A 226220-nucleotide genomic window follows, 5' to 3' on the forward strand; every position below is an offset into this window, starting at 1 on the left:
GGGCCGGTGCGTCACGGCGCTGTTGAAGGTGGCGCGCTCCACGTCGTACGCCGCGTCGCCGGGCCGCAGGACGGGCCCCCGGACCAGGGCGGCCAGCGCGTCGACGGCGGCGTCCAGCGTCCGCTCGCCCGCTGCCGCCGCCGCGTCGGCGGCCGTCCGGGCGCCCGGGGCGGTCCAGCGCGCGTCGCGGCCGAGCCAGGCCGCCAACTCCTCGTACGCGTCCGCGCCTTCGGGCGCCGGCCGTACCGGCCCGAACGGCACCGGCCCGCCCCGCCGCTCCGCCGGCAGCATCTGGCGCGCCCCGGCCAGCGCGCCCCGCGCCAACTCCGGGTCGAGCGGCCGGCGGTCGCCCAGCGCCCGGGCCAGGTCCCACGCGTGCGCGACGACGTCCAACACGTGCGCCGCCAACACGCCCCGCCCCGGCACCTCGCCCCACGGCATCCGCACCGGGGCCGCGAGCGCGGCGTCATCCGCCCAGGCCGCGGCGAGTTCGGCCCGCGCCCGCGCGTACGCCGTGGCCCAGCCGTCGTCCGGCACGTCGGCCGCGGCGTCCGACCCCCCGGACAGGCCCTCGGGCGCGCCCGCCGCCCCGGTTTCGGCCGCCGTGGCGCCCAGCTCGGCCGCGCCGTGGGTGCCCCGCACCACGTGCCCGAGGAGCGCCCGCACGTCGAACTCGGCGCACGGCGTCGGGGCGCCCAACCGGTCCGGGCTCACGGCGTCGATCAGGGCGGCCATCTGGTCGGCGGCGCGCTCGTACTGGGGGCGCGGGTCGGGCACTGCGTTCTGCTGGCTCACGGGGGGCTCTCTCCGTTCGGTGTCACCACGGTCGTCGCGCGACCGGCGGTCCCGGCGCGCGGCCGGGCGGGCGCGGCGCACCGCGCCACGGCCGCACCGTCGCGCGCACCGCCGATCTCCTGACGGAGGCTGTCGCACTAACCTGACAGGTGCCGTCAGGTTTTCCGCGTCGGCCTGCGAAACTCGGCGCATGAAGTCGGACCGTCTGCTGTCGATCCTGCTGCTGCTCCAGACCCGGGCCCGGGTCCCGGCGGCCGAACTGGCCGAGCGACTGGAGGTCTCGGTGCGCACCATCTACCGCGACGTCGAGTCGCTGTCCGCCGCCGGCGTCCCGGTCTACGCCGAACGCGGCCGGCACGGCGGCATCTCCCTGCTCCCCGGCTACCGCACCGACGTCACCGGGCTCACCTCGCACGAGGCCAGGGCCCTGTTCGCGCTCACCGCGCCGGGCAGCCACAGCGCGCTGGGTCTGGACGGCGCGCTCAGGTCCGCGCTGCGCAAGGTGATGGTCGCGCTGCCCGCGCCGCACCGCCCCACCGCCGAACTCGCCAGCCGCCGCATCCTCATTGACCCCGACCGCTGGATGTCCGGCCCCCGCCCGACCGTCGACCTGGACGCGCTGGAGACGGCCGTGTTCACCGACCGCCGCCTGCGGCTGCGCTACCGGCACAGCGGCGCGACGCGCTCTCACACCTACACCGTCGACCCGTACGGGCTCGTCGCCAAGGCCGGCACCTGGTACCTGGTCGCCGACCGCGGCGGCACCCCGCGCCTCTTCCGCGCCGACCGCATCGCCACCGCGACCGTCACCGACGCCCCCGCGCGCCGCAGGCCGGGCGTGGAACTGGCCGACGCCTGGGAGTCCCTGCGCCGCGAGGTGGAGGAACGCCCGGTGGCGGTCCGCGTACGGGCCCGGGTGCGCAGGTCGCGCCTCGACATGCTCGTACGCATCGTCGGCTCACTCCTCGCCACCCGCGTCGAGGTGCTGCCCGAACCGGCCCCGGGCCAGCCGGGCTCGGGGCAAGGCCCGGCCCTGGCGCACGCCCCGGACACGGACCGGGCCCCGGGCCCGGCCCCGGACCCGGTCGCGGACGCGCGCGGGGACGCCCAGGCGGACGCCCCCGTGGGCGCCGACGCGGAGCGCGGCGACCCGGCGGACGGGGCCTCGGCGGACGACGTGGGTGGCGCGGCCGACATGGGCGACGCGCGCGACACGGGCGACGCGTACGACGAGTGGGTTACGGTCGAGATCGGGTACACGGTGGCGGGCGCGGCCCGCCAACTCCTCCAGTTCGGCACGGACGTGGAGGTGCTCGACCCACCCGAGGTCCGCGCCGTGCTGGCCGCGACCGCCGCCCGGATCACCGACCTGTACGGCGACGACGACCTGGCGGGGGAGCCGGCACCGTGAGCGGGCGCCGCGCCCGCCCGGAGCGGGGCGGCGAAGCGGCGGGTGCGGGTCGCGCGGGGGAGTGGGGCCCTCGGTGACTCCAAGGTAAGCACCCACCTTTTTGTACGTACTTGTCACCCCCGAGCGGCCGGGAGAGGCTGAGAGGGCCGGGCCAGCGCGGGTGGGAACCCCCGCCGCGCCCGGCCGGCCCACCCATCAGTCCACACCACCACGCGACCTCGTCACTCAGCCCCGCAACCCCATCCCATCAACCCACCCCGATATCCCAACCTCACCCGCCAACCGCTCGGCGTTGCCGCGCCGCTGACGAAGCGTCAGCACGCCGCCTGGTGCGCGGGCGAGGGGTAGGGGATGCCCAGCTCCATCATCCGGCGCGTGCCCCAGGCGCCGAGCGGGCCGAGCGCCGCGTTGAGCGCCAGGCCCGAGTCGGTGAGGGAGTACTCCACCTTCGGGGGCACCTCGTCGTACACCTCGCGGTGCACGACGCCGTCCGCCTCCAACTCCCTGAGCTGTTGGGCCAGCACCTTCTCGCTGATGCCCGGCAGCATCCGCTTGGTCTCGCCGAAGCGGCGCGGCTGGTCGTGGAGGGCCCACAGGATCAGGACCTTCCACTTGCCGTCGATGACATCGACGGCGGCGTCGAGGCCGCACACGTACGGCCGGTTCTTCTTGGTCAGCAGTTGTTCGCTCATCCCCACCTCACCGTGGCCCGTCTCCCACGCAACGCGCCACGACGCCGACCTGTTCCACCCCCGCGCCCCGCCCCACCCACCCACGTACCAGCCAACCTCCGTACGAACCAACCCCGCACCCACCCAAGGAGCGCCGCCATGTCCGCATCGCCCGAAACACCTGCCGCCGACGCCGCCACCACCGCCACCACCGACGCCGCGAGCACCCCCGCGCCCGCCCCCGTCACCGTGCTCGGGCTCGGGCCGATGGGGCGGGCGCTGGCCTCGGCGTTCGTCGCGGCCGGCCACCCGACCACGGTGTGGAACCGGACCGAGGGCAAGGCCGACGAACTGGTCGCCCAGGGCGCGACGGCCGCGAGCACGCCCGCGGAGGCGGTCGCGGCGAGCGAGCTGGTGGTCATCTGCGTGATCGACTACGCCGCCTCGGGCAGCATCCTGGAGGCCGCGGGCGACGCCATCAAGGGCCGCACGCTGGTGAACCTCACCGCCGACTCGCCCGACCGGGCCCGCGCCGCCGCCACCTGGGCCACCGAGCGGGGCGCCGACTACCTCGACGGCACGATCCTCACCCCGACCGTCACCATCGGCACGCCGGACGCCGTCTTCCTGTTCAGCGGCCCGGAGGAGCTGTACGAGACGCATCGCGCGACGTTCGCCAGCCTCGGCGGCACCGCCACCTACCAGGGCGCGGACTACGGCCGCGCGGCGGCGTACGACGTCGCGCTGCTCGACTTCTTCTGGACCTCGGTGAGCGGGCTGATGCACGCGTTCGCGCTGGGCAGGAAGGAGGACGTCGCGGCGCGCGACCTCGCGCCGTTCGCCCGCGGAATCCTGGACATCCTGCCGCCCATCATGGATCTGCTCGCGGGCAACGTGGACGACGGCGTCTACCCGGGCGACGACTCGCACATCATCTCCGTGGCGGCCGGCATCGACCACGTCATCCACGCTGCCGACGACCGCGGCATGGACACCGGGGTGCTGCGGGCCGCGCGGGCGGTGGCGCAGCGGGCCATCGACGAGGGGAACGGCACCGACGGCATCGAGCGCCTGGCCGAGGTGCTCGGCCGCCCGGCGGCGTAACGGTTCGTGGGGGTATCGGCCCGGGCGCGTCGGCCCGCCGGCGCGGCCGAGTGGTGGGACTCGCGGGCGTGTCGGGCCGCGCCGTAACGGTCCGTACGCCACGCCGACGTGGGACCGCGCCGCTCCCCGGGAAGGGGGTTCGGCCGCGGGCCCGTTCGTCTGTGCGGGTGCCTGGGGGCCTGGGGGGCACCCGTCACGCCGCGTACGGAAACTCCTCCTTCGCGGTGCGCAGCGCGCGGCCCCACCAGACGAGCTGGTCGAGCAGGCGCTTGGCGGCGGCGTTGGGCAGCTCCGGGTCTCTCAACGCGCCCTCGCCGTCGAAGAGTTCGCCGGCCATGGTGAAGCTGACGGTCTCGCGGACGGTGACCGAATGCACCTCGGCGAAGACGCCACGCAGGTGCTCCACGGCGCGCAACCCGCCGGATACCCCGCCGTAGCTCACGAAGCCGACCGGCTTGGCCTGCCACTCGGCGTGGTGCCAGTCGATGGCGTTCTTCAGCGAGGCGGGGTAGCTGTGGTTGTACTCCGGGGTCACCACGAGGAACGCGTCCGCCGCGGCGAGGCCGGGCGTCAGCTTCGCCAACTCGGCGGCCGTATCCGGATCGGGCCCCTGCCCGTACGCGGGCAGCGAGGTGGGCAGCGCGACGTCGGCCAGGTCGATGACGTCGACCTCCAGGCCACCGTGCTGGCGGGCCCGCTCGGTGATCCACCGGGCGACGACCGGCGCGAAGCGGCCACCTCGGTTGCTGCCGACGATGATGGCGAGGCGGAGGGTGGAAGCGGACATGGAGGCTCTCCTTCGGAGGTCAACGTGCGGGTGGCGCACGGCCGGTCGTGGCGCGGGCCGTGCGGGGTGGCGGCAGCCGCCCGGCCGCCACGGTGCGCGGCCCGGCTCGGTCCGGTGCGGGGGCGAACCGCCCGCCTCGGTGTCGATACACAGAGCCTCTGACTTAAACAATGGTTGAAGTCAAGCTACGGTGGGTGACATGACGCAACTTTCCAAGAACCGCTACGAACTCACCGTCGGCGAGCTGTCCGAGCGCAGCGGCGTGCCCGCGTCCGCGCTGCGCTTCTACGAGCGACAGGGGCTCATCCGGAGCCGGCGTACCAGCGGCAACCAGCGCCGGTTCGCCCGGGACACGCTGCGCCGGGTCGCCTTCGTACGGGTCTCGCAGCGCGTCGGCATCCCCCTCGCGACCATCCGCGACGTGCTCGGGCTGCTCCCCGAGGAACGCACGCCCGACCGCGACGACTGGGCGCAGGTGTCGCAGTGCTGGCAGGAGGACCTCAACGCGCGCATCCGGCAACTGGAGAAGCTCCGCGACCACCTCACCGACTGCATCGGCTGCGGCTGCCTGTCCATCGACCGCTGCGCGCTGGCCAACCCGTACGACCAACTCGGCGCCGAGGGCAACGGCCCGCGCCGACTGCTCACCGACGAGCCCGAGCAGACCGCCGCGTCCGCTGGCGGGTCGGCCGCCGGTGGGTCGGCCGGTGGCGCGCGGGGACGGCGGGCGGCGCCCCGGCGTACGGTCGCCGCGGAGCAGAGCGCCGGCGCGCGAACCGCCACCGTGCCGGTTGCCGCCGTGCAGGAGTACGAGTGCTGCACGGGCTGCGACGACGCGGTCTGACGGCGGCACGTCCTGACGGCGGCGCGGTAGGTCGGTGTGCCGCCGCCGGGACGGGCGGCCCCGACCCGCCCGGCGAAGCCGGGGCCTGGGTCCGGGCCGGGCTCGGCCAGAGCCCGCCCGCCCCAGCGGGAGCCCGTCAGCGGGGGCGCCCCTCAGCAGGAACACCCACCCCCTCACCACGGACACCCCCCCACGGGCACCCCCCCACCACGGGCACCCTCCCCACCACGGGCACCCCTCAGCCGGCCACCCTCAGAACGAGTCCGGGCACCACGGGCGGCGCCCGGCCCGCAGCAGCGCGTCGGCCCGCGCGGCGGCGCCCGCGCGGTGTTCCTCGACGCGGCCGAGGCTGACCAGCCGGGTGGGCGACTCGTCGCCGAGCCACAGCGGTCCGAGTTCGCCGATGTCCATGCTGAGGTCCGCGTCGCGGCTGGTCGGCACGCAGCTCGCACCGTCGGGGCCGGCCTCCAGCGCGAAGCGCCCGCCGGCCAGGCCCGCCGCGTCGTGCAGGTCGAGCACGAGTGAGCCCTCGACCGGGTAGGTGCGGGCCCGCATCAGATGGGGCACGTCCAGCGGGCGTATCCACAGCCAGTCCGCCTGGGCCTGCGGTACGGCCGCCCGCGGGTCGCCGAGCAGCAGCGGCAGCACGTCGTCAGGGGCGCGGTACCAGGTGTCGACCCGGACCACCCAGTCCACCGAGAACAGGAAGTACCACAGCGCGCTCTCCGCCGCCGGCGTGGTGGCCAGCAGCGAGCGCACCCGGGCCGTGTTCTCCGGCATCTTCGCGGCCCAGTGCTGGTCGATCGTGTACGTGAGCAGGCCCTCGACGGTGCCGTCGGGCCCCCGGTACAGCGCGTGGAACGGCTCCGTCCACTTGGTGCTCGGGTAGCGCAGTTCGCCGGTCTCCAGGCGCCACACCCGCTCGCTGCGGTTGACCATGCCGTGCCGCTGGGCCCGCAGCCGGTCGTGCAGGGCCGGCCCCTCGACCAGCATCTCCGCCGGGTCGACCAGGTCCACCCGCCCGCCCGGGTCCGCGATCCGCGCCGCCCGCCCCTTGCCCGAGACCAGCGGGGCGTCCCCTGGCCTGGCGTAGCCCGCGTTCAGGCCGGCCCGGGCGATGTCCACCGTCCACCGGGTGGTCCAGGTGGCGGGGCCGAAGCCGTACCGCCCGTAGATCGGGTACTCCGCCGCCAACAGCGTGGCCACCGCGTCGCCGCGCTCCTTGGCGGCGCGCAGGTCGCGGCCCATCATCTCGGTGAGCAGGCCGCGGCGGCGGTGCGTGGGGACGATGCTGACGTTGGTGACCGCGGTGGCCGGCACCGGCGCGCCGCCCACCGAGGTCAGTTCCTGGGCGAAGCTGCGGAAGCAGCCCACGCACCGGCCGTCGTCGAAGGCGCCCCGCGTACGGTCCAGGTTCAGGCCGGGCCGGCGCAGTTCCACCTCCTCCTCGCTGATCACGGGGTCGAGGAGGAAACCGGTGTTGCAGGCGCGGAGCCAGTCGGGGACGTCGGTGTCGGTGATGGTGCGAATGTCTAGGGCCATGGGAGCACGCTAGGTACCCGCGGCCCCAGGTGCATCGGGATTTCCCAGGAACCTCAGAAGGCCGCTCGTACCTCACCGACCCGCTCGCCGCCACCGAGCAGCGGGGCGTCCGCGATCCGGGCGACGACCGGCGCGTCCACGCCCATCCGGGTCAGCACCCGCGCCAGCACGGGACCAAGGGCCCGGGTGCCGCCGTCGTCGAGCTTGAACGCCAGCGCCCGCCCGTCCGGCAGCGCCACCGCCTGCACCGCCTCGGCGCCCATCTTGGCCAGCGTCCCGGGCACCTCGCGCATCAGCCAGGTGTCCGCGCGGCGGGTACCCGCCACGTACTCCGGATGCGCCCGCATCGCGTCCGCGACCCGCCGCTCCGGCGTCCCGGGCTCGGCGCGCACGAACGAGCGGAACGCGCGGGCCAGACCGGTCAGCGAGATCGCGAGTAGCGGGGCCCCGCACCCGTCGACCCCCACCCGCGTCACCCGCTCACCGCTGGTCTCCTCCACCACCTGCCGCACCAGGCGCTGGAGCGGGTGCTCGGGCTCCAGGTACGTCTCCAGCGGCCAGCCGTTCAGCGCGCAGGCCGCGAGCATGGCGGTGTGCTTGCCCGAGCAGTTCATCGTGACGCGGTCCCTGACCTGCCCCGAGGCCAGGTACGCCTCCGCCTCGACGGGGTCGAGCGGCAGGTCGGGCGGGGTCTGTAGGGCGCCAGGCGGCAGCTCGGCCTCGGCCAGCATCCGGTGCACCAGGTCCCGGTGGAAGCCCTCGCCCGAGTGGCTGGCCGCCGCGAGCGCCAGCCGCTCGCCCGTCAGGTCGAGGCCGGCCCGCAACACGGCCGCCGCCTGCATCGGCTTGTTGGTCGACCGCGGGAAGACCGGCGCGTCCACCGTCCCGAGGGACCAGGCCACGCCGCCGTCGGCGTCGAGCACCACGAGCGAGCCTCGGTGTCGGCCCTCGACGAAGCCGGAGCGTACGACCTCGGCGAGGACCGGGGGTATGGCGGCCGGCTGAGCGGGGTCAGCGGCGGCGGAGGGAGAGGAGGGGGCGGAGGACATCGTCGGCCTTCCTGCTTCCTGGTCGGTGGTGCGGGCGGGGGGTGCGACCTCCCCGGGCACTCACGGCACTCACGGGAGCAGGTCGTCGACTTGGGCTTCCCCCTCACGGTACCTGCGGGTGATCTCGGCCCCGCAATCGTCCGCCGTCCGCTGCAACTGCTGCCGCCGCCCGGAGACCCGCTGCTCGTAAGCGGTGAGCCGACCCATCGCCCGGTCCAGCTCCTCGTCCGTCCTGGCCTGCAGGTCCGACAGCTCGACCTCGGCCAGCATCTCCTCGGCCAGTTGCCGGTACGGGCCGCTGCGCGGCGCGCCCAGCGTCACGTGCCGGGCCGACGAGCGGTACCGCGTCGGCCCGTCGGTCAGGATCTCCGAGAGCCGGTCCACCACCGTGCGCGGCGGGTCGGCCACCGGGGCCGGCGCGCTGGGCGCCGCGCGGTGCGCCAGCTCGGCGCGGATGATGTCGATCCGCCCCTGGAGCAGCCGGCGTACGTAGCTCAGGTCCGCCTCCTCCGCCTGCGAGCTGCGGCGCAGCGCGCGCAGTTCGGCCAGGCGCAGTCCGTCCAGGGCCAACACGGTCGCGGTCGCCTCCGCCAGATGTCCGGGGCGCCCGCTGTGCGAGCGCGTGTGCGGCACGTCGACCGTCCCGCCGAACCAGGCGTCCGGCGCCGGCTCCGCCACGGCACGTGCCGGCCGCGGCGGGTGGGCGGGGCTCCCCGGGCTCGTCGCGGACGACGACCGGGCGGTTGGTACGGAGCCGGGAGACTGCCCGGCGCCGGGTGTAATCATGCGTTTCCGTCCCCTCAAACGGTGCGCGAGCTGGTCGCGTTGTCCACATAACGCACCGCCTGCACGCATCGTGCCACTCTGTGCGGTCCGTCCGCACCGGTGGAACACCCGAACAGCCCAGATGGCGGCAGGGCATCATGGTGCACATGCGTGCTGTGATACAGAGGGTCGACGGGGCCAGCGTCACCGTGGGTGGCGAGACGGTGGGGGAGATCGTCGGCGAGGGGCTGTGCGTCTTGGTCGGCGTGACCCACGACGACACCCCGGCCAAGGCCGCGCAACTGGCCCGCAAGCTCTGGTCGGTGCGCATCCTGGACGGCGAGAAGTCCTGCTCGGACACGGGCGCCCCGCTCCTGGTCATCAGCCAGTTCACGCTCTACGGCGACGCCCGCAAGGGCCGCCGCCCCACCTGGAACGCCGCCGCCCCCGGCGAGCTGGCCGAACCCCTGGTCGACGAGGTCGTCGCGGCCCTGCGCCAGTTGGGCGCCCACGTCGAGACGGGCCGCTTCGGCGCCGACATGAAGGTGTCCCTGACGAACGACGGGCCGTTCACGGTGCTGGTGGAGGTTTGAGGGGGCGGCGCTGTTCGCCGACCTCAGCGCACCTCGTCCACCCGCCGCAGGACGTTCTCGGCGAGATCCCGGAACTCGCGGTAGCAGGTCTGTACATACGTCTGCGTGCTGCCGAGGGCTCCGTCGGCCGCCTTGAGGTCGAACATGGGCTTGCGCGCGTCGTGGGCGAGCGGCATCAGGCTGCGGTAGTTGCGCAGGGTGGCGATGCGGTACTGATTGTCGTCGTGCGAGGGCGGGTGCTGGTCGAGTACAGCGCCGGAATAGAGCGCGGGGATGCGTTGCAGCCAGCGCTCGTATGCCTTGACTGGCCGATCGAGGCGAATTCCAGGCTGCATGATGACGTACCCGAGGGGCGTCATCGTCGCAGCTGGGGCAGAAATGTTCGCGGGCACTTGGGGGAGCACCAGTGTCTGCCAACTTCGACGCCATCCGCGCAGCGTCGGTCCCAGGTTGCTGAGCCCCTTGAGGGAAAAGAGGTCTGCCGCGAGCGGCATGAGCACGGAGTCAGCGGCGATGAGCGCAGCGCGGTTGATGGCGCCAAGATTTGGGCCGACGTCGATGAGGACCACGTCCGCCTGGACGGCCTGAGCCGCGTGCTTGACGATGCGGTGGAAGGCAGTCGTCGTGCGGACCGCTGCCGGATCCCCGGCAAACGATTTAAACCATTCGTTGGAGAGCTTGTCCTCGAAGCGGCTGAGATCAAGACTTCCAGGCAACAGCCACAGACCGGGCTTCAAGGGCGCCGGTTCCACGTGCGCTGCGTCCCCCGTCCCCTCCAGGATCGGCCAAACGGCATCGGCGATCGTCTGTCCTTCTTGTACTCGACCGGTGCCGTGAAGTGTGGCGGGGGCTGCGCCCTGGGCGATCAGTTCCGACGACGTGTTCCACAGTTCCTCGATCTCGCTCTCATCCAGGCACATGGACGTCAGGTTGGCCTGCGGGTCCAGGTCCACGGCGAGCACTTTGTACCCGAGTCTGCTGAGCATGTGTGCGAGGTGATAGGCGAGGGTTGTCTTGCCGACCCCGCCCTTGTTGTTGAACAGCGCGATGGAGGTCATGCGGCTCTCCGGATGATTACGGCCTAGGACGCGCCGTCAACCTGGTGTCGGCTGTCGGCACCGCCATCCACGGCACGGCGGCCCACGTGCACCCGGCGCCAAGCCGAAGCGGTTGCCGTAGCCTACGCCCTCCACCACCACTGGGAGTGTGGGTTGTTGTAGGCGGTGGCGCGATCGAAGTTACTGCCGTGTGCCTGTTCGAACAGGACTCGATGTGCCTCGATGCGGTCGTTAAGCCACACTCCGAGGTTCCCGAAAGACGAGCCTTCCAAGCCCCCGCCAGGGGCTACGGCTCGACCACCACCTCCTGCGCCGCCGCCGTCGTGCCGGCCAGCAGGGTGGCGTCGACGGGGACGTTGCGCTTGACGAGGGCCAGGGCGATGGGGCCCAGTTCGTGGTGGCGGGCCGAGGTGGTGATGAAGCCGAGTTGGCGGCCGTCGGGGCCGTCGGAGGCGAGGCGGATCGGGGTGCCGTGCGGGGGGAGGTGGACCTCGCTGCCGTCCAGGTGCAGGAAGACCAGGCGGCGCGGGGGCTTGCCCAGGTTGTGGACGCGGGCGACGGTTTCCTGGCCTCGGTAGCAGCCCTTCTGCAGGTGCACCGCCGTGCCGATCCAGCCCAGCTCGTGCGGGATGGTCCGGTGGTCGGTCTCCAGGCCGAGCCGGGGGCGGTGGGCCTCCACGCGCAGCGCCTCGTGGGCCAGCACGCCGATCGCCGGGCCGTGCGCGTCCGCGAACGAGGCCAGTTCGCCGCGGGGCAGGAACACGTCGCGGCCGTGCGCGGTCTCGCGTACCGCCGCGCCGTCCGGGACCTCGGCGATCGAGCCCGCGGGCAGGTGGACGACGGCGAACTCCTCGGTGCGGTCGCTCACTTCCACCCGGTAGAAGAACTTCATGCTCTCCAGGTAGGCGATCAGCTCGGTCTGGGTGCCGGGCTCCACGTGGGCCCAGACCGTCGTGCCGTCGTCCACCAGGTACAGCGCGTGCTCGATGTGGCCGTTCGCGGACAGGATCAGCGACTCGGTGGCGTGCCCGACGGGCAGTTCGCTGACGTGTTGGGTGAGCAGCAGGTGCAGCCAGCTCAGCCGGTCGTCGCCGGTGACGGTGACCACGCCCCGGTGGGAGAGGTCGACGAAGCCGGAGCCGTCGGCGAGGGTGCGCTGTTCGCGGAACAGGTCGCCGTAGTGACCGGCGACCCCTTCGTCCGGACCCTCCGCCGGTACGGCGCCGGGGAGCGACAGCAACGGACTGGCGGGTGATTGTCGCAGCATGCCCCCAGCCTACGGCGCCGCCGTCGGCTCCTCGCCGGCTTCCCCGCCGCCCGTGCACTTCGCACATCGCCCGAAGATCGCGAAGTGCTTCAAATCGGTGTCGAAGCCGAAGCTCTCCCGCAACTGGCGGGTGAACGTCTCGGCGATAGCCTGATCAGCCTCCAGCACGTCCGTGCAGTCTCGGCACACCAGGTGCAGGTGGTGGTGGCGCGCCGCCACGTGGTACGTCGGCGAGCCGTGCCCCAGGTGGGCATGGCTGATCAGGCCCAGCTCCTCCAGGAGGTCCAGCGTGCGGTAGACGGTGGAGATGTTCACCCCGCTCGCCGTCCGGCGCACCTCGGTGAGGATGTCGTCGGGGGTGGCGTGCTCCAGGGTGTCCACGGCCTCCAGCACGAGCTGGCGCTGCGGGGTCAGTCGGTAGCCGCGCGCCCGCAGGTTGCTCTTCCAGTCGGTGGTCGCCACGCCGCCAGTGTAAGTGACTTAGGTCTCCCTTACCTCGGACGGTTTCCGTCGCGTCGTACCGAGCGCAGGTAGTCGCCGAGCGCGGTGACGGCCGCCGCGTTGCGCGGGCTCTCCACGAGGTCCGCGTAGTCGAGGGTGAAGATGCGCTTGTTCTTGATCGCCGAGACGCCGGCCAGCGGCGGGTAGTCGAGCAGGAACTTCCTCTTCTGCTCGGCGCTGGTGTCCCCGTAGTTGTTGATCACGATCACCTCGGGGTCGCGCTCGACGACGGTCTCCCAGCCGACCGTGACCCAACTGTCCTTGAGGTCCTTCATGACGTGGTCGCCGCCCGCCTTGGTGATGATGTCGTGCGGCCCGGCGTACCTGCCCGAGGTGAACGGCTTGTCCCGCCCGTCGTCGTACAGGAAGACCGTCGGCCGCTCCTTCGGCGCCCTGGCCGCCGCGTCGGCGATCTGTCGCTGGTAGTCGCGTACCAGCTTCTCGGCCCGCTCCTCCACGTCGAAGATCTTCCCGAGGGTGCGCAGGTCGGTGTAGAGCGCGTCGAGCGGGGACATCACGCCGCGCGCCTTGCCGACGCCGTTCCGGCAGGACTCGGTGAGCAGGTACGAGCCGACGCCGAGCTTCTTCAGCGCGGCCGGGGTGAACCCCTCCGACTCGCGGAAGCCGTAGTTCCACCCGGCGAAGACCAGGTCCGCCCTGGCGTCGAGGACCAGTTCCCGGTTGATCTCCCGCTTGGAGAGCCAGGGCACCTTGTCGTACGCGTCCTTGTACGGCACCGCGTCCAGGTCGCCCTTGTCGTCGGGCATGACGTAACCGGCCATCCGGTCCTCCAGGCCGAGCGCGAACATGATCTCGGTGATGCCGACGTCGTTGGTGACCACGCGCTCGGGGGCCTTGTCGTACGTCGTCTCGGTGCCGCAGTTGGTGATGGTGACCGGGTAGTGGCCGCCCTTGCCGCCGTCTGCGGTGGCGTTCTTGTCCTTCTCGTCCTTGTCGTCGGAGACGCTCGCGCCGCAACCGGCGACGGTGAGGACCAGGGCGAGGGACGCGGCGATGGTGGCGGGGGTACGGAGGCGGGTGATGCGCACGGGGCACTTCCTCAGCGGGTGGCGGGGACGGTGGTGGCGGCGGCGGACTGGTGGGGGAGGCGGTCGAAGAGGAGTTGCAGCGCGCCGCTCACCGGGTGCCGTACCTGGTGGCCGCGGACCTGGAACACCTCGGCGAGCAGCGTCGGCGTCAGCACCTCGTGCGGCGGGCCGGAGGTGACGATGCGGCCGTGCGCGATGACGTACAGCAGGTCGCAGTGTTGGGCCGCCAGGTTCAGGTCGTGCAGCGCGGTGAGGACGGTCAGGCCGCCGGTGGGGCCGGCCTCGGCCCCCGGCCCGGACCCTGGCTGGGCACCAGGCTCGGACCCTGGCTGGGCATCAGGCTCGGCCTGCGACCCCGGCTCGGCCTGCGACCCCGGCTCGGCCTGCGACCCTGGCTGGGCCTCCGGCCCCGGCCCGGCCGTGGCTCCCGGCGTGGCCCGGAGCAGGGCCAGGACCTCGAGCTGCTGGGCGATGTCCAGGTGGTTGGTCGGCTCGTCCAGGACCAGGATGCGCGGCTGTTGGGCCAGCGCGCGGGCGATCAGCACCCGCTGCTTCTCGCCGCCGGACAGGGTCAGGAAGCCGCGGTCGACCAGGTGGCCCGCGCCGACCGTGGCCAGCGCCTCGGTGCAGGCCCGCGCGTCGGCCGCCGAGACGCGCCCGGTGGCGCTCTGGTGCGGCATCCGGCCCATCGCCACCACCTCGCCGACCGTGAAGTCGAACTCGCTGGACGACTCCTGCGGCAGCGCCGCCAGCCGCCGCGCGCCCTCGCGCGGGCTCAGCGCGTGCAGGTCGTCGCCGTCCACGAGCACCGCGCCGGCGCTCGGCCGCAGCGCCCGGTACGCGCAGCGCAGCAGCGTGGACTTACCGCTGCCGTTCGGCCCGACCAGCCCCACCACCTGCCCGCTGGCGGCCCGCACGGTGGCGTCGGCCACCAGCTCCGCGCCGCCGATCCGCACCGACAGGTGCTCGATGTCGATGCGCATCAGGCGCCTCCGGAGTAGGGGTACGAAGCGGGGGAGTAAGCGGCGAGGGGCGCGCGAACGGTGAGGGGCGCGGGGGCGGTGCGCATCACGCGCCTCCGAAGGTGTAGCCGCGGCGCCGCATCAGCAGCACGAAGCAGGGCACGCCGACCACGGCGGTGATCACGCCGACCGGCAGTTCGACGGGGGCGAGCAGCACCCGCGAGAGGATGTCCACCCACACCAGGAGGACCGCGCCGAGCAGTGGCGCGACCGCCAGCACCCGCCGGTGGTCGGCGCCGACCAGCATCCGCGCGAAGTGCGGCACCATCAGGCCGACGAAGCCGATCGCGCCGCTGACGGCGACGACGGCGCCGGTGACGGCCGCCGTGGACAGGAACAGCTCGCCGCGCAGCCTGCGGGCGTCCACGCCGAGCGCCGCCGCGGTCTCGTCGCCCATGGCCATGGCGTTCAGCCGGCGGGCGGAGTACATCAGGTGGGTCAGGCCGAGGACCACCATGACGGTGGCGATCGGCAGCGAGTCCCAGGTCGCCCCGCCCAGGCTGCCGAGCAGCCACATCATCGCCGCGCGCGCGGCCTCGCCGTGTTCGGCGCTGAAGACCATCAGGGTGGTGACGGCCGAGAAACCGTAGTACATCGCCGTGCCGGTCAGCACCAGGCGCAGTGGGGTCAGCCCCTGCGGGGTGCGGGCCGCCGCGTACACCAGGGCCATCGAGGCCAGCGCCGAGCCGAACGCGGCGGTGGACAGCGCCCAGATGCCGAGCCCGCTGAGCGCCCCGAACAGCAGCACGGCGTTGGCGCCGACCGCCGCGCCCGAGGAGATGCCCAGCACGAACGGGTCGGCCAGCGCGTTGCGGACCATGGCCTGCACGGCCACGCCGATGCCCGCAAGGCCCGCCCCGACCACGGCGGCCAGCAGCGCCCGGGGGAACCGCAGCTCCCAGACGATGGTGTACGCCGCGGTCTCGTCGGACTCGATGGTGCCGCCGGTCAGCCCGGCGCCGAGGTACCGCGTCACCTCGCCCCAGGAGAGACCGGCGGAGCCGAAGGCGACGCCGCACACGAGCGAGACGGGGAGCGCGACGACGAGCGCGACGATCAGCGGCAGCAGTGGTAGGCGGCGCGGGGGCCGCCGGGGCGCGGGCGCGCCGTGCCCCTGGTCCGCGCGCGGCGGGGCGGCGTCCTCGGTCGTGGTCGCCACGGCGGGCTCCCCCTTCACCTCGGGCCGCGACCGTACGGTGAAGGAGTGGCCCGGGGCGTGGCCCCGGGTGCGTCCCCTCGCAGTCCGCGGCGAGTAGTCCTGGAACATGCGCCGCCGCGGGTGATCGGGCTCGCGGTGCCCGCATCCCGGGGGATGCGTGGCTCCGCCTACCGTTGCGGGTCAGCGCCGGACTCTCACCGGACTTCCCCCGCGGGGCGCGTATGCAGTTGTGGAGCGGGTGCGTGCCCGGCCGGCCTGGTCCGCACGTGGCCGGGGTGAGGTGCTGCCGGGCTTACGACAGGAGACTGCCAGGCTTACCGGAAGAAGGCGATGCCGTCGTCGGGCAGGTCCTTGAGGTCCTTGGCCCACTCGCGCGGGTCGACGACCTTCTTCAGGTGCGCCGACATGTACGGCCGCAGCGGAACCTCGGGGGTGGCCTTCTCGCCGACCCACATCAGGTCGCTCTTGACGTATCCGTACAGCCGCTTGCCGCCCGTGTACGGGCCGGCGGCGGCGGTGCGCGCGACGGCGTCGGTGACCAGGTCGATCTGCGGCTTCTGGTCGGCCAGCTCGCCGTACCAGATCTCCACGACGCCCTGGTCGCGGATCATGACGACCTCGACCTTGCGGTCCTTGTCGATCCGCCAGTACCCGGACTCGGTCTCCAGCGGGCGGACCTTCTTGCCCTCGGAGTCCAGCTCCCAGGTGTGCGAGACGTACTCGATGAAGTCGCGGCCGTCGTGCGTGAAGGTCGCCTCCTGCCCGAAGTTGCACTTCTCGGCGCCGGGGAAGTCGAAGACGCCCGCGCCCTCCCAGTTACCGAGGAGAAAGGCGAGGGGCACGAGGTCCGGGTGAAGGTCGGACGGGATCTCGATCATGAGCTCAGGCGATCTGTAGTGAGGACGGGAGACGGCGCGTTGGCCCGCTCAGAGCCGGGCACTGCCGCAGGGGCCCGCGCCGCGGCGCGAGCGCGGAGGGGTCCGTCAGCGCTGGCCCTGGTACAGCTTGAACAGGGTGAGCCCCGCGAAGGCGGCGATGAGCACGGCCATCAAGGCCAGCAGCAGGGTGAAGACTGTCTCAAGCACGAGCGCGCTCCTCGGACACAGTGTGTGGTGTTACGGACCGGACCCGAGTCTAGTCCGCGCCACGACGGCCGGCGCTGTGAGGTCCACCGCCCCCCGGCCGCGCCCGCCGACGCCGGCGCGAGCGGGGTGGGCGCGCGCCTACAGTGAGCCCATGGCGAAGAAGCTCGTGATCAAGGTGACGGCGGGCGCGGACGCGCCCGAGCGGTGCTCGCAGGCGTTCACGGTGGCGGCCGTGGCCGTGGCCAGCGGCGTCGACGTCTCGCTGTGGCTGACCGGGGAGTCCGCCTGGTTCGCGCTGCCGGGCCGGGCGGCCGAGTTCGAGCTGCCGCACGCGGCGCCGCTGCCCGACCTGATCGACGGCATCCTGAGCGGCGGCGGCGCGCTGACCGTCTGCACGCAGTGCGCGGCCCGCCGCGACATCGAGGAGTCCGACCTCATCCCGGGCGCCCGCATCGCCGGCGCGCAGGTCTTCGTGAGCGAGGTCATGCCGGACGGCGTACAGGCGCTCGTGTACTGAGTGCGCGCCCTGCCCCCGGCGGGCTCTCGGGCTCTCGCGCCCTACGGGTGGTGCTTGCCGTCGAGTTCGTCCCACCACGCGTCGGACTGCGGGTCGCCCGTGCGGGCGCCGGGCTCGGTGGAAGCCCCGCCGCGCGCGCCGGGGTCCGGGGGCGGCGGCTGCGGGGCCGCGTCCTGGCCGGGGTCGGGCCACAGGCCCAGATCGGGGGCGGCGCCGGGCGCGGGGTCGGTGCGCTGGCCCGGTGGCCGCGCGCCCGGTTCGTCGAACCACCGGTCGTCGGGGCCGCGTCGGTTGGCCACGATCGCCGCGAACGGCGGAATCACCATGGCCACCACGCACATGCCGACCGCCACCGGGACGGACCACAGCCGGACCACGGCCCATGCCGACACGAAGAGCGTCAGGCACGCACCCATCATGAGGAAGTAGCCACGTCGCCGCCGGGCGTACATGCCTCCAGCGTACGACTGGTCGTCGGGCCCGCACCTGGTGTGTGGCCTGGACGGTGTGGGGACACTTCCCCGCCCCGCACCGGCCCTGCCCGTCGCGCTGCCCGCCCCCGTGCGGGCAGCGCGATGCCCCGGCGACGCCACCAGAGCGCGCCGAAGTCCCGACCCGTACCCAGAGCCTCGACGCGCGCACGCGCGGCCCCGGTGCGCGCACGCGCGGAGGGCCGCTCCCCAGTACAAGGCGTCCAACCCCTGGGGTGCGGCCCTCCGGCCACGCTGGCGCGTCACGCGTCAGACGGTGATGGCGACCTCCGCCAGGCCGCCCCGCTGGGCGACGACGGTGCGGTCGGCGGTCGCGCCGGGCACCAGGGCGCGCAGCGTCCAGGTGCCTTCGGCGGCGTAGAAGCGGAACTGTCCGGTGGCCGAGGTGGGCACCTCCGCGGTGAACTCGCCGGTGCTGTCCAGCAGGCGCACGTAACCGGTGACGGGCTGGCCGTCGCGGGTCACGCTGCCCTGGATGGTGGTCTCACCGGGCTTGATGGTCGCCGCGTCGGGGCCGCCGGCCTGGGCTCCACACATGAGTGTCTGTCCTTACGTCAGGGAGGGAGAAGGTCGCGAGGGACCGGAGGAGGGGAGGGCTGAGCGGGGCCAGGGGCCCGGGGGCTCAGGAGCCCGAGCCGACCTCGATCGGCACGCCGACCAGCGAGCCGTACTCGGTCCAGGAGCCGTCGTAGTTCTTCACGTTGCTCTGGCCGAGCAGCTCGTGCAGCACGAACCAGGTGTGGGCGGAGCGCTCACCGATGCGGCAGTAGGCGATGGTGTCCTTGGACAGGTCCACGCCCTCGCCCTCGTAGAGCGCCTTCAGCTCGTCGTCCGACTTGAACGTGCCGTCGTCGTTCGCGGCCTTGGACCACGGGATGTTGCGGGCGCTGGGCACGTGGCCGGGGCGCTGCGACTGCTCCTGCGGGAGGTGGGCCGGGGCGAGCAGCTTGCCGGAGAACTCGTCGGGGGAGCGCACGTCGACCAGGTTGAGCGAGCCGATGGCGGCCACGACGTCGTCGCGGAAGGCGCGGATCGAGCTGTCCTGCGGCTTGGCCTTGTACTCCGTGGCCGGGCGGGTGGGGACCTCGGCGACCAGGTCGCGCGAGTCCAGCTCCCACTTCTTGCGGCCACCGTCGAGCAGCTTGACGTCCTGGTGCCCGTACAGCTTGAAGTACCAGTAGGCGTACGACGCGAACCAGTTGTTGTTACCGCCGTAGAGGACGACGGTGTCGTCATTGGCGATGCCCTTCTCGGAGAGCAGCTTCTCGAAGCCGGCCTGGTCCACGAAGTCGCGGCGCACCGGGTCCTGGAGGTCCTTCTTCCAGTCGATCCGGATGGCGTTCTTGATGTGGTTCTTGTCGTAGGCCGACGTGTCCTCGTCGACCTCGACGATGACCGTCTTCGGGTCATCGATACGGGCCTGGACCCACTCGGCGTCCACCAGGACGTCGCTGCGGCTCATGCTGTTCTCCTCCGGGGCAGATACGGATGGTGCACGGTGACGCGGATTGGCGTACCGGCAGGCGGCGACGGGGATGCGCGCGGCGCTGCACGGGGGCGGTACGAAGCCGGGCCCAGCTTGCGGGGAGATGGGGCGAACCCGCGGGATGTGCGCGGTGCGAGCCCGGCAAACCAGGGAAAAGCGGCCTCGGTCAGACAGGGCGACAGAGCATGGCGGCGACGCGGCACAGGTCTACTGCCCGCCGCTTCGTGAGATCCGCCTGTCGCTTCATGCGTTCGATCGTAAGGACGGGGGGCGGGCGTGTCACCGGTGTGTCGTATGGTGAGACGAATATGTCTGCGATGCGGGACGGTTGACGGGTGCGCCGGGCCCGGAGCCCGGGGCGGGGCGGGCTTTTCGCGGACGCCATCTGCACTGCGGACTCGGCCGTCTCAGTGCGTGGACGGGGCCCTAACGGGCGATGCCGGGCCGCGCCCGAAGGCGGTCGGCCCGGCACCCGGTCAGTCCGGCGTTCGCTCAGCCCGCCGGTGCGTCACCTCGTCAGCGCGTCATCCCGTCAGTTCGACCGCGTGGCCCTCGGCCTCGATGTCCACGCCCTCGGGGGTGGTCTCGATCGCCTTGAGCTTGAGGCCGGCCGGCAGGCCGTCCACCTCGCGGTCGATGTCGGTCCGCTCGCGGACCTTGTCCTCCCAGCCCGGCACCGCCCCGGCGGGGATCTTGTCGGCGCGCAGCCGGATCGTGTCGCCGTTGACCACGCTCACCGTCCCGTACGCGCTGATCTTGAAGCCGAGCAGCCCGCCGCTGATCTTCACCCGGCTCTTGCCGGTGTCGTCCTTGCCGGCGTAGCCCACGGTGATGCCGGGGCCGGCGGCCTTGGAGAGGTCCGCGTAGCTGACGTGGGCCCGGCCGACGGCGTGGTCGGCGACGGCGGAGGAGAAGTTGTCGGAGACCTTGACGTCGCGCATCGTGGCCTTCATCTCGGTGATGCGGATGGCCCGGCCGTTCTCCTCGCTGGTCAGCCCGTCGAAGGTCACCTCGATCTCGTCGAACTTCTTGCTGACCACCTGGGTGAGGAAGGGGAAGCCCTTGATCGACACCTCGGGGGTGCCGGTCAGGTTCTCCTTGCTCTTGATCTTCTTGGCCGCCTCGGACTCCACGACGTTGACCGCGATCCGGTCGGCGGCGACGAACAACCCGCCCAGGATCACCAGGAGGATCAGCAGAACCCGCAGGCCGCGCCCGCGTCGGCGGCGGCGCGGCGGCGGGGCCGCGCGGTCGTCGTAGTCGTCGTAACCGCCGTGGCCGCCCGCGGGCTGCCCGGGCCCGTAGGCGTCGTATCCGCCGCCATAGCCACCGGCTCCCTGGTGGTACGGCGCGCCGCCCGGGCCGCCCCTGCTCGCTGCGTCCGTATGCGCCGCGTCCGACATGCTTCGCCCCCCAGGGTCTTGGTCAGGTCTGTGCTTGAGGCTGTGAGCCTAGCCGCACGCGTCCGAAATCGGCCGAACGTTCGCTCGTATCCGGGGGCCGTTCTGTCGAAGTTCGGCCGGTTTCCGCACCCGTCGCGCGGCCTTCGCCCGCCCGACGCCCCGGATTCCCCCGGGGCCGCCGGTCCACACCCCCGGCCGGCCCCCGGGGGCGTACGGATCAGCCGAGGGTGCGGCCGAGCAGGTAGACCGCCGGGGCCGCGGCCGTGAGCGGCAGCGCGACGCCGGCCGTGAGGTGCACGAACCGCGACGGGTAGTCGTAGCTGGCCACCCGCAGCCCGATCAGCGCGCACGCCCCGGCGGCCAGCCCGAGTGCCGCGCCGGACGTGCCGAAGTCGGTGGCGCGCCCGGCGGCGAAGCCGGCGCCGCCCGACGCGGCCAGCGCCAGGAGCACGGAGACGGCGCCCGGCAGCGGCAGCGCGCGGGCGAGTGCGGCGATGCCCACGCCGGCCGCGCCGATCACGACCGGGTCCGCGTCGGTGGCCAGGTACCCGGCCGCGACCACGGCGAGCGCCGCCGAGGTCGCGGTGGCGGTCAGTCCGTACAGCCGCTCGTCGGGCGGGCTGAGGTTGCGCAACTGGAGCACGATCACCAGCAGCAGCCAGCAGCCGAGGGTGCCGATGAGCACGGTGGGCGCCTGGTCCCGGTCGGTGGTCAGCAACCCGATGTCGGCCGCGACGCCGCCGAGGAAGGCGAGCGCGATGCCCTGTCGCGCGGGCCACATGCCGTTCAGCCGGAACCATCCCGCCGCCGTCACCGCCTGCAACAGCACCACGGCCACCGCGAGCGCCGGCTCCGCCACCGGCGCGGCCACCGCGAGCAGCCCGGCCAGCACGGCGGTGAGCAGCGCGGGCTGGAGCCCGGGCCCGAGGATCTGCGGCCGGCCCTCGGCCCGCGCCTTCTCCGCCGCGGTCATCGGCGCGGCGGCGGGCGGATCGGCCGGCGCCCCGGCCGACGCCTCGGTCGCCGTGTCGCCGCCGCTCGGGGCGCCACTCTCACGACCTTCGCCGCCGCCGTGCCGGCCCGGAGCGGGGGCCGCGTGCTGCGGGGCGCCCTCGTACGGGGCGTACCCGGCGGGGGCCTGGTGCCCTGGGTGGTTCTGGTGTCCTTGCTGGCCCGGGTATCCCTGGTGGCTTTGGTGCCCCTGCTGCCCCTGCTGACCCTGCTGCCCCTGCTGCCCCTGCTGGTCCTGGTAGCCCTGGCCGTACGGCTGGGCCTGTGCGTACGGCTGGTTCTGGCCGTACGGGTCGGCGCCGTACCCGTGCGCCGGGGCGCCCGCCCCGGGCGCGTACGGCGCGTGCTGCGACGGGTGGGCCTGGTGGTGCGGGTGGTTCGGGTGCGCCTGGTGGTTCGGGGCCGTTTCGCCGTAGCCCGGGTGGGGCTGCTGCCACGGCTGGCCGGCCGATGCCTGCGCGGGGTCGCCGAACTCCGTTTGCCCGGGCGGGGGTTGGTGGCTGTTGGGCGCGGCGGGGTCCGGGTAGCCGCCGTTCGCCGGGTAGCCGCCGGGGGCGTTCTGGTGGTGCGTGGGGTGGGGCTGCCGCGGCGGGTAGGCGGTGGGCTCGTCGTCGTAGCTGGGCCAGACCGGCTCGTTCGGGTACGCCGCGTAGCCGCCCTGGCCGGGGTCGCCCGCGCCCTGCGGGGCGCCGTAGCCGGCCTGGGACTGCGGCCCGTGACCGTATCCGGACTGCGTCCCGTAACCGGCCTGCGTCTCGTCACCGGCCTGCTGCCCGTGACCGGTCTGCTGCCCGTGGCCGTGGTCGGGCCCGGGTTGCGCCGGGTAGCCAGCCTGCGCCTCGTACCCGGGCTGCGCCCCGTAGCCGGCCCGCGCGTCGTGTCCGCCGTAGCCCGGGTGCTCCGGGTAGCCGGCCCGCGCCCCGTAGCCGGGCTGCTGGGCGTACGGATCGGGGGCGGGGGCCGCCGGGTGGCGCTGGTCCGCGTGGTCGGCGGGCGCCGGGTCGTAGGGCGGGTACGGCTGCTGGGGGGCGTGCGGCGGGTAGCCCTCGTGCGGCGGCGGGTAGCCGGCGCCCTCGTACGGCTGCTGGGGATCGTGTGGCTGGTCGCTCATGGCCTGGGGCTCACCCTCCCGCGAACGGGGGGAGCACCTCGACCGTGCCGCCGTCCGCCAGTTGGACCGCGTGGTGGTCGCGGGTGCCGACGGGGTCGCCGTCGATCAGGAACGAGCAGCGCAGCAGCACCCGGGCGAACTCCGGCTCCGCGCGGTGCCGGTCGCGGGCCGCGGCGAGCGCGTCGGCGAGCGTGTGCGCGGCGTACGGCTCCTCCGCGGTGCCGGCCGCCGCCTTGGCCGCCGCCCAGTACCGGATGGTCCCGGTCGGCGGGGCCACCGTGTCCGTTGCCGCCATGGGACTCCTCTTCTCGTCCGTGTCCTTCGCGGCGTGCTCGTCGTCGCCGCTCGCCCGCCCCCGCGCGGGCCGGGCCCGCCGGCGCGCCGGGCGCGTGCCGCCCTCCATCATGACGCCTCGCGCCCGACCCCTTCGCCGCCGCCTGCCCGCACCCCGCCTGCCCGCATCCCGTCGTCCGTACCCCGTCGCCCGCGCGGCCCGTACCCTCCGGCGCCGCGCGGCCCGCCCCCTCCCGCCGTGCCCCGGGCCGAAACTCAAGGGCAGGGCGCGTGGCCCTCCCCGTAGGGTGCGCGATGTGTTGGTCCGACTATTGCGGGCGTATCTGCGGCCCCATACGCGCCCGATCGCCGCGATCGTGGCGCTCCAGTTCATCCAGACCCTGGCCACCCTCTACTTGCCGGCCCTGAACGCCGACATCATTGACAACGGTGTCGTCAAGGGCGACACGGACTACATCCTGCGCGTCGGCGGCGTCATGCTCGCCGTGACCCTGCTCCAGATGGTCTGCGCGATCGGCGCCGTCTACTTCAGCGCCCGCACCGCCATGGCGCTCGGCCGCGACGTACGCGCCGCCGTCTTCGACCGCGTGCAGTCCTTCTCGGCCCGCGAGCTGGGGCACTTCGGCGCGCCCTCGCTCATCACCCGGACCACCAACGACGTGCAGCAGGTGCAGACGCTGTGCCTGATGACGTTCACGCTGATGGTGACGGTGCCGATCATGTGCGTCGGCGGCATCGTGATGGCGCTCAACCAGGACGTGCCGCTCTCCGCGCTGCTGCTGGTCATCGTGCCGGTCCTGGGCGTGATCGTCACGCTGGTCGTGCGCCGGCTGCGGCTCGCCTTCCGGGGCGTACAGAAGAGCGTGGACCGGGTGAACCGGGTACTGCGCGAGCAGATCGCCGGCATCCGGGTCATCCGCGCCTTCGTCCGCGACGCGTACGAACGCGAGCGGTTCGCCGGCGCCAACACCGAGCTGATGGACGTCTCGCTGCGCGCCGGCCGGCTGATGTCGCTGCTGTTCCCGCTGGTGCTGCTGGTCGTCAACGTCTCCAGCGTCGCCGTGGTCTGGTTCGGCGGCCAGCGCATCGACGACGGCGGCATGCAGATCGGCGCCCTGACGGCGTTCCTCTCCTACCTGATGCAGATCCTGACCGCCGTGATGATGGGCACCTTCATGCTCATGATGATCCCGCGGGCCGAGGTGTGCGCCGAGCGCATCCAGGAGGTGCTGGACACCGAGAGCAGCGTCGTACCCCCGGCGCGCCCGGTCGACCCCGTCACCCCGCTCGACCAGCGCGGCGAGCTGGAGCTGCGCGGTGTCGAGTTCCGCTACCCCGGGGCTGAGGAACCCGTACTGCGGGACATCTCGCTCACCGCCAGACCCGGCCGCACCACCGCCCTCATCGGCAGCACCGGCAGCGGTAAGTCCACGCTGATCGGCCTGGTCCCACGGCTGTTCGACGCGACCGGCGGCAGCGTGCTGATCGACGGGCAGGACGTCCGCGACCTCGACCCGGAGCAGGCCGGCTCCCGGGTCGGGCTCGTACCGCAGAAGCCGTACCTGTTCAGCGGGACCGTCGCCTCCAACCTGCGGTACGGCAATCCGGACGCCACCGACGAGCAGTTGTGGCACGCCTTGGAGGTCGCGCAGGCCCGCGAGTTCGTCGCGGCGCTCGACGGGGGCCTGGACGCGCCCATCGCGCAGGGCGGCGGCAACGTCTCCGGCGGGCAGCGGCAGCGCCTGGCCATCGCGCGGGCGCTGGTGCGCGCGCCTCGGATCTACCTCTTCGACGACTCGTTCTCCGCGCTCGACTACGCCACCGACGCCCGGCTGCGCGCCGCGCTCGCCCGCGAGGTCGCCGACGCGACGGTGATCATCGTCGCGCAGCGGGTGGCCACCATCCGGGACGCCGACCAGATCGTCGTCCTGGACGAGGGCCGGGTCGTCGGCACCGGAACCCACACCGAGCTGATGGCCTCGAACGAGACCTACCGGGAGATCGTCCTCTCCCAGCTCACCGAGCAGGAGGCGGCATGAGCCCCACCGAGTCCGACCCGGAGCCGACGCGGTCGCCGACCGCCGCCGCCCCGCCGAAGGACACCAGGGACACCAGCGACCAGGGAGCCCTTAAGGCCAAGGCCAAGGCCGCGCCGCGCGGGCCGGGCCCCGGCGTCGGGGTCGCGCGGTTCATGGGCGGCCAGCCCACCGAGCGCACCATGGACTTCGCGGGGTCGAGCCGCCGGCTGCTCGCCATGCTGCGGCCCGAGAAGCCGAGCATCGTCGCGGTCGTGTCGCTGGCCGTGGTGAGCATCGCCATGTACGTCATCGGCCCCAAGCTCCTCGGCCACGCCACCGACCTGATCTTCGCCGGCGTCGTCGGCCGGCAGCTCCAGGAGGGGCAGACCAAGGCGGAGGCCGTACAGCGGCTGCGCGAGGGCGGCGACGGGACGGTGGCCGACGTGGTCGCCGCGATGGACGTCGTCCCGGGCCAGGGCATCGACTTCGACGCGGTCGGGGTGACGTTGCTGTGGGTGCTGGCGATCTACGTGGTGGCCGGCATCGGCGCTTTCGCACAGGCCAGGATCGCCACGTACGTCGTGCAGCGCACGGTCTTCCGGCTGCGTACCGAGGTCGAGGAGAAGCTGGCCCGGCTGCCGCTGAGCTACTTCGACCGGCAGCCGCGCGGCGAGGTGCTCAGCCGCGCCACCAACGACATCGACAACGTCGGGCAGACGCTCCAGCAGACGTCCAGCCAGATCATCGCCTCGCTGCTGACCATCGTGGGCGTACTGGCGATGATGTTCTGGATATCCCCGCTGCTCGCGCTCGTGGCCCTGGTCACGGTGCCGGTCTCGGTGGTCGTCGCGACCCGGATCGGCAAGCGCGCGCAGCCGGAGTTCGTGGCCCAGTGGAAGACCACCGGCACCCTCAACGCGCACGTGGAGGAGATGTACACCGGCCACGACCTGGTCAAGGTCTTCGGCCGGCAGCGGGAGTCGGCGGAGGTCTTCCGCGCGGAGAACGAGCGGCTGTACGCGTCCAGCTTCCGGGCCCAGTTCATCTCGGGGATCATCCAGCCCGCGATGATGTTCATCGGCAACCTGAACTACGTGCTCGTCGCCGTCGTCGGCGGGCTCCGGGTGGCCAGCGGCTCGCTGTCGATCGGTGACGTGCAGGCGTTCGTGCAGTACTCGCGGCAGTTCAGCCAGCCGCTCACGCAGGTGGCGAGCATGGCCAACCTGGTGCAGTCGGGCGTCGCCTCCGCCGAGCGCGTCTTCGAACTCCTCGACGCGGACGAGGAACGCCCCGACGCCGCCCCCGTACGACCCGAGTCCGGGACTCCCGTACGACCCGAGGCCGAGCGAGCCGAGCCCGTACGCCCGGAAGCCGAGCCCGTACGACCGGAGGCGGGGAAGCCCGTACGACCCGAGGCCGAGCGGGCGAAGCACCCCCGCCGCGCGGCCCGCCCGGTACGCGGCGAGGTCGCCTTCGAGCGGGTCAGCTTCCGCTACGCGAGCGACACGCCACTGATCGAGGACCTGTCGCTGACGGTGCGGCCCGGCCAGACGGTCGCCATCGTCGGCCCGACCGGCGCCGGCAAGACCACCCTGGTCAACCTGTTGATGCGGTTCTACGAGGTCAGCGGCGGGCGGATCACCCTGGACGGGGTCGACATCGCCACCCTGCCGCGCGAGGAACTGCGCTCGCACATCGGCATGGTGCTCCAGGACACCTGGCTGTTCGGCGGCACCATCGCGGAGAACATCGCCTACGGGGCGCCCGAGGGCCTGCCCATGGACAAGGTCGTGGCGGCGGCCAGGGCCACCCACGTGGACCGCTTCGTCCGCACCCTGCCGGACGGCTACGACACGGTCATCGACGAGGAGGGCGGGGGCGTCAGCGTCGGCGAGAAGCAGCTCATCACCATCGCCCGCGCGTTCCTGGCCGAGCCGGCGATCCTGGTCCTGGACGAGGCGACCAGCTCCGTCGACACCCGGACCGAGGTGCTGATCCAGCAGGCGATGGCGTCGCTGCGCACCGGCCGCACCAGCTTCGTCATCGCCCACCGCCTCTCCACCATCCGGGACGCGGACCTCATCCTGGTGATGGAGGCGGGCGCGATCGTGGAGCAGGGCACGCACGCGTCGCTGCTGGCGGCGCGGGGCGCGTACGCCCGGCTGTACGCGGCCCAGTTCGCCGGCGAGGAGTCCGCGTCCGCGTCCCCGGAGCCGGCCCTCGGCGGCTGACCGGCGGTCCCGGCCGAGCACCCGCCCGGCCGGGCCGCCGCACCGGACCGCCCCCGTGCCCCCGTACCCGTGCCCCCGTGCCCGTGCCCCCGCACTGGGCCGTCGCCCGGACCTTGCCTTGACGTCGGGTCAACGTGCCACTAGCCCACCCGTACGGGCAATGGCAAGACCCGCGCTCCAGGAAACTGTGCGCACGCAACGATGCGCCCCTCGCGCCTCAGCTCGTCGCGGCGGCTGATTCTCACTCCCGGCCCGCACGCCCCGTACGGCCCACGCCGCGCTGCGTAGCCGGGCCGGGCGGGCCCCGCTCCGCGTGCCGCCCGGTCGGACCCGCCCTGCTCGCGGGTGTCGGGCGCCACGGCACCCGGCGTACGCGGCGGGCCCGGTGGCGGGGCGGACCCGGGGGCGGCCAGGGTGGGTGCGTCTTGCCCGTGAATCCCCGGAAATGTCCCCCGTACGGCCCGTCGCTGGGCGTTTGTGTGGGCCGCCGCGTGACCGAGGGAACAACGGAAGGTGCACATTCGGCCGCGGGCCCGGCCGGTGATTGGGCTATCCTGCTGGGCAGAGGACCTGGGCAAAGCAGCCCCCAGGTCCTTTTGTGCTTTCAGCCACGCACCCCCGGCTGATCGCCACCGTACGAAGCAAGGCCGCGAAATCCCCCAGGCCGCTCCTGGGTGGTGCCCCACGCAGGGACCGAGGAGGAACCGACGTCATGGGCAAGGCAAGCGAGCACGAGCACAACGGCACGGGCAGGGCGTGCAGGGTGACGACCAGCGGCAGCGGGGTAGGTGGTCGCGGATGAGCTCACTGCTCCTGCTGACCAACGCGCTCCAACCCTCCACCGAGGTGCTCCCCGCCCTCGGCCTGCTGCTGCACGGCGTACGGGTCGCGCCGGCCGAGGGGCCGGCCCTGGTGGACACCCCGGGCGCCGACGTGATCCTCATCGACGGCCGCCGTGACCTGCCCCACGTCCGCAGCCTGTGTCAGCTCCTGCGCTCCACCGGCCCCGGCTGTCCGCTGCTGCTCGTGGTCACCGAGGGCGGGCTGGCCGCCGTCACCGCCGACTGGGGCGTGGACGACGTGCTGCTCGACACGGCCGGCCCGGCGGAGGTCGAGGCGCGGCTGCGGCTCGCGATGGGCCGCCAGCAGATCGTGAGCGACGACAGCCCGATGGAGATCCGCAACGGTGACCTGTCGGTGGACGAGGCGACGTACAGCGCCAAGCTCAAGGGCCGGGTCCTGGACCTGACCTTCAAGGAGTTCGAGCTGCTCAAGTACCTGGCCCAGCACCCGGGCCGGGTCTTCACGCGGGCCCAGTTGCTCCAGGAGGTGTGGGGCTACGACTACTTCGGCGGCACCCGGACCGTGGACGTCCACGTGCGGCGGCTGCGCGCCAAGCTCGGCCCCGAGCACGAGTCGCTGATCGGCACCGTACGCAACGTGGGCTACCGCTTCGTCGTACCGGAGAAGGTCGAGCGCGCCGCGGAACGCGCCTCGGAGGGCACGAAGGCGGCGGCCCCGGGCGAGGGCGGTACGGATGGTGCCGGCGGTGCCCACGGTGCGAAGGGGACAAACCCCCGCGACGCGGTCGATGGTCGCTCTCGCGCGGCGGACGGAGCGAAAGCAGGGGTCGCACGCCGGGTAAACGGCTAGGGGGACCCGCGTAGACTTCCGCGCGTGGCCAAGGTGACGCGGGATGATGTAGCACGGCTTGCGGGGACGTCGACCGCGGTCGTCAGCTATGTCATCAACAACGGACCAAGGCCGGTCGCCCCGGCCACGCGCGAGCGGGTACTCGCAGCGATCAAGGAGCTGGGCTACCGGCCGGACCGCGTCGCGCAGGCGATGGCGTCCCGCCGTACCGACCTCATAGGGCTCATCGTGCCCGACGCCCGGCAGCCGTTCTTCGGCGAGATGGCGCACGCAGTCGAACAGGCCGCCGCCGAGCGCGGCAAGATGGTCCTGGTCGGCAACTCCGACTACCTGGACGAGCGCGAGGTGCACTACCTGCGCGCCTTCCTCGGGATGCGGGTCTCCGGGCTGATCCTCATCAGCCAGGGCCTGAGCGAGAACGCGGCGGCCGAGATCGAGGCGTGGGACGCGCGCGTGGTGCTGATGCACGAGCGGCCCGAGGCCATCGACGACGTGGCCGTCGTCCTGGACGACGTCGGCGGCGCCCAACTCGCCGTACGCCACCTCCTGGAGCACGGCCACCCGTACGTGGCCTGCATAGGCGGTACGGAGGAGACCCCGTCGGTCGGCGACCCGGTCACCGACCACATCGAGGGCTGGCGGCGGGCGATGCTGGAGGCCGGCCGCTCCACCGAGGGCCGCCTCTTCCAGGCCCCCTACAACCGCTACGACGCGTACGAGGTGGCGCTCGACCTGCTGGCCGGCCCGAACCGGCCGCCCGCGGTCTTCTGCTCCACCGACGACCAGGCCATCGGCGTCCTGCGGGCCGCCCGCGAACTGCGCATCGACGTCCCCGGCGAACTGGCCGTGGCCGGCTTCGACGACGTGAAGGAGGCCGGCCTCACCGACCCGCCGCTGACCACGGTCGGCTCCGACCGCCCCGCGATGGCCCGCGCGGCGGTCGACCTGGTCCTGGACGACGGCCTCCGGGTGGCGGGCTCACGCCGCGAGCGGCTGAAGCAGTTCCCGTCGGCGCTGGTGGTGCGGCGCTCGTGCGGGTGCGGCTGAGCGGGGTCGCGGGGCGCGGTTCGCGGGTAGCGGGTTCGACGCCCGGCGGCGCCGAAGGGGGCCTGTGCGGCGGGGAGTTGGCCGCCGCGCCCTGGTAGGGCCGCCGGGTCACAGGTCCCAGCGTCGCCCCGTGGGGATGTGCCAGACGCGGGTCGCCCCGTCAGGCTCGCGGGCGTAGCCGAACCGGTCCTGGCCCGGTCGCCCCTGCTCGTGCCACCACCGCCAGGCGGCCTCGACCGTACGCCACAGATCGCGCTCGCCGGCGTACGTGACGCTGCCGTCGTCGGTCAGCGGGGCGCGGACCCAGGTGCCGTCCGGGGTCTGGAGCTGGAGGGCGGTGTTCCCGTCGTCGCCCGCGTGGTAGACGAGTTCGGCCTCCGGCAGTTCGAGGGCGAGGAGCAGCCGGAAGGCGTAGTGGTTGCGCATGTCGGCCGCGACGACCGTGGTGGTGCGGGTGACGGTCTCGGTGGCGTACGGGGCGCGCGGCTGCGGCGCCGGGTAGCTGGCGGCGTGGTCGCGGGCGGCCATGAACCGGCCGCTGACCTCGATGAAGTGCCCGTACGCGCGCCCGGCGGCGTCGACGCTGACGCGTACGAGTCCGCCCTCGATGCCCAGGGCGACGTCGGCGACGATGACCGCGTCGGGGTTGCTCTGCTCGATCCACGCGGCCGGCAGGTGGCGGCGCACCGAGCAGGTGGCGATGGTGCGGTCGAACCGCCGGCCGGCGGGATGCCCGGCCCGGCCGTCGCCCGCGACGAGGTCCGGCGCGAAACCGAGGGTGGCCAGGCGTTCGCGGGCGTCGCAGACGAGATCGGGGTCGATGTCGACGGAGTGCACGAGGTGGTCGCCGAGGCGGGCGCAGAGCAGCGCCGCGTTGTAGCCGGTGCCGGTACCGACCTCCAGCACCCGTTGCCCGTCCTGGACGTGCAGGTCCTCCAACATGCCGGCCATGAGGCTGGGTTGCGTGCTGGAGGAGGTGGGGACGCCGGTCCAGGCGCCGGTGTCGACCTGCTCGACGGTGGCCGGGTCGAGTGCGGTGACGAGGGTGGTATCTCGGTAAACGCTCGCCAACTCGTGTGCCGCGATGGGGTGTTGTGCTCGCCAGACCGTGATGCCTCGGGAGTTGGTCTCCCTCTCGTACCAGCGCGGTACGAAGACGTGGCGGGGCACGTCCGCGAATGCCTCGGCCCAGCGCGCGGAGCGAATGGCCGCGTCCTTCTGGAGCCGCTCGACCAGGGCCGGCAGGTGTGGGCGGGCGGCGTCGAAGGGGGTGGGGCTCACGGGGGTGTCCTCTCGCCGGGTGAGGTGGGGCGCCAGCCTGCGGCGCAAGGTTGCCCTCACCCGCCGACGGGGAGCGACGGGTGAGGGCACTTTTGAGGAACTCCCCCCATGACTGCGCGAAAACGGGGGAGTCGCGCGCCGCCTGAGGTGCGGTCGTACGGGGGAATCGACCTGCGGCGGCGACGCACCGCGACCGTAGCGCTACGTCGAGCGAGAGAGCAAGACTGCTCCGGAGCATGCATGCGTACTGGCATATGCGCGCGCCCCCCGCCCGGTTCGGGCGAGGGGCGCGCGGCGGGATGGTGGGCGTTAGCCGGCGAAGTGGTCGAACTCGCCGGCCTTGACGCCCTGGATGAAGGCGCGGAGCTTGGCGGGGGTGGTCCTCAGCATCACGTTCGGATCGTCGCTCTCGCGTACGAGGATCTCGCCGGCGGCGTGAGCGAGTTCGACGCACTGCTCGCCGCCACCACCGGAGAAGCTCGACTTCTGCCACTTGATTTCGCTGGTCATTCCTAGTCCCTCAGATCTCGTACGACGTGTTGGATGAAACTCCGCGACTCTTCAGGGGAGAGCGCTGCCTGTGCGGCGAGATCAAGCAGGGTGCGATAGCGGTCCAAGTTGGCTGCCGAGTCAAGAAATCCGCCGCCGAACGGTGCGTCGATGTGGACGGTGTCGAGCTGTGGTACGACGCCGCTCGCGTACATCACGGTTTGCGTGACCTCGATGAAGCCCTCGCTCGTGAACGGGATCACTCGGAGGGTGATCCCGGGGCGTTCGGAAGCCGACAGCAGGTATTCGAGCTGGGCGCGAGCGACCTTCCGGCCGCCCACCCGCATGCGCAAGGCGGCCTCGTGCACGATCGCCTCGAACCGCGGCGGGTCATCGCGTTCCAAGATGCCGCGCCGTCGCATGCGATGCGCGACCCGCGCCCGTACCTCGTCCTCGGGGAGTCGCGGGATGACGCCGGCGAACAGCGCGTGCGCGTAGTCCTCGGTCTGGAGTATTCCGGGGAACGTCACCGGTTGCAGGCAGCGCAGGGCCGTCGCGTGGTGTTCGAGTTCCGCGATGTCCAGGAAACCGGGCGCCAGGACACCCCGGTACTCGTCCCACCAGTGCTGGCCGCGGTGTTCCTGCGCGATAGCGCACAACGCCTCGATGAGCGGCTCGTCGTCACAGGCGTAGAAAACCGCGAGTTTGCGAATTCTGGCTTCGCTTACGCCGATGCGGCCGGCCTCGATGTTGCTGATCTTCGCCTGGTCGGTGGAGATCATCCCCGCCGCCTCGCGGGCGGTCTTCCCGGCTCGGTCTCGCAGCTTGCGTAGCTCGCCACCAAGCCGGGCCTGGCGAGCAGTTGGGCTGTCCCTCGGCGGCATGCGTTCCTTCCCTGTCTGCGCACAGTGTGGCGCGTATCGGGGCCACGGGTCCACCCGGTAGGGCTAACTCCGGGCGACTACCTTGCTACGGAGCATGATTGCACCCTACGGTCGCGTCACACACCGCGCCAGCACGCCGGGAAGACCCGAAGTGCAGTCATCCGCGCGCCCGTTGAGGGTGCCCCAAGGGTGGCCAGAGCCACGGACGGCCGTGCAGCCGGCGCTCACGTCACGTTGGGAGGCATCGACATGAGCCAGACCGCACCACCACCGCTCAAGGCGACGACGACGGCCCGTTTCGTGGTGCCGAACTCGGACCTCGCGCCCAGGATCCTGCGCCACCTCGTCGCCACGCTCCTGGTCGCCACCGGGCACGGGATCGTCGCCGACGACGCCCGCGTATGCGTGAGCGAGGTCATCACGAACGTGCACCGCCACACCCGCACGTCACTGGTGTACCTCGACGTCACGCTGCACCCCGGTCGCGTACGAATCGCCGTCTGGGACGAAGCCTGGGACCGGCACCCCGCCCCGGGCCGCGACGGCGTCACCTACGAGGAACGGGGGCGCGGCCTGCTGCTCGTCCAGCACCTGTGTACCGAGTGGGGCGTCACCGGGCCGTCCAACTGCGAACACTCCCGCAAGCGGGTGTGGTTCGTGCTCGATGAGGCGGCGGGCGGGTGAATGGTGGCGTGACGGGGTGAGGTAGGTCGGGGCCGGTGTCGCAGTGGTGGGCCTGGCCGGCCAGTCGACGTCAGCGGTGCCAGCTTTCCCGACATCAACGCGTGCCTTCACCGGCGGTTCGGCTGGTGCGGCGTCGCGCGGCCTGGCGCACGAGTATGGCGTGCAGGTCTCGTTCCGCCGTGGGTACCGGTCGTGCGTGGCGCCGCTGGATCACGACGCGAAGTTCCGTGTCGTCGCCCGCCAGTGGACGACAGATGATCGTGCCGCTGCGTTCCAGCGGGTCGTCGAGCACGCTGTAGTCGGGCAGCACGGTGGCTCCCAGCCCCTCGGCCACCATCAGCTTGCACATCTCGGCGCCATCGGTTGAGTACGACAAGGAGGGGGCCCTGCCTCTGAGGAGTTGGTGGATGTAGCGGTGCATGGCATAGCCGGATCGCATCACGATCAGCGGGTGCGCCAGCAGGTCGGTGACGGTGACCGCGGTGAGCGTCGCCAGCGGGCTGTCCGGGCGAACGCAGACGACCGGCCGTCCGCGCAGCAGTTCGGTGGTGTGCAGGCTGGGTGGCGGGGCGTCGTCTCCCAGGTAGCTGATGAGCCCGAGGTCGAAACTGCCCTCCTTGAGCTGTTGCTGGATACCGTCCTGCCGGTCCGCGATCACTTCCACCTGTGTCGAGGGATGGGTGGCGCGGAACTCACGGATGGCTGGTGCGAGGAGCGTGACCGTGGCCGCGTTCACCGTGCCCAGTCGCAGCCTTCGGCTGGTCTGATGCTGTTCGTCAGCGGCCTGGCGTAGCCGGTCGACCGCGTCCAGCACCTCGGCGATGTGCGGCAGCAGTTCACGTCCCTCGTCGCTGATCCTCGCCCCGGAACGTCTGCGTTCCAGGAGTACCACTCCCAGTTCCCGCTCCAGGTTCCGCAGTGTCTCGCTCAACGCCGGCTGAGACAGGTGCAACTCCTCTGAGGCACGACGCAAAGACCCCAGCCGTGTCACCGCCGCCAGGTACTCCAACTGTTCCACGCGCATATAAAGCCACCTCCGGCGCCATCATAAAACGGCTCGTTAACGGGACGAGGAAATGGTGAGAGGGCAACCCAATCGCGGCATCGGAAATGCCTTGTAGAGCCGAGCTGGGGCTATCGCTGCCCGCGGGACATGGCAGAGTGTTTGCGAAAGGCCGTGAGCAAGACGTCCTACCGAGCAGCTTTCGTGGGCTGGGTGAGTGGCGTGAAACAGGGCTGCTCGGTGGGGAACACTCGTGCAACCAGCCCAAAAAGGAGCATCGTGCTAAGCCGTAATGCGAGAATGAAGCGCACCCTGACCGCGATTGTCACAGCTACCACGATCGGGCTGAGCGGAGTGGCCGTTTCGCATGCGTCTGCCGCCCCTGCTGTGAATGCCACGACGGTCGCTGCCGACAAGCCGGGACCGGCTGTCGGAACCGATCGGGATGGTCGTGACCTGTACGCGGGCCTGATCTTCCTGCAGGGCGGTATCGGTGAGAAGTTCGCTGAGCTTGATTCGTATTCCGGGGCCAAGGAGTCCTACCGCAGGAACGACAGTGCGAAGGCGCGGCAGGTCGTTGGCCAGGTGCTCGACGCGATCGCCAAGAAGGACCCCCGGTTCTTCGGTTCCTTCTCCACCCGGGTCCGTTCCGGTGACCCGCGCAAGGTCGAGTCAGGCATGGACCAGGCCGTCAAGCTGCTCACCGACGTCACGGTAGACGGCAAGGGCGCCGCCGAGAGCCCCGAGGACGTGGGCGCGGGTACCGGCCGCTGCGCGGTGCTGGCCGTGAACGTACTGATCGCGGTGAATGCCGGCGGCGCCGTCAACGTCTCCGTCGCGATCAACGTGCAGGCGTGGAAGAACGTTGTCAACATGTCGAGGGTCGCGCCTACTGACGAGGGTGGCCTCACCAAGAACCAGAAGGTCGCCGACATCACCCGGCTCGCTGCTGCGTGATGGATGGTCTCGCTGGAGGCGGGCCGTGCCCCGAACCGTCGGGGCGGCCCATTCCAGTGCTGTCTTGAGCCGAGTCGCGCCGCTCGGCCCATCGTGTCCGAGTTGGGGGACACTTATGAGATTCACCGATCGCATACCGTTGCATATAGCCGATCACGCGACCCACGTCCGCATACCAAGCAGGTGGATTGTCGTGACTGCCGGAATCTGGGCCCTGATTGCCCTCTACCTGGCCCAGGCGTTTCTTCCGAAGAACGTCATCCAATTACCAGGACAGGGAAAGGTACACGACCTCGCCTTGGTGGTCGCACCACAGGGCTGGGCGTTCTTCACGAAGTCCGCCATGAGCTCCGAGTTCGTTCCCTTCCGCTGGCAGGACGGGGCTTGGCACGATGTACGGCTGGGGCCGCATGCCCGCGCCTCCAACGTCTTGGGGCTGGACCGCGCCTCTCGCTCTCAGGGCATTGAGGGAGCGCTGCTCCTGCACGAGGAAGGCATCGTCTGGCATCGCTGCGGGGACGCCACGACCGCTGTCGAATGCCTGCAAAAGGCGACTGAGGCGAAAAGGGCGACTGTGACGAAAAAGGTGAAGAACCGTTCGCCCTCGCCCACCGTCTGCGGACGCTCGGCCATGGTCGAGATGAAACCGGTCCCGTGGGCCTGGCGTGACCTGTTGCCAGGCACCCACACGCCGGTGCGAGCCACTGTCTGGGATGTGGAGTGCTGAGATGGTCGCCGACCGCCTCGTCGTCCTGCCGTGGAGCAACGTCTACGGCCTCGCCCGCACTCTCGTCGCCCTCGGTACCGCTGGAACCCTCGCGTTCTCCAGCGTCGATACGCTGTTTCGCCCCGTTGCCCTCGCCGGTGACTTTCCACCCTGTCAAGGAGCTACTTCCGCTGCCGTGTTCTGTATGGCAGAGGGCGACCGCACCGGGCTTGCCTGGCTGAAGTGGCTGTGCGTGGTCATACTCCTGGTCGTCGCCTCTGGTTGGCGCCCCGCCTTCACCGCGCTCCCGCACGCCTATGTCAGTTACAGCGTCTTCGCGGGTATCGCCATCAGCGACGGAGGCGACCAGATCGGGCTCATACTGTCGATGCTGTTCGTCCTGCCCGCGTTGGGGGACCCCCGACGCTGGCACTGGCAGGCGCCACCGTCGGGCACCGGTTCCCGGGCCCGCCGCGGCTGGGCTCTCATCGGCTCCTCGGGCCTGCTGATGCTGCGACTGCAGATGTCCGTCGTCTACTTCAACGCGTGCGTCGCCAAGCTGCCTCATCAGGAGTGGTACGACGGAACGGCCATGTGGTACTGGAGCACCAACCTCAGCTTCGGCGCCCCCACGTGGCTGGACGCCATCGTGCGTCCTGTCGTTTCGACGTCCTGGGGCGTCGCCCTGATGACCTGGCTCCCCCTGTTCATCGAGATCACCCTCGCTGCCGCCCTGTTGTTGCCGCCGCGCATGCGCTATGCGGCGATGTGGGCCGGTCTGCTGTTCCACTTCGCGATCGGACTGATGATGGGCCTGTGGAGTTTCGCCCTGGCGATGGCGGGCGGCATCCTGGTGCTCTGCCTGCCGCCCGGCACCGCCATCACCCGGCGCCGGACGCGGCCGGCTGTCGAAACCACCGCCGAAACCGTCGGATCGACGTCTCTTCGGTCTCCCGCACGCACCGCTGGTTGAGGAGAAGTGGCCGGGTCGCAACGTATCTCTGTGCTACGCGTCTTGCTCTCGGCCCATGCACGTCGAGATCAGCGCGAGTGTCTCGGTGTCCGACATCCCGATCCGCCGAGCGGCAGCCACCAACTGCCGTGCTTGTTCCACGACTGCGGCGCGGTCCTGTGGAGCATGGGCGACCACGACCGCTCCACGACCGCGCCGCAACTCGATGAGCCCCTCAGCCTGGAGCGCCTGGTAGCCCCGCAACACGGTGTGGATGCTGATTCCCAATGCCCCGGCCAGGTCCCGTGCGGCCGGCAGCCGGTCGCCGACACGCAGTGAGCCGGCCAGCATGGAGCGCCGAACGGCCGCGGCGACCTGTTCGGACAGCGGTTGCGTGGAGGTGGTGTCGATCTCCACAAGCATGGCGTCAACGCCTTCCTGGAAACTCCGTGATCAGACGCGCGGCGGTCTCGGCGTCGTCCACCGTCACGACGAACTCGCGTCCGCTGTTCAGCTCCAACCACAAGGCGTCACCCGGCCGCAAGGACACAGTGTGCCGGCCAGGCATCACGCGATAGCCGAAGCCACCCAGATCGGCCAGTCGGGCGTAGCCGGAGCGCGCCGCCACGATCTGGTCCGTACGGAAACGCCGGATCGGCAGCCGGGCAGCCGAGACGGTGACACCACGGGCGTCGACGGTAACCCTGGTGCTGCCGAACAGTACGAGAAGCAAGCCCACGAGGAGCGCGGGAAACAGCCACCAGCTCACCGGCGTGAGGAAGGCGAGGCCGATGCTTGCGGCGATCACGAGCCCGCCGGCCGGCGCACACCAGGCCGGGCCCGCGTGTCGGCTCCAGGCCACCCTCCGAGGGGCCGGCGGCGTCACCGGCGGTCCGCCTTCCATGCCAGGGCCGCTCCGAGGGCCGCACCGGCCAGACAGATGGCGATGGCGATCGGCCCGTGGACGGACATGGGGAAGTCGAGGTCACGCGGGTCGGACAGGCCGGCGTGGGCAGCGAAGGAGGCGGTGAGGAAATAGCCCTCACCCAGCCCAGCGCCCCACCCGCAGGCGGCGACGAGTCGGTACTGCCCCGCCGTCTGTCGACGGCGGATCAGCAAGTACCCGAACAGGGCCGCCTCGGCCAGGTACGTGGCGATGGTGATGGCCACCAGCTTGAGGGGCGACATGAAGCCGTCAGGTCCGGAGGAGCCCACGTGTGAGACCACCTCATCGGGAAGCCTGCCGCGAACAGCAACGTAGACAGCGAGTTGCGCCACGGCTGCGGCGATCCACGGGCTGGCACCCAAGGTGATCCGACCACGGTCAGAAAACCCGGTACGCACCCTTTCGACCCGAGAGATCACGAAACTCTCCCATCACTCAAGCGCTTGTTACAGTACTAATATAACAAAGCGTTGGCGGTTACCTCCCGGCGTCATCCGTGAACCGGTGCCCGCCGCACACCGGATCGAGGAGGGTTGTGACAGGTGGCGGTCAGTGGGGCTCGGCCTGGCCATCCAACGGTGAACGGGCCCGCAGGCGTGGGCGGTTCGTGCTCGATGAGGCGGCGAGTGGGGATGGCGCGGCCTGACGGGGGAGGGGCACGATGGTTGTGCGCGCCCGCTCGCCGCCGGCTCCAATTGATCAGAGTTACGTGCCGAACTGGTCACGGAACCTGCCTGGCCGCAGCACGACGACTTCGACTCACGATGGAGGACGCCATGGGCAAGCATGGAGGCAAGCCGGACACCGCCGAGAGCGACGGCCACAAGCCCGACAAACCCATCCCGCCGGCCGCGCCCCCACCACCCCAGCCCAAGAAATGAGCACGCCGGCCTTGGTCGGAGAACTCGACGCCGCCGGGGTGCTGACGGCCGAGTGGCGGGAGGCCGTCACGACCGTGGATCGGCGCCGCTTCCTGCCCGACCTGATCTGGACTCGTGAGGGTGACGGGTGGGTCCCGTGCTCCCGTGCGGATGATCCGGAGCGGTGGGAGGCCCTGGCCCACTCCGATACCGCCCTGGTGACACAGATGACGGACGCCCCGGGTGCGGAACGGGTGCCGACCAGTTCCGCGAGCATGCCCCGCGTCGTGGCCACCATGCTGCGGGAACTGGCCCCCGAAGAGACCAGCCGGGTGCTGGAGATCGGCACCGGCACCGGCTACAACGCCGCGCTGCTGGCGCACCGCCTGGGAAGCCAGCGGGTGACCACGGTGGACATCGACCCGGATCTCACGCGGCGGGCCCGCACAGCACTCGCCGCGCAGGGGCTCCACCCGTCAGTGATCACCGCCGACGGGGAAGGTGGGTGGCCACCGGACGCCCCGTACGACCGGATCATCGCCACCTGCGCGGTCCACCAGGTGCCCTACGCGTGGGTCGAGCAGGCCGCCCCGGGCGCGGTGATCGTGACCCCGTGGGGAACCGCCCTACGCAACGGCGTACTGCTGCGCCTCACCGTTCGCTCGGTGTCGGGCGAGTTGGTCGCGTGTGGCCCGGTCGTGGACGACAGCGCGTTCATGTGGATGCGGGCACAGGCCCCGGCGCACCGGGACGTCATGGCCACCGTGCACGCCCACAGCGGCGGCGAGATGATCTCGAAGACACGGTTGGACCCGCGCGACGCGTTCGGTGACGACGACGCACTTCACGCCGTCAGCGTCATGGTGGCCTGCCGCAGCACCGTGGGGTACGACCCGCAGGACCCTGAGGAATGGACGCTCTGGCTGGCGGACGCGGCCACCGGGTCGTGGGCCAGCGTGGACGTCGCCCCCGGCGCGGACGCGAACGAGGTGACGCAGCGCGGACCCCGGCGCCTGTGGGCCGAGGTGGAGCACGCGTACCAGTGGTGGTCGGCCGCCGGCCGGCCGGCGCGGACTCGCTACGGGCTTACCGTCGCCCGCACGGGCCAGCACGTCTGGCTCGACCACCCCGACCAACCGGTGCCGCGCGCTCCACGGAGCCCGGCGTCCGCGATGCGCGGCGGTGAGTCACAGGTTCCCTGACACCAGGACACGACAGGACAACCCGCCCCCGAAGGCGTCGGGCGGGCCGTTGCGTTGGCGCGGCGCAGGGGGCGGGGGCCTGTTGAGCGACCGAGGCCCGCCCCCTCACACCCGCCCTACGCGCTTCTGTCGCCCTTCTCAGCCCTGTCTCAGAGAGTTCTCATAAACGCCCAGCACAGTCGTAGCCATGACCGAGAACCTCCGCCGCGACGGCGACATCGCAGGCCCCGCCCCCGTAGCAGGCTCCGCTTCCTCCGCCGCGTCGGCGGACGGTTCGGGATACCCGTACGCGACAGCCGGTGCGGGCGGCGCGACGCCGCCCCCGCCGCCCGCGCACGCTCCCGGGCCGCCGGTGGCGCCCGCGGCGCCCGTGCCGCCGGCCGCCCCGGCGTACGAGCCGGCCGGTGCGGTGACCACCGCGTCCGGCGTGCGGATATGGCCGGGTGGCGGGCACGCGGGCGGGGGCGGCAACGGGGCCGCCGCGCCCGGTCCGTACGCCACGTTCGGCGCGGACACTCCGCACGGCGGGGCGCACGGGGCCGGGTCGGGGAGGTCGCGTGGGCGGCGGACCGGGGTGTTGCTCGCGGCGGTCGCGCTGGTGTCGGCGGTGGTGGCGGGGGCGACCGGCGCGTTCGTCGGGAGCCGGCACGACGGGGACGCGGCCAGTACGTCGGCGGCGCCGGTGGTCAGTGCGGGGGCCAAGGACGGGGCCGTGGGGAGCGTCACCGAGGTGGCGAAGGCGCTCGCGCCCAGCATCGTGGAGATCACGGCGGGTACGAACCAGGGGCAGTCGCTCGGCTCCGGGGTGATCATCTCCGAGGACGGCGAGATCGTCACCAACAACCACGTCGTCGCCGGCTCATCGGACATCACCGTGACCCTGAGCGACGGCACGAAGAAGAAGGCGTCGCTGGTGGGCGCCGACGCGTCCAAGGACCTCGCGCTCATCAAGGTGGCGGACGCCAGCGGGCTGCGCGCCGCCAAGCTCGGCGACTCCAAGGCGGTGAAGGTGGGCGACGAGGTGGTGGCCATCGGTTCGCCCGAGGGGCTGACGGGCACGGTCACCAGCGGCATCGTCTCCGCGCTCGACCGCGAGGTGACGGTGGCCAGCGACGAGGGGCAGCAGCCGGGGCCGCGAGGTGACGGGGGCTGGCCGTTCGAGTTCGAGGGCCGCGAGTACAACGGTGACGTGGGCCAGTCCAAGACCAGCTACCGGGCCATCCAGACCGACGCCTCGCTCAACCACGGCAACTCCGGTGGCGCCCTCATCAACATGAGGGGCGAGGTCATCGGCATCAACTCGGCCATCTCCTCGCCCGCGTCGGCGGGCGGCTCGGGTGGCAGCGTCGGGCTCGGCTTCGCCATCCCGAGCGAGACGGTGAAGCAGGACCTGAACGCGTTGCGCGGCGGCGGCACCAACGTGTGACGCCGCCCGCACCGGTCAGCCGGCGGTAGCCGGAGCTAACCGGCCAGCCGGCGGTAGCCGGAGCGCACCGGCGAGCCGGCGGTGGTCGGAGCGCACCGGCGAGCCGGCGGTGGTCGAAGCGAACCGGCCGAGGCGCACGGCCTCCCCCGCCGGGTGGGCCCCCGTGGGGGGTGGCCCGCCCGGCGCGGCGGGCCGTGCGCTGGCCTGTGCGGGGCCCCGCGACCACGGACGGGACCGGCTTGGACCGGCTGCCCGGCCGGGGCCCCTCGGCCCGACCGCCGGCGCGCTTCGCGCGTCCCTGCGTACGCTCCCCGTGGGGCATCCGTCCCGTTCCGCCCGTAGGTCACCCATGAACCACCCGTAAGCCACCCGCCCGCCCCGCTCGTGGGCGGGCCGCGCGTTCCGCGCCCGTCACCGCGAAGGAAGAGCGTCGATGAGTCCCGCCGAGCACGGTGAGCGTCCCGGCCCCGCCCGCATCCTCGTCGTCGATGACGAGCCCGCCGTACGCGGGGCGCTGCGGCGCAGCCTGGCGTTCGAGGGGTACGAGGTCGTCGAGGCCGTGGACGGGCTCGACGCGTTGGAGAAGGCCGAGGGCAGCGCGCCGGAGTTGATCGTGCTGGACGTGCTGATGCCCCGGATGGACGGGTTGACGGCGGCCAGGCGGCTGCGCGCCGCCCGGGTGACCGTGCCGATCCTCATGCTGACGGCGCGCGACACGGTGGGGGACCGGGTCACGGGTCTGGACGCGGGGGCCGACGACTACCTGGTCAAGCCGTTCGAGCTGGACGAGCTGTTGGCCCGCATCCGGGCCCTGCTGCGGCGCAGCTCGTACGCGGCTGCCGCCGCCGGCGGGGCGGCCGAGCCGGACGCGGGGCAGGTGCTGGAATTCGCCGACCTGCGGATGGACCTGGCGACGCGGGAGGTCAGCCGGGGCGGGCGGCGGGTGGAGCTGACCCGTACCGAGTTCACCCTCCTCGAACTCTTCCTGGCCCACCCGCGCCAGGTGCTCACCCGGGAACAGATCCTCAAGGCGGTCTGGGGCTTCGACTTCGAGCCGTCGTCCAACTCGCTCGACGTGTACGTGATGTACCTGCGGCGCAAGACCGAGGCGGGCGGCGAGCAGCGGTTGGTGCACACCGTGCGCGGCGTCGGCTACGTGCTGCGCGCCGACGACCACGGTCACGGCCAGGGCCAGGTCCACCGGCACGGCCCCGAGCGCGGGGCCGGCGCGTGAGCGTCCCGCCGCCGCCCCCGGCGCACCCCCCGCACCAGCCCACCGGCCCCACCACTTCTTACGCCCCATCCCCGCCGGCCGGCAGCACGGCGGCGCCGCGCGCCGGGGGGCGGCGGTCGTGGCGCACCCGGCTGCCGTTGCGCTCGCGGCTCGCGCTGCTCACCGCGCTGGCGGTGGCCTTCGCGGTCGCGCTGTCCGCCGTCGCCTGCTGGGTGATCACGCGCGAGCAGCTCCGCGACGAGATCGACAACTCGCTGAGCGGCCTTGAGGTCAAGCCCAGCTACCTCCAGGCCACCCTGGAGCGCTGCCCGCAGGGCGAGCCCGAGCCGAGCCGGGACGCCGGGCCGAGCCTGGTGTACGTCCAGACCGTGGGGCCCAACGGCGGCCGGTGCGTGGGCCCGGGCTCCAAGCCGGTGAAGGTCGACAACGAGGACATCCACGTCGCCCGCGGGGTGAACGACGAGGTGCTGCGGGACGGCAGGACCGACCGGGGCGCGCCGGTACGGGTGCTCACCAAGAACTACGCCGTCGGCGACACCGTGTTCGCCGTGTCCATGTCCCGGCCGCTGGCCGAGACCAACAGCGCGCTGAGCACGCTGGCCCTGGTCCTCGCGGTGGTCGCCGGGATCGGCGTGCTCGGCGCGGCGACCGCGGGCCTCGCCGTCGCCCGGGCCGGGCTGCGCCCGGTGGACCGGCTGACCGGGGCCGTCGAGCACATCGCCCGCACCGAGGACCTGGCCACCACCATCCCGGTGGAGGGTCGGGACGAGATCGCCCGGCTCTCGCGCTCGTTCAACTCGATGACCGCCGCCCTCGCCTCGTCCCGCGACCGGCAGCAGCAGCTCATCGCGGACGCCGGGCACGAACTGCGCACCCCGCTCACCTCGCTGCGGATGAACGTCGAACTGCTCGCCCGCAGCGAGGAGACGGGCCGCGCGCTACCGCCCGATGACCGCAGGGAGCTGCTGGCCAGCGTGAAGGCGCAGATGACCGAGTTGGCCTCGCTCATCGGCGACCTCCAGGAACTCAACCGCGCCGACGCCCCGCCCGGCAGCGGCCCGCCCCCGGTCGCCGCCCTGCACGAGGCGGCGGGCGCGGCGGTGGAGCGGGCCCGGCTGCGCGGCAAGGACCTGGAGATCACGGCGCGGCTCGCGCCGTGGTACGTGCCGGCCGAGCCCGCCACGCTGGAGCGGGCCGTGATCAACCTGCTGGACAACGCGGTGAAGTTCAGTCCGCCCGGCGGCACCGTCGACGTGGTGCTGCACGACGGCGTGCTGACCGTGCGGGACCACGGCCCGGGCATCCCGGCCGACGAACTGCCGCACGTCTTCGACCGGTTCTGGCGCTCCCCGTCGGCCCGCAGCATGCCGGGGTCGGGCCTCGGCCTGTCGATCGTGGCCCGTACGGTGCAGCGCGCGGGCGGTGAGGTGTCCCTGCGGCCGGCCGACGGCGGCGGCACGGTGGCCTTCGTCCGCCTGCCCGGCGCCCCGCACCCACCACCGGAGGAGCCCCCGCCCGGGCTACCCGGGGCGGCTGGGCCGGGTGGAACGAACGGGCCGGCTGGGACGACTAGGCCGGCTGGGACGACTGGGCCGGCCGGGCCTGGTGCGGGTTGACCGGTGCGGGCGGACCTGGCCCGGTCGGGGCCGGGTGGGGCGGGCCCGGTGCGGTCGGGGCCGGCCGGGGGGCCCGGCCGCAGACGGGCGGCGGGGCTCCGGCCGTCAGCGGGTGGCGGGTTGCGCGTCCGGCCGCGCGGGCGCGGCGGCCACCAGGAGCGCGGCGAGCGCGAGGGGGGCGGCCACCTGGTACCCGAGCCAGACCTCGCCCCCGGCCGTGCCGCCCCGCCACGCCACCAGCAGGCCGGCGAGCGTGGCCAGCGCCCAGCCGCCGTCGTAGCCGATCATGAGCCGGATGTAGGTACGGGCCGGGCGCCCGCGCACGTACCGCAGCTCGATCCCGCCGCCGATCAGCAGCGCGACGCCGGTGGTCACCAGCAGCCAGGCAGGCACGCCGAGTGGGGCGTCGAGGCGGGTGGCGCCGATGGCGAAGCCGGCGCCGAGCACCACCTTGAAGACCCCGTCGGCGATGATCCCCGCCCAGTGGCGCTCCGCCGTCGATGTCACAGTTCGAGCCTGCGTCATGAGCGTCCCTCTCCACTGCCTGCGCCAGGTGCCACGTTCGTAATTTCGTTATGAGGATAATGGAGTTATGAGAAAGACGAGAGAGCAGGCCAAGGAAGACAACCGCCGCGCCCTGCTGGACGCCGCCCTCCAGGTCGTCTCCCGCGACGGGTACCGGGCCAGACTCGACGAGATCGCGGAGCTGGCCGGCCTGACGACCGGCGCCGTCTACTCCCTGTTCGGCAGCAAGGGCGGCCTGGTGGCGGCCCTGGTCACCGACTACCTCCAGCCGAGTTACGCGGAGATCGAGCAGGCGGTCCCGGCGGATTTGGACCTGCTGGCGGCGGTCGACGCCTTCGCCCGGTACTACCGGCGCGGCTCCGACGACCCCGCCGCCAGGTCGGAGCTGTCGTTGCAGATCACCCTGCTCGACATGGCCGTGCACGACCGCGAGCTGGGCTCCCGCCTCGCCGAGTCCATCCGGGCCCAGGAAGGCCGACTGGTCGCGCTGTTCACCGGCCGGGCGCACGACGGCGGGGCCGTGACGGAGTGGCAGGCGCAGCGGCTGGTCACCGGGTTGCGGGCGCTGTTCGTCGGGCTCACCCAGGGCGTCATCCTCGGCCTGGCCCCCGGCGCTGACGAGGAGTTCTTCGCCGACTCGGCCCGCGCCCTGGCCTCCCGTACGACCCTGCTCGACGCGGGCGCGGACCCCACCGATTGACGCGGCGCCATCGGCGACCCCGAGCCCCTTCGCCCGCGCTCAGCCTGCCCCGTCGGCCGCCGGTTCGGCTGTGCCCGCCCGCCGCGCGGCCCAGTCGGCCCGGCGCAGCTCGTACTCGACCTCGCCGTGCTCGGTGCCCGGGAGCGGGTCGTCGAAGTGCACGTGGAAGGTGCGGACGTAGCGCAGGCCGGCCTTCTCCATGACGCGTCGCGAGGCCGTGTTGACCGCCATGGTCTCGGCCCACACGCGCTGGACGCCGAGTTCGGCGAACCCCTTGTCGATCAGCGCCCGGGCCCCCTCGGTGGCCAGCCCCCGACCCCAGGCCGACGCGTTGAGCCGGTAGCCGAGTTCCACGTCCGTGACGCTGCCGTCGGCCGGGGGCTGGAGACTCAGCCATCCCAGGAAGGACCCGGTGGCCCGCTCGACGGCGGCCCAGCGGCCGGCCGGGCCGAGGCGGTAGTCGCGCAGGATCTTCGGCAGCACCTCGTTCTCGATCACCGCGCGCGGCGTCGGCTCGCCGGTGAGGAACCGCATTACCCGTGGGTCGCTGTCCAACGCCACCAGGTTCTCCACGTCGGCGGCGGTGAACCGGCGCAGCGTCAGCCGCTCGGTCCGTACGAACACGTCCACGTCGTCCGTCGGCACGGTGTACTCCCCGGGTTGGCGGTCGCCATCGTGCCCGGGGCCGGCGCCGGCCGTCCACGGCATTTCGGCGCCGTGGCGAGGCGGGCCGGGACGGGGTGGGGCCGGTGGGGCGCGCCCGCGCGGCGGCCCCGCCAGCCCCACCAACCCGGCCGGCCGCGGGCTAGCGCTCGCGCGCCGCGCCGAACGGCAGGCCGTTTCCGGTCAGTTGGGCGTGGATGCCGTCCGCGCGGACGACGACGTCGCGTAGCCGCACGTCGCGCGCCTGCTCCGGCAGTTGGAAGGAGAGCGCCAGGCGCTCGGACAGCTCGGGCAGCCGCAGCGCGGTGAGCGCCGTCAGCAGCTTCGGGTCCAGGCCCAGCTTCTCCAGGAGCCACGGGTGGTCCCGTACGACGTCCACCAGGTTGACGCCCATCAGGAGCTGGACGAAGCGGGGCGCGCCGACGAGTTCGGTCAACCGCGCGTCGCTGCGCAGCGCCTGGTCGACGCGGCGCTGCGGGACGCCGATCCGGTCAGCGATCGCGGGCACGGACAGCAGGGCGCGCGCCTTCGCGGCGTCGCGGACGATCCGTTCGGCGGCCTCTCGGTGCAGCCGCAACCCGGCGTCCGGGCCCGGCCGGTAGCTGGCCACCTCGGGGATGTCCAGCAGCATGTTGCTGATCTGCGTGGAGACGCCACGGCCGCCGTCCCGCTGGAGGCGCGCGTCGGCCCGTACGCGCAGCATCTGCCCGGCGACCGGCACCGTGCCGTCCGCGCGCACGGCGTTGTCGTCGAGCTTGCGGTAGCGCACCTGGGAGGCGCCGAGTTCGCGGCCGAGGTCGTCGAAGGAGAGCAGGACGTCGCCGCGCAGGGCTCCGATGAGAGCGCCGTCGATGGCGGCCGGCGAGTCGCCGCTCAGCTCGATGTCCTCGGCCGTCGCGTGCACCCGGGCCAGCGAGACGCGGCCGGCGGGCACGTCGGGCACGGTGACGTCGACCCGGTCGACGCGCTGCCGGGCGACCTGGGTGAGGAACGGGAACCCGTGGATCTCCACCTCGGGCGCGGCGGCCAGGTCGAGGTCCGCGCGCAGCCGCTCGGCCGCCTCGCGCTCGGCGTACAGGACCGCGCAGCGGTCGGCCAGGGTGAGGACGAGCGCGCAGACCACGACGCCGATCAGCAGCTTCGCGGTCAGCGGCACCGCCGCGAAGCGGCCGCGTCCGCGCTTGGCGCGGCGGTGGTTGGGCGGCGACCAGGGTTCGTCGTCGTCCTCGTCGTCGGACCGCAGGCCGAGCTGACCCCCGAGGCCGAGCGGCCCCCCGTCGGCCCACGCGAACGGGCCGGGCTCGGGACCGGGCGCTGGCTCGGCGGCGGGCGCGTGCTCGGGGTCCTCGCGGTGCTCGCCGTGGCCGCGCGGCCCGTACGCGTCGCCTGCGCGGTCCGTCGCGTAGTCGTGCCGGGACTCGTGGCCGGTGGTGCGGTGGGGGTGGGGGTGAGGGTTGCGGTCGTGGCCGCCGGGGTCGGGGTCGGCCGGTGGGTGGGGCTCGCCGGGGCCGGGGCGCCGGCGCCGGCCCCGGCTCTGGTCGCGGTCCGGGTCTGGGTCTGGGTCCGGGGGTGGGTCGGCGAGCGCGGCGAGTGCGGCGTACGGGTTGTACGGGCGGGGCGCCGGCCCGTCCGGTCGGGCCCGCGCCGGGGCGTGCGCCGCGTGGGGGACGGCGTCGGGCTCCCCGGCGTGGGCTCCCGGCGGCGCTGACGCCTCGGTGAACTCCGGACGTGCTGAGGGTGAGGGTATGCGTGTGGGGGGTCGCATCGACGTATCCCACCACAGCGGCCCGCCTCGAACGCAAGTCCTACCGTGGGTACGGCGCGGCGCGGGAGGTCTTCCGGTCGGGGCCGGCGATCCCCCGGCGCCGCAACAGCCCGTCGACGGAGAGCGCGCCGGGGCCGGTGAAGGCCAGCAGCAGGAAGGCCCAGCAGAAGACCGCCGCGTCCTCGCCGCCGTTCTGGATCGGCCACAGCGCGGTGGGCTGGTGGACGTCGAAGTACGCGTAGGCCATCGAGCCCGAGCAGACCAGCGCCGCCGTGCGGGTGCCGAGGCCGAGCATCAGCAGCGCGCCGCCGACGATCTGGATGACCGCGGCCGGCCCGGCGGGCCACACGGTGAGTTCGGTCGTGCCGCCGTTGACCGGCATCTTCGGCAGGTCGAAGAAGCCGGCGCTGCCGTGGCAGAAGAAGAGCAACCCGAAGACGCAGCGCGTGGCGGCGACGGCGTACGGGCCCGCCACCTCCCGTAGCGCGGCGAGCCGGCCCGGGAGGCCAGGGAGGCCGGGGAGGCCGGCCGGGGCTTCGGCGTCTCGCCGCCGTCGCGGGGCGAGGGGGCGGCGCCGGGGCGGCCCGGCGAGGAGAGGGCGGGCGGGGAGGGCATGGCGGCCTCCTGGTGGTCGGGCGGTGTCCGGCCCGACGGCGCCACGGGCGAACGGGCCACGCGGACGTCGGGGCGAACCGGTTGCCCCCAGCGTCGTGGCCGACCCACCCCCGACGCGTCGTCCCCCGGGCGGCTGCCGCCGTGCTGCGAGCGGAGTACGCGCCGACCGGCGAAGCCCCGCGCGGAGTAGCCCAACTCGGCCACCATGCCCCCCACTTGAGGCCCCGAGGTCGAGCGCCGGTGCCGTGTCGCCGGGCCCGCCGCGCCCGTGGCCGGCCGTCGCGGGGGGAGTTACCAGTGGCCGGGACGGGTGAGGCCGGCCGGCAGGGTCGTACGGGCGTCGCCCCGGGCGGCGTTGAGCTGGGCCTGGGTGAGGAAGAGGGCGCCGGTGAGGTCGGCGCCGTGCAGCGCGGTGTCGCGCAGGTCGGCCCCGATCAGGTCGGCACCGCGCAGGTCGGCGCCGGTGAGGTCGGCGGCGATGAGCAGCGCCCCACGCAGGTTGGCGCCCCGCAGCGACGTTCCGGCCAGCCGCGCCCCGACCAGGTCGGCGCCCCGACGGTTCTTTCTGCGGCCGGGAACGGTCTGGTCGCGGACGAGCTGGCTGGCCCGCAGCAGCAGCGGGTTCACGGACTGACGCAGCGCGCCTACGTCCACGGCGGCGAGGGTGTCGGCGTCGGCGCGGGTGAGCCGCCGCGTCTCGTCGGCGGCCCGGCGCAGCTCGCCGTGGAGTGGCCGGGCGGGCGCCATGTCCAGCGCCTGGGTGAGGTACCAGAGCACCTCGTGTACCTGGCGGGCCACCGCGAACACGTCGAACATGTGCCGCGCGGTCTCCGGGGCCCGCCGCCAGTCCCGGCCGCCGAAGGTGACCTGGGAGACCTGCTGCCCGGCGCCGAAGCAGTCGAAGACCGTGCACCCGGAGAAGCCCTGTCCGCGCAGGTCCGCGTGGATGCCGCAGCGGAAGTCGGTGCGCAGGTTCGTACAGGCCCGCCCCGCGGGCTTGTCCACCGGGAAGTCGGCCGACGCGGCGAACGGCAGCGCGACGCAGCACAGCCCGAAACACCGCGAACAGTCGGCCCGCAGCGCGCCGTCACCGCCGGCCGCGCCGGCCTCCGCGCCGTCCACGGTGCGGCCCGTCGTACGGCCTGGCGCGCTGGGCGCGGTGCCGCCCGTCGTACGGCCTGGCGTGCTGTCCGGCGCGTCGGGCGCCGCGTCGGGGCGGCCGGTCGCGGCCGGTCGTCCGGCGTGGTGCGGGGCCGGGGCGTGTCGTCGCTGTGCCAACGTCTGTACTTCCCACGAGGTAGGGGTGGCGCCTGTCGCCCCCCGCGCGTCCGGGGGAGCCCCTATTGTCCCCGTACCGCGCCGGCGTGGCCGCCGGGCCCGTCGTCGCGCCCCGCGAGCGCCCGGCGGTGCGCCCGCACGCGAATCCGCGGGCGAAGCCGCGCCCGCGATGGGTCATTTCAGCTTCTGTGAAAAGCATATTTATAGGGGTTCTCGCGGGCGCTTAGCCGTCTCCGTACTCCGCCCCCAGTGCTCCCTCACGCCGTTGTGACATTGCGGCATTCCGCTGTGCAATCGAATACGGTCGCCGCGATCAGTGACGAGCGACCAGCACAGCTCCAAGGGGGGACATGGTAGACGGCATCCGTATGGCGCTCGCCGCCGTATGCGGCCTGGGCTGGACCATCGCGTACGTGCTGGCGGTACGGACCGGGTTGCGTGACAAGACGTACTGCATTCCGCTCGTGGCGCTCGCCATGAACATCTGCTGGGAATTCCAGTTCGTCTTCTTCAGGTCCGCCGAACACATGTCGGGCAGCAATTCCGAGGTCGGAAGTGCCGAAGTATTCATCGGCATCATCTGGCTCATCGTCGACTGCGGCCTGCTGTACACCGTTTTCCGATTCGGCCCGAACGAGTTCCCCTACCTGCCGCGCCGTGTCTTCTACGCCGGCTTCGTCGTCGTGCTCGGCCTGGCCTACGCGGGGATCGAGGTGCTCTCCCGGGAGTTCGACGACGGGGACGTGGTCCTCACCAGCTTCGGCATGAACGTGGCCATGTCCGGGCTCTTCCTGGCGATGCTGGCCGTCCGGCAGTCGAGCCGGGGCCAGTCGATGGGCATCGCCGTGGCCAAGTTCGTCGGCACCACGTCCACCTGTGTCGTCTGGTTCTTCGACACCTCGGTCTACCCGGGCCCCTGGCTCCCGTACTGCACGGTGGCCTGCGTCCTGCTGGACGTCGCGTACATCGCCGCCCTCTCCGCCGTACTGCGCCGGGAGCGCGAGAGCGGCCGGCTCGCCGGTGAACGGCCCGAACTCCGGGACATCGAAAGGAATGCTTCGCTGTGACGAACACCAACCCTTCGACAATCGTGCCCACGTTCACCGCCGAGCCCCTGACGGAGAACTGCCAGGAGGTCTCCGCGCAGGGTGAGCATGTCCTCGTGGGGGTCTCGCCCGGCAACAGCTACTTCAGCGAGCAGCGGCTCACCGAACTGTTCCGCTGGGCCGGCAGCCTCTTCCGGCGGGTGGACGTGATGATCCCGGACTCGGCACAGCGCCACACCTGGCTCGCGCTCGGATACCAGCCCAATCGGGCGCGCCGCAAGTCCCACGCGGAATCGTCGCGCATCCTGAACCGGGCCAACCGGGCCTGGCAGGCGGCGGAGGTGCCCGGCGTGGAGTTCGGCGCCTACCGGCTCTCCGAGATCGAGGAGCGGCCCAGTTACCAGGAGTTGCTCCGGGAGAGCGAGAAGGCGTTGGCCGACGACCCCGAGACGCGCGAGAGCTACCACCGGGTGGTGCGCAAGGTGCTGCGCAACCACCTGGCCGGGGCCGAGCCGACCGAGGAGCAGGCCGCGGAGGCCGCCCGCTACCTGATCGCCGAAACCCCCTTCCTCATCAGTACGCCACAGATCATGGGGGTGAGCAGCTCGACCGCCATCTACCAGCACCGACTGGAGTTCGTCGACCGGATCTACGCGGGGCAGACGCCGCTGCGCCGGAACGCGCGGCAGGCGTTCGTCGTCGCCCGGCCCGTGTCATGACCCGCCGGGAACTGGACGCGGCCGAGATCCGCGACCCGCTCCTACGGGAGGCGTACGCGCTGTGCGAGACGGTCCTCCAGGAGGAGAACCACGCGTCCCACATCTGGATGCGCGACCAACTGCCGCCCGACCGGCGGTCGTACTGGGACGCCATGATCGCCTTCTGTGGGCACGCGGACGACCTGGTGGACGCGCTCAACGTGCCGCTGGCGGAGCGGCTGCGCCGCTACGACGCGTTCACCCAGGACTTCTTCCGCATGCTGCACGCCACGCGGCGGGCCGACCCCGCCACCGTGCTCGGCCCGCTGCCCGGTGCGCCGGGCCAGCGCTCCGCCGGGGACGGGGTGCGCCTGGTGTCGCTGGCGTTCTGCGACTTCATCCACACCTGGCGGCTGTGCGAGACGGGCGTGCGCCAGGCCGGCCAGGCGCTGCGGACGGACATCACCACCGAGGCGTACGACACGGCGCACGCGCTGGAGGAGTACATGCTCGGCGTCAGCGGCGAACCCGCGCGTTGGCTCGCCGTCCTGCTCGGGCAGCGCGGTCAGGATCTGCCGGACGGGGCCGAGAACGCGGCGATATCGTGGGGGTTCGGGCTCCAGACGCTGGACTTCCTGCTCGACATCGAGGAGGACCTGCGTCTGGGCAAGCTCTACGTCCCCCTCGATGATCTGCGCCGCTGCGGCCTGGAACGCGCCGAGTTGGAGTCGACCGTCGCGGCCCGACAGACCTCGCAGCCACTGCGTGACCTGGTCGGCTGCCAACTGGAGCGGGTGCGCCGCTACTTCACGGCCGCCGAGGGCTGGCTCGACCAGGCCCGCCCGGCGGGCTGGGAGGCGATCCGGGACTCGCTCACCGAGGGCTGGTCCACGGTGGACCGGCTCGCCCGCTGCGACCACGACGTCTTCGCCCTGACCACCGAGTCGACGTAACCCGCGGGGCGGACCCCCTTGAGTCCACGGGGCGTACCCCCGCGGGCCGGAGGTGTAGTCCCCGGGTCGTAGCCCGGGGGACGTCACCCCGTAGCCCCGTCGTCGTACGGTCGCGGGCTCCGCCCCGGCGCGGGGTGCGGGCGCCGCGCCCCGGCTCGCGCCCCGCCCCGCGCGTCGCCGCGCCCGGGCGGTCGCCCGCTACCGCGCCCCCAGCACCGCCTCCCGCCGGGGGCGCGGCGCCCTTCCCGCCGACTCGCGTACGCGTACGGGTACCCGGACCCGTACGCGTGCGGCTCCGGTCAGGCGCCGTGCACGTACGGCGTGGTGGTGGCCAACTGGGCGAAGCCCAGACGGTGCAGGATGGGGCGGCTGTCGTCGGAGGCGTCGACCTGGAGGTAGCGGTAGCCGCGCTCGGCCGCGACGCGGGCGCGGTAGGCGATCAGGGCGCGGTAGATGCCCCGGCCGCGCCAGGCCGCCACCGTGCCGCCGCCCCACAGGCCGACGAAGTCGGTGCCGGGGTAACACTCCATGCGGGCCGCGCACACCGGCTCGTCGCCGGCCATGGCGAGCACGGCGACCATCGTGTCCGTGCCGTCGGCCAACTGCTCGATGAGGCGGTGGTGCAGCCGCGTCGCGTCCGTCCCGAACGCCCGCGCGTGGACGTCCGCCATGAGCCGTACGTCGGCCGCGTCCCGGACCGGGCGCAGCGTGACGCCCTCCGGCAGCGGGACGTCGCCGGTCATCCGCTCGACCTCCGTCACCATCAGCGCCTCGGCCGGTTCGGGCACGAAGCCCGCCGCCAGCAGCCGCTTCCCCAGGTCGGCCGGCTCGTCGTAGTCGTACAGCTTCCACTCGAACTCCACGCCGGCCGCGCCGAAGTGGCGCACCTGCTCGGCGATGGCCGCGTCGGCCGTCTCCGGGGTCAGCCGCGACCAGAGGACGCCGTTCCAGCCGTCGGTGGTGCTGGTCTGCCGGACGATGTCGGCCATCCGATCGACGCGGGAGTCGGCGCCGTCGGGCGGCACGCCCTGCCGCAACTGCCGGTCGAACTCCACCCGCAGCGCCTCCCGCCGGGCCGCGTCCTGGGAGGCGGGCGTGTCACGGGCGGGGTCGTCGTGCGTGTGGTCGGCCGCGCGCTCGCGCGGGTCGCCGTCAGGGGTGGGGTGTGCCTCGCTGTGTTCCATGCGGCACACCCCAGCACCCGCCGCCCCGCCCGGCAACGCGATTTCGCCCGCGCGGGCGCGCGGCCTACCCGGGCCCGTACGCCGGACCGCCCCGGCGCGTACGCCGGAACCGCTCCGGCCCGTACGCCGGCCCAGGCCGGACCGGCGGCGAAAAGCGCTGGTCGACCCCGCCGGCCCGCGCTACGGTGCACCGCATGAAGCGCGCCGCGAACACGACGACGCCGGACGGAGTCCCGGCGCGCTGACCGTTGTCCGCGACACCACAGCCCCGGGGCGAGCGCCCCGGGGCTGTCGTCGTGGGGCTCGGGCCCGCACGGCGGCCCACTCGCTCGCCCCCGCACGCGAGGAGACCGCCATGCACGACGCCATGCACGACGCCCCAAACGACGCCAAGCACGAGGCCCTGCACGACGCCAAGCACGACCACCGTTCGCTCGGCCGCGAGCTGGACCTGTTCGACACCGACCCGCTGATCGGCGCGGGCCTGCCGTACTGGCTGCCGGCCGGCGCGACCGTACGGCACGCGCTGGAGGAGTACGTGCGCGACATCGAGCGCCGCGCCGGCTACCAGCACGTGTACTCGCCCGTGCTCGGCAAGCGGGAACTGTACGAGATCTCGGGGCACTGGGCGCACTACCGCGACGACATGTACCCGCCCATCGACGTCGGCGGCGAGCAGGCCGTACTGCGCCCCAGCCTGTGCCCGCACCACGCGCTCATCTACCGTTCCCGCCCCCGTAGCTATCGTGAACTGCCGCTACGCATAGCCGAGTTGGGCGGCATGTACCGCTCGGAGCTGTCCGGGGTGCTCGGCGGGCTGACCCGGGTGCGGGCGATCCAGCTCAACGACGCGCACGTGTTCTGCGCCCCGGAGCAGGTCGCCGACGAGGTGCGGGGCGCGCTCGACCTGATCGGGCGGGCCTACGCGGCGCTCGGCATCACCCCGGCCCGCTACCGGCTCTCGCTCCCGGGCGCCGGCCAGAAGTACGCCGCGGCCCCCGAGCCCTGGCGGCGCGCCACCGAGCTGCTGGTCGAGGCGCTGGAACGGTCCGGCATCGCGTACGAGGCGGAGCCCGGCGAGGCCGCGTTCTACGGGCCGAAGATCGACGTGCAGATCGCCGACGCGGCGGGCCGGGAGTCCACCCTGTCCACCGTGCAGGTCGACTTCCACCAGCCCGAACGGTTCGACCTGCGCTACGTCGGCGCGGACGGCGCGAAGCACCGGCCGGTGATGGTGCACCGCAGCGTCGTCGGCAGCGTGGAGCGCGCCGTGGCCCACCTCATCGAGGTGCACGGCGGCGCGTTCCCCGGCTGGCTCGCGCCCGTGCAGCTCGTGGTCCTGCCGGTCACCGACGCGGAGGTGGACCGGGCGCGCGAGGTCGCGCGGCAGTGCCTGGAGCGGGGGCTGCGGGCCGAGGTCGCCGAGCCGGACCGGGGGACCCTCGGGGCCCGCGTCCGGCAGGCCCGGCTGGTCCCGTACCAGGTCGTCATCGGGGCCAGCGAGGCCGCGGCGGGACAGCTCGCGGTGCGGTTGCGGGACGGGCGGCGCTTCGCCGCGCAGCCCGTCGACGCGGTGATCGACCGCGTCGTGGCCGCCGTCGCGGCGCGCGGCGCCGAGCTGTGGGCGGCGTAGGGGTTACGTCATCGAGGGGGCCCCGCCGCCCACCCCACCCCGTACGGCGCTGCGCACCTCCACCGCCCACCCGCCCGCACGGCCCCCACGGCGCGAGGCCCGCGACCGCTCACCGCGGTCGCGGGCCTCGGCTGTCCGCCCACGGGCCACGGAACACGGTCCGTGGGCGCGGCGCGTCACCTCACGATCGTGACGCGGTCCGCCTTCGGCGGCGCGAGCGGGGCGTCCGGCGTGGAGTTGGCCGTCAGGTACGCCGTGAAGACGTCCAGGTCGGACGGGCCGACCAGCTTGTTCTTGCCCTCCTTGAGGACCGGGAAGCCGTCGCCGCCGCCGGCCAGGAACTCGTTGACCGCGACCCGGTAGGTCTTCTTCGCGTCGATCGGCTCGCCGTTCAGCCGCACCGAGTCGGTGACGATCCGCTCCGCGCCCGCCTTGGTGAGGTCGAGCGTGTAGGTGAGGCCCCTGGAGACCTGGAGGACGCGCGGCTGCCTCTCGTTGACGCCGCTGACCTGCTGCCGCAGTACGGTCAGGAGCTGCTCGCCGGTCAGGTCGAGCACGTTGGTCATGTTGGTGAACGGCTGCACGGTGAACGCCTCGCCGTACGTCACCACGCCGTCGCCCTCGTCGCCCGACGCCTTGTGCGCCAGGTCGGCGCGGATGCCGCCGGGGTTCATGAACGCGACCTGCGCCCCGCCCTTGTCGGCCGGCGCGAGCCCGGCGAGCTGCGCGTCGCTGATCAGGTCGCCGAGCGGCGTCTCGTACGCGTTCAGGCCACGGCCCGGGATGTCGGCCGAGATGTAGCCGACCGGCCGGTTCGCCACCGGCGCCGCCAGCGCGTTCCAGCGCTTGATGAGCGCCGTCATGTCCTTGGCCCTGGGCTGCTCCCGGTCCACCACGTGGTTGGCGGACTTCACGCTGGTGCGCACGATGTCGCGGGTGAGGCGGTCGTACGTCAGCGTCGTGTCGGTGTAGAGCCGGCCGAAGGACGCGGCCGACGTCACCGTGCGCGGCACGCCGTTCGGGTCCGGGACGGAGCACGCGTACGCCTGGTGCGTGTGCCCGGTGACCAGCGCGTCCACCCGCGGGCTCAGGTTCCTGGCGATGTCCACGATCGGGCCGGAGATGCCGTCGCCGGGGCCCGGGCTGTCGCAGTCGTAGTCGTACGAGCCGGAGGCCGGCATGCCGCCCTCGTGGATGAGCGCGACGACCGAGTTCACGCCCTGGCGCTGGAGTTCCCGGGTGTACTTGTTGATCGTCTCGACCTCGTCGTGGAACTTCAGCCCCTTGACGCCCTCGGCCGTGACGACGTCCGGCGTGCCTTCGAGGGTGACGCCGATGAAGCCGATCCGCACGCCCTCGCGCTCCCACACGGTGTACGGCCTGAGGATCGGCTTGCCCGTCTTCTCGCTGGTCACGTTGGCCGCGAGGTAGGGGAAGTCGGCGCCGGGGAACCGCTTGCCCTCCTCGTAGCAGCCGTCCTTGGGGTGACAACCGCCGTTCTGTATCCGCTTCAGCTCCGCCGAGCCCTCGTCGAACTCGTGGTTGCCGACCGCCGAGACGTCCAGGCCCAGCTTGTTCATGGCCTCGACGGACGGCTCGTCGTGGAAGAGGCCGGACAGCAGCGGGCTCGCGCCGATCATGTCGCCGCCGGCGGCGGTCACCGAGTAGCGGTGGCCCTCGCGCGCCTCGCGCAGCGAGGTGGCCAGGTACTCGACGCCGCCGGCCGGGATCGCCTTGGTGGTGCCGTCCGGCTGGGTCTGGGTGACGGTGCCGGCCGAGCCCTGCGGGGGCTCCAGGGTGCCGTGCAGGTCGTTGAAGGAGAGCAACTGGACGTCCACGGTCCGGCCGTGGTCACCGTGGCCGCTGTGGAGCGCGCCGCGCGCGGTGGTCTCGGTGTCGGCGCCCGCGGGCAGGGCGGTCGCGAGCACGCCCGCCGCCGAGGCCAGGACGGCCGCGGTCGCGGCCAGTCTGCGCGCCACGCGACGCCGTTCGGGTGTGGCTGGCATGGGCTTCCCTTCGAAGCTGCGGGTGCGGCGCGGCGGGACCGGCCGGCCGGTGGCGTACCGGATGCCGCGCGAGGTCGGGCCGCAGCTTACGGTTGACGCGCGTAGCGGGTCAGGGGTGTCGAGGTGACGAGTTGGTTGCGCCTTGGCGCGTGGCGCGGGCCCGTCGGACGGGAGTGACCAGCGGGTCCGGAGTGACCCGGGTGACGGCTCCCTGGGGCGGCGGGGCGCGGGGTCGTAGGCTCGGGCGCATGACTGACGTGGTGGATGAGCCGGGCCGGGCGCGGCGGATCGAGATCGTGGACGAGCTGCCGCCCGAGGTGGCCGGCGAGGTGCTGGAACTCATCGCGGAGGCGGCCAGGAACGACGGCCAGCCCGCCGTCTCCGAACAGGGCAGGCTGCGGCTGCGCGGCGGCGGCCGGGAGGGCGTGCGGCACCTGGTGCTGCGCGGCGAGGACGACACGGTGGTCGGCTACGCGCAACTGGAGGGCACGGACCCGGTGGAGCCGCCCGCCGCCGAACTCGTGGTGCGCCCCGGCCGGCGCGGCCACGGGCACGGCCGGGCCCTGGGCAACGCCCTGCTCGCCGAGACCGGCAAGCGACTGCGGATCTGGGCGCACGGCGGCCACGCCGCCGCCCGGCACCTCGCGCAGGTGCTCGGCCTCGCCCTCTTCCGCGAGTTGCGCCAGCTCCGCCGCCCGCTGGGGGAGCCGGCGCTGACCGAGATCCCCGAGCCGACGCTGCCGGCCGGCGTGACCGTGCGCGCCTTCGTCCCCGGCGAGGACGACGCGGCCTGGCTCGCGGTGAACGCGGCGGCCTTCGCCCACCACCCCGAGCAGGGCTCCCTGACCCAGCGCGACCTGGACGACCGCAAGGCCGAGGCGTGGTTCGACCCGGCCGGCTTCTTCCTGGCCGAGCGCGCGGGCCGGCTGGTCGGCTTCCACTGGACGAAGGTGCACGCGGAGGAGAACATCGGCGAGGTCTACGTCGTCGGCGTCCACCCCGACGAGCAGGGCAGCGGCCTCGGCAAGGCGCTCACCGCCATCGGCCTGCGCCACCTGGCCGGGCGCGGGCTGCCGACCGGGATGCTGTACGTCGACGCGGACAACGTGCCGGCGGTCACCGTCTACGAGCGGCTCGGCTTCACGACGTACGAGACGGACCTGATGTACCGCGCGGAGAGCTGACCGAGGGGCCGGGGCGGGGCGGGCCCAGGAGGCCCGCCGCCACCCGCGGCGGGGGCCCGCGGCCACCCACGGCTTGCGCGTGACCACCTTCCGTGCTTGGCCGCGTGCATCAGTGCGCCCGCACTCCGTCCACACAACCCCGTGCGCACCCGTACGCCCCTCTCGCCCCTGCGTCGCCGCGCCGCGACACCGACAGCGCCGCCGAAACCCGCCCAGGAGCGGCCTCCGGGGCCCGTCTCGCGACGCCGCCCCGCGCCCGGTCCCGACACTCGGATGGCCGAAACGCCGGGGTGCGCCGCTCGGTTGGTCGCGGCGGGACGCGTCGCACGCGTGAAAGCGCGGGCGCCGGGCACATACCCGGGGCGCCGGCAGGGCGCGGGAGCGCGCGGAGTGCGCGGGCCCCGGGCGGCGCGGCCGTCCGGGGACGTGTCATGGCCACCCTGGCGAGGGGACCCGCTTGCCTGACAGCCATGTGCCCGTTACCGGCGATTCAACGTCGCTTGCGAGCATCGCTGAATGCAGCCCGCTGTGCCCAATGCCCGCAACCGGAGGCTCCAGGCAGTTCCGCCTCCCGCTCCCGTCGCCGAGCCCGCACGGCTCGATGCGCGGGAGAATAAGGACATGCAGCAGTCTTCCGGGGAACGTGCCCCTTACCCCCACGAAACCAGCGCCCCCGCCCCGGCCCGGCCGCAGGGCCAGGGGACGACCCAGGAGACCTCCCCGCACGGCGCGGGCGAACCGTCCCCGCGAGCGGCCCGCCCCGACGACGAGGCACCGCACCCCGGCACCGGCCCGCACGCCACCACCCCACCCGTGGTCCCCACGAGCAACGGAGCACTGGCCATTCACGGCGCACACGGTACGCCCGATACCGACCAGCAGGGACGCCCCGCCCCCCAGCCCTCCATCGGCTCCATAGCCGCGCACCGCCCCCACGCGGTCGGCGCCCCGCCCGTGCGGGACCTGGAGCCGGACATCGACGCCGACCTGGACGCGTACGAGGCCCAGGACGGCGACGAGCTGCCGCAGGGCCGGTTCCTGGACCGCGAGCGGAGCTGGCTGGCGTTCAACGAGCGGGTCCTCGAACTCGCCGAGGACCCCAACACGCCGCTGCTTGAGCGGGCCAACTTCCTGGCCATCTTCGCCAGCAACCTGGACGAGTTCTTCATGGTCCGCGTCGCGGGCCTCAAGCGCCGCATCGCCACCGGCGTCGCCACCCGCTCCGCCTCGGGCCTCCAGCCGCGCGAGGTGCTCGACCTGATCTGGCACCGCACCCGCGAACTCATGGCCCGGCACGCCGCCTGCTACCAGACGGACGTCGGCCCGGCGCTCGCCGACGAGGGCATCCACCTGGTGCGCTGGCGGGAGCTGACCGAGAAGGAGCAGGAGCGGCTCACCGCGCTGTTCAAGCAGCGCATCTTCCCCGTGCTCACGCCGCTCGCGGTGGACCCGGCGCACCCGTTCCCGTACATCTCGGGGCTCTCGCTCAACCTGGCCGTCGTCGTCCGCAACCCGGTCAGCGGCCACGACCACTTCGCGCGGGTCAAGGTGCCGCCGCTGCTCAACCGTTTCCTTGAGGCGTCCGCGCAGCGCTACGTGCCGCTCGAAGACGTCATCGCGGCCCACCTGGGGGACCTGTTCCCGGGCATGGACGTGCTGGCGCACCACATGTTCCGGGTGACCCGCAACGAGGACCTCGAAGTCGAGGAGGACGACACGGAGAACCTGCTCCAGGCCCTGGAGAAGGAACTCATGCGCCGCCGCTTCGGGCCGCCGGTGCGCCTCGAGGTCGAGGAGACCATCGCCCCGTACGTGCGCGACCTGCTGGTGCGCGAGCTGGACGTGACCGAGTCCGAGGTCTACCCGCTGCCCGGGCCGCTCGACCTGACCGGGCTCTTCAAGATCGGCTCGCTGGACCGGCCCGAGCTGAAGTACCCGAAGTTCGTCGCCGGCACGCACCGGGACCTCGCCGAGGTCGAGTCCGCGTCGCCGCCCGACATCTTCGCGGCGCTGCGCGAGCGCGACGTGCTGCTGCACCACCCGTACGACTCGTTCTCCACCTCCGTGCAGGCGTTCCTCGAACAGGCCGCGGCCGATCCGCACGTGCTGGCCATCAAGCAGACCCTGTACCGCACCTCGGGCGACTCGCCGATCGTGGACGCGCTGATCGACGCGGCCGAGTCCGGCAAGCAGGTGCTGGTCCTGGTGGAGCTCAAGGCGCGCTTCGACGAGCAGGCCAACATCAAGTGGGCCCGCAAGCTGGAGGCGGCCGGCTGCCACGTCGTCTACGGCCTCGTCGGCCTCAAGACGCACTGCAAGCTGTCGCTCGTGGTGCGGCAGGAGGGCGAGTCGCTGGTGCGCTACTCGCACGTGGGCACCGGCAACTACCACCCCAAGACCGCCCGGCTGTACGAGGACCTCGGCCTGCTGACGGCCAACTCCGAGGTGGGCGCCGACCTCTCGGACCTCTTCAACCGGCTCTCCGGCTACTCGCTGCGCGAGAACTACCGGCGGCTGCTCGTCGCGCCCAAGTCGCTGCGGGACGGGCTGATCAAGCGGATCACCAAGGAAGTGGCCAACCACCGGGCCGGCAAGCCCGCGTACGTCCGCATCAAGGTGAACTCGATGGTGGACGAGGCCATCATCGACGCCCTGTACCGGGCCTCGCGGGCCGGCGTGCCGGTCGACGTGTGGGTGCGCGGCATCTGCGCGCTGCGCCCGGGCGTGGCGGGCCTCTCCGAGAACATACGGGTGCGCAGCGTGCTCGGCCGGTTCCTGGAGCACTCGCGGGTGTTCGTGTTCGGGAACGGCGGCGAGCCCGAAGTCTGGCTCGGCAGCGCCGACATGATGCACCGCAATCTGGACCGGCGGATCGAGGCGCTGGTCAGCGTCGTCGACCCCGCCCACCGGGCCGCGCTCAACCGACTGCTGGAGACCGGGGTTTCGGACTCCACGGCGTCCTGGCGCCTGGGACCCAGCGGCGACTGGACCCGGCACGCCGTGGACGCGGACGACCGGCCACTGCGGCACGTACAGGAGATGCTCATCGACGCCCGGAGGCGCCGGCGTGGTTCAACAGCGACATGACCTGGCGGTTGAGGTTACGGGGGCCAGGCAGGGACCCGTCACCGGTACCGCCTCCGGTACCAGGGGACACGAAATGACGGACTACGCCATGGGCTCAGCGGTCACGAGCGGCGACCAGGGCCAGGCGACGACGGCGGGCGACGTGCTCTCCCGCTACCTGCACGCACAGGCGGGGGACTTCCTGCGGAGCCTGCGGCTGCACCGCGAGAGCGGTTCGGACGCGGAGGAGGCGGTGGAGGCGGCCCGGCTGCTACGGCAGTCCGCGCGCCGCATCAGCGGCGTGCTGCACACCTACCGGCCGCTGACCGACCCGGTCTGGGCCGACCAGCTCCGGGCCGAACTCGCCTGGCTGTCGGGGATGCTGGCGCGCGAGCACGCGTACGCCGCCCGCCTGGCCCGACTGCGCGGCGCCCTGCACCGGCTCTCCGGCGCCCCGCTGCCCGAGCAGGGCGCCGACCGGCCGGCCGACCCGCCGCCCGGACCCGGCGCCGGCCGGGCGCGGGTGGTCGGCACGGACAACGGCGCCGCGCCGGGCGCCGCCGGGCGCACCGCGCGGGGCGCGCGCAGCCACGGCGCGAGCGCCGCCGGCGCGCCGGCCGTGTCGGCGAAGCTCCCGGCCGACGGCGCGGGCGGGCGCGCGGTCCGCGCCGGCCGCCTCGGCGAGCAACGGTCCCGCGACGCGCAGGCGGCCCGGGGCGGCCGGGACGGGCGCGAGGCGCTGCCCGGCGAACGCGCCGGAGCCGCCCGCTCGACCGGCCGCGCCGCGAGCGCCGGCACCGCGACCCCGGGCCCGGCCGGACCGGTCGGCGGCCCCGCCGGCACCCGGGGCGAGGCGGACGAGGCCCGCCCGGGCGCCCTGACCGTCGGCGCCGCCCGCGCCGGCGCACTCCTGGAGCGCCAACTCACCCTCGCCAGGACCCGCGCCCACACCGCCGCGCTCCAGGCCCTCGGTTCGTCCCGCTTCCACGCGGTCGCCGACGCCGTCGCCCTCCTGGCCTCCGACGTCCCGCTGATCGCGTCCGCCGCCGACGAGCCGGCCGACTCCGCGCTCCCGCCACTCGCGGAGCTGGCCCACCGCCGCCTCCTTGAGGCCATCGACGCGCTGCCCCTCGGCCGCGCCGGCCACCCGTACAACGCGGAGGCCCTCACCCACGGCCTGGCCGCCACCCCCAGCGCCGACGCCCCACCGGCCAGCGAGGCCCAGGACGCGCCGTGGCACCAGGTGCGCCGGCTGGTACGGATCGGCCGCTACGCCCTTGAGGTGCTGGACGAGCACCAGCCGCTGGGCACCGGCCCGACCGAGGCCGAGCCCACGCTCGCCGTCCGCCTCCTCGCGGCCAGCCAGGCCCTGGAACGGCACCGCGACGCGGCCGAGGCGGCAGCGGCGGCGGCAGCCGCGGCCCGCACCCCGCGCATCGCCCCGGCCACGGCGTACGCGCTCGGCATCCTGCACGCGGACCAGCGGCACGAGGTGGAGGCGGCCAGGTTCGCCTTCGGCCGCATCTGGCAGCGGGCGGCGACCACGCCGTGACCGAACCCGGGGCCGCCACCGGCCCGATCCGCGCGGCGGGCTGCGTCCTGTGGCGCCGCTCGCCGCGCGGGGCCGGCCTGGAGATCGCCCTCGTCCACCGGCCGCGCTGGGACGACTGGTCGCACCCGAAGGGCAAGCTCAAGCGCGGCGAGGACGCGCTGCGCGGCGCCCTGCGCGAGGTCGCGGAGGAGACCGGCATGGACTGCGTGCCGGGCCCGCCGCTGCCCAGCACGCACTACGTGGTGGACGGGCGACCCAAGGAGGTCCGCTACTGGGCCGCCCGCGCGCTGGACGACACGTTCATCCCCAACCGCGAGGTGGACCGCCTCATTTGGCTCCCCCCACCCGCCGCCCGCGCCCGCCTCACCCAGCAGCGGGACCGCGACCTGGTGGACGCCCTGCTGGTGCTCCTCGCGGAGAGCGGCGAGGCTTCCGGGGAGTAGGGCCCCGGCCGTCCCTCACCCGCTGCGCAGCACCCGGAAGCGGTCGGGCCGCGCCGGGTCCCGGTCCACGACCCGCACCGGCGGCCAGGCCCACTGCCACACGCCGCTGCCGGCCGGCCGGGAGAACCGCACCGTCCCGCGCGTCCCCGGCGTCGCGACCCGCGACCACGCGGCGGCGATCCCCGCCCGGTCCACCCCGTGCGTACGCAGCACGTCGGCGAGGACGAGAACGGCGTCGTACCCCTCGTACGCCACGAACGACGGCTCCCCGGCGAGCCGCGTCCGCAACGCCGCCTCGACCCGCACCCCGAGCGGGGTGAGCCGCTCGGGCAGGTACCGCAGGAACGGCACCCCCGCGCCCTCGTCCCCCAACAGCGCGGCCCACTGCGCGAACTCCGGCTGCCCGGCCGGCGCGCCCACCGTCACCTCGGCCAGGCGCGGGTCCCGCCGTACGGCCCTGACGATCGACACGGCCGGCTCCGGGAAGCCGACGAGCAGGAGCAGCGCCGTGGCGCGGTGCTGGACCAGCGCGTCGCAGACGGCCGCCGGGTCGAGCGCCCGCGCGTCCAGCTCGACCACGGTGCCGCCGCGCGGGGCGAGGTGGTCCCGCAGGACGCGCGTCCCCGAGGCCCAGTACACGCTGGGTTCGGCCGCCACGGCGACGCGTCGGTGGCCCGCGTCGAGCAGCGCGTCGGCGTAGATCCGCCAGCCGTACGACTGCGCCGGCGCCAGCCGCGCGACCCACTGCGTCGGTTCCTCGGTGAGCCCGTCGAGCACCGCCGACGAGCACAGGAACGGCACCCCTCGTGCGTCGGCCTCGGCGGCGGCGGCCCGCGCGACGACGCTGTGGTACTCCCCGACGACGGCGGCCACCCCGAGCCCCGCCAACTCCGCCACCGCCGCCGAGGCCCGCTCCGGATCGGCGGCGGTGTCCCGCACCACCAGCTCCAACGGCCTCCCGCCGACGCCACCGGCGTCATTGACGTCCCGGACGCCCAACTCGGCCCCAGCGATCAGGTGCTGACCGGCCTCGACCCAGCCGGGCGGGGTGAGCGGTGCCAGGGCCCCGACCCGAATGCTCGCTGGTGCGGAGCGGTCCGCTCCCTGGGGCGTTGGCGGTGGTGTCGCGTTCATTGCGCTGGCTCTCCCCGTGTGGACGCTTCGGCTGCCGCCAGCATCGTCGATCACTTCGCCGAGCGTGAAGGTCCAGGGAGTGTGAAGTGGCCTGCTCACCGGCCCGCTCACCGGCCTGCGGCGTCGCGGGCTGACGCTGCGCGGTCTGAGCGGGTCCGGGGGCTTCTCGAGCTGGCCCGTCCGGCGCCGGGCCGGGCGGTATCGCGCCGGGCGTACGGTCTCGGGGGTTGTCGGCCCGTTCAGCGTCGGGCGTGCCGGATCGTCAGCCGCCCGAAGCCCATGCTCCCCGAGATGTGGATCTTCACCCCACCGGGGCTCCGGGGCCGACGCGGAGGCTTGTACGTCGTGTCCTTCCACCCCGTCTCCAGGCCCTCGACATCCACGACCGCGTCGCGCGGCACCGTGATCTTCGCCCGCCCGGTGCCGAGCCGCAGCTCGATATCGACGGCCGCATGCTCGATGACCGCCCGCGACAGATCCAGACGCACCCTGCCGAACGCGGACTCGACCTTGAGTTTGCGCGGCACCTGCCACACCCCACGCCGCTGAATCCGCCCACCGGCGGCCCCGATCGTGGACGTGGTGACCGCCTTCTCCGCCGGTAGCGAGTCCAGCGCCGCGGCAAGCTCCGGCCGCGTGGTGACGACAAGCACCTGGTCGAGGCGTGTGTCCAACTCCTCGTGCGTGAGGTGCCCTTCGGCGTACGCCTCCCGCAGCCGCCGCACGGCCGCGTCGCGGTCATCTTCACTGATCAGTGGCGGCCGATCGGCCGGCAGAGCGGTCACCTGTTCACCCTACTTCCGCCGCGCGCTAGGGAGGCGTCAAGGTTGGTGGGGGAGGGGTAGCGAGTGCCCTGCCATCTACGGGTACAGCCGCTTGACCATGATGCCGAAGACGGGCGAGTCCTCGAACGGCTTCTGCTCTCCCACCTTCTCGTAACCCCACCGCTCGTACAGCTCCACCACCTTGGGGTGCGCCACGTCGACGAGCAGTGTCGCGACCTCGTCGCCACGGCTGCTCACGACCGCGTCGTGCAGCCGCTGCGAAGTGCCCGTCTTACGCCACTCCTTGAGCACGAGCAGCTCGGAGAGCCCGAAGACGGGCACACCTTCGAGCATGGAACTCGGCCGCTCGGAGCCCTTCCACCAGCCACCCGGGGCGAAGGACGCTCCGTACGCGAATCCAGTCGGAACCTCGTCGTCGAAGCCGACGACGCACGACCACGACGGCTTCCCGCTCCACCTGTCGTAGAACCAACTGAAGCGCTCGCGGGAAAGGAAGGGGTCGCTTGAGCCGCTGTGAACGGCGCTGTGGAGGTCCAGGACGGTCTCGCGAATGGAGGCCGCGTCGGCGCTGGTGTACGTACGTCAACGCATTTCTGGCTCCTTCTCGAAAATGTGCACCGATGCCCATGAGGCAACTGCCACTGGGTCGCATCGTTACCGCCCCTACCAAGCGTGACGGCCGTCGTGCAGGTACGTCGTTCGCCCGCCCGCGTGCAAGCTGGTCATGGCGGCGTTGAATCGAGTCCGTAGGCGGTCGCTGAGAAGTCCCTGCGCGACTGCCTGGGTGACGAAAGCGACCTCGGAAAGCTCTTCGTCGCAAGGACCTATCGTTCCCGCCTCGCGTGCACCCAGCGTGCCGCCGTCGAAGACAAAGGCGAGCTGATCGTCCCAAGGCCCATGTGGGGCGACCCAATCGACCACCAAGAGCCCGTACAACGTGATGTCGAGCCCCAACTCCTCACGCAACTCCCGTCTCGCCGTCTCCTCTGGTGGCTCGTTTGCTTCGGCCATTCCCCCCGGTAGGTCCCAGCCCGGCTTGTACGTGGGGTTGACCAGGAGCACGCGCTCCTCCGCATCACGTAGCAAGACGTCAGCTGCCACACGCTTTCGCGCCTGGCGGGCGTTGCCTTCGGCGAGGTGAGCATGCCACGCGACCGGATCGGCGGGTGTGGGCTTCATATCGTGGCGCCTTTCCCTACGCGTGCACTTCGGCCAACAACATCCGCAACGTGAGCGAGTGCTTCGCCGGCGGCAGGGCTTCCATGGCCGCCCGCGCGACCGCAATCCCACCGGCCCTGTCCCCGGAACGGGCCAACATCAGCCCCTGGTGAAGTGCCAGGTGGGTGGCGAACCGGGGAAGCGTAGCGGGGAGTTCGCGGTGTGCTCGTTCCTGCGCTTCGACGGCGCCCTTCTCGTCCCCGAGGCGAGCCAGGAGGAGGGACCGGAAGACGTTCAGCCGCCAGTACGGAACGGCGTAGTCCGAGGTCTGTTCGTACGAGCCCACCGCGTCGAAAACGCGCTGCCCACGGGCATCGAGTGCGAGCGCCGCAGCGTGGTCGCCCCGCAAGGCCGCCGCGTGTGCTTTCCCGTAGATGGCGTTGAGGAGGCCGAGCGAGGGCCGGTCCGAGATGGCCACCGCCTGGTCGGCGATCATGTCGGCCACCGGCAGCGAGGCCCCCTCGTACCCCAGGGCGACAGCGGCCCGCCCGCGCACCCACACCCGCGCTGACTCGTCCCCCGACTCGTCTGCGGCCCTGGCCGCCATCCGATACCAGTAGACCGCCTTGGAGCCGTCCGAGCCGGGGAACGTCTTGGCGTAGAGGGTCATGAGCCGTGCGGCCACGGACCAAAGCTGGGGTGCGTCCAACTGTTGCTGTACGACTACGAGTTCCCCGGATACGCGCCGCTGAATATCGGCCGCACCCATGGACATGTAGTCCGTGCCGTAGGCGGAGAGCTTGCCCTCCCAGTCGTCTGCCGACGGGCCCCCGCGAAGCCGGGCGGCGAACCCTTGGGACAGCAGGTCCGAGGCCACCACGGGCGCTATGGCGACGCCGGCGACATCGGTGAGAAAGGTACGCCGCTCCATTTCGCTCTCCAGGACAGCTAGGGGGACGTCAAGGACCGCCGAAAGGGCGCGTAGATAGAACGCCCCCGGCTCATGCTTCGAACACTCCCAGCCGCTCACGTACTCCCGGCTCAGTGTGGTCCCGAACTGTTTGTTGATTTCCGACGCCAAGCGCCCCTGCGACCAGCCGAGCGCCGAACGTAGCTCGCGGATCAGTTCCCCGATGCCCATGGGGCCATCTTGCCTCCGCGCGTGGGGCTCCGGCAGCCCAAGTGGTCCTCGCTGGGGAGTTGCCCCTACGTATCGCACTAGGCGCCCCGCGCCGGATGCTGGAATCTCGGTGTCCAGATGGCAGAACGCTGCGGCGACCTATCACATGCGTTGTTTTGTCGCGACCCCAAGGTCGAGGTGGGTACCGCTACGGCCTCCGCACCAGCAATTACACCGTTTGGTGATCGTCCCGCGCGGAACGAAGCGCCTCCACGTCCCAGCGCAGCCTCGCGCCACCGTCCGTACGCACAAGCCCAACACCTCGGATAACTCCCACCACCGGAAAAAAATTCGGAGAGTTCCGTGAATGACCTCGACTGGACTCCACCCCCTTGCGACCGCCTAACCGTGTTGCCCGCCGGCCGGCACTGGGATGCCGTCCGCACCGATACCCGCACCGCACGCTGGGCGTTCGGGTTTCTCGACGCGATCGAGCGCAGCGCCGCGATCGTGGACTCGCGCACGGGCAGCGTGCACTGGCTGGTCCCGCCGGGTGAGGCGGCGCGGGCTCCGTACGACGACTGGGAGCGGTTGCGCCAACACGTCACCGTGCTGACGGCCGGGCCCACCGTGCACTACGTGGGTGTGCCGGCTGGTCACCTGTGTGACGGGGGCGGGCCCCGGTGGCACGTCCCCGCCGCGTGGTCCGGGTCCTACGTGACGCAGTCGCACCTGCTGGCCGCCGTGTTGGGAACCGCCGTGGTGCGCGCGCACGGGCCCGCGGGACTGGCGCCGCAGTGCGCGGTGTGCGGGCGCGCCATGGACCGGGCGTCCATGGTGACCACGGTGGGACGGTTACGCCGGGGCGACCCGCTCCAGCACCTGGAGTCCCACCCGACGTGTGCGCACGCCGTGATGGGCCCCGAGGTGCGGCGGGAGGCAGCGGGGGTGGCCGGGTGGTAGCGCGGAGGCCCCGCTCCGGGGCGTACGCGTGGGCCCCGCCAGCCGGTCGCGGCTTTCATCTGTTGGCCATCGGCGTCCAGTTGGAGGCCGTCCGCGCCCCCGCCGACCTCGGCGCGTGGATGCGGACGAACGGTACGGAGAAGGCCGCCCACATCGCCACGGCCCAGCACGCGGTCTGGCTGCTGCCCGCCGAGGAGGCCGCCGTGTACCGCACCGCCTGGCGCGTGCCCGGCGTACGGCATGTCGCGAGCGGGCTCCTGGCCGTGCCCCAGGCCGGTCGGCCCGAGGTGGGGGCGGGTGTGCGGTGGGTGGTGCCGCGCGGTTGGAAGGGCCGGCACGTGGCCAGCCCTTCCCAACTGGCCACGGACCTCGCGGCGGCGGCACGGGCCGCGTGGGGCGGGGGGTGAGCGCTTGGCGAGTGCGCGGCCACGGATCGACGCGTCGTACCGGCGAAGTACCTGACGGAGAAGGAGCGCCCGTGACGTCCGTCATCGGGGCAAGGCTGTCTCGCGTCGAGCGCCGTACGGAGTTCCTCTGGCTGGATGGCGGCGGCGCTCCGACCCCGTGCTCGCGTGAACCCTGAGGGAACCAGCGAAACCGCATGTGCTTTCGGGTGCAGTTCGTACTACCCATGGCGACCGTTTCGGGTCAGGGTCGCACAGCACTACCCCAGACTCCCGCTGCCGTGGCGCCACTCGGGAGGCGCCACGGCAGCGGGTTAGCAAGCGCACGACAGCGTGGGGGGCCCTCGCGCTGAGGAACGAGGTGTGGAGGGTAAGTGACAACGATCATCGAGGGACCGGCGATCAACCAGGCCCCGCGGCCTACGCAGTTCCTTTGGCTCGACCTCACGAGGCGCTGCCAGCTCAACTGCGTCCACTGCTACAACTCCTCGGACGCGAACGGGTCGCACGGGGAGATGTCGCGCGAGGACTGGCTAGGCGTGCTCGAGCAGGCCGTAGCGGGCGGCGTGCAGCGTGTACAACTCATCGGCGGAGAGCCGATGCTGCACCCTGACGCCCTGGTCCTCGCGGACCAGGCGCTGACGCGGGGCCTGGCCGTCGAGGTCTACAGCAACCTCGTGCACGTCTCTGACGCGTGGTGGACGCAGCTCCAGCGTGAGGGCGCTTCGCTGGCCACTTCGTGGTACTCGGACCGGGCCGACGAGCACCAGGCCATCACGGGGCGCCCCAGCTTCCAGCGAACGCGGAACAACATCGTCAAGGCTGTGCGGCTCGGCACCCCCCTGCGCGCCGGCATTGTGGCGATCACCGAGGGGCAGCGTGTCGAGCAGGCCAAGCGAGACCTAGCGGAACTGGGTGTCACGCGGGTTGGCGTGGACCACGAGCGGCCCTACGGCCGCGGGGCCCAGGACCAGGCACCTGACGTGTCCGGGCTGTGCGGCCAATGCGGGAACGGTAAGGCCGCGATCGACCCCAACGGCAACGTGTCGCCCTGCGTGTTCTCCGCCGAGTGGATGAGCGTGGGGAACGTCCGTACCGCTGAGCTGGTCGATATCCTCGGCGGCCCGGAGATGGCCGACGCGCGGTTGCGTATCCGCCACGCGGTTCGCGGAGGGAAGCTGTGCGACCCCGACAGGTGCGACCCTGGCTGCGACCCCAACGAGGAATGCAGGCCCGGGTACCCGGGCAGCGCATGTCATCCAAGGAACTGAGCATGCAACACGAACGCCCCGGACCAGAGTTCTGGTCTCTCATCCATCCGTTCACGGGAAACCGCACCTCCGTAGGCCGCACCGAGAGGGGCTTTGAGGCGGATCTCACGGCCGTGGTCGAGTGCGAGAAGGGTCCGTTCTTCGTCAAGGCCATGCGCAACCGCCAGGGCGGCCGGCGCAGCTCGATCCTGCGAGAGCGGGCCATTGCGTCCACCGTTCGCCCGATCGCGCCGGCACTCGTGTGGGAAGCGGAAAACGATGACTGGATCGTCCTCGGATACGAAGTCGTCTCCGGGCGCCGAGCGGACTTCACCACCGGCTCTCCAGACCTGTCGGTCGTAGCTGAGCTGATCAATCACCTTCGCACGCTGCCCGCGCCCGACGTGGCGCGAACGTGGGCGGAGAACCGGTGGGATCGCTTCACCGAACCCGAGGCGGCACGACTTTTCCGCGGCGGGACGCTCCTGCACGCGGATATCCACCCCAGCAACGTCATGGTCGGTGACGGGCGTTCGTGGCTCGTGGACTGGTCCTGGCCCACACTGGGGGTCGCGTTCATCGACCCGGCCTGCATGGTCGTGCAACTCATCTCCACCGGTCACACGCCGGCGCAGGCCGAGACGTGGGCCGGTCAATGCGAAGGGTGGGCGAAGGCCGATCCCGCGGCCCTGGACGCCTTCGCTCGCGCCACATACCGGATGTGGGTCACGCGAGCGGAGGGCCGGCCTGACGAGTCATGGCTAGGCGCCATGGTTACGGCAGCTCAGGAATGGACACGGCACCGAGGGCTCACGTAGTCCGAGGCGCCACCAACGCCGTGCGGAGAGTTCATCCACGCAGCCCCCTGCGGCCAGTAGGGGGCTGCGACGTTCCCCGGCCTGACGGGGCCGGGAAAGACCGAGAAGAGAGTCCCACCCCCCAGAGCCTCACCCACCCGGCGCCAGCGCCTCCCACGCCACCGTGACCTCGCCCTGGCGCCAGCGGGTGGGGCCGTCCGTGAGGGGCCAGTCCGGGGCGAGCAGGCGGACGGAGCGGATCCAGCGTTGGCGGGCGCTGAGCGCGCCGTAGGGGGCGCTCGCCGCCCAGGCGCGGTCGAAGTCGCGGAGGAAGGCGTGCACGGGCTCGCCCGGCACGTTGCGGTGGATCAGCGCCTTCGGCAGGCGTTCGGCCAGGTCGGACGGATGCTCCAGGGACGCGAGGCGGGCCGCGAAGGTGACCGAGCGCGGGCCGGTGCGGTCGAGGGCCACCCACACGTGGCGGCGGCCGATCTCGTCACACGTGCCCTCGACCAGCAGTCCGCCGGGCGCGAGCCGGGCGCACAGGCGCCGCCACACGGCGGCCACCTCGTCCTCGTCGTACTGCCGCAACACGTTCGCCGCCCGGATGAGCACCGGCGCACGCCCGGCCGGGCCCGGCAGCGGCACCTCGAAGCCGCCGTGCGCGAAGCGCAGCCCCGGGCGTTCGTAGGCCCGGGCCGCCGCGACCCGCGCCGGGTCGATCTCGACGCCGACGACCTCGGCGTCGGACCGTACCGTGCGCAGCCGGCCGAGCAGTTCGACGGCGGTCCACGGCGCGGCCCCGTAGCCCAGGTCGACCGCCACCGGGTCGTCGCCGCGGCGCAGCTCCCGCCCGTGGGTGGCGACGATCCAGCGGTCCATGCGGCGCAGCCGGTTCGGGTTGGTGGTGCCGCGGGTCACCGACCCCACGGGACGGTGCGGGGTACGGGGCGGCATACGGGCGAGCCTAGCCGCCCCGCGCGCCAGCGCCGGCGCACGCCGGTCCAGGCGCCCCGCCCGCCCCCTCGGCCCGGGGCCGGACAACGCGCCGGCGCGACGGCTCGCGCCTCACCGCTCCCCGACGGCCGATTCCGGCCGGAGGCACCGCGCCCGGCCAGCCCGCGTAACAACTTGGCAAAATGGAAATGGGAACGATGTATTCCGCTGTTGCAGTCGTCCGGAGGGACCTCACGCCGTCTAAGGAGGCCACGCGCGGTGAGTCAGTACGCACCTCGGCAAGGCTCCCGGTCGCCGCTTCCGAAGCCGCGCAGTGGCCTGCTGAGCAGGGCGGCGGCCCGGCGTCCCCGGACGTTCGGGCGCTCGGTGCCACGCCGGATAGCGATGCTCAGCGTCCACACCTCGCCGCTGCACCAGCCGGGCACCGGCGACGCGGGCGGCATGAACGTGTACATCGTCGAGCTGGCCAGGCGGCTCGCGGCCATCGACATCGAGGTGGAGATCTTCACCCGCGCCACCACCGGCGCCCTGCCACCCACCGTGGAACTGGCCCCCGGCGTCCTCGTCCGGCACGTGGACGCGGGCCCGTACGAGGGGCTGGCCAAGGAGGACCTGCCCGCGCAGCTCTGCGCCTTCACGCACGGCGTCATGCAGGTCTGGGCCGGCCACCGCCCGGGCCACTACGACCTCGTCCACTCCCACTACTGGCTCTCCGGCCACGTCGGCTGGCTCGCCGCCCAGCGCTGGGGCACCCCGCTCGTGCACGCGATGCACACCATGGCCAAGGTCAAGAACGCCGCGCTCGCCGCCGGCGACACCCCCGAACCCGCCGCCCGCGTCATCGGCGAGACGCAGATCGTCCGGGCCGCCGACCGGCTCATCGCCAACACCGCCGAGGAGGCGGGCGAACTCGTACGGCACTACGAGTCGGAGCCGCACAAGGTCGCCGTCGTCCACCCCGGCGTCAACCTCGACCGCTTCCGTCCCGCGCCGCCACACCAGCACCTGGCCACGTCCGCCCTCGACGTCTACCGCGAGACGTCCCCCGAGACCTCCCCCGAGGCCGTCGCCGCCAGCCGGGCCGCCGCCCGGGAGCGGCTCGGGCTGCCGCAGCACGCCCTGGTGCCGCTGTTCGCCGGGCGCATCCAGCCGCTCAAGGCCCCGGACGTCGTGCTGCGGGCCGTGGCCCACCTGCTCACCGAGCACCCGTCGCTGCGCGACCGCGTCGTGCTCCCCGTCGTCGGCGGCCCGAGCGGCAGCGGCCTGGCCAAGCCGGAGGGGTTGCAGAAGCTCGCCGCCCGGCTGGGCATCGCGGACCTGGTCCAGTTCCGGCCGCCGGTCGGACAGGAGCGGCTAGCCGACTGGTACCGCGCGGCGTCCGTGCTGGTCATGCCCTCGTACAGCGAGTCGTTCGGCCTGGTCGCGGCCGAGGCGCAGGCGTGCGGGACGCCGGTGATCGCGGCGGCCGTCGGCGGGCTGCCGGTGGCCGTGCGGGACGGCGTCAGCGGCTTCCTCGTCGACGGCCACGACCCCGCCGACTACGCGCGCATGCTGCACCGCTTCGTCACCGCCCCCGACCTCGCCGCCCGCATGGGCGCCTCCGCCGCGCGCCACGCGCAGTCCTTCGGCTGGGACGCGGCAGCCGCCGCGACCGCCGACGTCTACGGCGCGGCGCTGCACGAGCGGCGCGGTCGCCTACGATCTACGCATGGGTAACCACGCGGAAGCCGGCCCGGTCAACGACGCGGAAGCCGTCATCGAGAGCACCCTGCGCGGAGCGGAGCTGGAGTGGGAGCGGGCGGCCGACGGCGCGTACGTCGTGACCCTGCCCGGCACCCGCAAGCTCTCCACCACCTGCTCGCTGCGCGTCGGGCGACACTCGCTGTCCGTCAACGCCTTCGTCATCCGACACCCCGACGAGAACGACGCGGCCGTGCACCGCTGGCTCCTGGAGCGCAACACCCGCCTGTACGGGGTGAGTTACGCCATCGACCGGCTCGGCGACATCTACCTGGTCGGCCGCCTCCCGCTGGCCGCGGTGACCCCGGACGAGATCGACCGGCTGCTCGGCACCGTCCTGGAGAACGCCGACGCCAGCTTCAACACCCTCCTTGAGCTGGGGTTCGCGTCGGCGATCCGCAAGGAGTACGCGTGGCGCACCGCCCGTGGCGAGTCCACCCGCAACCTCGCCGCCTTCACCCACCTGACCGGCGAGGGGCGGTCGGCCCCGGACGCGGAGCGCGGCGGCCCGGGCGGCGGCGGCCCGGCGTCCGACCCCGCGTAACCCCGTCACCCCGTCACCCCGTATCCCCGTAACTCCGGACCCTCGCCCGTCGGGACATGTCTGGTTCATCCGGCATGCAGCCTTCCGTCGCCGGGCGTGCCTACGGTCGTCGCCGACGCGTGGGGGATCGCGACGGGCGAAGGGGGCCGGCGTGCTGTCCGTGGTGTTCCGGGGTGATGACCTGCCGGCAGACCAACGCTTCGACGCCTGGCGGGAGTTGAGCGGCAAGGCGGTGCTCAGGACGCTCATGGACAGCGACCGCGCCGCGGACTTCCGGGCCACGCTGCGCGCGGGCGGCCTCGGGCCCGTGCAGGTGTCGGCCATGACGTACCAGAGCCTGCGCTCGCGGCGCACGCCGGCGCTCATCCGGGCCGCCGACCCCGAGCTGTACCAGCTCGCCCTGGTACGCGGCGGGCGCCAGTGCATCACCTGGCGGGACCGGGAACTGGCGCTCGGCCACGGCGAACTGCTCTTCTACGACTCCTCCCACTCCTTCACCGCCGAGATCCGCACCGGCGAGATGGCCGCCTCGTCGGTGGTCGTCCAGGTGCCACGGGAACTGCTGCCGATGGACCGCGACCGGGCGGACGGGCTGCTCGGCACGCGGGTGCCGCCGGACGACCCGGTCGGGGTGCTGCTGCGGCAGTTCATCGACGCCGTCGCCCGCCCCGCCGGAGCGGGGGTCGCCCCGTACACCGCGACCGACGCGGGCCGGCTCGGCCTCGTCCTCACCGACCTGCTGACGGCCCTGCTCAGCCGACAGTACGAGCGGCGCCCCGGCGCGGCCGTGGCCGCCGGCGGCCGGGAGACCCAACTCCTGTGCGTGCAGGCGTTCATCGAGCGGCACCTCGGCGACGCGGACCTCTCCCCGGCGGCCGTCGCCGCCGCGCACCACGTCTCGCTGCGCTCCCTGCACCGGCTCTTCGAACCGGTGGGGCTCGGGGTCGCCGGCTGGATACGCGCCCGGCGCCTCGATCGCTGCCGGCGCGACCTCGCCGACCCGGCCCTCTCCCGGCGTACCGTCCGCGCCATCGGCGCCACCTGGGGCTTTCCGCGACCGGCCGACTTCAACCGGGCGTTTAGGGCGGCGTACGGGCTCTCACCGGGCGAGTACCGGCGGCTGGCCGGGGCGCCGACGGTGTGCGCCGAGCGCTAACGGTCGGGCACGCGCTGCGCACCACCGGCCGGGCGTCGTCCGCGAGACTCGACAGCGCCGCGGCAGGCACCGCTCCACTCGACCCGTCCCACTTCCAGGGGGTTGGACCATGAACAGGGCAAGGATGGCCACCGCGGTGGCCGCGCTCGGCCTCGCGGCGGGAACGCTGGCCACGGCGGCACCGGCCGCCACCGCGACCAGCGCCACCGCTGTCGCCGCCGCCACTGACCGGTCGGAGGTCTCCGTCACCTCTGTCCGGGGCACGGTGCACGGCGGGCACTCGATCTGGGAGAAGGTGAACCCCTTCCAGAACAAGATCGGGGTCACCTACGAGGACGACACGATCCTCGCCTCGTGTAAGCGCTGGGGCGCGGACGACAAGTGGTGGTACTGGGTCCGCTTCGACGTCGACGGCGTCAAGGGCCACGTCTCGCACGACGCCACCAACATCCGCCACTCGCACCTGCCCAAGTGCGGCTGACCCAGCACGGCCCGGCAGCGGCCCCGGCCCACACCCGCCGTCGACCTGACCCGTGACGGCCCGTGACGGCCCACCGGTGACAACCCGCGGGCGACCCGCCGGTGACGTCCCACCGACCCGCCGGTGACGACCCGCGGGCAACGGCCCGCCCGGCCCGGTCCCGTACGGCCGTCAGCCGTACGCCGGGTCGGGCGGGCCCGTACTAGCGGCCGGCCGGCTCACGGGGCGGCGGGCTCACGGATCGGCCGGCTCACGGGGCGGCGGGCGCGCCCGCCGGCTCCGCGCCGGGCGCCACCGGCGCGTCCACGGCGCCCGCCGCCCCGGCGCCCGGCTTGAGCACCTCCACCACCGCGTCCGCCGCCGCGTCCTCCGCCGGCAGGGCGCGCATCAGCAGCCAGTAGCCGAGCGCCGCGGCCGAGCCGACGACCGCGCAGCCGCCCCACAGCCACTCGGCGCCGTACCGGTCGATGACCTGACCGGCGATCAGCGGCGCGGCGAGCGCGGCCACCGACCACGACATGGTGTACATGCCCTGGTAGCGGCCCCGGCCGTGGGTGGGCGAGAGGCGGACGACCAGGCCCATCTGGGTGGGGGAGTTGACGATCTCGGCCAGCGTCCAGACGCACACGGTCAGCGCGTACACCCCGATCGACCCGGCGAACGCGGTGAGCCCGAACCCGTAGCCGGCCAGCAGCGAGGAGATGATCAGCAGCCGCTGCGGATCGCGGTGCTCGATGTAGCGGGTGACCGGGATCTGGAGGGCCACGATCAGGATGCCGTTGACGGCGATCGCCACGCCGAAGTCGGAGCTGGAGAACCCGTCGGCGCCCATCGCCACCGGCAGCGCCACGTAACCCTGCTGGAAGATCAGGGCGATGAGGAAGGACAGCCCGACGACGCTCATGAAGCGGCCGTCGCGCAGCACCATGCCGAGCCCGACCTCCGGCTCGACATCGGCGCCGCTGGCGTCCTTGGCGCGCGGAGGACGCGACTCGGGCAGCTTGATGAAGACCAGCACGGCGCAGATCAGCGTCATGACGGCCTCGCCGACGAACCCGGCCCGGTAGCTGTACTCGGCGATGAAGCCCGCGCCCATGGAGGAGAACGCGAAGCCCAGGTTGATGGCCCAGTAGTTGAGGGCGAAGGCCCGGACCCGGTCCTCGGGGCGCACGATGTCGGCCATCATCGCCTGCACGGCGGGCCGCGACGCGTTGCTGGCCATCCCGACGACGAAGGCCACCGCGGCGATCGCCACCGGGTGCGTCATGAAGCCGAGCACGGCCACCGACACGGCGGTGGAGAGCTGGGCGATCAGCATCGTGGGCCGCCGCCCGAGCCGGTCGGTCATCACGCCCGCGCCCAGCGACGAGACCACGCTGCCGAGCCCGTGCAGCGCGGCGACGAGCCCGGCGAACGTGGCCGAGTAGCCGCGCTCCAACGTGAGGTAGAGCGCCATGAACGTGGCGACGAAGCCGCCGAGGCGGTTCACCAGGGTGCTGGTCCACAGCCACCAGAACTCCCGCGGCAGACCGGACACGCTCTCGCGCACGGCCCGTCTCATGGCGGTAGCGGACATGACAATCCTCCGAGGGGGCGCAACAACGGATGAATGTGGGGGAGCGGGTGGGAGTCCAGGAGCGCGGAATGCTGTGTAAGAGTCTCTACCCGCATCCGTAACTTACGTCGAACGGGCTCTCGACTTCCAGTCATTTGGCAGAAACCGTCAACTGTCGCGCTGGTCACGCGGCTGCCCACGCCCCGCGCGAGCCGCCGAACCGGCCGTCCGGAGCCCGCCCGGCCGACCGGGCGGGCAGCGGCCCGCCATGGGGCGTCCATTACGCTCGGGGCATGGCCGACGCACCGTACAAGCTGATCCTCCTCCGCCACGGCGAGAGCGAGTGGAACGCGAAGAACCTGTTCACCGGCTGGGTGGACGTCAACCTCAACGACAAGGGCGAGAAGGAGGCGGTCCGCGGCGGTGAGCTGCTGACGGAGGCCGGCCTCCTGCCCGACGTGGTCCACACCTCGCTCCAGAAGCGCGCCATCCGCACCGCGCAGCTCGCCCTGGAAGCCGCCGACCGACACTGGATTCCCGTGCACCGCTCCTGGCGGCTGAACGAGCGGCACTACGGCGCGCTCCAGGGCAAGGACAAGGCGCAGACCCTGGCCGAGTTCGGCGAGGAGCAGTTCATGCTCTGGCGCCGCTCGTACGACACCCCGCCGCCCCCGCTGGAGGACGGCGCCGAGTACTCCCAGAGCGACGACCCGCGCTACGCCGACATCCCGAGCGAGCTGCGCCCGCGCACGGAGTGCCTCAAGGACGTCGTCGTGCGGATGATGCCGTACTGGTACGACGGCATCATCCCCGACCTCCTCGCGGGCCGCACCGTCCTGGTCGCCGCGCACGGCAACAGCCTCCGCGCCCTGGTCAAGCACCTCGACGGCATCTCCGACACCGACATCGCGGGCCTCAACATCCCCACCGGCATCCCCCTCTCCTACGAGCTGGACGCCGACTTCCGCCCGACCAACCCGGGCGGCACCTACCTCGACCCGGAGGCGGCGAAGGCCGCCATCGAGGCGGTCAAGAACCAGGGCAAGAAGAAGTAGCCCCGCCTCCTCGGCCCCAACGTCCGAACGGCCCCCCACCCGCGGCATCGCGCCCGGTGGGGGGCCGTTCCCGTAGCCGGGCCACGGGCCGCCCGCCCGGCGCGTCGACGCCGCCCCGGGCCGAGCCCGTCGCACGGCACGGGCCCCGACCGGCGTCAGCCGTTGGGCGGCAGCGGCTCGTGTCGGTGCCAGACCAGGTACCGGTCCTCACGGCGCAACTCCGCGGAACCCCACTCGACGCGCATGACGCCCGCCTCCATCGAGCACGCGTAGGCGACGAGGACGAGCCGCACGTCCTCGGGGAGCAGCTCCAGGTCCGGATGTACCTCGGAGTCATCGAGTTCTTCCAAGCCCAGGTCGAGTGCCTGCTGCATGGGAGGCGGGCCATGACGGCGGATCAGGTCCGCTCGGAAGCCGGAGGCTCGACGGAGCCGCGCGGTGGTGACGGGGACATCCTTCTTCGCGTAGCGGAGTGGGTAGATCAGGCGGCCACGGACGAGCATCATCGTGCGTCCCTGCATACGCACGGCTTCTCCCAGTTCGGAGAGGCCGGCGGCCAGTTCCTCGTACTGCACCGCGTAGAGACCGTGCCCGTAGGCTTCGAGCGTCTGCGTGTGCACGCCCTCATGCCCGGTCCGGGCGCGTTCATGGGCCCGGCGGAGGCAGGCCGGGATGATGTCCGCCAGTTCACCGGCTATGTCTCCGAAGGTCTCACGTGCCCATTGGCTGGCCGAACCCACGACGTACCGCCCTTCTCAGGTGGTCCTGCGCAGAGCACCGAGCAGCGTCCCCCTAAACCGTGCTGCGGTCAGCCGAGTCGCACAAGGTGGCATTCACCGCGCGCCCCGTACGCAACGGCCTCCCACTCGCGGTTTCCTCGCGGGTGGAAGGCCGTTCGGCGTGACAACGGGCGCGTGGTGCGCGACCCGCGGCGCAGCCGCCTACCGCTAGCTGCAGCCGCCGGAGCAACTGCACGGGCCGCCCGACTGGCAGCCGCACTGGCAACCCGAGCCGCACCCGCAGTTGCCGAGCAGTGGCCGGGCCGGGGTCGGGGTGGTCGGTCGCTCCGTCGGGGTGGGGTTGGAGGTCGGGGTGTCTGACATGGAAGTCCTCCTCGCAGGCGTACCGCGGAGCCTCCAGTGAACGTCGCGCCCCGAGGGGCGCGGAACGGCGCGTAAGCGGCGCGTAGGCGCATCGCGGTGCGTACGCCGCGAATGCCCGCACGCCCACCGCTACGCCACCAAAACCCGCCCCGCCCCACCCCGCCCCCGCCACCCGGCCCGACCTGCGCGGCAGCCCGCCGGACCCACCCCGCCCGGCCGCGCCCCGCGCACCACCACCCGCGCCGGCCCCACCCGACCCCGACCCGCGCACCAGCCAACCTCCGCCCCCACTTCAGGGCGCCCGGACCGGCCCGGGACGCGGACCGACCGCGTACGCCCCGGGGGCGACCGCGTACGCCCGGGTCCGGGCCCGTACGCGGAGCCGTACCGAAACAGGGACCGGTCCCCGGCCCGTACCCCCGTATGCACCAAAGGCCCGCTCCTCGGCCGGACGGGCGGCCGGGGCGCGGGCCCACGGGAGGGCGCGCGGAACGAGCGGAGAAGGAGGAGGGAGCAGAGAGCAGGAGGGGGAGGAGGGCGAGCTGGAGAGAGGGGCGGGCGCCGAGCTCAGGGAGGGGGGCCCGGCGCCCGCACGGCGGCCGATGCGGTCCGGCCGCGGGGTTACCCGGTTACCCGGGATGCGCGGGGCTACTCGGGTTACGCCGGTGACTCGGTGTCGACCGGTGCGACCGGCGTGGTCGGCGCGATCTCGTCCGCGTGCTCGCCGGTGACCAGGTAGACGACCCGCTTGGCCACGGAGACCGCGTGGTCGGCGAAGCGCTCGTAGTAGCGGCCGAGGAGCGTCACGTCCACGGCCGTCTCGATGCCGTGCTTCCAGCGGTCGTCCATCAGGTGCTGGAAGAGCGTGCGGTGGAGCATGTCGATGGCGTCGTCGTCCTGCTCCAGTTGGAGCGCCAGGTCCACGTCCTTGGTGATGATCACCTCGGCGGCCTTGGCCATCAGGCGCTGGGCGAGCTGGCCCATCTCCAGGATGGTGGCGGCCAGGTCGCGGGGGACGGGCGACTCGGGGAAGCGCAGCCGGGCGAGCTTCGCGACGTGCTGCGCGAGGTCGCCGGAGCGCTCCAGGTCGGCGCTCATCCGCAGGCTGGTGACCACGATCCGCAGATCCGTGGCGACCGGCTGCTGGCGGGCGAGCAGGGCTATCGCCCGCGCCTCGAGGTCGTGCTGGAGGTCGTCGACCTTCTGGTCGGCGGCGATGACGCTCTCCGCGAGCTTCAGGTCCGCATCCAGCATGGCCGTGGTGGCCCTACCGATCGCCGAGCCGACGAGCCGGGCCATCTCGACCAGACTTTCACCGATCGAATCGAGCTCCTCGTGGTACGCGTCCCGCATCACTTACCTTCTCTCGCTGGGGGTCCCGTAGGGCTGTCAGCCCCACGCTCCCACGGTGTGGCCGAAACGAGTCTGGTTCCGGCCCGCCAAGTAAACCCATCACGACCTAACGGTGAACTCTCGGCAACCCTCGTGGTCCGAGCGGTGTCGTACGTCCCGACCTGAAGCCTCGATAGTGAACCGGTCACGTCCTCGTGGTGAACTATCGGCAACGTCTCACCTGGTCGACCCCCATTCGGCTGTGGAGGGGGCCGAACAGGCGCCTAACCTGGAGCCATGAACGTGGACGCGGCAATCGCCGCTGTGGCAGCGATCGCCGGGCTCTGCACCGGCGTCATCGCCATGCTGGCGTTCCGCTGGAGCGAGCGCGACCAGGCGAAGCCCACGCGCTCCTCACTCCATACCGACGCCGCGCTGCCGCCCGGTGTCGACACCGTGCTCTCCGTGCTGCGGTCCTCCGCGGTCGTCCTCGACGAGGAGGACGCGGTGGTCAAGGCCAGCTCGGCGGCGTACGCGCTCGGTCTGGTGCGAGGCGGGAAGCTCGCTGTCGAACCGATGCTGCACATGGCCCGCGACACTCGTCGCGACGGTGAGATACGCCAAGTGGAACTGGACCTGCCGCGCCGTGGCACGGGCCGTGGCGAGGCCCTCGCGGTCTCCGCCCGCGTCGCCCCGCTCGGCTCCCGCCTGGTGCTGCTGCTGGTCGAGGACCTGACCGAGGCCCGGCGCATCGAGGCCGTACGCCGCGACTTCGTCGCCAACGTCAGTCACGAGCTCAAGACCCCGGTCGGCGCCCTGTCGCTGCTCTCCGAAGCCGTCATGGACGCCTCGGACGACCCGGAGGCCGTGACCCGCTTCGCCGGCCGCATGCAGATCGAGGCGACCCGGCTGACCAGCCTGGTCCAGGAGCTGATCGACCTCTCCCGGGTGCAGAACGACGACCCGCTGGAGGACGCCGAGCCGGTCCGGGTGGACGAACTCGTCGCCGAGGCCATGGACCGCTGCCGCCACCAGGCCGGCACCAAGCAGATCACGATGGCCACCGGCGGCACCGCCGACCTGCACGTGTGGGGAAATCGCGGCCAGCTCGCCGCGGCCCTTGGCAACCTGGTGGAGAACGCGGTGAACTACAGTCCGGCGCGCACCCGCGTCGGCATCGCCGCCCGGCGCATCGCGGCCCCCGGCGGCGACCTCATCGAGGTGGCCGTGACCGACCAGGGCATCGGCATCTCGGAGAAGGACCGCGAACGGATCTTCGAGCGGTTCTACCGCGTCGACCCGGCGCGCTCGCGCGCCACCGGCGGGACCGGCCTCGGCCTCGCCATCGTCAAGCACGTGGCCGCCTCGCACGGCGGGGAGGTCACGGTCTGGAGCGCTGAGGGTCAGGGCTCCACCTTCACCCTGCGGCTCCCGGAAGCCGGTGGCGTACGCGACCGGGTCGAGGCCGCGGCCGCCTCCGGGCGGCGCAAGGGCGGAAACTCCTTGATCGAGCCGGACGACCTCGACGACGAGGACCCCGACCGTTCCTATGAGACCTTCACCAATGAACCCCCTCCCGTCGCCCACCACCCGTAGCTGGAAGGCGCTTCGCGCCCCTGAGTTCGCCCCGGAGGTCCTTCCGTGACCCGAGTGCTCGTTGTCGAGGACGAGGAATCGTTCAGCGACGCATTGTCGTACATGCTCCGCAAGGAGGGTTTTGAGGTCGCCATCGCGACAACGGGCCCCGAAGGGTTGGACGAGTTCGAGCGGAACGGCGCCGACCTGGTGCTGCTCGACCTCATGCTGCCCGGCCTGCCCGGCACGGAGGTCTGCCGTCAGTTGCGCGGGCGCTCCAACGTCCCGGTCATCATGGTGACCGCCAAGGACAGCGAGATCGACAAGGTCGTCGGCCTGGAAATAGGAGCCGACGACTACGTCACCAAGCCGTTCTCGTCCCGCGAGCTGGTGGCCCGCATCCGCGCGGTGCTCCGCCGCCGTGGCGAGCCCGAGGAGGTCACGCCGGCCGCCCTGGAGGCGGGCCCGGTGCGGATGGACGTCGACCGGCACGTGGTCACCGTCTCCGGCGGCAAGGTGGACCTGCCGCTCAAGGAGTTCGACCTGCTGGAGATGTTGCTGCGCAACGCCGGCCGCGTGCTCACCCGGATGCAGCTCATCGACCGCGTCTGGGGCGCCGACTACGTGGGCGACACCAAGACCCTCGACGTGCACGTCAAGCGGCTGCGCGCCAAGATCGAGCCCGACCCGGGAGCGCCCCGCTACCTGGTGACCGTCCGCGGCCTGGGCTACAAGTTCGAGCCGTAAGCCGCACCGGGCGGCGCCCCACCGGCGCCGACCCCGCGACGCCGCGAGGGCGGCCCCCGATCGTGGGGGCCGCCCTCGCGGCGTCGCGGTGCGTACGGAGCCCGCCGGGCGGGCGAGGCGTCGCACGGGCCGAGGCGCGGCCGTACGACGCCGGGTCGCACCGGCGCGCGGGCGGGCCCGGCCGGGTGTGGGCGGGGCCGCGCCGAGGCGCCGGTGCGTGGGGGCTCAGTGGCCGGCCGGGGCTTCCTCGCCCTGGGCGCCGTCCTGAGCGCCCTGCTGGCCCTGCTGCTCGTCCTGGGCGTCGCCGGTGGGCGTGCCGGTCGGCGTCTGCTCGTCCTGGCCCGGCTTGTCGGTCGCGTTGCCGCTCTCGTCGTCCGACGGCTTGCCCGACTCCTTGTCGCCCGGCTTGCCCGAGGGCTTCCCGGCCTCGGTGGGCTTGGCGGTCGGCGCGGGGCTCGGGCCCCACTTCGCGTAGTCACCCTTGGCGGGGACCACCAGCGCGCGCAACGTGACGTCGCCCGTCTTGCTGAAGTCGAAGACGATCTTCTGGGCGTCGCCGACCTTGGCCGCCTCGTGGCCGCCGACGATCTCGGCGGAGGCGTTCCCCTTGCCGCCGAGGGTCAGCGAGCCGCCCTTGGGTACGACCAGCGGGCCGGAACCCTTCGCGGGCTTCAGCTTGACCTCGGTGTTCTTGCCGTCGACCGTGACGGCCCGCAGGACCTGGTCGGACGAGCCGTTGTTGAAGATCTTGGCGGTGAGGGCGGCGGGGCCCTCGTCGTCCAGCTCCGGCTGGGTGATCACCGTGGCGTTCTGGACCGCGATGTCGCCGACGGTCTTGTGGGCGTGGTCGGGGTTGATCTCCATCGTCTGCGAGTCGTTCCCGGCCGCGCAGGCGGAGAGCGGGGCGATCGAGAGCACGAGGGCGGTGGCGGCGAGGGCGCCGCGTCGAAGGCTGCTGCTCACGGCGGCGGCATCTCCTAGGACGAGCTTCGGCGGCCGAACGCTGGGCCCGGTCGCGGATGGACGGCGGGGGCGGCGGTGAGCTGCCCGTAAAAGGATCTATCAGCGCGCTTAGGTTACCGACCCGCCGTCGAGAGCACGCACCCGACCCGCCTCCCGCACCGGGCGGCCCCCTGCCGCGCTCGGGCCGTCGCGCCGAAGCCGGCCCGTTGGGGGTCGGGCACGGCACGCGCCGCCCGCGTACCCCCGCTGACCTCCTCCCGACAGCACCCGCCGCACGGTGAACACGCCTGTGAACAGTCGTTGAACAAGTGCGGGGAGAACGCCCCGCAATCACCGGCGCGCGGACCCCGCGCCGAATATCGGCCGCCGCTCGCCGGGATGAATATCGGCGCGGAATGCAGGCGCTCGGTGACGGTCGCGTGAATTGATCACGAAGGTGATCTACGTGGCCTGATCAATTCGCGGAAACGGCGCGGAGTGGCCGACCCCAGACCGAACGGAGTAGCGGAACTCGCACGCTCAGAGTCCGGCAAACCGGGACGTACGGCCTGTCGAGCGGGGGTGTCGCGGGATGTAACGTGCGCGTTTCCCCCTGCCCGGACAGTGGCTCCCACCTGCGAATTCCCCCTTCCCGGCGCCGCTCGAAGCACGTTCCGAGTGCTGTTGTCAAGCCCCGAGATATGCCCTGACCTGCGAAAACGCCATTCAGAACGGGGCGTTCACGTGTTACTCTGGATAGCCACGGAAGGGGTACCTGTCACATGACGTTCAAGGTTGGCGACACCGTGGTCTATCCCCATCACGGGGCCGCGCTGATCGAGGCCATCGAAACTCGCCAGATCAAAGGCGTGGACAAGACCTACTTGGTGCTGAAGGTCGCCCAGGGCGACTTGACGGTTCGCGTACCAGCGGACAATGCGGAGTTCGTCGGCGTACGCGATGTGGTCGGCCAGGACGGGCTGGACCGGGTCTTCGAGGTGCTGCGCGCACCGTATGCGGAGGAGCCCACGAACTGGTCCCGTCGTTACAAGGCAAACCTGGAGAAGCTCGCGTCCGGCGACGTGATCAAGGTCGCCGAGGTCGTACGCGACCTGTGGCGTCGTGAGCGTGAGCGCGGTCTTTCCGCCGGTGAGAAGCGCATGCTCGCCAAGGCTCGGCAGATCCTGGTGAGCGAACTGGCTCTCGCGGAAAGCACCAACGAAGACAAGGCTGAGGCCCTGCTCGACGAAGTTCTCGCATCCTGAGGACTTTCTGCGAACCCACGGACACGGGGTCGTTGCCGGTGTCCGGGACGTTCTGACGGACGTACACCTGCCGCAGTGCCCGAGTGGCGGTCGCGTCCCGAGGACGCGATCCCCGCGCCGGGCACTGCGGCATTTGTCGTCCGACGTGCACCTGTCGACGCACGCGCGCCGGTGAAGCACGCTTTCACCCAGCTTTACGCAACACGTTTCGGCAGCACGCTTTGGCAGTACAGCGCATCTCGACAGTCCCACGCACCACCACCCGCACGCGTCACCGACGCCTCACGGCGGCCTTGACCGGGTGCGTCTCGCGTTCGCCGGCCACCGCGAGGGCCGGCGGCCACGGCGATGGTCCCGACCCTCCACAGGGGCGGTCCGTCCGGCGGCGCGTCGCCGATCGTTGGGCCGGTCCCGGTGTGTGGGGGCGCGGTGTCGTGGGGCGGGTGTGTCCGGTCTCACGGCGGGTTTGGTCACACGGCGGTGTCCGCCCGAAGCGACACCGTCCGCGAGACGCGCATGCCGATACGCCGCCACCCCGAGAGCCAGGTGGCCCAGGCGGTCGGCGGCGGTCAGGGGCGAGGGGCGGGCAACTGGCAAGTTCTTGCGCTTCGCTTCGCCACACTGTGTGCGGTTACATCACCTGTGCGGCGATTGGTGTGCCGGGCTCGGGCACTGGCTCGACCAGTCGTCACGGAAGGGGCTGATCGGGCCGCTGCGCCCGGCACGCTCTGGCCATACCCAACTCGGCCGAGGAAGCAAACCTGAACGCCAACGCAATGTCCGCAGCAGACCGTGCCGACTCCACCGACACGCGTCCCGTGCGCACCGCCGCCGTCATTCCCGCCGCCGGCCGAGGCGTCCGCCTCGGCCCGGGCGCGCCCAAGGCGCTGCGCGCCCTGAACGGCACGCCCATGTTGGTCCACGCCGTGCGCGCGATGGCCGCCTCGCGCGCCGTCTCGCTCGTGGTCGTCGTCGCGCCGTCGGACGGCGCCACCGAGGTCCGCAGACTGCTCGACGCGCACCCGCTCGCCGAGTCCGTCGCCGAGAAGACCGAGGTCGTCGTCGTCCCCGGCGGCCAGACCCGCCAGGAGTCCGTACGTCTTGGCCTCGCCGTCCTCCCCGATGACGTCACCGTCGTCCTCGTGCACGACGCGGCGCGCCCGCTGGTGCCGGTGGACGTCGTGGACGCGGTGGCCGGCGCGGTGCGCGCCGGCGCGCCGGCCGTGGTTCCCGCGCTGCCGCTGGCGGACACCGTGAAGCAGGTCGAGCCGCGCCCCGGCGGCGAGCCGGAACCGGTCGTCGGCACCCCGGAGCGGGCCAGGCTGCGCGCCGTCCAGACCCCGCAGGGCTTCGACCGGGCCACGCTGGTCGAGGCGCACGAGCGCGTCGAGCTGGCGGGCGAGGGCGCCACCGACGACGCGGGCATGGTCGAGCGCATCGGCCGCGACGTGGTGGTCGTGCCCGGCCACGAGGAGGCGTTCAAGGTGACCCGGCCACTGGACCTGGTCCTGGCCGAGGCCGTACTCGCCCGCAGGAGGGCCAACGATGGGTTCTGAGCCGCCCGCCGAGCAGCCCGCCGTGGTGCTGCCCCAGGTCGGTATCGGCACCGACATCCACGCCTTCGAGGAGGGCCGCGAGCTGTGGTGCGCGGGCCTGCGCTGGGAGGGGGAGGGGCCGGGTCTCGCGGGCCACTCCGACGCGGACGTCGTCGCCCACGCCGCGTGCAACGCCCTGTTCTCCGCCGCCGGCCTCGGCGACCTCGGCGCCCACTTCGGCACCGGCCGCCCCGAGTGGGCCGGCGCCTCGGGCCTGACCCTGCTCACCGAGGCGGCCCGCGTCGTGCGCGCGGCGGGCTTCACCATCGGCAACGTGGCCGTGCAGGTGGTCGGCCCGCGCCCGAAGATCGGCAAGCGGCGCGAGGAGGCCCAGGAGGTGCTGTCCGCGGCGGTCGGCGCCCCCGTCTCCGTCTCCGGCGCGACCACCGACGGCCTGGGCTTCACCGGCCGCGGCGAGGGCCTGGCCGCGATCGCCACGGCCCTGGTCGTACGCCGCTGAGCCGCGCCGCCGAGCGCCCACCCGGGGTGGTGAGGTGACGCACCCGGGTCACCGCCCCCGCGCGTGCCCGGCGGCGCGCGCCGAACCGGGCCCGCCCGCGGCCGAGCCGATGCCAGTCGCGCTGCTCCGTACGGATCACGCCCGCGTCGGGAATGCGGGTGGGCCCGAGGCTGTTGGGTACCCATCGAGGAACTCGCTCCGTGATCCACTGCCGGGCGGCACCGCCGGGCGATCGACGTGACGGAAGGACCCACCGTGTCAGCCGTACTCTCCGACGACCTCAAGCGCGTCCTCGACGGGCCGGTCTTCGTGACCATCGCGACCATCCAGCCCGACGGGAGCCCGCAGCTCTCGGTGGTCTGGGTCAAGCGCGACGGGGACGACCTGCTGATCTCCACCACCGTCGGCCGCCGCAAGGAGAAGAACCTCGCCGCCGACCCCAGGGTGACCGTGCTGGTCAACCCGGCGGACGCGCCGTACACCTACGCCGAGATCCGCGGCACCGCCACCGTCGGCACCGAGGGCGGCCAGGAGCTGATCGACGAGCTGTCGCTGAAGTACACCGGCAAGACGTACGCCGAGTTCAACCCGCGCAGCGGGGAGGACGCGGAGCGCGTCGTGATCCGGGTGACGCCGCGCAAGGTCGTCGGCCGGCTCTGACGCCGGCCGGGCCGCCGCCCGCCCGCGTCGCCACCGCGTTCACCGCACCCCCGCCGCCCGCGCCGCACGGCGCGCCGTGACCTGGCCGAAGCGCGCCGAGTATCACGCTTCGGTGTCCGGGCGGCCCCGGGGGTCGCGGGGCACTGCCCTGTTCCGACTACCCTTGTGGCGTGACCATTCGCCTGTACGACACCAGTGCCCGGCAGACCCGTGACTTCACCCCGCTGACGCCGGGCTGTGTCTCGATCTACCTCTGTGGCGCGACCGTGCAGGCCGCACCGCACATCGGGCACATCAGGTCGGGCCTCAACTTCGACATCATGCGCCGCTGGTTCACCTACCGCGGCTACGACGTGACGTTCATCCGCAACGTCACCGACATCGACGACAAGATTCTGGTCAAGGCCGCCGAGAGCGGCGAGCCGTGGTGGTCCATCGGCTATCGCAACGAGCGCGCGTTCAACGACGCGTACGAGGCGATCGGCTGCCTGCCGCCCACCTACGAGCCGCGCGCGACCGGGCACGTCCCGGAAATGATCGAGATGATGAGCGGTCTGATCGAGCGCGGTCACGCGTACGCCGTCGACGGCAACGTCTACTTCGACGTGCGGTCCTTCCCGGAGTATCTCCAGTTGTCCAACCAGGAGTTGGACAACCTGCCGAACGCCGGCGACGTCGGCGCCGGCAAGCGCGACGGGCGCGACTTCGCGATGTGGAAGGCGGCCAAGCCCGGCGAGCCGAGCTGGCCCACGCCCTGGGGCCGCGGCCGACCCGGCTGGCACCTGGAGTGCTCGGCGATGGCGCACAAGTACCTGGGCCGCCGCTTCGACATCCACGGCGGCGGCATCGACCTGATCTTCCCGCACCACGAGAACGAGATCGCGCAGGCCAAGGCGTACGGCGACGGCTTCGCCGACTACTGGGTGCACAACGCCTGGGTGACCATGAGCGGCGAGAAGATGAGCAAGTCGCTCGGCAACTCGGTGCTCGTCTCCGAGATGGTCAAGCGCTGGCGCCCCATCGTGCTCCGCTACTACCTGGGCACCCCGCACTACCGGTCGATGATCGAGTACAGCGAGGAGGCCCTGCGCGAGGCCGAGTCCGCGTTCGCGCGGATCGAGGGCTTCGTCCAGCGCGTGGTCGAGAAGGCCGGCCCGGTCGAGCCCGCCGCCGAGGTGCCGCCGGCCTTCGCGGAGGCGATGGACGACGACCTCGGCGTCCCGCAGGCCCTCGCGATCATCCACACCACGGTCCGGCAGGGGAACTCGGCGCTGACCGCCGACGACAAGGAGTCCGCGGTCGCCCGGCTCGCCGAGGTGCGCGCCATGCTCGGGCTGCTCGGCCTCGACCCGCTGGACGAGCGCTGGTCCTCGGGTGGCGAGCGCGGCGAGGACCTGCACGGCGTGGTGGACTCGCTGGTACGCCTCGTACTGGAGCAGCGACAGGCCGCGCGCACCCGCAAGGACTACGGCACGGCGGACGCCATCCGCGACCAGCTCCAGCAGTCCGGGCTGGTGATTGAGGACACTCCGTCCGGCCCGCGCTGGGAGCTGGGACCCCGCTGAGCTGGGCGGACAGCAGGACGGGCAGCCACGCCGGAACGGCTCGGTGTGCCGCGCGGTACGCCGGGCGGCACACTTTCCGTAACATCGACTTTTTTGCTGAGCAGTACGGGCTGAGCAGTGAGCAGTAAGAGACAGGTGACCTATGGCCGGTAACAGCCAGCGCAGGAACCGCCGCACGTCCAACAAGAAGGGCGCGACGGTCGGCAGCGGCGGCAAGCGGCGCCGGGGCTTGGAGGGCAAGGGCCCGACCCCGCCCGCCGAGATGCGCAAGGGACACGTCAAGCAGCGCGCGGCCAACGCCAAGGTGCGCCAGGCGTCCAAGCGGCCCGCGCCGCGCCGCGGCGGTCCCAAGGGCACCAACGAGCTGGTCGTGGGCCGCAACTCCGTCTTCGAGGCGCTGCGCGACGGCGTGCCGGCCAGCGCGCTGTACGTACAGCAGTTCATCGACAGCGACGAGCGGGTGCGCGACGCGCTGCGGCTGGCGACCGAGCGCGGCGGCATCAACCTCATGGAGGCCCCGCGCCCCGAGCTGGACCGGATGACCAACGGGCTCAACCACCAGGGCCTGGTGCTCCAGGTCCCGCCGTACGACTACGCGCACCCCGAGGACCTGGCCGCCGAGGCGTTCGACGCCGGCGAGGACCCGCTGATCGTCGCCCTCGACGGGGTCACCGACCCGCGCAACCTCGGCGCGGTCGTCCGCTCCGTCTGCGCGTTCGGCGGGCACGGCGTGGTCGTGCCCGAGCGGCGCGCGGCCGGCATGACGGCCGGCGCGTGGAAGACGTCGGCCGGCACGGCGGCGCGCACCCCCGTCGCCCGCGCCACCAACCTGACGCGCGCGCTGGAGGCGTACCAGAAGGCCGGCATCACGGTCGTCGGTCTGGCCGCCGACGGCGAGCAGGAGCTGGGCGACGTCGAGGCGCTGGACGGCCCGCTCGTCGTGGTGGTCGGCAGCGAGGGCAAGGGTCTGTCGCGCCTGGTCAGCGAGACCTGTGATGTGCGGGTACGCATCGCCATGCCGGGCGGCGCGGAGTCCCTGAACGCGGGCGTCGCGGCCGGCGTGGTGCTGTACGAGGCGGCTCGCCGCCGCCGTCGCTGAACCGCCGCGCGTCGGCCCGCGCCGCGCCGGTTCGCGGCGGTGGGCCGGGCCGCTGGCGCGCTCTCCGGTGCCGCCGCGCACCGTAGGGTGCCGTGCCGCCTTCCGGCCGGGCCAGCCACCGCGCCCCCGACACCCGCCGGCGCACGCCCCTGGGCACCGCCGCGCCGCACGGGGCCCGGTCGCGTCCGGGCGGCCCGTGGGAGGCGAGGGGCGCGGCTCGTTTCGCGGGGCGTGGCGGGCCGCCGGGCGGCGCTGGCCTGCGCTTGGGGGAGACGACGGCGGGCTTGACGGGTCTCGGACAGTTTCGAGGCGGTCAAGGCAGTGTCTTAACCGGGGGTCACTCGGTTAGATGAGCGTGGACACCAGAACACCCCGCACACCTCCGGGGGGACGCTCACCGGGATTCGACGACGAGCCGCGCCTGAACATGGCGAAGGTTCCGAGCGACCCCGCGCAGGTCGTCGTCGCGCACGCGAGTTTCCGCGTGCAGCTCGCGACCCCCGTCAAGAGCAGCGCGCTCGTGGAGACGGCGCGGATGGCCGCGCTCGCCGGGGCTGGTGCCGGCCTGGGGACGCGCCCGGCGCGGCGCAGAGCCCCGGTGGTGTGGAGCGGCCGTACGAGCCCGGGCGACGGCGCGGCGACCCAACTCCTGCAGGCCGTACGACAGTCCGAGGCCAGCCTCGCCGCCACCGCGACGACCGGCGCCACGCGCACCGTGCGCCCGCCGAGCCCCACCGCCGGCGCCGCGACCACCCCGTACGGCGAACCCGAGGGGCCCGGCGGTCCCGGCAGTGACGTGGGCGCCACCCAGGTGCTGCCGCGCGTCGCCGTCGGAGAGCCCGAACCCCCCGCCCAGGCCCTGGTCATCGGGCCCCGCACGCCGTACAACGACGAGACACCGCCGGGCGGCACGCGGTACACGCGCGGCCGGTTCGACGGCAGCCCGGACGCCGGCCCGCCGGACGACGACCTCGACACCGGCCAACACACCACCGTGATCGGCCCCGTCGCCGGCGACGACGACGGCACGGCGCGGTGGCACTCCGCGGCGTACGCCGCCGACGAGGCGGACACCGGCCCCGCCGGCGAGTCGCGGCGCGCGGCGCGCGGGCGGCGCAACCCCGACACCGTGCGCCACGCGTACTACCCCGGGCGCCGGATGAACCTGGGCGTCGTGCTGCTCCCGCTGCGCGTCTTCCTCGGCTTCATCTCGATCTACGCGGGCATGGGCAAGCTCTGCGACCCGGTGTACTTCGACGGCGGCGAGCGCGGGTCCATGGTGATCTGGCTGCAGTCGCTGCACCCGTGGGACGTGGCCTCCCCGCTGCGTGACTTCGCGCTCGAACACCCCGTGGGCGCCGGCCTGACCATCGCGTTCGCGCAGGTCGTGGTCGGGGTGCTGACCGTCTTCGGGCTGTGGCAGCGGCTCGCCGCCTCGGTCGGGGCGCTGCTGTCGGCCGCGCTGCTGGTGACGGTGAGCTGGCGGACCGTGGCGGCGTACGACGCGCCCGACATCATCTACCTCGCCGCGTGGAGCCCGCTGATCATCGCCGGGGCGCCGGTCTACTCGATGGACGCCCGGCTCGCGGGCGAGGCGTGGCGGCGGCTCGGGCCGCGCGTCGAGGTCCGCGACCTGCGCCGCCGGGTGCTGCGCCGTGGCTCGGTGCTGGCGGCCGTGATCACCGGTCTGACGCTGCTGATCGGCTCGATGCTGGGCGGCGCGGTGCGCTCCTCGGACACCGTGCGGGTGCCAGGACCGAGCGAGCCGCCGACCAACCACCTGCCCGGCAAGACGCTGCCGGGCACGCCCGAGGCGAGCAAGTCGCCGGGCACTCGGAGCCCGGAGGACAAGCGGAGCGGTTCGCCGTCCGCGGGCGGCGGCACGCCGAGCCCCGCCTCGTCGGCCCCCAGCGCGGCGAGCACGCCGGGCGTCACCGAGCCGCAGCCGGCCCCCGGCGGCCTGACCGCGGGGCCGAGCCAGCCCCGGGTACGCCAGCAGCGGCAACAGAGCCAGGTCGGCGGCGGCCAGACCAGCAGCCAGACCTCGGGTGCCCAGACCGCCCCGCAGGCGCAGCCGGAGGCCCCGCAGTCCGCGCCCCAGCAGCAGCGGCAGGCCCCGCCCCCCGCCAGCGACAGCGACCTCGACAGCGACTCCGACAGCACCAGCGGCGGCGGCACGAGCGGCGGCCTGCGCCGCGAGGGCGCCCTCGGCGGCCTGCTCGGCTGACCATCCGGCGTACGGGCCCTCCGCGGCCCGTACGCCTCCTCGTACAGCAGCGGCGTCCCACCGGGGCGCCGCTGCTGCCGTTGGCGGGCGCGCGGGCGTACGGGCGCCGTGGAGCCGCCGGGGCCCGCCATCGGTCGGAGCCCGCGCGGCCGTCACACGACACCCCGCGCCTTGGTGAGCCGGGTCCGGCTCAGCCCTTGTCCGCCGGGCCGCCGGTGGCCAGTTCCTTCGCGGCCTCCGTGAGGTCCTTGGCGGTGTCGATGGCGCGCCAGTACGCGCCGTGCGGCAGCGGGTAGCCCGCCAGCCGGCGCTCGCGGGCGAGGCGGGGGAAGGTGGTCCGCTCGTGGTCGCCGCGGTCGGGCAGCAGGTTGGTGAAGTCGGCGGAGAACACGTAGACACCGGCGTTGATCAGGTAGGGCGACGGCGGCGCCTCGATGAAGTCGAGGACGTGCCCGAACTCGTCGGTCTCCACCGCGCCCCACGGGATACGCGGCCTGGCCAGCGCGAGGGTGGCCGCCGCGTCGCGCTCGTGGTGGAAGCCCGCCATCTCGCGCAGCGAGAACCGGGTCCAGATGTCGCCGTTGGTGGCGTACCAGGGCCGGTCCGGGTCGGGGAGCGAGGCGGCGGCGTACTTGAGGCCGCCGCCGCGACCGAGCGGCTCGTTCTCGACGACCGTGGTGACGCGGAGCGGGAGATCGGCGCTGGCCAGCCAGTCCTCAAGGACCTCGGCGAGGTGGCCGCAGGAGACGACGGCATCCGTCACGCCCTCGGTGGCCAGCCAGTTGAGCTGGTGGCCGATGATCGGGGTCCCGGTGCCGGGGATCTCGACCATCGGCTTGGGGCGGTCATCGGTGTACGGGCGCAGCCGCGAGCCCTGGCCGCCGGCGAGGATGACGGCCTGGGTCGGGGCGGCGGAGTCCGCGACGGGGCGCGGGGCGCGCTCGGGCGCCGCGGCGGGGGGGCGGGGAGCCCGCGGCCACGGAGGGGCCCGTGGCGGCGCCGCTGCGGGCGCCTGGGGTGGCGGCGCGCGCGGGCCCGCCGGGTGCCGGCCGCCGATGGGGCGCGTCGGGGCCGGCGGGGGTCGTGGGACGGATGGGATCGTCGGTCATGGTCCGCACGATAAGTGCTGGCCGGCGCGGACGCCGACCAGACGCCGGACCTCGCATGCTGACGCGCGTGCCGCCGCGTGCCGCCGCGTGCCGCCGCGTGCCGCCGCGTGCCGCCGCGTGCCGCCGCGTGCCGCCGCGTGCCGCCGCGTGCCGCCGCGTGCCGCCGCGTGCCGCCGCGTGCCGCCGCGTGCCGCCGCGTGCCGCCGCGTGCCGCCGCGTGCGGCGGTCCGTACGGCGGGCCCGGACCGCCGTACGGACCGGCTCGCACGGGTCAGTTCGTACGGGCCGGCTCGTACGGCGCTCGCACCCGCCCGGTCCGACCTCGTCCGGTCCGACCTCGTCCGGTCCGGGCCTCGGACGGCGGCCCGGACCTCGGACGAGGCGGCACGCCTCGGGCGGAGGGTCGCACCTCGGACGTGGGGTCACGCCTCAGCGGTGGGCCGAGGGGCGGGCCGGTGGCCGGACGTCGGGTGGTGACCCGCTGTCGGGCCCGCGTCGGCCGGGGCTCAGTTGGCCTGCGCGACGCCGGAGGCGAACGACGTGTCGCACACGGGCCGGGAGAAGGCGTGGGCGCGGTGGGCGGCGCCGCCGTACTTGGCGACCGCCGCGCGGCCGAGCGCCCGCGCGATGGAGGCGCAGTGCCGGGCGAGCGAGGGACGCTCCGTGATGGCCTCCTGGAGGCCCGTGAGGGCCACGCCCGGGTCCTTCTCCTGGAGTTCGGAGAGGAGTTGGTCGCGCAGCACCTCGTGCTGGGCGCGGTGGCCGGCCTGGCTGGAGGCGTTCTTGGAGGAGGCGGTGAGCACCGAGTCCCCGGAGTTCCCGGCCCACGGCACGGCGGTGACCGCCAGGGTGCCGGAGAGGATGAGAACGACGGGGAGGACGAAGGCGAGGGTTCTGCCGATACGGCGGGCGGCCTGGTTCATGCCCGCGATCGTAGCGAGCAGTGATGATTTGGCGACATTTAGTCACTCTGTTGAGGGATGACATGGCATCCACATGCGATTCGCGTGTTGACGCACACGGCTCGAAATGCCTGTTCTGCGGGGATTTCGCAACGACAACGCCGCGCATCCGCGATGCGGCAGATGCGCGGCGCGCGTTGGCTACCCGTGCCCAACGCCTCCGTCATCCCCCGGCTCCTCGTCCGGGAATCCGCCCGTACGGGGGTGGTTGGGCGATCCCGGGAGGGGGGAGGGACGGCGGCGGGGCGTCAGTCGGTGAGGCGCTCGCCGGTGGAGGTTGCGAAGACGTGGGTCTCGCCGGGGCGCGGGACGACGTGGAGCACGGCGCCCTTCTCCGGCACCTGGCGGCCGTTGACGCGGACGACGAGGTCCTTGGTCGAGCCGCCGACCTCGGCGCTGCCGTAGACGTAACCGTCGGCGCCGAGTTCCTCGACCACGTTGACGGTGACCGGGAGCCCGGCCGGGGCGTCGCTGCTCTCCTTGGTCAGGGTCTTGGCGGCGCCGCCGTTCTGCTCGACGATGTCGAAGTGCTCCGGGCGGACGCCGACGGTGACGGTCTTGTCGCCCTTGTCGGCCGCGGCGGCCAGCGCCTCGCGGCTGACGGGGACGACGCTGTTGCCGAACTTCACGCCGCCGTCGGCGATCGGGACCTCGACCAGGTTCATGGCGGGCGAGCCGATGAAGCCCGCGACGAACAGGTTGGCCGGGCGGTCGTACATGTTCCGCGGCGAGTCGACCTGCTGCAGCAGCCCGTCCTTGAGCACCGCGACCCGGTCACCCATGGTCAGGGCCTCGACCTGGTCGTGGGTGACGTACACGGTGGTGATCCCGAGCCGCCGCTGGAGGCTGGCGATCTGGGTACGGGTCTGCACGCGGAGCTTGGCGTCCAGGTTGGACAGCGGCTCGTCCATGAGGAAGACCTGCGGCTCACGCACGATCGCGCGGCCCATCGCGACGCGCTGCCGCTGACCACCGGAGAGCGCCTTGGGCTTGCGGCTCAGGTACTCGGTGAGGTCGAGCATCTTCGCCGCGTCCTCGACCTTGGCCCGGATCTCGCTTTTGCTGACGCCCGCGATCTTGAGGGCGAAGCCCATGTTGTCGGCGACGGTCATGTGCGGGTAGAGCGCGTAGTTCTGGAACACCATGGCGATGTCCCGGTCCTTCGGCGGCAGGTGGGTGACGTCCCGGTTGCCGATGCGGATGGCGCCGCCGTTGACGTCCTCGAGCCCCGCGAGCATCCGGAGCGAGGTGGACTTGCCACAGCCGGAGGGGCCGACCAGGACGAGGAACTCGCCGTCCTGGATGTCGATCTCCAACTGGTCGACGGCGGGCTTGTCGGAACCCGGGTAGATCCGGGTCGCCTTGTCGTACGTGACCGAAGCCATGGTGCATCTCCTTCACCGGCAGGAACGTGCCGGACGATCCGAGTAAAGGTCGAGCGGAGCCTTCCGCACGCCGACGAAGACGGGGAAGGGGTCTAGTCCACTGACCAGACTTGCCGTGACGGTACCTGGCCAGGGGCCCCGTGTCAGTAGCCACCGCCGGAGAAGTTTCAGGTGGTGGGGACGGGTGGGTGTGCTGGGTGGAGGTGTCTGGAGGGCCGGCTGGTGGGGGTGGGTGCGGTTGGTGGGTGTGATGGGTGGGGGCGGGCGCAGGCGGTGGGTGGTGGGTGGTGGGTGGGTTTGGTTCGGGTGTGCTGGGTGGGCGGTGGGTGGTGGGTTCGTGGGGGGTGGCTGGGGTGGGTGACTGGGGGTTCGGTGGTGGGGCGGGGTGCGGCGCGCGGCCACGGGCGGGTGCGGGGTGGGTGCGGGCGGGCGTGTGTGGGCGGGGGCTCGGGCTCGGGTTGGTCGGTCCGCGGGTCTGGGGAAATCGCGGCGGGGGCACGCCGTGGGCGTGGGTACACTGCTGGGGACGCGCCGACTTAGCTCAGTTGGTAGAGCACCGCTCTTGTAAAGCGAAGGTCGTCGGTTCGAACCCGACAGTCGGCTCTGTGCGCTGACCAGCGCGAAACGCCCCGGACCGTGGGTCGGTCCGGGGCGTTTGCCGTGCGTTGACATCCACGATTGACATCAACGTGGCTGAACGGCCCTGGTCAGGCGTGGCCGTCAGGGCGACCGGGGCGACGCTTCAACAGCCGGTCCATGTGGTTGATGGCCTCGCGCTGCGTGTCCTGTGTGACGTGCGTGTACACGTCCATGGTCATGCTGATCTGGCTGTGGCCAAGGATCTCCATCAGCACGCGGGGCGCCACGCCGGCGGCGGTGAGCAGGGTCGCGCATCCGTGACGGGCGTCGTGCAACCGGATCGGGCGGAGGCCGGCGGTGGCGGTGAGCCGGGAGAACGAACGGTTGAGGTTCCGGGGCTCCACCGGACGGCCCGTACGCGTGGTGAAGACCAGCCCGGCCGGGTCAGGCTTCCCGGCCTGCCGCAGCCGGTGCCAGCGCAGGGCGGCCAGGCAGATGAGCGGCAGCGGCACCGGACGGGCCTTCCCCGTCTTGGTGGTGCCCTGGTGCAGCTCTCCGCCGATGCGCTGCACCTGGTTGCTGACTCATGAACCGCTGGTTCAGGTCCACGTCCGACCAGCGCAGCCCCAGCACCTCACCACGCCGTAGGCCCATGGCGATGGCGAGCACGAACGCCGCGTACAGCGGGTCGCGGCGAGCCGCTTCGAGGAACGTCAGCGTCTCGTCCAGCGTCCATGGCGTCAGGTCCCGGCTGATCACTTTCGGTGCCTCCACGAGAGCGGCGACGTTGCGCGTGACGAGTTCTTCCCGGCGGGCCGAGGTGAGCGCGGTCCGCAGGACGCGGTGGGCTCCCTTGGCCGTCGCCGCGCTCCTCCTGCGGGGCACATCGGCAGGAACGTGCGGCGGACCGGGCCGATGCGGCCAGGGGCGCGAGGACGCCGAGGCGGGCGCGCAGGGTGTCGCGGTCGATGGGCGAGCCGGTACGGGCGTGGTGGTCGGCGGCGAGCTTGCGGGCGTGGTTGACCAGGGCGGGCGGCGGATTGGCCGAGGGAGGCGAAGTCGTCTGCGCAGGCGCCTGGTTGACAACGCGGCGCTGTGGAACCGGCTCGTGCTGCACGTGCGGCTGCTCAACGTTGTCGCTATGGTTGGCCTGCTCTCCTCCCGTGACTGGGCGCCCAGTCGCGTCGGGCGGCGGGTTTCGAGTGGTCCGGCGACCGCGCCAGCCTGTCGCTTCTCGCGGGGGGTCTGCCTCATGGCAGGCGGTCGCCGGTCTTGTCCGACGGCTGTGTCCGAAGCCGGGTCGTGGGCCAGCAACGTCCCGCCGAGGAAGGCCACCGCCGGCCACCCGGCGACGAGGATGCGCAGCCAGGCGGGTACGTCGCCCAGGTCGAGCAGGCCGGCGGTGGCGATGTTGGCGCCCAGCGACGCGGCCAGCGATCAGGAACCAGCACCAGCCCGCCGTCCTGGCCGAGCCCTCCCCCGTTCGCAGGCGTCGCCAGGCCGCGACCATCAGCAGGTCCACGGAGACCGGGTAGGCCCAGGCTTTCCAGCCGTGTTGGCCACCCGCCGAGGCCAGGTCGTGCAGGTGGGCGAAGGACAGCGCGGCGGCGATGACCGCCTGTACGAGCACCGCGTCGATCCGCGCCAGGTGAGCGCGCACGAGCAGCCTCCTCACGGGATTCGGGCATGGCGGGGTAGGGACGTGGCGTACGGATCGGGTACGGCGAACGGGCAGCGAGCGAACGTCAGTCGGCGGCGGGGAGCGGCTTGAGCAGCGTCGCCGGAGCGCTTACCGGTGAGGCGGGTACGCGGGGCCGGAAGGCTTTGAGCGCGGGCAGGTCGGGCGCCAGGTGGGCGAAGTCGCGGCAGGTGGCGGCGGCATTCATGAGCGGGAGGTACGGGGTGCGGATGCGGGTCCAGCCGCCGGAGGTGTCTCCGGCAACGGCGAGGCCCGGCATGTTCGGCGGGATGGCGCAGGCCGCGCCGACCGCTTCGGGGGCGATGTCGCCGAGTGCCATTTTGGCGGACGCCTCGTCGTTGACGCGATGGCAGACGCGCCCAGTCAACTGGGCCCGCAGCATCGTGGCACCCTTGCCCAGTTCGGCACCGAAGCGCTGCCCGCACACCTCCAGGTAGATGCCGGCGGCACGGCCGAGTTGGGCGAGGCGGATGAGCTGGGTGACCATCTCGTCTCGCCGTTCCTCGTCCTTGCGGGTGGCGACGAGGAAGAGTTCCGCCACCTCGTCCACCAACAGCACGACGGGAACGGGGCGTTCGTCCTCCGGCAGGCCCCAGATGTCGGAGGTGATCTCCTCGTCCGGGGTGGTGGGGGCGATGCCCTGTCGGGCCTTGATCAGGTCGTAGCGGTCCTCCATCAGGTCGATGAGGGCGGGCAGCAACTCGCCGGCCTGCGCCGGGTCGGTGGCCAGCGCGGACAGGCGCGGGGCGAACGGGGCCAGTTCGACGCCGCGCTTGCAGTCGATGCCGACCAGCGCGACCGGTTGCCGGGCCAGGCCAGCGATCAGGTGGCGCAGGAACATGGACTTCCCCGACAGCGTCGCGCCGAGCGTGAGCCCGTGCGGAACGGCCCGGTAGTCCCGTACGAACGGCGTCGCGTCCTCCCGCAGCGCCACCGGCACCGACAGCAGGCCACCGTCACCAGCCTCGCGCGGCATGCGGACCTTGCGCAGCACGTCGTAACCGACCAACCGCAACTCCACCACGCCCGGCCGCACCGTCGAGACGTACACCGCGTGCACGCCCCAGGCGTGGCGCAGTCGTTCGGCGGAGGCGGCGACATCCGCCGGTTCCTGGCCCGGGGCCAGGCGCAGCCGCAACCGTAAGCCGGTCGTGGACGGGCGGAGCATGCCCCGCCGGGGCGGGACGGGTCGTACCTCGCGGCGGGTGAGCGTGTGCGTGGCCCAGGCGCGCAGCCGCGAGGGCGGTACGGCCAGCCCACAGGCGTCCATGACCGATCCGTACGAGGCCAGCAGGCGCACGGCAGAGACCGGCAGGCCCATCGTCGACCAGTACGCGGCCGGGTGCTTGGCCCGGAGGTAGGCGGCGCCACCGACCGACGCGGCTACCGGCCCGCCCACCTCCATCAGGGTCGTCGTCACGTCGGCCATGGAGCTCAGGCCGCCTCGTGCGCGCTCAGAGCGGCGGCGGGGGCGATGGCGTCGGCCCGGAAGGCGATGCCGTGCCGCTGCTGGCCGTTGAACACGCTCTCCCAGGGGCGCGCCACCAGCCCGATCAGCGTCACGGGCGCACCGAGCGTCAGCCCGTCCGTGACCCCGCTCTCCGGCACGGTGACCTGCACCAGGGACGATTCCCCGCCCGCGATGTAGACCACGCCGAGCTTCATCAGCGCCTCACCGCTGACCGCGTCCTTGGCGATCTCACCGGTCTGCCGGTCCTTGACCTTCGGCTCCGGCGCCTCGGTCAGCAGGATCGTGGCGCCGGTCGTCTCGACTCGTATGGAACGCAACCGTTCTCTCCTCACGTACACAAGGGCATCTAGTTGTCTAGATGAGTGACGGGACTCGAACCCGCGATAGTGGGCCCGGCCATCACTGTGCCACACGACTTACCCACTCGTCTATACGAGTATGCGTGATTGGGTGTACGAGTCAGGAGGGGCGGCAGGGGGCCAGCGCGCGTCAGGTGGCGGGGAGTTGATAGGCCAACACGTACGCGTCGGCGGCCATCACGGTGTCGCACACCTCCACCGCGCGCCCGTCGGCGTCGTACGCGGTCCGCACGAGGTGGATGACGGGAACGCCGGAGGCCAGTCGGAGGGTGCGCACCTCGGCCGGGGTGGGCATGCGGGCGCGGATCTCCTCGTCGAAGTGGTCGAGGCGGTGGCCCATCTCCTCCAGCCGGGCGTAGATGCCGCCGGGGCCGGGGTTGGGCTGGGCGATGGGGGTGTTGCGGGCCAGGTCCAGCGGCAGGTAGGAGGTGGCGAACTCCACCGGTCGGCCATCGAGCAGATAGCGACGGCGGCGGGCCAGGACCTTGCGGGGGGAGCCGAGCCGGGCGGAGATGTCGGGCGAGGGCCGCTCCTCCTTCACCTCCAGGCCGTCCACCTCGGGACGACTGCCCGCGGCTTCCGCCTCCACCGTGAACGCCGACTTGCCCTGCTCGCGGTGGCGCCGCGCGAACCGGTCGGAAGCCAGCCGCCGCACCGGAGGCCGGGGCCGCACGAAGACGCCCTTGCCGTGCTCGGACACGGCCAGTCCCTCCTGCTGCAACAGCGACAGCGCGTTGCGGACGGTCATCCGCGAGACCCCGAAGTGATCCACCAGTTCCGTCTCCGACGGCAGCTTGTCGCCCTCCCGGAAGCGGCCCTTGTCGATCGCTTCGCGGAGCTGGTCGGCGATCTGGCGGAAGACCGCACGGTCGCTGGTCGGGTCCAGCGCGCCCAGGAGGCCCGAGGCGAGAGGAGGCATGATGCGTACTCCTTTAGGTATCTAGACGAGCGGCTGACCCGTGTTGCTACGGTGGAGAGCCTAGTCAGCCGAGAGGGCAGAGCAACGTGAGCACTGACCGCCCGCACTCCGTGAGCGTCGCCGGAGTCATCGTGGACGACGCGGGACGAGCTCTGCTGATCAAGCGGCGGGACAACGGTAAGTGGGAACCGCCCGGCGGCGTGCTCGAACGCGAAGAAACGATCTCCGACGCGCTGCAACGCGAAGTCCTCGAAGAAACCGGTATCAAGATCGCGCTTCCGGCGACCCTGACCGGCGTCTACAAGAACATGACCGGGTTGATCGTTTCCCTGGTCTTCCGGTGCGAGGCGATCGACGGCACCCCGACCACCGGAGCGGAAACCCGGGCACTGCGCTGGGCCACCCGCGAAGAGGTCTCCGAGCTGGCCGACGAGGCATACGCGATCCGCGTCCTCGACGCACTCGACAACGCTTCCCCGCCAGCCATCCGCGCTCACGACGGCGTACGACTCGTCTAGCACGAACCCACCGCACATGGCCGCCTACCAGCATGGAGGAACTTGTATGGACGAGTATATGAGTGAACCACGAGTGTGGGGCCGTATCTGCTCATGTTCCGTGGAGGAGATCCCCCGCGCCCGCCAGTGGACCCGCGAGATCCTGCGCGACCATCCCTGCCTCGCCGACGCCGAACTGGTCGTCAGCGAACTGACCACCAACGCCCTCACCCACACCGACAGCGGCTCCCACCTCGGCGTCTTCCACATCTCGCTCACGCTCTCGCGCGCGGGGGTCAGCATCTCGGTCACCGACGCCGGCAGCATCACGGCCCCCCACCGCGCGGGGGCGACGGCTGGCGCCACTCGCGGCCGTGGCCTGGAGATCGTCACGATCCTGGCCCACCGCCTCCACGTCACCGGCAACGCGTACGGCCGCACCGTCACCGCCGAACTGGCCACACCGACGTTGGGTGAGCACGAGGACGATCACGCACCCATGACCCGCGAGGCGACCCGGTGATGACGAAGCCCACCCCGAACGACGACGGCGACCAGGACCAGCGCCACCGGTACGAACTCACCACCACGATGAACTGGGTCATCCGCACCTGCCAGGGCATCGTCCGCAACAACAGCCACAAGACGTTCTGGACCCCGGCCGGAAGCGTCGAAGACCGGTCATCCACCGACCACCTGATCCGCTCCGCTCGCGAGGACGTGCTGAACCGGCTCCAGGCCCAACTGCGCGGAACGCAAAGCATCCTGGCCGCCATCGAGCGCGAACGCGCCGCGCGCCAGCACGAGCCGGGGGAGGGTGAGTAACAACCTTCTCTACAGGTTCAAGGCGGCTCGCTCCGCTCCCCGCACGCGGCCCGGCCCCCGGCCGGGCCTGCGCTCCTGTCTCCGCCCCGCTCCAGCCCGGCCGGTGTCCGTGCCGCGCGTGCATGGATGAGTCGAACCCCGCGAGGCGAGTCCCGACCCGGAGCCACCACGGTCAGAACGATGCCTCCGGCGGGGGATCGGCCGGCACCGGGGGAAGGGGGCGCCGTCGCCGAGTGCGGGCGCGTCGTGGTGCGCGTGGAGCTCCCATCCCGTCCACCGCCGACCCAGGCAGAGCCGAGCAGACACGGCACCGGGCATCCAGGTCGTTCGTACAGTGGCGCGCTCCACCTGGACGCCCGGCACCGCGCCCGCTCCACGGTGTGTGGGTTGACGGCGGACGGGATGGGAGTTGGGGGCTTGCTGTTGAAAGGTAGGCCTTCTGTCAGTGCATATGATTAACATGCTTGGCGTGGCAACGTCGAGACCGAAAATTCCGAGCGAGCTACGCCGACGAGTACTCATTGAAGCTGGCCATCGCTGCGCGATTCCGACTTGTAAGTCTACGCCTGTCGAGATTGCGCACATTATCCCGTGGGCGAAAACGCGAAAGCATGAGTTCAAAAATCTAATTGCGCTATGCCCGACGTGTCACACCCGTTTCGATGACCCGCATGGCCCTATAGATCGAAAGGCCATGCGTCGATACAAGGCGAACTTGAATTCCCTCCTGACGGTCAACCTTGTCAATCGAAACGGGCAAGCCAAGCTGCTTGCTGCTTACCAGGAGCTGAGGGAGAGGCTCGCGGAGTGGCTTCCGGCCGAGGTGGAGTATGCGGAAATCAAGTCTCGTCGATCTTCAACACGCGAGAAAATCGAAAAAGGGAAGTCGGATGCAGTGAATAAGCTCGCATGGGCGATCGGCGCTGCAGCCGACTTTCAATCGGCCTGGGGTGATTCAGAAGTTTCTGATTTGGCTGGAGCAATCTTTTACCATGTGGTCGACTGGTGTGATGAAATCGAGGAAGCACCGTTCCCTCTTCCGGCAGACTTGAAGCGGCGGGATATTTTGGAGGAAATTTCAGAAGCTTCGACAGACCTTCATCTGATGATATGTGAAGAGCTTTCGATGTAGAGCATGCCACCCCAAATGAACGGTTGGGCATATGGGTAACAACCCAGCCTACTTGGGCATTGAGACTCTGCCACCCTCTCGGCTGCTGCGCCACCCACCACAGCCCTTAACCGCCTAGAAGTCAGGTAGCTTATCCCGTCGATACAATCGGGCCTTACGGTAGACATAGAACGGATCTGCATCCGACAAATTCCATTCCCACCGATACATCACACCGATGTACCCCACCGTCATGGAACTTGAAAACATCACCAACCGCCCTTTTGACCGGCTTACCGCTCCCGTCATAGGGCCGAATCCCTCACCGATTATCCAATCCTCGCTCTTCCGCGAGCCCTTATGCAGCTCCCAGAGTGCTGAATCTTTGTACATCACCATGTGCACACTCGGGACTCGATTGGCCCCATTCAGAAAGTCGACGAACTCCGGAGGGACTGGGTAGCCATCATGCTCAACACGACAACCGATCTGCTTCACAAAGTATCGAGCGAGATTGAGTGCCTGCGTGGACCAATCATCGCCATAGATGCGCTTCATGTCGACATACCGGGAGCGATGGAGGCGCCGCCCATGGCTCCACAAGTAGTCAACGAAGCCGTCATAGGCAAAGCCGAAGGGCTGACTCCTAGCATTATTGCACGAAGCGCAGAGATTTGCTCGAAATCTCACATGCTGGGACTTCTTGATGGAGCGAATCTCCCGGCGGAACTCGCCACCCACCCATACTAGATTCCCTTCAGAGCCTTGAGAAAGTCGCTTCAAGTTCTTTAGCTTGAACTTATGCTCTTGCGAGTCTGCGACTGCTCCGCACCACCAGCAGAGTCCAGTCGGGGCCACCTTGTACGCATCGAGGTCATCGCCTTGCAGGAAGTCGTTATCGCTCACGGCGCCTCCGGTGATCTGAAACAAGGACCGGGCAACCCTCTACGGTATTGTGAGCTTACAATCTACGAGATTCGCTCGCATTAGCATTTGCAGCATGGGCCAGTGTTAGTCGAACCTTCGTGTCGTCATCCCGAAGTAGTCCATGGAGAATTTTAGAAATTCCAGTCGTGAATCCTGATCTGCTACTTCTGCGCGAACGAGATACCTGCCTCTTCCTGCCCTCTCTATGGGGAGCATCTGGATGGAGTCTGGTTGGCGAGGTGCGGGATTTTCGAGTGTGTTCAGCTTGATCCATCCGTCGATCTGACTGTCTGAGAGGAGTTCTGGCGTGAAATCTCCGAACAGAGTGACGGCCAAGGGGCTGTAGTCGATGGAAAAAGATCCAGAGCTCTCATTCCAGGAGAAGTCGTAGCTGTCGAGAGGCGAGAGATAGTCGATGGTTCCCTTCAGGAACCACCAGCAAACTTCCCGATAGTCTTCGCACTCGTCCAAAGTAGGCGGCTCTGCCCCATCGTGCTCAACTGCGTTGCGTAGCCGTCGGAGGCGGCGGAGCGTACGTTGAAGGATTACGCCCCAATTTTCGAGGAGGCCAAGGCGGCCGAAATTTTTCGACTCGGGATACTGGCTGAAGTCATATATCGAGTTCAGGTGTTCCAGTCGCGCGTCAACGGCGCGCTTGAGGGCTAGGACGGCGTCGATCCGGTCGTAGTCGCCGTGATGATTAGAGAGACGATATGCCGCATGGTTGAAAGAGGCTTCGGCTCGCGAGATCATTGCTCGATCGTAATCGTTAATACCGTTTTTTCCGTGGCCGCTCTCGGTGAATTCGTGCAGGCCGTTTTCCATCCACCAGTCTGACTTGATGCTCTCCATGTGGTCATGCTAACGGTACCTGCGGCGAGGCTAAACCAAATATGCCGTCTGTTTGACCCGACATGAAGGTTGTGGCCGCCGAAGCGTCGTGAGCGCTCCTTCGAACGTATGGCAGCTGTCGGAGGGGGCTGTCGGTCGAGGAAGTGGGCTCGCTTCCCGGGGGCGACCCCTGGGCTCCCCCTGGGCCATCCGGCGCTCCCCGAGGTCACTCGGCGACGACCGCCAGTGACAGTCGACAACGCAGTCAGTAGCGAACCCCCGGTCACAGTCCCCCGACCAAACGGGTTACCGCTCAAGCCTGGGCCCAGGCAAGATGGGGTGTTTCTCGCCGTGACCTGGAGCAGCAGTGATTAGCCCATCGAGCGATTGTGGGCACTACGCCGGCACTGTACGTTCCCGCTCACGGATCGATGTAGCGCAGGGAGCGGGGATGTCTGGATACGGCCGCGCGGACAGTGAGTGGGACGAGCTGGTACATGTCGGTCATGACTTTCTCGTCGAGCGAGCAAAGCGGGGCAAGCTCACCTCGTACACCGAGCTCAACGTGACTCTGGCCAGGCGAACAGGTTGCCGTCCCTTCGGCTTCGAGCGTGTTGACGAGCGAGCCGCGATGGGGCATCTGCTCGGACTGATCGTGGAACGAGACCAGGAGATCGCCCCCTCAAACCCGCCTCTCATGCTCTCGGCCCTGGTGAACTACCTGGGTGCCAACGACGCTGGCTCTGGCTTCTATCAGTTGGCCAAGGAGCTCCAGCTTCTACCCATGAGCGCATCGGCAGATGAGAAGTTCGGCTTAAGGGTCAAGCAAGTGAAGCAGCTCTATGAACGCCATGGAGCTGGCCCAGCGGTGGCCTGAGATCAAGCACCCGGAGTGTCTAACTGCGTGATAACGCCGGCAAACAGCGGCGGACACCTGCACACATCTGCGGACCATCGCAGCAGGTAAGAGGCGCACCGGCCCCTGGTCGAGCGCCCACCCACATTGCTTCGGGACGAAGCGGTCGCTCCGGTAGGGCGCCCTATACGACCGACGAGGCTCCCCGACCTGTCCGGAGTGCAGCCAGCCCATGAAGTCCGGCCGCCTTGTCCTCGTCAAATGGGAGGACGACGGCCGGCGAACCTGCCGGTCGCTGTGGCGGTGTGCCGATCGGCATAGCTGGTGGAGGTGGGCAGACCGGCCGGACGAACCATTGGAGGTCTGCCCGGTCCCGGGTCTGTTCCGCTGACATCCAACGTTGACATCAACGAGCACGGACAGCAGCGACAACCAGCGGCCAGGTACGGCGCCAGTGCGCGAGGTGATGCCCCACCGTGCCGGGCCCGGAGGCGGCTGCGCGCTCACCGCCCGCAACGGCCACGCGCTGGCCCGGGAGCGGCTACGCGCCGGCTCAGGCCGGCCCGACCCGGCCCGGCTCGGCGCCGGCCTGGTGCTCGTGAGCGTGGCGGTCGTACGGGCGCGGAGCCCTGGCGGGAGGCGTCGGGTGGCGGGCGGAGAGGGAGAGGGCCGGGCGAGGGTCAGGGGCGCGAGCCTTGGTCGTCGTCGGGCTCCTGCTCGTAGTCGTCGGGGGTGATGTTGGCCTCGTCCATCGCCTCGCGCAGGGTTCGGCCCGTCGCGCCGGGGGTTTGCTCTTCGTCCTTCTGGTGCGTGTCCGGGTCGCCGAGCACGTCGTCCGTCTTCGAGGTCTTGCGGCGGCTCTCCTCGGGAGTCGTCATCGTCCCTCCGTTCGTGGGGGTGTGCTGGTGGTGTGGTGTGTGCCGCTTGTCCGGGTTCGAGTGGTTGGCGGGTACCCCGGGGGCGGCTGAGCACACGGGGGAGCGTGGTGCGTTTGTCGGCCTTGCGGTGTGGGCACCCGGGCCCAGCGAATCCGTGGGGTTGGCGCGCGGGGGTGTGGTGCGAGCAGTCGCTCGCGATAGTCGTGAGGCAGTCCGCGCGGGAAGTAGAGGCGCGTCGGGCGACACGGCGACTCACCGAAGGATGGTGGCCGGGGCGGGCGGCGCCGCAGGTCACCTCGGAGCCGGCCCCCGCCGCCCGCAGCCCCTTCGGCGACGCCCCGCCGATTCCAGCCGCCCCTTCGGCGGCGCCACGTGCCGCCGTCGGCCGGGCGGGAACCCGGGGCGGTGGTACCACCACCCTCGACGCGAGGAGGACGAACGACGATGAGCGAAGCGAACCGCAGCGACCTTCCGCTGCCCGACTACGACGGGCTCCCCCTCGGGGAACTCCAGCACCGCATCCGCGCCCTGGACGCGACGGAGTTGCGGACTCTGCTGGCGTACGAGCGGGACCACGGGCAACGTACCGCCGTGGTCGAACTGCTCACCACGCGGCTGGAGCAGTTGGCGTCCGGGGCCGAGCCGACGGGGGCCGACCCCGCGCGCCGCGTCCGCAGGCGCCGCCGCGGCGCGCGGGTTCGCCCGTGTCGCCGGCCACGTCGACCGAGCCCATCCACCCACCGCCGCATGGCACGCCGGAGCAGCACGGAAAGCCGAAGGGCAACCGGGCGGTGTGACCCGCCGGGCGGGGTGAAGCGTTCCGTTTGTCGTCGGCCGCGCGCCGGGCGTAGGTGTCGACGGGCGGGCCAACTCCAGTGTCAGTGGGCCCGGTTAGCCTCGCGGTATGAGTGAACGATGCATGCATGACATGGTCGTTGGGCAGTGCGTGGACTGCGCGCCCGCTCCCGAGGGGCTCGTGAAGCACGTCTTCGTGACGGCGGGGGGTTCGGTCTTCCATCGCTCGTCGGGGTGCAAGGCCCTGCGGGAGGGGCAGCACTACGCGCTTCGCCTGGGCATGGAGAACCACCCCCCGCGCCGCGTCGTGCTGGCCGAGGCGCGGGGGGAGGGGCGAGGGGCCTGCGCCTACTGCTTCTGGGACTACCGACCCACGTGACGTGGGCCTGACACAGGTTGCGGGGCGGACGACGTTCGAGACGCCGGCGGCCACCTGTTGAAGCGGGGAAGAGGCCATCCACTGCGGTGCGGGGCGGTGGTGGGGCCCGCGCGCTCTGACGGGGGAGGTGGCATGGCGCGGCGGAGGGTGCGTGGGCAAGTGGGTGGCTGCTCGCGCACGCGCCCTCGCCTGTGCGACCCAGGAGTGAAGGGAGTTGGCGGCTACGGGTTACGGGGGATGTAGGCCATGCCGTGTGCGCCGGGCTCGCCCCGCTTGGGGATCTCCAGGCGGGTCAGCCGTTCCAGCGTGTCGAGGTGGACCACGTCCACGGTGGAGGACGCGGCGCAGGCGACGTAGCCGAGCTGGCCGTCGGGTGACGAGGTGATGGTCAGGGGGGCCAGGCCGACCTCGACGCTGCCGAGCCGCGCGTGGTCGTCGGTGGCGAAGACGGTGAGCCGCCCGGGCGCGTGTCGGCCGAGTTGGGAGTCCGGGGTGGGCTCCATGCGTACCTCGCCGACCAGGAGTTTGCCGGTGGCGGTGGCGTGCACCGGGAGCATGACGTGGTCGGTCGCGAGGGTGTCGGTCACGGTCGCGGTCCGCGGGTCGATGACGCGGACGCCGGGGGTGGGGCGGGCGCCGGGGGCGTTGCCGGTGGGGCCGAAGGCCGCGTACGGGGCGGCGACGAACACCTTCGAACCGTCGGGCGAGAAGGCGAGGCCCTCGCTGCCCGGCACCTCGACCTTGGCGGTGAGGGTGCCGCGTTCGAGGTCCACGACGGAGACGAAGGGCGCCTCCTTGTTGCTGGCGCAGCCCACGGTGCCCGTGGGGTCGATGACGAACCAGTGCGGCCCGGGGGCGTCGGTGTCGATGCGTCCGATGGGGCGACGGGTCGCGGTGTCGATGACGACGACGCCGCCGGGGCGGTCGGCGGAGCCCTCGACGCTGACGTAGAGGCGACCGCGTACGGGGTCGAGCGCCAGCCCGTGCGGGCCGTGCTCGGGGGCGAGGTCGACGACCTCGACGACGCGGCGGGTGTCGGCGTCGATGACGGTGAGTTCGCTGCGCCGGCCGGTGTTGGCGTGGTAGTAGCCGGAGTTGTACGCGGTGGAGCACCACAGGAGGCGCTGGGTCGGGTCGAAGCACAGTTCGTGCGGTTCGGCGATGACCTCGACGGTGTCGAGGTGCCGGTCGGTGGCGGCGTCGTAGAACGACACGGTGGGGCCGCTCTGGCTGACCACGGCCACGACGTCGCCTGCCAACTGGGCGCGGACGGACTGCTGCACGGAGTTCTCCCGGTGGGTTGCTGTCCCGCTCGTTCGCGGGTGACTCCACTCTCGGCAGTCGGCCACTCCACGGGCAATGCAAAGATGGGCACGGCATTGTTGCGCCCAGCGGAATGACCCTGGACGGGTGGTGTGGGGATGGACCTGAACCTGCTGCGGGCGCTGGACGCGCTGCTCCAGGAGAACAGCGTGACGCGGGCGGCCGAGCGGCTGGGCACCTCGCCCGCCGCCACCAGCCGGATGCTCGCCAAGCTGCGCCGGGCGGCCGGCGATCCGCTGCTCGTCCGGGCGGGCCAGGAGTTGGTGCCGACGCCGCGCGCGCTGGAGTTGCGCGAGGAGGTGAGCGCGCTGGTGCGGCGCTCCGACGCGCTGTTCCGGCCGGCGAGCGCGTTCGACGTCGCGGGTCTGCGGCGTACGTTCACCGTCCAGGCCGCCGACCTGCTGCTGACCGGCCTCGCCGGGCCGCTGCTCGAACGGGTCCACGGCGCGGCGCCGCAGGTGGACGTGGTGTTCCTGGCGGAGACGCTGGAGGGCGGGCCCGCGCTGCGACAGGGCCACGCCGACCTGGAGTTGGGCGTCCTCGGGCACCTCGACCCGGAGACCCGCGCCGAGACGCTGACCGAGGTGCCGATGGTGGGCGTCGCGCGCAGCGGCCACCCACTGTTCGACGGGCCGATCGACGCGCGACGCTTCGCCGAGGCCGACCACATCGGGGTGTCCCGGCGCGGCCGGCGACACGGCCCGATCGACGCCGAACTGGCCCGCCGCGAGCTGCGGCGCCGGGTGGCCGTCGTGGTGCCCAGCTACACCAGCGCGATGATGCTCGCCAGCACCAGCGACCTGGTCTCGCTCACCCTCGCCGACTGGCTGCCCGAGACCATGGCCGCCCTGGGCCTGCGCACGTTCCCGCTGCCGCTGGGCCTCCCGCCCGTGGCCATCGGCATGGCCTGGCACCCCCGTAACTCCGCTGACCACGCGCACCGTTGGTTCCGCTCCCACGTCAGGGCCGTGGCGGTGGGCGCGCTGGGCGGCGGCCGGTCCTGACGTACGCGGACGTCGCCGGGCCGGCGGGCCCCGTCGCCCGGGGCCGGCCCACGTGCGGGCGCCTCGGCCCCGGCGCCCGGACCAGCCCGCGCGAAGACCCGACCCCCGGCTTCGGCCCCCGGGCCGGCTTCGCTGGCCAGTGGAAAATGCGTTGGCTGGGGCATGGCCGTGCGTGACAGGCTGGCGCTGTCCATCCGTACGCCGTGTGGCCTGCTGACCTGTGCCGCAAGGCGCCCGGTGGGCGCGTCGTCGGCCCCGCCCGTTGCCGGCACAGGTAGCCGGTCGCCGGCCCGGTCGCCGGCCATGCGTGTGGGGCGCGACCGTTTGCTGTGACCGTCCGTTTCGACCGCTGCCCCGCGAGGAGTCGCGCCATGGCCCGTGCCGTCAGTCTCATCCGTTCCGCCTCGCTGTCCGACGTCGCCGAGTACGCGTACGCCGCCACCGCGCCCGCCGACGCGCGGCTGATCTTCCTCGCCGGGGCCTGCCCGCTCAACGCCGACGGGAGCACGGCGGCCGTGGGGGACTACGCGGGCCAGGCCGCCAAGGCGCTGGAGAACCTGCGCACCGCGCTCGCGGACGCGGGGGCCGAGCTGACGGACGTCATCAGCACCCGGGTGCTCGTGGCCTCGCAGCGCCAGGCCGACCTGGTCACCGCCTGGAAGGTGGTCAGGGACGGGTTCGGCGACCACGACGTGCCGAGCACGCTGATGGGGGTCACCGTGCTCGGATACGCGGACCAGCTCGTGGAGATCGAGTCCGTGGCGGCCGTGCTCGACTGATTCCGTGGGGCTGATGACGTGAGTTCGTCTCCCTGAGTCTGGTTCCGTGGGCCGGCTGATCTCGCGGCCGTCGGGTCTCCGGCCCTATGGCCGCCGCCCGGCGCCCGGCACCCGGTCCCGTGGCCGTCCGGTGACCGGTCCCGTACCCCGTCGTCGTGATGCGCGGGGCGTACGGGGTACACGGCTGGCGCGCGACGAGCGGGCCATGCGCGCCGCGCGCGCCCTGCTTGCCGTGCGCGGCGCGGGCTGGGCGCGCCGGGTGCGTTCCGGGGTGCGCCGGGTGTGCTTCGGGAGTGCGGGTGGGGGCGAGGGGCGGGCCGGCCGCGTGCGTCCCGACGTAAAGGGAAATCCGCACCCGTACTCCGGGAAGTGACGCCTATATCGGCTGAAATCCTTCGTTTCTTAGGCTTTTCGCGCATTGTGCCGGCTCTTTGTGCCGCTCGTACGGGGGCGAAGTCCCGTCGATTCCTGGTGGGTGGAGCGGCGGCCTGGGGACGGAAGGGCGTCGTCCGTGGGGGGCGTCTCGGGGGCGGGCCGCGCGGGCCGGTATCGACGCTGGTCGCGCACGGTGGCGCGGGGGGCGCGGCGGTCCGGTCCGGGCGCCGGGGCGCACATGCCCCCGGCGCTATGCGGGGCGCGACCGAATGACGGCCGTACCTGGCCGAAACCCACACCGCACTGTTCCCTCGCCCCACCTCAGGCACTAGCCATGAAACGGGTGGGAGTCACCTGCCTTGGTGAGAGACGAGGTGCCATGACCGGTGCACGAGTGGATTCGGACGACGGACTGCGCGGAAAGGCCCGCTTCGATGAGATCTACAACCTGCCCGATCCCCGTGGATACTTCCGAACGCTGCGGCCACTCGCATACCAGATTCCCCAGCACGCGCAAGAGGTCTTTCAGCAACTGCTGGCCGCGCGCGTCCTGGCCGACGCGTCGACCGCTCAGCCGGCCGAGCGCCCGCCGACCGTGGTGGACCTGTGCTGCTCGTACGGCATCAACGCCGCGTTGCTCAACCACAAGGTGACGTTGGACGAGCTGTACGAGCGGTATACCGACCCGCAGACGGCCGGCCTGACGTCGGAGCAACTCATCGCGAGCGACCGGCGGTTCTTCGCCGAGCGGCGGTTGCCGGACGCCGCGCGGGTGATCGGGCTCGACGCGGCGAAGTGCGCGGTCGGCTACGCGCGCGCCGCCGGCCTCCTGGACGAGGCGTTCGGGGAGGACCTGGAGCGCTCCGATCCGGGGCCCGAGCTGCGGCGCGCCGTGGCGCACGCCGGGTTGATCACGGTCACCGGCGGCATCGGCTACATCACCAGCCGCACCGTCTCCCGGCTGGCCGGGGCGATCGAGGGCCCGCTGTGGGTGGCGGCGTTCGTGTTGCGTGGTGTGTCGTACGAGCCGGTGGCGGAGGCGCTGCGCGGGTTCGGGCTCGTCACCGAGACGGCGGGGCCCGAACGCACCTTCAGGCAGCGGCGGTTCGCCGATGTCGCCGAGCGCCGGCACGCGATCGCCGGGGTGGTGGCGGCCGGCGCCGATCCACGGGGCAAGGAGGACGAGGGCTACTACCACGCGCAGTTGTACGTGTCCCGGCCCGCGCCGCACGTCGCGGCCTTCCCGCTGGCGGACTTCGTGGGTGACGGCGGCGCCTCACCGAGGTGAGCGGCCCAGCGCACGCCCGCGCGCGACCGACCCGCCGCAGCCGGCCTCCTCTCGTCCCGCCCCGCCCCGTACCGCCGCCGTGTCGGCCGGACGGGGCGGGGCGGCGGCGTGTTCAGCGCGGGCGTACGCCGTCGAAGACCAGGTCGAGGAGGCGCGTCGGGGCGTTGGGCCCGGCGGTCGTCTCGGCGGCCCAGGCGACCGCCGTCGCGAGCTGGATGAGTTCCGCCGCGGTCAGGTCGGCGCGCACCTGGCCGCGCTCGCGCGCGTGCGCCACGAGTTCGGCGGCGGCCCGCTCGACGGCCTGGCAGCGCGCGCCCAGGGGCCCGTCCGCCGCGCGGGCGGCCTGCGCGTAGCTGGTGGCCAGGCCGCGGTAGCGGGTGATGTGGCGGACGAGCGCGGCAACCCACCGCGCGAGGGCGTCCGATTGGTCGGGGGCGCTGAGCAGGTCGCCGGCCAGGTCGGCGAGGTCGTCCAGGCTCTGGCCGACGACCTCGGCCGTCAGCGTCTCCTTGTCCGGGAAGTGGCGCCACAGCGTGCCCGGGCCGACGCCGGCGCGGCGGGCGATGTCGTTCATCGCCGCCGCCTCCGTCCCCACCTCGTCGAAGAGCGCGCTCGCCGCCTCGACCAGGCGGGCCCGGTTGCGCTGGGCGTCCCTGCGCCGGGGCGCGCCCGGTCGGGCCGCCCCGCCCGTTGCCGCCGTGTCGCCTTCCCGCACCACGTCCTCTTCCTTTCCGCTGCCCGCCCCGCACGTACCGGAGTGGCGCTCCGGTACGATGCGGAGTGCCACTCCGTATTCTAGTGGGGAGATCACCCGTGGAGCCGACCCTGCCCTTCCTCAACGCCGTGGGCCTCTGGGTGCCCGGCATGGACCTGCGGCCACCGGCGGAGTCCGCCGCCGCGGCGGCCGAGATCGAGGCGCTCGGGTACGGCGCCCTCTGGCTCAGCGAAGGGCTCGTCCGCGACCCGTTCATGGAGGCGGGCACGCTGCTGGCGGCCACCCGTTCGCTGGTCGTCGGCACGGGCATCGCGGTGATCTGGGGGCGGCATCCGCGCATGGTCAGGGGGCAGGCCCGCGCGCTGCTCGACGCCCACCCGGGGCGCTTCGTGCTGGGCCTCGGCACCTCGCACGCGCGGCTGGTGGAAGGCGTGCTGGGCCTGCGGTACGAGCGGCCCCTGACGGCGCTGCGCGAACACCTGGACCAACTCGACGCGCCCGACCCGCTCCTCGCGCTGGCCGGCATCGAGGGCTCGCCGGCGGCTGAGGCGCCCGGCGCGCCCCGGGTGCTCGCCGCGCTGGGCCCGCGGGCCGTCGCGCTGGCCAGGGACCGGGCGGCCGGCGCGTTCTCCTACCTCGTCACGCCGGAGCACACGGCGCGGGCCCGGGCGGCGCTCGGCCCGGATCGCGCCCTGATCGTCGAGCAGGCCGTGGTGGCTGGGCTGCCCGCCGAGCGGGCGCGGGAGCGGGCGCGCCGGCACATCGCGGGCTACCTGCCGGCCGCGCCCTACCGGGCCAGTTGGCAGCGGCTCGGCTTCACGGAGGCGGACTTCGCCGACGGCGGGAGCGATCGCCTGGTCGACGCCCTCGTGGCGATCGACGACGAGCGGATCGCGGAGCGGATCACGGCCCACCTCGCGGCGGGCGCCGACCACGTCTGCCTCCAGGCCCTGCCGGCCCACCCGGCCGCCCTCCCGCTGGACCAGTGGCGCCACCTGGCCCCCCTCGCCCGACGGTCCGGGCGGCGCTCCGGCGTACGGGTGGCCGGGGCCTAGCGCCGGCTCGCGCGCCGGGGCTGGCGGCTAGCCCCACAGGGCGCGTCCCAGCGCCGCGCCGGCGAAGGCGGCGGCGAGGCCGACGAGCAGCGTCGCGACGACGTTGGCGACGGCGAGGCGGCGGTGGTGCGTCTCGGCGAGGTGGAGCGTCTCGTACGAGAACGTGGAGTACGTCGTGAGCGCCCCGCACAGGCCCGTGCCCAGCAGCGCCTGCCACCGCGAGCCGGCGGCGCCCGCGAGGGCGGCGCCGGTCAGCAGCCCGAGCGCGAGGCTTCCCACCACGTTGACCAGGAACGTTCCCCCGGGGATGGGCGTGGCGTAGCGGGCGCGTACCCGCTGGTCGGTGAGGTAGCGCAGCGGGGCACCCACCGCCGCGCCGATCATGACCAGGAGCCAGGTCATGCCGGGGCCCGCCGTCCGGCGAGCAGCCGGTCGGTGCCGGCCGCCGCGCCCCAGACGGCGGTCAGCGCGGCCAGCGGGGTGAGCGCCAGGTAGCCCAGGGCGGTGGTGACCTCGCCGTCGTGGACGAGGCGCTCCACGTCCACGGCGTACGTGGAGAAGGTGGTGAACCCGCCGAGCACCCCGGTGGCGACGAAGGGTCGTACGAGCGGGGGCGCCTGCCACGCCTCCTGGAGGACGACGAGGAAGACGCCGATGAGCGCGCAGCCGACGACGTTCACGCCCAGCGTCGTCCACGGGAAGGCGTCCGGCTCCGTGGGCCAGAGCAGCCCGGCGCCGTAGCGTGCGCTGGCGCCGAGCGCGCCGCCGGCGGCGACCACCGCGAGCACCCGCCACCGGGTGCCCGCACGCGGCCGGCCGAGGAACGGGGGCAGCGGGGCCGGCTCGCCGGCCGCCCGCGCGCCGTGCGGGGCGACCGGCGGGGGAGGCTCGGCGGGCGGCGGCGCGCCCGGGGCGGCGGCGCGTGCGCCGGCGGCGCCGGGGCGGTCGGTGTCCGGGGCGACACCCGGGCCCAAGCCGGAGACCGAGCCCCAGTCCGGATGTGGGTCCGGGGCCGGATGCGGGTCCGGGGCCGGGCCGCTGTCCGGGGCCGGGGAGGGTTCGGGGTCGGGGCCGTCCGTCGTCGGGTGGTGGGGGTCGGGCACGAGCGGTCTCCTACGCGTCGGGCGAAGCGCCCTGGCCTGGGCTGCGGTACCAGTGTCGGCGCGGCGCGGCCAGGGTCGGGGCGGGGGCTCGGCGCGTGGCGGTGCGTGGCGGTACGTGGCGGCGCGTCGGTCGCGCGGCGCCCGGCTGCGGCCGGGGGTGCGAGCGTACGGGCGGGTGGCCTGGCGGACCCGCTGGCTCGGCGGTGTTCCGGAGTTCCGGGGTTCCATCCTCCCGATGTTCCGGCGTCCCGCTGTCCCGTCGGCCGGCGGCATGGCGGTGGGCCGTGGTGGGGTCGCGCGCGGCTAGGGGGGCGGAATCGCGCCATCGGTCGTTGGCCGGGGGCAGGTAAGGATTCCGTAACTGACACACACTTGCCAATCGGGCGGCGCGGCTGTCCACAACCGGACAACTCGCCGGCGCGCGCTCGCGCGACGTAGCGACGCGTGTGCGGCGTGTGGAGGAAGCGGCGTCGAGGGGCGCACGTTTCGGCCGGCGCCGGCAGTTTGCTGTCAGGCGCGTTGCGCCGTCGGGGCAGCCCCGTAACGGACCCGGTACACAACGGGGTCTTTGCCTTTTCTTTGCCTTCTGGGGTGCGTTGACTGGGTCGCGGCCAGCGAACTAATCTCGCGGCGCAGTGGGTGGGTCATTCCAGCCACGGAAATGCACACCGGCTCATGAGCGAAGTTCGTGAGTGAAGAACGAGTGGCGCACAGGTGGACGCGGCGTCGGGGAGAACAACGAACCCGTCACCGCATTTTCCATCAACCGAATCTGTCGATAACGCGGCCGATTCGCTCCACCTGTGTGTTCGAAGCGTTGACGACACGTTCGGGAACGCCGCGCCGCGCATCGCATGGGGGAGTCATGGCAGAACTGGCGACGATGTCACAGAGCACGGATACGAGCCCGCATACGAATCCACTGACCCAGCCACATCCGGACCCATCCACCCACTCAGAACCATCCGCGTCGACCACTCCACGGAAAGGCTCGCTGGCGAACCCCGTAAGGGCTTCGCTGAACAGCGCGCTGGGAGTGCGGCACGGCGCGGCATCCGCCCACCCGGTCGGCCTTCCGGATACCGGACAGGCCGGCCGCCCGGAAATGCCGGCACTCCGTCGGACACCGGCCGCCGCGCATTCCGCGCACTGTGCGGCACGGGATTCCACGGCGGAATCCGTGGTGATCGGCGCGGCGGATTCCGTACGCGAAAGCGAGCACGGCCACCTGGACGGGGGACGGGGGACGGCCCCCGGCGGACCGGCGGGGGCGAGGTGGGGAGCGCGGGCCGCTACGGGGGGCGGCCCGGGCGAACCCCTCGCCCCCGTGGCGGGTGCGCCCACGCACGGCGCCGCCGCCTCGGACGCCCCGCCGCAGGGCCTTTCACCGCACGGCCTTTCACCGCGCGGCGTTCCGCAGCGCGGCGTTCCGCCCCAGGGCGGACCCGCGCGACGGGGCGCGGCCGGCGCGCGGCGCGCGGCCAGCGGCGCGGAGCGGGAGGCCGCGGGCGCCGCGTACGCCTGCCCCGCCGACGCGCCCCGCGAGCACCCGGCCGCCGCCCGCGCCGACGGCCCACGGGCCGGCGCCGCACGACACGGCGGGGCGTGGACCGGCGGCGTACGGGGCGGCGACGGATGGGCCGACGAGGTACGGGGCGGCGACGGGGGCCGGGCGGGCCTCGGGTGGGCCGATCCCGGGCAGGCGGGGCGGAACGCGCCCGCGTGGGGCCCGGACGGGGCGCGCGAAGTGGGCCGGGCCGACGTCGAGTGGCGCGAGGCCGGCGCGGGCGACGAGGCGGGCGACCCGGACGCGGTGGAGCACGCGCTGCGGCAGGTCTGCGAACTCATCGAGTCGGCCGTCAGCCTGCACCGCCGCCGCGGCGAGCAGCCCACCGCCATGGTGGTCACCGACGACGGGCCGGCCGCCCGCCGCACCGTGCACCAACTGATCGCCCAGGCCAGGCACGGCGTGAGCGTCATCGTGTCGAGCTGCCCGGACCAGGCCCAGTCGCTCGCGCCGCTCCTCGACCAGCTCTCCGGAGTGGCGAACCGGGGCGTGGCGGTGCGCGTCCTGTGCGCGGCGGACGCGCTGGAGACGCCGGGCGTCGCGACCGCCGTGCGGCGCGGCCTGGCCGGCCACGAGGTGCGGGTGGAGACGGGTGACCTCCAGGGCGGGGTGATCGTGGACGGCCAGACGGCCTTCGTCCACGCGGGCCCCGGGCAGTCGGGCCGGTACGCCTCGGTGATCGAGGACCCGGCGTCCGTACGCGTCCTCGACCTGATGTTCGCCGCCGCCTGGCGCACCGCGATGCCGATGGCCGAGCACCTGCGGCTCGCCGACCGGCTGCGCACCGACTCCGTACGCAAGATCCTGGACCGGCTGCGTGCCGGGCGCACCGACGACGTGGCGGCCCGGGAGATCCAGGTCTCGCTGCGCACCTACCGCCGCCACGTCGCCGCCATCATGCGCGACGTGGGCGCCAACTCCCGTTTCCAGGCGGGCGTTCGGGCGTACGAACTCGGGCTGCTCGGCCCGGCCTGAGCGGCGGCCCGAGAGGGCCGTCCGGGGCGAGATCAGCGGAAGTGGATCGGCCGGAGAGGGGCCAGCGGGAAGGGGCCGGACGGGTTCGGTCCGCGAAGCCAGAGAGGAACCCGGGAGGTGGCGGCGTTCGCCCGCCGACGACGGCCGAATACGCCGCGTCGGCGGGGCCGCCGGAAGCCCGTGCCGCGATTGCCGGCCAACGGGCCGTCGGCGTCACGGAACGGCGCACCGCACGGGGTGGAATTCACGGGGGTGAATGAGTTGAGGGAATTCGTACACGCCGCGACCGGCGCGAGTAGTGCGTCCACCGAGGACGACATAGCGCAGGAACTCCTCGCGGTGCGGGCGCTCGTCGAGTCGACGGTGGTGAAACACCGGGACCGACAGTCCCGCAATGCGTGGGTGGCGACGGTCGGTAGTCAGGAGAACGACATTCTGGCGACCGCGCAGAAGCTGTTCGGCGAGGCGCGGGAAAGCGTCGACATCGTCCTCGCGGGAGACGCGGGACACGCCCAGGTGCTGTACTCCGCGCTGGGCGACTGGCTGTCGGCGCAGGGCGGCGACGGCCGCCCCGGGGACGAGGCCCGCGCGGCGGCCCGAAGCGGAACCGCCGGCACCGTGGCCGGTTCTCGCGCCCAGCCCGACGCCGACGCCGCGGGGGGCGCCGGCCGGGGGCAGGGCGCGGGGCGGCGCGGGGTGCGCGCCCGGCTGCTGTGCACGCCGGGCGCGCTGGACCGGCAGTTCGTGCAGCGGCACGCCGGCGGGCCGGTGCCGCTGGAGGTCCGGGTGGCCCGTATCCCGCTGCTCGCGGCCGTCGTGGTCGACGGCCGGGCGGCCCTGGTCTGCGCGGACGCGGCGGTCGGTCGACGGGCGTCGACCATCCGCGACCCCGGGGTCATCGAGGCCATGCGGACGCTGTTCACCGGCATCTGGCGCAAGTCGCTGGCCGCGGGCGAACGCCTGGACGACGGCGACCGGAGCCGCAAGGAGATGCTCCGGCAGATCCTGGAGTGGCTGCGGCTGGGCGTCACGGACGAGGTGGCCGCGCGCGAGCTGTCGGTCTCGGTGCGCACGTACCGGCGCTACGTGGCGGAGATGATGTCGCTGCTCGGCGCCGACTCCCGGTTCCAGGCGGGCGTCCGGGCGGCCGAACTGGGCCTGCTCCCGGCGGCCCCGGCCGCGCCCCCGGGCACGGGCGCGGCCCCGACCTCGGGCTCAACGCCGGCCCCGGCCTCGGCCCCGGCCCCGGCCTCGGCCCCGGCCCCGGCCTCGGCCCCGTCGCCGGTGCCGGAGCCGCGCTGAACGGGGCGAGGCCGCGCGCCCGCACCGCCGCCGTGGCCCGCACCGCCCGCGACCTCGCCCGCCCGGTGGCAGCCGCCGCCGGGCGGGTGGGCGGCGGGGTCGGCGGGGTTGGCGTACGGGGCGTACGGGATACGAGATGGCGCCCGGTGCCGAGGCGGGGCGTGGTGCGTGACGGTGGCGGGCGGGGCGGCGGTGCCCTGTGGAGCCCTGTGGGGGGCGAGTGGCGACGGGTGGGGCATCTGTTGCCGAGAACAGCCGTTTGGGTTGAGCGGTGGCCGAATACGCGAAAGGCAAACTATTGCTGGTGTCCCGCTGGGGCTGGCAGCTTCCTGTAGTGGTCATTGCGGGTGTTCGATCCGGGCGGATAGACATGTCCGTGGGAATTGGAATCCGCGCCAACTAAGGATGATGAATCCCACCGGTGGCAACTCCTCCCGGAGCGCCAGCGGTGGCGGAGGTCGGCAGTCTTCCCCCAGTCCCGTCGAACCTCCGCCCGTTATCGCTCGACATCCGCAACGAAGCCGTGGTTGTGGACGGTCCTGGCACACCGCGGGGCCGGTCCGATGAGGAGACACACGCATGACGACGACTAGTCCGGAGAAGACGCTGGCCCCTGAGCAACCGCTCAGCGGCGTCGGTGTCCTCGACAAAGCCTCTCTTCTGCTGGGGGTCCTGGAAGCCGGCCCGGCCTCGTTAACGAGGCTCGTGGCCGACACCGGTCTCAAGCGCCCGACGGCCCACCGGCTGGTGCTCGCGCTGGAGCGGTTGCGGCTGCTGGCACGGGACAAGCACGGGCGGTTCATCCTGGGACCGCGACTGGGGGTGATGGCCGTACAGGCTTGCCAGGACCGGCTGTTGACGGTGGCCAATCCGGTCCTGGCCGAACTGCGCGACGTGACCGGGGCCAACGCCCGCCTCTACCGCCGCCGCGGCAACCTGCGTATCTGCGTCGCCGCGGCGCCCGCCCCCTCGTACGACACGTCGGGCCCCTACGACTCGGTGCCCGTCGGCGCGGCCTTCCCGATGAACGCCGGCCCCACCTCACAGGTGCTGCTCGCCTGGGAGGAGCCGGAGGTGTTGCACGAGATGCTGCGCGGGTCGCGGTTCACCGCCGCCTCCCTCTCCAGCGTGCGGCGGCAGGGCTGGGCGCAGAGCATCGACGTCCGCAAGCGCGAGGGCGCCGAGGTCGCCGCGCCGGTGTACGGGCCCGGCGGCCGGGTGGTCGCGGCCCTCTCCGCGTACTGGCCCGGCAACCGGATGCCCAGCAGCGCCGGCCGGATGCACGTGAGCGAACTGGTGGACGCGGCGGTACGGATCGGGCGCGGCTTCCCGGAGTGAACGGCCCCCGGGAGCGGGCCGCGCGGGCGGCCCGAGCCCGTGCGCGCGCTGGCGCGCGGGGGCGTCGCGGCGTGCGACAAGGGGCGGGCACGTCGCGGGCGTTCGGGTGCCCGGGCGTACTCGTGCCAAGGGTTGCCGGGGCGTGCCCGCACAGAGGAGGCGGTTGTCGGGGCGTGCCCGCGTCGAGGGTCCAGAGGGTCGGGCGGGCGTGTGCCGGGTGTGCGGCCGTCGGCTCGCCGGTCGGGCCCGCGTCCCCTCGCGGGGCGGGACCGGCTGCGCGATGCTGAGCTGACCCGGCACCAGCGTCACCAGCCGCCACCAGCCGAAACGGCCGTCCCGCTCGGAGGAGAGACATGGTCGAAGCCGCTGACCAGCCAGCGCCCCTCACCCGCGAGGACTACGCCGCCCGGATGGCCCGGGCCGGTCGGGCGGCGCTCGACGCGGGCCTCGCCGGGCTGATCGTCACCCCGGGGCCCGACCTGACCCACCTGTGCGGCTACCCCGACGTGACGCCGAGCGAGCGGCTGACCGCCCTGGTCATCACCCCGGACCGGCCGCCGCGCCTGCTCGTGCCGGGGCTTGAGCGCGCCAACGCCGCGAACGCCGTCGGCGCGGGCGCGGTCGAACTGGTCAGTTGGACCGACGGCGACGACCCGTACGAGATCGCCGGCACGCTCCTCGACCCGCGCGGCCGGTACGGCATCGCCGACTCCGCCTGGGCCCTGCACCTGCTCGCCCTGCGGCGTGCCCGCCCCGACACGACGTACGACGCGCTCACCGCCGTGCTGCCGATGCTGCGCGCGGTCAAGGACGCGCACGAGGTGCGGCGGCTGGCCGCGGCGGGCGCGGCGGCGGACGCCGTGTACGAGAAGATCTCGACGGCGCGCTTCGCCGGCCGCCGGGAACTCGACATCGCCGCCGACCTGGCCGACCTGCTCCGCGCGCACGGCCACAGCCAGGTCGACTTCACCATCGTCGGCTCGGGGCCGAACGGCGCGAGCCCGCACCACGAGGCGGGCGAGCGGGTGATCGAGGACGGCGACATGGTCGTGCTCGACTTCGGCGGCCTCAAGGACGGATACGGCTCCGACACCACCCGCACCGTGCACGTGGGCGAGGCGACGCCGGAGGAGCGCACGGTGCACGACGTCGTGCGCGCGGCGCAGCAGGCCGCGTTCGAGGCGGTGCGCCCCGGGGTCGCCTGTCAGGAGATCGACCGGGTGGCCCGCCGGATCATCACCGAGGCCGGCTACGGCGAGTACTTCGTCCACCGGGTCGGCCACGGCATCGGCGTCACCACACACGAGCCGCCGTACCTGGTCGAGGGCGAGCACCTGCCGCTGGTGCCGGGCATGTGCTTCTCGATCGAGCCGGGCATCTACCTGCGCGGCCGGTTCGGCGTCCGCATTGAGGACATCGTGACCTGCACGGAGACCGGCGGGCAACGGCTCAACAACACCTCGCACGCGTTGCGGTACGTGGGCTGAGACCTGTCCCCACCCACGGCGAAGGCGGCGAACCAGCAGCGGACGGGGACAGGCGCCTGCTTGACTTGTGGCCGGCCCACCAGCCCCTCCGCCACCGGGAGATCCCTATGCGTCGCACGCTCGCCGTGCCTGCCCTGGCCGTGGCCCTGTTGCTGGCCGGGTGCTCCGAGGAGTCATCCCCGGAGCCGATCGAGGGGGAGTGGGTGGCGGACGGGCCACAGCCGCCCGGGTACGCCGACTTCGCGGACCGGGCCGTGCTCCGGGTCGACGAGGGCGGCGAGGCCACGCTCGGCACCTCGCCGACGAGGCTGTGCGGCGGAGCCGAGGTGGCGGAGGTGGACGAGGGCGAGGGCGGCGAGCGGACGTACCGTCTCGCGTTCGGCTCGCCGTGCGTGTCGGCCAACGTCCCGACCAGCCTGGAGATCGTGGTCGACGGGGACACGCTGGAGGCCGTCCCGCCGGGCCCGTCGGGCGCGAAGACCTTCCGCTTCCGACGCGCTGACTAGCGGGCCGCTCGCCCGGGGCCCGGGTGGGGCTAGGGAATGAGGACGACCTTGCCCATCGTGCCGCGGGTCTCGATCGCGCGGTGCGCCGCCGCGGCCTCGGCGAGCGGGAAGCGGTGGACGGACGGGACCAGGACGCCGGACGCGGCCAACGCCATCGAGTCCTCCTCCAGCTTGCGCATCCCCGCCGGGCCGCCGATCCGGTCGAGCATCGGCTTGCCGACGACCTGCCGCGAGGTGATGCCGCGCCGCTCCAACTCCGCCTCGCTCAGGTCGAGCGGGCCGTCGGCCCAGCCGTAGACGATGTGCCGGCCGCCGCGCCCGAGCAGGTCCACGGCGCCCAGGCCGCGCTCGCCGCCGACGGCGTCGAAGACGAGGGTGGCCGCGCGGTCGCCGAGGGCGGCGCGGGCCCGCTCGGTCCAGTCGGCGGCGTCGTAGTCGAGGGCGATGTCCGCGCCCAGTTCGGCCACCCGCGCGACCTTGGTCGGCCCGCCCGCCAGGCCCACCACGGTGGCCCCCACGTGCTTGGCGTACTGCGTGAGCAGCGTGCCGATGCCGCCGGCGGCCCCGGTGACCACCACCACGTCGTCGGCGGTGAGTTCGGCGAAGAGCAGGAGGCCCACCGTGGTGCGGCCGGTGCCGATCATGGCGATGGCGTGGTCGAAGGGCAGGTCGTCGGGGAGGGCGTGCAGCTTCTCGGTGGCGACCACGGCGAGTTCGGCGTAACCGCCGGGCACCAGGCCGAGGTGCGCCACCACGCGCCGGCCGAGCCACGAGGGGTCCACGCCGTCACCGAGCCCGTCGACGGTGCCCGCCACCTCGCGGCCGGGGATCGTCGGCAACTCGGGCAGGTCGTACGGGGCGTTGGGGTCGCCCGAGCGGAAGGTGGTGTCGATGACGTGCACCCCCGCCGCCGCGACCTTGATCCGCACCTGTCCGGGCGCGGGGCGCGGGTCCTCCGTCTGCTCGTACGTGAGATTCTCGGCGGGCCCGAAGGCGTGCAGACGAACGGCGTGCATGGCGATCTCCATCGGTCAGGGCCCCGGGGGGCCGCGTTCATGCGACGAGCGTCCGACTTCAACCAAAGGTGAAGTCAAGCGCCGCAGGTCACAGCGGGTCGCGGGGCGATGTCAGACCCCGGGTGCACGATGGGAGGGCAGGGGCGAGAAGCGGGCGTGGTCGGGTGGTCGGCGCGATGACGGAGGGCGGAAGGCGTGGCGGAGCGAGGGCGACGGCGGGCCGGTGCGGCGGGCGCGGGCGGCCGGCGAGGAGACGGGGACGGGGTGCGGGCGCCGCGCCGCCCGAGCGTGCCGCTGCCCGCTCTGGTGCCGTACGGGGGCGGCGCGTTGGAGGCCGAGGGGGACTACGACGGGCAGGACTTCACCGACCTCGACCTGAGCGACCAGGCGGCCCGTGGCGCCCGGTTCCTGGACTGCCAGGTGCGGCGCTGCGCGCTCGGCGAGACGGTGCTCGCGGGCGCCCGGTTCATCGACTCCGTCCTCACCGAGGTGCGGGGCGTGGGGACGGACCTGTCGACGGCCTCGCTGCGCGACGTGGAGCTGACCGACGCCCGGCTGGGCGGCACCCAGGCGCACGGCGGCTCGTGGGAGGGCGTCCTGGTCCGGGGCGGCAAGTTCGACTACCTGAACCTGCGCACGGCCAAGCTCAGGGACGTGACGTTCGACGGCTGCGTCCTGGTGGAGGCCGACTTCGGCGGCGCCACGCTGGAGCGGGTCTCGTTCGCGAACTGCGTGCTGCGCCGGGTGGACTTCACCTCGGCCCGGATGACGGACGTGGACCTGCGCCGCGTGGTCGAACTCGACATCGCCCGTGGCCTGGACGCCCTCTCCGGCGCGGTCATCAGCCCCACCCAACTCCTCGACCTGGCCCCGGCGATGGCCGCCCAGCTCGGCGTCCGGGTGGCCGACGAGGGGCCGCCGGGGGAGGCGTAGCGACGGCGTGGGCGATTGGTGGGGGCGGTGGTTGGTGGAGGTGGTTGACGGGGGCCGGCCGGGCGGCCCGGCGAGGGGGCCGGCTGGGCTCGCGGCCCGTCGGGCGTGGCCGGCGGGGTTGGCGGGGTCGCCTGCCCGGCGACGCGCCCCGGCCCCGGTCGCGGCATCGGTCGCGGCCCCGGGCCGGCCCGACGCGCGGCGGTTGGCCACGACATCGGGCCGGGGCCTCGCCGTCCGGCGGCGGGCCGCCGGGCGAGGGGGCGGCGCGGCTGGCGCCGGCCGGTCTCAGCTCTCAGCGGAAGGCGGCGACGTTGCGGGCCACCCAGTCGGTGAAGGGGCGCGGGGCGCGGCCCAGGACGTGCTGGACGTCCGGGCTGACGCGCAGTTCGGCCGGGAGGTCGGCGAGCCGCTGACCGTGCTGTTCGACCGGATCGCGCGGCACATGGCGGAGCGCGACGCGGCCTGACCGTACGGGGGCACGGGGGGCCGGCGTACGACGGCCGGGCCGTGCGGGAGGGGCCGTGCGGGAGGGGTCAGACGCGGGGGAAGCGGGCCTGTACGTCCCAGACCACGGGGTTGTCGGCCAGGCCCTCGTGCATGTCCGTGAGGTCCGCGATCACGTCGTGCAGGAAGTCGCGGGCCTCGCGGCGCAGCGCGGCGTGGTTGAACGTCAACGGCGGTTCCTCAAGCGGCACCCAGTCCGCCGTGACGTCCACCCAGCCGAACCGGCGCTCGAAGAGCATCCGGTCGCTGGACTCGGTGAAGTCCAGCTCCGCGTGGACCGGCTGGGCGGACCGGCTGCCGCGCGGGTCGCGGTCGAGCTGCTCCACGATGTCGCACAGCGCCCAGGCGAAGTCGAAGACCGGCACCCATCCCCAGGCTGTGGATACTTCCCGGTCCGCCTTCGTGTCGGCCAGGTACACGTCCCCGCAGAACAGGTCGTGCCGCAGCGCGTACGCGTCCGCCGTCCGGTAGTCCGTCTGCGGCGGGTCGGGGAAGCGGGGGGAGAGGGAGTAGCCTAGGTCGATCACCCTGCCGATGGTGTCACGGGCCGGCGGCCCGCCCCACGTCGCGGCACCCCGCCGCCCGCCGGGCCCGTCGAACGCCGCCCGACCGGCACCCGGCCCGGGTGCGCGTACGGGTAGGCGTACCCCCACCCGCCCGCGTACGGTGGACGGGCACGGCGCGCCCCGGCGGCTCCCGCCACCTCGGCGGCCCTCCGCCGCTCGCGCCGCCGCCGTACGACCCGGCCCCTTCGGCCTCGCGCGCCCTCCGGCCCGCGACCGGGCTCCTCTGGCCCTTCCGGCCCCTGTCCCCGTACGGACGCGGACGCCCGCACCGGCGCTGCGCCGGCTCGCACCCCACGCGTCCCGCGCTCCCACCTCTCGACCTCTCGACTTCTCGACCTCTCGACCTCTCGCGCACCCCGTGACGCACAGCCGTCGCCGCGTTTCTGGCGCCCCTCTCCCCCCTCCGGAGCGGTACCCCGCCGCGCGCGTCGCGGGTGGCGGGTGGACGGGCAAGCGGGCCACGGACGCCGGGAGGGCGACGCCATGACAGCGGGACGGGGATGGGACGCGCCGGGAGCGCGGAGGAAAGCGGGCGCGGGGCGCGACGGGGCGTACGGGGAGGCCGTGGCCGGGCCGTACGAAGCGTCGGGCAGCGGCCCGGCGGTGGGCGGCGGCCCGGGCGGCGCGGACAAGGGTGCGGTGGACGGGGGGCCGGGCGGCGCGCCGGGAACGGGCGGTGCTGTTCGGGGGCGGCGGTGGGTGCTGGTCGCGGTGGCCCTCGCGGTGTGCTGCGTGCAACTGGACGCGTTTGCCCTGAACCTGGCGTTGCCGCAGATCGCGGCCGATCTGGCGCCCGCGCCCGCGCCGGCGGCCTCGCCCGACGCGTCCGGAGGGCCGGAATCCGCCGGCGGGGCGGGCTCGGGCGGGGCGGGGGGCGTGCGGTGGGTGGTGAGCGGCTATCTGCTGGCCGCCGGGTCGTTGATGGTCGGGGCCGGGCGGTTCGGCGATCTGTGGGGGCGGCGGCGGATGCTGCTCCTGGGGCTGGCGTTGTTCGGGGCGGCGTCGGCCGCGTGCGCGCTCGCGCCCGGGCTGCCCGCCCTGGTGGCGGCCCGGGTGGTGCAGGGCGCCGGCGGCGCCTGCCTCATGCCGGCCGGGCTCGCGCTGCTGACCGGCGCCTACCCGCCCGCGCTGCGCGGGCGCGCGACCGGCTGGGCGCTCGGCCTCGGCGGAGTGGCCACCGCGTGCGGCCCGTTCGTCGGCGGGGCCCTGACCCAGGCCCTGTCGTGGCGGGCCGTCTGCTGGCTGAACGTGCCGCTCGTCTGCTGCGCCGCGCTGGCCGCCTGGGCCGCCGAGCACCCGGCGCGCGCCGGGTGCTCGGCGCGCTCCCGGCGCGCTGAGCGGTCCCCGCGCGCGGGGTGGGGTGCGCGGTCGGCGCGGGGCGGGTGGCGCGCGATGTGGCGGGGTAGCGCGGGCGTCCGGGAGGGCGGGCGCGCGCGGCGCTGGGACTGGCCGGGGCTGGTCGCGGGCACGGTGGCGCTGGCCGCGCTGGGGCTGTTCGTCGACCGCGGGCCCGCCTGGGGCTGGTGGTCGGGCGCGAGCGCGGCGACGCTCGGGGCGTGCGGGGTGGCGCTGGCCGGCTTCGTACGGCGGCAGCGGCGGGCGCCCGATCCGCTGGTGGACCTGTCGCTGTTCCGCAACGGCCCGTACGTCGCGCTCACCGGCTCCGGGGCGGTGGCCAACGCGGCGACGGTCGTCTTCCTCTACGTCACCCCGCTGGCCCTCCAGGGCACGTGGACGCTGTCGGCGGGGGAGGCGGGGTGCGCGTTCCTCGCTCCCGCGACGGCGATGGCCGGCGCGGGCGTGGTGGCGGGGCGGGTCGCGCCCTCGCGCGCGGTCGCCGTGATGGCCGGGTGTCTGGTCGCGGGTGCCGTGGGGCTCGGCGCGATGGCCGGCGCCGGCACCCTCCCGCGCTACCTGTGCGCCGCCACGGCCGCCGGCGCCGCCCTCGGCCTCGCCAACGCGTTGACGCTGGCCGCCACGCAGGCGGTCATCGACCCCCGGCGCGCGGGGGAGGCGTCCGGGGTGACCAAGACGGTGGTCACCGTGGCGGCGGGGCTCGGCGTGGCGCTCGTCGGCCCGACGGCGGACGGCCCCACCGACACGGGAGCCGGCGCGGGAGCCGGCGCGGGCGCGGAGTCGGGCGCGGGCGCGTGGGCGGGGCAGGCGGCGGGGGCCGTGGACGGGGCGCTGTGGGTGGCGGCGTTGGCCTGTGTGGTGACCGCTGCCGCGCTGGCCGGTTGGCTCCGAGCGCTGTCCACCCGCGACGCGTGACGCCGCCGTCCGGCGCGCGCGACCGGCCGGTTGCGCGCGCCGGCTGTGGCGCGCGTACGCGAAGTGAACGGGCGCCCGCGGGCGTTGGCACGGGCGGTGAACCCCCGCCGGGAACCCCCACCGCCGCTCCCGTACCCGTGGAGCATCCGCCCGTTGTCTGTCATGCTCTCGACGAACAGTTCCCGCCGCCCTGCCGTGGGTGCGTCACGCCCCTGGAGTGACGCGCGTAGAACCGGCTACACCGCGACCTCGGCGCCGGGACATCGCCCGCGTACGGCCGGCTCCCGACGGGCTCCGGCCACCCCGGGCCGGTCGGCGGCCCACCTGGTGGGCGACGACCGGCCGGCCGGCTGGCCCGCGTCGGTCGACAGCCGACAGCCGACAGCCGGCGGCCGACGCGTACCGGCCGACAGCGACTTCAGGAGGATGGGACATGTGTGAGCAGTGCGGTCCGGTCGACGGCGCGGAACGGGCAGCGGCGGACCTCGGCCCCGTGGGCCTCTCGCGCAGGGGGTTGCTGCTCGGCGCCGGGGCCGGCCTCGGCTTGGCCCTGACGGGCGCGTCGGGGCTCGCGTCGCCGGCGGTGGCCGCGCCGTCCGCCGCCGGGTCCCTCAAGAACGGCCAGTGGTGCAACCCCGCCCGTGGCCACTTCCCCAAGGGCGGCCACTACGGCGCCCCGCGCGGCGGCGGCCCGCACGCCGGTCAGGACGTCACCAACTCGGTCGGCACGGCCATCTACGCCGCGGCGGCCGGCACCGTGATCCGGCGCGGCTCGGGCGTGCTCGGCGGGCGCAGCGGGAACGGCCTGGTCATCTCGCACGGCGGCGGCCGGTACACCTACTACGGGCATCTCCACAGGTTCCGCGTCGGCCTGAACGCCAGGGTCGGCGCCGGCCAGCGGATCGCCGACATGGGCGCGACCGGCAACGTGACCGGCCCGCACCTGCACTTCGAGGTCCACTCGGGCGGCCTCGGCGGCATCACCAACCCCGTCAGCTACCTGGCCGCCCGTGGCGTGGACCTGGGCGGCGGCTGGCCGACCCTCGACCCGGGGGCCGGGGGCGCGACCGTCAAGGCGCTCCAGTACGTGCTGACGCGGCGCGGCCACGAGCTGGTCGCCGACGGCGACTCCGGCGCGGTCTCCGTGCGCGCGGTCAAGGCGTTCCAGTCGGCCCGCGAGCTGGTGGCCGACGGCCAGGTCGGCCCGAAGACGTGGCCGCACCTGGTGTACACGCTGCGGCAGGGCCACTCGGGCTCGCACGTGCGGGGCCTGCAGACCGTGCTGAACAAGCACAGCGCGGGCCTGGCCGTCGACGGCGGCTTCGGCTCGGTGACCCGCACCGCGGTCCGCGCCTTCCAGGACGCCAACCGGCTGGTCGTCGACGGCGAGGCGGGCCCGAAGACCTGGACGGCCCTCGTCGGCTGACGGCGGGTCAGAGAGTCGCGCGCGGCGGGAACCCCTGCCGTGCGCGGCGCCCCCATCGGACCGGCGAGGCCGCCCCGTATCGCCGCCCCGCGAGGCCGCCCCGCGAGATCGCCCCGTGCAGGCCGGGGTCAGCGCGGTGCGGGCCCGCCGCGCCCCTCGCGGTTCCGGCGCGCGAGGACGAGGGCGCCGCCGAGGCCGGCCGCGGTCGCCAGGGTGACCCCGAAGGCGGTGGCCGCGCCGGTCAGCCCGACGGCGTCGGTGAGGTACCCGGCGCCGACCGCGAGCACGCCGGCCGGGGCGTAACCGCCGACGCTGAACGCGGCGTTGGCCTCGGCGAGCCGGTGGGGCGGGACGCCGGAGGCGAGCAGGGACAGGCCGCCGAGCTGGCCCATGCCCTGGCCGGCCCCGGCGAGCACGGCGGCGGCGACCAGCGCCCAGACGGCCGAGGTGTGCACGGCGACGACCAGCGTCACCATGCCGAGCACGATGCTGACGGCCCCGCCGACCAGGATCGTGTGCCGGGAGCGCCGCTGGACCGCGAACTGCACGCACGTCGAGGCGAGGAACATCGAGAACGCCAGCGCGCCCGGCACGATCCGGCTGTCGCTGTCGAGCAGGCCGGTCAGGAGCGAGGGCCCGAGCGAGAGCACGAACGACGTCGCCACGATGCCGGGCCCGAACACCGCGACACCCAGCGCGAGGTGCCACCCACTGCCCCGTGGCACCCCCGGCATCCGCACCGAGACAACCCTGTCCCCGTCCCCGTCCCCGTCCCCGTCCCCGTCCCCACCCCCGGCCGGCTTCGCCGACGCGTGACGTACCGGTGCCGGCGCCGAAACCGGCACCGGCATCCGCCAGACGACCAGCGCGGCCGTGCCGAGCAGCGCCGCCTCCACGACGAAGACGGTGACGGTCGGCGCGGGCAGCGTCTCGGACAGCACGCCCGACAGGAGGGGCCCCAGGCCGGCGCCGAAGACCATGGCGGATGAGGCCAGCAGGGCGCCGAGCCGGCGCCGGTCGGGGCCCGCCACGTCGGTGACGGCGGCCATGCCCGCGGAGACGGCCGCCCCGACGGCCAGCCCCGTGAACAACCGCGCCACGATCAGCACCGCGACGTGGTGCGCGGTGGCGAACATGAGGCAGGCGGCCAGGGCGAGGCCAAGGGCGGGCAGCAGCACGGGCCGGCGGCCGAACCGGTCGGACAGCACGCCGCAGCAGAGCAGCGACGCGAGCAGGCCGACGATGTAGCTGGCGAAGACGACGGTCAACGTGGTGCCGGAGAAGCCGAGTTCGTCCTGCCACAGCACGTACAGCGGCGTCGCCGCGTTCGACAGCGCGAAGACCGCCGTGACGGGCCAGGCCGCCAGCCACACCCACCACAGCGGCACCGCCGCGCGCCCGCCCGCCGGCCCTCCCACGGCGTCGGTGCGGGGGAGCCCGCCGCCCCGCACCGTCACCACCGCCCCCGCGGCCGTACGCCGTCCCGGCATGCCCGCCCCTTCGCTGCCTCCAGTACGAGTTGAGTCGAACTTAGCATGCAGTACGATTAATCTCGTACTGAGTCCGGCCGGTGCCGCGTCGGCGCGGTCCGTACGATCCGTACCGTCCGTACTGAGGCAATCGAGCGACGGGAGGCGGCCCATGCCGTCGAGTACGCACACCGTTCCGGCCGCCCGGGTGCTGCCCGAGCCCGCCGACCTGCCCGCTCCGCTGCCGGAGCCGGCCCCGGCGGAACTGCGCCTGGAGACGGTCCTGGGCGCCCTGAGCGACCCGCTGCGCCTGTTCATCGTGCGCAAGCTGCTGCTGGAGTCGGAGCGGTTCGACCACCCCTGCTCCTGGCTGGGCATCGACCGGCCGAAGTCGTCGCTCACCCACCACTACAAGGCGCTGCGCGAGGCGGGCCTCATCCGGCAGCGCCAGTACGGCCTGGAGCGGCGCAGCCACGTCCGCGTCGCCGATCTGAACGACCGCTTCCCCGGCCTCCTCGACCTGGTCGCCGCCTGGGAGCCGCCGGCCACCCCCTGATCGGCGGCTGAGCGGCGACGGGGTGGCTGCTGGGCGACGGCGGGCAAGAGGAACGCCCCGTCGGCGCGCTGGTGGTTCAGCGCCCGGCGGGGCGTGCCGGCCAGCGGTGCTGGCCCGGTCAGGCCGTCGTGTGCGGCCCGGCGTCGCGATATGTGGGCGAGCGGGGTCAGCCCACGGCCTTGCCCTGTTGGGTGGCCTGCTTGGCCGGGAAGAAGTCCTTGCACAGCGGCGCGGTACCGGAGGGGTTCTTGGTGAACTCGGCCGTGATCCACTGCTCCTTGCCGCGGATCTTGTACCAGTAGGTGCTGTCCTGGACCTGCTGGGCGCGGACCTTGCAGTCCACGCCGACGACGGTGCCGTTCTTGAGGTTGCCCGCGTCCGTGGCGTCCTCGCTCGGGTACATCCGGACGTTGAGCGGCTTCGTGCTGCGGGTGTCGACGGTTACGTGCGGCTTCGCCGGGGCCGCGGCCCTCGTCGTGTCGGCGGCCTGCGCGGAGGCCGTGCCGAGGGCCAGCGCCGCACCGCCCGCCGCCACGCCGAGAGCCAGGGTCGCCGCCGTCACGCGGGCGCGGCGCGTCCTTGCTGCCATGTCACTCATCTCCTTGCGTCGTCACGCCCGGCGACTACCGAGGCGCGAGGGTCGGGACTACACAAGCGAGGACGCGGCACTGGGGATGAAAGGTTCGGGTATGTCCGAATTTTTTCCCATTTTTCTTCTCAAGATCGAATGCGACCAGGAACGACAGCGGCGAGGGCCGACGCCGGGCTCGCACCCCGCGCCGGCCCTCGCCGAGCCGCGCTCAGTGGCCGCGCGCGATCCACTCCTCCAGGTGCGGCGCCTCGGCGCCGATCGTCGTGGAGTCGCCGTGCCCGGTACGTACCACCGTCTCGGCCGGCAGCGTCAGCAGCCGGTCGCGGATCGAGTCGATGATCGTCGGGAACGAGGAGTACGAGCGCCCGGTGGCGCCGGGCCCGCCCTGGAACAGCGTGTCGCCCGAGAACAGCGTGCCCACGCCCGAGAGGCCGCCCTCGTCCGGCGCCCCGGCCGTCAGCGTCGGCGCGTACAGGCACACCGCGCCGGGGGAGTGCCCGGGCGTGTGCAGCACCCGCAACTCGGTGTCGGCGACGGTGAGCACGTCACCCTCCACCAGCCGCCCGTCCGGCGCCCGGTGCGGGTGCCGCATCCGCCACAGCGCCTCGTCCTCCGGGTGCAACAGGATGGGCGCCCCGGTGGCGTCGGCGACCTCGGGGGCCGCGTCGATGTGGTCGTCGTGGCCGTGCGTGCACAGGATGCCGAGCAGCCGCCGGTCGCCGACCGCGTCGATGATGGCCCGCGCGTCGTGCGCGGCGTCGATGACGTACACCTCGCGGTCGTCGCCGACCAGCCAGACGTTGTTGTCCACCTCCCACGTCCCGCCGTCGAGCGAGAACGTCCCGGAGGTGACCAGGTGGTCGATGCGCGCCTCGCCGGTCACAGGATCACCACCGAACGCAGCACCTCGCCGCGGTGCATCTTGGCGAACGCCTCCTCGATGTCGTCCAGCGTGATCGTCTCGCTGACGAACGCGTCGAGGTCGAGCCGCCCCTGCTGGTACAGGTCGATGAGCATCGGGAAGTCGCGCGAGGGCAGGCAGTCGCCGTACCAGGACGACTTGAGCACCCCGCCGCGCCCGAACACGTCGAGCAGCGGCAGCTCCAGCTTCATCTCCGGCGTCGGCACGCCGACCAGGACGACGGTGCCGGCCAGGTCGCGGGCGTAGAACGCCTGCTGGTACGTCTCCGGGCGGCCGACCGCCTCGATGACGACGTCGGCGCCGTTGCCGTCGGTCAGCCCGCGCACGGCCTCGACCACGTCCGTGGTGCGCCCGTTGACGGTGTGCGTGGCGCCGAGTCCGCGCGCCTGCTCCAGCTTGCGGTCGTCCAGGTCCACCGCGATGATCCTGGCGGCCCCGGCCAGCCGGGCGCCCGCGATCGCGGCGATGCCCACACCGCCGCAGCCGATGACAGCGACGGAGTCGCCCCGGCCCACGTTGCCGGTGTTGATGGCGGCGCCGATGCCGGCCATCACGCCGCAGCCGAGCAGGCCGGCGGCGGCCGGCGAGGCGGCCGGGTCCACCTTGGTGCACTGGCCGGCGGCCACCAGCGTCTTCTCCGCGAACGCCCCGATGCCCAGCGCCGGCGTCAGCTCGGCGCCGGCCGACGGGCCCTCGGCCAGGGTCATCTTCTGGGTGGCGTTGTGGGTCGCGAAGCAGTACCACGGGCGGCCCCGCTTGCACGCCCGACACTGGCCGCACACCGCGCGCCAGTTCAGGATCACGAAGTCGCCGGGCGCCACGTCGCTCACCCCGTCGCCGACCGACTCCACGACGCCCGCCGCCTCGTGCCCGAGCAGGAACGGGAAGTCGTCGTTGATGCCGCCCTCACGGTAGTGCAGGTCGGTGTGGCACACGCCGCACGCCTGGACCCGTACGACCGCCTCGCCCGGACCCGGGTCGGGCACCACGATGGTCTCCACCCGGACCGGCTGCCCCTTGCCCAGGGCCACCACGCCACGCACCTGCTGTGCCATGCGAGCTACCTCTCTCTACGTTTCGCGCCCCGCGGTTCCACTTCCGCGCACCGCGCGGCCCCCACTCTCGTACGCCGCGCCCCGACCGTCCAACCGACGCGGCCCACGCCACGACGTGCGACGTCGGCGAACCGGCCCAGCGCCAACCCCCACGCCCCGCCGCCCCGAGCCCGCGCGCCAGCGACCGTACGAGACCACACCGGACCGGAAGGGAGACCGCACGAGAGCGGATGGGACCGCACGAGACCGTATGAGAACGGGGTGGCACCGGACGAGGCCGGACGAGACCGTACGGGGCCGGGAGGAGAGGGAGGGGAAAGGATCGGGGAAAGGGGTCAGGGGGGCAGGGGTCAGCGGGTGGGGGTGGTGTCCTCGTCATCGGCCGGTTCGTCCGCCGCGTCGGCGGTCAGCCGCTCGCCCCGGCACGCGGCGATCCGCAGGGCCTTCTCGGACGAGAGCACCAGTTCGCTCAGCGCGCACCGGAGCTGGTCCTCCGACGCCGTGCTGTGCAGGGTGGCCCGGGCGTGCTCGGTCACCGACGCCACGTGGTCGAGCGCGCCGTCCTCCATGCTCTGCATGAGGTTGGCCAGGGGGCTGTCCGCGGCCTCGCTGGCCACGTAGCACGAGTCGCCGTGCGGCCCCACGTACCGCTTCGGGTGCTGCCACGCGGTGTGCCGCAACAGGGCCGCCACACCCTGATTCCACTCGCGTTCCTGGCTCACCTGCCGTGTTCCCTTCTCCTGTGGGGGCAACTATGCGGAAACTAGGGAAATCCGCGCACGTCTGGGCAGTTGCCCAGGCCCCGGCCACGACCGTGACCGTGACCGCTAGCGCGGCCACTCTCGCATTGGGGCGCGCCCGCCACCAGGGGGCCGCGTGGTGTCCGCGTACCCGCTCCGTCGCGCTGTGTGCCCGACTCGCCGCGAGCGATACGGAGAGCCACCGCGCGGCTCGTGCCGCGCGCGGCGACGCCGTCGACGCGACCGCCGCGCGCGAATCGGGCGCGAACGGGCACGGCCGGACGGGCGCGGACGCGATGGGGCGCGGCCCGGCGGAGCGGGCGCGAGCGGGCGCGCTCAGGCGTGGCCGGGCCGTCCGGGCGGGGTGTCGAGGTGCGCGTTGACGCGGCCGAGCAGGGCGAAGAGTTGCCTGCGCTCGTCGTGGTCGAGCGGGGCCATGACGCGCTCGTTGACGTCGGCGAGGACGCGGTCGAGTTCCGCGAGGCGGCGCTCGCCGCTGTCGGTGAGGGTGACGACGTTGCGGCGCCGGTCGACCGGGTCGGGGGCGCGGCGCACCCAGCCGCCGTCCGCGAGGTCGTTGAGGACGGCGACGAGGTCGCTCTTGTAGATCCGGGTGCGGTCGGAGAGGGCCGCCTGGCTCGCCGACCCGAACTCGGCGAGCGTGGCGAGCACCACGAAGTGGTCCTTGCGGGCCCCCACCGCGCCGAGCGCGTCGCCCGCCACGCGCCGCAGTTGCGCGGCGGTCATCCCGACGAGGCGCGAGAGCTGGCCCTTGAGCCGCTCGGGGGTCTCGTCGCCGCGGTCGAAGCGCGTCTCGTCGCCGGTCTCCATGCCGACAGCCTAGCTGTTGCGTTAGTGGTACTAACGATATACGTTCGTAAGGAATCCTAACGTTAGTAATCCTAACCGTTTGAGAGGCCGCCATGACCGGCACCGAAACCCTGCTCCGAGACCTCGCCGACCGCGCCGAGCTGTCCGACCTGGTCGCCCGCCACAGCCTGTGGATCGACGAGGGCCGCTACGACGAGACCGACCGCCTCTTCACCCAGGACGTCGTGGTCACCTCGCTGCGCGGCGAGGCCCACGGCATCGAGCAACTCGTCGACCTCGTCCGCGCGCGCCACGACGACTACGCCCGCACCCTGCACAACAAGTCCAACCTCGTCATCGAGATCGACGGCGCGACCGCCACGGTGCGGGCCCACGACATCGCCGTCTTCGTCATCGATGACACGACGGAGGCCGTCGCCGCCGGCATCCACCGCTACCGGGCCCGCCGCACCGACGCCGGCTGGCGCTTCGACCGCCTCGACGTCACCCCGGTCGCCCTGACCACGGCCCTCGAGCGGGCGCTGTAGGGGCGCCGGGTCCCCGCCCTCCGGGGCGGCGGCCTGGTCGGCATCCGTGGCCGGCCGCGAGCCCGTTACCGTTCCCGTCGCCTGACGTACGGACATGGCACGGCCCCGGCCGGGCGGACCGGTCGGGGCCGAGGCGTCTCAGGCCGCTCGGGACGATGTGCCGCAGGCGTCCGCGATGGCCAGGGTGTCCCAGTAGAACGGGCGGACCTCGGTGATCCGGCCGCCCTCGACCGTGACCGTCTGCAGGATCGGAAAGGCGAGTTCACGGCCGGTCGCCCGCGCGCGGGCACGCACGTGGGTGAGGACGACCGCGGTCGCGCCGGTAGCGAGGAACTCCTGCTCCACCATCTCGAACGACTCCCAGGTCCGCGCCATCGCGAGGAAGAACCGCCGAATGCCGTCGCGCCCGCGCCACGTGCCCCCGTACGGCAGGCCGTCGGCCTGGTGCAGCGTGACGTCCGGCGCGAAGAAGGGGGCGAGGAGTGCGAAGGACGCCTCGCCGGGTCCGCCGGCCGCCAGGTACGCGGCCTCGGCCGCGTACATCCCACTGAGGACCGTCGCGGCGTCCGCCGCTGGTGACATCGTCATGCCGCCAGCGTGGTGGCCCCGGCGGGGTGGTGCTGGCGGTCATCGGACGTTGTGGTCCGCCCACGAGAGACGGTTCTGGCACGACTTCCGTGACGGACCCACGATGGGTGATCGGTGCCATGGCACGGTCAGATCTGGTGATCCGGGTTGCGGGCGTTCCAGTACGTGACTACCGATGCGCGTTGCTCGTGGAGACTCACGACGTCGCCGGGGAGCGCGGGGGCGAAGATGTCGACTGTCACGGGAGCTTCGTTCTCGGCCTCCGAGGGGAGCACATAAGCCTGTCGCCCGTTGGTGAACTGCCGCAGTTGGCCGGAAGGGTGGACGTTCGGGCGAGCCCCCTGGCAGCAGAGCAGCCGGCCCTCACGTTCCAGTCGCCTCCGGAGCCGGACGAGGCAGTCGAGGTAGTCCGACCCCCTGATGACGGCCCGGGAGTGACCGTCAAGAAGCTCGATCAGCCCTGCGGAGGGGGTACTGATCTGGACGGTGACCTCTTGCGTGCCACCCTCCGCGTCAACGGTCCGCAGGCGTACCCTCTCGGCCCACTCCGGTGGAGGCTCACTGCTACGGGGTCTTCTCCCCTGGGACGGACGGTGCACAGCGGTCATGATCACCGCTGGTGGTGGTGTCGGGCAAGGCTTCGCCACGCCAACAGCACGCGCCCGCACGGGAGGTTGAGGCCAGCGCGGGCGAACATCAGGCGTCCGTGCTGGCATGTTGTTGGGGACGTCGCGACGCGGAGGCGAGCCGGACCGAGACCGGGGCGGTCGGCGTCCGGGACCCCTCCCGGGCGCGCGCGGATAGAACGGCCTCATGACGACATCGGAATCACCGGCCCGCCGCCGTGGGACCAGGCTCTCCGTGGCGCACGGCACGGCGGCGGGGGCCGTCTGTGTCCTGGCCATCGCCGCCGCGCTGACCGGCTGCGGCTCCGACTCGGGCGGCGACACGGGGGCGCCCGGGCCGACCACACCCTCGCGTTCGGCCGAACCGTCGCCCGCCTCGCCCACGCCCTCGCCCACGAGGCCCTCCGCGTCGCCGTCGCCGACCGAGGTGAAGCCGGTGAAGCCGATGAAGCCGTCGTCACCGGCCGAGTTGCGGTCGTGCGCGGACGGAAGCTGCACGGTCATCGTGACCAAGGGCACCGAACTCCCGCGCGCCGCCGGCCTGCGCGCGGGACCGTTCACGGTGGGCGCCGTCAGCGGCGAGGGCGTGGACATCAGCTCGGTCGACCCGAGCGGATTCACCTCCAACCTGCTCGGGCAGCGCCCCGACCAGGGCGGGCCCGCCACCATCAACGAACTGTCGATCTCCGTTCTCGCCATTACGGGGGACACCGCGAAGCTGCGGCTCTTCCCGGCGAAGTAGCGCGAGCCCCGGCGGCGAGTGCCGTCCCGGCGCCGCCGCCGGGAACCTCCAGCGGTACGTGGAGCGCGAGTTGACCCACGACGGGCCACGGCTCTCCGCAGCCCGTCGACTCGGTGCCGCACGCCGGTCTCGGGCCCCGGACACCTGGACCGGGCTGACGGCCCCGCGACCCGTCAGCCCGCGGCGCCCTCGTACACCACCCGCCCGTCGAAGACGGTCATCGACACCGGCACGGAGGTGATGTCCTCCGGGGGCGTGGTACGCAGGTTGGCGCCGAGCGCGCACAGGTCGGCCACCTTGCCCACGCTCACCGAGCCCTTCCAACCCTGGGCGAAGTCCTGCCAGGCGCCGGCGGTGGTGTAGGCGGCCAGGGCCTGGTCCAGGGTGAGGCGTTGGTCCGGGCCGTGCACCTCGCCGCAGGCGCCGACGCGGGTCACCAGGGCCCGTACGCCCGCCCGCCAGTCGGGCTCGTTGACCGGGGCGTCCGAGCTGCCGACGAAGGGCACCCCGGCGTCGACCACCGAGCGCCACGGCAGGAACCCGTCACCCTCCGGACCCTGGGCCGCGCCGTGCACCACGTTCGCCCAGCTCTGGGCCTGCGGCCCGAGGCCGATCCGGTGCTCGGCCATGGTCGGCAACAGGCTCGTCGGGACGAACGGGCCGTGCATGACGACGTGTCGGGCGTCGGGCCGTGGGTGGCTGCGCAGCGCGGCGACGAACGCCTCCACGACGGTGGGCACCCAGCGGTAGCAGTGCACGCCCAACTGGTAGCCCGCCGCGTGCGCGATCCGGATCATCTCGGTCAGCTCGGCGGCCCGCTCCTCGTTCGTGTCCCCCTCCACCAGCAGGTCGCCGCCGCTGTCGGAGAACAGCTTGACGCCGCGTACCGCCAACCGGCGCGGGTCGACGCCGGTCGGCGGCGTGAAGTCGCGCAGCGCCGCGTCGACCGCGGCGGCGGACCCGCCGGACTGGGAGCAGGGCAGGAAGAGCGTGCTCACCCGCGCCCGCAACTCGCCGGATCGCGCCAGGTCCGCGTACGCGTGCAGGGTCTCCATCCCCTGCGTCCCGCCGCCGAGCCCGTCACCGCCGGGGCCCAGACCCGGGTCGGTGAAGCTCGTGATGCCCTGGGCGTGCAGGCGGGCGACCGCGTCCCGGAGGGCCTCCTTGCGCTCGTCTCGGGACCGGGCCGGCAGCAGCAACTGCACCAGCGCCTGCGCCCCGTACCGCAACACCCCGGTGGGGCGGCCGTTCGCGTCGTACTCGACCCCCGGCTGTCTGGGGTCGCCGGGGCCGACGTCGGTGATCCCGGCGAGGGCGAGGGCGCGCGAGTTGACCGCGCTGACGTGGTAGCCGCTGTCCTGGAGGAAGACCGGGTGGTCGGGCGAGACGCGGTCCAGGTCGTCGCGGTTCGGGCCGCGTTGCTCGGCCAGTCGGCTCGGGTTCCAGCCGGCGCCGCGCACCCACTGCCCGGCCGGTAACCGGCCGGCCTCGGCGGCCACCGCGGCGACGATGTCGGCGACGGACCTCACCGCCGTCGGGCCGAGGTCGACGACGTACGGCGGCAGGTTCAACCGGTAGACGGCGGCGTGCAGATGGGTGTCGTTGATGCCGGGGAGCAGGCTGCCGCCGCGCAGGTCGACCACCTCGGTGCCGGGCCCGGTGAACGCGCGGGCGCCGGCGTCGTCGCCGACGTACGCGATGCGGCCCGCCCGGACGGCGACGGCCGACGCCCTCGGCCGTCGCGGGTCCATCGTGATCACGTCGCCGTTCCGGAAGACCAGGTCGGCCTTGCCCGACGCGGCGGCGAACGCCGGCCGCGCGCCGACGAACAGCGAGGCCGCCGCCGCGCCGCCGAGCAACCGGCCGGCGTTGCGTCGGGAGATGGCGGGCGCGGAGCGCTCGTCGGCGGCGGGGCCGGCCGTGGGCTCGGGCCCGGACTCGGGGACCGACTCGGCTGCGGACTCGGATGTGGGCATGGGGGAGCCTCTCGTTCGCGGTGCGTGTGCACGTCGTGACCCAACCAGCGGAGAATTGGCCGTCGGTGGCGCGTACGTCAAGGGCCGGGCCCGCGGTCACGCCATCCAGTCCGGCGATCACGCCACCGGGCCCGGCGGTCAGGCCACCGTGGCACCCCTCCCGGGCTTCCTCCCCGGCGCCGGGCACGCGCCCGTGGGACCGAACACGCGCCGCTTCCCCGGCGCTGGCCGGTCGCACGCCGGCGGGCCGGCCCGGTCGGCTGGCGGGACGGACCTGTCGTACGGGAGGACCAGTACGGCACGGGAGGTCTAGTACGGCAGGTAGTAGCTCAGCACGTCCGCCGTGAGCGGCGGGAACAGCGTGTGGAACAGCTCGCGCTGCGTCGCGTACACGTCCGGGCGGAGCCGGGTGAGGCCGGCCATGCCGTGCGGGCCGAGGAGCAGGGCGGGCAGGTGGTCGGGGGCCACGGCGGCGCCGCCCTTGCCGGGGTACTGGCGCGGGCCGCCCGTGACGACCTCGCCGAGGCCGTCGGCGAGTACCGGGACGCGGTAGTGGGCGCCGAAGGTGGACAGCACGATGTCGCCGTCGGGCAGGTCGACGCCGGTCGTGGTCAGGCGCCGCCACAGCAGCGGACGCAGTCGGTTCAGGAGCGCCGCCGGGTCCGGTACGCGGACGTAGAACTGGTTCGCCCGGCCGCGCGGCGTGTGGTCCACCCACTCCCGCCAGGCCGAGGCCGCCACGGTGCCGGCCCGGTGGACGACGCGCGGCGCCGCCCCCGGGCACCGGGCCGCGACGCCGCGCAGCAACTCCCGCGCGGCGGCCTCGTCCACCGCCGCGGCCTCCGCCACCAGCACGCCGTCGCCGGGCGGCGTGGTGCGCGCGGAGGCCACGACGGCGCCGCCCCGCTCCAGCACCCACAGGTCGCTCGCGTCGTGCCCGAGCAGCCAGCGCCAGCGCGGCGCCGAGTGCGGCACCGCCACGTCGAAGGGGGCCTGGGCCGCGTCCTGGAGCGCCGCGAGGGCGGGGACGTCGTCGGGCCGCGCGGCGCGCAGCGCGGGCGTGCCGTCGCCGGACGGCGGGACGGTGACGGCGAGCGCGGGCGGGATGTCGATGGCGTACTCGTAGCCGAACAGCCGGTAGAAGTACGGGATGCCGATCATCACCTGGACGACGTGCCCCCGCGCGGCCGAGCGCTCGTGCGCCCACCCCATGAGCGCCCGCACGAGCCCCCGCCCCTCGTACGCCCGGTCGGTGGCGACCAACTCCACCTGCCCGGCCGGCAGTCGTACGTCCCCGACCCGGACCTCCTCGTCGAGCAGCGTCGCCGTCGACACCACCCGATCCCCGTCCACCACCACCGCGCACGCGGACCAGCCGGCGTCGGGATCGGTGACCACCAGCCGGTGGTCGACCGCGTCCTCCTCCGCACCACGCGCGGCGAGCAACGCCCCGATCTGCTCCAGGTCCCCGGGAACCGTCTCGCGCAGGACGAGTCCATCGGGCAATTCGCGGGGCGCGCACGCGGCGCGGGTCGTGTTCACGGCGGGACTATGACACCCGGGCCGGCTGCCGGTCACGGGGTTTTCGCAGGTGGGGTGGGGAGTGGATGGGGAGTGGGGGCTGGGCCGTGGGCGCTCTGGGCGTGCACCCGCGCGCCGGGCGGAGGGCGTTGTGGGGGCCCGGCCGCGGCCGCGAAACTAGGCGAGCCGAGCGACAACGCCCGTGCGCTGCCCGCACGTTCGCATCGGCCCCGCGTGCGGGCGTACCCGTAGGGCTGCGACACGAGCCTCGCTCTCACCCGGCCCTCCCGGGCCACCTCACGACGTACGGAGGCACAGATGACCGCGCGGGACACGTCCACACGCCCCCAGCGGGGCCACGGCGGCGGTGACGAGGACGGCGACGGCCACCCCGGGCAGCCGTGGCAGCCGACGGACGAGCCCCACCCGGACGGATCGACGCCCCCCGGCGACGGGACGCACCGCAAGTGACGCGGAAGGCCGAAGCGGCACCCGGCCCCGCAGGGACATGCCACCCCGCAGGGGGAAGGCCGGCGCGGCTCGCCCCGCACACCCTCGCCGCGCGGGACGCCTGGGCCTCGACGCTGGAGGCCGTGCCGCGCTCCCGCTTCCTGCCCGACCTCATATGGCCCCATGACATGGCGACCGGCGAGACCACCTCGGTCGACAGGGCGCGGGACCCGCGGGCGTGGCAGCGGCACGCCGACGCGGACGAGCCCATCGTCACCCAGTGGGACGACGGCAACCACCGGGGCGAAGCGCCCGGACGGTCGTTCACCTCGTCCTCGTCCATGCCCAGCCTCGTCTCCGCGATGCTGGCCGACCTCGACGCGCGGCCGGGACAGCGCGCGCTGGAGATCGGCACGGGCACCGGCTGGAACGCGGCCCTGCTGGCGCACCGGCTGGGCGCGGAGAACGTCGTCACCATCGAGGTGGACCGGGCCGTGGCCGATGAGGCCCGGCGGCGCCTGACGGACTTCGGGCTGCCGGTGCGGGTGGTGCACGGCGACGGCTTCCTCGGGCACGCCGACGGGGCACCGTACGACCGCCTGATCGCCACCTGCGGGCTGCGCCAGATCCCGTACGCCTGGGTGGTGCAGGTGCGGCCGGGCGGAGTGCTGCTCGTGCCGTGGGGGACGTACTACGGGCCGGGCGAGGCGACGGCGCGCCTGGTGGTCGCGCCGGACGGACGCGGCGCCAGTGGCCCGTTCACCCGGCCCGTGGCCTTCATGCGGATGCGCTCCCAGCGGCTGGTCTGGCCGCGACACGACGACTACGTCCCACCCGGCGCCCTACCGGCCGCCGACACCTCGTCCACCGCGCTGACGGAGGCCCAACTCCTCGGCACGGGAAGCTTCGACGCGGTCGACTTCGCACTCGGGCTGCGGGTGCCCCACGTCGCCAGGAACGTCGATCGCAAGCACGACGGGCAGCGGGCCGTCTGGTTCTACGGGCTCACGGACCGCTCCTGGGCCGTCGTGGTCTTCCGGGACGACCGCGAGCGGGCCAAGGTCTACCAGGCCGGACCACGTCGGCTGTGGGACGAGGTGGCGGACGCCCACGCCTGGTGGGTGGCCCAGGGAGAGCCCGCGTACGACCGGTTCGGCCTCACGGTGGACGAGCGCGGCCAGCACGTCTGGCTGGACGACCCTGGTCAGGTCATCAACCGACCGCGGGAGGCGTCGGGTTGACGGGTGAACGGGTGTGAGACGCGCGGCCGGGCCGCCGTCGCTCCCCGGCCGTGGCGATCGCGCCGTGATCCGTGCCCGTCGGTTTATGCGCGTACGCGACTAGCGGCGCGACGGCCTTGTGGAGCGGGCGCGACACTCCGTAACTCCCAAGCCCCGGTCTTACGGGGCGTACCGGCCGACGAGAGGCCGGCCAGCCGACGAGTGGCCGGCCAGCCGACGCCACGTCAGCACCGGTCAGCACCAGCCAGCCCCAGATCAGCACCAGTCAGCCCCAGATCAGCACGCGTGGCGGCGGCGGGCCGCCGTGGGCCGTGGAAGCAGGGAGGGGCCAGACCCGAAGGTCTGGCCCCTGGCCTGGGGATTCCTCGACTCATCGAGGTGGCGGGCGGTGAGCCCGTCCCCTACTCAGACGGTGAGGTCGAGTCTCAGACGTTGACGCCAAAGTCCTGCGCGATGCCCGTGAGGCCGGAGGCGTAGCCCTGGCCGACGGCGCGGAACTTCCACTCGGCGCCGTTGCGGTACAGCTCGCCGAAGACCATGGCGGTCTCGGTCGCCGCGTCCTCGCTCAGGTCGTAGCGGGCGATCTCCACGCCACCGGCCTGGTTGAGGATGCGGATGTACGCGTTGCGCACCTGGCCGAAGTTCTGGCTGCGGCTCTCGGCGTCGTAGATGGAGACCGGGAAGACGATCTTCTCGACGTCGGCGGGCAGGCCGGCCAGGTTGACGTTGATCTGCTCGTCGTCGCCCTCGCCCTCACCGGTGACGTTGTCACCGGTGTGCACGATCGACTGGTCCGGCGTCGCCTTGTTGTTGAAGAAGACGAAGTGCTGGTCCGAGTAGACCTTGCCGCTCGGGTTCACGGCGATGGCGCTGGCGTCCAGGTCGAAGTCCTGGCCGGTGGTGGTGCGGACGTCCCAGCCGAGGCCCACCGTGACGGCGGTCAGGCCCGGTGCCTCCTTGGTGAGCGAGACGTTGCCGCCCTTGGACAGGCTTACAGCCATGGGGTGTCCCCTTCTTGTACTGGTCGATGGTCGGTCTTCGTGACGACCACGAAGCTACCGTCACCCCTCACAACGCCAGCAGGGGACCGCAGGGTTCCAGCCCCCTTTACTTTCTTTGCCAAACTCTGGCGGTACGGAGTGAATCGTTCCGCTTTTGGTCGGGGTGGAGGCCGCACGTGGCGGGCTCAGCCGGTGGCGGGGTGCGCCGGGCGCGTGGCGCGGGGCGGGCGGGAAATGCGGGTGACGGGAGCGCGTCAACGCGGGAGCATGGGGGCATGCCCGGGCCCTATGTCATCCGTGGCTCGGTCTCCCTGCCGGAGGCCGAGCTGATCTGGCGTTTCTCCCGTTCGTCGGGGCCCGGCGGGCAGCACGTCAACACCAGTGACAGCCAGGTGGAGCTGCGGTTCGACCTGGCCGCGACCGAGGCGTTGCCGCCCGTGTGGAAGGAGCGCGCGCTCCAGCGGCTGGCCGGGCGGCTGGTGAACGGCGTGGTGTCCGTGCGGGCGTCGGAGCACCGCTCCCAGTGGCGCAACCGCGAGACCGCGGCCGTCCGCTTGGCCTCCCTGCTCGCCGAGGCCACCGCGCCGCCCCCCAAGCCGCGCCGCCCCACCCGCATCCCGCGCGGCATCAACGAGCGCCGGCTGCGCGAGAAGAAGCAGCGCGGCGACACCAAGCGGGGCCGTTCCGGGCGCGACTGGCACTAGCCCTCTCGTGCGGGCCCCGGACTGTCTCGTACGGGCCGCGGAACCGTCGTCGTACGGCGCCGGGGATCCCGTCTCCGCCGCCCCACGAGAAACGGTTTCCCCGCCCGATCGCGCCGGCGCCCGGCCGTACGGGAGTGCGCCGACCACCCGTTTCCCGGGGAAATCGTGGCGCCTCCGGGAGCGGAATTGCCGGCTATTGCCAGGGTGGATCACAAAGCGCCGGCGGCCCGCCGCGCGGCGATATCGGGGCGCCATTACGGGCCCGGCCGCTTCTCGTATGCGAACAGCCGTACGTACCACCGGCGCTGCCCGGTCGGGCGCTTAGCGCCGCTGCCACGGCAGTTGCGCCAGGCATATCACGCACACCCGTTCCCGACAGCGAGAGCGTGCTGTCCGACACCCCTTCCGGTACGGAATCGAGCATGCCATCGCGCCGCCCGGCCGAGTGTGCCAAGGGGCGCGGGACGCCCGCCGCGCGCCGGGTCGGCGGCGGGCGTGTGAGCGGTCGCGCGAGCGGTGCGGGTGGTACGGGCGGCGCGAGGAGCCATGCGCGCGTCGGCCCTTGGCGCCCTCCCCGGCGAGGTGACGTGCGGAGGTGTCGGTCCGGCCACCCTTGCCCCCTTATGCCCGCGGGCGAACCCCCACCCGCGGAGCGACGACGTTGAGCTGAAGGGTAGCTGATGGTCTGTCAGTTACGTCAGGAGAGGGCTCGGCCCGTGGGGCGGGTTCGGGCCCCACGGGGCGCAGGGGAACACGGGGGCGTGGGAGGCCCCAGGGGTGCGCGCGGCCCCGGCGCGGCTCAGCTCAGGTGGCGGTACCGGCCGCGGAAGTACGTCAGCGGGCCGCCCGCCGCGCTGGGCGTGTGAGCCGTCAGGACGCGGGCGATCACCAGGACGTGGTCGCCCGCCTGGACGCGCTGCTCCGTACGGCACTCCAGGGTCGCCAGCGCGCCGCTGATCAGCGGCGCGCCGGACGCCTCGCCACGGGTGTGGGACAGCTCCTCGAACAGCAGCCGGTCGCTGACCCGGCCCTTCATCGCGAACCGGCCCGCGATCTGCCGCTGGCCCTCGGCGAGCAGCGACACCGCCCACAGCGGCTGCCGCTCCAGCACGTCGTCCATCCGCGACCCGTTGCGGACGCTCACCATCACCAGCGGCGGGTCCAGCGAGACCGACAGGAAGGCCGTGGCGGTCATGCCGACGTCCTCGCCGCGCGGTCCCTCCTCCTCGTCGTGCGCCGTCACCAACACCACGCCGGCCGCCAGCCGCGCCAGGGCGGCCCGGAACTCGTCCTCGCTCACCCCACCAGCATGCGGGACGGCGCGCCCCGGCTCCGCCCGGGGCATGGCGCCCGGGGCGGGCGTGGCCTCCGGGGCGCTCGGGGCGCCAGGGGTGCCCGGGGCGGCGGCCGAGGCGGCGCCTGGGTCGGACGGGGCGGATGGGACCGAAGAGGACGAGGTTCGCAACACGCCTTCGACGCTAACCCCCCGCCCCACCCGGCCGCATCGGGCTCCCGGCGGAGGGGAGCCCTAGGTCCCTGGGCTGAGCGCCGGCGGGCCGCCGGCGGGACGCTGAGGGGGCGCTCAAGAGGCGCCGACGGGGCGCTGGCGAGGCGTCGTGGGGGCGCTCGCGAGGTGCGCGCAAATCCGCACCGATATTCGAAACGGTCGCCCCCGGTAAACGTAATCGCATTCCGGATTTGCTTTCAGGAAATATCGCGCGGCCCGTCTGAGCCCGTGTAACGGCTTTATCCCCACGCCGGACACACGCTGTGACATGAGTCACAACGGGCAGTAATTGTTGACCCTGTGTACCGGGTGGACAGCTCGCTGTGATTCAGTGGCCGTGGCAGTGAGAGACGACGAGAAATTCTGGAGTTGCTGTCGAGGTCTCGGGGGAGAGCGATCGATGGAGACCGAGTCGGAGCCGTACATCCGCCTTGCGACCCTGCGACAGCTACATCAAGTAGTCGCAGAACTGAACACCGGACGCAGTCTGGCGGAGACCCTGCAAACCGTCGCCGACGGAGTGATCCAGGGCCTGGGATACGAGCTGTCAGCCGTCAACCTGGTCCGCCCGGACGGAGACCTGGTGGTGGCCGCGGTCAGCGGCAGCCCCGGGGCCGAGGCGCTCATGGCGGGCCGGGTCGGCTCGCGGACGTCCTGGGAGCGGCGGCTCTCGATGGGCGAGCGCTGGGGCGACCTGAGATTCATCCCGTACACCGAGGGCTGGGTGCTCGACGACGACGACGTGCCGCAGTGGCACGTCGCCGGTCCGGCGCCACGCTTCCCCGACGAGTGGCACCCGATGGACCGGCTGTTCGCGCCGATGCGCGCCGCCGGCTCGCCGCACGGCGAGCTGCTCGGCGTGATCTCCGTGGACAAGCCGCGCAACGGTCGCCGCCCCGGCGCCTGGGGCCGCGAGGCCCTGCAGATGTACGCGTTCCACTCGGCCATCGCCATCGGCAACGCCCGGCTGCGCGCCAACATGCAGCGCGCGCTGATGCGCCTGGAGCGCGACCAGCAGGCGCTGCGGGCCAGCGAGGAGAGCTTCCGGCAGGCGTTCGAGTACGCGCCCAGCGGCATGGCCATCGCGGAGATGGGCGGCGACCAGCACGGCCGGCTGCTGCGCACCAACGACGCGCTGTGCCGGCTGCTCGGCCGCTCGGCCACCGCGCTGCGCCGCTACTCCTTCTCCGACCTCGTGCACCCCGAGGACATCGGCACCCTGCTGCGCACCTCGGCCGAGGGGGGCCGCGCCGAGCTGCGGCTGGTGCGGCGCGACGGCACGTACATGTGGGTCTCGCTGCGCAACTCGGTGGTCGCCGACGCCGCCGACGGGCCGCGCTTCCTGCTCACCCACGTCGAGGACATCGAGGAGCGCAAGCGGCACGAACTGCAACTCGCGCACCGCGCCAGCCACGACTCGCTGACCGGGCTGCCCAACAGCGCCGAGCTGCGCACCCGGCTCGGCGCCCGGCTGTGCGCCCGCCCGCCGCAGCCCGCCTACGCGGGCGCGGAGAGCGCCGGCGTGGGCCCGGACGGCGCGTACCAGGCCGGGGCGGCCGTGCGGGAGGCGGCCCTCGTCGGCAGCGTCGAGCAGGACGCGTACGTGCAGGGGTTCGGGCTCGACGGCTTCGACTCGGCGGTGGACCTCGGCGGCCTGGGCGGCTTCGCCGGGCTCGACGCCGACGCCCTGGAGGGGCTCACCGGCGGCTCCGACGGCGGCCCGTTCGACCACCACGTGCACACCTACGCGCCCGCCGAGGGCGAGGAGGACGACGGCACCAAGGGGCTCGCGGTGCTCTTCTGCGACCTCGACGGCTTCAAGTCGATCAACGACAGGTTCGGCCACCACACCGGCGACGCGGTGCTCATCGAGGTCGCCCGCCGGCTCTCGCACGGCGTGCGGGACGGCGACACGGTGGCCAGGCTCGGCGGCGACGAGTTCGTGGTCCTGGCCGATGGACTGGGCCGGGCCGACGCGCAGGATCTCGCCGTACGGCTGCGAAACGCGATCATTCCGCCCATTCGCTTCGAAGGTCGCGCGGTGCGCGTGGGGGCGAGTTTCGGTATTAGCTGGGCGGCCTGCGGGATGTCGGCCGAGGAAGTGCTGCAATCCGCTGACCAGCGCATGTACGTGGAAAAGCGGTCGCGGTCGAAGGCGAATCGGCGTGCGGGTTAGCAACCTGGGCAGGCTATGGCCGGGCGCGGCCCCGTGGACGGGCCGCGCGGGCCTTGCACGGCGGGGTAGGCTGCGCCGGTCGGCACGGCTGCCGAGAATGAATCGATCGTGAATATTGGCCATCCGGACAGCGCACGGCTATTTCGGCCGCCCCGGCCCTGATAAGAGCTGTTCTGGCACGCGAGTGCCGCAGCGCGGATGACCATCAGGGACGAAGTGGGAGTGACCAGGGGATGACGGCCGGCAATAACGGCTCGGGGGTGCCGCAGGACGACGACCCGTTCGCCTACCTGTACCGCCAGGAGGGCGGCGACGGGGGCGCGGGCCAGGGCACCCAGGGTTCGTCACGCACGGGCGGTTACGGCTACCCCGGGCCGCAGCAGCCGGGCGTCCCCCGGACCTCGTACAACCACGTGCGCGCGGTCGGCGAGCGGCAGTACGGCGGTCAGCAGCAGTACGGCCAGCAACAGTACGGTCAGCAACAGCAGCAGCCCGCGCCGCAGCAGGGCGGCTACGGCTACCCGCAGCACAACGCGCACTACACCGCCCCCGAGGCGCTGCCCCAGCAGACCCGGCAGCGCGCGCACGGGGCCCCGTCGCCCGGCGGCGTGCCGCCCCGGCAGGCGGCGCACGGGCAGGGCGCGCCCGCGGGCTACGGCGGCGGGCACGGCGGCGGCGCGGGGCACGGCGGCGGGGGGCGCGGGCCCAACAGCAAGGGCCTGCTGATCGGCGCGATAGCCGTGGTGGTCGTCGTGATCATCGGCATCTCCGTCGCGATGATCTCCAACAGCTCGGGCGACAAGGACGACAAGACCGAGCCCACCCAGAACACCGGTCCCACCGCGGCCGAGACCGTCGAGCCCAGCCAGGACCCGAAGCCGACGAAGAAGCCGGAGCCGCTGCCCACCGAGGACGCCTCGGCCATGCGCCTGGACGGCGGCACCACCCTGGCGTCCGACATACCGGGCGCCAAGGCCGAGGGCGGCAAGTACGTCGCCGGCATCAACAAGCCGGGCGCCGGGGCCACCTGGACCGTGGACGTCGAGAAGGCCGGCCAGTACCGGCTCTACGTCGGCTACGGCGTACCCGGCGAGGACCAGAACCTGAGCCTCACGGTGAACAGCAAGCGAGACCCGCGCGCCGTCAGCATGAAGAACTTCGCACTCGCGAAGAAGGGCGACTGGGCGAAGGGCTGGACCCACACCTGGGCCATCGTCAACCTGAACAAGGGGACGAACACGGTGCGGCTGTCCTGCGAGGCCGGCAACAAGTGCGACGTCAACCTCGACCAGGTCTGGCTCGCCCGAGGCTGACCGCGACCCACCCCCCCGGCCGGTCCAGAGCCCGCCCGGCGCGCGGGGCCGGCCCGGGCCGGCCCCCCCCGCGTACCGGTCAGTCGGCGTGCACCACGGCCAGGAAGCGGGCCACCGTCTCGGCCATCGCGTCCCGGCCGGGGCCCACGTACTTGCGCGGGTCGACCAGGGCCGGCTGGACCGCCAGCACCTCGCGCACCGCGCCGGTGAACGCCGTGTTCAGGGCCGTCCCGACGTTGATCTTGACCATGCCGGCGGTCACCGCCGCCCGGATCTCCTCGTCCGGCACGCCCGACGAGCCGTGCAGCACCAGCGGCACCGGCACCGCGTCCCGCAACCGGCCGATCAGCTCGTGGTCGAGCGCCGCCGTCCGCTCGGTCATCGCGTGCGAGCTGCCGACCGCCACGGCCAGCGCGTCCACGCCGGTGTCCGCCACGTACGCCGCGGCCTCCCCCGGATCGGTGCGCACCCCCGGGGCGTGCGCGTCCAGCGGCGCCTCGCCCTCCTTGCCGCCGACCTTGCCCAGCTCGGCCTCCACCCAGATGCCCCGCTCGTGACCCCAGCGCACGGCGTCGGCGGTGGCCGCGACGTTCTCCTCGTACGACAGCTTCGACGCGTCGAACATCACCGAGCTGAACCCCTCCGGGTGCGCGGCGCGCAGCAACTCCACGCTCACCACGTGGTCGAGGTGGAGCGCGAGCGGCGCGCTCGACGCGCGGGCCACGGCGGCAGCCGCGGCGGCGATCGGGGCGAGCCGCCCGCCGTGGAAGCGCACCGCGTTCTCCGACACCTGGAGGATCGCGGGCGCGCCCGCCGCCTCGGCGCCGGCGGCTATCGCCTCCGCGTGCTCCAGCGAGATGACGTTGAACGCGGCGACCGCGCGGCCCGCGGACCGCGCCTGCCCGACGAGTTCACCAGTGCTGACCAGTGGCATGTCCGTCCTTCGTTCCGGGCCGGGCTCGGCCCCTCGTGCCCGCGCGGGCGGCGGCGACCGCGCGGCTGACCCAGCCCGCGCGCGTGGCCCACCCGGGCGGTCGTTCGCGCGCCGGGCCACGGCCCGGCGACCTGTGCGCGCGGTGCGGCGTCCTTGCCGGTCGCGCTCGTGCCGGGCCCCGGCCCTGGTGGGCGGGGGCCCCGGTACGAAGAGGGGGGTCTCACGCCGCTGCCGGGTGGCTGGCGACGCGCACCTTGGGGAGGAGTTCGTCGTAGGTGGCCGCGTCGTACTCGCCGGCCACCGGCGCCCGCACCGTGGCCGCCGACAGCGCCACCGCCCGGGCGAGGCGCTCCGGCCAGGGCAGCCCCTCGGCGAGGCCGGAGAGCAGGCCGGCGACGGCCGAGTCGCCGGCGCCGGTCGGGTTGCCGGCGATCCGGCTCGGCGGGCTCGCGCGCCAGGCGCCGTCGCCGGTGACGGCCAGCAGCCCGTCGGGCCCGAGCGAGGCGGCGACCGCGTGCGCGCCCCGGCGCCTGGCGTCGCGCGCGGCCCGCACCGGCTCGGTGGACCCGGTGAGCTGGGCCAGCTCCTCCGCGTTCGGCTTGACGATGTCGGGCCGGGCGGCGATGCCCCGGCGCAGCGGCTCGCCGCTGGTGTCGAGCAGCACCGGCACCTCGGCGGTCCGCGCGGTACGTATCAACTGGGCGTACGCGCCGACCGGCAGCCCCGGTGGCAGGCTGCCGCACAGCGCGACCGCCGCGGCGCCGTCCAGCAGCTCCGCGTAGCGGTCCGCGAAGGCGGCCCACTCGGCGGGCGTGACCTGCGGGCCCGGCTCGTTGAGCTGCGTGGTGTCGCCCGACGAGGTGTCCACGAGGCCCACGGTGCGTCGGGTGGTGCCCGCGATGGGCACGAACGCGTCCGTGACGCCCGGGTAGGCGTTGAGCTGGTCGCGCAGCGCGGCGCCGGTCGCGCCGCCGACCAGGCCGGTGGCGACCGCCTCGTGACCGAGCGTGGCCAGCACCCTGGCGACGTTCAGGCCCTTGCCGCCGGGGCGCTCGATGACCTCCGAGACGCGGTGGCTGTGGTGGGGCCGCAGGCGTGGCACGCGGTAGGTGATGTCGAGGGCAGCGTTGAGCGTCACGGTCAGGATCACTGCGGGCTCCCCCTCCCGTTGGTGGTGGTCGTGACGGTGCCCCGGCGGCGCGGCGCGGGCCGGCCGGCGCGGTGTTCCCGTGGGCCGGGGGTCCGGTCCCGCGCGCCGGGTCCGTGCTGCGCGGTGCGGCGCTCGGAGCGGTTGGCTTACTGGCAGCGATCATGCCAAAGCCGGAGCGGTTGTCCCACCCCTGTAGGCCAACCGCGCTGCTTCGACGCGTTATGAACCGTTGTCGACGCATTCCGCCTGCCTGCCGCGCGCACGCGTCGCGCCCGTCGCGCGGTCGGGGGCGGTCGGGAGCGGGAGGAATGCGGGAGCGGGAGGAACGCGGGGAGCGCGGGAGCGGGGCCGCGGCTGGCTGCGCCGCGGCCCCGCTCCGGAGCCGTCGCCCGCGGGCGGGCGTGGTGCGCGTCCTCGGCCGGGGGGTGGTCGGCCGACGGCGCCGGGGGTCAGCCGGTCGTCGGGCGGACCACCCACGCGCCCCGGCGCATCACGCCGACCAGGGCGAAGTGCTCGTCGAGCACCACCAGGTCGGCGTCCTTGCCGGGTTCGACAGAGCCGACGCGGTCGCTGAGCCCGAGCACCCGGGCCGGGGTGGCGGACAGGGCGCGTACGGTCTGCTCGACGGAGAGCCCGTCGATGGTCACCGCGCGCCGGAAGACCTGGTCGAGGGTGAGCGTGGAGCCCGCGATGGAACCCGCCGTCGGGCCGTCGCTGATGCGCGCCACACCGTCCTTGACCTCGACCTTCATCGGGCCCAGCGGGAAGATGCCGTCCTCCATGCCGGCCGCGCCCATGGCGTCGGTGATGAACGCCACCCGGTCGGCGCCGGCGCGGTGGAAGGCCAGTTCCAGCGTGGCCGGGTGCAGGTGCGTGCCGTCGTTGATCAGCTCGACGGTGATCCGCTCGTCCTCCAGGAGGGCGGCCACCGGGCCCGGCGCGCGGTGCAGCAGCGAGGGCATCGCGTTGAACAGGTGGGTGGCCACGCTCGCGCCGGCCTCGATGGCGTCGCGCGTCGCGTCGTACGTGGAGTCCGTGTGGCCCACGGCCGCGATGACGCCGGCTTCGACGAGCAGTCGCACCGAGTCCAGGCCGCCGGGCAGCTCGGGGGCCAGCGTCATCATCTTGGCCGTGCCGCGGGCCGCGTCGACCAGCTTGCGCACGTCGGCCGGGTCCGGGTCGCGCAGCAGCGTCGGCTCGTGCGCGCCGCAGCGGTGCGGCGAGATGAACGGGCCCTCGAAGTGCACGCCCGCCAGTTCGCCCTGCTCGACCAGTTCGGACAGGGCGTGGGCCTGCCGGGCCACCTCGTCCAGGTCGCCGGTGACGGTGGAGGCGAGCATCGTGGTGGTGCCGTGCCGCCGGTGGGTGGCGATGGCCCGCAGGGACTCCTCGGCGGTGCCGGAGGAGAACGAGGCGCCACCGCCGCCGTGCACGTGCAGGTCCACGAAGCCGGGGACCACCCAGTGGCCGGCGAGGTCGACGCGGTCGCCGCCCCCGCCTCCGGCGGCGTCCGCCGCGTCCGGGCCGGCGCTGACGATGCGGCCGTCCGCGACCGTCACCACGCCGGATTCCACGATTCCGGACGGTAGGACGACGCGGGCGCCCGCGAGAGCTGTTCGTTCGGCCATCAGGCGGATACCTCCGTAGCGAGAAGATCCCAGGCGAGCAGACCCGCGCCCAGGCAACCGGCGGTGTCCCCGAGGGCCGCCGGGACGATGTCGGGGAGCTGTTGGAACGTGACCCGCTCGGCCACCGCCGCGCGCAGCGGCACGAACAGCGTGTCCCTGGCCTCGGCGAGCCCGCCGCCGATGATCAGCCGGCGCGGGTCGAGCAGGGTGAGGGCGATGACCAGGCCGTCGGCGAGCGCGGCCACGGCGTCCTGCCAGACGGCCAGCGCGCGCGGGTCGCCCGAGGCGACGGCCTTCGCGCAGTCGGCGGCGTCCGCCTCCGGGTCGCCCACGGCGGCGGCCCACGCCCGGCTGACGGCGGACGCCGACGCGAGGGTCTCCAGGCAGCCGCGCTGGCCGCAGCCGCACTCCGGGCCGCCCGGGCGCACCACGATGTGCCCGATCTCGCCGGCGTAGCCGTGCGCGCCGGCCTCGACGCGGCCGTCGATGCCGATGGCACCGGCGATGCCGGTACCGAGCGGCACGAACAGGAAGCGGTCCGTCCCCTCGCCGGCGCCGATGCGCCCCTCGGCCAGGCCACCGGTCCGTACGTCGTGGCCGAGCGCGACGGGGACGCCGGCCAGCCGCTCGGAGAGCAGGGCGCGCAGCGGCGCGTCGCGCCAGCCCAGGTTGGCGGCGTACACCGCGACCCCGGCCGCCTCGTCGATGATGCCGGGCACGGCGACGCCGGCAGCGGCGGCGGGCGCGCCGAAGCGCTCGGTGCCGATCGCGTGCAGCTCGGCCGCGAAGTCGAGGATGCCGGCTATCACGGCGTCCGGCCCGCGCTCGCGTTCCGTCGGCCGCCGGGCCGTGTGCAGCAGCTCGCCATCCGCCCCGACCAGGGCGGCCTTCATTCCGGTGCCGCCCACATCGAGGGCGATGACGTGTTTCACGCGGGACAGTCTCGCGCGATTCCCCGCTAGAGGTCTAGGCCACTTCACCGTCGCGGAGTGTCGCGCCCTGTCGCCGCACGGGTTCTCGGCCGCGCGCGGGCGGCCGGAAGCCGTGCCCGAGTGGCGCCCGTTCGCCGCCGGTCGGGCACTCGGTCGGGCATCCCGTCGGGTAGCGGCGGCGGCCCAACACCCCGGCGGACGACGCGCGCGGTGCGCCGCGTGGGGCGCCTGCGGGTCGCGGCCCGGCGCGGGGCGGGGGTTGCGGCGCGCGTGGGGTCGGCGACGTCGCCGTGAACGGCGGTCGGCGCGCGGGCTGAGCGGCGGCGGCCGGTAAACGATCTGTGAAACCGCACACGGTCGCGCGGCCAGGCGCCGGAATGGCCCGGAAATCATCCCGTATGGGGTGCGGGTGTGGACCGCTTCGGGTGGGGATGGCCCCGCTCGCCGGAGGCGGTCGTGCTTAGTCTGAGCGGGTTCGGTGGCGCTACACGGAGTGGCGCCTTCCGGGCCGCCATAGCCGGTGTGGGTGACGCGGAAGTGGCCACAGGTGATACCGAAGCGAGACCAGGTGTGGTGTAGACCTTAGGGGGGTTGCGGGGGGAGACTCGCAACTCGTGTCGGAGAGTGACACTCCGGCAGATTCCGGGAAACAGAGCAGAGCACGAGGGTGGGTACCGGTTGTGCAGCGGCGGCGGTTCTTGAGTCTGACGGCAGCGGGTGCCGCGACGGCGGCGGTGACTCCGACGCTCGCCGCCTGCGGTGCCGGCTCGGGCTCCGGTGACGTACGGCTCAAGCTCGTCGCGGCGGACTACGGGGACACCAGCACCAACAGCTCCCTGAACTACTGGGGCGACCTGGCCCGCGCGTTCGAGACGAAGCACGGCAGCATCAAGATCGATGTCAACGTCTTCGGCTGGGCCGACATCGACAAGAAGGTCGCCCAGATGATCGAGAGCGGCGACACCCCGGACCTCGTCCAGTTCGGCACGTACGCGGACTTCGCCGCCAAGGGCATGCTCTACCGCGCCGACCAGATCCTCTCCGTCCGCACCCAGGCGTCCTTCCCGACCGCCATCACGCGGGCGGGCGAGGTGAAGCGGGTGCAGTACGCGATGCCGTTCGGCGCCAGCACCCGGCTGCTCTTCTACAACAAGAAGCTGTTCGGCGAGGCGGGCGTGCTCAAGCCGCCGACCGACTGGGACGAACTCCAGGCCGCGGCCGAGAAGCTCAAGGCCATCGGCGTTAAGTACCCGTACGCGCTGCCGCTCGGCCGCGAGGAGGCCCAGGCCGAGACGCTGATCTGGCTGCTCAGCGGCGGCGGTGGCTACACCGACGGGTACGGCAGCTACATGCTCGACTCGCCGGAGAACGTCGAGACGCTGGAGTGGCTGCGCGACGAACTCGTCGGCAAGGGCCTCACCGGGCCCACCGCGCCGGGCAAGCTCAACCGCCAGGACGCCTTCAACGCCTTCACCCGCGGCGAGGTCGGCATGCTCAACGGCCACCCGACGCTGATGCAGCAGGTGGTCGGGCACCGCATCGAGTACGACGTGGCACCGCTGCCCGGGCGCGACGGCCCCGCGTCGACCACGATGGGTGTGGCCGACTGGATGATGGCGTTCAAGAAGAACGGCCACCGCAAGGAGATAGGCGAGTTCCTCGACTTCGTCTACAGCGAGCCGAACGTCGTGGAGTTCTGCGCGAAGTACCGGCTGCTGCCGGTCACCACCGAGGCGTCCGACACGATGCGCCGCAACGACGAGTACAAGAGCCTCTGGCAGTTCCTCGACGGCCTGGAGACCGCGCAGTTCTACCCGTTCGACAAGACGTCCTGGGCCAAGGTCAACCAGAAGCTGCGGGACTCGGTGGGCACCATGGTCGCCAAGGGCGGCGACCCGTCGACCGCGCTCGGCGAGATCCAGCGCGCGGCCGACGCCACGGAGAACGAGGAACGTTAGGTTGGCGGCGTGACCCACCCCGCCGAGCCCGGCCCCCCACCCACCGGCGGCGACCCGACCCCCGGTGGCCCGACCCCCGACGGCCCGACCCCCGACGGCCCGACCCCCGACGGCCCGACCCCCGACGGTCCGACCGCCGAGGGTCCTGCCGAGGGAACGCCCGCCGCCGACGCCGTGCCGGCCGCCGACGCCGAGCCGCCCGCGAGCGCCGGGCCCGGGCCCGAGGCCGACCCCGAGCCGGCCGGCGAGCCCACCTCCACCGAGCCCGCCACCGCCGAGCAGGGCGAACTCTCCGCGCGGGACGTGGCCGTGCTGGCGCTGGAGCGCCGGGGCTGGGCGGGGCCCGGTGCGAAGGAGCGGGCGATCCGCGAGCGCCTCGGCATGTCGCCGACCCGCTACTACCAGGTGCTCAACGCCCTCCTCGACGACCCGCGCGCCCTGCGGCACGACCCGGTGACCGTCAACCGGCTGCGCCGGCTGCGCGCCGCCCGCCGCTCCCGCCGCTGACGCCCCGTCGCTGGCCGGGACCGGCACCGGCGACGGCGCGCGGGCGCACCGGTAGGGTCGGCCGCATGGCCATTCCCGTCCCCTCCACCGCCGCGGGCCGTGACGGCCTCGCCGCGCTGCTCGCACGGCCCGAACGTGCCGTGATCGCTCTCGACTTCGACGGCACCCTCGCCGAGATCGTGCCCGACCCGGAACAGGCCCGGGCCCACCCCGCGGCCGTGCCGGCGCTGGCCGCCCTCGCCCCGCTGGTCGGCACGGTCCTCGTGCTCACCGGCCGACCGGCCGAGGTCGCGGTGGGCTACGGCGGCTTCGCCGACGTGCCCGGCCTCGAACACCTGGTCGTGCTCGGCCACTACGGCGCCGAGCGCTGGGACGCCGCCACCGGCGAGTTGCGCGCCCCCGAGCCGAACCCGGGCGTGGCCGCCGCGCGGGCCGAGCTGGCCGAGGTGTTCACCCGTGCCGGCGCGGCCGATGACACCTGGGTCGAGGACAAGGGCCGCGCCATCGCCGTGCACACCCGCCGGGCCGCCGACCCGCGGGGCGCGTTCGAGGCGCTGCGCGGCCCGCTCGGCGCGCTCGCCGACCGGCACGGCCTGATCGTCGAACCGGGCCGGCTGGTCCTCGAACTGCGCCCGCCCGGCATGGACAAGGGCGTCGCGCTTGATGAGTTCGTACGGGAGGTGGACGCGGAGGCCGTGCTGTACGCGGGGGACGACCTCGGCGACGTCGCGGCCTTCGAGGCGGTGGAACGGCGCAGGTCGAACGGGCTGCCGGGGCTGCTGGTGGGCAGCGGGAGCGCCGAGGTCACCGCGCTGGCCGAGCGGGCCGACCTGGTCGTGGACGGCCCGCGCGGCGTGGTCGACCTGCTCTCGTCCCTGGCGCACGAGCTGCGCTGAGCGCGCTCTGAGCGCGCTGAGCCGCCCCCGGCGTCGGGGGCGGCTCAGCGGCGGCCGGTCACGGCGGCCGGCTCGCCTGTGGTGGGGCGGTGCGACTACGCCGCGCCCAGCGCGCGCAGTTGGGCCAGGAACCACTGCTTGGGCGGCAGCGCCGTGGCCGCCGCGGCCAGCCGCTTCGTCCGCGCGGCGCGCTCGTCCGGGTCCATCGTCAGCGCCTCGTGCAGCGCGTCGGCCGTCGCCCGCACGTCGTACGGGTTGACCGTCAGCGCGTCGTCGCCCAACTCGGCGTACGCCCCCGCCTCGCGGGAGAGCACCAGCGCGCAGCCCGCGTCGGAGACCACCGGGACCTCCTTGGCCACCAGGTTCATGCCGTCCCTGATCGGGTTCACCAGGGCGACGTCGGCGATCCGGTACGCGGCGAGCGAGCGCGCGAAGTCGTCCTTGACGTGCAGCACCACCGGCCGCCAACCCGGCGTCCCGAACTCCTCGTTGATCGCGTCCGCGACCCGCTGGACCTCCTGCGTGTACTCCCGGTACACCGCCAGGTCCTGCCGTGACGGGTAGGCGAAGGCGACGTGCACCACCCGCTCCCGCCACTCGGGACGGTCGGCGAGCAGCCGCCGGTAGGCGAGCAGGCCGCGCACGATGTTCTTGGACAGCTCCGTGCGGTCCACCCGGACGATGACCTTCCGCCCGCCGTCCGTGTCCTCGGCCGACGCGCCCGCTCCGCCCTCGGGCGGCGTGGCCGTGGCGTCGGCGTCGCGGCCCTCGACCTGCGCGCGCAGCGCGGTGCGGCGCTCCTCGACGTCGGCCGCGTGCGCGCGCTCGCGCAGGAACTCCGCGTCCGCGCCCAGGCCGTACACCCCGAGGTGGGTCGTGCGCCCGTCCAGCTCGACCGTCAGCTCGTCCGACGCCGCGTCCCGCCCGACGCGCGCGCCGAGCACCCGGGCGCAGCAGTCCGCGAACGCCTCGGCCCAGCGCGCGGTGAGGAAGCCGGCCCGGTCGCCGCCGAGGATGCCGCGCAACACGGCGTCGGCGACGTCGTCCGGCAGCATCCGGAAGTAGTCCGGCGGCGCCCACGGCGTGTGCGAGAAATGTCCGATGCGCAGGTCGGGGCGGCGCTCCCGGAGCAGCGCCGGGACCAGCGAGAGGTGGTAGTCCTGCACCAGGACGGCCGCCCCGGGCGCCGCCTCGCGGGCGAGCGCGTCCGCGAAGGCGGCGTTGTACGCCTCGTACGCCTCCCACTCGCGCCGGAACTCCGCGTCGAAGGCCGGCTCCAGCGGTGTCTGGTACAGCAGGTGGTGGACGAACCAGAGCACCGAGTTGGCGATGCCGTTGTACGCCGCGGTGAAGACCTCGGGCGCGATGTCCAGCATCCGCACCCGCTGCCCGCCGGTCTCCGCCGGGTCGAGCAGCGCCCCGGCGGAGCCGCCCGCCTCCCGCTGACCGTCGGCCTCGGCGGCGCGGGCCGCGGCCTGCCGCACCGCCTCCCGGTCGCCGTCGCCGAGCGCGGCGCACACCCACACGGCGCGCGCGTCGGCGCCGATCGCGGAGAGGCCGGAGACCAACCCGCCGCCGCCGCGCTTGGCGGTCAGCGCGGGCGGCTCGGACTCCGGGGCGCCCGCGTCGTCGGGGGTCGGTGTTCGCGATGGCGAACGGGGTGGTGGCGGTGCCAGGGCGTACGACACGGGCCCGCGGTTCGACGCGACCAGTACCTGGGCGCCGGGCCCGGGGTCGGCGTCGCGCGCGGGTTCGGCGGCGTCCCGCTCGGAGTGCTCGGAGACCATGTGCCGAGCCTAGCCAGCACCGGAACCGCTCAAACGTACGGACCTGATCCGCCCCACCCGCCCGGCCGGTCACCCGCCACCCACCCGGGCCCCGCCCGCCCCGTCCAGACCGTCCGCCCCGCCCGCCCCGTGCGCCTCCGTATGACGGCGCTCCGCCGACCCCGCTACGCCGCCCAGCGCTCCGCGTACTCCTGGATCTCGATCATCGGCGGGCGCTCCTCGGTGTCCACCGGGTGCGTCAGCGGCTCGAACCCGCCGCCGGCGCCGCGCGTGAACTGGGTGAGCCGTGGTCGTACCAAGTGCCCCCGGGTCAGGCGCAGTTGGGCCGTGCGGTAGATCGCCGCCGCCATCCGTCCGAGGGCCTGGCCGTCCTGGTGGCGGTGGCGGCGTACGCCCACGTCCACCTGGCCGAGCGCGTCGAGGCCGACCGTGTGCAGCGCGTCCACGAGCAGGCCCAGCTCCACGCCGTAGCCGACCGGGAACGGCAGCCGCTCAAGCAGCGAACGGCGCGCCGCGTACTCACCGCCCAGCGGCTGCACGAACCCCGCGAGCTGTGGCCAGTGCAGGTTCAGCAGCGGCCGGGCCACCAGCTCGGTCACCCGACCGCCCTGCCCGACCGGCCCGGCGCCCGGCTCGGCCCCGTGCGCCGGATCGAGCGGCCGGTCGTACATGGCCTTCACGAACCGCACATCCGGGTCCGTGAGCAGCGGGCCGACGATCCCGGAGACGAAGGTGGCGGAGAAGTCGCGCAGGTCGGCGTCGACGAAGCAGACGATGTCGCCGCTGGTGGCGAGCAGCGAACGCCACAGCACCTCGCCCTTGCCCGGCACCGCCGGCACCCGGGGCAGCAGGCTGTCCCGGTGCACCACGCGCGCGCCGGCCGCGCGCGCGACCTCGGCCGTGCCGTCCGTCGAGCCGGAGTCGAGCACCACCAGCTCGTCCACCAGCGGAGTCGCCCGCATCAGGTCACGCCGGATCGCGTCGACGATCGCCCCGACCGTCGCCTCCTCGTTCAGCGCGGGCAGCACCACGCTGACGCTGGTGCCACCGGCCCGTTTCGCCGCGAGGAGCAGGTCGAGCGGACGGTCGGCAGCGGACCAGGACCGGCGACTGAGCCAGTGCTCCACCTCTTCCAGCACCTGCGTGACTCCTTTGCGCGCCGAGCGGCGCTCGATGTTACGTTCATCTCGTGGTTTGGACGACCCTCACCCGGGTCCCAGCCTTCGGTTACAGTCTTGAACAACGCGGATGACCGTCGCATGCCGGGGTCATCACGCCAACAAACGCTCGGCTCCAAGGAGCCGCTGCCATACCGCTCATCCAGAGGGGCAGAGGGACACGGCCCGTTGAAGCCCCGGCAACCCTCCAGTCGGTTTCTCGCACCGCGAGGCTCCCGGCGGGGAAGGTGCCAATTCCGTCTCGTGGCGAGATGCGTCGCGAGGAAGATGAGGAGAAAGGGCCTCGCCTCCATGGCTGTGCAAGTCACCGAAAGCACCACCGCCCCCGCCACGCCGGACGCGTCCGCCGCGTCCGTGGACCTCGGCCCCGCCGCCGCGCTGTCCTGCCGCGAGTGCGGCGAACGCTTCGACCTCGGCCCGATCTTCGCCTGTGCGCTGTGTTTCGGCCCCCTTGAGGTGGCGTACGACCTGCCGACCGGCGACCCGCAGGCGCTGCGCGAGCGCATCGAGACCGGCCCGAACAGCATCTGGCGGTACGCGCCGCTGCTGCCGGTCCCCGCCGACGTCGCGTCCAAGCCCAACCTGAACCCCGGCCTGACCCCGCTGGTCAAGGCCGACCGGCTGGCCGGCGAGCTGGGCGTCACCGGCGGTCTGTACGTCAAGGACGACTCGGGCAATCCGACCCACTCCTTCAAGGACCGGGTGGTGGCCATCGCCGTCGAGGCCGCCCGCGCCTTCGGCTTCACCACGCTCTCCTGCTCCTCGACCGGCAACCTGGCCGGCGCGGTCGGCGCAGCCGCCGCCCGCGCGGGCTTCCGCTCCTGCGTGTTCATCCCGCACGACCTGGAGGCCGGCAAGGTCGTCATGGCCGCGGTCTACGGCGGCGAACTGGTCGCGATCGAGGGCACGTACGACGACGTCAACCGGTTCTGCAGCGAGCTGATCGGTGACTCGCTGGGCGAGGGCTGGGGCTTCGTCAACGTCAACCTGCGCCCGTACTACGGCGAGGGCTCCAAGACGCTGGCGTACGAGATCTGCGAGCAGCTCGGCTGGGAGATCCCGGACCAGATCGTCATCCCGATCGCCTCCGGATCGCAGCTCACGAAGATCGACAAGGGGCTCAAGGAGCTGATCAAGCTCGGCCTGGTCGAGGACAAGCCGTACAAGATCTTCGGCGCGCAGGCCGAGGGCTGTTCGCCGGTCTCCCGGGCCTTCAAGGACGGGCACGACGTGGTGCGCCCGGTGAAGCCCAACACCATCGCCAAGTCGCTGGCCATCGGGAACCCGGCCGACGGCCCGTACGTGCTGGACATCGCCCGGCGCACCGGGGGAGCGGTCGAGGACGTGACCGACGAGCAGGTGGTGGACGCCATCAAGCTGCTCGCGCGCACCGAGGGCATCTTCGCGGAGACCGCGGGCGGCGTGACCGTCGGCGTCACCCGCAAGCTCATCGAGACCGGTCAGCTCGACCCGGCCCGCACGACCGTCGTCCTCAACACCGGCGACGGGCTCAAGACGCTGGACGCCGTCGCGCCCACCACCGGGCCCACCGCGACGATCAAGCCGAGCCTCGACGCGTTCCGCGCGGCGGGCCTGGCGGGCTGACGCCCGCGGCGCCGGCCACGCGACCCGGCCGGCGCCCCGTCCGTCGCGATCAGCAAGCTTTCCGTTCTTTCACGAAGGTGGCCCCCTCATGAGCGTCAACGTTCGCATTCCGACCATCCTGCGCACCTACACCGGCGGCAAGGCCGAGGTGCCCGCCGAGGGCGCGACCCTCGGCGAGGTGCTGGCGGACCTGGAGAAGAACCACCAGGGCATCGCCGCCCGGGTGCTCGACGACCAGGGCAAGCTGCGCCGCTTCGTGAACGTGTACGTCAACGACGACGACGTGCGCTTCGCCCAGGGACTTGAGACGGCGACGCCGGACGGCGCGGGCATTTCCATCATTCCCGCCGTCGCCGGCGGCTGACCCGCGCATTCCGCATCGCGAGCTGCCCGAATTGCCCCGTCCACGAGAAAGCGGACGGGGCAATTCCGTGTTTGAAACCGCGATAAGGTTGAACTGATCTCCCTCCCTCTCTTACGGGCCCGCACGCGGAAGCGGCAGCGGCTCGTCAAAATGTGCGTGAAGTGTGGACATGATTTGCCGGGTTGCTCCCGCCATGTCCGGCCCGACTTGACCGGTAATCACCGGAGTTCACCTCGTATGGCCGATGACGCGCGCCCAGAATTCTCGTCCGATTGACCTGTTGCTCTGGGCATCTGGGCAGATACATTCAGCGGCGGTCGACGCGTTCCGGCGCACGCCCCAGGGGTCCCCTTTCCGCATGGGAGGGGTTTCTCAGGGGTGAGGTCTGACCCGGGTCCGCGGAGTGCGGTCCTGCGCAAGGGCCAGCAATAGGGGAGTTAGGAATGGCTCAGGGCACCGTCAAGTGGTTCAACGCGGAGAAGGGGTACGGCTTCATCGCGGTCGACGGTGGTGCGGACGTGTTCGTCCACTACAGCGCGATCCAGATGGACGGGTACCGCACCCTTGAGGAAGGCCAGCGGGTCGAGTTCGAGATCTCGCAGGGCCAGAAGGGGCCGCAGGCGGACATGGTCCGCGTGGCCGGCTGAGCGCCGACCGACTGCAGCGCGAACAAGGGCCCGCACCCTCGGCAGGGGGGTGCGGGCCCTTCGCGCGCCCCGGCCCGCCGTGACCCCACCGCACACCCCGCTGGCGGCCCGGGCCACGCGCGGTGGTGCGCGACTGGCGCACCCCTCGGGACCCGCTGGCGCGCGCGTCCACGGCCGCTGGCGCACGGGCGGGTAGACCGGCTCGTGTCGGGGACGTGGCCGCCTCGTGTACGGCGCGCACACGGCACGCGCCCACCCTGACCCACCCCGACCCGCCCCGGCCCACACCACCGCGCCGAGCGCCCCCGCCGACGGCTCGTACGGCCCCCGGCGCTCCGCGAGCAGTGCCCCCGGCGATCCGCCCCCTCGTTCCCGGGCGTTGCGACTGCGTACGGCGAACGCGAGCGGGGGCTCACGCGGTGCCGCACCCGCGAACAGCGTCCCCGACCGCCACCGTCCATCGACGCTCCCGACCGATCGGCCTTGCGCCCACCGCGTCCCCGACCACCACCCCTCAAGGACGCCCCTGCGGAGCGACACCCACTGATGGCGTCCCCGACCACCACCCCTCAACGACGCTCCTTCGGAGCGACACCCACTGATGGCGTCCCCGACCACCACCCCTCAACGACGCTCCTTCGGAGCGACACCCACTGATGGCGTCCCCGACCACCACCCCTCAACGACGCTCCTTCGGAGCGACACCCACTGATGGCGTCCCCGACCACCACCCCTCAACGACGCTCCTTCGGAGCGCGCCTTGCGCCCACCGCGTCCCCGACCACCGCCGTCCATCGACGCTCCAGACCGATCGCCTTGCGCCCACCGCGCCCCCGACCACCACCCCTCATCGACGCTCCTGCGGAGCGCGCCTTGCACTCTCAGGTGCCGAGTGCTAATCATTGGCGTTAGCACTCTGATGTCGAGAGTGACAGCAGGACCGGGTCGGTGAGGCCCGCAGGTCGGGTGGGAAGGAACCACCTGGCAGGCAGGCCGTCCGTCGCGGGCGCCGCGCGCGGTCCGGAGTATCCACCCTCCCCCAGCCACTGGCCGGGGGGACCCCCAGTCCTGGGAGGACCACTTCACATGGCCAAGATCATCGCGTTCGACGAGGAGGCACGGCGCGGTCTCGAGCGCGGGATGAACCAGCTCGCCGACGCCGTCCGGGTCACCCTCGGCCCCAAGGGCCGCAACGTCGTCCTTGAGAAGAAGTGGGGCGCGCCCACGATCACCAACGATGGTGTGTCCATCGCCAAGGAGATCGAGCTCGAAGACCCGTACGAGAAGATCGGCGCCGAGCTGGTCAAGGAGGTCGCGAAGAAGACGGACGACGTCGCCGGTGACGGCACGACGACCGCGACCGTCCTGGCCCAGGCGCTCGTCAAGGAGGGCCTGCGGAACGTCGCCGCCGGCGCCAACCCGATGGCCCTCAAGCGCGGCATCGAGCGTGCCGTCGAGGCCGTCTCCGCGCAGCTCCTCGAGCAGGCCAAGGACGTGGAGACCAAGGAGCAGATCGCCTCCACCGCCTCCATCTCCGCCGCTGACACCCAGATCGGCGAGCTCATCGCCGAGGCGATGGACAAGGTCGGCAAGGAAGGCGTCATCACCGTCGAGGAGTCGCAGACCTTCGGTCTCGAGCTGGAGCTCACCGAGGGCATGCGCTTCGACAAGGGCTACATCTCCGCGTACTTCGCGACGGACATGGAGCGTATGGAGGCGTCCCTGGACGACCCGTACATCCTGATCGTCAACTCCAAGATCTCCGCGGTGAAGGACCTGCTCCCGCTGCTGGAGAAGGTCATGCAGTCGGGCAAGCCGCTGCTGATCATCGCCGAGGACGTCGAGGGCGAGGCCCTGTCCACCCTCGTGGTCAACAAGATCCGTGGCACCTTCAAGTCCGTCGCCGTCAAGGCCCCGGGCTTCGGTGACCGCCGCAAGGCCATGCTCGGCGACATCGCCATCCTCACCGGTGGCACGGTCATCTCCGAGGAGGTCGGCCTCAAGCTGGAGAACGCCGGTCTCGACCTGCTGGGCCGCGCCCGCAAGGTCGTCATCACCAAGGACGAGACCACCATCGTCGACGGTGCCGGCGACAGCGACCAGGTCCAGGGCCGGGTCAACCAGATCCGCGCCGAGATCGAGAACTCGGACTCGGACTACGACCGCGAGAAGCTCCAGGAGCGCCTGGCGAAGCTGGCCGGCGGCGTGGCCGTCATCAAGGCCGGTGCCGCCACCGAGGTCGAGCTCAAGGAGCGCAAGCACCGCATCGAGGACGCGGTGCGCAACGCCAAGGCCGCCGTCGAGGAGGGCATCGTCGCCGGTGGTGGCGTGGCCCTGCTCCAGGCTTCCTCGGTCTTCGAGAAGCTGGAGCTGGAGGGCGACGAGGCCACCGGTGCGCAGGCCGTGCGCCTGGCCCTGGAGGCCCCGCTCAAGCAGATCGCGGTCAACGCCGGCCTTGAGGGTGGCGTCGTCGTGGAGAAGGTGCGCAACCTGACCCCGGGTCACGGCCTGAACGCCGCGACCGGCGAGTACGTCGACCTGGTGGCCGAGGGCATCATCGACCCGGCCAAGGTGACGCGTTCCGCGCTGCAGAACGCCGCGTCGATCGCCGCGCTGTTCCTCACCACCGAGGCCGTCATCGCCGACAAGCCGGAAAAGGCTGCCCCCGCGGGCGCGCCGGGCGGCATGCCGGGCGGTGACATGGACTTCTGATCCGCCTCGCGGATCGGCTGTTCCTACGAACGAGGGCGGCACCCCCCGCGGGTGCCGCCCTCGGGCGCGTCCGGGCCCGGTTCATCGGGGCGGATTCCCGGGGGCCGGGCCCGGGCGGCGCGGGCCGGGCTCGGCTGGGCCCGCGCGGGCCGTCGGGTCGTGCGGGCTGTCCCGACCCGCCGGGCTCAGGTCGCGCGGGCGGCGTCGATCGCCGCTCTGAGGTGGCCGTTCGCCTCCGCGAGCAGCCGCTCGGCCGTCGCGGCGTCCACGTCCGCGAGGAGGGTGAGGATGGCGTTCTTCACCTCGCCGCCGGTGGCCGCGAGGGCCGCCTCGATCTCCTTCTCCGGCGCGCCGGTGGCCAGCGCCACGATGCGGCGCGAGCGGGCGCGCAGCTTCTCGTTCGACGCCCGCACGTCCACCATCAGGTTCCCGTACGTCTTGCCCAGGCGGATCATGGTCAGCGTCGAGACCATGTTGAGCACCAGCTTCTGGGCCGTGCCCGCCTTGAGCCGGGTGGAGCCGGTGAGCAGTTCGGGGCCGACCACGACCTCGATGCCGTGCTCGGCGGCGGCCGCGAGGGCCGAGCCCGCGTTGCAGGCCAGCCCCACGGTCAGGGCGCCGCGCTCGCGCGCGTAGGTCACGGCCCCGACGGCGTACGGCGTGCGCCCCGACGCGGAGACGCCCACCACGCTGTCGCGGTCGGTCAGCTTCAGCGCGGCCAGGTCGGCGGCGGCCAGCTCGGCGCTGTCCTCGGCGCCCTCGATCGAGGTCACCAGCGCGTCAGGGCCGCCCGCGATGAGGCCGATGACCTGGTCGGGGGCCGCGTTGAAGGTGGGCGGGCACTCGCTGGCGTCGAGCACCCCGAGCCGGCCCGCCGTGCCCGCGCCCGCGTAGATCAGCCGGCCGCCGTCGGCCATCCGCGCGGCGATCGCGTCGATCGCGGCGGCCACCTCGGGAAGCCGCTCGGCGACGGCGGTGGGAACGGCGGCGTCCTCCGCGTTCATCAGGCGGGCGATGGCGAGCGTGTTGAGCCGGTCGACGTCGGCCAGCTCGGGGCGGAACGCCTCGGTCGTGAGGGTGTCGAGCTCGGCACGGAGCCGGTCGGGCGCTTGGCCCTGGGTGCTGGGGTTCATGCGACGGGGGCTCTTTCTCGGTACGGATGAGGGAGGTTCGCAGGAGAGAGCTGGTGCGGGTGGTGCGGCGGGTACGGCTGGTGCGCGTACGCGTCCGGAGGGGGCGCGGGTGCGGGCGGCGCCGCGCGGGCGGGGTCTCGCGGTCGGCGTACGGGAGCGGGCGGGTGGGGCTCAGTGGCCCGGGCGCGGGTCGTGGCGGTGCGCCAGCGCCTGGTAGGAGGCCGACAGGGCCGGGGCCGCGGTGGCGTAGGTGCGCTGCGCCACGCCGACGAACAGGCAGTCCACGACGAGGAGTTGGCTCGTACGGCTGGACATCGCGGCCGGTCGCAGCTCGCTCTCGCGGGCGGTGGAGGTGGTCAGCACCAGGTCCGCGTACTGGGCGACCTCGGCCTCCGGGTGCCCGGTGATCGCCACCGTCGTCGCGCCCTGGTCGAAGGCCGTGCGCAGCGGCTCGATGACGTCGATGGTGCGACCCGAGTGCGTGATCGCGATGGCCACGTCGCCCGGCCGGAGCTGCACGGCGTTGGTGACCGCCAGGTGCGGGTCGGTGTGGGCGTGCGCGATCAGCCCGATCCGCAGCAGCTTCTGCACCAGGTCCTGGCCGACCAGTCCGGAGGCGGCGATGCCGTACGCGTCCACGCGGCGGGCGGCCACCAGCGCCGCCACGGCCGCGTCGAGCTGGACCGGGTCGAGGGCGGCGGCGGTGTCCGCCAGGCACTGCTGCTCCTCCTGGGCCAGCTTGGCGACCACGTCGGCTATCGGGTCGTCCACCGCGATGTCGGCGGTGACGGCCGGCGCGCGGCCGGCGGCCTGTTGGGCGGCGAGCGCGGCGAGGGCGAGCCGCAGGTCCCGGTAGCCCGGGTAGCCCAGGACGCGGGCGGTGCGCACGACGGTGGCCTCGCTGGTGCCGGTGCGCGCGGCGAGGCCGGTGACGGTGAGCGCGGCGCAGCCGGCCGGGTCGGCGGCGACCGTCTCGGCGACCCGCTGCATGGAGCGGGTCATGGTCGGGGCCAGGGCGCGGACCTTGGCCGTCAGGGCAGCCGGGGCCGGCGCGGGAGCCGCGGCCGGGGCCAGCGGCCCGGACGGCGCGGCGGCACCGCGCGGGCCACCGCCGCCGGTGAAAGTTTCTTTCAGTCTGCTGCTCACTCTTTGAAAGGTATTTTCAGTCGTGGCGGGCGTCAACCCTTGGTGCCCCTGACAATGGAGGCATGGAGCTCGAACAGACACTGCACATGGCGCGGGCGCTGGTGCTCGCCGATCTGTCGGCGGGGGACGTGGCGCGGGCGGACGTGGTCTCGCTCGTGGAGGACGCGGTGGCGCACCGCCGGTGGTGGGTCGAGCAGTGGCCCGAGGGCTCGGAGTTCGTGGCGGGCCTGGTGGCCCAGGACGTCCAGGACGCCCTGCTTGAACGGTACGGGCGGTGGCCGCTGTGCCCGGTGTGCGTGGGCGGGGGCGACCCGCACGCGCTGGAGGTGGAGCCCGAGTTGGGCGCCGACCCGCACTGGGTGTGCGCCAAGACCACGGTCGCGGTCGCCCGGGTGGGCGCGCTGGGCTCCGTGGTGTCGGGCGGCGGGGGTCGCGGCCCGAGACGCGACCGCGAGGCCGAGGACGAGCACTGATGGCCGTGTACATCGACCCGCCCGTGTGGCCCGGGCACGGCCGCATGTGGTCGCACCTGATCAGCGACGTCTCGTACGCGGAGCTGCACGAGTTCGCCGAGCGCGTCGGCGTCCCGCAGCGCGGCTTCGACCGCGACCACTACGACCTGCCGTCGGCCAGCTACGCGGCGGCGGTCGAGGCCGGCGCGATCGAGGTGAGCAGCAAGGAGTTGGTGCGCCGGCTCACCGGGGCCGGGCTGCGCCGGCCGAAGCGGGGCACCGACGACGCGGCCCCGCTGCGCGACGACAGCCTCGGCGACCCGGGCTCGGCGGGCGGGGCCGCCCCGTAGTCGTCGGCTCGTAGTCCCGTGGTCCGTCGGCCCGTGGGCACGCGGTTGCGTGGCCTGCGCAACCGCGTGACCTTTCAGCCTCCGGCGGCTGGGCGCCGGGGCGGGCGGGCCCAGGGTTCGGGTCCGCCCGCCCCGCTGGCCGGTGAGGGCTCAGGTGGTGGAGCAGGGCTCCGCCGCCGTGGTGGTGTCGGTCTTGGCCAGGGCGGCGGGCTTCGGCACGGAGCTGGCCGAGCTGGCCACCACGCGGGTGCCGGGCTCGGTGGCCGCGCTCCGCTGGTGCAGGCGGGAGGCCACGGCCGTGGTGCCGACCGCGAGGGCGGCCAGCGCGGCGGCGGTCCAGGCGACGGCCGGGTAGCCCCAGCCGGCGCCGATGACCAGGCCGCCGAGCCAGGGGCCGACCGTGTTGCCGATGTTGAACGCCGAGGTCGTGGTGGCCCCGGCCAGGGTGGGCGCCGCGCTCGCGACGTTGAACATCCGGGCGTTGAGCGCGGGTGCCGTCGTAAAGGCGGTGACGCCGAGCAGCAGCGACAGGGTGATGGCGGCGACCGGCCACTGAGCGGTGAGCGCCAGCAGCGTGAGCACGGCCGTGGAGGCCATGATGCCGCCGTAGATGGTGCCGAAGAGGTGCGCGTCCGCGATGCGCCCGCCGATGGCGGTGCCGATCAGGGCCCCGACCCCGAACAGGCCGAGCACGGTCGGCACCCAGCTCTCCTTCAGGCCCGCGGTGTCGGTGAGCAGCGGCGCGAGGTAGGAGAACAGGGCGAAGACGGCGCCGCCGTTCAGGGCCGTGGTGATCAGCGCGAGCCACACCTGCCGGTCCCGGTAGATGAGCAGCTCCCGGCGGAGCGAGGGCGCGTCGTCGCCGGTCGCGGGCGCCGTACGGGGTACGAGGGCGATGACGCCGACGAGCCCGAGCGCGGACAGCCCCGCCACCGCCCAGAAGGCGGCCCGCCAGCCGGCGTGCTGGCCGAGGAACGCGCCGGCGGGCACGCCGGCGATGTTGGCGATGCTCAGCCCGCCGACCATCACGGCCATCGCCCGGGCCCGCGCGGTCACCGGCACCAGCGAGACGGCCACCGAGGCGCCCACGGCCCAGAACCCGGCGCACGCGAGCGCGCTGATGACGCGGGAGACGAACAACACGGCGTACGTGGGGGCGACCGCGCCGGCTATCTGGCCGAGCCCGAAGACGGTCAGCAGGGCGATGAGGGTCGTCCGGCGCGGCAGCCGCAGGGTGGCGGCGGCCAGCACCGGGGCACCGACCACCATGCCGACCGCGAACGCGGAGACGAGCAGACCGGCCTGGGGGATGGAGACGCCCATGTCGCGGGCGAGCGGCTGGAGCAGCCCGGAGAGCATGAACTCCGAGGTGCCGAGCGCGAAGACCGAGAGGCCGAGCACGTACACGGCGATGGGCATGCGGTGGGGCGCCGCGGGTGACTCGGGGGAAGCGGGAGGTGCGGGGGCAGGGTGGGGCGCTGTGGGTTCAGTGGGGACGGGCATGACAGGCAAGAACAGTCCGCCGCCGCCTGACATTCCCGGTACGCCGCTGCTACCTGGCGTCTTTCCGCAGGTCACGCCCCCGTCAGCGGTCGGACGACGACCCCGGCCGGCGCCTGGCCTGGGCCCGGCCTGAGCCCGACCCGGTCAGCTCCGCCACGCGCCCCCGGACCGCCCTCCTAAGCAGCCGGCCCCCGAACCGCCGCGCTCCCGAACCGTGCCCCGAGCCGCCGCCCACCCCCGAGCCGCGCCCCCGAAGCCACCGCGCGCCCCCGGCACCGTGCCCCGAGTCGCCGCGCGCCCCCGAGCTGCCGCGTGCCCCCGAGCCGCGACGGCGCTACGCGCTCAGCAGCTCCAGCTCCGTGGTGAGGTTGCGGCGCGCCACCCGCTCCCAACGGGTCTGGCCGGCAGGCGTCCCGAACAGGTGCTCCTGGCCGAGGAGTTGGCGCAGCACGTCGGCGCGCCCGGCGCGGAACGCGTCGTCGGGGACGAACGCGTACTCCGCGCGCACCGCCGCCGCGTACGCCGCGTACTCCTGCGGCCCGCCCGCCAGCACCGCCAGGTCCGCGTCACACAGGACCTGGCCGTTGTGGTCCCGCTCGGCCGGGTCGTGCTCGACGGTCAGCCGCACCAGGCGGGCCACCTCGGCGGTGGTCTGCGGCGGGACGCCCGCCTCCGGCAGCGCGCGCTCGGCCAGCCGGGCGCTGCGCTCCTCGTTGGTGGAGCGGTCCGGCAGGTAGACCGCGTCGTGGAACCAGGCGGCGAGCCGCACCGCGTCGGGGTCGTCCGCGTGGTGGGCCAACTCGTCGACGCGGTTGAGCACGGCGATGAGGTGGTCGGTGGTGTGGTATCGGCGGTGCGGCTCGGCCCAGCGGGCGAGCAGGTTCTCGCCGTACGGGAGCGGGTCGGGCCCCTCGCCGCCCGCGCGCGCGTTGATGAGTGCCTGCGCCCAGCGCGAGAGCAGGGCGTCGGTCGCGGGGTGCGGGGAGCCGGTCGCGGCGGCGGTGGTGGCTGCGTCGGCGTCGGCATCGGCAGCGGCGGCAGCGGCGTCGTCCGGCTCGGCCGGGGTCGCGGGGCGCGGCTCGGGCGACGACGCGCCCGGGTCCTGGCGCCGGGGCCGGCCGGCGCGGCGGTCGCCGAAGGAGGCGTCGCCGGAAGGGGAATGGGGATGTGGCACGGGGGCTGGCATAGGCCAATTGTGAGGTACACCTTCCGGTCCCGGGCCGGGATGTGGCAGGCTGTGTTACATGTCTAGACCAATTCTTGAGGTGATCGCGCTCGGCGTGGACGACGCGATCGCGGCCGAGGCCGGAGGGGCGGATCGCCTCGAACTGGTCACCGACATGGCGGCCGACGGGCTCACCCCCACACTCGACGGCTTCGCCGCGATCCGGTCCGCCGTCGACCTCCCGCTGCGGGTCATGCTGCGCTCCGCCGACGGCTTCGCCGCGGGCGGCGAGAGCGTGGTGGCGGCCCTGTGCGCGAGCGCGCGAGCGCTCCGTGCCGAGGGCGCTGACCAGTTCGTCTTCGGTTTCCTGAACGAAGCGGGGCAGCCCGACCTGGCCACCGTGCGCGCGCTGGCCGAGGCCATCGACGGCGCCCCGTGGACCTTCCACCGCGCCATCGACCGGGCCGCCGACCGCGACCTGGCCCGCAAGCGGCTGATCGAACTGCCCGGCCTGGACACGTACTTGACGGCCGGCGCGGCGGCCGGCGTGGACGCCGGCCTGGACACGCTGGTGGCCGAGGCGAAGCGGGGCCAGGCCGGCGAACCCGGCTACGAGCCGACCATCCTCGTCGGCGGCGGCCTGCGCCTGGACCACCTGCCCGCGCTGCGCGAGGCGGGCGTCGACGCCTTCCACATCGGCGGCGCCGCCCGGCCCAAGGGCTGGTCAGGCCCGGTGGACACCGAGTCCGTCGCCGCCTGGCGCGCGGCGCTCGACACGCCGGTGAGCGTGGCCTGAGCTGAGCGCCTCGCCCGCGTCGGCCGCGCGTCCCTTCCGCTCCTGACAGGCCCTGTGGATCACACCCTCACCCCGCCGCGCTGACCCCGCGGACGACCCGGTACTTGAGGTGAGCCCGTTTCCGAGTGCCGGGCGCGAACGGCGGTGCGCCGGGCGCGGGCCGGGCCCCGGCCGCGCCGTCGCACGTACGGGGCGCGGGCGCGATCCGTGGCGTCGAGGCCCGTACGGGTCGCGAGCCGCCCCGCCGAGGGCGCGGGTGGGGCGGGGCGGGCCCCGCCCGACGCTCACCAAGCCGCGTCGACGAACCCCATCCGCCGGTTCATGGCGATCGCGCTCACGTTGGCCGGATGGTGGATCGTGCGGACCGTGGGCAGCCCGCACTCCCGCACGAAGGCCATGCCGTACGTCTTCATGGCCAGCGAGACGCCCCGCCCCCGGTAGGCGGCGCGCACCCCGGTCATCTCGTTCATCGCGAACGTGCTGTGCCGCGAGGTGGCCGCCATCCCCACCCACGCGTCGCCGTCCAACGCGAGCACGACGCCACGCGGGTCGTACGAGGGATCATCGAAGCGCCGCCGAACGAACTCCTCGTACGAGAAGAACTCCCCGCGCTCCGGTATGTCGGCGGAACACTCCTTGTTCAGCTCGTACAACGCCCGCCGGTGCTCCGGCGTGTCCCCCAACTCGGCGAGCGTGGTCAGCCGCAGACCAGCGGCCTGACAGCCACGCACGTACGACGCGAAGCGCTCCCCGTCGAACGCCGCCACGTCGAGTTCCAGCCGCACCCAGCGCTCGGCCACGCTTCCCTCCACTCCCCGCCGCGGGCTCGAACGCCCGTACGTTCCGTGGGGTCATCCTCGGTGCCGGTGGTGGTGGGCACAAGATCACGTCTTGGAGGCAGCACTCTGTAGGTGAGCGACCCCGGGTCCGTCGCACGTCAGAATGGTGCGAAACCGTGCTTGGGAGCTTCCGTCGACCCGCTCCACGCGGGACCATTCCTGCCCAGTCCGCAGCAGCATGTCGAGGAATTCGGGCAGCGCTTCGGGTTCGTCGACCAACAACTCGTGGGCTTCGTCGATCACGAGCACATAGTGTTCTGCGGGCAACCAGGAAAGGTCGCGCAAACAGTCGTTGAGTGCGGGAAAATTCCAGCCGAAGTAATCCGGCAGTTTGAATTCGTCGAAGAACTGCAGAAGGAGGCCATCTGAGTCTCGCATGCGGTGCCCGCTTAGCCACGCAGTGAAGGTGAGGCCGGGAGACGGGAGGAGTTGTCGAACTGATGCACAGGCATCTGGGCTGGTGATGCGCAGCCAAGGCTCGACACCGATCCAAGGGTCATGATCAGTCACCATTGAGGGCTTTCTACTACGATATATGTCTGATAATGCGTCGGAGTATAATATATGGAGCCGTCGCTGCCCCATACCGTTCTTTCCCCACCTGGCTTTGGGTTGTCACTTGACGCTGGCGCCCCATATTCGCGATAAGTGATCGGATTTCCTGTGGGGTCGGTCTGCGGGAGCATGTGGGCTCCCCCCTTACCATCATTGGCGAAGGGCTTCATCGTGAGGTTTGGACCGTGCCATTGGGCTCCCCAACCTGTGGCTTCCCGCCCGTACTTTTTGACGTCCTGGATAGAGCTCATCGCCTCGTCGGGTACACGGCTCGGTATCCATCCACCGAGCCTGCTTGTATCTCCGAGTTGAGTACCTGGCGCAGGGCTGGACGTGGGGCAGGGGCCGAGCCCTAAGGGGTCCGTCCAAGTAAGTGGATTATGGACATACGACAGAGGGTTGGGCGCCGCCTCCAACCCCAGCGGATCAGGGCTCGCATACCGACCGGTCTCCGGGTCGTAGTGGCGGAAGTAGTTGTAGTGCAGGCCCGTTTCCGGGTCGGCGTACTGGCCCGGGAAGCGGAGGGGGCAGTCGAGGTTCTGAGCGTGGGGTGGGGTGGGTAAGGGGGTGCCCCACAGGGTGGTGCGTGGGGACCAGGCCAGGGTGCCGGTCGGGGTGACGAGTTCCTGTGGGGTGCCGACCAGGTCGGTGACGATGGCGTGGAAGCGGGTGTCGGTCTGGGTGAGGACTCGGCTGAGTGACTCGGGTTGGGCGGGGGTGTGGTCGGTCTGGGTGAGCGGGCGGTGGGTGGCGGGGGCGTAGTCCCAGGTGGTGGCCGCTCCCGTGGTCGCGTCGCCGATCGCGACCTGCTCCGCCAGCCGGGTGCCGTCCCAGGAGAACCGGATCTCCTCCGCGACCTGTTCGCCGTCACCCCCCAGGCGCTGCTTGGTGGCGCGGCGGCCCAGCGGGTCGTAGGTGTAGCGCCAACGGGTGCCCTCCGGGGTGACCGCGGCGGTGAGGTGGTCCTCCGAGTCCCAGGTGTAGGTCCAAGTGCGGCGTTGGCCGTTGAGGAGGCGGCGGGTGCGGCGGGTGAGTCGGCCCTGGGCGTCGTGTTCGTACGTGGTGCGGCCCGCGCGGCGGATCAGGGTCCCGGTGAACTCGCGCTCGCCGGTGGAGGGGTGGTCAGGTGCGGTCGCGTCGGTGATGTTTCCCGCGCTGTCGTACGCGTAGCGCTCCGTCCAACCGTGTGCGTGGACCGCTGTGGCGCGGCCTGCCCGGTCCAGGTCGAAGCGACGCGTGCCCGTGGTGAGGTCGCGGATCTCGGTGAGTTGGTCGTCGGCACGGTAGGCGTACTCGCGGTGCTGGAGGAGGACATCCGCCGCGGTCCCCGACCGGTGGGTCAGCCGTTGGCTGTTGAGCCGGTCGAGCTCGTCCCAACGTTGGGTGAGGGTGACGTCCTCGCCGAGGGCGCGCGAGACCTCGCGTCCTGCCGCGTCGTGCGCGAAGCGCAGTTCGTGGCCGGCCGTGGTGAGCGTGGCGGGACGTTGCGCCGGGTCGTACGTCCACTGCGAGACCAGCCCTGACGGGGTGGTACGCGAGGTGCGACGGCCCGCCGCGTCGTAGGCGTAGCGCGTCGTACGCTCGTTGACCGTCTCGGTCAGGAGGCGGCCTGCCGCGTCGTAGCTTCGACGCAGGTCCGTGTCCGCGTTCCGGGCGCGCAGGAGTCGGCCACTCGCGTCATAGGCGTACGTGACGCCGGGGCGCTCACCGTCCGGGTGCGCCGCGACGGTGCGGCCCAGCGCGTCCCGCACGTAGCGGATCGTCTCCCCGGTTCCGTTGGTGCGTGCCGTGAGTCGTCCCGCCGCGTCGTGTGCGTACGACGTGCGACGGCCGTTGAAGTCCGTCTCCGTCGTCAGGCGGCCGGCCGCGTCGTACGCGTAGGTCCACGTCCGACCTTGGGGGTTGGTGACGGACGTCAGGCGCAGTTCGGTGTCGTAGGCGAAGGCGTATCGCGCGCCGTCGGTGGTGGTGTGGGTGGCGGGCAGGTCGAAGTGGGTGTGGGTGTGTCGGGTGATGTGGCCCGCGGTGTCGGTGTGTTCAGTGAGGTTGCCCTCGGCGTCCCAGGTCCAGGATTCGCGTGTCCCGTCGGGCCGCTCGCGCCAGGAGAGCTTGCCTTCCACGGTCCAGCCTTGGCGGGTGGTGTGCCCAAGGGGGTCGGTGATGGCGGTGACGCGGCCGTGGGTGGCACGACGCAGGGTGGTGGCGTGGCCCAGCGGGTCGGTGATCTCCACGGGGAGCCCGGCGGCGTTCGTCCTCAGACGGGTGGTGTTACCGAGGGGGTCACTGACGCTGGTGAGGTGCCCGGTCTCCTCGTCATACGTGTAGTGGGTCTGTGCCCCCGTCGGGTCCGTGGTCGTGAGGCGGTTGCCGTGGGCGTCGTACGTGTGCCGCCACAGCGCGCCGTCCGGCTCGCGCACCTCGACCGGTAACCCGAAAGCGTCGTACGTGGCGGTGGCGGTGCTGCCGTCCGGCCGCTCGACCTTGATGAGACGGTCGTCCTCGTCGTACGCGTACCGGGTGGTGTGGCCGAGCGCGTCGGTGACCGCCAGTGGGCGGTGCGGGCGGTCGGGGTGCCACTGGGTGCGGCGCGTGTGCCCGAGTGGGTCGGTCTCCGCCACCACCTTGTACGTCTCGTCGTAGACGTAGGTCGTCTCGTGGCCGAGGGAGTCCGTGTAGGTGGTGGTGCGCCGGGCGCTGTCGTAGTGCAGCCGACCGGTCATCATGTCGCCGCTGCCGATGGTGCGCAGCACGCGGCCCCGTCGGTCGTAGACGTAGCCGAAGCGGGTCCCGTTGCGGTCGGTCCAGGAGGTGATGCGATGGTCGGTGTCGTAGGTGAACCGCAGGGCCTCGCCGCTGGAGTTGATCACGTCGGTCAGGTTGCCGGCGGCGTCGTAGCGGTAGGAGACGAGTGTCGTGCCCGCCGGCGTCGCGCCCACGCCGAGGAGGCGGAGGGCGGTGATACGCGGTGGTCCCGAATCGGCTCCGGTCCCTGGCTCCCCTTCCGTAGGGACCGTCCCCGTCTGCCGAGGGGCGTGGTCGTGCCGGTTGTCTCCGGCGCCGGAGCCGTCCTCATGGCCGACGGAGGCCGCGCCGGGGCTGGTGTCCACCGCTATCCGGTAGCCACCGGAGTGCGTGACCTCCGTGGGCGTGCCCTGCGCGTCGTACGTGAACGTGATCGTGTCGCCGTTGTGGTCGCAGACGCTGACCAGGGGCAGTTCCGTGGGTTCCAGGCCCGGCAGCGGTGCGAAGCGCAGGGTTCGGTCGCGTTCTGGCTGGGTGAGCCGCATGGTGCCGCCCGCCGTGCCGTCCCAGTGCAGGGGCCAGCGGCGCCCGCCCTCCGGATAGGTGTCCTCGCCGGGCGTGGGAACCGGGTAGCGCAGCACCATCCCGTCGTCGGCCACGAAGACGACACCGTCACCGTCCAACTCCAGTCGCTGGTCCAGCGTGGCGGCCCAGGTCCGACCGAACCACCCGCCGCAAGGGTGGCCGGATACGAAGGCACGCTGGAGCACCAGCGGAAGCGCGCCCGGCAGGGACACGTCCACGGCCGACATGACCATCTCGCCCGTGGCTACGTCGATGGGTTCGCCGCACGTCGCCTTCTCGGGACCGCACTGGCGCTGGGTGCCCTCGCCGTCGGCGCGCTCCCGCGCCGCGCCGTCCCGACCCAGCTCCGCCTTGCGACGGTTGAGCCGCGTCGCCGCGTCCCGGCCCGACTTCATGGCGTCGCGCAACACACTGCCGCCACCGGTGGCGATGGCCAGCACCAGGGAGGGTGCCAGGCTGCCCATCGCCCGGTAGGGGTGGTCACTCCACTCGTCCCAGTTGGCCGCCGCCTTCAAGAAGCCCTGCGGATCCTTGGCCGCGTAGACCGCCCCATCGGTAGTCTGCGCCAACTGCATGGCGATGGCCTTCTCATCACCGGTGACAAAGGGTACGGCCAACTCGGCGATGTCGTTGATGGCGTGGTGGGCGCTCCACAGCGCCTCCTTGAGGTTCTCCTTCGCCGACTGGAACCCGCTCGGCTTGTCGGGCGCCTTCTCCGCCGCGGTGTCGATCTTCTTCTTCACCGCGTCGACGACCGGCTGCAGCTCCGCCCTGAGCGCCTCCAGGCGCCGTACGCACTCCTCCATCGCGGTGATGCCCGGGTTGGTGTCGGGCGGACGCTCCGGAAGCGTCTCGTCCTTGCGATCGATCGCCGCGTTGTAGTCGGCGACCCGTCGGTCGTGCCGCTTGGCGTCCGCGCGCGCGGTGTCGGCCGCCTCGATGATGGGCAGGCACCGCTTCTGCACGGTGCGGAGCTTGACCGCGTACGCGGCCAAGGCGCTGGCCGCGTCGGTGAACCGGTCCCGGGCCGACGTCAATTCCTTGGGGAGCCGGTCCACCGCCTTGCGGAAGGCTCCCGCGCCCTTGCCCTGCCAGTCGGCCAGGTGCAACGGACCCAGACGGTCGTGCCCGTCGCGGAACGCGCCCGCGTACGCGCGTAACTCCGCGACCAGCGAGTCGACGTCATCCGGCTCGCCCGGTATGAGGTCCTTGGCCGCGCAGCCCTCCGGGATGGCGGGCCGGGCCGGATTCCACCGCTCTGGCTCAGCCATCAGTCCTCATCCACGAAGTCCTGGAACTTCTTCCAGTGGTCGCTCTCACCGGGCCGCGGGTCCATTTCTGGGACGCCGTACTTCTTCGCCGCCCAGGTGCTCGCGTCCCCGATCGGCAACTTGGCGATGTTCGCGTCCGAGGGCCAGAAGTTCTCCACCTGAAGGATCTCGGCCAGCATGTACGCGGCGACCGCCTCGTACAGCCGATCCACCACCTCGTCCGCGTGCTCGGCGAGTTGCCGCATGCCAAAGCCCCACGACGAGACGAACTCCTGCCCCGCGTGCAGGATCTCCGGCGCGCCGGCATGCCGCAGGTACCCGGTCAGCCGCTCCTCGTCGCGGCCCATCGCACGAGCCGCCGCCACCGACTCCTCCAGCGGCAGAATGAGCCCCTTCACCTGGGCGATCTCCAGCCGGTAGCCGACATCGCCCTCCTCGTCGCCGACATCCCGGTCGTGATGGCCGTTCCACTCCTCGGGATCAGCCACCGACCCCCTCCTGGTGCTCCGCGTTCAACGCACCGACGGAAGGCAGGGGACGGTCGCTTCGTGTGGCGGGCGCCGGCACCGCCACCTCAGCGGCGTCCTCGACCAGCGCGCGCAGCACCTCCCCATCCAGGACGAGCGGTTGTTCACCCAACGGGTCCACCAACGCCCGCACCCCGTCGGGGAGCAACCCCACCAGGTCCTCAACCGTGGTGGAGGCCCAGTCACACGCACCCGCGTACAGCGCCAGACCGGACACCGACGTGAACACCGCGATCAGCGGCCCCTCGTCCGTCCGCGCCACCAGGAAACCAGGAGCGGCGGGCGGTCGTGGACGCTCGAAGTACAACCGGGTCGCCAGCAAGGCTGTTCGGCGGGCCGCCCGAGAAGCTCCGCCCGCCGCGCTGTCCGACACCAGATCCGCCAGCCGTAACCGGCCGTCACCGCTCACGCGGACACCCCCGAAGCCCCGCAGTCCCTGACGTTTGCCACAACCGGCACATGGTCACACGCTGTTGAGCAGTGCGCAACGCTGGGCTCGCACGCTGCCCGGGTCCCGCGCCCCGCCCGCCCCCGACGTCGCGCTACACCCCCACCCACCCCTCCCCCCGAGCGAGTTCCGCCGGTAGCGGCTGCGCGTGGACGATGGTCAGGCCCGACACGGCGCGGGTGAGGGCGACGTAGAGGCGGCGCAGGCCCGTGCGGTGGGCGGGGGGCTGGGGCGGGTGGGTGGCACCGGCCTCATCAGCGGGTTCGGTGGTCGGTCGCGCCGGTGGGCTCGACAGCAGCGGCTCGCCCGCGACCACCGCGGCCGGCTCGTCGAGGACCACGTAGTCGTACTCCAGGCCCTTGGCGAGCGAGGCCGGGACCAGGGTGAGGCGGGCGTCGGCCGTGGTCTCCTCGCCGGGGGAGAGGTGGCTGAGGCCGGCCGACGCGAGGGCCTCGGCGAGGGCAGGGACGCGGGCGTCGGCGGCGATGAGACCAATCGACCCTTCCTGGGTCAAGGCGCGTTGGCAGGCCGCGACCACCGCCGCGTCGAGCGCCGCTGTTCCCTCGCCCGCGTCCTCCGGGGCCACCCGGTGGAACTCCAGCGAGCCCGGGGATTCCCGGACCGAGGTCGCCTCCGTCAGGTCGGGGGCGATCGAGGGCAGCAGCCGCGACGCGTACGCGATCACCTCGCGCGGCACGCGGAAGCCGCGCGTCAACTCTTCGACCCGGGCCTCCGGCTTGCCCAGATGGTGCAGCGCCTCGGCCCAACTGCCGGTGGCCCACGGGGTGGTGCCCTGCGCGATGTCGCCGAGGATGGTCGCCGAACCCGTCGTGCAGCGCCGGCCCACCGCGCGGTACTGCATCGGCGACAGGTCCTGCGCCTCGTCCAGGACCACGTGCCCGAGCGAGGGCGTGCGCTCGATCAGGTCGGCCGCCTCGTCGATCAACACCGCGTCCGCCGCCGACCACTTCGCCGACTTCGGGCCGCGGGCCGGCTTCTCCCACAGCAGCGTGCGCTGCTCCTCCTCGGTGAGGATGCCCGCCGCGTGCTCGGCCAGCGCGTCCGCGTCCGAGAGCAGTCGCAGCACCAGCTTGACCGGGTCGACCGCCGGCCAGATCTCCTTGACCGCCGCCTTCACCGCCGCGTTGCGGGCCACCGCGTCCTGCACCCGGTCGTCCGGGGCCTCGCCGGACTGCTCCATGCGCACCAGTACGGCGTGCGCGATGCGCTGCGGCAGGGCCGCCCGAGCCGCCCCGTACCGGATGTCGCGGGCCAGCAACTCCCGTACGATCTCCTCCACTTCGTACGCCGGCACCCGCCACCGTCGCGAGCCGCGCACCACGACCACCGACTCCCGTGGCATCCGTACCCCGGAGCGGAGCGCGCGGCGCAGCACCTCGGCCATGCGCGCGTCGCCCTTGATCCGGGCCCGCTCCGCGCTGTCCGTGCCGCGCACCTCCACGTGCGCCACCAGGTCGGCCACCGTCGCCTGCTTGACCTGCAGTTCGCCGAGCGCCGGCAGCACCTGCTCGATGTAGTGCAGGAAGGACTGGTTGGGGCCGATGACCAGGGTGCCGGTGCGGGCCAGCCGCTCGCGGTGCGCGTACAGCAGGTAGGCCACCCGGTGCAGACCGACGGCGGTCTTTCCGGTGCCGGGCGCGCCCTGCACGCAGACCGTGCCCCCGATGCCGGCGCGGACGATCTCGTCCTGTTCCGGCTGGATCGTGGCGACGATGTCGCGCATCGGGCCGACGCGGGGCCGCTCGATCTCGGACTGGAGGAGCCTGCTGGTGCGTTCGCCGCCGTCGGCGCCGGGGCCGCTGAGCGGTTCGTCCTCGTACGCGGTCAACTCTCCGCCGGTGTAGCCGAAGCGCCGGCGCAGTACGACGTCCATCGGCTTCTTCGGGGACGCCTGGTAGAAGGGTTGGGAGATGGGCGCGCGCCAGTCGATGACCATGGGCTCGCCGTCGGCGTCGTGCACGTGCCGGCGCCCGATGTAGAACCGGTCGCCGACCTCGTCCACCGTGCTCCCCGTGGCCGGCCGGCCGGCCGGGGTGGGCGCGGCGGGCGTCTCGGTGGTGTGGTGGTCGTGCCCGTAGTCGAGGCGGCCGAAGAACAGCGGGGTGTCGGACAGGTCGGCGAGCGCCTTGATCCGCTCGTCGATGGTGTGCCGCAGGGACTCGGCGCTCACCCAGTTCCCGGCCGTGTCCCGCGTGTCGAGCGACTCCGCGTCCTGGCGCATGGCCCGCAGCGCGGCCCGGGAGGCGGCCAGGTGCGCGCGCTCCCTGGCGAGCGGCCCAGCGTCGGCGGTCCCGACCTCGCCGGCGGTCGGGTCCGCGCCGCCCGAGGGCGGTTCGGGTGGCTCATCGGCGCTGGTGGGCAGGGGTGCGGCGGGTTGCTGGGCGTGCGACGGCACGGTGTGGCCTCCGGCTGTTGTACGAGGGCGTACCAAGCGCGCGTGGGCGCCCGCGTGCGCCGACGGGCGCGCGAGGGCGCACGTCGGCGCATGACGCCTACGCGCGGATGTGAGCGAAGACCGCCCGGTTTCCGTCCGGACGGCGGCGCTCCCTGGCGGTGAGGGAGGCGGGGAACCCGGCGTGGCCGGGGAAGAGCGAGAGTTTAACCATGAGGTCAGGTGGACGCGACTGGTTTTTCACGGGACCGGCCGCGGCCCGCACCGCCAGCCCGGGACGCGGGCGGGGGGCGGCCGGGACGCGCCGACGGGACGGGGTCGAGGGGTGGGCGGTGGCGTGGGCGGGGCGGCGTCGAGCGGCAGCCGGTGGTGGGCTCGGGCGGGGATCTCAGGGTTGGTCTCCACCTCCCGTAGGGGTCGCCATAGGACCGCAGGGGGAGGGGCGCCCACCGACGTTTACATCGGCAGGCCGATGCCCGAGCTGCTCGCGGAATCGATGATGGAGTACATGAGCATCGCGACCATCACCTCAGCGCCCCTCGCCCCCACGACCAGTAGCCGCGGCTCCTCGCCGCTGGCCTCCGCGTCCCCGGCCGTCTGCGCCACCGCCTCCGCGCCGCGCACCGGCGAACTTCCGCGCCCCCGCCGCCCGCTGGGCACGGCGTTGCACGCGGTGAAGTCCTTCGCCGGCGCCGCGTTCAGCGTGGCCGTGCTCGGCGACTACAAGGACGCGGGCGTGAAGAAGAAGTAGCCCCCACCGGCCGCCGCGCACGCGACCGGCCCCCTCCTACCCCCGCCCCGTTCGCGACCGCCGGCCCGCGAACCCGTCCGCACGACACACCCTCCTACGGCTCGCCGCGCCCAGCCCACCTCACACCACCCACCTCACACCACCCGCCTTCACGACGGCCGCACGACGACCTCACACGTCCTCGTCCGCGAGGAGTTCGCTCGCGTCGACGATCCGGTACGCGTAGCCCTGCTCGGCCAGGAACCGCTGGCGGTGGGCCGCGAAGTCCTGGTCGATCGTGTCGCGGGCGACCACCGAGTAGAACCTGGCCTCGTGCCCGTCCGCCTTCGGCCGCAGCACCCGCCCGAGCCGCTGGGCCTCCTCCTGCCGCGACCCGAACGTGCCCGAGACCTGGATGGCCACCGTCGCCTCGGGCAGGTCGATGGAGAAGTTGGCCACCTTGGAGACGACGAGGACGGACAGCTCGCCGGCCCGGAAGGCGTCGAACAGCCGCTCCCGCTGGGCGTTGGTCGTCTCACCCTTGATCACCGGTGCGCCCAGGTGCTCGCCGAGTTCGTCGAGCTGGTCGATGTACTGCCCGATGACCAGCGTCTGCTCGCCCTCGTGCCGCTTGACCAGCGCCTCGGTGATCCGCCGCTTGGAGGCGGTGGTCGCGCAGTAGCGGTACTTCTCCTCGGCCTCGGCGGTCGCGTACGTGAGGCGCTCGCTGTCGGTCAGGTTGACGCGCACCTCGACGCAGTCGGCGGGCGCGATGTAGCCCTGCGCCTCGATCTCCTTCCACGGCGCGTCGAAGCGCTTGGGGCCGATGAGCGAGAAGACGTCCGACTCGCGGCCGTCCTCCCGTACGAGCGTCGCGGTCAGGCCGAGCCGGCGGCGTGCCTGGAGGTCGGCGGTGAACTTGAACACCGGCGCCGGCAGCAGGTGCACCTCGTCGTAGACGATCAGCCCCCAGTCCCGCGAGTCGAACAGCTCCAGATGCGGGTAGATCCCCTTCCGCTTGGTCGTCAGCACCTGGTACGTGGCGATGGTGACCGGCCGGATCTCCTTCTTCGTGCCGCTGTACTCGCCGATCTCGTCCTCGGTCAGCGAGGTGCGCCGTACCAGTTCGTGCTTCCACTGCCGGGCCGAGACGGTGTTGGTGACCAGGATCAGCGTGGTCGCCTTGGCCTCGGCCATCGCGCCGGCGCCCACCAGCGTCTTGCCCGCGCCACAGGGCAGCACGACCACGCCGGAGCCGCCGTGCCAGAAGCCTTCGACGGCCTGCTTCTGGTACGGGCGCAGCGACCACTCGCTCTCGTCCAGCTCGATCGCGTGCGCCTCGCCGTCCACGTACCCGGCGAGGTCCTCGGCCGGCCAGCCCAGCTTGAGCAGGGTCTGCTTGATCTGGCCGCGCTCGGACGGGTGCACCACGACGGTGTCCTCGTCGACGCGCGCCCCGACCAGCGGCTGCACCTTCTTCGAGCGCAGCACCTCCTCAAGCACCGGTCGGTCGCTGCTCTCCAGGACCAGCCCGTGCGTGGGGTGCTTGAGCAGCCGCAGCCGCCCGTAGCGGGCCATCGTCTCGGCGACGTCCACGAGCAGGGCGTGCGGCACCGGGTACCGGGAGAACTCCACGAGCGCGTCCACCACCTGCTCGGCGTCGTGCCCGGCGGCCCTGGCGTTCCACAGGCCGAGCGGGGTGACCCGGTAGGTGTGCATGTGCTCCGGCGCGCGCTCCAGCTCCGCGAACGGGGCGATGGCCCGACGGCAGGCGTCGGCCTGGTCGTGGTCCACCTCCAGGAGGAGTGTCTTGTCGCTCTGGACGATGAGGGGTCCGTTCACGTTGCCTCGCCCTTTCCGCTGGTGACCGGTTCCACTGGTGACCGGCTGGCATCGGCGACCACCCGGGCCGCCCTGGACCGCGCGAGCGCGCCGCGGGGGCGGCGGCAGGTACGGCGTCCGGGGGCCGCCGCGCGATGGGCGGCCAAACAGCCAGTGTCGCTCATCGCGGCGGGGCGCCGGGGTGGGATCGGTCACGCGGGGGTGGTGGGCCGCTTGGGAGGGCTGTTCGGGCGGGCCATGAGCGAGGTCCCGCGCGGGCGCTGACCTGCGGGGTTGGGCCGGGGCGTCGGAGCGGGGGCCGACGGCGGTCGCTCGGGCTCACAACGAGTCGTCGGCCAGTTCGGCGACGCCCGTGATGCGGTGCAGCGGGTAGGTGCGGACCTCGTCGGCGGTGTGGTCGTACCCCGTGACGAACCCGCCCTCGACCCGCACCGGGGCGATCACCCGTTGGCTGGCGGCGCCGTCCGCGTTGACGTACCCGATCCACACGGCGGAGCCGGTGAGCGCCGCGGCCTGCATGGTGGCCAGGGTCTCGGCGGACGTGGTGCGCGGGAGCCGGCCCGCGGTGGTGGCCGGCGCGGGCCGGTCGGTGGCCGGGCCCGGGGCGGCGTCGGGGCCGGCCTCGTCGTCGCCGCTCGTCGCGGCCGGCTTGTGCGCGGCCGTCGCCGCCAGGTCGCCGGCGCGGATCGCCCGCACCGCCGCGTGCAGCAGCGTCTCGTCCGGCACCGGCGGCCCGTCGGGTACGGGGGCCGGCGCGGAGCGCGGCGGGGTGCGGTACGCGTCGGCCCGCGTCACCAGCACGTCGCCCTCCGCGGACTCGGCCGCTGGCGCGTACCCCATCTCGCGCAGCCGCTCCAGGAGCGCCGCGGGGTCCGCCTGGGCGGCCAGCACGGTCGGCGCGAGCCGGCGCAACCGCAGCCCCGACGAGCGCCGGTCGGCCAGGATCTCGGCCAGCAGCGCGTCGTCGTCGCAGCGCACGTACGCGGAGGCCGCGCCCACCCGCAACTGGCCGTGTCGGCGCGCCACGTCGTCGATCAGGTACGCCAGCGGCTGCGGCACCGGCGTACGGGAGTGCTCGGCGAGGAAAGCGTGCAGGTCAGCGGCGGTGCGGCCGGTGTCGAGCGCGCGGCGTACGGAGGTGGGCGTGAAGCGGTAGACCGTCGCGCCGCCCTTGGACTCGACATCGGCGAGGACGCCGAGCACGTCGGCGAGGTGGCGTTCGAGCGGCCCCGGCGCGACGGCGGTCAGGTCGGCCTGGAGGAGTACGTGGTCCAGCGGCTGCGGGAGCAGCGGGGCCAGCAGCCGCGCGGCGGCGGCGCCGGAGGCCGCCAGTTCGGCGGGGGTCGGGGTGGCTACTGGCTGTCGGGCGAGGTCGGGCTGTTCGGTGGGTGCTTCGTCCGTCGGGGGTGGCTCTGGTGGCGCGCTCGGGCCGATGAGCGCGCGGCCGTGCGCCGCGAGCGCCCCGCGACCGGTCACGCCGAGTTCCTCCGCCTCGGCGAGGGCCCAGCGGGCGTACTGGGAACGCGGGTCGTCGCCCGGGGGCGCGTCGGCCCCGGCCGCGCCCCGCAACGGCCGCTCCCACGCCAACCTGGCCAGCAACGCGTCGGCCGGCACCGCGGCGCCGGCCGGCAGGGAGGCCAGCAACCCGAGCACGCGCCGGCGCACCTCCGGCGCGGCACCCCGGTCCAGATCGGGCCCGAGCGCCGCCAGCGTGCGCCCCTTGGCGTCCCGGCCACCGACGAGCCCCGGCGTACGGGTGGCCACCAGCCAGGCGGTGGCGAGCCTGGCCCACCGCTGCTCGGCGGACAGCCGCAGCCACTCGTCGTACGCCGGCGTCGGCGCGAACCGCTCGTCCGCCTCCCCGTCCGAGGCCAGCAGCCCGGCCGCGTACGCCAGCTCGATCCAGAACGCGGCCATCGACTCGGTCACGTCGAGTGCGCCGGCGGTCCGCTTGAGGTCGCGCACGCTCAATCCGCCGGCGCGCAACACGGCGGGCCCGCCGCTCTGCCACTCGGTGAGCAGCTCCTCCACCGTCGCCAGGGCGGTGTACGCCTGGCCGGCCGCCGCGCTGTCCACAACCTGTGGACGCCACTCGGCCAGCGGCGCGAGCGGTGGTGGCACCGGTTCGACGCCGCGGTGCGCCCGCCCGCCGCGCAGGTGCAGCGCGACCTCGCGCGGCAGGACGACGTTGCGGGGGCCCGCGGGCAGCAGGAGGCCACAGGCCAGCAACCAGCGCAGGTGCGGCGCGGGACCGGAGGCGGCGTGCGCGGGCTCGCCCTGTGCGCTGGCGTGCGCCTGCGGCGCGCCGGCCGGCCCGGGGGCGGGTTGCGGGGCCTGGCCCACGCCGTTCTCCGCCGCGGCCGTCTCGGCGGTGGCGGCGGACACGGAGCCGTACGGCGGCCCCCACATCAGCTTCCGCAATACGGCCCGCGCCTGCGGCGGCGCCTGGTCGAGCAGCGCCGCCATCCGCGTACGGTCGCTGAACAGGCTGGTCAGGGCCGCGACAGCGGTCACGGGATCATGAGTGGCCGGCAACCCCGCCGCGCCGATGACCTCCTGCAACCGCCCGGGCGACATCCCCGCCGTGGCCTCCGCGACGGTCGGCCCGAGCCCGGTGGGCGAGGGCCTGTTGGCGGCCGGCGCGAGCAGTTCGCGGGCGGTACGGATGAGGCGCAGCCGGTCGTCCCCGCCCCACACCAACGCCTGCCGCCGCAACGTCGCCACGGCGCGCGGCAGCGCGGCCCGGATATCGTCGGCGGTCGTGTTGGCGGAGGTGGCGTTGTCGACGGGGCCCTCGCTCGGGGCGGCGCCTGGGTTCTTGCTCGGGCCGGGGCCGGACTGCGAGGGCGGGTCCGAGTGCTCGCCAGCGCCCGGGCTCAGCGCCGGGGGCGCGTGCGGGTCGGCGTTCGCGCCGGGGCCCGGCTCCGGGGGCGTGTCGGGGTCGCCGGTCAGCAGGTCGCGCAGCGTCTCGTACGGGCACGGGTCGGGCGCCACGGCCAGCGCCTCGGCTACCTGGAGCGCGAACCGGTCCAACCGCTCGACGGCCCGTACGACCGATGCCCGGGTGCCCGCCCTGGTGGCGAGCTGGGTGAGGTCGTTCGGCACCGGGTTGAGCAGGTCAGGCCGGGCGCGCAGCAACAGTTCGAGCGCGCTGTCGGGGCGCCCCCGCAACTCTTCCGCCAGCGTGCGCGGCGCCCCACGGGCGCCGCCGTCGCGCTGCCCGGCTCCCCGGGTCCTGCGTGCCGCTCGATCCCGCGAGGTGGTCATTCGGACCACGGTACCGGGTGGGTGGCTGCCGCCCTATGAGTCACGCAACGCGGGGCGGGCGACACGAGCGGGGCTCGATTGAGCCTCGGGTGGGGGTGGGGGGCCCGCGCGCGGGGGGACCCAGGAACCTGGCGTACGGAGGACATCTGTCAGCGGGGGACCATCCCCGCGCGCGCGGGGACCAGGAACAGTCGGGCGGGTCGGTCGGGTCGGGTCGGGTCGGGGACCATCCCCGCGCGCGGGGACCAGACGGTGCGAAGCAATCGGCGGACCCGGGAACAGGGACCATCCCCGCGCGCGCGGGGACCAGAGCAATTGACCTGCGGCTTAATCGCGCGGGACCCCGGTTTTTTGCAACTTCCACGAACTCCGACCTATCGCTCAAACTCGGTAGATCGCCCACAACGCCCCCTTGCTGAGCAGGCTTCACAGACTATCTGCGCTCGCACGCGCGAGGCTGACGGACAAGAATGTTGGGCCACCAACTCGCCGGCCAGGCTGACCCCGTTCGCAAGGCGGCACACCCAACGTCGCCCACGGCCACCCGACCCGCCCGCCAATGCGCTCCCCGCCGCAGGCGCCAGCACCCCACACCACAGCACGCACTGCCTCCTCACCCCGCCTACGGATCAGCACTCGGCCCGATGTCCTCACCGGGGGTGACCAGCCACCGCAAGGTCACGTGGGCGGTGTAGCGGAGGTGGCGTCCGTCGGGGTGGTCGCGGGCCGCGTGTCTGGTGCACCAGCGTTGAGCCTGCTGGTGTTGGCCGGTGATGGATTGCGACGGTTCGGGTTCCGGTGACTGCTCAGTGCAGGTCAGGCACGTGGCGCGGACGGTGTACGGGTCGGCTGCCGGATCAGGAGCCAGGTTCATTTCGACGTAGCGGTAGCGGCGTCGGTGGGTCATGGCGGTTACCGGTTGGTGTGGGGGCCGTGGGCGGCGTGGACGGCGGGGGTGAGGGCGGCGGCGAGGTAGGCGGGTTCGGTGAGGGAGCGGCCGGACCAGTTGTGCGGGACGTACCAGTGCAACCCCGGGCCCGTACGGCGATGCGTCGGCGGGATGCCGACGTAGTGCACTCCTGGCCTGGCGGGCAGCACGGCCACGTGGGGGTGTAGGCGTTGCCAGTGGATGAAGTCGTGTGCTTCGCCCGGTGGCAGGAGCCAGTAGGTGGAGCAGGTGTACGGGTCCACGATGGCCGCGCAGTCGTGTGGGCCGTTGAGGATGGGGAAGGCCCAGCGGGCGGTGGCGGCGTCGGCGCGTACGGCGTCCCAGTCCCGGCCGGCGGGCAGCAGCGAGACGGTGTCGCTGCGCGGCGGGCACCAGTCGAGTCTCGTGTCCGTCATGATGCTGGCCGCCCGGGGCGCGAGTTGTTCTGGACGGCTTCGAGTGCGGCGAGCAGACGGACGCAGTCGGTCAACAGCCGCTTGGCGTCCGGCTTGACGCGCCAGTACGTGGTGCGCGTCCGCGCCATGCCCGGCACGAAGATCTTTCCCTCGTCGCCCGTCGTGTCCGCCTCGGGCGGCAGCGCGCGTTCCTCGGCCGAGCCGAACGGAACGAGCCAGGTCATGGTGTGTACGAGGTCGTCCTGGATGACGGCGCCACTGTCCTCGCCGAGTTCGGCCAGCACGCGGTTGCCCAGCCAGGTCGGCAGGCTGATGACGTGCCAACCGTGCTGACCGATGGAGGACCAGTTGACGCCCTCACCGGGCGGAATCCAGTCGTACGGGGCACACGTAAGAGTTGCTTCGGTCGGCATAGCCCTGCCTCCGGCGTTGCTGTGGAATCCTACGCCTCAAGCCTCGGCCAATCGGGACAACTCCGGTATGACCGAGGGGGGTTACCGTCTTGGTAACGCTCCTGCGCTCCCGAGTCGTGGCAGCTTCGTTCCTATCTACCTCTATGGAGTTGCTAGTGGGTTCGTCAGGTCTGCTCAACTCAGCGGTGCTCGATCGAGACGATGTGCGGAGGGCGCTGGCCGAGCACGATTTCGCTGTGGCCTTCGCTCTCATCAAGAAATGGGGCGGGCTGAGCCAGAACAGGATCGCTGCGGCATGCCAGATGTCGCCCGGCAAGGTGTCCCTCATTATGAGTGGCCAGCAACAGGTCACAAGCTTCGAAGTTATCCGCCGCATCGCTGATGGCCTGGGCATTCCCGGCAGGTTGCTCGGGCTTGCGAAGCGCCCATGGGAAGAGAATGGTCGAGCACCAACGCTAAACTTGCCAGAGCAGCCGAGCAATTGGCCCGTGGGAGAGGTGCCATGGCGGTCTGAGGCTGCTGCCGTTGTGGCAGATCGCTTGACGAGGAGCGACCTCATGATGGACCGTCGCGCCGTAACGCGCGCCATGTCTGCGGCTGCTGTCGGTGGTGCTGCTCTCCTCGACCCCCTGGAAGGCTGGCTGCAACCTGCCGTAGCCGCCGTAGACGCACGGCGCAACAGAGGTGGCCGCCTTGGCGACCAGGAGGTATTGGAGTTAGAGGCTACCACGCGTGTCTTTCGCGCATGGGACCACAAGTACGGGGGTGGCCTGCGTCGTAAGGCCGTCTTGGGTCAATTGAACGAAGTAGCCGCGCACCTCGCTGACGGCCAGGTATCGAGTATCGAACGGCGGCTGTACCAGGTCATGGCCCAGCTAGCTGGGACTGCGGCCACGATGGCCTGGGATAGTGGCTTGCAAGGACGAGCCCAGGCATATTACCGATTGGCGTTGCATAGCGCGCATGCTGGGGGTGATCGGGCTTTCGGCGTGAATGTGCTAGCCGGCATGGCACGGCAGATGCTCTATTGTCGGCGGCCAGGAGATGCCCTCGAATTGGTACGGATTGCTCAGCAAGGCGCACGGTTTGAGGTCGGATCCAGAGTCTTGGCGATGCTCTACAGTCGCGAGGCATGGGCGTACGCTGCCATGGGGCGCTGCCGTGCTTTCCAGCGCTCGATGACCCAGGCAGCAGAAACGCTTGCCGGTGCTGACCCGAGCAAAGAACCTTACTGGATTGCCTACTTCGATGAGGCTGAGCTAGCTGGAGTCACAGGTGGCAGGCTCCTGGATCTCGCCCGACAGGACCCGGTTATGCACGCTGAGGCGGCAGCCGAGTCCATTCAACAGGCACTGGAGGCCCGAGGCGCAGGGGCAGGACGAAGCTTTGCCTTAGACACGATCGGCCTTGCCGAATGCCGTTTTCTCATGGGAGATGTCACCGGAGCGGTAACTGCGACTCACCGTGCAGCGGACGCCGCTGCACGAACCCAGTCGGGACGTGTACGGGAGCGGCTGGGAGCGTTGTACCCCTATACGGTGGGCCAGTCTGCGTCGCAGCCGTTGCGTGAAGCGGCAATCGGCTGCGGGAATTGCTGTCGAATTGAGGGAGCGCGCGTGACCACTCTGGCCGTAACGGGGCACATGGACCTGACCGACGCCACCACCGCCCTCGTACGCGAGGCCCTGCGACATGTCATCACTCAGCATCGTGACGACGAGCTGACGGGCGTATCCTGCATCGCGGCCGGAGCGGACTCGCTGTTCGCCGAGGTCGTGTTGGAGGCGGGCGGGCGCCTGGTCGTCATCGTCCCGTCGAGGGACTATCGAGAAGCCAAGGTCAAGCCTGCCCACGCGGACACCTTCGACCGGTTGTGCCTGGCCGCTCACGAAACCCTCGTCATGCCCCACGAAACGGCGAACCGGGCTGCCTACGAGTCCGCCAACGCGGTGCTGCTGGAGCGGGCTGACCGGCTGGTTGCAGTGTGGGACGGCGCACCCCCGAGCGGCAAGGGCGGGGGGACGGCCGATGTGGTGGCGGGAGCACGGGAGATGGACATTCCCGTGGATGTCGTCTGGCCCGAGGGGGCGCGGCGGGGGAGGTGATGGGGCGGGGGTGTGGTCGGGTGTGGGCGGGACAGCCCCGCGCGTGCGGGGACCAGGCCAAGAAGGCGGGCAAGTGGAAAGCCACGTGGGGGCCACCCCCGCGCGCGGGGACCAGAGCAATTGACCTGCGGCTTTATCGCGCTGTACCCCGGTTTTTTGCAACTTCCGCCAACTCCGACCTATCGCTCAAGTTCGGCAGATCGCCCATACAGCCCCCTGTGGATGAGGCTTTCCAGGCTATCGCCCTGCTCGCGGTCCAGCACTTGGCTCGACACCCTCGACACAGCCTCGGTCGACAGGGGTGACCATCCGCCGCAAGGTGACCATCGCGCTCGTCGTCTGCGCCTCTCAGAACGGTCCGCGCTTCCGAAGAGCGGCTCAGGGACATGTATTCCTAGTCTCACAGGAAGAGGTCTTCATGCGTCTCGGAATCACCGGACACCGTGGGCTCACGGCGCAGGTCGAGGAGAAGGTCAGGGCCCTACTCGCCGACACGATCCGTCAGTTCGCCCCGGCTGGGCTGTGCGGGGTCTCGTGTCTGGCTGACGGTCCCGACGCGTGGTTCGCCGAGATGGTCATCGAGCACGGCGGTCGGTGTGAGGCGGTCGTGCCGGCCGAGGAGTACCGGGCCGGTCTGCCCGCCTGGCACCACGCGACGTACGACGCCCTGCTGGCGCAGGCGGCCAGGGTCCACAGGACGGGCCTACAGCGCTCTGACGCACAGGCTCACATGGCGGGTAGCGAAATCCTGGTGGGTCTGGTCGATCGACTCATCGCCGTGTGGGACGGGCTCCCGGCTCGCGGTTACGGAGGTACGGCGGACGTCGTGGCGTACGCCGAACGCACGGGTGTTCCGGTGGCCGTCGTGTGGCCCGAGGGCGCGACGCGTGGCTGAGGACCCGGGCCCCACCGAAGAAGAACGCCACCGGCATAGCCGGGTCGGCGTCACCAGCCGCCGCCCGACCCGCACCACACCCGGGTAACAGCCCGCCGTCACAGCCCCGCACACCACCCACATGCAGCCCACTCCCACCCGGAACAACCCACCCGTGGCGCTTGTGCCCCCCAACGCGGTCGAAACGGTAACGTCGGAACAGTTCAGGGCGCCAACGTTCCGGATTCGCAGGGGTTTTGGTGGGGATCGAGAGCGATCAGCTCGTTTATGACTATCTGGGCAAGGTCGGCGACCTCGCCCAGCAGCAAGGGCTGCTCTCGGGCGATCGGGTGCGGCTGGTCTCCGAGTTGCGGGCCGACATCGATCGGCGGCGGGCCGCCATGGCGGGTGGGGACAACCCCGCCGCGGTGAAGAAACTGCTCGCGAAGATCGGGACGCCGGCCGAGGTGGTGGTCGCGGCGGGGGGTCGGCCTCCCGGGACGCCCGCGCCGATCGAGCCCTCGCACATCGAGCCGGGGCCGAACTCCGCCGCGCGTCAGCAGGACGCCGGCGCGGGCCGGCCGGCCGGTGGCGGGGCCACGGCGGGGGACGGCGGGGCCGACCGTACGGGGATCTTCTCGGCCGCCGACCAGGCCACCCGCGCGGCCCGCGAGAAGCTGTCCCAACTGACCGACCTCAGCGCCTTCACGGCCAATCTGACCAGTGGGTTCACCGGCAGGGCCCCGTCCCAGCGGCGGGGCGACGACCGGTCGGCCCGCCGCACCGTACGCCCCGCCACCCCGGACGTACCGGCACAGCCGCAGCCACAGCCGGCGGCCGAGCGGCCGGCCGGGCCGCGGATGCGGAAAGAGGCGGCGGGGGAAGCGGAGACGGCAGAGGCGGCGGAGGGAGGGGAGGACGCGGAGGGCTTCGGCGCGCCGGCCCCCGCGTACCCGCCCCGGCCACGGTTCCGGCCGCCGGGCGCGGCTTCGCCGCCGCACCTCGCCGGCGAGGACGAACTCGGGCCGCGTGAGTCGAACCCCGACTGGTGGCTCAGCGAGCCGGGGCCGCTGGAGGTCAGCCCGTTCGACGGCGGCGTGTTCGCGCCGCAGGGGCCGGGGCCCGGCTACGTGGACGGGTTCGTCGGCGGCATCGACCTGCCTGACCTGCTCAAGCCGCCGGGGGAAACGGGCCCCGGGGCCAAGCCGGTCGAGAAGCTTCCGGATGGTGCGGTCCCCGACATCACCTCGGGGAAGCTCGTGGACGGCGCGCCGGGTGGCGAGGGTGGCGGGAAGCGTCGCGGGCTGCTGCGGCGGGTGTTGCGGCGGCGCGGCGGCGAGGGCGGCGGTGGCGGTGGCGCCGGGGGCGGCGGTGGGTCCATCGCCTGGTTGGCGGTGGTGGCCGCGCTCCTGCTGGTCGCGGGCGGCGCGTTCGGCAGTTGGATCGCGCTGGGCCTCGGCTGGGTCCTCGCGTACAACACGCGCGGCCTCACCCGTGGCGAGACCAACTTCGCCACCATCGGCGTGCCCAGCCTCGCGGTGTTCGGCGGCATGGTGTGGCTGTGGGGGCGGTTCGAGGAGCGTTGGGGCGCGGCCATCCCGGAGGACGGCATGGGCGACGCCCTCGCCGACACGGCCCCCGCGGTCATCCGCGCCGCCGCGTTCGGGTCGGCGCTGTACCTGGTGTGGCGCGTGCAGCGGAAGCGCAGCGGCTGAGCCCCACCCCGCGCGTAGCACCACGGTCGTAGTCCCTCGGTGCCGCGTTCCACCGCGCGTAGCGCCACCGTAAGAGTGGAAGCTACGAGCTGAGTCGTAGGGGCTGATTCGTACGGGCTGAGTCGTACGAGCCGAGTCGTACGGGAACGAGCGGCACCCCGCTCCGCCCGGCGTACGCGCCCCGAGCCGCGCCGCCCGGCGCACGCGCGCCGGGCGGTACCGCTGAGTGCGGGGCGGGGCAGGTCGGACTCAGGTCACTTCTTCGTCAGGTGACCCTGCATCTCGTCGAGGATCTTGTTGGCGGCGGTGTAGCCGATGCCCTGGATCCAGAGCTGGTCGTCCACCGTGTGGACCTTGCCGTTCTTGACGGCGCCCATCTTCTTCCACAGGCCGCTGGCGGTCGCCTTCGTCTCGCCGGCCTTCTTCGGGTCGCCGTAGGTGGAGGTGAAGATGACGTCCGCGTCCGCCTTGTCGATCTGCTCGGGGCTCACGTCGTACGAGAAGCCGTCCTTGGCCTTGTCGGTGATGGCGGGGCGGCCGAGGCCGGCGTCGGCGAGGATGGTGGCGATGTAGTTCTTCTTGCCGTAGATCCGGATGTCGGCGCCCTCGATGAAGCGGACGACGTTGACCTCGGTCTGCTTGGCCTTGGCCGGGCCGCCGATGGCGTCGGTGACGCGGCCGGCGTGGGCGGTGTAGTCCGAGGTGACCTTCTTGGCCTCGGCGGTCTTGCCGAGCGCGGCGGCGTGTACCTGGAAGTTCTCCTTCCACGGGTAGCCGGTGGTCTCCGTCATCACCGTGGGCGCGATGGCGCTGAGTTCCTTGTAACGGGTGGCGTCGCGGTCCTTGTTGGTGAGGATCAGGTCCGGCTTGAGGCTGGCGATGGTCTCCAGGTTCGGCGCGGCGATGGTGCCGACGTCCTTGATGCCCTCGACCTTCTCCTTCGGCAGGTAGTTGAGGAAGCCCGAGGCCACGTCGGCCCGCACGGCGCCGACCGGCTTGACGCCCAGCGTGATCGCGGAGTCCAGTTCGGCGGTGTCCAGCACCACGACGCGCTTCGGCGACTCCGGCACCTTCACGTCACCCATGGCCGTCTTGACCGTGCGCTTCTTGCCGTCCGACGAGTCGTCGGAGTCCGCGCTACACGCGGTCAGGCCCACGGTCGTGACCAGCGCGAGCGAGGCGACGCCGAGGGTGCGGCGGTAGGGGAGGTGGGTCATGGTCTGACCTTTCTGCCGTCCGTACGGAGGGTCGTACGGGAGGGGACGAGAGCGGGGGTGGGAGAGGGAAGAGCGGGGACGGGGGAGGGAGCGTGGCCGCGTGACGTACAGCCACGGGACTACGGGCCTGCGGGACTAGGAGTCGGCCCGTGGGACTACGGGGCGGAGTGCCGAGCCGTGCGGTGGGCTCATGCCGAAGCGGGGGCGTCCCGCGCCGGGTCGGTGGGGCGCCAGGGGGTGCCGGGGACGACGAGCGGGCTGCCGGTGACCGGGTCCGGGACGACGACCGAGTCGAGCCCGAAGACCTCGCGTACCAGGTCGGCGGTGACCGTCTCGGCGGGGCTGCCCTGCGCGACGATCTTGCCGGCCTTCATCGCCACCAGGTGGTCCGCGTACCGCGCGGCCTGGTTGAGGTCGTGCAGCACCGCCACGACCGTGCGGCCCCGCTCGTGGTTGAGCTGCCGGACCAGGTCCAACACCTCCACCTGGTGCGCGATGTCGAGGTAGGTCGTCGGCTCGTCGAGCAGCAGCAGGTCCGTCTCCTGGGCCAGCGCCATGGCGATCCACACCCGCTGCCGCTGGCCGCCGGACAACTCGTCCACCGGCCGGTCGGCGAGGGCCGAGACGTCCGTGCGGGCCATCGCGTCCGTAACAGCCCGCTCGTCCGTCTCCGACCACTGGCGCCACCAGCTCTGATGCGGCTGGCGGCCCCGCGAGACCAGGTCCGCGACGGTGATCGCCTCGGGCGCCACCGGCGTCTGCGGCAGCAGGCCGACGGACTGGGCGATCTTCTTCGTCGGGATGCGGTCGAGTTCGGTGCCGTCGAGCAGGACGGCGCCGTGCCGCGGCTTCAGCAACCGGCCGAGCGCGCGCAGCAGCGTGGACTTGCCGCACGCGTTGGGCCCGACGATGACGGTGACCGCGCCCTGCGGGACGGCCAGGTCGAGGCCCTCCACGACCACCCGGTCGTCGTAGGCCAGGGTCAGCCCGCGCGCGGCGAGCCGGCTCTCCGGCCGCCCGGCCCCCTCGCTCGTCTCGGCCCTCTTGCTCGGGGCGGCGTCCCCGGTCCTCCCGGCGTCTGCGGCCGAGGCGGCGGCGTTCGCGGGTGCGGGTTTCGTCATGCCTTGCCTCCGGTGCGGCTGCGGATGATCAGCCAGATCAGGTACGGGGCGCCGATGGCCGCGGTCAGCACGCCCACCGGCAGCTCCGTCGGCGCGAACAGCTTCCGGGCCAGCAGGTCGGCCGTGACCACGATGAACGCGCCCATCAGGGCCGAGCACAGCAGCGGGATCTGCGCGGTGCGGGTCATCCGGCGGGCGATCTGCGGGGCCAGCAGCGCGACGAAGTCCACCGGTCCCGCGGCCCCGGTCGCCAGCGCCGCGAGCACCACGCCGAGCAGCACGAGCCCGAGCCGTATCCGGCCGAGCCGCACGCCGAGCGCGGTGGCCGTGTCGTCGTCCAGCGCCACCGCGCGCTGCGCCCGCGCGGCCCACATCACGCACGGCAGCAGCACGAGCAGGGCCAGCGTCAGCGGGTTGGCCTCGTCCCAGCCGCGCCCGTTGAGCGAGCCGGTCATCCAGACCTGGGCCTGCTGGGCGACCAGATAGTCACCCTTGGTCAGGAAGAGCTGCGTGATCGAGCGCAGGGCGATCGCGAAGCCGATGCCGATGAGCACGAAGCGCGCCGCGTGCAGCCCGCCGCGCCAGGCGAAGACGTAGACGAGCGCGGCGGCGGCGATGCCGCCGGCGATGGAGAGGTAGGGGAGGACGGCGTACGAGGTGACGCCGTACGTCATCGCGCCCACCGTCAGCGCGCTCGCGCCCTGCGTGACGCCGATGATGTCGGGGCTGGCCAGCGGGTTGCGGGCGACGGTCTGGATCAGCGCGCCGGCCACTCCGAAGGCCGCGCCGACCAGCAGGCCGAGCGTCATCCGCGGCAGCCGCAGGGTCTCCACGACGAGCCGGTCGGGCGAGGGCTGGCCCGCGAGCACCCGCACCACCTCGCCGGGCGGTACGAAGCTCTCGCCGACCGAGAGGTACAGCACGCCGACGGCGGCCAGCAGCACGGCCAGCACGCCGGCGACGACGGTGGCCCGCCGGTGCAGCAGGAAGGCCCCGCGACCGGCGCGCACCAGCGCGTACCCGGCCGGCCGCGCGCCCGGGCGCGCGCCTGCGGCCACCGTACGGCCGCCGCCCGCCGGGCCGGTCTCGACGGCGCTCATCGGCGCGCCTCGCGATCGCCGGTGCCGCGCGGGCCGCTCGTCTCCGGCCCTGTCCGGTGCGTGGTGGGCGACATGTGGAGGTCAGGCGCGGTGTGGGCCGCGCTCGGGGTGCCGGTCACGCGGCCACCGCCTTTCGACGTACGAGCGCCACCAGGAACGGCACGCCGATCAGGGAGGTCATCACGCCGGCCGGCACCTCGCTCGGCGGGAAGACGATCCGGCCGACGGTGTCCGAAACCAGCAGCATGACGGGGCCGATGAGGGCGGCCATCGGCAGCACCCAGCGGTGGTCGGTGCCGACGACGGCGCGGGCGATGTGCGGCACGGCCAGGCCCACGAACGCGATCGGGCCCGCCGCCGCGACGCCCACCCCGGTGAGCACCGCCGCGCCGAGGCCGCCGACGATCCGTACGGTGGCGACGTTCTGGCCGAGCCCCCTGGCGACGTCCTCGCCGAGCGCCAGGGCGTCGAGCCCGCGCGCGACCGAGGCCACCAGCACCACGCCCACCAGCAGGAACGGCCATATCTGGGCGGCCACTTCGGCGTCCCGGCCGGAGAGCGAGCCGACCTGCCAGAAGCGGAACTCGTCCAGCGCCGCGGCCTTCGTGGTGAGCACCGCCATGGTCACCGAGACCAGCAGCGCGTTGATGGCGGCGCCCGCGAGCGCCAGCTTCACCGGGGTCGCGCCGCCGCGCCCGCGCGCGGCGATGGCGTACACGAGCACGGCCGCGACCCCCGCGCCGGCGAAGGCGAACCACACGTATCCGGTCAGCGTGTGCACCGAGGCGTACGCGATGGCGAGCACCACCGCCACCGACGCGCCCTGGCTGATGCCGAGGATGCCGGGGTCGGCGATGGGGTTGCGGGTGATGCCCTGCATCACCGTGCCCGCCATGGCCAACGCGGCCCCCACCATCACCCCCACCACCGTGCGCGGCAGGCGCATCGAGCGGACCACCTCGGCCGCGTCGCTGCCGCCGCCGTGCAGCAGCGCGTCGAAGACCGCGGATGGCGCGATCTGGCGGCTGCCGATCGCGAGACTGAGCAGCATGGCGAGCAGCAGGGCCAACACGGCGAGCGCCGTCCAGCCGATGCGGCGGCTGACCAGGGAGGCCCTGGCGCTGCTGGTCGGGACGGCTGACATCGTGCCCTTCACATCGCGCGCGGTGGGATGAGTGGATCTTGAGCAGGTGGTTAGGTCAGGCTAAGTGTAAGGGGCGGGGCGCGGCAGAATATCGACCATGTCTTCGCATCCGCACCAGCCCCCGCAGCCGTCACAGCACCCCCAGCCGGCCCCGCGCCGGGCCGATCCGCGGCCGGGCACCGGCGACGCGCCGCCCTTCCTGACGGTCGGCTTCGACCTCGACATGACCCTGATCGACTCCCGACCCGGCATCAAGGCCGCATACCAGGCACTCGCGGCAGAGACCGGCACCTTCATCGACGCGGACCTCGCCATCACCCGGCTCGGCCCGCCGCTCGAACAGGAGCTGGCGCACTGGTTCCCCGACGACCAGATCCAGCCAGTCGGTGATCGCTACCGCGCGCTGTATCCCACCCACGCCATCGCCCCCACCCCGGCACTGCCGGGCGCCCGCGAGGCCATCGCCGCGGTGCGGGGGTACGGGACGGGACCGGAGGCCGACGAGGCGGGCGTCGGCGGCGAGGGCGCGGGCGTCGACGCCGGGCGGGTGGGGGCCGTCCGTGGCCGGGCGATCGTCGTCACGGCCAAGCACGAGCCCAACGCCAAGCTGCACCTGGCCCACCTCGGGATCGAGCCCGACGCCGTCGTCGGCTGGCTGTGGGCCGAGGCCAAGGCGGAGGCGCTGCGCGAGTACGGGGCCAGCGTGTACGTCGGCGACCACGTCGGGGACGTGCGCGGCGCCCGCACCGCGGGGGCGCTCGCGGTGGCGGTGGCGACCGGCCCGTGCGACGCGGAGGAGCTGCGCGCGGCCGGGGCCGACGTCGTCCTCGCGGACCTCACGGAGTTCCCCGCCTGGTGGCGCTCGTACGTGAGCGAGCTGGCCTGACCCACGGGCCGTTCCGACGCGCCCACCGCGCCAGCGCGCCCACCCCGTACGCGCACGCCGGGGCGGGCGCGCGGGCGCACCGGCGTGCGGGGAGCCGAAGGCCGCGTGTCGGGGAACGGGCTCCGAGGACCGGGCCCGGCGGGCTGGGTCCGGTGGGCCGGGCCCGGTGCGGCAGCGCTCGGAGGGTTACGCGGCGGACCTGGCCTGGCGGCGCTGCGCGGCGATCGACGTCAGCAGGCCGGCCCCGGCGATCACGAAGCCGACGCCCATCAGCATGGACACGAAGTACGCGGGCGTGGGCAGCCGGTCGAGCCCGAGCAGCAGCGGGGCCACCGTGACCAGCGTGCCCACCGCGCCGACCAGGAAGACGATCGCGCCGATGCGGACCAGGAGATCCCCAGTACGGGAAGTTTCATTACTCACGCGACCAGGGTAGGTCCCCTACCTGCAACAGGGAGACTCCTGTCGGTCATTACCGAGCAGGAACGACCCGGGTACGTCTTGTCACCAGGCTCCGGACCATTAGCCTTGGTGCCGGCGGGTCTTGCGACCCGCTGTAGTGCTATCCAGAGCTGTTTTCCGTTGTTTCCCGACGAGTTACGAGGACGAGGACAGACGTGCCTACCGGCAAGGTCAAATGGTTCAACAGCGAGAAGGGCTTCGGCTTTCTCTCCCGCGACGACGGCGATGACGTCTTCGTCCACTCGTCGGTGCTCCCCGAAGGCGTCGAGGCGCTCAAGCCAGGCCAGCGCGTGGAGTTCGGGGTCGTCGCGGGGAACCGCGGTGACCAGGCGCTTTCGGTGACTCTGCTGGACCCGACCCCGTCGGTCGCGGCGGCCCAGCGGCGCAAGCCCGACGAGCTGGCCTCGATCGTCCAGGACCTGACGACGCTTCTGGAGAACGTCACCCAGCAGCTCGAACGGGGCCGCTACCCCGACAAGGCCCAAGGCGCCAAGATCGCGGGCATGCTGCGCGCGGTGGCGGACCAGCTCGACGTGTAGCGGAGCAGCGGACAGCGCATCCGGGGGCCGGCAGGCACCGACCCTCTCCCGGGCCCGGCGGCCTCCATCGACCCGCCGGGCCCGCGCCGTGTGGCCCCGGGCCGCGAGGGCCGGGCCGTGCGGTGACGCGCCGGGCTCGGCCGGAGGGCGCGCCGTGCGCCGCACGCCACCGCGCGCGACCCGGCGCGCCGCGCCCCGCGTCCGCCCCCCGACAGGTCGGCCCGCCCCGCCCCGCCCCCTCGTACGCCGACGCAGCCGTCGCACGCGTCGTACGCCGTCGCGCACCGGGGCGTGGTGCGGACGGTGCCGGGCGAATCGCGTACGCCGGTGCGCGGGCCGGGTGGGGAGGACGCGCCGGTGGCGTGCGCCGGCTGGTGCGCCGGGGCGGCCACGCTATGGGGACATCCCTTCTCGTTTCCGCCTTTCCGTGTCATCGCCAGGCAGCCCCCGCTTCGGTTAGATGGGTGGATGAACGCTCAGCCAGCGGAGCCCACGCGAGCCGCCCCGGCCCGCTCGACGCCCGACCCCGTGGTCTCCCCGAGCGCGCTGCGCCGCGAGCCCCGGCAGCGGCGCAGCCGCGAGAAGGTGGACCGCATCATGGACGCTGCGGTGGGGCTGGTGGTGCGCGAGGGGTACGCGGCGGCCACCACCACCCGCATCGCCGAGGCCGCCGGCGTCGGCCTGGCCACGCTGTACGGCTTCTTCACCGACCGCAGAGCGGTCTTCCGGGCCGCGTCCGCCCGAAACCTGGACGCCTTCCTCGGCCGGCTCGACCAGTTGCTCGCGCGGGCCGGGTTCACGCACTGGTCGGAGGCGGCGACGGCCGGCTTCGACGAGTACGTGCGGATGTCGCGGGCCGACGTCGGCTTTCGGATGGTGCTCTTCGGGGACGTGGCCGACGACCGGTTGTTGGCCGAGGGGCGGCGCAACGACGAGGTGGTGGCGGACCGGCTGGCCGAGCTGATCGGCACGCGGTTCGGGGTCGTGGTGGACGACCGGCTGCGCACCGCGCTGCTGACGGCCGTCGCCGCCGGCGACGCGCTGGTCAAGCTCGCCTTCGAGTGCGACCCCGAACAGGGTGACCCGGCCGTGCTGGCCGAGGCCCGGCGCGTCGTGCAGGGGATCTTCGAGCGCGGCGGGCCACGGGAGTACGGCGCGCCGGCCGCGCGGCCAGCGCCCCCGGCCGACCAGGCCGCCCCGGCTGCCCCGGCTGCCTCAGCCCTAGCAGGCCCGGCCCCCGCAACCGCAACCCCAGCAGCCGCGACCCCCGCCGACCAGGCCGCCTCGGCCCTCGCGGCCCCGCCCGTCGCGCCGCCCCCGGCGCGCCAGGCCGACCCGGCTTCCTCGACCGCCGTCGCGCTACCGGGCGCGCGGGAAGGCGAAACGGGCTCGGGAAGCGAGGGTTCCGCTCCCGCCGAACGGGGTGCGGGCGGGGGCCCAGCGGTGGCGTGAAAGCTGAGTACCTTTTCGGTTTACGTGGTCGGCGTATTGACCCGGGAGTAAGTACGGTCCCATTCTGAGCCGCAAGCGCCGGCCCGGGCGCATCCTCCCGGAGGCCGTACCGGGGCCGCCCCACCCCTCACAGTCAGGCACCGCGTATGTCGTTACGCACGTTGTGTCCGTCGCGCGGTCCTTTCGGGCGCGCCCCCCTGACCATCCGTACGCCCCACCGTGGACGCGGGCTCCGGCGCCGCGCGGCGGCCCCACCGCGCGCCGCCGGCCGTCCCGCCCCCGCGCGCCGCGCCGCCGCGCGGGCCGCGCTCGGCGCGTTGCTCGCCGCGGTGTTGGCCGCCGGCCTCGCCGCGCCGGGCCCGGCGGCGGCCGACCCGGCTCCGGCCGCCGCCGGCGGAGCCGCCGCCGAGGGCGGCGGCTACCGGGTCGGGGTGGGCATCGCCGACGTCACCGGGGAGGCCGCCGAGGTCGGCATGATGGGGTACGCCCGGCTCGACCAGCGGACCTCGGGCATCCACACCCGGCAGTGGGCGCGCGCCTTCGTGATGGAGCAACCGGGCGGCGGGCGCACGGCGTTCGTCAGCGCCGACGTCGGAATGATCATGCAGGGCGTGCACCAGGAGGTGCTGCGCCGGCTCGCCGAGCGCCTGGGCCAGCGCTATACCGAGAGCAACGTCGTCCTCTCGGCCACCCACACCCACGCCGGCCCCGGCGGCCACGGGCACGACGTGCTCTACAACCTCACCACGCTCGGGCACCAGAAGAAGACGTACGAGGCGATCGTCTCCGGCATCGTGGCGGCCGTCGTCGCCGCCGACGCCGACCGAGCCCCCGGCACCGTGAAGATCGCCACCGGCGAGTTGAAGGGTGCGAACGTCAACCGGTCGGCGGCGGCCTTCCGCCGCAACCCCGCCGCCGAGCGGGCCCGCTTCCCGGGCGAGGTGGACACCCGGATGACCGTGCTCCGCTTCGAGCGGGCGGGCCGGCCGGTGGGCATGCTGAGCTGGTTCCCCACCCACGCCACTTCCATGACCCCGAAGAACACGCTGATCAGCGCCGACAACAAGGGGTACGCCAGCTACCGGGTCGAGCACGACGCCTTCGGTGTGACCGCGGCCGACCGTGGCCGGTTCGTCGCCGCGTTCGCGCAGACCAACGCCGGCGACATGTCACCCAACCTGCGCGACGGCGGTGCCCACGGCCCCACCGACGACGAGTTCGAGAACACCCGGATCATCGGGGAGCGGCAGGCCGCCAAGGCGCTCGAACTCTTCAACGGCGCCACGGAGGAGCTGCGCGGCCCCATCGACCACCGGCAGCGCTACGTCGACTTCTCCGCCGTGGACGTGGCCGGCCGCTACACCCCCGATGGCCAGCCGCACCGCACGTGCCAGGCCGCGCTCGGGCAGGCGTTCACCGCCGGCGCCGAGGACGGCCCGGGGCCGGACCTGGTGGACGAGGGAGAGTTGAGGGCCAACCCGTTGGTGGTCGGCCTCGGCGCGGTGCTCAACCCGGCGCCGCCCGGGCTGCGCCGCTGCCAGGCGCCGAAGCCGGTCTTCCTGGCCACCGGCGCGCAGCGGCCGGCCTGGACGCCGCAGGTCCTGCCGGTGCAGATCGTGCGCATCGGGCAGCTCACCCTCACCGCGGCCCCGGCCGAGTTCACCATCGCGGCCGGCCACCGGGTCACCGACACGGTCGCCGCCGAACTCGGCGACTCTTCACGGCACACCGTGTTCGCCGGCTACTCCAACGCGTACAGCCAGTACGTCACCACGCCGCAGGAGTACGACGCCCAGCACTACGAAGGGGCCTCGACGCACTTCGGCCGCTACACCCTCCCCGCCTACCAGCAGGAGTTCGCGCGCCTCGCCCAGGCGCTGCGGGCCGGCGAGCCGACGCCGAGCCAGACCCGGCCGGCCTGGCGCGGCGACCACCAACCGAGCCTGAACCCCGGTCCGGTGCTCGACGCGCCGCCCGCGGGGCGGGAGTTCGGGGACGTACGCGACCAGCCGGCGGCGGACGGCTACCGGCGCGGCGAGCGCGCCAGCGCCACCTTCTTCACCGGCCACCCCAACAACGACCTGCGCACCGGCTCCACCTTCCTGGAGGTGCAGCGCCGCGATCCGGGCGCGCCGGGCGGCTGGCGCACGGTGGCCACGGACGACGACTGGTCCACCACCTACCGCTGGCAGCGCGCCTATCTGGCGGTCTCCACGGCCACCCTGACCTGGGACATCCCGCGCGAGGCCGAGCCGGGCACGTACCGCCTCGTCCACCACGGCGACGCCCGCGCGCTGACCGGCGGGATCAGCCCCTTCACCGGCGCCAGCCGCCCCTTCACCGTCCACTGAGGCCGCGCCCACGGCCCGTGCCCGCGCCCACGGCCCGCGCCGACGGCCCGCGCCCACGTCGACGGCCCCGCCCCCTCGCGTTCGGGAGGGGCGGGGTCGTCGGCGTACGGGAGGAGCCGGCGCGGCTCAGCCGAACGTGGGCGCTCAGGCGAAGTCGAGCGCGCCCGGGGCCAGCGCGGGCACCAGGCCCTCGGCCGCGGCGCGGGTGAGCAGGCCGCGCACGGCGGCGTAGCCGTCCTCGCCGAGGTCGGCCGTGAACTCGTTGACGTACAGGCCGATGTGCTGGTCGGCCACGGCCGGGTCCATCTCCTGCGCGTGTTCGAGGACGTACGGGCGCGAGGCCAGCGGGTCGTCCCAGGCCATCCGCACCGAGGCGCGCGCCGCGTCCGCCAGCTCGCGCAGCCGCTTGGCGCCCAGCGCGCGCCGGGCGATGATCGCGCCGAGCGGGATGGGCAGCCCGGTGGTGGCCTCCCAGTGCTCGCCCATGTCGGCCAGGCGATGCAGCCCGTAATCCTGGTAGGTGAAGCGCGCCTCGTGGATGACCAGGCCCGCGTCCACCGTGCCGGCCCGCACGGCCGGCATGATCTCGTGGAACGGCAGCACCTTCACCTCGCCCACGCCGCCCGGCACCTCGGTCGCGGCCCACAGCCGGAACAGCAGGTACGCCGTCGACCGCTCGCTGGGCACCGCGACCGTGCGGCCCGCCAGGTCGGCGGCGTCCGCCGGGCCCGAGGTGAGCACCAGCGGCCCGCAGCCGCGGCCGAGCGCCCCGCCGCAGGGCAGCAGCGCGTACTCGTCGAGGACCCAGGGCAGCACCGCGTACGACACCTTCAGCACGTCCAACTCGCCGCGCTCGGCCATGCCGTTGGTGACGTCGATGTCGGCGAAGGTCACGTCGAGCGCGGGCGCCCCCGGGACGCGGCCGTGGGCCCAGGCGTCGAAGACGAACGTGTCGTTCGGACACGGCGAATAGGCGATGCGCAGCGGGCGGTCGTCGCTCCCGCCGGCGCCGGGTGCCGGGTCGGAGAGTTCGGCGCTTTCGGTCATCACGGGGTCCTCCTCGCACGGGGGTGGTCTTGCGGTGGCTCCTACGGCGGGGGAGCGGGGTGCCTTCGCGGGGCCCGGGGCCGGCCTGGGTCCTAGGTCGGCCCGTCGCCCGCCGCCGCCTCGGAGGCCGCCTCGTGCAGCGCTGACGAGCCCCGCGCTGTTCCTGCTGGGTCGGTCGGCGCGCCGTTTTCCGCCATGGCCCGCGGCAGCGCCCGCGCGAGCGCGTCGAAGGCGGCGGTGAGGGCCGCCAGCGCGGCGTCGATCCGCCAGGCGGCCCGGTCGCGCGGGCCCACCGCGTTGGAGACGGTACGGATCTCCAGCACCGGCACCCCGTACGCGGTGGCCGCCTCCGCCACGCCGAAACCCTCCATCGCCTCGGCCAGGGCGCCCGGGTGGCGGGCCATCAGCTCGGCGGCGCGTTCGGCGCTGCCGGTGACCGTCGACACGGTGAGCACGCTCCCGCGCACGCCCCCGGTGGCCTCGGCCACCGCCCGCACCAGGTGCGCGGGCGGCAGGTGCCGGATGGTGCCGAAGCCGAGGTCGGTGACGGCGGCGAAGCCGTCGGGCGTCTCGGCCCCCAGGTCGGCGGCCACGATCGCGTCGGCCACCACCACGGCCGCGAGCGCCACCCCGCCCGGCCGGGCCGCCGCCTGGCCCGCGCCGACCGATCCCGTACCAGCCGAGCCCGCGCCAGCCGATCCCATACCAGCCGATCCCGTACCGGCCGAGCCCGCGCCAGCCGATCCCGTACCGGCCGGCGGTATGGCCGGGGCCACGCCGAAGCCGCCGCCGATGCCGGCGGAGATGACCAGGTCGTACGGGAGGCCGTCGGCCGTCGCGGTGGCCAGGGCGCTGCCGGTGGCGGCGGCCGACGCGGCCGGGCCGACGCCGGCCGCCAGCACGTCGGCGTCCAGCGCCTCCAGCGTCAGGGCGTCGCTCGCGCCGGTGACCGGCAGCGCCAGCCGGTGCCGCGCGTACCCGGGGGCACCGGGCAGGGCGCGTTCCACGCCCTCGAAGGCGCCGGCATCCCGGATGCCCCGGACCACCGCGTCGCGTTCGGCCGGGACCGCGGTAACGATCAGCGCGCGCATGGACTCACGCCCCTTCGTCGTGCACCGCGCTCCATGCGTCCCGCGCGCCCGCACGGCGGGCGGCGGTGCGGCCCGCCGGCGAGCTGGGCCGGCACTCGGTGCAGTGCGGTGTGTGTGGCTGAGGTGGTGCGGGTGGTGCGGGTACTGCGGGTGGACCGGGTGGCGCGGGGTGGTGCCTCCGGCGCCCGGGGCGGTGGGCGTCGCGGGGACGGCCGCCGGCCCGGGCGGGCGGGGACGGCTGGACCCGCGGGGCGGGTGGCGCCCGGCGGGGCTGCCTAGTCCTCGCGCTCCAGGTTGAAGTGCCACATGGCCTTCGGGCCGTCGTTGCCCTTCAGCTCCACGATGGCGATGGTGACCTTGTCACGCATGCCCACCGTCTGACCCGTCTGCGGGTCCTTCTGCTCGAAGAGGGTGTCGCCGTCGAAGCTGCGGTAGTTGTCCTTGCTCGGTTCCTTCATGAGCGGGTTGCTCGACACCATCACCCAGCCGGACTCGCCGATCTCCGGGTCCACGCCGATGCGCACCTTCTCGCCGGGCGCGACCTTGATCGACTTGCCGCCCTTCTTGGAGAGGCAGTCCTTGGTCTTCTTCTCGTTGAGCACCTTGCCGTCGCCGTAGCAGCCGTCGGTGGCCTCGGAGTTCACCGAGCTGGTGCCGACGGTCACGGTCGCGAGGGGGGTCGGCTTGTCACAGGCGGCCAGGGTGATCAGCCCGATGGACACGGCACCAACGGCGGCGGCGACGCGGCGGCCCTTGCGCCAGGACGACATCGAAGTGCGGCTCCGCCGCGTGGCAGTGGTCATGCTGGCAGGCTATCGGGCCGCGCGGATCAAGCCACGCGCGGGTGCGGCGTGCCGCGCCTGGCCGAAGCGAGCAGCCCACGCACGGTGCCGAGCCAGCCGAGCGCGAGGAAGCAGACGGCCGTCGACATGCCGAGGACGCCGTTGAGCGGCAGCGCGATGCCGATCGCGCCGCCGACCACCCACGACATCTGCAGCGCGGTCTCGGAGCGGGCGAACGCGGAGGTACGGACGTTCTCCGGCACGTCGCGCTGGATCAGCGCGTCCAGCGACAGCTTGCCCAGCGCCTGCGAGAGGCCCGCGACGGCGGCCAGCGCGGCGACGGCCACCTGGCTGTAGAGGACGGCCGCCGTGATGGCCGTGGCCAGCGAGGTGGTCAGCACGGCGACGATGATCAGCTCCGGGCCGCGGGCGCGCAGCCCGGCCCCGATCGCGGTGCCGAGCGCGTTGCCCGCGCCCGCCGAGACGGCCACGATGCCCAGCGACAGTTCGGGGCTGAGCCCGCTCAGCGGGTGCTCGCGCAGCATGAAGGCGAGGAAGAGGGTCAGGAAACCGGAGAGGGTGCGCATGGTGGCGTTGGCCGGCCACGCGTGCAGGACGGACGAGCCCACGTTGCGCAGCCCCGGCCGCTTGATCGGCTCCTCGTCCCAGTCCGCGTGCGCTCCGCCGCCGGCGTACGGCACGACCTCCCGCGCCCCGGCCGCTCGCTCTGCCGACTCCTCCCGCGCTGCGTCCTCCTGCGCCGCCTCCTCCCGCGCCGCGTCCTCCCGCGCGGCGGATGGGTCCTGCTCGACGGCGGCGCCGCCCTCGGCGATGGCCGTGCTCGTACCGGTCGTGCTCGTGCCGGGCGTCGTGCTCGCGCCCGCCGTCGTGCTCGTGCTCGCGGCGGCGGTCACGGCTGCCGGCCCGGCCCCGGGCCCGGCCTCGCCCCCGGTTCCGGCTTCCGTCGCGCCCGTCTTCTCGGTGGCCGCGTCGGCGTCGGGCCCGGCGTCGGCGGTGCCGGCCGTGGCAGGGGTGGTGGCGGGCTCGGCGTCCGCTTTCGTCGGCTGGTCCTCCGTCGCCGTCGCCGTGGCCGTCGGCGTCGGTGACGCTCCCGCTGGCGTGCCCTCCGGCGCCCCCGCCGGGGACGTGTCCGGTGTCGGCTCCACCACCGCCGTGGCCGTGGCGCCGGCGGGTTCGGTGGCCTCGGCGGCGATCGAGCCGCGCGGCTGGCCGGGCCGGGCGGCGTGGTGCGGGGCACGAGTGGGGCCGTGGTCGTGGTCGTGGGAGCGCAGGTGCGGCGGGTGGGCGATGACGTGGGCCCGCGCCTCGCCCTTGGCCGAATCCACCTTGTGCGGCAACGTGAAGCACAGGATCGTGCCCATCGTGAAGACCGCGCACGCCCCGTAGAGCGGCCACGCCGGCCCGATCTGGTGCAGCCCCGCGCCGATGGGTGCCGCGAGACCGGTGGCGAGCAGCCCGCCGAGCGTCACCCGCGAGTTCGCCTTGACCAGCGAGAAGCGTGGCGGCAGCAGCCGGGGCACGACCGCGGAGCGCACCACTCCGTACGCCTTGGAGGCGACCAGGACGCCGAGCGCCGCCGGGTACAGCTCAAGCCCGCCGCCGCTGACCACGTCGGCCATCGTCAGCGCGAGCAACGCGCGGGTCAGCATCGCGCTGGCCATCGCCGCGCGGCGGCCGTGCGGAATGCGGTCGAGCAGCGGGCCGATGACGGGGGCGAGGAGCGCGAACGGCGCCAGCGTGATGGCGAGGTAGAGGGCGACCCGGCCGCGCGCCTCGTCGGTCGGTACGGAGAAGAACACGGTCGAGGCGAGCGCGACGGTGATCATCATGTCGCCCGCGGAGTTCACCGCGTGCAACTCGATCAGCTTCCCGAGGCCGGACTCGCCCGCTCCGTGGGCATGCGTCGCCCGCCGCACGCCGCGAGCCGTGCTCGCGAACGGGCGCCGTAGCGTCTGGCCGAACGAGCGCCGCGACCTTCCGATCGCGCCGCCCGCGGCGAACTTCGTGCCTCTCACCACGCCATCGTCTACCCCATCAGGACGAGGTACGCGACTTTCCGCCGCTTCTCCGTCGCGTTTCCCCCACATCCGGGTCGCCGCCGCCCCCTTTCCCGGGCCCGGCCGCGGGCGAGTTCCCCGTGTCGGGCGGCGGTCGGGTGGCGGCCGGACGGCGGGGGAGCGACGGGTAAGCCGTACCGGTCAGGCCACCTCGCGCCGGGCGTCGGGGCGGCGCGAGGGGGCGGTCGGCGGGGGCCCGGGGCGGCGCGCGCACCCCGTGGGGACGAGGCGGGGTGGGGGTGGTGCGGTCCGACAAGGTAGCGTGCCTTACGCGCCACTGGCGGTCGTTCTTGGCCACGCACCGGGTCAGCATCCCGCAGAATGGGACGTAACTGGTGCGCCCGAGGCCGTTCGGGCGCGGACGTCGACGCGGTCCACAGGTCCGCTCCGTCCGCTGTCCCGGCTGCTTGGCCGGCGCGCTCGTGAGACGGCGTAGGAGAGAATCGATTCTTGTGAGTGCTGCGATGCGAAGCCGTACCCCGGACCGCTTGTGCGCCGAGGCGGTCGATCTTGCCCGTGCGGCGGCCGAGGAGGCGGCGTTCCCGGGCCCCGTCGGCGAACACGTCGCCCTCGCGGCCGACGGGGACCGCGTGGTCACCCACTTCTTCGAGTGCGCGGAACCCGGTTACCGGGGCTGGCGCTGGGCGGTGACCGTCGCCCGGGCCTCCCGCGCCAAGGCCGTCACGCTCGACGAGACGGTGCTGCTGCCCGGGCCCGAGGCGCTGCTGGCGCCGGAGTGGGTGCCCTGGAGCGAGCGGCTGCGCCCGGGCGACATGGGCCCCGGCGACCTGCTCCCGACCGAGGCGGACGACCTGCGCCTGGAGCCGGGCTTCACCGGCGAGGACGCACCACCGCCCAACTCCGTCCTGGCCGATGAGGGCTCGCCCGTGCGCGCGGTCGCCGAGGGCGCGGACGGCGCGGGCACCGAGGGCGCCGCCGGCGCCGGGCTTCGCGCTCCGCTCTCCGGCGAACTCGCCCAGCTCGCGGACACCGAGGACGCCGACGTCACGCCCGGTTCCCCGGCGACCCAGCCGGCGCCCGTGGCCGGCGCCCCGGCCACCGCCGCCGACGGCTCCGAACTGCCCGTGATCGGCACGATCGCGGGCGTGGCCCAGGAGCTGGGCCTCGGGCGCGCCCGAGTGCTCTCGCGGTACGGGCTGCACGTGGCGGCCGACCGCTGGGACGAGGCGTACGGGGCGAAGACCCCGATGGCGCAGGCGGCCCCGGCCTCCTGCATGACCTGCGGGTTCCTGGTGCCGCTGACGGGATCGCTGCGGCAGGCGTTCGGGGTGTGCGCCAACGAGTTCAGCCCGGCGGACGGCCGCGTGGTCTCCCTCAGCTACGGCTGTGGCGGCCACTCCGAGGCCGCCGTCATGCCCAAGCCCCCGCGCCCGGCCCCGCCCGTCATCGACGAGACGGTGGTCGACCCGCTGACCCTGCGCCCCGACCGCACCGGCGGCTCCGTGGAGCCCGACGGCCCGGCCGAGGAACTCGGCCACTCCTGACGGGCCCCGGCCCCTTCCGCCCCTCCTGGCCCCTCCGCCACCCCGCCCGTTCCCGTCTGAGTCCGCCCCCGTCCAGGGGCGGCGACCCAGGCGTACACCGGGCCCAGCCCGGCACCGAGCCGCGCCCACCCCGCGCGCGGCGAGCCTCCCCTCGGCATGGGCGACCCCACCCCACCCCGGCCGCCGCTGTCCGCCGCCACTCCGTCGCCACCTGCGGGGTTCGCCCGGTGGACGGGGGGAGTCGGGGAGTACGGCGGGATGGCGGTACGTTCACCGCAGACGTTCACCGCCGGCATGCCGTACGCACCGCGCGTGCGGAGGGCCGACGGACCGGCACAGGGGAGACGACAGGTGAGCAGCAGCACGGCGATGGTGCGCGGCGCGACGGGGGACGCGGACCCGTTCGGTACCGGGCGGCTGCGGCGCGGCGTCCTGGACGCGTGGGCCGCCTCGCCCGCCCGCTTCCGCGAGGACGCCAACGCCGAGGAGGACCTCGCACTCGGCGGCTACCGCGACCGCCTCATCATCGAACTCGCCCAGAACGCCGCCGACGCCGCGGCCCGCGCCCAGGTGCCCGGGCGGCTCCGGCTGACCCTGCACGAGAGCGACCAGCCCGACCAGACAGGCGGGCTGCGCGCGGGCGGTGACGGCACCGGCCTGGCGGTGCTGGCCGCCGCCAACAACGGCGTCCCGCTCGACGCCGCCGGCGCCGAGTCGCTGTCCACGCTCCGCGCCTCCGCTAAGCGCGACGAGGCGCCGGCCGGTGCCGGCGGTCCGGAGGCCGGGTTGGCCGTCGGCCGGTTCGGCGTCGGCTTCGCCGCGGTCCTCGCGGTCAGCGACGAGCCCGCCATCGTGAGCCGTACGGGCGGCGTCCGCTGGTCGCTGGCCGAGGCGCGGGAACTGGCCCGGCAGGCGGCCGACGCGAGCCCGGACCTGGCGGACGAGCTGCGCCGGCGCGAGGGCCACGTGCCGCTGCTGCGGCTGCCGCTGCCCGCCGAGGGCCGCGCGCCCGAGGGCTACGACACGGTCGTGGTGCTGCCGCTGCGCGACGGCGCCGCCGAGGACCTGGCCCGCCGCCTGCTCGACGCGGTCGACGCCTCGCTGCTGCTCACCCTCCCCGGCCTCGCCGAGGTCGTCGTGGAGACCCCGGAGGGAGTCCGCACGCTGCGGCGCCGCCAGGACGGCCCGTACGTGGTCATCGAGGACAGCGCGCACGAGAGCGGCGCCACCCGTTGGCGCGTCGCCCGCGACGGCGGCCCGCTCACCCCCGACCTGCTCGCCGACCGCCCGGTCGAGGAGCGGCTGCGCCCCGTGTGGTCGGTGACCTGGGCGGTGCCGGTGGACGCCGAGGGCGCGCCGGTGCGCATCGGCGGCGGGCCCGCCCTGCCCGACCTCGGCGTGGGCCCGGTGAACGGCGGCGCCCTGGGCGCTGGGCGGGCCGCGCGCGGCGGCGCCGCCCCGGTCGTGCACGCGCCGACCCCCACCGACGAGCCGCTCGGGCTGCCCGCGCTGCTCATCGCCTCCTTCCCGCTGGAGCCCACCCGGCGCCGGGTCGCGCCCGGGCCGCTCACCGACTTCCTGCTGGCCCGCGCCGCCGACGCGTACGCCACGCTGCTCGGCGACTGGCACCCGGTGACGGTCGGCACGCTCGACCTGGTGCCCGAGCCGCTCGGCAAGGGCGAACTCGACGGGACGCTGCGCCGACTGGTCCTCGACCGGCTGCCCCGGGTCGCGTTCCTGCCGAGCGCGGCCACCGCGTACGGGCCGACCGAGGGCGCCGAGGCGGAAGCCGACGCCAAGGCCGTGGCCGACCCCGCCGATCCGTACGCCGAGCCGGCGGCCCACGACGTGCCGGGCGTGCTGCGCCCGGTGGAGGCGGAGGTGCTGGAGGGGGCGGGCGCCGAGACCGTGCGGGTGCTCGCCGACCTCTTCCCGCACCTGCTGCCGGCCGGCCTGGAGCGGCGGGCCGAGCTGCGCGCGCTCGACGTGGGCCGGGTGCGGCTCGGCGAGATGATCGAGCGCCTCGCGGGCGCCGAGCGCCAGCCCGCCTGGTGGCGGCGGCTCTACGACGCGCTGGCCGGCACCGACCCGGAGCTGCTCAGCGGCCTGCCGGTGCCGCTGGCCGGCGCGCCGCTGGGCGGTGGGGCCGGTTGGCGGGGCGAGGCGAGCGGCGCGGTCCGTACGACGATCGGCCCCCGCCAGGTGCTGCTGCCGCTGCCCGACGGCGCCGGCCAGGGCCCCGCGTCGGACGCCGACACGGCCACGGGCACCCACACCGGGGAGGCCGCGGCCCGGCAGCACCGCACGCTGGCCAGGCTCGGCCTCAAGGTGGCCCACCCCGACGCCGTCCACCCGCTCCTGGAGAAGCTGGGCGCGACCCCGGCCACGCCGCGCGCCGTGCTGACCACGCCGCAGGTGCGGGCCGCGGTCGCCGGTTCGCTGGACGCGGCCGACGACGACTTCGACCCGTTCCTGGACGAGGACGCGCCGGGCGGCCCGCTGGACGGCGAGGCGCTGGCCGACACGGTGCTCGCGCTGGTGCGCGACGCCCGGCTGGCCCCCGGCGACGAGCCGTGGCTGGCCGCCCTCGCGCTGCCCGACGAGGACGGCGAACCGGCGCTCGCCGGCGACCTGGTGGTGCCCGGCAGCGACTTCGAGCGCGTCATCCGACCGGGTGAACTGGCCACCTGTGACCCGGAGTTGGTCGAGCGGTGGGGCGAGGAGACGCTCGCGGCCGTGGGGGTGCTCGCCGGCTTCACACTGGTGCGGGCCACCGACGTGGTGCTCGACCCGGACGAGCTGGAACCACGGGACAGCGACTTCCCCGAGCCCGACGACGTGGGCGTGCTCGACGCCGTGGACGTGTGGTGCGAGGACCTGCTCGACGGCCTGGAGCCGACGCCGGTGCCCCCGGTGGCCACCGAGATCGTGGCCGTGCGCGACCTGGACCTGGTGGACGACGACGCCTGGCCGCTCGCCCTCGCCATGCTCTCCCAGCCGCCGCTGCGCGACGCGCTCACCACCCCGGTGCGGGTACTGCTGCCCGGCGGGACCACCGAGACGGTGCGCCCGTACACGGCGTGGTGGCTGCGCGGCCACCCGGTGCTCGACGGCCGGCGCCCGGCCGGGCTGCGGGCCGCCGGCGGCGATCCGCTGCTCGCGGGCCTGTACGAGGCGGCCGACACCGCCGACGTCGACGCCCAGGTGCTGCGCGCGCTCGGGGTGCGCACCACGGTGCGGGCCCTGCTCGACGAGCCGGGCGGAGCCGCCGAACTGCTGGCCCGGCTCGCCGACGAGGACAGCGAGGTCGCCCCGGCCCAACTCCGCGGCCTGTACGGGGCGCTGGGCCAGCTCGCCCCGGAGGAGGTCACCCTCCCGGACGAACTGCGCGCGGTGACGTACGGGCAGGGCGAGTACGCGACTGAGCACGCCGCCGACTACGCGGCCGAGCACGCCGCCGAGTACGCCGTGGAGGTGGTGGACGCGGCGGACGCGCTGGTCGCCGACGCGCCGGACCTGATGCCGCTCGCCATGGCCGAGGCGCGGCCCCTGCTGCCGGTCCCGCCGGCCCGCGCCGCCGACCTGGCGGAACTGCTCCAGGTGCGCCGGCTGAGCGAGGCGTACCCGGCCCCGGTCCTCTCGCACGGCGAGCCGCACGAGGTCGCCGACGCGGTCCGCGAACTGCTGCCTGGCGCTCCGCTGTCGTACGTGGAGCACGAGGAGTTGCTGGTCGAGCTGCGGGCCGCGGACGGCTCGGGCACGCGCCAGGTGGAGCTGGACTGGCGGTACGTGGACGGCACGCTGCACGCGGCCACGGTCGAGGGCGTGGCGGCTGGCCTGTGCTGGGCCGCCGGCCAGTGGGAGCGCCGCTTCGAGGTCGCCGCCCTCCTCGAAGACCCGACCCGTACCGAGGAGTTGGCCCGCTCCCGCTGGTTCGACGGCGCGCCGGGCGCCGCCTGACGGCCAGGGGAGGGGCGGGGGCAGGCGCGAGGGCGTGGCGGGCTCAGGGGGCGTCGTCGTAGCGGCTGGCCAGCGCGGCGGCGCGCTGGTGTAGCGAGGCGCGCAACGACCGGGGGGCGACGGCCTCCCCGTCCGCGCCCAGCTCCCACAGCGCCCATTCGGCGTGCCGCGCGTCCTGGAAGGTGACCTCAAGGCGCGCCCAGCCGTCCGCGTCGGGCTCCATGGCGCGCACGGCCAGCGCCGTGTCCACCAACTCCTCCCGTCGCGCCGGGCGCACCCGTACCAGCGCGGTGACGTGGTGGTCCCCGGCGAAGCGGAACCGCGCGGAGCGCTCCCGCCAGATCCGGTCCAGGTCGACCGTCTCCGGCCGCTCCGCCGGTTCGGCGAGTTCCTCGGCCGCCGCGATCCGGGAGAGCCGGTACGTGCGGTCGGCGCCGGCCCGGGTGGCCAGCAGGTAGCCCCGGTCGCGCACGGTGACCAGGCCGATCGGGTCCACCGTGCGCCACCGGGGTGGCTGGTCCGTGGCCGCATAGTGGATGCGCAGCTTGCGCCCGGCCAGCACCGCGCGCCGGACCTCGGCCAGCGCGGCGGCGGGCACCTGGTCGGTGGCCGACCGCCGGGCGAGCAGGTCGGTCTCCGGGTCGACGAGCAGCCGCCGAGCGGCGTCGCTCGCGCCCGCCCGGTGGTCCTCGGGCAGCGCGTCGACCACCTTCCGCATGGCCGAGGCCAGCGCCGCGCCGAGGCCGAACGCCCGCTCCCCACGGGCCGACCCGGCGGTCAACAGGGCCAGCGCCTCGTCGTGGTTGAGCCCGGTCAGCTCGGTTCGGAATCCGGGCAGCAGCGCGAAGCCGCCGTGCCGGCCGCGCTCGGCGTAGACCGGCACGCCGGCGGCGGACAGCGCCTCGATGTCGCGCAGCACGGTACGGGTGGACACCTCCAGCTCGCGGGCGAGCGTGTCCGCGGTCAGCCGACCGCGCTGGCGCAGCAGGAGCACCAGGGAAACCAGCCGGTCAGCACGCATGCGCGGCACTGTAATCCGATACGTGACAGAGGGTGTCGTGATATGCCGCGAGGCTCCTCCCACGACGGCACGACGGCACGACAGCACGACGGCACGACGGCACGACGTCGGAACGGCGGCTGCCGAGCCGACGGGCGTGCGTACTCACCTCAACGAACGGAGCTGACGTGGCAGTGGAGCGAACGGCGATCAACCCGGTGACGTGGTCGACGGAGCTGGGGTTCAACCAGGGCGAGGTCGTCTCCGGGCACACCCGGACCCTGTACGTATCGGGCCAGACCGCGATGAGCCGCGAGGGAAAGCCCCAGCACGAGGGCGACATGGCGGCGCAGTTGGCGCTGAGCGTCGACAACCTGGAGGCCGTGCTCGACGAGGCCGACATGGCGCTCGCCCACCTGGTGCGGCTCAACGTCTACACGACCGACGTCGACCTGCTCTTCCAGCACTACGGCGTGCTGGCGGCGCGGCTGGCCGCCGCCGGGGTGGCGCCGACCACCACCATGCTCGGGGTGGTGCGGCTGGCCGTCCCCGGCCAGTTGGTCGAGCTTGAGGGAACCGCCGTCGCCTGACGCCGGCCGTCGCGGGACTCATGAGGCTGGGCTGACGAGGCCGAGCTGACGGGGCTGACGGGGCGTATGAGACGCGGCTCAACTCGTGGGGCTCCGGAAACAGTTGTGAATGACGGGTGAAATACGTACAGTCGCTCCCGTCGGACTCCGTCATCTCATCAGAGAGGATGGAGCCCTTTTCATCGTATGGGGGGATTCATGCGCAAGAGCGCATCTCTGGCCGTGCTCGCCGTCACCAGCGCCACCGTGCTGAGTGGTCTGACCGCCACGGCGGCACACGCGGACGGCTACGGCGACACCAAGATCACCAAGGTGGTCGTCAACGGCGGCAAGAACGTTGTCGTCGGCACGAGCGGCGCCAAGACCTTCACGGTCGCCGTCACGGCGCAGGACAACTCGGGCATCCAGGGCGCCAAGGTCGACATTCTGGGCCCGTCGTCCGGCTTCTTCCAGCCGACCAAGGCCGTCACGTGCGTTGCCGCCACCAACAAGAAGGTCAGCACCTGCACCGCGACCTTCAAGATCGACCCGCGCGTGGACCTGTACACCAACGCGCTGGCCGGCACCTGGTACGTGGACGCCTGGGTGGACGCCAAGGACGACGACTTCTTCACCTCGGACAAGGCCGGCTCCTTCCGGCTCCAGCGGGAGGGGAAGCTGACGGTCAACGCCTCGCCCGAGCCCGTGAAGAAGGGCAAGACGCTCACGGTGACGGGCAAGCTGACCCGCGCCCACTGGGACGTCTTCGGGGACAACAAGTGGGTCAACCACGGCAACCAGTCGGCCAAGCTGGAGTTCCGCAAGAAGGGCGCCAAGACCTTCTCGACGGTCAAGACCGTCAAGGGCAACAAGAACGGCGACTACAAGACCACGGTCAAGGCGTCGGTGGACGGTGACTGGCGCTGGAACTTCGCCGGCTACAGCACCCACGCGGCCGTCGCCTCCGGCGTGGACTTCGTCGACGTGAAGTGACGTGAAGTGACGTGAGGTACACGCTGCCGTAAGGCGGCGACACCCGGCGCGCGGCGCCGGAAACGGGTCGGGCCCGCGCCATCGTCTGGCGCGGGCCCGCTCGCGTGTCCGCCGTCGTCAGCGCCCGGGCGCTAGGCCGGGAAGCGCCGGCCCACCCAGCGCCAGGCGACCTCAAGCAGCAGCGAGGCGGCCACCGCGATGCCCACCGCCGTCCACGGCATCGACGTGCCGACCAGCTTGAGCGCGAAGAAGTCCTGCAACCACGGCGTCACGACCACGATCACGAAGCCGAGCGCCATCGTCAGCACCAGGCCGATCCGCCACCAGGTGTACGGCCGCGCGACGATCGCCAGCACCCACATCGAGATCAGGAACAGCGTCAGCGTCGCCGCGCTGGTCTCCGCGTCCCGCGCGCCCTCGCCCGTGTAGTGGCTCCGGGCGACGAGGTACGTGGCGAAGGTGGCGACGGCCGCGATGACGCCCGCGGGGATCGCGTACCGCATCACCCGGCGCACGAAGTTCGGCCGCGCCCGCTCCTTGTTGGGGGCGAGGGCCAGGAAGAACGCCGGCACGCCGATCGTCAGCGTGGACAGCAGGGTCAGGTGCCGGGGCAGGAACGGGTACGAGACCTGCGAGCAGACCACGAGCAGCGCCAGTAGCACCGAGTACACGGTCTTGACCAGGAACAGGTTGGCGACCCGCTCGATGTTGCCGATCACCCGGCGGCCCTCGGCGACCACCGAGGGCAGCGTCGAGAAGCTGTTGTTGAGCAGCACGATCTGGGCGACGGCGCGGGTGGCCTCGGAGCCGGAGCCCATCGAGACGCCGATGTCCGCGTCCTTGAGCGCCAGCACGTCGTTGACGCCGTCGCCGGTCATCGCCACGGTGTGGCCGCGCGACTGGAGGGCGCCCACCATGTCCCGCTTCTGCTGCGGGGTGACCCGCCCGAACACCGCGCCGTCCTCCAGCGCGGTGGCCATCTCCTCGCGGTCGGCGGGCAACTGGCGGGCGTCCACCGTGTGCTCGGCGCCCGGCAGCCCGAGCTTGCCGGCCACGGCGCCGACCGAGACGGCGTTGTCACCCGAGATGACCTTGGCCGCGACGTTCTGCTCCGCGAAGTACCGCAGCGTGTCCGCCGCGTCCGGGCGCAGCCGCTGTTCGAGGACGACCAGCGCGGCCGGGCGCACGCCCTCGGCCACCCGCTCGTCGTCCAGCTCGCGTTCCGTACGGGCCAGCAGCAGCACCCGCAGGCCCTGCGTGTTCAGGTCCTCGATCTCGCCGAGCGCCGGGTCGTCGGCCGGCAGCAGCACGTCCGGGGCGCCCAGCAGCCAGCCGCTGGCCTCGCCGGACGGCTCGGTCAGCGCCGCGCCGCTGTACTTGCGGGCGGAGGAGAAGGGCAGCGCGGCGGTGCACTCCCAGTCGGCCGGCCCCGGGTACGCGTCGATGATCGCCTGGAGGCTGGCGTTGGGCCGCGGGTCGGAGGCACCGAGCGCGCCGAGCACCCGCCCCACGTAAGCCTCGTCCGGCGCGGCGCCCCCACCCCCGCCGGCCGATTCGCCGGAGCCCAGCAGCCGCACCTCGGTGACGTCCATGCCGCCCTCGGTGAGGGTGCCGGTCTTGTCCAGGCACACCACGTCGACGCGGGCCAGGCCCTCGATCGCGGGCAGCTCCTGCACCAGGCACTGCTTGCGGCCCAGCCGGATGACGCCGATCGCGAAGGCGACCGAGGTCAGCAGCACCAGGCCCTCGGGGACCATCGGCACGATCCCGCCGACCATCCGGCGCACGGCCTCGCGCCAGTCGTTCTTCTCCACCACGCTCTGGCTGATGACCAGGCCGATCGCGGTGGGCACCATCATCCAGGTCACGTACTTGAGGATCTGGCTGATGCCGCTGCGCAGCTCGGAGTGGACCAGCGTGAACCGCGACGCCTCCTCGGCGAGCTGCGCCGCGTACGCCTCCCGGCCGACCTTGGTAGCGGTGAACGCGCCGCCACCGGCCACCACGAAGGACCCGGACATCACCTGGTCGCCCGGGCGCTTGAGCACCGGGTCGGCCTCGCCGGTCAGCAGCGACTCGTCGATCTCCAGGCCGTCGGCCTCCACGACCTCGCCGTCGACCACGCACTTGTCACCGGGCCCCAGCTCCACCAGGTCACCGAGGACGATCTCGCCGACCGGGATCTCGGCGGCGACCCCGTCGCGCCGCACGGTCGGCTTGGCCTCGCCGATGACGGCCAGGCTGTCCAGCGTCTTCTTGGCCCGCAGCTCCTGGATGATGCCGATCGCGGTGTTGGCGACGATCACGAAGCCGAACAGCGCGTCCTGGATCGGCGCCACGGCCAGCATGATGACGAAGAGGATGCCGATGATCGCGTTGAAGCGCGTGAAGACGTTGGCGCGGATGATGTCCGGTGTGGAGCGCGAGGAGCGCGCGGGGACGTCGTTGACCTCGCCCCGGCTCACCCGCTCCGCCACCTCGGCCGTGCTCAGCCCGGGATGGCCGGGCCGACGTGCTGCCGCGTCGGTGAGTGCGGAGGCCGCGCCGCCGTCCGGGTCAGGTTCGTCGACTGCGGTCTCAGCCCGATACGTCATGACACGAAGGTACGGGGGGAAGACAGCGGTCACCCCTTGAATACGCACCAAAGCGGCGTGGGAGTTCTAACAACTCCGCCGGCAACCTCTGGGGCTGTTGTTGCGTCGCCCCACCCGCGCGCCCCACCCGCGCGCCACCTCGGCCCCGTGCCCCCGGCCGCCGCGTCCGCACGGCCCCGGCCCGCGCCGGCGGGCCAGCCGCTACGCCGTGGCGCCGGCCTCGCCCGCGGGGCGCGCCACGGCGGGGGCCTCGGCGTCTCCGGTCGCCCCGCCCGCCGCCGCGTCGTCCGCGCTCGCCCCGCCGGCCGCCGCGTCGGGTGCCGGCGTCGTGGCAGCGGCTTCGGCCTCGGCCGCGTGGCGTCGGATGGCCTCGTCGCGCCCGCGCACGTACCAGATGCCGATCAGCCCGAGGCCGGCGCCGGCCAGGCAGGTCCACAGCCACCACAGGTGGTCGTGGTCGTCGAACCAGTTGTAGAAGGGGAGCTGCGCGAGGAAGAGGACGAACCACACGATCGTGCCACCGGTGATCGTGGCGACGACGTTGCCCTCCAGCGGCTCGGGCGCCTCGTGCAGGGGGGTCCACTTCTTCATGGTCCAAGCCTAGTCCGTCCACGCGGTCGACCGGCGGGGTGGGCGCCGCTCGCCGGCCGGGAGCTATATCGGTCTACGCGCGGAGATAGCAATCTTTCTCTTGTTTGTTCATACTGCAACGGTCCGGTTCCGTCTGGACTTATTCGTAGGAACATCCCAATGCGGGCGCGAACAGGCCGGTGGCACGCGCCGCCGACCCGCGTCGACCGACGGACGGGCCCACCCGTCCCCGCCCGCCCCGTCCCCGGCTCCACCCCGTCCCACCCCCCATCCCCGCCTTCCCTCAAGGCCCGTCCGACTGAGGTCCCGCATGTCCCCCTCGGCCAGCGCAGCGGTCAACGACCCGCAGCCGCCCCCGCCCCCACCCGAGTCGCGGAACGCCGTCGACCGGTTCTTCAAGATCACGCAGCGGGGTTCGTCCGTCGGCCGCGAGGTGCGCGGCGGCCTGGCGACCTTCTTCGCGATGGCGTACATCATCGTGCTCAACCCGATCATTCTCGGGGCGGGTCACGACAAGTACGAGAACTACCTCGACAACGGGCAGCTCGTGACGGCCACCGCGCTGATGGCCGGGCTCACCACGCTGCTGATGGGCGTCATCGGCAACGTGCCCATCGCCATCGCCGCGGGCCTGGGCATCAACGCCGTCGTCTCGCTCCAGCTCGCCCCGAAGATGAGCTGGCCGGACGCGATGGGCATGGTCGTACTGGCCGGCCTGGTGCTGATGATCCTGGTCGCCTCCGGACTGCGGCAGCGCGTCATGGACGCCATCCCCGGCGGGCTGCGACGCGCCATCGCGATCGGCATCGGCCTGTTCATCTCGCTGATCGGCCTGGTCGACTCCGGCTTCGTCACCCGCAACCCGGACAAGGCCCACACCAGCGTCCCGCTCGGCCTCGGCACCGGGGGCCAGCTCCAGGGCTGGCCGGTGCTGGTCTTCGTGCTCGGCCTCGCGCTCACGTTCATCCTGGTCGTGCGCAAGACGCGGGGCGCCATCCTCATCGGCATCACCGTGATGGCCTTCGTCGCCATCATCATCAACGCGCTCGTGACCATCCCGGACGAGAGCTGGGGCCTGGCCGTCCCCGAGGTGCCGGACAAGGTGGTGGACGCGCCCGACTTCGGGCTCATCGGGGAGATCAGCCTCTTCGGCGGCTTCCAGGAGGTGGGCGTCCTCACCGGCTGCCTGTTCGTCTTCACCGTGCTGCTGTCGGGCTTCTTCGACGCGATGGGCACCATCATCGGCGTCGGCGAGGAGGCCGGGCTCACCGACGAGAAGGGCCAGTTGCCCGGGATGGGCCGCATCCTGATGGTGGACGGCATCGCGGTCGCGGGCGGCGGTTTCGGCTCCGCGTCGGCCAACACCTGCTTCGTGGAGTCCACCGCCGGCGTGGGCGAGGGCGCTCGCACCGGCCTGGCCAACATCGTGACCGGCGGCCTCTTCCTGCTCGCCCTGGTCTTCACGCCGCTGGCCAAGGTCGTCCCGTCCCAGGCGGCGACGCCCGCGCTGCTCGTCGTCGGCTTCCTGATCATGGCGGCCAACATCAAGGAGATCGACTGGAGCGACGTCACGATCGCGATCCCGGCGTTCCTGACGATGATCGCCATGCCGTTCACGTACAGCATCACCAACGGCATCGGCATCGGCGTGCTGGCGTTCATCCTGCTCCGCGTCGCGACCCAGCGGTTCCGCGAGGTCCCCTGGCTGCTCAACGTCGTCGGCGCGTGCTTCCTCGTCTACTTCCTGCTCGACCCCATCGAGCAGGCCCTCGGCGTCAAGTAACCCCGCGCCCCCGCACCCCCCGCCCCGGGCCCCCGCCGGCACCACGCCGGCCGGGGCCCGGCGTCGTCCCGTACGCCCCGGGGTCCGACGTCCGCGCGTACGGTCCGGGGCCCTCGCGTACGGTCCTGCGTCGTCGGGTACGCGTACGGAACGTCAGCGGGCCCGAGCGTCGGACGGGGTGCCGGGCTCGTCGTAGAAGGCCGCCGTCTCGTCCAGCGAGGCGTGGAAGCGTTCGTCGAAGTCCTCCCGGATCAGCGTCCGGACCACGTACTCCTGCACGCTCATGCTCCGTTTGGCGGCGTGCTGGCGCATCCGGTCCAGCAACTCCCCGTCGATCCGCAGGCTGAGCACCTTTGATCCCATGCGGGACAGCGTTGCCGGGAGGGTGGTGTCGTTCGTTCACTTCACGGCGCGAGACCACTCGTATGGGTGATTCGTACGGGAAACGTTTGTGGGTTTTGTTAGGCAGCGTAATGAGTTACGCTAAATACATGCCTGACTTGACCGGCGACGACGCTGCCGCCGTGAACTCGCTGCGATCCGCCGTGATGCGCCTCTCTCGACGTCTCAAGCACCAGCCGCTCGTCTCCGACGGCGGGCGCGGGGGGCGCGTGGACGAATCGCTCAGCCCGACCGAGATGTCGGTGCTCGGGACCCTCGCGCGCTGCGGCTCGGCCACGCCGGGCGAGCTGGCCCGCAAGGAACACGTACAGCCACCGTCGATGACCCGCATCGTGGCCCTGCTCGAAGCCAAGAGTCTGGTCAGGCTGGAGCCACACCCGGAAGACCGCCGGCAGAAGGTCGTCACCCAGACGGAGCGGGCCGAGGCGATGCTCGAGGAGAGCCGCCGCAAGCGCAACGCCTGGCTGGCCGACCTGGCCGGGCAGCTCGACGAGGACGAGTGGGCCACGCTGCGCGCCGCCGCGCCCGTCCTGGAGAAGCTCGCCCACCTGTGACGCCAGCCCCGGCGTGCGGCCCAGCCGCGCGCCGGGTACCCGCCACCGGCCCGCCCCCGGGCCACCCCGACCGTCAGGACCCCACAGCGACCGAACCACCCAAGCCGACCCGAGAGGCCGCCCCGGCGGCGGCCTCCCCGCACCGAGAGGAGGCGAAGCCGCTTTGAGTACGGGACCCGGAGCAGACTCCGCACCCGCACCAAAACCGTCTACACCAACCGACTCCCCGCCGACCCGCGGCACGATGTTCAGCTCGCTGAAGATCCGCAACTACCGGCTCTTCGCCAGCGGCGCCGTCATATCCAACACCGGCACCTGGATGTCCCGCATCACGCAGGACTGGCTCGTGCTCGGCCTCACCGGCTCCGCCACCGCCGTCGGCATCACCACGGCCCTCCAGTTCCTCCCGATGCTGCTCTTCGGCCTGTACGGCGGCGTCATCGCCGACCGCTACCCCAAGCGAAGCATCCTGCTGTTCACGCAGACCGCGCTCGGCCTGTGCGGGCTCGCGCTCGCCGCGCTCACCCTGAGCGGCCACGTCCAGGTCTGGCACGTCTACCTGATCGCCTTCCTGCTCGGCATGGTCACCGTGGTGGACACCCCCGCCCGGCAGGCGTTCGTCATGGAGATGGTCGGCCCGAACGACCTGCGCAACGCCGTCAGCCTCAACTCGGCCAACTTCCAGTCCGCCCGCCTCGTCGGCCCCGCCGTGGCCGGCGTCCTGATCACCGCCGTGGGCAGCGGCTGGGCCTTCCTGCTCAACGGGCTCTCCTTCACCGCCCCGCTGATCGGCCTGCTGATGATGCGGACCGGCGAACTGCACTCCGTGGACCGCGCGCCACGCGGCAAGGGCCAGTTGCGCGAGGGCCTGCGGTACGTCGCGGGGCGCCCCGAACTGATCTGGCCGATCGTGCTCGTCGGCTTCATCGGCACCTTCGGCTTCAACTTCCCCATCTGGCTCACCGCCTTCGCCGACGACGTCTTCCACGCCGGGCCCGGCACGTACGGCCTGCTGAACACGTTGATGGCCACCGGCTCGCTGACCGGCGCCCTGCTCGCCGCCCGGCGCGGCACGTCGCGGCTGCGCATGATGGTCGGCGCGGCGCTGCTGTTCGGCCTGCTGGAGATCGTCGCCGCGCTCACGCCCTCGTTCTGGGCCTTCGCCGCGCTGATGGTGCCGATCGGCGTCTTCGGCCTGACGTTCAACGTCACCGCCAACTCCAGCGTCCAGCTCGCGACCGACCCGTCGATGCGGGGCCGCGTCATGAGCCTGTACATGATGGTCTTCGTCGGCGGCACCCCGATCGGCGGCCCGCTCGTCGGCTGGGCCACCGACACCTACGGCGCCCGCGCCGGCTTCATCGCCGGCGGCGTGATCTCCGCCCTCGCGGCCCTCACGGTCGGCCTGGTCCTCATGCGCGTCGGCGGCCTCCGCGTCCGCCTCGACCTACGCCGCGGCCAGCGCCTGGTGCGGCTGGTGCCGCGCGCCGGGTCGGTTCCGGCGGAGGCCGCAGCGGGTGCCGCTGCCGCTGCCGCGGCTGCGGCTGAGCTGGGGACGGCGGGGTCCGCAGGCCGCCCGGCGGGTGGCCCGGCCGACCCGGGCCGGCTCGGCGGGCGCGGCGCCGCGCCGGGCGACGGTGCCGCTTCGGG

General features: G+C 73.1%; 198 protein-coding genes, 1 tRNA gene, 6 pseudogenes and 1 riboswitch (1 of these 206 running past the window's edge). Of the genes and pseudogenes, 98 read left to right on the forward strand and 107 right to left on the reverse strand.

All coding sequences use genetic code 11. The annotated features are described in order from the left end of the window. On the reverse strand, window positions 1–795 hold the beginning of the coding sequence (locus H7H31_RS19235) for a TIGR03086 family metal-binding protein (RefSeq protein WP_232109961.1). The gene continues 1314 nt to the left of window position 1, outside the view; 795 of the gene's 2109 nt are visible here — the first part of the coding sequence; its start codon is at window positions 793–795; its stop codon lies beyond the left edge, outside the window. A gap of 190 nt (window positions 796–985) precedes the next feature. On the opposite strand from H7H31_RS19235, the gene H7H31_RS19240 reads away from it, so the two are divergent. Continuing rightward, window positions 986–2206, forward strand: a complete 1221-nt coding sequence (locus H7H31_RS19240) for a helix-turn-helix transcriptional regulator (protein WP_187060142.1) — start codon at window positions 986–988, stop codon at window positions 2204–2206. Between the two features lie 314 nt (window positions 2207–2520). On the opposite strand, the gene H7H31_RS19245 is transcribed toward H7H31_RS19240, so the two are convergent. After that, on the reverse strand, window positions 2521–2898 hold the full coding sequence (locus H7H31_RS19245) for a winged helix-turn-helix transcriptional regulator (protein ID WP_187060143.1): 378 nt from the start codon (window positions 2896–2898) through the stop codon (window positions 2521–2523). 138 nt (window positions 2899–3036) lie between these two features. Between H7H31_RS19245 and H7H31_RS19250 the strand changes: the two genes are divergently transcribed. Further along, complete coding sequence (locus H7H31_RS19250; protein ID WP_187059815.1) at window positions 3037–3981, forward strand: NAD(P)-dependent oxidoreductase; 945 nt, start codon at window positions 3037–3039, stop codon at window positions 3979–3981. A gap of 193 nt (window positions 3982–4174) precedes the next feature. Here the strand turns inward: H7H31_RS19250 and H7H31_RS19255 are convergent, their stop codons facing one another. Further along, window positions 4175–4768 carry an NADPH-dependent FMN reductase gene (locus H7H31_RS19255; protein ID WP_187059816.1) on the reverse strand — a complete coding sequence of 198 codons (594 nt, stop codon included), beginning with the start codon at window positions 4766–4768 and terminating at the stop codon, window positions 4175–4177. Between the two features lie 199 nt (window positions 4769–4967). On the opposite strand from H7H31_RS19255, the gene soxR reads away from it, so the two are divergent. Further along, the gene (soxR, locus tag H7H31_RS19260) at window positions 4968–5612 is read left to right on the forward strand and encodes a redox-sensitive transcriptional activator SoxR (RefSeq protein ID WP_187059817.1); all 645 of its coding nucleotides are present in this window, start codon (window positions 4968–4970) and stop codon (window positions 5610–5612) included. A 252-nt stretch (window positions 5613–5864) separates the two neighbouring features. Here soxR and H7H31_RS19265 read toward each other — a convergent pair whose 3' ends face one another. The 3 genes from H7H31_RS19265 to H7H31_RS19275 form a co-directional block, all read right to left on the reverse strand. After that, a complete protein-coding gene (locus tag H7H31_RS19265) occupies window positions 5865–7154 on the reverse strand; it encodes a GNAT family N-acetyltransferase (protein WP_187064260.1) in 1290 nt (429 codons plus the stop codon). Window positions 7155–7207: 53 nt separating this feature from the next. Next, on the reverse strand, window positions 7208–8203 hold the full coding sequence (locus tag H7H31_RS19270; RefSeq protein ID WP_187064261.1) for an asparaginase: 996 nt from the start codon (window positions 8201–8203) through the stop codon (window positions 7208–7210). A gap of 69 nt (window positions 8204–8272) precedes the next feature. After that, a complete protein-coding gene (locus tag H7H31_RS19275; RefSeq protein WP_187064262.1) occupies window positions 8273–8989 on the reverse strand; it encodes an RsiG family protein in 717 nt (238 codons plus the stop codon). 146 nt (window positions 8990–9135) lie between these two features. On the opposite strand from H7H31_RS19275, the gene dtd reads away from it, so the two are divergent. Next, window positions 9136–9561 (forward strand): D-aminoacyl-tRNA deacylase, encoded by a 426-nt coding sequence (gene dtd, locus H7H31_RS19280; protein WP_187064263.1) that lies wholly within the window; start codon window positions 9136–9138, stop codon window positions 9559–9561. Window positions 9562–9584: 23 nt separating this feature from the next. On the opposite strand, the gene H7H31_RS19285 is transcribed toward dtd, so the two are convergent. The 7 genes from H7H31_RS19285 to H7H31_RS19315 all read right to left on the reverse strand — a co-directional run bounded on the left by H7H31_RS19285 (window position 9585) and on the right by H7H31_RS19315 (window position 16495). Then, window positions 9585–10619: a ParA family protein gene (locus H7H31_RS19285; protein WP_187064264.1), complete on the reverse strand. Its 1035-nt coding sequence runs from the start codon at window positions 10617–10619 to the stop codon at window positions 9585–9587. Between the two features lie 286 nt (window positions 10620–10905). Continuing rightward, window positions 10906–11886 carry a CAF17-like 4Fe-4S cluster assembly/insertion protein YgfZ gene (ygfZ, locus tag H7H31_RS19290; RefSeq protein WP_187064265.1) on the reverse strand — a complete coding sequence of 327 codons (981 nt, stop codon included), beginning with the start codon at window positions 11884–11886 and terminating at the stop codon, window positions 10906–10908. 9 nt (window positions 11887–11895) lie between these two features. Beyond that, window positions 11896–12348, reverse strand: a complete 453-nt coding sequence (locus H7H31_RS19295; RefSeq protein WP_187064266.1) for a Fur family transcriptional regulator — start codon at window positions 12346–12348, stop codon at window positions 11896–11898. Window positions 12349–12377: 29 nt separating this feature from the next. Continuing rightward, window positions 12378–13430: an ABC transporter substrate-binding protein gene (locus tag H7H31_RS19300; protein ID WP_187064286.1), complete on the reverse strand. Its 1053-nt coding sequence runs from the start codon at window positions 13428–13430 to the stop codon at window positions 12378–12380. A 17-nt stretch (window positions 13431–13447) separates the two neighbouring features. Beyond that, complete coding sequence (locus H7H31_RS19305) at window positions 13448–14419, reverse strand: ABC transporter ATP-binding protein (protein ID WP_187064267.1); 972 nt, start codon at window positions 14417–14419, stop codon at window positions 13448–13450. 85 nt (window positions 14420–14504) lie between these two features. Further along, window positions 14505–15617 (reverse strand): FecCD family ABC transporter permease, encoded by a 1113-nt coding sequence (locus H7H31_RS19310; protein WP_372456069.1) that lies wholly within the window; start codon window positions 15615–15617, stop codon window positions 14505–14507. 314 nt (window positions 15618–15931) lie between these two features. Continuing rightward, on the reverse strand, window positions 15932–16495 hold the full coding sequence (locus H7H31_RS19315) for an FABP family protein (protein WP_176162381.1): 564 nt from the start codon (window positions 16493–16495) through the stop codon (window positions 15932–15934). A gap of 358 nt (window positions 16496–16853) precedes the next feature. On the opposite strand from H7H31_RS19315, the gene H7H31_RS19320 reads away from it, so the two are divergent. Then, window positions 16854–17219 carry a DsrE family protein gene (locus tag H7H31_RS19320; protein ID WP_187064269.1) on the forward strand — a complete coding sequence of 122 codons (366 nt, stop codon included), beginning with the start codon at window positions 16854–16856 and terminating at the stop codon, window positions 17217–17219. A gap of 41 nt (window positions 17220–17260) precedes the next feature. Here the strand turns inward: H7H31_RS19320 and H7H31_RS19325 are convergent, their stop codons facing one another. The 6 genes from H7H31_RS19325 to H7H31_RS19350 form a co-directional block, all read right to left on the reverse strand. Then, on the reverse strand, window positions 17261–17671 hold the full coding sequence (locus H7H31_RS19325; RefSeq protein ID WP_187064270.1) for a DUF3099 domain-containing protein: 411 nt from the start codon (window positions 17669–17671) through the stop codon (window positions 17261–17263). A gap of 288 nt (window positions 17672–17959) precedes the next feature. Beyond that, window positions 17960–18247, reverse strand: coding sequence for a DUF1416 domain-containing protein (locus H7H31_RS19330; protein ID WP_176162378.1), 288 nt, complete (start codon window positions 18245–18247; stop codon window positions 17960–17962). 85 nt (window positions 18248–18332) lie between these two features. After that, on the reverse strand, window positions 18333–19172 hold the full coding sequence (locus tag H7H31_RS19335) for a sulfurtransferase (RefSeq protein ID WP_187064271.1): 840 nt from the start codon (window positions 19170–19172) through the stop codon (window positions 18333–18335). Window positions 19173–19720: 548 nt separating this feature from the next. Then, a complete protein-coding gene (locus tag H7H31_RS19340) occupies window positions 19721–20599 on the reverse strand; it encodes an LmeA family phospholipid-binding protein (RefSeq protein ID WP_176162376.1) in 879 nt (292 codons plus the stop codon). 217 nt (window positions 20600–20816) lie between these two features. Next, window positions 20817–22721: a hypothetical protein gene (locus H7H31_RS34830; protein WP_187064272.1), complete on the reverse strand. Its 1905-nt coding sequence runs from the start codon at window positions 22719–22721 to the stop codon at window positions 20817–20819. Between the two features lie 10 nt (window positions 22722–22731). Next, complete coding sequence (locus H7H31_RS19350) at window positions 22732–23016, reverse strand: MoaD/ThiS family protein (RefSeq protein ID WP_176162374.1); 285 nt, start codon at window positions 23014–23016, stop codon at window positions 22732–22734. A gap of 295 nt (window positions 23017–23311) precedes the next feature. Between H7H31_RS19350 and H7H31_RS19355 the strand changes: the two genes are divergently transcribed. The 4 genes from H7H31_RS19355 to H7H31_RS19370 all read left to right on the forward strand — a co-directional run bounded on the left by H7H31_RS19355 (window position 23312) and on the right by H7H31_RS19370 (window position 29964). Further along, on the forward strand, window positions 23312–25054 hold the full coding sequence (locus H7H31_RS19355; RefSeq protein WP_187064273.1) for an ABC transporter ATP-binding protein: 1743 nt from the start codon (window positions 23312–23314) through the stop codon (window positions 25052–25054). A gap of 152 nt (window positions 25055–25206) precedes the next feature. Next, the gene (locus tag H7H31_RS19360) at window positions 25207–27264 is read left to right on the forward strand and encodes an ABC transporter ATP-binding protein (protein WP_187064288.1); all 2058 of its coding nucleotides are present in this window, start codon (window positions 25207–25209) and stop codon (window positions 27262–27264) included. A 798-nt stretch (window positions 27265–28062) separates the two neighbouring features. Next, a complete protein-coding gene (locus H7H31_RS19365; RefSeq protein ID WP_187064274.1) occupies window positions 28063–28917 on the forward strand; it encodes a winged helix-turn-helix transcriptional regulator in 855 nt (284 codons plus the stop codon). A gap of 24 nt (window positions 28918–28941) precedes the next feature. Further along, window positions 28942–29964, forward strand: a complete 1023-nt coding sequence (locus H7H31_RS19370) for a LacI family DNA-binding transcriptional regulator (RefSeq protein ID WP_176162369.1) — start codon at window positions 28942–28944, stop codon at window positions 29962–29964. Between the two features lie 108 nt (window positions 29965–30072). Here the strand turns inward: H7H31_RS19370 and H7H31_RS19375 are convergent, their stop codons facing one another. From H7H31_RS19375 to H7H31_RS19385, 3 genes are all read right to left on the reverse strand, one after another. Continuing rightward, window positions 30073–31245 carry a methyltransferase domain-containing protein gene (locus tag H7H31_RS19375; protein ID WP_187064275.1) on the reverse strand — a complete coding sequence of 391 codons (1173 nt, stop codon included), beginning with the start codon at window positions 31243–31245 and terminating at the stop codon, window positions 30073–30075. Window positions 31246–31554: 309 nt separating this feature from the next. After that, the gene (locus tag H7H31_RS19380) at window positions 31555–31755 is read right to left on the reverse strand and encodes a DUF397 domain-containing protein (RefSeq protein ID WP_187064276.1); all 201 of its coding nucleotides are present in this window, start codon (window positions 31753–31755) and stop codon (window positions 31555–31557) included. Window positions 31756–31757: 2 nt separating this feature from the next. Beyond that, entirely contained in the window at window positions 31758–32618 is an 861-nt protein-coding gene (locus H7H31_RS19385) for a helix-turn-helix domain-containing protein (RefSeq protein ID WP_187064277.1), read from the reverse strand. Window positions 32619–32867: 249 nt separating this feature from the next. Between H7H31_RS19385 and H7H31_RS19390 the strand changes: the two genes are divergently transcribed. Beyond that, the gene (locus tag H7H31_RS19390) at window positions 32868–33302 is read left to right on the forward strand and encodes an ATP-binding protein (RefSeq protein WP_187064278.1); all 435 of its coding nucleotides are present in this window, start codon (window positions 32868–32870) and stop codon (window positions 33300–33302) included. A gap of 94 nt (window positions 33303–33396) precedes the next feature. Here H7H31_RS19390 and H7H31_RS19395 read toward each other — a convergent pair whose 3' ends face one another. Next, window positions 33397–34326 carry a LysR family transcriptional regulator gene (locus tag H7H31_RS19395; RefSeq protein ID WP_187064279.1) on the reverse strand — a complete coding sequence of 310 codons (930 nt, stop codon included), beginning with the start codon at window positions 34324–34326 and terminating at the stop codon, window positions 33397–33399. Between the two features lie 279 nt (window positions 34327–34605). Here H7H31_RS19395 and H7H31_RS19400 point away from each other — a divergent pair, with 279 nt between their 5' ends. The 3 genes from H7H31_RS19400 (at window position 34606) to H7H31_RS19410 (ending at window position 36941) form a co-directional block, all read left to right on the forward strand. Further along, complete coding sequence (locus tag H7H31_RS19400; RefSeq protein ID WP_187064280.1) at window positions 34606–35262, forward strand: hypothetical protein; 657 nt, start codon at window positions 34606–34608, stop codon at window positions 35260–35262. A 193-nt stretch (window positions 35263–35455) separates the two neighbouring features. Further along, the gene (locus H7H31_RS19405; RefSeq protein ID WP_232109962.1) at window positions 35456–35989 is read left to right on the forward strand and encodes an SdpA family antimicrobial peptide system protein; all 534 of its coding nucleotides are present in this window, start codon (window positions 35456–35458) and stop codon (window positions 35987–35989) included. 1 nt (window position 35990) lies between these two features. Continuing rightward, a complete protein-coding gene (locus H7H31_RS19410) occupies window positions 35991–36941 on the forward strand; it encodes a sporulation-delaying protein SdpB family protein (protein ID WP_187064282.1) in 951 nt (316 codons plus the stop codon). A 33-nt stretch (window positions 36942–36974) separates the two neighbouring features. Here H7H31_RS19410 and H7H31_RS19415 read toward each other — a convergent pair whose 3' ends face one another. The 3 genes from H7H31_RS19415 to H7H31_RS19425 form a co-directional block, all read right to left on the reverse strand. After that, a complete protein-coding gene (locus H7H31_RS19415; protein ID WP_187064283.1) occupies window positions 36975–37343 on the reverse strand; it encodes a GntR family transcriptional regulator in 369 nt (122 codons plus the stop codon). Window positions 37344–37347: 4 nt separating this feature from the next. After that, entirely contained in the window at window positions 37348–37728 is a 381-nt protein-coding gene (locus tag H7H31_RS19420) for a hypothetical protein (protein WP_187064284.1), read from the reverse strand. A 74-nt stretch (window positions 37729–37802) separates the two neighbouring features. Further along, window positions 37803–38135 (reverse strand): hypothetical protein, encoded by a 333-nt coding sequence (locus H7H31_RS19425; RefSeq protein ID WP_187064285.1) that lies wholly within the window; start codon window positions 38133–38135, stop codon window positions 37803–37805. 608 nt (window positions 38136–38743) lie between these two features. Here H7H31_RS19425 and H7H31_RS19430 point away from each other — a divergent pair. The 4 genes from H7H31_RS19430 (at window position 38744) to H7H31_RS19445 (ending at window position 44204) form a co-directional block, all read left to right on the forward strand. Further along, window positions 38744–39928 carry a methyltransferase domain-containing protein gene (locus H7H31_RS19430; protein ID WP_187060057.1) on the forward strand — a complete coding sequence of 395 codons (1185 nt, stop codon included), beginning with the start codon at window positions 38744–38746 and terminating at the stop codon, window positions 39926–39928. A 187-nt stretch (window positions 39929–40115) separates the two neighbouring features. Beyond that, window positions 40116–41354, forward strand: a complete 1239-nt coding sequence (locus H7H31_RS19435) for a S1C family serine protease (RefSeq protein WP_187060058.1) — start codon at window positions 40116–40118, stop codon at window positions 41352–41354. A 433-nt stretch (window positions 41355–41787) separates the two neighbouring features. Beyond that, a complete protein-coding gene (locus tag H7H31_RS19440) occupies window positions 41788–42588 on the forward strand; it encodes a response regulator transcription factor (RefSeq protein ID WP_187060059.1) in 801 nt (266 codons plus the stop codon). Between the two features lie 131 nt (window positions 42589–42719). Continuing rightward, window positions 42720–44204 (forward strand): sensor histidine kinase, encoded by a 1485-nt coding sequence (locus tag H7H31_RS19445; protein ID WP_187060333.1) that lies wholly within the window; start codon window positions 42720–42722, stop codon window positions 44202–44204. A gap of 105 nt (window positions 44205–44309) precedes the next feature. Here the strand turns inward: H7H31_RS19445 and H7H31_RS19450 are convergent, their stop codons facing one another. After that, window positions 44310–44729, reverse strand: coding sequence for a hypothetical protein (locus tag H7H31_RS19450; protein ID WP_187060327.1), 420 nt, complete (start codon window positions 44727–44729; stop codon window positions 44310–44312). Between the two features lie 67 nt (window positions 44730–44796). Between H7H31_RS19450 and H7H31_RS19455 the strand changes: the two genes are divergently transcribed. Beyond that, a complete protein-coding gene (locus tag H7H31_RS19455; RefSeq protein ID WP_187060328.1) occupies window positions 44797–45429 on the forward strand; it encodes a TetR/AcrR family transcriptional regulator in 633 nt (210 codons plus the stop codon). A 39-nt stretch (window positions 45430–45468) separates the two neighbouring features. Here H7H31_RS19455 and H7H31_RS19460 read toward each other — a convergent pair whose 3' ends face one another. From H7H31_RS19460 to H7H31_RS19475, 4 genes are all read right to left on the reverse strand, one after another. Continuing rightward, entirely contained in the window at window positions 45469–46074 is a 606-nt protein-coding gene (locus tag H7H31_RS19460; RefSeq protein ID WP_372456067.1) for a GNAT family N-acetyltransferase, read from the reverse strand. A gap of 160 nt (window positions 46075–46234) precedes the next feature. Further along, window positions 46235–47857 (reverse strand): LmeA family phospholipid-binding protein, encoded by a 1623-nt coding sequence (locus H7H31_RS19465; protein WP_187117983.1) that lies wholly within the window; start codon window positions 47855–47857, stop codon window positions 46235–46237. A 40-nt stretch (window positions 47858–47897) separates the two neighbouring features. After that, window positions 47898–48332: a DoxX family protein gene (locus H7H31_RS19470; RefSeq protein WP_187059519.1), complete on the reverse strand. Its 435-nt coding sequence runs from the start codon at window positions 48330–48332 to the stop codon at window positions 47898–47900. 431 nt (window positions 48333–48763) lie between these two features. Next, window positions 48764–49594, reverse strand: coding sequence for a pentapeptide repeat-containing protein (locus H7H31_RS19475; protein WP_232110329.1), 831 nt, complete (start codon window positions 49592–49594; stop codon window positions 48764–48766). Window positions 49595–50100: 506 nt separating this feature from the next. Here H7H31_RS19475 and H7H31_RS19480 point away from each other — a divergent pair. The 3 genes from H7H31_RS19480 to H7H31_RS19490 are packed head-to-tail and all read left to right on the forward strand — an operon-like array spanning window position 50101 to window position 52447. Then, complete coding sequence (locus tag H7H31_RS19480) at window positions 50101–50817, forward strand: transmembrane-type terpene cyclase (protein ID WP_187061591.1); 717 nt, start codon at window positions 50101–50103, stop codon at window positions 50815–50817. Then, window positions 50814–51515 carry a tRNA-dependent cyclodipeptide synthase gene (locus tag H7H31_RS19485; protein ID WP_187061592.1) on the forward strand — a complete coding sequence of 234 codons (702 nt, stop codon included), beginning with the start codon at window positions 50814–50816 and terminating at the stop codon, window positions 51513–51515. The genes H7H31_RS19480 and H7H31_RS19485 overlap by 4 nt, the downstream gene beginning before the upstream one ends. Next, the gene (locus H7H31_RS19490; protein ID WP_187061593.1) at window positions 51512–52447 is read left to right on the forward strand and encodes a squalene/phytoene synthase family protein; all 936 of its coding nucleotides are present in this window, start codon (window positions 51512–51514) and stop codon (window positions 52445–52447) included. The genes H7H31_RS19485 and H7H31_RS19490 overlap by 4 nt, the downstream gene beginning before the upstream one ends. 299 nt (window positions 52448–52746) lie before the next feature. Here H7H31_RS19490 and H7H31_RS19495 read toward each other — a convergent pair whose 3' ends face one another. Then, the gene (locus H7H31_RS19495; RefSeq protein ID WP_232109963.1) at window positions 52747–53631 is read right to left on the reverse strand and encodes a GNAT family N-acetyltransferase; all 885 of its coding nucleotides are present in this window, start codon (window positions 53629–53631) and stop codon (window positions 52747–52749) included. A gap of 367 nt (window positions 53632–53998) precedes the next feature. Between H7H31_RS19495 and thrS the strand changes: the two genes are divergently transcribed. Next, window positions 53999–55264 carry a threonine--tRNA ligase gene (gene thrS / locus H7H31_RS19500; protein WP_187061597.1) on the forward strand — a complete coding sequence of 422 codons (1266 nt, stop codon included), beginning with the start codon at window positions 53999–54001 and terminating at the stop codon, window positions 55262–55264. Window positions 55265–55440: 176 nt separating this feature from the next. On the opposite strand, the gene H7H31_RS19505 is transcribed toward thrS, so the two are convergent. After that, window positions 55441–57270 carry a bifunctional metallophosphatase/5'-nucleotidase gene (locus H7H31_RS19505; protein ID WP_187061594.1) on the reverse strand — a complete coding sequence of 610 codons (1830 nt, stop codon included), beginning with the start codon at window positions 57268–57270 and terminating at the stop codon, window positions 55441–55443. Window positions 57271–57518: 248 nt separating this feature from the next. Here H7H31_RS19505 and mshD point away from each other — a divergent pair, with 248 nt between their 5' ends. The 4 genes from mshD to H7H31_RS19525 all read left to right on the forward strand — a co-directional run bounded on the left by mshD (window position 57519) and on the right by H7H31_RS19525 (window position 63515). Beyond that, the gene (gene mshD / locus H7H31_RS19510) at window positions 57519–58454 is read left to right on the forward strand and encodes a mycothiol synthase (RefSeq protein WP_187061595.1); all 936 of its coding nucleotides are present in this window, start codon (window positions 57519–57521) and stop codon (window positions 58452–58454) included. 621 nt (window positions 58455–59075) lie between these two features. Next, a complete protein-coding gene (locus H7H31_RS19515) occupies window positions 59076–61541 on the forward strand; it encodes an RNA degradosome polyphosphate kinase (RefSeq protein ID WP_232109964.1) in 2466 nt (821 codons plus the stop codon). A gap of 73 nt (window positions 61542–61614) precedes the next feature. Further along, window positions 61615–63072: a CHAD domain-containing protein gene (locus H7H31_RS19520; protein WP_187063217.1), complete on the forward strand. Its 1458-nt coding sequence runs from the start codon at window positions 61615–61617 to the stop codon at window positions 63070–63072. Continuing rightward, window positions 63069–63515 (forward strand): NUDIX hydrolase, encoded by a 447-nt coding sequence (locus tag H7H31_RS19525; protein ID WP_187063218.1) that lies wholly within the window; start codon window positions 63069–63071, stop codon window positions 63513–63515. The genes H7H31_RS19520 and H7H31_RS19525 overlap by 4 nt, the downstream gene beginning before the upstream one ends. Window positions 63516–63530: 15 nt before the next feature. Here H7H31_RS19525 and H7H31_RS19530 read toward each other — a convergent pair whose 3' ends face one another. From H7H31_RS19530 to H7H31_RS19550, 5 genes are all read right to left on the reverse strand, one after another. After that, complete coding sequence (locus tag H7H31_RS19530; protein WP_187063219.1) at window positions 63531–64649, reverse strand: ABC transporter substrate-binding protein; 1119 nt, start codon at window positions 64647–64649, stop codon at window positions 63531–63533. 239 nt (window positions 64650–64888) lie between these two features. Then, window positions 64889–65434: a DUF1707 SHOCT-like domain-containing protein gene (locus tag H7H31_RS19535; protein ID WP_187063220.1), complete on the reverse strand. Its 546-nt coding sequence runs from the start codon at window positions 65432–65434 to the stop codon at window positions 64889–64891. Between the two features lie 75 nt (window positions 65435–65509). Further along, window positions 65510–65755: a GNAT family N-acetyltransferase gene (locus H7H31_RS34110; RefSeq protein ID WP_232109965.1), complete on the reverse strand. Its 246-nt coding sequence runs from the start codon at window positions 65753–65755 to the stop codon at window positions 65510–65512. Window positions 65756–66097: 342 nt separating this feature from the next. Continuing rightward, window positions 66098–66613: an NUDIX domain-containing protein gene (locus H7H31_RS19545; protein ID WP_187063221.1), complete on the reverse strand. Its 516-nt coding sequence runs from the start codon at window positions 66611–66613 to the stop codon at window positions 66098–66100. Between the two features lie 16 nt (window positions 66614–66629). Beyond that, a complete protein-coding gene (locus tag H7H31_RS19550; RefSeq protein ID WP_187063222.1) occupies window positions 66630–67733 on the reverse strand; it encodes a helix-turn-helix domain-containing protein in 1104 nt (367 codons plus the stop codon). Between the two features lie 387 nt (window positions 67734–68120). Here H7H31_RS19550 and H7H31_RS19555 point away from each other — a divergent pair, with 387 nt between their 5' ends. The 4 genes from H7H31_RS19555 to H7H31_RS19570 all read left to right on the forward strand — a co-directional run bounded on the left by H7H31_RS19555 (window position 68121) and on the right by H7H31_RS19570 (window position 71147). After that, entirely contained in the window at window positions 68121–68675 is a 555-nt protein-coding gene (locus H7H31_RS19555; protein WP_187063223.1) for a hypothetical protein, read from the forward strand. Between the two features lie 62 nt (window positions 68676–68737). Further along, window positions 68738–69082, forward strand: coding sequence for a hypothetical protein (locus tag H7H31_RS19560; protein ID WP_187063224.1), 345 nt, complete (start codon window positions 68738–68740; stop codon window positions 69080–69082). 371 nt (window positions 69083–69453) lie between these two features. Further along, window positions 69454–70350, forward strand: coding sequence for a radical SAM/SPASM domain-containing protein (locus tag H7H31_RS19565; RefSeq protein WP_232109966.1), 897 nt, complete (start codon window positions 69454–69456; stop codon window positions 70348–70350). After that, complete coding sequence (locus H7H31_RS19570; protein WP_232109967.1) at window positions 70332–71147, forward strand: phosphotransferase; 816 nt, start codon at window positions 70332–70334, stop codon at window positions 71145–71147. Before H7H31_RS19565 ends, H7H31_RS19570 begins: the two co-directional genes overlap by 19 nt. Window positions 71148–71276: 129 nt before the next feature. Here the strand turns inward: H7H31_RS19570 and H7H31_RS19575 are convergent, their stop codons facing one another. After that, a complete protein-coding gene (locus tag H7H31_RS19575; RefSeq protein WP_187063226.1) occupies window positions 71277–72083 on the reverse strand; it encodes a class I SAM-dependent methyltransferase in 807 nt (268 codons plus the stop codon). 258 nt (window positions 72084–72341) lie between these two features. Here H7H31_RS19575 and H7H31_RS19580 point away from each other — a divergent pair, with 258 nt between their 5' ends. The 4 genes from H7H31_RS19580 to H7H31_RS19595 all read left to right on the forward strand — a co-directional run bounded on the left by H7H31_RS19580 (window position 72342) and on the right by H7H31_RS19595 (window position 76004). Further along, window positions 72342–73799, forward strand: coding sequence for a glycosyltransferase (locus tag H7H31_RS19580; RefSeq protein ID WP_372454933.1), 1458 nt, complete (start codon window positions 72342–72344; stop codon window positions 73797–73799). Next, complete coding sequence (locus tag H7H31_RS19585; RefSeq protein WP_187063228.1) at window positions 73792–74367, forward strand: type III secretion system chaperone family protein; 576 nt, start codon at window positions 73792–73794, stop codon at window positions 74365–74367. Before H7H31_RS19580 ends, H7H31_RS19585 begins: the two co-directional genes overlap by 8 nt. 151 nt (window positions 74368–74518) lie before the next feature. Further along, entirely contained in the window at window positions 74519–75523 is a 1005-nt protein-coding gene (locus H7H31_RS19590) for a helix-turn-helix domain-containing protein (protein WP_187063229.1), read from the forward strand. Window positions 75524–75632: 109 nt separating this feature from the next. After that, window positions 75633–76004 (forward strand): hypothetical protein, encoded by a 372-nt coding sequence (locus tag H7H31_RS19595; protein WP_187063230.1) that lies wholly within the window; start codon window positions 75633–75635, stop codon window positions 76002–76004. 250 nt (window positions 76005–76254) lie between these two features. Here the strand turns inward: H7H31_RS19595 and H7H31_RS19600 are convergent, their stop codons facing one another. Beyond that, window positions 76255–77580, reverse strand: coding sequence for an MDR family MFS transporter (locus H7H31_RS19600; protein ID WP_187063231.1), 1326 nt, complete (start codon window positions 77578–77580; stop codon window positions 76255–76257). Window positions 77581–77852: 272 nt separating this feature from the next. Between H7H31_RS19600 and H7H31_RS19605 the strand changes: the two genes are divergently transcribed. Beyond that, a complete protein-coding gene (locus H7H31_RS19605) occupies window positions 77853–78614 on the forward strand; it encodes a phosphoglyceromutase (RefSeq protein WP_176162336.1) in 762 nt (253 codons plus the stop codon). Between the two features lie 155 nt (window positions 78615–78769). Here H7H31_RS19605 and H7H31_RS19610 read toward each other — a convergent pair whose 3' ends face one another. The 3 genes from H7H31_RS19610 to phoU form a co-directional block, all read right to left on the reverse strand. After that, window positions 78770–79354, reverse strand: a complete 585-nt coding sequence (locus H7H31_RS19610) for a hypothetical protein (RefSeq protein WP_187063232.1) — start codon at window positions 79352–79354, stop codon at window positions 78770–78772. A gap of 207 nt (window positions 79355–79561) precedes the next feature. After that, complete coding sequence (locus tag H7H31_RS19615) at window positions 79562–79717, reverse strand: hypothetical protein (protein WP_187063233.1); 156 nt, start codon at window positions 79715–79717, stop codon at window positions 79562–79564. Window positions 79718–80374: 657 nt separating this feature from the next. Beyond that, on the reverse strand, window positions 80375–81070 hold the full coding sequence (gene phoU, locus H7H31_RS19620; protein ID WP_176162332.1) for a phosphate signaling complex protein PhoU: 696 nt from the start codon (window positions 81068–81070) through the stop codon (window positions 80375–80377). A gap of 276 nt (window positions 81071–81346) precedes the next feature. On the opposite strand from phoU, the gene H7H31_RS19625 reads away from it, so the two are divergent. Together H7H31_RS19625 and H7H31_RS19630 are read left to right on the forward strand one after the other, a co-directional pair. Further along, complete coding sequence (locus tag H7H31_RS19625) at window positions 81347–82645, forward strand: sensor histidine kinase (protein ID WP_187062170.1); 1299 nt, start codon at window positions 81347–81349, stop codon at window positions 82643–82645. A 45-nt stretch (window positions 82646–82690) separates the two neighbouring features. After that, window positions 82691–83371 carry a response regulator transcription factor gene (locus H7H31_RS19630; RefSeq protein ID WP_142217884.1) on the forward strand — a complete coding sequence of 227 codons (681 nt, stop codon included), beginning with the start codon at window positions 82691–82693 and terminating at the stop codon, window positions 83369–83371. A gap of 225 nt (window positions 83372–83596) precedes the next feature. Here the strand turns inward: H7H31_RS19630 and H7H31_RS19635 are convergent, their stop codons facing one another. Then, entirely contained in the window at window positions 83597–84334 is a 738-nt protein-coding gene (locus H7H31_RS19635; protein ID WP_187062171.1) for a DUF461 domain-containing protein, read from the reverse strand. A 761-nt stretch (window positions 84335–85095) separates the two neighbouring features. Between H7H31_RS19635 and H7H31_RS19640 the strand changes: the two genes are divergently transcribed. The 7 genes from H7H31_RS19640 to H7H31_RS19670 all read left to right on the forward strand — a co-directional run bounded on the left by H7H31_RS19640 (window position 85096) and on the right by H7H31_RS19670 (window position 93184). Continuing rightward, complete coding sequence (locus H7H31_RS19640) at window positions 85096–85578, forward strand: CarD family transcriptional regulator (RefSeq protein ID WP_009716930.1); 483 nt, start codon at window positions 85096–85098, stop codon at window positions 85576–85578. A 776-nt stretch (window positions 85579–86354) separates the two neighbouring features. Further along, window positions 86355–87134 (forward strand): 2-C-methyl-D-erythritol 4-phosphate cytidylyltransferase, encoded by a 780-nt coding sequence (gene ispD / locus H7H31_RS19645; RefSeq protein ID WP_187062172.1) that lies wholly within the window; start codon window positions 86355–86357, stop codon window positions 87132–87134. Then, window positions 87124–87633 carry a 2-C-methyl-D-erythritol 2,4-cyclodiphosphate synthase gene (gene ispF / locus H7H31_RS19650; RefSeq protein WP_176162328.1) on the forward strand — a complete coding sequence of 170 codons (510 nt, stop codon included), beginning with the start codon at window positions 87124–87126 and terminating at the stop codon, window positions 87631–87633. The genes ispD and ispF overlap by 11 nt, the downstream gene beginning before the upstream one ends. A 255-nt stretch (window positions 87634–87888) precedes the next feature. After that, window positions 87889–88293 carry a PPOX class F420-dependent oxidoreductase gene (locus H7H31_RS19655; protein ID WP_187062173.1) on the forward strand — a complete coding sequence of 135 codons (405 nt, stop codon included), beginning with the start codon at window positions 87889–87891 and terminating at the stop codon, window positions 88291–88293. Between the two features lie 170 nt (window positions 88294–88463). Further along, entirely contained in the window at window positions 88464–89858 is a 1395-nt protein-coding gene (gene cysS / locus H7H31_RS19660; protein ID WP_187062174.1) for a cysteine--tRNA ligase, read from the forward strand. 142 nt (window positions 89859–90000) lie between these two features. Next, window positions 90001–90957, forward strand: a complete 957-nt coding sequence (rlmB, locus tag H7H31_RS19665) for a 23S rRNA (guanosine(2251)-2'-O)-methyltransferase RlmB (protein WP_187062175.1) — start codon at window positions 90001–90003, stop codon at window positions 90955–90957. 427 nt (window positions 90958–91384) lie between these two features. After that, entirely contained in the window at window positions 91385–93184 is a 1800-nt protein-coding gene (locus H7H31_RS19670; RefSeq protein ID WP_372455936.1) for a DoxX family protein, read from the forward strand. Between the two features lie 190 nt (window positions 93185–93374). Here H7H31_RS19670 and H7H31_RS19675 read toward each other — a convergent pair whose 3' ends face one another. The 3 genes from H7H31_RS19675 to H7H31_RS19685 form a co-directional block, all read right to left on the reverse strand. Next, complete coding sequence (locus H7H31_RS19675; RefSeq protein WP_187062177.1) at window positions 93375–94076, reverse strand: nucleotidyltransferase family protein; 702 nt, start codon at window positions 94074–94076, stop codon at window positions 93375–93377. A gap of 723 nt (window positions 94077–94799) precedes the next feature. Further along, the gene (locus H7H31_RS19680; protein ID WP_176162323.1) at window positions 94800–95216 is read right to left on the reverse strand and encodes a hypothetical protein; all 417 of its coding nucleotides are present in this window, start codon (window positions 95214–95216) and stop codon (window positions 94800–94802) included. 287 nt (window positions 95217–95503) lie between these two features. Continuing rightward, complete coding sequence (locus H7H31_RS19685; protein ID WP_187059805.1) at window positions 95504–96640, reverse strand: ABC transporter ATP-binding protein; 1137 nt, start codon at window positions 96638–96640, stop codon at window positions 95504–95506. 530 nt (window positions 96641–97170) lie between these two features. Between H7H31_RS19685 and H7H31_RS19690 the strand changes: the two genes are divergently transcribed. Next, window positions 97171–97243: transfer RNA gene (locus H7H31_RS19690), tRNA-Thr, on the forward strand. A gap of 104 nt (window positions 97244–97347) precedes the next feature. On the opposite strand, the pseudogene H7H31_RS19695 reads toward H7H31_RS19690, so the two are convergent. The 5 genes and pseudogenes from H7H31_RS19695 to H7H31_RS19715 form a co-directional block, all read right to left on the reverse strand. After that, window positions 97348–98098, reverse strand: a pseudogene (locus H7H31_RS19695) (tyrosine-type recombinase/integrase); the annotation flags it as partial. Between the two features lie 40 nt (window positions 98099–98138). Further along, a pseudogene (locus tag H7H31_RS19700) lies at window positions 98139–98879 on the reverse strand (DUF2637 domain-containing protein); the annotation flags it as partial. An 85-nt stretch (window positions 98880–98964) separates the two neighbouring features. Further along, entirely contained in the window at window positions 98965–100347 is a 1383-nt protein-coding gene (locus tag H7H31_RS19705) for an FtsK/SpoIIIE domain-containing protein (RefSeq protein ID WP_187062366.1), read from the reverse strand. A 5-nt stretch (window positions 100348–100352) separates the two neighbouring features. After that, complete coding sequence (locus H7H31_RS19710; protein WP_187062367.1) at window positions 100353–100706, reverse strand: SCO3933 family regulatory protein; 354 nt, start codon at window positions 100704–100706, stop codon at window positions 100353–100355. Between the two features lie 172 nt (window positions 100707–100878). Continuing rightward, window positions 100879–101667: a GntR family transcriptional regulator gene (locus H7H31_RS19715; protein ID WP_187062368.1), complete on the reverse strand. Its 789-nt coding sequence runs from the start codon at window positions 101665–101667 to the stop codon at window positions 100879–100881. Window positions 101668–101777: 110 nt separating this feature from the next. Between H7H31_RS19715 and H7H31_RS19720 the strand changes: the two genes are divergently transcribed. The 5 genes and pseudogenes from H7H31_RS19720 to H7H31_RS34115 all read left to right on the forward strand — a co-directional run bounded on the left by H7H31_RS19720 (window position 101778) and on the right by H7H31_RS34115 (window position 104121). Beyond that, window positions 101778–102185, forward strand: a complete 408-nt coding sequence (locus H7H31_RS19720; RefSeq protein ID WP_187062379.1) for an NUDIX hydrolase — start codon at window positions 101778–101780, stop codon at window positions 102183–102185. Between the two features lie 100 nt (window positions 102186–102285). After that, window positions 102286–102687: an ATP-binding protein gene (locus H7H31_RS19725; RefSeq protein ID WP_332112641.1), complete on the forward strand. Its 402-nt coding sequence runs from the start codon at window positions 102286–102288 to the stop codon at window positions 102685–102687. Further along, window positions 102687–102989, forward strand: coding sequence for a hypothetical protein (locus H7H31_RS19730; protein WP_187062370.1), 303 nt, complete (start codon window positions 102687–102689; stop codon window positions 102987–102989). Before H7H31_RS19725 ends, H7H31_RS19730 begins: the two co-directional genes overlap by 1 nt. Before the next feature lie 460 nt (window positions 102990–103449). Further along, a pseudogene (locus H7H31_RS35035) lies at window positions 103450–103644 on the forward strand (HNH endonuclease); the annotation flags it as partial. Window positions 103645–103704: 60 nt separating this feature from the next. Next, on the forward strand, window positions 103705–104121 hold the full coding sequence (locus H7H31_RS34115; RefSeq protein ID WP_232109968.1) for a hypothetical protein: 417 nt from the start codon (window positions 103705–103707) through the stop codon (window positions 104119–104121). A gap of 114 nt (window positions 104122–104235) precedes the next feature. On the opposite strand, the gene H7H31_RS19740 is transcribed toward H7H31_RS34115, so the two are convergent. Both H7H31_RS19740 and H7H31_RS19745 read right to left on the reverse strand, forming a co-directional pair. After that, the gene (locus H7H31_RS19740) at window positions 104236–105006 is read right to left on the reverse strand and encodes a hypothetical protein (RefSeq protein ID WP_187062371.1); all 771 of its coding nucleotides are present in this window, start codon (window positions 105004–105006) and stop codon (window positions 104236–104238) included. 105 nt (window positions 105007–105111) lie between these two features. Next, window positions 105112–105879: a hypothetical protein gene (locus H7H31_RS19745; protein ID WP_187062372.1), complete on the reverse strand. Its 768-nt coding sequence runs from the start codon at window positions 105877–105879 to the stop codon at window positions 105112–105114. Between the two features lie 430 nt (window positions 105880–106309). Between H7H31_RS19745 and H7H31_RS19750 the strand changes: the two genes are divergently transcribed. After that, window positions 106310–106735, forward strand: coding sequence for a hypothetical protein (locus H7H31_RS19750; RefSeq protein ID WP_187062373.1), 426 nt, complete (start codon window positions 106310–106312; stop codon window positions 106733–106735). 659 nt (window positions 106736–107394) lie between these two features. On the opposite strand, the gene H7H31_RS19755 is transcribed toward H7H31_RS19750, so the two are convergent. Beyond that, entirely contained in the window at window positions 107395–107592 is a 198-nt protein-coding gene (locus H7H31_RS19755; RefSeq protein WP_187062374.1) for a hypothetical protein, read from the reverse strand. A 904-nt stretch (window positions 107593–108496) separates the two neighbouring features. On the opposite strand from H7H31_RS19755, the gene H7H31_RS19760 reads away from it, so the two are divergent. Then, window positions 108497–108766, forward strand: coding sequence for a hypothetical protein (locus H7H31_RS19760; RefSeq protein ID WP_187089258.1), 270 nt, complete (start codon window positions 108497–108499; stop codon window positions 108764–108766). A gap of 221 nt (window positions 108767–108987) precedes the next feature. Here the strand turns inward: H7H31_RS19760 and H7H31_RS19765 are convergent, their stop codons facing one another. Continuing rightward, entirely contained in the window at window positions 108988–110049 is a 1062-nt protein-coding gene (locus H7H31_RS19765; protein ID WP_187062376.1) for a YncE family protein, read from the reverse strand. A gap of 138 nt (window positions 110050–110187) precedes the next feature. On the opposite strand from H7H31_RS19765, the gene H7H31_RS19770 reads away from it, so the two are divergent. The 3 genes from H7H31_RS19770 (at window position 110188) to H7H31_RS19780 (ending at window position 113535) form a co-directional block, all read left to right on the forward strand. Further along, window positions 110188–111093 carry a LysR family transcriptional regulator gene (locus H7H31_RS19770; protein WP_187062377.1) on the forward strand — a complete coding sequence of 302 codons (906 nt, stop codon included), beginning with the start codon at window positions 110188–110190 and terminating at the stop codon, window positions 111091–111093. 371 nt (window positions 111094–111464) lie between these two features. After that, window positions 111465–111872 carry a RidA family protein gene (locus H7H31_RS19775; RefSeq protein WP_187062378.1) on the forward strand — a complete coding sequence of 136 codons (408 nt, stop codon included), beginning with the start codon at window positions 111465–111467 and terminating at the stop codon, window positions 111870–111872. Window positions 111873–112626: 754 nt separating this feature from the next. Further along, window positions 112627–113535: a hypothetical protein gene (locus H7H31_RS19780; RefSeq protein WP_187060060.1), complete on the forward strand. Its 909-nt coding sequence runs from the start codon at window positions 112627–112629 to the stop codon at window positions 113533–113535. A gap of 112 nt (window positions 113536–113647) precedes the next feature. Here H7H31_RS19780 and H7H31_RS19785 read toward each other — a convergent pair whose 3' ends face one another. Next, complete coding sequence (locus H7H31_RS19785) at window positions 113648–114322, reverse strand: TetR/AcrR family transcriptional regulator (RefSeq protein WP_187117984.1); 675 nt, start codon at window positions 114320–114322, stop codon at window positions 113648–113650. Between the two features lie 26 nt (window positions 114323–114348). On the opposite strand from H7H31_RS19785, the gene H7H31_RS19790 reads away from it, so the two are divergent. Further along, window positions 114349–115305: a TIGR03620 family F420-dependent LLM class oxidoreductase gene (locus H7H31_RS19790; RefSeq protein WP_232109969.1), complete on the forward strand. Its 957-nt coding sequence runs from the start codon at window positions 114349–114351 to the stop codon at window positions 115303–115305. 27 nt (window positions 115306–115332) lie between these two features. On the opposite strand, the gene crcB is transcribed toward H7H31_RS19790, so the two are convergent. Both crcB and H7H31_RS34125 read right to left on the reverse strand, forming a co-directional pair. Then, window positions 115333–115707 carry a fluoride efflux transporter CrcB gene (gene crcB / locus H7H31_RS19795; protein WP_187060062.1) on the reverse strand — a complete coding sequence of 125 codons (375 nt, stop codon included), beginning with the start codon at window positions 115705–115707 and terminating at the stop codon, window positions 115333–115335. Next, window positions 115704–116138 (reverse strand): fluoride efflux transporter FluC, encoded by a 435-nt coding sequence (locus tag H7H31_RS34125; protein ID WP_187060064.1) that lies wholly within the window; start codon window positions 116136–116138, stop codon window positions 115704–115706. The genes crcB and H7H31_RS34125 overlap by 4 nt, the downstream gene beginning before the upstream one ends. Window positions 116139–117735: 1597 nt before the next feature. Between H7H31_RS34125 and H7H31_RS19805 the strand changes: the two genes are divergently transcribed. The 5 genes from H7H31_RS19805 to H7H31_RS19825 all read left to right on the forward strand — a co-directional run bounded on the left by H7H31_RS19805 (window position 117736) and on the right by H7H31_RS19825 (window position 123583). Continuing rightward, the gene (locus H7H31_RS19805; RefSeq protein ID WP_187059766.1) at window positions 117736–118950 is read left to right on the forward strand and encodes a helix-turn-helix transcriptional regulator; all 1215 of its coding nucleotides are present in this window, start codon (window positions 117736–117738) and stop codon (window positions 118948–118950) included. Between the two features lie 261 nt (window positions 118951–119211). After that, window positions 119212–120252 carry a helix-turn-helix transcriptional regulator gene (locus tag H7H31_RS34130; RefSeq protein WP_232109970.1) on the forward strand — a complete coding sequence of 347 codons (1041 nt, stop codon included), beginning with the start codon at window positions 119212–119214 and terminating at the stop codon, window positions 120250–120252. 579 nt (window positions 120253–120831) lie between these two features. Further along, the gene (locus H7H31_RS19815) at window positions 120832–121590 is read left to right on the forward strand and encodes an IclR family transcriptional regulator (RefSeq protein WP_187060376.1); all 759 of its coding nucleotides are present in this window, start codon (window positions 120832–120834) and stop codon (window positions 121588–121590) included. A gap of 353 nt (window positions 121591–121943) precedes the next feature. Further along, window positions 121944–123077 carry an aminopeptidase P family protein gene (locus H7H31_RS19820; RefSeq protein WP_187060377.1) on the forward strand — a complete coding sequence of 378 codons (1134 nt, stop codon included), beginning with the start codon at window positions 121944–121946 and terminating at the stop codon, window positions 123075–123077. Between the two features lie 107 nt (window positions 123078–123184). Then, entirely contained in the window at window positions 123185–123583 is a 399-nt protein-coding gene (locus tag H7H31_RS19825; protein ID WP_187060378.1) for a hypothetical protein, read from the forward strand. 29 nt (window positions 123584–123612) lie between these two features. Here the strand turns inward: H7H31_RS19825 and H7H31_RS19830 are convergent, their stop codons facing one another. Continuing rightward, a complete protein-coding gene (locus H7H31_RS19830; RefSeq protein WP_187060379.1) occupies window positions 123613–124599 on the reverse strand; it encodes a zinc-binding dehydrogenase in 987 nt (328 codons plus the stop codon). 264 nt (window positions 124600–124863) lie between these two features. On the opposite strand from H7H31_RS19830, the gene H7H31_RS19835 reads away from it, so the two are divergent. Then, entirely contained in the window at window positions 124864–125532 is a 669-nt protein-coding gene (locus H7H31_RS19835; RefSeq protein ID WP_187060380.1) for a pentapeptide repeat-containing protein, read from the forward strand. A 292-nt stretch (window positions 125533–125824) separates the two neighbouring features. Here H7H31_RS19835 and H7H31_RS19840 read toward each other — a convergent pair. Both H7H31_RS19840 and H7H31_RS19845 read right to left on the reverse strand, forming a co-directional pair. Further along, window positions 125825–125926: pseudogene (locus H7H31_RS19840) on the reverse strand (NmrA family transcriptional regulator); the annotation flags it as partial. Between the two features lie 139 nt (window positions 125927–126065). Further along, window positions 126066–126563, reverse strand: coding sequence for a hypothetical protein (locus H7H31_RS19845; RefSeq protein WP_187059548.1), 498 nt, complete (start codon window positions 126561–126563; stop codon window positions 126066–126068). A gap of 603 nt (window positions 126564–127166) precedes the next feature. Here H7H31_RS19845 and H7H31_RS19850 point away from each other — a divergent pair. Together H7H31_RS19850 and H7H31_RS19855 are read left to right on the forward strand one after the other, a co-directional pair. After that, the gene (locus H7H31_RS19850) at window positions 127167–128873 is read left to right on the forward strand and encodes an MFS transporter (protein WP_232109971.1); all 1707 of its coding nucleotides are present in this window, start codon (window positions 127167–127169) and stop codon (window positions 128871–128873) included. A 433-nt stretch (window positions 128874–129306) separates the two neighbouring features. Next, window positions 129307–130299 (forward strand): peptidoglycan-binding protein, encoded by a 993-nt coding sequence (locus H7H31_RS19855; RefSeq protein ID WP_187062263.1) that lies wholly within the window; start codon window positions 129307–129309, stop codon window positions 130297–130299. 128 nt (window positions 130300–130427) lie between these two features. Here the strand turns inward: H7H31_RS19855 and H7H31_RS19860 are convergent, their stop codons facing one another. Next, complete coding sequence (locus tag H7H31_RS19860; RefSeq protein WP_443728869.1) at window positions 130428–131759, reverse strand: MFS transporter; 1332 nt, start codon at window positions 131757–131759, stop codon at window positions 130428–130430. A 181-nt stretch (window positions 131760–131940) separates the two neighbouring features. Between H7H31_RS19860 and H7H31_RS19865 the strand changes: the two genes are divergently transcribed. Beyond that, a complete protein-coding gene (locus tag H7H31_RS19865; protein ID WP_187062265.1) occupies window positions 131941–132324 on the forward strand; it encodes an ArsR/SmtB family transcription factor in 384 nt (127 codons plus the stop codon). 166 nt (window positions 132325–132490) lie between these two features. Here the strand turns inward: H7H31_RS19865 and H7H31_RS19870 are convergent, their stop codons facing one another. From H7H31_RS19870 to H7H31_RS19890, 5 genes are all read right to left on the reverse strand, one after another. Beyond that, window positions 132491–132913, reverse strand: coding sequence for an SH3 domain-containing protein (locus H7H31_RS19870; protein ID WP_187062266.1), 423 nt, complete (start codon window positions 132911–132913; stop codon window positions 132491–132493). A 211-nt stretch (window positions 132914–133124) separates the two neighbouring features. Then, complete coding sequence (locus H7H31_RS19875; protein ID WP_187062267.1) at window positions 133125–133799, reverse strand: MBL fold metallo-hydrolase; 675 nt, start codon at window positions 133797–133799, stop codon at window positions 133125–133127. Further along, window positions 133796–134893, reverse strand: a complete 1098-nt coding sequence (locus tag H7H31_RS19880) for an S-(hydroxymethyl)mycothiol dehydrogenase (protein ID WP_187062268.1) — start codon at window positions 134891–134893, stop codon at window positions 133796–133798. The genes H7H31_RS19875 and H7H31_RS19880 overlap by 4 nt, the downstream gene beginning before the upstream one ends. Window positions 134894–135243: 350 nt before the next feature. Next, on the reverse strand, window positions 135244–135615 hold the full coding sequence (locus tag H7H31_RS19885; RefSeq protein WP_187062269.1) for a hypothetical protein: 372 nt from the start codon (window positions 135613–135615) through the stop codon (window positions 135244–135246). Between the two features lie 354 nt (window positions 135616–135969). Continuing rightward, a complete protein-coding gene (locus H7H31_RS19890) occupies window positions 135970–136464 on the reverse strand; it encodes a MarR family winged helix-turn-helix transcriptional regulator (protein WP_187062270.1) in 495 nt (164 codons plus the stop codon). Between the two features lie 92 nt (window positions 136465–136556). Between H7H31_RS19890 and H7H31_RS19895 the strand changes: the two genes are divergently transcribed. Then, on the forward strand, window positions 136557–136991 hold the full coding sequence (locus tag H7H31_RS19895) for a nuclear transport factor 2 family protein (RefSeq protein WP_187062271.1): 435 nt from the start codon (window positions 136557–136559) through the stop codon (window positions 136989–136991). 138 nt (window positions 136992–137129) lie between these two features. Here H7H31_RS19895 and H7H31_RS19900 read toward each other — a convergent pair whose 3' ends face one another. Beyond that, on the reverse strand, window positions 137130–137579 hold the full coding sequence (locus H7H31_RS19900) for a nuclear transport factor 2 family protein (protein WP_187062272.1): 450 nt from the start codon (window positions 137577–137579) through the stop codon (window positions 137130–137132). A gap of 813 nt (window positions 137580–138392) precedes the next feature. Here H7H31_RS19900 and H7H31_RS19905 point away from each other — a divergent pair. Next, window positions 138393–138947, forward strand: coding sequence for a hypothetical protein (locus tag H7H31_RS19905; protein WP_187062273.1), 555 nt, complete (start codon window positions 138393–138395; stop codon window positions 138945–138947). Window positions 138948–139120: 173 nt separating this feature from the next. Here the strand turns inward: H7H31_RS19905 and H7H31_RS19910 are convergent, their stop codons facing one another. Further along, window positions 139121–140923 carry an amidohydrolase gene (locus tag H7H31_RS19910; RefSeq protein ID WP_232109972.1) on the reverse strand — a complete coding sequence of 601 codons (1803 nt, stop codon included), beginning with the start codon at window positions 140921–140923 and terminating at the stop codon, window positions 139121–139123. Between the two features lie 309 nt (window positions 140924–141232). Next, window positions 141233–142465, reverse strand: a complete 1233-nt coding sequence (locus tag H7H31_RS19915) for a GNAT family N-acetyltransferase (protein WP_197995964.1) — start codon at window positions 142463–142465, stop codon at window positions 141233–141235. Between the two features lie 297 nt (window positions 142466–142762). Here H7H31_RS19915 and H7H31_RS19920 point away from each other — a divergent pair, with 297 nt between their 5' ends. Together H7H31_RS19920 and H7H31_RS19925 are read left to right on the forward strand one after the other, a co-directional pair. Beyond that, the gene (locus H7H31_RS19920; RefSeq protein WP_187062348.1) at window positions 142763–142915 is read left to right on the forward strand and encodes a hypothetical protein; all 153 of its coding nucleotides are present in this window, start codon (window positions 142763–142765) and stop codon (window positions 142913–142915) included. 122 nt (window positions 142916–143037) lie between these two features. Beyond that, entirely contained in the window at window positions 143038–144135 is a 1098-nt protein-coding gene (locus H7H31_RS19925) for a methyltransferase domain-containing protein (RefSeq protein WP_232109973.1), read from the forward strand. Between the two features lie 425 nt (window positions 144136–144560). On the opposite strand, the gene H7H31_RS19930 is transcribed toward H7H31_RS19925, so the two are convergent. Continuing rightward, the gene (locus H7H31_RS19930) at window positions 144561–145136 is read right to left on the reverse strand and encodes a TerD family protein (RefSeq protein ID WP_187062349.1); all 576 of its coding nucleotides are present in this window, start codon (window positions 145134–145136) and stop codon (window positions 144561–144563) included. A gap of 275 nt (window positions 145137–145411) precedes the next feature. Here H7H31_RS19930 and arfB point away from each other — a divergent pair, with 275 nt between their 5' ends. Continuing rightward, complete coding sequence (gene arfB / locus H7H31_RS19935) at window positions 145412–145840, forward strand: alternative ribosome rescue aminoacyl-tRNA hydrolase ArfB (RefSeq protein WP_187062350.1); 429 nt, start codon at window positions 145412–145414, stop codon at window positions 145838–145840. Between the two features lie 799 nt (window positions 145841–146639). On the opposite strand, the gene H7H31_RS19940 is transcribed toward arfB, so the two are convergent. Beyond that, window positions 146640–147185 carry a flavin reductase family protein gene (locus H7H31_RS19940; RefSeq protein ID WP_187062359.1) on the reverse strand — a complete coding sequence of 182 codons (546 nt, stop codon included), beginning with the start codon at window positions 147183–147185 and terminating at the stop codon, window positions 146640–146642. Between the two features lie 562 nt (window positions 147186–147747). Between H7H31_RS19940 and cdgB the strand changes: the two genes are divergently transcribed. Beyond that, the gene (gene cdgB / locus H7H31_RS19945; RefSeq protein ID WP_187062351.1) at window positions 147748–149523 is read left to right on the forward strand and encodes a diguanylate cyclase CdgB; all 1776 of its coding nucleotides are present in this window, start codon (window positions 147748–147750) and stop codon (window positions 149521–149523) included. Between the two features lie 233 nt (window positions 149524–149756). Beyond that, window positions 149757–150836: a carbohydrate-binding protein gene (locus tag H7H31_RS19950; protein ID WP_187062352.1), complete on the forward strand. Its 1080-nt coding sequence runs from the start codon at window positions 149757–149759 to the stop codon at window positions 150834–150836. Between the two features lie 79 nt (window positions 150837–150915). On the opposite strand, the gene H7H31_RS19955 is transcribed toward H7H31_RS19950, so the two are convergent. The 4 genes from H7H31_RS19955 to H7H31_RS19970 form a co-directional block, all read right to left on the reverse strand. Beyond that, window positions 150916–151770: a class II fructose-bisphosphate aldolase gene (locus tag H7H31_RS19955; protein ID WP_187062353.1), complete on the reverse strand. Its 855-nt coding sequence runs from the start codon at window positions 151768–151770 to the stop codon at window positions 150916–150918. 220 nt (window positions 151771–151990) lie between these two features. Next, window positions 151991–152920: a 1-phosphofructokinase family hexose kinase gene (locus H7H31_RS19960; RefSeq protein WP_187062354.1), complete on the reverse strand. Its 930-nt coding sequence runs from the start codon at window positions 152918–152920 to the stop codon at window positions 151991–151993. Window positions 152921–153369: 449 nt separating this feature from the next. Then, the gene (gene nagA / locus H7H31_RS19965; RefSeq protein WP_187062355.1) at window positions 153370–154548 is read right to left on the reverse strand and encodes an N-acetylglucosamine-6-phosphate deacetylase; all 1179 of its coding nucleotides are present in this window, start codon (window positions 154546–154548) and stop codon (window positions 153370–153372) included. Then, the gene (locus tag H7H31_RS19970) at window positions 154548–155480 is read right to left on the reverse strand and encodes an ROK family protein (protein ID WP_187062356.1); all 933 of its coding nucleotides are present in this window, start codon (window positions 155478–155480) and stop codon (window positions 154548–154550) included. The genes nagA and H7H31_RS19970 overlap by 1 nt, the downstream gene beginning before the upstream one ends. 698 nt (window positions 155481–156178) lie before the next feature. On the opposite strand from H7H31_RS19970, the gene H7H31_RS19975 reads away from it, so the two are divergent. The 3 genes from H7H31_RS19975 to otsB all read left to right on the forward strand — a co-directional run bounded on the left by H7H31_RS19975 (window position 156179) and on the right by otsB (window position 158841). Beyond that, window positions 156179–157438, forward strand: a complete 1260-nt coding sequence (locus H7H31_RS19975) for an extracellular solute-binding protein (protein WP_222625173.1) — start codon at window positions 156179–156181, stop codon at window positions 157436–157438. 174 nt (window positions 157439–157612) lie between these two features. Then, window positions 157613–157945 carry a DUF3263 domain-containing protein gene (locus H7H31_RS19980; protein ID WP_187059915.1) on the forward strand — a complete coding sequence of 111 codons (333 nt, stop codon included), beginning with the start codon at window positions 157613–157615 and terminating at the stop codon, window positions 157943–157945. A 65-nt stretch (window positions 157946–158010) separates the two neighbouring features. Beyond that, entirely contained in the window at window positions 158011–158841 is an 831-nt protein-coding gene (gene otsB, locus H7H31_RS19985; RefSeq protein ID WP_187059913.1) for a trehalose-phosphatase, read from the forward strand. Between the two features lie 95 nt (window positions 158842–158936). On the opposite strand, the gene H7H31_RS19990 is transcribed toward otsB, so the two are convergent. Next, entirely contained in the window at window positions 158937–160628 is a 1692-nt protein-coding gene (locus H7H31_RS19990) for an alpha,alpha-trehalose-phosphate synthase (UDP-forming) (protein WP_187059914.1), read from the reverse strand. A gap of 164 nt (window positions 160629–160792) precedes the next feature. Continuing rightward, window positions 160793–161767 carry a glucosyl-3-phosphoglycerate synthase gene (locus H7H31_RS19995; RefSeq protein WP_187060073.1) on the reverse strand — a complete coding sequence of 325 codons (975 nt, stop codon included), beginning with the start codon at window positions 161765–161767 and terminating at the stop codon, window positions 160793–160795. Window positions 161768–161941: 174 nt separating this feature from the next. Next, window positions 161942–162080, forward strand: a riboswitch (SAM riboswitch). Between the two features lie 17 nt (window positions 162081–162097). Here H7H31_RS19995 and thrC point away from each other — a divergent pair. The 4 genes from thrC to groL all read left to right on the forward strand — a co-directional run bounded on the left by thrC (window position 162098) and on the right by groL (window position 167134). Continuing rightward, window positions 162098–163411 carry a threonine synthase gene (gene thrC / locus H7H31_RS20000; RefSeq protein ID WP_187060074.1) on the forward strand — a complete coding sequence of 438 codons (1314 nt, stop codon included), beginning with the start codon at window positions 162098–162100 and terminating at the stop codon, window positions 163409–163411. 88 nt (window positions 163412–163499) lie between these two features. Continuing rightward, window positions 163500–163775 carry a ubiquitin-like small modifier protein 1 gene (locus H7H31_RS20005; protein WP_176162274.1) on the forward strand — a complete coding sequence of 92 codons (276 nt, stop codon included), beginning with the start codon at window positions 163500–163502 and terminating at the stop codon, window positions 163773–163775. Between the two features lie 443 nt (window positions 163776–164218). After that, complete coding sequence (locus tag H7H31_RS20010) at window positions 164219–164422, forward strand: cold-shock protein (protein WP_003986833.1); 204 nt, start codon at window positions 164219–164221, stop codon at window positions 164420–164422. Between the two features lie 1086 nt (window positions 164423–165508). Continuing rightward, window positions 165509–167134 carry a chaperonin GroEL gene (gene groL, locus H7H31_RS20015; RefSeq protein WP_187059906.1) on the forward strand — a complete coding sequence of 542 codons (1626 nt, stop codon included), beginning with the start codon at window positions 165509–165511 and terminating at the stop codon, window positions 167132–167134. A 185-nt stretch (window positions 167135–167319) separates the two neighbouring features. On the opposite strand, the gene murQ is transcribed toward groL, so the two are convergent. Beyond that, window positions 167320–168267 (reverse strand): N-acetylmuramic acid 6-phosphate etherase, encoded by a 948-nt coding sequence (gene murQ / locus H7H31_RS20020; RefSeq protein WP_187059907.1) that lies wholly within the window; start codon window positions 168265–168267, stop codon window positions 167320–167322. A gap of 171 nt (window positions 168268–168438) precedes the next feature. Beyond that, window positions 168439–169413: a MurR/RpiR family transcriptional regulator gene (locus H7H31_RS20025; RefSeq protein WP_187117987.1), complete on the reverse strand. Its 975-nt coding sequence runs from the start codon at window positions 169411–169413 to the stop codon at window positions 168439–168441. A gap of 62 nt (window positions 169414–169475) precedes the next feature. On the opposite strand from H7H31_RS20025, the gene H7H31_RS20030 reads away from it, so the two are divergent. Beyond that, entirely contained in the window at window positions 169476–169886 is a 411-nt protein-coding gene (locus tag H7H31_RS20030) for a hypothetical protein (protein WP_176162271.1), read from the forward strand. After that, the gene (locus tag H7H31_RS20035) at window positions 169886–170215 is read left to right on the forward strand and encodes a DUF4031 domain-containing protein (protein WP_187059924.1); all 330 of its coding nucleotides are present in this window, start codon (window positions 169886–169888) and stop codon (window positions 170213–170215) included. The genes H7H31_RS20030 and H7H31_RS20035 overlap by 1 nt, the downstream gene beginning before the upstream one ends. 150 nt (window positions 170216–170365) lie before the next feature. On the opposite strand, the gene H7H31_RS20040 is transcribed toward H7H31_RS20035, so the two are convergent. Together H7H31_RS20040 and H7H31_RS20045 are read right to left on the reverse strand one after the other, a co-directional pair. Next, window positions 170366–171634 carry a Cmx/CmrA family chloramphenicol efflux MFS transporter gene (locus H7H31_RS20040; protein ID WP_187059925.1) on the reverse strand — a complete coding sequence of 423 codons (1269 nt, stop codon included), beginning with the start codon at window positions 171632–171634 and terminating at the stop codon, window positions 170366–170368. Between the two features lie 418 nt (window positions 171635–172052). Further along, window positions 172053–172679: an HD domain-containing protein gene (locus tag H7H31_RS20045; RefSeq protein ID WP_187060001.1), complete on the reverse strand. Its 627-nt coding sequence runs from the start codon at window positions 172677–172679 to the stop codon at window positions 172053–172055. Between the two features lie 283 nt (window positions 172680–172962). Between H7H31_RS20045 and H7H31_RS20050 the strand changes: the two genes are divergently transcribed. After that, window positions 172963–173679, forward strand: coding sequence for a copper homeostasis protein CutC (locus H7H31_RS20050; RefSeq protein ID WP_187059998.1), 717 nt, complete (start codon window positions 172963–172965; stop codon window positions 173677–173679). Window positions 173680–173963: 284 nt separating this feature from the next. Here the strand turns inward: H7H31_RS20050 and H7H31_RS20055 are convergent, their stop codons facing one another. The 6 genes from H7H31_RS20055 to H7H31_RS20080 all read right to left on the reverse strand — a co-directional run bounded on the left by H7H31_RS20055 (window position 173964) and on the right by H7H31_RS20080 (window position 183062). Continuing rightward, the gene (locus H7H31_RS20055) at window positions 173964–174479 is read right to left on the reverse strand and encodes a GNAT family N-acetyltransferase (RefSeq protein WP_187059999.1); all 516 of its coding nucleotides are present in this window, start codon (window positions 174477–174479) and stop codon (window positions 173964–173966) included. A gap of 84 nt (window positions 174480–174563) precedes the next feature. Beyond that, complete coding sequence (locus H7H31_RS20060) at window positions 174564–175031, reverse strand: barstar family protein (protein ID WP_187060000.1); 468 nt, start codon at window positions 175029–175031, stop codon at window positions 174564–174566. Further along, window positions 175025–179671: an RHS repeat-associated core domain-containing protein gene (locus tag H7H31_RS20065; protein WP_187117988.1), complete on the reverse strand. Its 4647-nt coding sequence runs from the start codon at window positions 179669–179671 to the stop codon at window positions 175025–175027. The genes H7H31_RS20060 and H7H31_RS20065 overlap by 7 nt, the downstream gene beginning before the upstream one ends. After that, window positions 179671–180159: a hypothetical protein gene (locus H7H31_RS20070; RefSeq protein WP_187060315.1), complete on the reverse strand. Its 489-nt coding sequence runs from the start codon at window positions 180157–180159 to the stop codon at window positions 179671–179673. Before H7H31_RS20070 ends, H7H31_RS20065 begins: the two co-directional genes overlap by 1 nt. Then, window positions 180152–180607 carry an SseB family protein gene (locus H7H31_RS20075; protein ID WP_187060317.1) on the reverse strand — a complete coding sequence of 152 codons (456 nt, stop codon included), beginning with the start codon at window positions 180605–180607 and terminating at the stop codon, window positions 180152–180154. The genes H7H31_RS20070 and H7H31_RS20075 overlap by 8 nt, the downstream gene beginning before the upstream one ends. A 133-nt stretch (window positions 180608–180740) precedes the next feature. Next, entirely contained in the window at window positions 180741–183062 is a 2322-nt protein-coding gene (locus H7H31_RS20080) for a HelD family protein (RefSeq protein ID WP_408647979.1), read from the reverse strand. Between the two features lie 505 nt (window positions 183063–183567). On the opposite strand from H7H31_RS20080, the gene H7H31_RS20085 reads away from it, so the two are divergent. Next, entirely contained in the window at window positions 183568–183810 is a 243-nt protein-coding gene (locus H7H31_RS20085) for a hypothetical protein (protein WP_187117989.1), read from the forward strand. A 171-nt stretch (window positions 183811–183981) separates the two neighbouring features. On the opposite strand, the gene H7H31_RS20090 is transcribed toward H7H31_RS20085, so the two are convergent. The 5 genes from H7H31_RS20090 to H7H31_RS20110 all read right to left on the reverse strand — a co-directional run bounded on the left by H7H31_RS20090 (window position 183982) and on the right by H7H31_RS20110 (window position 190655). Then, complete coding sequence (locus tag H7H31_RS20090) at window positions 183982–185631, reverse strand: DNA repair helicase XPB (RefSeq protein ID WP_187059674.1); 1650 nt, start codon at window positions 185629–185631, stop codon at window positions 183982–183984. Window positions 185632–185949: 318 nt separating this feature from the next. Then, window positions 185950–188898 carry a helicase C-terminal domain-containing protein gene (locus H7H31_RS20095; protein WP_187061288.1) on the reverse strand — a complete coding sequence of 983 codons (2949 nt, stop codon included), beginning with the start codon at window positions 188896–188898 and terminating at the stop codon, window positions 185950–185952. Between the two features lie 622 nt (window positions 188899–189520). Beyond that, on the reverse strand, window positions 189521–189805 hold the full coding sequence (locus H7H31_RS20100) for a DUF7848 domain-containing protein (RefSeq protein WP_187061289.1): 285 nt from the start codon (window positions 189803–189805) through the stop codon (window positions 189521–189523). Window positions 189806–189810: 5 nt separating this feature from the next. Continuing rightward, window positions 189811–190242: a hypothetical protein gene (locus H7H31_RS20105; RefSeq protein ID WP_187061290.1), complete on the reverse strand. Its 432-nt coding sequence runs from the start codon at window positions 190240–190242 to the stop codon at window positions 189811–189813. Then, the gene (locus tag H7H31_RS20110) at window positions 190239–190655 is read right to left on the reverse strand and encodes a hypothetical protein (protein WP_187061291.1); all 417 of its coding nucleotides are present in this window, start codon (window positions 190653–190655) and stop codon (window positions 190239–190241) included. The genes H7H31_RS20105 and H7H31_RS20110 overlap by 4 nt, the downstream gene beginning before the upstream one ends. 143 nt (window positions 190656–190798) lie before the next feature. Between H7H31_RS20110 and H7H31_RS34135 the strand changes: the two are divergent. The 4 genes and pseudogenes from H7H31_RS34135 to H7H31_RS20130 form a co-directional block, all read left to right on the forward strand. Then, a pseudogene (locus H7H31_RS34135) lies at window positions 190799–191002 on the forward strand (hypothetical protein); the annotation flags it as partial. A 1269-nt stretch (window positions 191003–192271) separates the two neighbouring features. After that, window positions 192272–192760, forward strand: a complete 489-nt coding sequence (locus tag H7H31_RS20120; RefSeq protein ID WP_187061292.1) for a hypothetical protein — start codon at window positions 192272–192274, stop codon at window positions 192758–192760. Between the two features lie 418 nt (window positions 192761–193178). Further along, a complete protein-coding gene (locus H7H31_RS20125; RefSeq protein WP_187061293.1) occupies window positions 193179–193655 on the forward strand; it encodes a hypothetical protein in 477 nt (158 codons plus the stop codon). Window positions 193656–193894: 239 nt separating this feature from the next. Next, window positions 193895–195349 carry a hypothetical protein gene (locus H7H31_RS20130; RefSeq protein WP_187117990.1) on the forward strand — a complete coding sequence of 485 codons (1455 nt, stop codon included), beginning with the start codon at window positions 193895–193897 and terminating at the stop codon, window positions 195347–195349. A gap of 254 nt (window positions 195350–195603) precedes the next feature. On the opposite strand, the gene H7H31_RS20135 is transcribed toward H7H31_RS20130, so the two are convergent. The 4 genes from H7H31_RS20135 to H7H31_RS20150 all read right to left on the reverse strand — a co-directional run bounded on the left by H7H31_RS20135 (window position 195604) and on the right by H7H31_RS20150 (window position 199931). Further along, window positions 195604–196566 (reverse strand): ABC transporter substrate-binding protein, encoded by a 963-nt coding sequence (locus tag H7H31_RS20135; RefSeq protein WP_187059633.1) that lies wholly within the window; start codon window positions 196564–196566, stop codon window positions 195604–195606. A gap of 188 nt (window positions 196567–196754) precedes the next feature. Then, window positions 196755–197687 carry an ABC transporter ATP-binding protein gene (locus H7H31_RS20140; protein ID WP_187060023.1) on the reverse strand — a complete coding sequence of 311 codons (933 nt, stop codon included), beginning with the start codon at window positions 197685–197687 and terminating at the stop codon, window positions 196755–196757. Continuing rightward, window positions 197684–198787 (reverse strand): FecCD family ABC transporter permease, encoded by a 1104-nt coding sequence (locus H7H31_RS20145; protein ID WP_187060024.1) that lies wholly within the window; start codon window positions 198785–198787, stop codon window positions 197684–197686. Before H7H31_RS20145 ends, H7H31_RS20140 begins: the two co-directional genes overlap by 4 nt. Before the next feature lie 115 nt (window positions 198788–198902). Continuing rightward, on the reverse strand, window positions 198903–199931 hold the full coding sequence (locus H7H31_RS20150) for a FecCD family ABC transporter permease (RefSeq protein WP_187060025.1): 1029 nt from the start codon (window positions 199929–199931) through the stop codon (window positions 198903–198905). 88 nt (window positions 199932–200019) lie between these two features. Here H7H31_RS20150 and H7H31_RS20155 point away from each other — a divergent pair, with 88 nt between their 5' ends. After that, entirely contained in the window at window positions 200020–200817 is a 798-nt protein-coding gene (locus H7H31_RS20155; protein WP_372456058.1) for an HAD family hydrolase, read from the forward strand. Window positions 200818–201003: 186 nt separating this feature from the next. Here H7H31_RS20155 and H7H31_RS20160 read toward each other — a convergent pair whose 3' ends face one another. Then, window positions 201004–201240: a hypothetical protein gene (locus tag H7H31_RS20160; protein ID WP_176162245.1), complete on the reverse strand. Its 237-nt coding sequence runs from the start codon at window positions 201238–201240 to the stop codon at window positions 201004–201006. Between the two features lie 194 nt (window positions 201241–201434). Here H7H31_RS20160 and H7H31_RS34630 point away from each other — a divergent pair, with 194 nt between their 5' ends. The 3 genes from H7H31_RS34630 to H7H31_RS20175 all read left to right on the forward strand — a co-directional run bounded on the left by H7H31_RS34630 (window position 201435) and on the right by H7H31_RS20175 (window position 205621). After that, window positions 201435–201818: a cold-shock protein gene (locus H7H31_RS34630; RefSeq protein ID WP_187060589.1), complete on the forward strand. Its 384-nt coding sequence runs from the start codon at window positions 201435–201437 to the stop codon at window positions 201816–201818. Between the two features lie 468 nt (window positions 201819–202286). Then, on the forward strand, window positions 202287–203270 hold the full coding sequence (locus H7H31_RS20170) for a TetR/AcrR family transcriptional regulator (RefSeq protein ID WP_187060590.1): 984 nt from the start codon (window positions 202287–202289) through the stop codon (window positions 203268–203270). A gap of 317 nt (window positions 203271–203587) precedes the next feature. Beyond that, window positions 203588–205621, forward strand: a complete 2034-nt coding sequence (locus H7H31_RS20175) for a neutral/alkaline ceramidase (protein ID WP_232109974.1) — start codon at window positions 203588–203590, stop codon at window positions 205619–205621. 144 nt (window positions 205622–205765) lie between these two features. On the opposite strand, the gene H7H31_RS20180 is transcribed toward H7H31_RS20175, so the two are convergent. From H7H31_RS20180 to H7H31_RS20195, 4 genes are all read right to left on the reverse strand, one after another. Further along, window positions 205766–206668, reverse strand: coding sequence for a 1,4-dihydroxy-6-naphthoate synthase (locus tag H7H31_RS20180; RefSeq protein ID WP_187060592.1), 903 nt, complete (start codon window positions 206666–206668; stop codon window positions 205766–205768). Window positions 206669–206760: 92 nt separating this feature from the next. Continuing rightward, complete coding sequence (mqnB, locus tag H7H31_RS20185; RefSeq protein ID WP_187059567.1) at window positions 206761–207759, reverse strand: futalosine hydrolase; 999 nt, start codon at window positions 207757–207759, stop codon at window positions 206761–206763. 275 nt (window positions 207760–208034) lie between these two features. Further along, a complete protein-coding gene (locus tag H7H31_RS20190) occupies window positions 208035–208562 on the reverse strand; it encodes a hypothetical protein (RefSeq protein ID WP_232109975.1) in 528 nt (175 codons plus the stop codon). A gap of 26 nt (window positions 208563–208588) precedes the next feature. Further along, window positions 208589–210544: an MFS transporter gene (locus H7H31_RS20195; protein WP_372456057.1), complete on the reverse strand. Its 1956-nt coding sequence runs from the start codon at window positions 210542–210544 to the stop codon at window positions 208589–208591. Between the two features lie 539 nt (window positions 210545–211083). On the opposite strand from H7H31_RS20195, the gene H7H31_RS20200 reads away from it, so the two are divergent. Then, entirely contained in the window at window positions 211084–212124 is a 1041-nt protein-coding gene (locus H7H31_RS20200) for a DUF3027 domain-containing protein (RefSeq protein ID WP_187060108.1), read from the forward strand. A 369-nt stretch (window positions 212125–212493) separates the two neighbouring features. Further along, on the forward strand, window positions 212494–216084 hold the full coding sequence (locus tag H7H31_RS20205; RefSeq protein ID WP_187060028.1) for a sacsin N-terminal ATP-binding-like domain-containing protein: 3591 nt from the start codon (window positions 212494–212496) through the stop codon (window positions 216082–216084). Between the two features lie 43 nt (window positions 216085–216127). Here H7H31_RS20205 and H7H31_RS20210 read toward each other — a convergent pair whose 3' ends face one another. After that, window positions 216128–217105 carry a helix-turn-helix transcriptional regulator gene (locus H7H31_RS20210; RefSeq protein WP_187060514.1) on the reverse strand — a complete coding sequence of 326 codons (978 nt, stop codon included), beginning with the start codon at window positions 217103–217105 and terminating at the stop codon, window positions 216128–216130. A 173-nt stretch (window positions 217106–217278) separates the two neighbouring features. Here H7H31_RS20210 and H7H31_RS20215 point away from each other — a divergent pair, with 173 nt between their 5' ends. Next, entirely contained in the window at window positions 217279–217674 is a 396-nt protein-coding gene (locus tag H7H31_RS20215; RefSeq protein ID WP_187060518.1) for a RidA family protein, read from the forward strand. A gap of 198 nt (window positions 217675–217872) precedes the next feature. Then, entirely contained in the window at window positions 217873–218646 is a 774-nt protein-coding gene (locus H7H31_RS20220; RefSeq protein ID WP_187060515.1) for a calcium-binding protein, read from the forward strand. A 131-nt stretch (window positions 218647–218777) separates the two neighbouring features. Here the strand turns inward: H7H31_RS20220 and H7H31_RS20225 are convergent, their stop codons facing one another. Together H7H31_RS20225 and H7H31_RS20230 are read right to left on the reverse strand one after the other, a co-directional pair. After that, window positions 218778–221240 (reverse strand): cation-translocating P-type ATPase, encoded by a 2463-nt coding sequence (locus H7H31_RS20225; RefSeq protein WP_187060516.1) that lies wholly within the window; start codon window positions 221238–221240, stop codon window positions 218778–218780. Between the two features lie 201 nt (window positions 221241–221441). Then, window positions 221442–221831 (reverse strand): DUF2530 domain-containing protein, encoded by a 390-nt coding sequence (locus H7H31_RS20230; protein WP_187060517.1) that lies wholly within the window; start codon window positions 221829–221831, stop codon window positions 221442–221444. Between the two features lie 310 nt (window positions 221832–222141). Here H7H31_RS20230 and H7H31_RS20235 point away from each other — a divergent pair, with 310 nt between their 5' ends. Next, window positions 222142–223614: an NCS2 family permease gene (locus H7H31_RS20235; protein WP_187062130.1), complete on the forward strand. Its 1473-nt coding sequence runs from the start codon at window positions 222142–222144 to the stop codon at window positions 223612–223614. Between the two features lie 153 nt (window positions 223615–223767). Here the strand turns inward: H7H31_RS20235 and H7H31_RS20240 are convergent, their stop codons facing one another. Next, a complete protein-coding gene (locus H7H31_RS20240; protein ID WP_187062131.1) occupies window positions 223768–223977 on the reverse strand; it encodes a ribbon-helix-helix protein, CopG family in 210 nt (69 codons plus the stop codon). A 128-nt stretch (window positions 223978–224105) separates the two neighbouring features. Here H7H31_RS20240 and H7H31_RS20245 point away from each other — a divergent pair, with 128 nt between their 5' ends. Continuing rightward, window positions 224106–224570, forward strand: a complete 465-nt coding sequence (locus H7H31_RS20245) for a MarR family winged helix-turn-helix transcriptional regulator (RefSeq protein ID WP_176162231.1) — start codon at window positions 224106–224108, stop codon at window positions 224568–224570. Between the two features lie 163 nt (window positions 224571–224733). Then, window positions 224734–226095 (forward strand): annotated as a pseudogene (locus H7H31_RS20250) (MFS transporter); the annotation flags it as partial. Window positions 226096–226220: the final 125 nt, after the last annotated feature.

This window comes from Streptomyces buecherae (assembly GCF_014295035.1).
Lineage (GTDB): Bacteria > Actinomycetota > Actinomycetes > Streptomycetales > Streptomycetaceae > Streptomyces > Streptomyces youssoufiensis.

What these genes read in the sequence shown, in the direction of transcription:
- ygfZ (WP_187064265.1), bottom strand. Translation starts at nt 11,886, where the DNA reads ATGCTGCGACAATCACCCGCCAGTCCGTTGCTGTCGCTCCCCGGCGCC.
- H7H31_RS20245 (WP_176162231.1), top strand. Translation starts at nt 224,106, where the DNA reads ATGCCTGACTTGACCGGCGACGACGCTGCCGCCGTGAACTCGCTGCGA.
- mshD (WP_187061595.1), top strand. Translation starts at nt 57,519, where the DNA reads ATGACTGACGTGGTGGATGAGCCGGGCCGGGCGCGGCGGATCGAGATC.
- H7H31_RS19285 (WP_187064264.1), bottom strand. Translation starts at nt 10,619, where the DNA reads ATGACCTCCATCGCGCTGTTCAACAACAAGGGCGGGGTCGGCAAGACA.
- ispF (WP_176162328.1), top strand. Translation starts at nt 87,124, where the DNA reads ATGGGTTCTGAGCCGCCCGCCGAGCAGCCCGCCGTGGTGCTGCCCCAG.
- H7H31_RS20205 (WP_187060028.1), top strand. Translation starts at nt 212,494, where the DNA reads ATGGTGCGCGGCGCGACGGGGGACGCGGACCCGTTCGGTACCGGGCGG.
- H7H31_RS19895 (WP_187062271.1), top strand. Translation starts at nt 136,557, where the DNA reads ATGACCGGCACCGAAACCCTGCTCCGAGACCTCGCCGACCGCGCCGAG.
- H7H31_RS19705 (WP_187062366.1), bottom strand. Translation starts at nt 100,347, where the DNA reads ATGGCCGACGTGACGACGACCCTGATGGAGGTGGGCGGGCCGGTAGCC.
- thrC (WP_187060074.1), top strand. Translation starts at nt 162,098, where the DNA reads ATGGCTGTGCAAGTCACCGAAAGCACCACCGCCCCCGCCACGCCGGAC.
- H7H31_RS19890 (WP_187062270.1), bottom strand. Translation starts at nt 136,464, where the DNA reads ATGGAGACCGGCGACGAGACGCGCTTCGACCGCGGCGACGAGACCCCC.
- dtd (WP_187064263.1), top strand. Translation starts at nt 9,136, where the DNA reads ATGCGTGCTGTGATACAGAGGGTCGACGGGGCCAGCGTCACCGTGGGT.
- H7H31_RS19930 (WP_187062349.1), bottom strand. Translation starts at nt 145,136, where the DNA reads ATGGCTGTAAGCCTGTCCAAGGGCGGCAACGTCTCGCTCACCAAGGAG.
- H7H31_RS19820 (WP_187060377.1), top strand. Translation starts at nt 121,944, where the DNA reads ATGGTCGAAGCCGCTGACCAGCCAGCGCCCCTCACCCGCGAGGACTAC.
- H7H31_RS19780 (WP_187060060.1), top strand. Translation starts at nt 112,627, where the DNA reads ATGACCGGTGCACGAGTGGATTCGGACGACGGACTGCGCGGAAAGGCC.
- H7H31_RS19685 (WP_187059805.1), bottom strand. Translation starts at nt 96,640, where the DNA reads ATGGCTTCGGTCACGTACGACAAGGCGACCCGGATCTACCCGGGTTCC.
- H7H31_RS20240 (WP_187062131.1), bottom strand. Translation starts at nt 223,977, where the DNA reads ATGGGATCAAAGGTGCTCAGCCTGCGGATCGACGGGGAGTTGCTGGAC.
- H7H31_RS19315 (WP_176162381.1), bottom strand. Translation starts at nt 16,495, where the DNA reads ATGATCGAGATCCCGTCCGACCTTCACCCGGACCTCGTGCCCCTCGCC.
- H7H31_RS19605 (WP_176162336.1), top strand. Translation starts at nt 77,853, where the DNA reads ATGGCCGACGCACCGTACAAGCTGATCCTCCTCCGCCACGGCGAGAGC.
- H7H31_RS19275 (WP_187064262.1), bottom strand. Translation starts at nt 8,989, where the DNA reads ATGATTACACCCGGCGCCGGGCAGTCTCCCGGCTCCGTACCAACCGCC.
- H7H31_RS19775 (WP_187062378.1), top strand. Translation starts at nt 111,465, where the DNA reads ATGGCCCGTGCCGTCAGTCTCATCCGTTCCGCCTCGCTGTCCGACGTC.
- H7H31_RS19495 (WP_232109963.1), bottom strand. Translation starts at nt 53,631, where the DNA reads ATGGAACACAGCGAGGCACACCCCACCCCTGACGGCGACCCGCGCGAG.
- H7H31_RS19255 (WP_187059816.1), bottom strand. Translation starts at nt 4,768, where the DNA reads ATGTCCGCTTCCACCCTCCGCCTCGCCATCATCGTCGGCAGCAACCGA.
- H7H31_RS19240 (WP_187060142.1), top strand. Translation starts at nt 986, where the DNA reads ATGAAGTCGGACCGTCTGCTGTCGATCCTGCTGCTGCTCCAGACCCGG.
- H7H31_RS19905 (WP_187062273.1), top strand. Translation starts at nt 138,393, where the DNA reads ATGACGACATCGGAATCACCGGCCCGCCGCCGTGGGACCAGGCTCTCC.
- H7H31_RS19680 (WP_176162323.1), bottom strand. Translation starts at nt 95,216, where the DNA reads ATGAACCAGGCCGCCCGCCGTATCGGCAGAACCCTCGCCTTCGTCCTC.
- thrS (WP_187061597.1), top strand. Translation starts at nt 53,999, where the DNA reads ATGCACGACGCCCCAAACGACGCCAAGCACGAGGCCCTGCACGACGCC.
- H7H31_RS20095 (WP_187061288.1), bottom strand. Translation starts at nt 188,898, where the DNA reads ATGACCACCTCGCGGGATCGAGCGGCACGCAGGACCCGGGGAGCCGGG.
- H7H31_RS20040 (WP_187059925.1), bottom strand. Translation starts at nt 171,634, where the DNA reads ATGCCCATCGCCGTGTACGTGCTCGGCCTCTCGGTCTTCGCGCTCGGC.
- H7H31_RS20145 (WP_187060024.1), bottom strand. Translation starts at nt 198,787, where the DNA reads ATGAGCGCCGTCGAGACCGGCCCGGCGGGCGGCGGCCGTACGGTGGCC.
- rlmB (WP_187062175.1), top strand. Translation starts at nt 90,001, where the DNA reads ATGGCCGGTAACAGCCAGCGCAGGAACCGCCGCACGTCCAACAAGAAG.
- H7H31_RS19575 (WP_187063226.1), bottom strand. Translation starts at nt 72,083, where the DNA reads ATGCCGCCCCGTACCCCGCACCGTCCCGTGGGGTCGGTGACCCGCGGC.
- H7H31_RS19770 (WP_187062377.1), top strand. Translation starts at nt 110,188, where the DNA reads ATGGACCTGAACCTGCTGCGGGCGCTGGACGCGCTGCTCCAGGAGAAC.
- H7H31_RS19955 (WP_187062353.1), bottom strand. Translation starts at nt 151,770, where the DNA reads ATGCCACTGGTCAGCACTGGTGAACTCGTCGGGCAGGCGCGGTCCGCG.
- H7H31_RS19270 (WP_187064261.1), bottom strand. Translation starts at nt 8,203, where the DNA reads ATGTCCTCCGCCCCCTCCTCTCCCTCCGCCGCCGCTGACCCCGCTCAG.
- H7H31_RS19305 (WP_187064267.1), bottom strand. Translation starts at nt 14,419, where the DNA reads ATGCGCATCGACATCGAGCACCTGTCGGTGCGGATCGGCGGCGCGGAG.
- H7H31_RS20235 (WP_187062130.1), top strand. Translation starts at nt 222,142, where the DNA reads ATGTCCCCCTCGGCCAGCGCAGCGGTCAACGACCCGCAGCCGCCCCCG.
- H7H31_RS20035 (WP_187059924.1), top strand. Translation starts at nt 169,886, where the DNA reads ATGGCCGTGTACATCGACCCGCCCGTGTGGCCCGGGCACGGCCGCATG.
- H7H31_RS19545 (WP_187063221.1), bottom strand. Translation starts at nt 66,613, where the DNA reads ATGAAGCCCACACCCGCCGATCCGGTCGCGTGGCATGCTCACCTCGCC.
- H7H31_RS19625 (WP_187062170.1), top strand. Translation starts at nt 81,347, where the DNA reads ATGAACGTGGACGCGGCAATCGCCGCTGTGGCAGCGATCGCCGGGCTC.
- H7H31_RS20050 (WP_187059998.1), top strand. Translation starts at nt 172,963, where the DNA reads ATGTCTAGACCAATTCTTGAGGTGATCGCGCTCGGCGTGGACGACGCG.
- H7H31_RS19595 (WP_187063230.1), top strand. Translation starts at nt 75,633, where the DNA reads ATGAACAGGGCAAGGATGGCCACCGCGGTGGCCGCGCTCGGCCTCGCG.
- groL (WP_187059906.1), top strand. Translation starts at nt 165,509, where the DNA reads ATGGCCAAGATCATCGCGTTCGACGAGGAGGCACGGCGCGGTCTCGAG.
- H7H31_RS19750 (WP_187062373.1), top strand. Translation starts at nt 106,310, where the DNA reads ATGTCTGGATACGGCCGCGCGGACAGTGAGTGGGACGAGCTGGTACAT.
- H7H31_RS19760 (WP_187089258.1), top strand. Translation starts at nt 108,497, where the DNA reads ATGAGTGAACGATGCATGCATGACATGGTCGTTGGGCAGTGCGTGGAC.
- H7H31_RS19335 (WP_187064271.1), bottom strand. Translation starts at nt 19,172, where the DNA reads ATGAGCCGCAGCGACGTCCTGGTGGACGCCGAGTGGGTCCAGGCCCGT.
- otsB (WP_187059913.1), top strand. Translation starts at nt 158,011, where the DNA reads ATGGCCATTCCCGTCCCCTCCACCGCCGCGGGCCGTGACGGCCTCGCC.
- H7H31_RS20135 (WP_187059633.1), bottom strand. Translation starts at nt 196,566, where the DNA reads ATGACCCACCTCCCCTACCGCCGCACCCTCGGCGTCGCCTCGCTCGCG.
- H7H31_RS19320 (WP_187064269.1), top strand. Translation starts at nt 16,854, where the DNA reads ATGGCGAAGAAGCTCGTGATCAAGGTGACGGCGGGCGCGGACGCGCCC.
- H7H31_RS20190 (WP_232109975.1), bottom strand. Translation starts at nt 208,562, where the DNA reads ATGACCACTGCCACGCGGCGGAGCCGCACTTCGATGTCGTCCTGGCGC.
- H7H31_RS19745 (WP_187062372.1), bottom strand. Translation starts at nt 105,879, where the DNA reads ATGGAGAGCATCAAGTCAGACTGGTGGATGGAAAACGGCCTGCACGAA.
- H7H31_RS20230 (WP_187060517.1), bottom strand. Translation starts at nt 221,831, where the DNA reads ATGAAGAAGTGGACCCCCCTGCACGAGGCGCCCGAGCCGCTGGAGGGC.
- H7H31_RS19455 (WP_187060328.1), top strand. Translation starts at nt 44,797, where the DNA reads ATGAGAAAGACGAGAGAGCAGGCCAAGGAAGACAACCGCCGCGCCCTG.
- H7H31_RS20150 (WP_187060025.1), bottom strand. Translation starts at nt 199,931, where the DNA reads ATGTCAGCCGTCCCGACCAGCAGCGCCAGGGCCTCCCTGGTCAGCCGC.
- H7H31_RS19855 (WP_187062263.1), top strand. Translation starts at nt 129,307, where the DNA reads ATGTGTGAGCAGTGCGGTCCGGTCGACGGCGCGGAACGGGCAGCGGCG.
- H7H31_RS20110 (WP_187061291.1), bottom strand. Translation starts at nt 190,655, where the DNA reads ATGCCGACCGAAGCAACTCTTACGTGTGCCCCGTACGACTGGATTCCG.
- H7H31_RS19880 (WP_187062268.1), bottom strand. Translation starts at nt 134,893, where the DNA reads ATGGCACAGCAGGTGCGTGGCGTGGTGGCCCTGGGCAAGGGGCAGCCG.
- H7H31_RS20140 (WP_187060023.1), bottom strand. Translation starts at nt 197,687, where the DNA reads ATGACGAAACCCGCACCCGCGAACGCCGCCGCCTCGGCCGCAGACGCC.
- H7H31_RS19415 (WP_187064283.1), bottom strand. Translation starts at nt 37,343, where the DNA reads ATGCTTGTGGAGATCGACACCACCTCCACGCAACCGCTGTCCGAACAG.
- H7H31_RS20225 (WP_187060516.1), bottom strand. Translation starts at nt 221,240, where the DNA reads ATGACGTATCGGGCTGAGACCGCAGTCGACGAACCTGACCCGGACGGC.
- H7H31_RS19920 (WP_187062348.1), top strand. Translation starts at nt 142,763, where the DNA reads ATGACCGCGCGGGACACGTCCACACGCCCCCAGCGGGGCCACGGCGGC.
- H7H31_RS20030 (WP_176162271.1), top strand. Translation starts at nt 169,476, where the DNA reads ATGGAGCTCGAACAGACACTGCACATGGCGCGGGCGCTGGTGCTCGCC.
- H7H31_RS20125 (WP_187061293.1), top strand. Translation starts at nt 193,179, where the DNA reads ATGCGTCTCGGAATCACCGGACACCGTGGGCTCACGGCGCAGGTCGAG.
- H7H31_RS19615 (WP_187063233.1), bottom strand. Translation starts at nt 79,717, where the DNA reads ATGTCAGACACCCCGACCTCCAACCCCACCCCGACGGAGCGACCGACC.
- H7H31_RS20180 (WP_187060592.1), bottom strand. Translation starts at nt 206,668, where the DNA reads ATGACCGAAAGCGCCGAACTCTCCGACCCGGCACCCGGCGCCGGCGGG.
- H7H31_RS19430 (WP_187060057.1), top strand. Translation starts at nt 38,744, where the DNA reads ATGAGCACGCCGGCCTTGGTCGGAGAACTCGACGCCGCCGGGGTGCTG.
- H7H31_RS20065 (WP_187117988.1), bottom strand. Translation starts at nt 179,671, where the DNA reads ATGGCTGAGCCAGAGCGGTGGAATCCGGCCCGGCCCGCCATCCCGGAG.
- H7H31_RS20005 (WP_176162274.1), top strand. Translation starts at nt 163,500, where the DNA reads ATGAGCGTCAACGTTCGCATTCCGACCATCCTGCGCACCTACACCGGC.
- H7H31_RS19360 (WP_187064288.1), top strand. Translation starts at nt 25,207, where the DNA reads ATGGGCGGCCAGCCCACCGAGCGCACCATGGACTTCGCGGGGTCGAGC.
- H7H31_RS19570 (WP_232109967.1), top strand. Translation starts at nt 70,332, where the DNA reads ATGTCATCCAAGGAACTGAGCATGCAACACGAACGCCCCGGACCAGAG.
- H7H31_RS19900 (WP_187062272.1), bottom strand. Translation starts at nt 137,579, where the DNA reads ATGACGATGTCACCAGCGGCGGACGCCGCGACGGTCCTCAGTGGGATG.
- H7H31_RS19250 (WP_187059815.1), top strand. Translation starts at nt 3,037, where the DNA reads ATGTCCGCATCGCCCGAAACACCTGCCGCCGACGCCGCCACCACCGCC.
- H7H31_RS20105 (WP_187061290.1), bottom strand. Translation starts at nt 190,242, where the DNA reads ATGACGGACACGAGACTCGACTGGTGCCCGCCGCGCAGCGACACCGTC.
- H7H31_RS19530 (WP_187063219.1), bottom strand. Translation starts at nt 64,649, where the DNA reads ATGAACGCGACACCACCGCCAACGCCCCAGGGAGCGGACCGCTCCGCA.
- H7H31_RS19410 (WP_187064282.1), top strand. Translation starts at nt 35,991, where the DNA reads ATGGTCGCCGACCGCCTCGTCGTCCTGCCGTGGAGCAACGTCTACGGC.
- H7H31_RS19600 (WP_187063231.1), bottom strand. Translation starts at nt 77,580, where the DNA reads ATGTCCGCTACCGCCATGAGACGGGCCGTGCGCGAGAGCGTGTCCGGT.
- H7H31_RS19395 (WP_187064279.1), bottom strand. Translation starts at nt 34,326, where the DNA reads ATGCGCGTGGAACAGTTGGAGTACCTGGCGGCGGTGACACGGCTGGGG.
- H7H31_RS19385 (WP_187064277.1), bottom strand. Translation starts at nt 32,618, where the DNA reads ATGCCGCCGAGGGACAGCCCAACTGCTCGCCAGGCCCGGCTTGGTGGC.
- H7H31_RS19350 (WP_176162374.1), bottom strand. Translation starts at nt 23,016, where the DNA reads ATGGCGGCAACGGACACGGTGGCCCCGCCGACCGGGACCATCCGGTAC.
- H7H31_RS20085 (WP_187117989.1), top strand. Translation starts at nt 183,568, where the DNA reads ATGAGCATCGCGACCATCACCTCAGCGCCCCTCGCCCCCACGACCAGT.
- H7H31_RS19830 (WP_187060379.1), bottom strand. Translation starts at nt 124,599, where the DNA reads ATGCACGCCGTTCGTCTGCACGCCTTCGGGCCCGCCGAGAATCTCACG.
- cdgB (WP_187062351.1), top strand. Translation starts at nt 147,748, where the DNA reads ATGGAGACCGAGTCGGAGCCGTACATCCGCCTTGCGACCCTGCGACAG.
- H7H31_RS19450 (WP_187060327.1), bottom strand. Translation starts at nt 44,729, where the DNA reads ATGACGCAGGCTCGAACTGTGACATCGACGGCGGAGCGCCACTGGGCG.
- soxR (WP_187059817.1), top strand. Translation starts at nt 4,968, where the DNA reads ATGACGCAACTTTCCAAGAACCGCTACGAACTCACCGTCGGCGAGCTG.
- H7H31_RS19585 (WP_187063228.1), top strand. Translation starts at nt 73,792, where the DNA reads ATGGGTAACCACGCGGAAGCCGGCCCGGTCAACGACGCGGAAGCCGTC.
- H7H31_RS19390 (WP_187064278.1), top strand. Translation starts at nt 32,868, where the DNA reads ATGAGCCAGACCGCACCACCACCGCTCAAGGCGACGACGACGGCCCGT.
- H7H31_RS19550 (WP_187063222.1), bottom strand. Translation starts at nt 67,733, where the DNA reads ATGGGCATCGGGGAACTGATCCGCGAGCTACGTTCGGCGCTCGGCTGG.
- H7H31_RS19825 (WP_187060378.1), top strand. Translation starts at nt 123,185, where the DNA reads ATGCGTCGCACGCTCGCCGTGCCTGCCCTGGCCGTGGCCCTGTTGCTG.
- H7H31_RS19910 (WP_232109972.1), bottom strand. Translation starts at nt 140,923, where the DNA reads ATGCCCACATCCGAGTCCGCAGCCGAGTCGGTCCCCGAGTCCGGGCCC.
- H7H31_RS19490 (WP_187061593.1), top strand. Translation starts at nt 51,512, where the DNA reads ATGACCCGCCGGGAACTGGACGCGGCCGAGATCCGCGACCCGCTCCTA.
- H7H31_RS20200 (WP_187060108.1), top strand. Translation starts at nt 211,084, where the DNA reads ATGCGAAGCCGTACCCCGGACCGCTTGTGCGCCGAGGCGGTCGATCTT.
- H7H31_RS20210 (WP_187060514.1), bottom strand. Translation starts at nt 217,105, where the DNA reads ATGCGTGCTGACCGGCTGGTTTCCCTGGTGCTCCTGCTGCGCCAGCGC.
- H7H31_RS19670 (WP_372455936.1), top strand. Translation starts at nt 91,385, where the DNA reads ATGGCGAAGGTTCCGAGCGACCCCGCGCAGGTCGTCGTCGCGCACGCG.
- H7H31_RS19755 (WP_187062374.1), bottom strand. Translation starts at nt 107,592, where the DNA reads ATGACGACTCCCGAGGAGAGCCGCCGCAAGACCTCGAAGACGGACGAC.
- H7H31_RS19380 (WP_187064276.1), bottom strand. Translation starts at nt 31,755, where the DNA reads ATGACCAGCGAAATCAAGTGGCAGAAGTCGAGCTTCTCCGGTGGTGGC.
- ispD (WP_187062172.1), top strand. Translation starts at nt 86,355, where the DNA reads ATGTCCGCAGCAGACCGTGCCGACTCCACCGACACGCGTCCCGTGCGC.
- H7H31_RS19730 (WP_187062370.1), top strand. Translation starts at nt 102,687, where the DNA reads ATGACGAAGCCCACCCCGAACGACGACGGCGACCAGGACCAGCGCCAC.
- murQ (WP_187059907.1), bottom strand. Translation starts at nt 168,267, where the DNA reads ATGAACCCCAGCACCCAGGGCCAAGCGCCCGACCGGCTCCGTGCCGAG.
- H7H31_RS19515 (WP_232109964.1), top strand. Translation starts at nt 59,076, where the DNA reads ATGCAGCAGTCTTCCGGGGAACGTGCCCCTTACCCCCACGAAACCAGC.
- H7H31_RS19400 (WP_187064280.1), top strand. Translation starts at nt 34,606, where the DNA reads ATGAAGCGCACCCTGACCGCGATTGTCACAGCTACCACGATCGGGCTG.
- H7H31_RS20100 (WP_187061289.1), bottom strand. Translation starts at nt 189,805, where the DNA reads ATGACCCACCGACGCCGCTACCGCTACGTCGAAATGAACCTGGCTCCT.
- H7H31_RS19330 (WP_176162378.1), bottom strand. Translation starts at nt 18,247, where the DNA reads ATGTGTGGAGCCCAGGCCGGCGGCCCCGACGCGGCGACCATCAAGCCC.
- H7H31_RS19640 (WP_009716930.1), top strand. Translation starts at nt 85,096, where the DNA reads ATGACGTTCAAGGTTGGCGACACCGTGGTCTATCCCCATCACGGGGCC.
- H7H31_RS19950 (WP_187062352.1), top strand. Translation starts at nt 149,757, where the DNA reads ATGACGGCCGGCAATAACGGCTCGGGGGTGCCGCAGGACGACGACCCG.
- H7H31_RS19990 (WP_187059914.1), bottom strand. Translation starts at nt 160,628, where the DNA reads ATGGTCTCCGAGCACTCCGAGCGGGACGCCGCCGAACCCGCGCGCGAC.
- H7H31_RS19245 (WP_187060143.1), bottom strand. Translation starts at nt 2,898, where the DNA reads ATGAGCGAACAACTGCTGACCAAGAAGAACCGGCCGTACGTGTGCGGC.
- crcB (WP_187060062.1), bottom strand. Translation starts at nt 115,707, where the DNA reads ATGACCTGGCTCCTGGTCATGATCGGCGCGGCGGTGGGTGCCCCGCTG.
- H7H31_RS19520 (WP_187063217.1), top strand. Translation starts at nt 61,615, where the DNA reads ATGACGGACTACGCCATGGGCTCAGCGGTCACGAGCGGCGACCAGGGC.
- H7H31_RS20060 (WP_187060000.1), bottom strand. Translation starts at nt 175,031, where the DNA reads ATGGTGACTGATCATGACCCTTGGATCGGTGTCGAGCCTTGGCTGCGC.
- H7H31_RS19465 (WP_187117983.1), bottom strand. Translation starts at nt 47,857, where the DNA reads ATGCGACCCCCCACACGCATACCCTCACCCTCAGCACGTCCGGAGTTC.
- H7H31_RS19325 (WP_187064270.1), bottom strand. Translation starts at nt 17,671, where the DNA reads ATGTACGCCCGGCGGCGACGTGGCTACTTCCTCATGATGGGTGCGTGC.
- H7H31_RS19440 (WP_187060059.1), top strand. Translation starts at nt 41,788, where the DNA reads ATGAGTCCCGCCGAGCACGGTGAGCGTCCCGGCCCCGCCCGCATCCTC.
- H7H31_RS19480 (WP_187061591.1), top strand. Translation starts at nt 50,101, where the DNA reads ATGGTAGACGGCATCCGTATGGCGCTCGCCGCCGTATGCGGCCTGGGC.
- H7H31_RS19340 (WP_176162376.1), bottom strand. Translation starts at nt 20,599, where the DNA reads ATGTCGGACGCGGCGCATACGGACGCAGCGAGCAGGGGCGGCCCGGGC.
- H7H31_RS20010 (WP_003986833.1), top strand. Translation starts at nt 164,219, where the DNA reads ATGGCTCAGGGCACCGTCAAGTGGTTCAACGCGGAGAAGGGGTACGGC.
- H7H31_RS19870 (WP_187062266.1), bottom strand. Translation starts at nt 132,913, where the DNA reads ATGGCAGCAAGGACGCGCCGCGCCCGCGTGACGGCGGCGACCCTGGCT.
- H7H31_RS20170 (WP_187060590.1), top strand. Translation starts at nt 202,287, where the DNA reads ATGAACGCTCAGCCAGCGGAGCCCACGCGAGCCGCCCCGGCCCGCTCG.
- H7H31_RS34830 (WP_187064272.1), bottom strand. Translation starts at nt 22,721, where the DNA reads ATGAGCGACCAGCCACACGATCCCCAGCAGCCGTACGAGGGCGCCGGC.
- mqnB (WP_187059567.1), bottom strand. Translation starts at nt 207,759, where the DNA reads ATGCGCGCGCTGATCGTTACCGCGGTCCCGGCCGAACGCGACGCGGTG.
- H7H31_RS19715 (WP_187062368.1), bottom strand. Translation starts at nt 101,667, where the DNA reads ATGCCTCCTCTCGCCTCGGGCCTCCTGGGCGCGCTGGACCCGACCAGC.
- phoU (WP_176162332.1), bottom strand. Translation starts at nt 81,070, where the DNA reads ATGCGGGACGCGTACCACGAGGAGCTCGATTCGATCGGTGAAAGTCTG.
- H7H31_RS19815 (WP_187060376.1), top strand. Translation starts at nt 120,832, where the DNA reads ATGACGACGACTAGTCCGGAGAAGACGCTGGCCCCTGAGCAACCGCTC.
- nagA (WP_187062355.1), bottom strand. Translation starts at nt 154,548, where the DNA reads ATGGCCGAACGAACAGCTCTCGCGGGCGCCCGCGTCGTCCTACCGTCC.
- H7H31_RS19505 (WP_187061594.1), bottom strand. Translation starts at nt 57,270, where the DNA reads ATGCCAGCCACACCCGAACGGCGTCGCGTGGCGCGCAGACTGGCCGCG.
- H7H31_RS19435 (WP_187060058.1), top strand. Translation starts at nt 40,116, where the DNA reads ATGACCGAGAACCTCCGCCGCGACGGCGACATCGCAGGCCCCGCCCCC.
- H7H31_RS19265 (WP_187064260.1), bottom strand. Translation starts at nt 7,154, where the DNA reads ATGGCCCTAGACATTCGCACCATCACCGACACCGACGTCCCCGACTGG.
- H7H31_RS19865 (WP_187062265.1), top strand. Translation starts at nt 131,941, where the DNA reads ATGCCGTCGAGTACGCACACCGTTCCGGCCGCCCGGGTGCTGCCCGAG.
- H7H31_RS19940 (WP_187062359.1), bottom strand. Translation starts at nt 147,185, where the DNA reads ATGCCCCGGGCGGAGCCGGGGCGCGCCGTCCCGCATGCTGGTGGGGTG.
- H7H31_RS20220 (WP_187060515.1), top strand. Translation starts at nt 217,873, where the DNA reads ATGCGCAAGAGCGCATCTCTGGCCGTGCTCGCCGTCACCAGCGCCACC.
- arfB (WP_187062350.1), top strand. Translation starts at nt 145,412, where the DNA reads ATGCCCGGGCCCTATGTCATCCGTGGCTCGGTCTCCCTGCCGGAGGCC.
- H7H31_RS19365 (WP_187064274.1), top strand. Translation starts at nt 28,063, where the DNA reads ATGAGCTCACTGCTCCTGCTGACCAACGCGCTCCAACCCTCCACCGAG.